The sequence below is a fragment of the Comamonas terrae genome, from assembly GCF_001544075.1.
Taxonomy (GTDB): Bacteria; Pseudomonadota; Gammaproteobacteria; order Burkholderiales; family Burkholderiaceae_C; genus Comamonas; species Comamonas terrae.
On sequence record NZ_BCNT01000001.1, the window covers coordinates 1 to 227,772 of the forward strand.

Sequence of the window (227,772 nt, forward strand, 5' to 3'; positions counted from 1 at the left end):
CCAGGTGCACGGGCAGGTATTCATAGGGCAGCCCCTTGAGCTGCAGTGCAATGCGCACACGGTAGGAGGCCGAGGAGCGGAAATAGGTGTGGAGCTTCATGGCGAGACAGCATAACTGCACGGCGCGAATCGCCGATGGCGCAGCATCCGTATATTTGCAGATCTGCACGGTGCAAGTCCCATGGCACACTGCTTGCCGCGTCACATACATGGCGCAGCCCGTCAGCCGGGCCGGAGGCGGTCCCGGCATGCTTTTTTGCTGAGGTTTTCATGAGCGGTTACGTGTTCAATCCCCCTGCTGTCGTCAGCGTGCCCGTGGTCGGGCGTGGCGAGCGCTTTCCCATCCACCGCATCTACTGCGTGGGCCGAAACTACGAGGATCACGCCAAGGAGATGGGCTTCACCGGCCGCGAACCTCCGTTCTTCTTCCTCAAGCCCGCCGATGCCGTGGTTGCCGTGCCCGCAGGCGAAACCGGACAGGTGGCCTACCCCACGCTGACCCAGAACCTGCACCACGAGGTGGAACTGGTGGTGGCCATCGGCAAGGCCGGCAAGAACATCAAGGCCGCCGATGCGCTGCAATACATTTACGGCTACGCCGTGGGCCTGGACATGACGCGCCGCGACCTGCAAAACGACATGAAGAAACAGGGCCGGCCCTGGTGCATCGGCAAGGCCTTCGAGCAATCGGCCCCCATCGGTCCGATCACGCCCGCCCAGCAGGCCGGGGACATCGGCCAGGCCGCCATCTCGCTGCAGGTCAACGGCACGGTGCGCCAGAGCAGCCACATCCACAAGCTGATCTGGAACATCGCCGAGACCATCGAGCACCTGTCGGCTGCCTGGGAGCTGCAGCCCGGCGACCTCATCATGACCGGCACCCCCGAAGGTGTGGCCGCCGTGGTGAGCGGAGACACCCTCGAAGCCCAGGTCAGCGGCCTGGAGCCCCTGCGCATCAAGATCGTGTGACTCCCGCAGGCGGGGAGCCGTCCTTCTTACTGGGGAAGGCGGCCACGCCGGCGGCAGGTCAACTCTCTTTTTCATAGCCCGCAGCGCATGCCAAGCCAGCGCCTGCGGGCTGTTTTGCTTATAGTCACGGCATGATGTTCCGCAGCCCCATCAAGTTCTGCCGCAATTGCGGCACCGCCGTCGTCTACCGCCTTCCCGATGATGGGGATACGCGCGAGCGTGCCGTCTGCTCGCAATGCAACACCATCCATTACGAGAATCCGCTCAACGTGGTGGGCACCCTGCCCGTGGCCGACGACGGGCGCATTCTGCTGTGCAAGCGCAATATCGAGCCGCGCCGCGGCCTGTGGACGCTGCCCGCGGGCTTCATGGAGCTCAACGAAACCGCCTCGCAGGGCGCGCAGCGCGAGACCGATGAAGAGGCCGGCGCTGATATCGAGCTGGGCCGGCTGTTCTCGCTGATCAGCGTGCCCCAGGTCGGCCAGGTGCACCTGTTCTATCTGGCACGCCTGCGCAGCGAGCAATGCCACCCCGGCCCCGAAACCATGGAGGCCCGACTGTTTGCCGAGCACGAGATTCCATGGCAGGAAATTGCCTTCCGCACCGTGCGCGTCACGCTGGAGCGCTATCTGGCCGACCGCGCCAGCGGCAGCCTGGACAAGGGCACGGTACACACCGTGGACCTGTGGCACGAGCCCAGGCTGCAGCCGGGCCATGCTCCGGTCGATGCGGCCGGCCAGGCCGGCTGAGCGCAGGCGGCCTCAAAGCCGCCAGCTGTTGAGCGCGGGCAGGGCGGCCTGCGCCGCCGCATAGCCTTCATCGATGGCTTCGCGCGCACGGTGAAAGTCCAGCAACCCCATGTGCGACAGACGCGGCGCGATCACCAGTTCGGGCGGGTCTCCCGCCATGCGGCTGCGCGTGATGCGCATCTGCATGATGTTCACGCTGGTCATGACCACGTCGAGCAGCGAGGGCACCGGCGGCGGCCTGGGTTCGTTCGCCCGCCCCTGCCGCCAGGCCGCCACGCCTTGCCAGGCGGCCGCCCCCTTGACGCTGCTTTGCAGCCGCTGCATCCAGCCCTGGCCCTGGTTGCTGTCGTCCAGCGGCAGTTCCTGCTGCTCGACCGGGCCCGCATCCTCATCGCCTGGCCCGGTATCGCGGCCGGCGTCCGCGGCTCCGGGCGGCGCATCCAGCGGCAGCATGTGCCGGCGCATGATGTCGGCATTCAGGTCCACGGCAATCACGATGTCGGCGCCCATGGCCCGCGCCAGCGAGGCCGGCACGGGGTTCACGATGCCGCCGTCCACCAGCAGCCGCCCCTCGCGGTAGACCGGCGTGAACAGGCCCGGCAAGGCAATGGAGGCGCGCACGGCATCGGCGATCGAGCCCTTGCGCAGCCAGACTTCGGCGCCCGAATGCAGGTCGGTGGCCACGGCCGCGAACGGAATGGCCAGGTCCTCCAGCGCGGAATCGACGAAATGGCTGCGCCAGAACGCGATGAGCTTTTCGCCCTTGAGCATGCCGCCCGCGATATTGAAGTCCATGAAGCCGAAGACCTTGCGCACGCCCAGGCTGAGCACCCATTCCTCGAAGCGCTCCATCTCGCCCGCCGCATAGGAGGCGCCCACCAGCGCACCGATGGAGGAGCCGCAGACGATATCGGGCTGGATGCCGGCTTCCTTCAATGCACGCAGCACGCCGAAATGGGCCCAGCCGCGCGCCGAGCCGCTGCCCAATGCCAGCCCGAGGACGGGTTTGCGCGGCGTCAGCGCCATGGTGCGCCCCCCTCTGTCACACCCGGCTTCATGGCTGCCCCTTGAGCAGGGCCAGCATGCCGTCCTCGTCGAGCACGGTCACGCCCAGCTCCTGCGCCTTGGCCAGCTTGCTGCCTGCCTCGGCACCGGCCACCACGTAGCTGGTCTTCTTGCTCACCGAGCCCGAGACCTTGGCGCCCGCAGCCTCCAGCATTTCCTTGGCGGCATCGCGGCTCAGCGTGGGCAGCGTGCCGGTCAGCACCACGGTCAGGCCGGCCAGCACCTGGGGCGCCTTCTCGGCCGGCGCCCCCTCCTCCCAGTGCACGCCGCAGGCACGCAACTGCTCGACCACCTCGCGGTTATGGGGCTGGGCAAAGAAGGTGTGGATGCTGTCGGCCACCACGGGACCGACATCGTTGACCTGCAGCAGCTGCTCCACGCCGGCATCCATGATGGCGTCCAGCGTGCCGAAATGGCGCGCCAGATCCTTGGCCGTGGCTTCGCCCACATGGCGTATGCCCAGGCCGAACAGAAAGCGCGGCAAGGTGGTGGACTTGGATTTTTCCAACGCATCCAGCACGTTCTGCGCCGACTTCTCGGCCATGCGGTCCAACGCGGCGAGCGCCGTCAGGCCCAGGCGGTACAGGTCGGGCAGCACCTTGATGACCTGGCCGTCCACCAGCTGGTCGACCAGCTTCTCGCCCAGGCCTTCGATATCCATGGCACGGCGCTGGGCGAAGTGCAAGATGGCTTCCTTGCGCTGGGCGCCGCAGAACAGGCCGCCCGTGCAGCGGTGGTTGGCCTCGCCTTTTTCGCGCACCACCTCGCTGCCGCAGATGGGGCAGGCCCTGGGCATGCGGAAATTGGGCACATACGGCTGGCGCGGCGCGGCCGCGCCATCACCCTGGGCCGAGGGCGATGTCACGACACGCCGCACGACTTCGGGAATCACATCGCCGGCGCGGCGCACGACCACCGTGTCGCCCACGCGCACGCCCTTCTTGCGGATCTCGAACAGATTGTGCAGCGTGGCATTGGTGACGATGACGCCGCCCACCGCCACGGGCGCCAGCCGCGCCACGGGCGTGAGCTTGCCGGTGCGGCCCACCTGCACGTCGATGCCTTCCATCAGCGTGGGCATTTCCTCGGCCGGGTACTTGTGGGCCACGGCCCAGCGCGGCTCGCGCGTCACGAAGCCGAGACGGCGCTGCAGCGCCAGGCTGTTGACCTTGTAGACCACGCCGTCGATCTCGTACGGCAGGCTGGCACGCTCGGCGCCCATGCGCTCATGGAAGGCCACCAGCTCGTCGGCCCCATGGGCGATGCATACCTGCGGCGCCACCGGAAAGCCCCAGGACCTGAGCGTCTGCAGCATGGCGTAATGGGTGCCGAAATCCGGCCCGCCCTGCGCGGGCGGCGTGATCTCGCCCAGGCCGTAGGCAAAGAACGACAGCGGCCGCTGGGCCGCGATATTCGAATCCAGCTGGCGCACCGAGCCCGCAGCGGCATTGCGCGGATTCGCAAAGGTCTTGGCGCCGGCGGCCTGCTGGCGCTCGTTGAGCCTGGCCAGATCGGCTCGGCCCATGTAGACCTCGCCGCGCACTTCGACCACCGCAGGCACGCCCTGGTCGCGCGGCAGGGACAGCGGGATGCGGCGGATGGTGCGGATGTTGTGCGTCACATCCTCGCCCACCTCCCCGTTGCCGCGCGTCGTGGCCTGCACCAGCACGCCGTCTTCATAGCGCAGATTCATGGCCAGGCCGTCGAACTTGGGCTCGGCCACATATTCCACGGGCGGTGCCGATTCGGGCAGTTCCAGCTCGCGGCGCACGCGCGCATCGAAGGCCTGGGCGCCCGTGGCTTCGTTGTCGGTCTCGGTGCGGATGCTGAGCATGGGGACTGCATGGCGCACGGGCGCCAGGCCCTCGAGCACGGCGCCGATCACGCGCTGCGTGGGCGAGTCGGGCGTGACCAGCGCGGGATAGGCGCCTTCGAGCGCCTGCAGCTGCTGAAAGACCCGGTCGTATTCGCCATCGGGCACGGTGGGCGCATCGAGCACATAGTATTCATGCGCCCACCGGTTGAGCCGGGCCCGCAGCTCCTGCACCTTGGCCGCCACTTTTTCAGGAGCGGCCTGCGCTCTCTGCTTGGGCGTTTCAGCGGAAAAAAGGTCAAAATTTTCGGTCATGCTCTGGCCAGGGTAATGGCGATGAAAAAGGCCAACATCGTTGGCCCTTGATTATTGGTGTCAGCTGCCCATGGTATCCGCATCTTCCAGGGAGCCTGAAGCGCACCCGGCCCCGGCACGGGCGGGCGGCAAGAGCCGCCCTCCGTTCGGGCCGCCGCCCCCTCTTCCTGGGAAAGGCACGAAGCCGCCCGGCAGGTGTCGTCCCTCAGCTGAACAGCCTGCGGGCCAGCAGGGAGCCGGCCGACAGCTCCCGGCTGTCGAGCTTGTCGTACAGCAGCTCCAGGTCATGCTGGATCGGGTCCAGCGCCGAAACCGGCAGCAGGTAGCCGTTCTGGTCGCACAGCACGCCATCCATGGTCTGGCACAGCTGTTCGGCAATCTGGCGCAGCTGGGCAAACGGCTGCTCGCCGCGCGGCACCTGAGCCACATCCAGGCTCAGCAGGATTTCGCGGACCACGGACTGGTCCAGGTCGTCGGCCAGGGCTGCCTGCGGGTCGTAGTGCAGCAGCAGCACCGGCGGCATGCCCGGCGTGGGCGAGGACAGCGCCATGCGTCCCGGCATGGCGCTGGCGACAAAGCCCAGGCGGCCGGCGTTCTGCTGCACGTAGCCTGCGCTCCAGGAAGCCTGGCGCGCGCGCAGCATGAAGGACAGCTGGGCATCGTGCTCGCTGGCGAACTGGTCCAGCTCGCGGGCACGCGCCACTTCATGCAGCATGTCGGGCATGTCGGGCACCACGCCCAGGGCATCGGCAAAGCGCTGCACCTTGGCCACGAATTCGGAAAACTCGATCTCGTTGAGCGCGCCCGTGCGGTTGGCCAGCTGCACGCCGGCCTGGAAGGCGATATAGCGCTGGCCGGCCTGCAGCGGCTCCCACTGGCGGGTCTGCTGGTTCATGCCTTCGATGGCGAACGGCTTGTTGCCCGCACGGCGCGTGCTGGGCAGCGCCTGGATGGCCACTTCGCCGGGCACGGGCTGCGCCACCTGTATGGGAGCGATGGCATCGATCAGCGCGTCCAGCTGGCTGCGGCGCTCCACTGCGGCAGCCGCGGCGGGCGCGGCCAGCGGCGCCTCGGTCAGCACGGGCTCCACGGGCGCGCGCTCCGCCGCGCCTTCGGCTTCGGCCTGGGGTTGCGCAGGCTTGGCGGCCGGCTGTGGCACCGCTGCCGCAGCTGCCGGCGCGGCGGCCTGCTGGCGGGCGGCCTCCAGCGCAGCCTGGCGCTGCTGCTCCTCATAGGCTTCCTGCGCCACGATCCGTGCCAGCTCGGCATCGGCCTCGGCAAAGCGGCCAGCGGCCTCGGGCACATGCAGCGGTTCGGCGCCGGGAACGGCCTTGCCGAAGTCGCCCAGCACCGGCTCGCGCAGGCTGTGCGTGAGATCGGGGCCGTGCCCCACCGTGTCCATGCCGGGCTCGTTGCGCAGGGGATCACCTTGCACGCCCTGCGCCTCGGGATCCGCGCGCCTGGGCGCATTGCGGCGGGCCGACCAAGAGTTGTAGGCAACGATCAGGGCCAGAAGCACAACGCCCAGGACGGCCAGACTGATTTGCAGGGTACTCATGTAAGAAAGCGGTATGTGAACGGTCGAAGGGGACAGGACTTACGCAAAACAGGCCCGGGCGGGATTCCCATGCCGGTGAAGAAGGCTGCGTGCATCTGGGTTCGCGCAAGTCCTCGGAAGTGGAAACAGGCTCAGGATAGCTCAGCCATGGACAGGGCAGACTCCATATCCACCGCAACAATTCGTGAAACACCCTGCTCCTGCATGGTCACGCCGATCAGCTGCCCGGCCATTTCCATGGCGATCTTGTTGTGGCTGATGAACAGGAACTGCGTGCCCTTGCTCATGCTGTGCACCAGCTTGGCATAGCGCTCGGTATTGGCATCGTCCAGCGGCGCGTCCACCTCGTCGAGCAGACAGAACGGTGCCGGGTTGAGCTGGAAGATGGCGAACACCAGCGCAATCGCCGTGAGCGCCTTCTCGCCGCCCGAGAGCAGATGGATGGTCTGGTTCTTCTTGCCGGGCGGCTGGGCAATCACCTGCACGCCGGCGTCCAGGATTTCATCGCCCGTGATCACCAGCTTGGCCTGGCCGCCACCGAACAGTTCGGGGAACATGCGGCCGAAATGGCGGTTCACGGTATCGAAAGTGCCCGACAGCAGTTCACGCGTCTCGGCGTCGATCTTGCGGATGGCATCTTCCAGCGTGTTCATGGCCTTGGTCAGGTCGTCCATCTGGGCGTCGAGGAAGGTCTTGCGCTCGCGCGCCAGCGTCAGTTCGTCGAGCGCCGCAAGGTTCACCGCACCCAGGGCCTGGATCTCGCGGTGCAGGCGGTCGATCTCGCCCTGCAGGCCGTGCATGCGCACATTGCCCTCCGCAATGGACTGGGCCACGGCCGCAAGGTCGGCATTGGCCTCGGCCAGCAGGTTGCTGTACTGCTCCAGGCCCAGGCGCGCGGCCTGCTCCTTGAGCTGGAATTCGGTGATGCGCTGGCGCAGCGGGTCCAGCGCCTTTTCGAGCGATTGGCGGCGCTCGTCGCTGGCGCGCAGCTTGTTGGTCAGGTCGTCGTATTCGCTGCGGCGCTCGGCGACTTCCTTCTCGCGCTGCATCTTCAGGTCCAGCGCGTCCTGCAGGCCGCCCTGGGCCGCTGCATCGGTCAGGCGTGAAAGCTCCTCCTGCGCACGCTGCTGTTCCTCGGCCAGCGAACGCGCCTGCTGGCTGGCCGTCTCGATGGTGCGGGACAGCTCGGCGCGGCGCGCATGCAGGCTGCGCTGCGAGAACGTCGCTTCCTGGGCCTGGCGCTCCAGGCTGCGCAGCTGCTCGCGCGATTCGTTGAGGCGCCGCTCGGCTTCAAGCACCCTGTCGCCCAGCTGGGCATGGCGCTCCTGGCTGTCGGCCAGCTGCATGTCCAGCTCCTCGAAGCGGGCCTCGGCCGCGACGCGGCGCTCCTCGATATCGGACAGCTGGGCCTCGACCTCGGACAGGTCGGCCGCGATCTGGGCGTTGCGCGCCCGGGCCTGCTCGGCCAGCTGCGACAGGCGCAGGGTCTCCACCTGCAGCTCATGGGCGCGGCTGCGGGCCTCGGAAGCCTCGCGCCGTGCCGCCACCAGGCGCTGCGAGGCGTCGGCATAGGCACTTTCGGCGCGCACCAGGGCCGAGCGCGATTCCTCAGCAATCAATGCCTGGGCCCGCACCTCCTTTTCGAGGTGCTCGATCTCCTGGGCGCGCGCCAGCAGGCCCGACTGCTCGGAGTCCTGGGCATAGAAGGTGACGCTGTGGGCGCTGACCGCATGGCCCGTGGGCACGTAGACCACCTCGCCGGGCTGCAGCTCGGCACGGCGGCCCAGCGCCTCGTCCAGCGTGGCGGCCGTATAGCAGCCGGTGAGCCAGTCGGACAGCACGGTGCGCAGGCCGGCATCGCCGACCTTGAGCAGGTCCGACAACCGTGCAAAGCGCGCGGCTGCCGGCGTCGCCGCGGCCTGGGGGGGGCTGAAGAAGGCCAGCCGGGCCGGCGGCGCATCCTGCCCGCCCGAACCCAGAAAGCCGCGCACCATGTCCAGGCGCCCCACTTCCAGCGCGCCCAGGCGTTCGCGCAGGGCGGCTTCCAGTGCATTCTCCCAACCCGGCTCGATGGCAATGCGGCTCCACAGCCCGTGCAGGCCGTCCAGGCCGTGCTTGGCCAGCCAGGGCTGGAGCTTGCCGTCGGTCTTGACCTTTTCCTGCAGGGCCTTGAGGGCCTCCAGGCGCGCGGAGAGGTCCGCATGGCGGCTGCTTTCCTCGTTGACGGCTGACTGGCGCGCGCGGCGGTCCTCGTCGAGCTGGGGCACGGACTCCTGCAGCTCGTTGAGCACGGCATCGGCCATCTCGGCCAGTTCCTGCGCCTCGGCCAGCTGCGCCTGCAGATTGGCCAGTCGCGCTTCGTCGGGCGTCTCCAGCGCATTGCGGTCGGCGCGCAGGCGCTCGAAGCGGCTTTCGAACTGGCGGCGCTGCTCGTCCAGGCTGCGCTGCTCGGCGGCCAGCACCTGGATCTGCTGCTGCACCTGCACCACGGAGCTGCGCTGGTCGGCATCGGCCTTCTGCGCGGCGCGCAGCGCTTCCTCCAGGTCGGGCAGACGCATGGTCTGCTCCTCGACCTGGGCGGCGAGCATCTCGGCCTGTTCCTCGGCATCCATGCCGGCGCCCTCGATGTTCTCGATCTCGGCCTGGGCTTCCTCGCTGCGGCTGCTCCACAGCAGGATCTGCTCGGACAGCTGCTGCAGGCGCTGCTGCACGCGCTGGCGGCCTTCGACCACGTAACGGATCTCGGCCTCGAGCTTGCCCACCTCGGCCGTGGCCTCGTAGAGCTTGCTCTGCGCCTGGTTGACCTTGTCGCTGGCGTCGTAGTGCGCCTGACGCAGGGTCTCGAGTCCGCTTTCGTTGTTGCGGATGTCGGCCATGCGCTCTTCGAGCTCGTTGACCACTTTCAGGCCTTCGACGCGCACGCGGTCCTGCTCGGCCTCGGCCTCGGCCCGCTTCAGGTACCACAGCTGATGCTGCTTGAGCGTGACCTGGGCATGGAGGTCGTTGTACCGGGCCGCCACCTCGGCCTGCTTCTCGAGCTTGTCGAGGTTGGCATTGAGCTCGCGCAGAATGTCTTCCACGCGCGTGAGATTCTCGGTCGTGGCCGAGAGGCGGTTCTCGGTCTCGCGCCGACGCTCCTTGTACTTGGAAACGCCTGCGGCTTCTTCCAGGAACAGGCGCAGTTCCTCGGGGCGCGACTCGATGATGCGGCTGATCGTGCCCTGGCCGATGATGGCGTAGGCACGCGGCCCCAGGCCCGTACCCAGGAACACGTCCTGCACGTCGCGGCGGCGCACGGGCTGGTTGTTGATGAAATAGCTGCTGTTGCCCTCGCGCGTGAGAACGCGCTTGACGGCAATCTCACCGAACTGGCCCCACTGGCCACCCGCGCGGTGGTCGCTGTTGTCGAAGGTCAGCTCCACGCTGGCCCGGCTCGCGGGCTTTCGGTGCGTGGTGCCGTTGAAGATCACGTCCTGCATGGACTCGCCGCGCAGCTCGCTGGCCTTGGATTCGCCCAGCACCCAGCGCACCGCGTCCATGATGTTGGACTTGCCGCAACCGTTGGGGCCCACCACGCCGACCATTTGGCCCGGCAGGACGAAGTTGGTGGGCTCGGCAAAGGATTTGAAGCCGGAGAGCTTGATGGAGTTCAGGCGCACGGTGTCGGAGGCGGTCTATGGCGGTATGGAGTCGGGGATAAAGGGCGGGCCGAATCATAACGCGCCCATAGCCCTCGGCGGGCCTTGGGGCGGGCCGGAGCGGCCTAGAACACGCCCATCGCCAGCCCGGCGGCAAAGGCCTGTCCCAGCTCCCGGCAGCGCTCCAGCTCGGCCGGCCCGATCTGCTTGGGCGCCAGAATGGCTTCGGGCGTCTGCGCGTGGGTGCAGACGATCAGCGGCTCGGCCACGGGCTGCAGGCGCCAGCCGGTGGCAATGCGCGCGATCTGCCGTGCGGCATTGGAGCCGTCGCTGCCAGCGCAGACCAGCACCGCATAGGGGCGGCCGTTGATGCGGTCCAGCGCGCCGTAGTAGCTGCGGTCGAAGAAGTCCTTCATCAGCCCGCTGACGGCGGCCAGGTTTTCCGGTGTGGCAAAGACATAGCCTTCTGCGGCCAGCAGGTCTTCGGGACCGGCCTGCCGCGCTTCGAGGAGGCGCACCTGCACGCCTTCCTCGCCCCGGGCGCCGGCGGCAGCGGCTTGCGCCATCTGCAATGTGCCGCCCGTGAGGGAGTGGTAGACGATGAGCAGGGTCTTGGCTACGGACATGGCTTCATTGTGGGCCCGCAGCACCGATCCATGAAGGCCTGCAGGCCACGGCCTCTGTTGCACGGATGAAACAAAATTGCAAGACTTGCAGCGCCGGCCACTGGATGAAAGTGGTTTGACCAAAATTCACATTCAGATACGTATGATTGCCTGGCGCAGCTCCTGTTTTTGAAGCATTTTCCGTATCGGCAAGTGGCGCCCGTCCGGACTCCATCCGGATGACGGCGGACCGCGGCCATCCGCAGCAAGGGCGGCTGCCGCCGGTCTTGCCGGTTTGCTGCTTGTAGGAAATATCCTTCACAATGCAGTCCTCTGCGGCATCCGCTCGAACGGTCTATGGATGAGCGGCGGGAATATCTGGGCGGCCCGGCCGGCAACGCGGCTTCGGGCCCTACTGTTTGATCGCACACATTCGTTCATGTCCTTTCTCGCACTGGGCCAGCCCTGGATGGCCAGGTTTCTATGGATCGCGGCAGTGGCCCTGGCCTGGGCTTGGGGGCCTGGCCAGGCACTGGCAGGGGATCTGGCGGCGTCCGGCGCTGCCGGCCTGATCGAAAAGCAGGTGCTTGTACGCGAGCGCATCGGCCTGCTGCAATGGCCCGTCCTGACCTGGCTGGAGCGCGCCCTGCCCTATCTTCTGACGGCGCTGGCCGCGTCGGGGCTGGCCGTGTTCGCCTGGTCCTGGCGCCGCTGGCGCCGGCGCTCGTCCTTCTTCGCCCGGCTGCGCCGCTCCACGCGCGGCTGGCGCGAAAGCGATGCGCGCTTTCAGGCGCTGTACGAGCAGGCCGCGCTGGGCGTGGTGCAGGTCGACACCGCCAGCCTGCGCATCATGGCCGTCAACCAGCGCTACTGCGCCATGTCCGGCTACTCGGCGCAGGAGCTGCACCAGCGCAAGGCGCTGGACCTTTCCATCCCCGAGGACCGCGAGCATTCCGCCCAGTTGCTCCATGCCCTGGTGAGCGGCCAGATCAAGGCCATCCACGGCGAGCACAGCCTGCTGCGCAAGGACGGCCAGACGGTCTGGGTGGAAGTCAACATCTCCGTCGTCGGCCAGCGCCCCCGCATGCTGCTGGCCCTGGTGCAGGACATCAGCGAGCGCAAGCGCCTGCAGCAGATACAGCAGCAGGGCCACCGGCAGCTGCGCCACTTGATGCAGCGGCTGCCCGTGGGCCTGGTCATGGAGCGCAACGACGGCCGCTTCGCCTACTGGAACGACGAATTCCTGCGCATTGCAGGCAATCCGCAGGCGCCCGATACGCACAGCCAGCAGTGGTGGAGCCGCGTGTTTGCCAACGAAGCCCAGCGCAAGCGCGCCATGCTGCGCTGGGAAGACGCCAAGGCGCGCGTAAGGGCCAGGGCCGTCACGGTGCACAACGGCGACGCACCGCCCCCCGATACCTACACGATCGCCGCGCAGGAGCTGTCCTTTCACGGCGCCGACGGCACGCGCCGCACCGTGAGCATGAGCGGCGTGCTGCTCGACGACGGCTGCCTCATGGTGCTGCAGGACCAGAGCCAGCGCAAGGCCGCCGAGGACGAGGCCAGGCGCCTGGCCTTCTACGATCCGCTCACCGCGCTGCCCAACCGGCGCCTGCTCATGGACCGGCTGCAGCAGGCGCTGTCCAGCTGCCAGCGGCGCCAGCACTGGGGCGGCGTGCTGCTGCTGGACATCGACAATTTCAAGGCCTTCAACGAAACCATGGGCCTGGAGCATGGCGACGCCTTGCTCCAGGAGCTCAGCCAGCGCCTGGGCCACCGCATGGGTGCGGGCGTGACCGTGGCCCGCCAGGGCGGCGACGACTTTGTGATCGTGCTCGACGATCTGGGCGCGGATGCCGTGGCCGCCGCCACCTATCTGGAAAAGCAGGCCCAGCGCGTGCTGGCGCTGGTGCGCGAGCCACTGACCGTGGCGGGCACGCCGCGCCAGGTCACCGCCAGCCTGGGGCTGAGCCTGTTCGGCGCCGAGCCGGTGACTGCCTCCGCCAAGCCGCTGTCGGCCAAGGAAGTGCTGCGCCGTGCCGAAATGGCCATGTACCAGGCCAAGAACCAAGGCCGCAATGCCGCGCAGTTCTTCGACCCGACGCTGCAGGCCGCGCTGCAGGAGCGCCGGTCGCTGGAGCAGGAAATGCGCACCGGCCTGGCCCAGCGGCAGTTCGAGCTGTTCTACCAGCCCCAGGTGGAGCATGGCCAGGTGGTGGGTGCCGAGGGCCTGCTGCGCTGGCGTCATCCGCGCCGCGGCTTCGTCTCGCCCGGCGAATTCATTGCGCTGGCCGAGGAAACCGGACTGATCGTGGAGCTGGGCGAATGGGTGCTGCACGCGGCCTGCCGCCAGCTGGCCGCCTGGGCCCGGCATCCGCGGCTCGCCCAGCTCACGCTGGCCATCAATGTCAGCGCCAAGCAGTTCTACCGCCCCGAGTTCGTGCAGCAGGTGCTGCGGGCATTGGCCGAGCATGGCGCCGATCCGCGCCTGCTCAAGCTCGAACTGACCGAGAGCCTGCTGCTCAGCGACGTGGACAACACCATCGCCAAGATGGCCCAGCTGCAGGTGCACGGCATTGGCTTTTCGCTCGACGATTTCGGTACCGGATATTCTTCGCTGGCCTATCTGAAGCGCCTGCCCCTGAACCAGCTCAAGATCGACCGCAGCTTTGTGCACGACGTGCTGACCGACCCCAACGATGCCGCGATCGCACGCACCATCGTCGCGCTGGCCAACAGCCTGGGGCTGCGCGTGATGGCCGAGGGCGTGGAGACCCAGGCCCAGTGCCAGTTCCTCGAGGTCATAGGCTGCTTTGCCTGGCAGGGCTATCTGATGAGCGCGCCCGTGCCCGTGGCGCAGTTCGAGGAGCTGGTGCTCCGGGGCAGCACGCTGGCCCTGGCGGCGCCGGCCCGCAGCCATGCACAATGCAGCCTGGCTTTTCCGGACCCGAACGCTGCGCAGTGATCAAGACCTTTTTGCTTTACGTATTGACGGCCCTGGCCGAGATCGCGGGCTGCTACCTGCCCTGGCTGTGGCTCAAGCAGGGCGGCAGCGCCTGGCTGCTGCTGCCCGCCGCCGCCAGCCTGGCGGTGTTTGCCTGGCTGCTGACGCTGCACCCGGCGGCGGCCGGACGCGTGTATGCGGCCTACGGCGGAGTCTATGTGGGCGTGGCCCTGGCGTGGCTGTGGCTGGTGGACGGCGTGCGTCCCACGGCCTGGGACGTGGCCGGCGTGCTGACCTGCCTGCTGGGCATGGGCCTGATCGCCTTTGCGCCCCGAGCCTGAGGCTGCAGCATGTTCAAGCCCCTGATCGCCGCCCTGGCCCTGTGCCTGCCGCTGGCGTCCATGGCCCAGCGGCTGGCCTTGAGCTTTGACGACGGCTACGACCCGGACAGGCTGCCCCAAGCACGCGCGCTGAACAACCAGCTGCTCAAGGCGCTCAAGGACAACGAGGTCAAGAGCATTCTGTTTGCCGCCGGCGCGCGCGTGGACAGCCAGGAGGGCATGAACCTGGTGGGCCAATGGCTGGAGCAGGGCCACCAGGTGGGTAACCACGGCTATTCCCACCTCAACCTCCACCAGGACCAGGTCTCGCTGGACCGCTACCTGTCCGACATCGAACGCAACGAGGACCTGCTTGCCCGCCTGCCCTCGTGGACCCGGCGCTACCGCTTCCCCTATCTGAAGGAAGGCCATACCGAGGCCCGACGCGACGGCGTGCGCCAGTGGCTGAGCGCCCATGGCTATGGCCCGGGCGCCGTCTCCATCGATGCCAGCGACTGGTACTACGACCAGCGCCTGCGTGCCTGGATGGCGCAGCACCCCGGCCAATCGCCACAGGTCTTCAGGCAGCCCTATATCCGCCATCTGCTGGACCGCGCAGACTACTACGCGCGGCTGGCGCGCCAGGCCACGGGGCGCGAGATCGACCATGTGCTGCTGCTGCACACCAACACCATCAACGCCATGTTCCTGGACGACGTGATCGCCGCGCTGCGCGAGGCGGGCTGGACCCTCATCCCGCCGCAGGAAGCCTATGCCGACGCCGTCTACCAGGAAGCGCCCGACACCCTGCCCGCGGGCGAGAGCATTGTCTGGTCGCTGGCCCGAAAACAGGGTCTGCCGAACTTGCGCTACCCAGCCGAGAGCGAAAAGTATGAAAAGCACCTGTTCGATGCGCTGGGGCTTTGAGGCATTTATCTTTTTTGATAGCTTGCAGCGCAAGCCATATCGATATTTCATTTCAATTTTCTCTTGAAAATATTGATTGGCAAGCGGCGGCTGCTATCGTTTCAGCCACTTTCCCGGGAAACCTGAGCTACTCCATAGGGCACAAAGCCGCTCTCGTTCTCGTTGACCTGCAAGAGCTTGCCCACGAAGGGAAACGCCCGCTGCGGACAGGCGCTGCGCTCGCAGACCTTGCAGCCCATGCCGATGGGCGTGGCCGCATCCAGGTGGCGCAGGTCCAGCCCGCGCGAATACACGAGCCGCGCAGCATGCTGCACGTCGCAGCCCAGGCCGATCGAAAACGTCTTGCCCGGCGCGCCCCAGCCGTGGCCCTGGTGGCTGACCGTCCGCGCGATCCATAGGTAGACGCGCCCGTCGGGCATGCTGGCCAGCTGGGGCACGATGCGCCCGGGCTGGGCAAAGGCCTCGTACACGTTCCACAGCGGGCAGGTACCGCCGATCTTGGAGAAATGGAAATGCGTGGCCGACTGACGCTTGCTGATGTTGCCGGCCCGGTCCACGCGGATGAAGAAGAACGGCACGCCCGGTGCCTCGGCACGCTGCAGCGTGGACAGGCGGTGGCACACCGTCTCGAAGCCCACGCCGAAGCGCCGCGCCAGCAGGTCGATGTCGTACTGCAGGCCTTCCGCGGCCTGCAGGAACTGCCCATAGGGCAGGACGAAGGCGCCCGCCACATAGTTGGCCAGGCCCAGGCGCGCCAGGCGCCGCGTGGCATCGTCCTGCCAGGCGGCGGTCCGCAGCTCGGCGTCGATCAGCGCATCGAACTCCAGCAGCGCCAGCTGGGTGGCCAGCTGGAAGGCCTGCTGCGCGGGCCGCAGCTGCGGCGCCACGCAGAGGGTGCGCGTCTGCGGGTCATAGTGGCGGTGGCCATGCGCATCGCCCGCATCATGGGCTGCACGCCGCACCAGCACGTTGTGGCGCGCCTGCAGTCGGTGCTGCAGCCATTCCTGCAGGCTGCCGCCCTGCTCGCCCGCCTGCCGGGCCAGCCGCTCGGCCGCACGATCCAGCACATCGAAATGGTTGCGGTGGGCAAAGAAGAAATCGCGTACCGCCTCGAAGGGCATCTGGCGCGGGGCATGGTTCCAGGCGGCAACGGCGGCATCGCCCTCCCCGGACAGCCCGCGCCCGTCGCCCAGCCGGGCCGAGAGCGCCTCGATGCGCTCCACATCCGCCTGGTGGCGGCGGTGCATGGCCAGCAGCGCCTGCGCCAGGTGCGGCATCTTGGCCGCCACCTCGCGCAGCTCCGGCAGGGGCACGGGCCCGTCGGGCTGCGCAGCGGCGGCCATCGCATCGCGCAGTTGCGACAGCAGCCGGGCTTGCTCGTCCTCGGAGAACTGCTGGATGTCCACGCCCAGCACCTTGTGGATCCTGAGCAGCACGGGCACCGTCAGCGGGCGCTGGTCCTGTTCGATCTGGTTCAGGTAGCTGGGCGACAGCCCCAGCGCCTGCGCCAGCGCCGCCTGGGTCATGCCGCGCTCGGCGCGCAGGCTGCGCAGGCGCACGCCCATGAAGGTCTTGGCCACGGCCTCTCCTTTTCATTCGCAAGCTTCGCAAAAGCAAAAATCGTCTTCGCAAGAATTCGCCAATTCAGCTCTTTTATTGAGCCAATGTATTGCGTAGATTGCGAAGTATCACACAAGGAGAGCTTTGCATGAACACGGTTGCCGTCCCCATCGCCCCCCGCGCCCCGGCCGACGTCCAGGCCCGGGCCCCGGGCTTCAAGCCCAAGAAATCCGTGGCCCTGTCCGGCGTCGCGGCCGGCAACACGGCGCTGTGCACCGTCGGCAGGAGCGGCAACGACCTGCGCTACCGCGGCTACGACATCCAGGACATTGCCGAGGCCTGCGAATTCGAGGAAATCGCCCATCTGCTGGTGCACGGCAAGCTGCCCACGCAAGGCGAACTCCAGGCCTACAAGGCCAGGCTCAAAGCCTTGCGCGGCCTGCCGCACAGCGTGAAGCTGGCGCTGGAGCAACTGCCCGCCGCCAGCCATCCCATGGACGTAATGCGCACCGGCGTCTCGGCCCTGGGCTGCGCCCTGCCCGAGAAGGACGACCACAGCCTGGCCGGCAGCCGCGACATCGCCGACCGCCTCATGGCCTCGCTCGGTTCCCTGCTGCTGTACTGGTACCACTTCAGCAACTCGGGGCGCCGCATCGCGGTGGAGACCGAGGACGACTCCATCGGCGGCCATTTCCTGCACCTGCTGCACGGCAAGGCGCCAGGCGCCAGCTGGGTGCGCGCCATGCACACATCTCTCAACCTCTATGCCGAACACGAATTCAACGCCTCCACCTTCGCGGCGCGCGTGGTGGCGGGCACGGGCAGCGACATGTACTCGGCCGTCACCGGCGCCATCGGCGCGCTGCGCGGCCCCAGGCATGGCGGCGCCAACGAGGCGGCCTTCGAGATCCAGCAGCGCTACGCCAGCCCCGACGAAGCCGAGGCCGACATCCGCCGCCGCGTGGAGGCCAAGGAAGTCGTGATCGGCTTCGGCCATCCGGTCTACACCGTGAGCGATCCGCGCAACGCGGTCATCAAGGGCGTGGCGCGGAGACTGTCGGAGCAAGCCGGCAACACCCGCATGTACGACATCGCGGCGCGCCTGGAATCGGTGATGCGGGAGGCCAGGAACATGTTCCCCAACCTCGACTGGTTCAGCGCCGTGAGCTACCACATGATGGGCGTGCCAACCGCCATGTTCACGCCGCTGTTCGTGATCGCGCGCACCAGCGGCTGGGCGGCCCACGTCATCGAGCAGCGCCAGGACAACAAGATCATCCGCCCCAGCGCCCACTATGTGGGTCCCGGCCCTCGGGCCTTCGTGCCCATCGCGCAGCGGGCCTGAGCGCCGGCGCGCGGCCCGGGCCCGGCGGCTGCCGGCTCGGTGGACGGAGGGCCGCCGAACCGAGCCGCGTCGGCGACAGGCCTGAGGAGTTCCGCATTGAAATACCGACGGGCCGGGCGTATACAGCTATTGCTTTGATAGGCCCGCAGATCCTGAAGCCCCCGGCAGCTGTCCACACGGCAACGGGCTGCGGCTTAGGCTCCCCCGACATCCCCCACGGAAGCACAACCCATGGCGCATCTCTCCCGTCGACAGCTCAATGCGGGCCTGGCCTCGCTGGCCCTGCCCTGGGCCGCCCAGGCCCAGGATAAGTTCCCGGCCAAGCCGATCAAGATCGTCTGCCCGTTCGCGCCGGGCGGCGGCTCGGACTTCATCGCGCGCGTGGCGGCCAGTGTGCTCAACGAGCGCCTGGGCCAGCCCGTCTACGTGGAAAACCGGCCCGGCGCGGGCGGCACGCTGGGCACCGAGTATGCGCTGCGCACCCCGCCGGACGGCCACACGCTGCTGCTGGTCGCGGGCAGCTACACGGTCAACCCTGCGCTGTATCCGCTGCGCTTCGACCCCGTGGCCGACATGACGCCCGTGGTGCAGCTGTCCCGGGGCGCCTACGTGGCCTGCATCCATCCCAGGCTGCCCGTGGCGAACCTGCGCGAGCTGCTGGCCTATGCACGCAAGGACCCCGGCAGGCTGACCTTTGCCTCGGCGGGCAACGGCAGCCATCTGCACATCGTGACCGAATACCTGTTCGGCATGGCCCGCGTCAAGGCCACGCACGTGCCCTACAAAGGCACGGGCCCGGCCGTGACCGACCTGCTGGCCGGCAACGTGGACATGCTGGTGGCCGGCACCGAGGCGCTGATGCCCCATGTCAAGGCCGGCAAGCTCAAGGCCCTGGCCGTGACCACGGCCCAGCGCCTGCCGGCCTATCCCGATATTCCTTCGGTGGCCGAAAGCGGTGGCCTGCCCGACTACGACGTGGTGGCCTGGCACGGCCTGATCGCGCCGCGCGGCCTGCCGCCCGGGATCCTGCAGGCGCTCAACGGCGCGCTCGATGCGGGGCTCAAGGCACCCGGCCTCGTGGCCCAGCTCGAGCCCACGGGCGTATCGCCCGCCGGCGGCAGCCCCGAGCAGTTCGGCGCGCTGATCAAGGCCGAGATACCCCGTTACCGCAAGGTCGTCCAGGACAACAACATACGCGCCCAATAAGCTCCAACGGCGGCCGGGCCATCGTCCGCGCCGCCTCTGCATCGGCTTGCCGATCCCGCCTTTCCGACCCGCTCCGACACCATGACATCGCCCTATCGCAAGCCCCTCGCCGGCACCCCGTTCCACTACCACGACGCGCAGGCCGCCGTCGAAGCCATCCGCCCCGGCGCCTGGGCCACGCTGCCCTATACGGCCCGCGTCCATGCCGAGAACCTGGTGCGCCGCTGCGACCCGGCCATGCTCGCCGAATGCCTCACGCAGATCGTGGAACGCAGGCGCGAGCGCGACTTTCCGTGGTTTCCGGCGCGCGTGGTCTGCCACGACATCCTGGGCCAGACGGCGCTGGTGGACCTGGCCGGCCTGCGCGACGCGATTGCGGCGCGGGGCGGCGATCCGGCCGCCGTGAACCCCGTGGTGCCCGTGCAACTCATCGTCGACCACTCCCTGGCCGTGGAATGCGGCGGCGACGATCCCGAGGCCTTTGCCAAGAACCGCGCCATCGAGGACCGGCGCAACGAGGACCGGTTCCACTTCATAGCCTGGTGCAAGCGCGCCTTCCGGAACGTGGAGGTGATACCGCCGGGCAACGGCATCATGCACCAGATCAATCTGGAGCGCATGAGCCCTGTGATCCACGCTATCAATGGTGAAGCATTTCCCGACACCTTGGTGGGCACGGACAGCCACACGCCCCATGTCGATGCGCTGGGCGTGATCGCCGTGGGCGTGGGCGGCCTGGAGGCCGAGAACGTGATGCTGGGCCGCGCCTCGTGGATGCGCCTGCCCGAGATCGTCGGGGTGCGGCTCACGGGCAAACGCCAGGCCGGCATCACGGCCACCGACATCGTGCTCACGCTCACGCAGTTCCTGCGTCGGCAGAAGGTGGTGGGCGCCTATCTGGAATTCCATGGCGAAGGCGCCAGGAGCCTGACCATCGGCGACCGCGCCACGATCTCCAACATGGCGCCCGAATACGGCGCCACGGCCGCCATGTTCGCCATCGACGAACAGACCATCGACTATCTTCGCCTCACCGGCCGCGACAGCGCCCAGGTGCAGCTGGTCGAAACCTATGCCAGGCAGGCCGGGCTGTGGGCCGATACGCTGGAGCAGGCCGAATACGAGCGCACGCTGACGTTCGACCTCTCCCGCGTGGAGCGCAGCATGGCCGGGCCGTCCAACCCACATGCGCGTGTGGCCACCAGCGAGCTGGCGGCCCGGGGCATTGCCGGCCCCTGGGTCCGGACGCCCGGCGCCATGCCCGACGGCGCCGTCATCATCGCGGCCATCACCAGCTGCACCAACACCAGCAATCCGCGCAACGTCATCGCCGCCGGCCTGCTGGCGCGCAATGCCAACCGCCTCGGCCTGGCGCGCAAGCCCTGGGTCAAGACCTCGCTCGCGCCCGGCTCCAAGGCCGTGGAGCTGTACCTGCGCGAAGCCGGCCTGAAGGCCGAACTGGAAAAGCTGGGCTTCGGCATCGTGGCCTTTGCCTGCACCACCTGCAACGGCATGAGCGGCGCGCTGGAGCCAGCCGTCCAGCGGGAGATCACGGAGCGCGGCCTCTACACCACGGCCGTGCTCTCGGGCAACCGCAACTTCGACGGGCGCATCCACCCGTATGCCAAACAGGCCTTCCTGGCCTCGCCGCCCCTGGTCGTGGCCTATGCGATTGCCGGCACCATACGCTTGGACATCGAAAACGATGTCCTGGGCATCCATGCGGGCAGGGAAATCCGCCTCAGGGACATCTGGCCCAGCGACGCGGAAATCGACGCCGTGGTGCAGCAGTCCGTGAAGCCCGGGCAGTTCCGCGCCGTGTACGAGCCCATGTTCGCCATCCGGGCCGACGGCGGCGCCAGCGCGCCTGCTCTGTACGGCTGGCGCCCCCAGTCCACCTATATCCGCCGCCCGCCCTATTGGGATACCGAGGGAGAAGGCGCGCTGGCAGGAGAGCGCACGCTCCAGGGCATGCGCCCCCTGGCCCTGCTGCCGGACAACATCACCACCGACCACCTCTCGCCGTCCAACGCCATCCTGCCGGACTCCGCCGCGGGCGAATACCTGGCCAGGATGGGCCTGCCCGAGGAGGATTTCAACTCCTACGCCACGCACCGCGGCGACCACCTCACGGCCCAGCGCGCCACCTTTGCCAACCCCACGCTGTTCAACGAGATGGTGAGAAATGCCGACGGCAGCGTGAAGCAAGGCTCGCTGGCCCGCGTCGAGCCCGAAGGCCGGGTCATGCGCATGTGGGAGGCCATCGAGACCTATATGCAGCGCAAGCAGCCGCTGATCATCATTGCCGGCGCCGACTACGGCCAGGGTTCCAGCCGCGACTGGGCCGCCAAGGGCGTGCGCCTGGCCGGCGTGGAAGCCATCGTCGCCGAAGGCTTCGAGCGCATCCACCGCACCAACCTGATCGGCATGGGCGTGCTGCCGCTGGAGTTCAGGCCGGGCACGGACCGCAAGACCCTGGGGCTGGACGGGACCGAGACCTATGACGTGATCGGCGAACGCCGGCCGCGCGCCGAACTGGCGCTGGTGATCCACCGCCGCGACGGCACCAGCGCCAGGGTGCCCGTGATCTGCCGCCTGGATACGGCGGAAGAAGTCTCGATTTACGATGCCGGCGGCGTGCTCCAGCGCTTTGCCCAGGATTTTTTAGCGTCAAATCAGGCGCACGCGCTTGCTTGAAAAGCACGACCAGCTATTCTTTTTGAAATGACTTCGCATCTTCCCCAAATCAAGATCCCGGCCACCTATATGCGCGGCGGCACCAGCAAAGGCGTGTTCTTCAAGCTGCAGGACCTGCCCGAATCGGCCCGGCAGCCCGGCCCCGTGCGCGACGCCATCTTTTTGCGCACCCTCGGCAGCCCCGACCCCTACGGCAAGCAGATCGACGGCATGGGCAATGCCTCGTCCAGCACCAGCAAGGGCGTCATCCTGAGCGCCAGCACGCGCGAAGGCCATGACGTGGACTACCTGTTCGGCCAGGTCTCCATCGACAAGCCCTTCGTGGACTGGAGCGGCAACTGCGGCAATCTCTCGTCCGCCGTGGGCCCCTGCGCCATCCACATGGGCCTGATCCCCGCCGAGCGCATTCCGCAGGACGGCGTGGTCACCATCCGCATCTGGCAGGCCAATATAGCCAAGACCATCATCAACCACGTCACCATCGCCGGCGGCCAGGTGCAGGAGACGGGCGACTTCGAGCTGGACGGCGTGACCTTCCCGGCCGCCGAGGTGCCGCTGGAATTCCTGGATCCGGCCGACGACGGCGAGGATGGGGGAGCGAAGTCGCCAGCGCCGGGCCGCCCCAAGGTGGCGAGCGTGGGGGCAGGCATCTTTCCGACGGGAAACCTGGTCGACAGGCTGGATGTCCCCGGCGTGGGCAGCTTCGCGGCGACCATGATCAATGCCGGTATTCCCACCATCTTCCTCAACGCCAAGGACCTGGGCTACACCGGCTGCGAGCTGCAGGATGCCATCAACGGCGACGCCGAGGCGCTGGCCCGATTCGAGACCATCCGCGCCCATGGTGCGCTGCGTATGGGCCTGATCCAGGATCTGGCCGAAGCTGCCACGCGCCAGCACACGCCCAAGATCGCCTTCGTGGCGCCGCCCGCCAGCTACACGGCATCGAGCGGCAAGAAGATCGCGGCCCGGGACATAGACCTCGTGGTGCGCGCCCTGTCCATGGGCAAGCTGCACCACGCCATGATGGGCACGGCGGCCGTGGCCATCGGCACGGCGGCGGCCATCCCCGGAACGCTGGTGAATCTGGCCGCCGGCGGCGGCGAGCGCAATGCGGTCCGCTTCGGTCATCCATCCGGCACGCTGCGCGTGGGTGCCGAAGCCCGGCTGGTGCAGGGCGAATGGGTGGTCACCAAGGCCCTGATGAGCCGCAGCGCGCGCATCCTGATGGAAGGCTGGATCCGCGTGCCGGGCGACGTGCTCGCGGCCAAATAAGGTTCCAGCCGGAAGCCGGGGCGCGGCTCACCCGGACCGGCCAGCCGCCAGGGCAGCAAGCGCCCGTGCCAGCGCATCGAATACCCGCCCGTCAGCGCATTGCGCCACATTGAAGCGCAGGAAGTCGCCGGCACTCTGGGACTGGCTGAAGACATTGCCCGGCGCCAGCACCACGCCGTCCTTCAGGCACAGCTGCGCGACGGCCTCGGCCTTCATGCCCTGCGGCAGCCGGCACCAGAGGAACATGCCGGCCTGGGGAACGATCCAGGGCTGGATGCCCATGGCCTCCAGCCTGGCCACCGTCGCGGCCATGGCATCGGCCAGCCGCAGCCGCACGGTTTCCATGTGCTTGCGGTAGCCGCTTTCGGTCAATACCATCCGCGCCATTTCGGCCGCCAGGCGCCCCCCGCCAAAGGCCGTCGCGATCTTCAGATCGACCAGGCTCTCGATCCAGTCGGCCCGCGCGGCGATATAGCCGCAGCGCAGCGAGGCCGAAACCGTCTTGGAGAAGCTGCCGACATGGATGACCCGCGAGAGCCCGTCCAGGGCCGCCAGCCTGGGGGCCGGGCTGTGCTCGAAGTCGGCGAAGATGTCGTCCTCGACGATCACCAGGCCCGAGCCTTCGGCAAGCTTGAGCAGCCGATGCGCCGTCGTCGCGGAAAGCACCGCGCCCGTCGGGTTGTGGATGCCTGAATTGGTGATGTAGACCCGGGGCGAATGCTGCTGCAAGGCCGCCCGGAACAGCTCCACGTCCGGCCCGGAAGGCGTGTACGGCACGCCCACCACGCGCACGCGGTGCGCCTTGAGCAAGGCATGGAAATTGAAGTAGCAGGGATCGTCGACCAGCACGGTGTCGCCCGGCTCCAGCAGAAAGCGGCAGACCAGATCGACCGCCTGTGTCCCCGATTCGGTGAGCATCAGTTGTTCGGGGTCGGCTGCCATGCCGTTTGCCCGCATGCGCAGCGCGAGCAGCCGGCGCAGTGCCGGATGGCCCAGCGGCGTGGCGTATTCGGCCAGCTCCAGCGCATCGCCTCGTGCCAGCGTGCGCAGCGCGCGGCGAATGCCGGCTTCATACAGCCATTGCGCGGGCAGCCAGCCGCAGCCCGGCTTGAGCACGCTGCCATCCGTCTCCAGCGACTGGCGCGAAACCCACAGCGGATCGACCTGCCTGTCGAGCTGGGGCCCGATCTGCGCCAGCGCCAGCGGAGCCGCCGGCCCCGCCACGTAAAAACCCGCGCCACGCCGGGAGGTCACCACCCCTTCGGCGGCCAGCCGCTCGTAGGCCTCCAGCACGGTGGACACCGAAAACCTCATGGCCTGCGCCTGCGCGCGCACGGAAGGCAGCCTTGTACCGGGCCCATAGCTGCGCGACGCGATCCTTGCGCGCACCTCGTCCATCACCGCGCCGATCCGGGTGCCGTTGCGCTGCATCCGCTTCTCCACTGTTGTTGACAAACATACATAACAGTTCTTTTGAATTGTATTGGATTGCCTATGGTGCGGCCGCGGCGGCCGATGCTCTACTGAGGCCCGTCCCACCAGGAGTCATCAATGGAAAAAATACCCAGCGGCTGGGTCAGCGGCCTGACAGGCGTCGCGATCTTCGCGGGCTCGCTGCCGGCCACCCGCATCGCGGTCGCAGATTTCAGCCCCATCTTTCTGACCGCCGCAAGAGCCGGCATTGCGGGCTTGCTGGGCCTGGCCCTGCTGCTGGCGCTGCGCCAGCCGCGGCCGGCGATCCGCGACATTCCCGCGCTGGCCGTCACCGCCGGCGGCGTGGTGATCGGCTTTCCGCTGCTGACGGCGCTGGCGCTGCAGCATGTCACCTCGGCCCACTCCATGGTCTTCACGGGGCTGCTGCCGTTGAGCACGGCCATCTTCGCGGTCTTTCGCGCGGGGGAGCGCCCCCGGCCGGCCTTCTGGCTGTTTTCCGTGGCGGGCGCGGCCCTGGTGGCGGGCTATGCCGCTGCAGGCGGCGGGCAAGCCTCGCTCGAAGGAGATGGGCTCATGCTGGGCGCCATCGCCGTGTGCGGCCTGGGCTATGCGGAAGGCGCACGCCTGTCGCGCACGCTGGGCGGCTGGCAGGTCATCAGCTGGGCCCTGGTGCTGTCGCTGCCTGCCATGCTGCCGCTTGCGCTGCTGACCGCCCCCGCGTCGTTCGCCCACGTGGGCGCACCGGCGTGGGCGGGGCTGGCCTATGTCTCGCTGTTCAGCATGCTGATCGGCTTCGTTTTCTGGTATCGCGGACTGGCATCGGGCGGCATCGCGGCCGTGGGGCAGCTGCAGCTGTTCCAGCCCTTCATGGGACTGGGGCTGGCCGCCCTGCTGCTCCATGAAACCGTGAGCTGGACGATGCTGGCCGTCACGCTGGCGGCAGTGCTCTGCGTGGCCGGAGCCAGAAAGTACGCGAATGCAAGCAGCCCCGCGCCTAAGCCGCGCCTTTCATGCGCCGCCACAAGGTCGCCCGGCTGATGCCCAGCAGCTCGCAGGCGCGGCCCTGGTCGCCGCCCACGCTCTCCAGCACCTCGCGCACGCGTTCGCGCTCGGCCTGTCGGCTGGCTTCGCGCAGGCGCGCCCTGCGGGCCGCGGTGGGTGCCGCCAGCGGCATCAGCGCCACGCATTCAGGGAAGATCTCCTGCAGCCGTGCGGCGTCCGGCATGCCGTCCGGCGTGCCGGCGTCCAGGTAGTGCCGGCAGGCCAGCAGGCGCTCCACCCAGTTGTCCAGCTCGCGCACATTGCCGGGCCAGGCATGAGCGGCCGCATGGGCCAGCACCGCATCGAGCAGCCGGGCCACCGGCGCATGGGGCGAGGCCGCCAGGGCATTCGCATCTCCCAGGCCCAGCCGCCGGGCCAGCATGGAGCGGGCCAGCTGCGCCACATCGGCCGCGCCGCGCATCTGCAGCGTGGGCGTGGCCAGGCGCAGCACGGCCAGGCGGTAATACAGGTCGCGGCGGAACTGGCCGCGTTCCACCTGGGCAGCCAGATCGGCATGGGTGGCGGCGATCACGCGCACGTCCACGGGGATCGGCGTGGTCGAGCCCACGCGCAGCACCTCGCGCTCCTGCAGCACGCGCAGCAGGCGCGACTGCAGGGCCAGCGGCATGTCGCCGATCTCGTCCAGGAACAGCGTGCCCGTATGGGCCGCCTCGATCAGGCCGGTCTTGCCGCCGCGGCGCGCGCCGGTGAAGGCGCCGTCCTCGTAGCCGAAGAGTTCGCTCTCAAGCAGGCTTTCGGACAGGGCCGCGCAGTTCACGGCCAGAAAGGGCTGGGCCGCGTGCCGGCTGGCCCGGTGTATGCCCTGGGCCACCAGTTCCTTGCCCGTGCCGCTCTCGCCCAGGATGAGCACCGTGGCATCGCTGGCAGCAAACTGGCGCGCCAGCTGGCGCACGCGCTGCGCGGCGGGGCTGCTGCCCAGGTAGTCCTCGATGCGCCAGCGCACGCCGGCGCCGCGCTGGCGCTGGTTGGCGCGCAGGCTGCGGTCGGCCCGTTGGATGACGGCCGGATCGCGGCAGACCAGCAGCGCCCCCGTCACCTGCCCGTTTTCCACGATGGGCGCGCGGCGCACGACCAGGGTGCGCGTGGCCAGCTGTACCACCTCCTCGCCGCCCTCTTCGCCGGCCAGGGCCCGGGCCATGTCCAGGGCGGGCGCCACGTCGCCGAGCAGCCGCCAGTGCAGCGCTTCCACGGGGGCGCCCAGCAGCGCGGCCATGCGCGGATTGAGCGCGCAGATGCGGCCGTGCTCGTCCACGGCCGCCACGCCGTCCTGCAGCTGGTGCAACACGGTTTCCAGCCGCTGGTGGCGGTCACGCTCGGCGCGGCGGTGGCGGGCCAGCAGCAGCGCGTCGCTGAGGGCCTGGCGCACCGAGGTATCGGAATACAGCAGCACACTGGCAATGCCGGCCTGCTCGGCCAGGTCCGCCACCAGCCCCGGCGCCACCACCGCACCCACGCGTCGGGCCTTGAGTTGCTGCACGCAGGCGGCGGCATCCTGCGGCCCCTGGTAGGCCACCTGCACCAGCCCCAGGCCGAACAGGCTGTCGAATTGGGCCACCACGGGCGAAGGCGCCTCGAAGCTGACCAGGCCTACATGGGGCGCTTCCTCGGTGGTCTGCAACCGGGCCTGCTTCAGCGCATGCAGCAGGTCCAGTCCGCGCACTTCCACCATGGCCACGGGCATGTCCACACGCTCGCGGATCCAGGCTCCGCTGGCACCCGCGCCCACCAGCGCGTCGATGGGCTGGCGCAGATGCAGGGCCTGCACCTGCGCCACGGCATCGTCGAACGAGGCCGCGACATGCGAAAAGCGCGCCTGCCCCGACCACAGCTGGGCTTGGCGCTGCAGCACCCGGCCGATACGGTAGCGGCCCACGGTCACGATATGGGGCAAATGCCGCGGCAGATCCTGCGGTGCCCGGCGCTCCGGTTCACGCAAAGCCTCAAGCACTTCAATTTCATTCATGCAACCGATTATTTCATTCCTGAAATACGGATGAATCACAAAACCGGATGCCTCTTCGCCACGCAGCGCAGGACCAGGCAAAATTTCTGAAATTTCAATCACTTAGAGAACCAAGGGTTTTCCCTTGAAAACATTGGCACAGCGCTTGCGCCACATGTCCTACGCATACCGATACGGATTCAAGGAGATCACCATGTTTGCAAACCGCCGCACCCTGCTGGCCAGCGCCGTCGCCCTGGCCGCCATCGCCCCCCTGGCCGGGGCACAGGCCGCAGATGCCTGGCCCACCCGACCCATCCGCCTGGTCGTACCGTTCTCCGCGGGCGGCGCCAACGACCTGCTGGCACGCGCCGCGGCCGAAGGCGCGTCCAAGGCCCTGGGCCAGCCCGTGGTGGTGGACAACAAGCCGGGCGCCGGCGCCGTGATCGGCACCGACATCGTGGCCAAGGCCCAGCCCGACGGCTACACCTTCCTGGTCAGCGCTGCGGGCGTGATCTCCAACAGCATGATCCGCAAGGTGCCCTACAAGGACGCCGACCTCACGCCCGTGGCCATGATCGGCCTGGCGCCGTCGGTGATCATCGTGCCGGCCAACTCGCCCTACAAGGACCTGAAGGACTTCGTGGCCCAGTCCAAGAAGGGCGCAGGCATCCACTTTGCGACGGCCGGCATCGGCAGCACGCCGCACTTCGTCGAAGGCATTCTTTCTTCCAAGTACGACGCCAAGCTGGATCTCGTGCCCTACAAGAGCGGCTCCGAATCGGTGACGGCCGTGCTGGGTAACCAGATCGAAGCCACCTCGGAAGCCAGCATCGTGGTCCTGCCCTATCTGAAGAGCGGCAAGCTCAAGGCCCTGGCCACGACCTGGACGCAGCGGATCTCCGCCTATCCCGAGCTGCCCACGGCCGGCGAGCAGGGCTTTGGCGAACTCAAGATCGCCCACTGGGCCGGCGTGCACGCACCGGCCGGCACGCCTGCCGCCATCCTCGACAAGATGGCCGCCGCCGTGGACAAGGCCATGAAGGACCCCGCCACCGTGGCGCGCCTGAAGGGCATGGGCATCGAGCCCGTGGGTGGCACCCGCGCCTCGTTCGTGAAATTCGTGGACGAGGAACGCAAGCGCCTGGGCGATGTGGTCAAGGCCACGGGCATGCGCGAGGACTGATGCCGCCGCTGCCAGGCACCTTGCAGGCGGCTGCAGTTTTGAGGCATTTCAGGCCTCCAATGCTTGATGCAAAAGCGCCAGCCGCTCTCATTTCCGAATCAACACCAACACGTATGACACATATTTCCCGCCGCCGAACCTTCCAGCTGGCCGCCCGGGCTGCCGCAGCCGCCGCGCTGCTGGGTTCCGGCTTCGGTGCCGCCGGCACCGCCATGGCCCAGGGCAGCGATGCCTGGCCCACCCGTACCGTCAAGCTGATCGTGCCCTACGCCGCCGGCGGCTATGCCGACACGCGCGCGCGCCTGATCGCCGAGCAGCTCGGCAAGGTGCTGGGCCAGCCCGTGATCATCGACAACCGCGGCGGCGCCGGCGGCGTGACGGGCACGGACGTGATCGCCAAGGCCACGGACGGCCACACCTTCGGCTTCGGCTCGCCCGCGCCCCTGGTGACCAATCCCATGCTGATGAAGAAGATGCCGTACGACGCGAAGACCGCGTTCAAGCCCATCATCCTCATCGAGCAGGCCCCGTTGTTCCTGACCACGGCGCCCAACCAGCCGTTCAAGAGCGTGCAGGAACTGGTCGCCTATGCCAAAAGCAATCCCGGCAAGCTCACTTACGGCTCCTCGGGCGTGGGCGGCGCCCACCACCTTTCGGGCGAGCTGCTGGCCTACCAGACCCACACCGAAATGACGCATGTGCCCTACAAGGGCGGCTCGCTCGCGGCCACCGACCTCATGGGCGGCCACCTGGCCTTCATGTTCGAGATGGGCTATTCGGCCCTGCCTTCGATCAAGGCCAAGAAGATCAACGCTCTGGCCGTCTCGAGCAAGAAGCGCCTGGCCGTGCTGCCCGACGTGCCCACGCTGGACGAGGCCGGCATCAAGGGCTTCGAGTCGTACAACTGGCTGGGCATGATCGCCCCCGCCAGCACGCCCGACGCCGTGGTCGCCAAGCTCAACCAGGCCGTGAACGAGGCGCTCAGGAACGACAAGGCACTGCGCCAGATGATCGAAGGCAGCGGCGGCCTCATCGCGGGCGGCACGCCCGAGGCCTACGGCAAGTTCATCGAAGCCGAGCGCGCCAAGTGGGGGCCGGTGATCAAGAACGCCAATATCTCCCTCGACTAACCCCCTGAGCGGCCTTGCCGCTTCCCCCTGAAAGGGGGACGACGGCCTTTGCTGCGGGACGGCGGGCCCGCCTGGGCCCTTGCTGGCCGTCCTCGGATGGGCCATGCCAGTTTTACAGGTACTGGAAAACCAAAATGAACCCCAAGCAGAAACTCAGAGCCCTGGCCGATGCGCGCCGCGGCGTCATCGTGCCCGGCGCCTTCAATGCCCTATCGGCCCGCCTCGTTGCCGACCTGGGCTTCGAAGCCATTTACGTGACCGGCGCCGGCGTGACCAATATGTGGTTCGGCATGCCCGACCAGGGCTTCATGGGCCTGACCGACATCGCCGACCACACGGCCCGCATCCGCGACGCGGTGGAAGTGCCACTGCTGGTGGATGCCGATACCGGCTTCGGCAATGCCGTCAACACCTACCATGCCGTACGCACGCTGGAGCGCGCCGGCGCCGACTGCATCCAGCTCGAGGATCAGGTCAGCCCCAAGCGCTGCGGCCACTTCAACGGCAAGGACGTGATCGAGACCGGCGAGATGCTGGGCAAGATCCGGGCCGCCGTGGATGCGCGCCGCGACGAAGGCACCCTCATCATGGCCCGCACCGATGCGGCGGCCGTCCATGGCTTCGAAGCCGCCATCGAGCGCGCCCAGGCCTTCCAGGAAGCCGGCGCCGACATCCTGTTCGTCGAGGCCGTGACCCGGGCCGAGGAAGTGCGCGCCCTGCCGCAGCGGCTCCAGGCGCCCCAGCTCATGAACATGGTGATCGGCGGCAAGACGCCCATCTTCAATGCCGACGAGCTGGGCCAGTTGGGCTTCGGCTTCGTGCTCTACGCCAACGCGGCCCTGCAGGGCGCCGTGGCCGGCATGCAGAAGTGCCTGACGCTGCTGCGCGACGAGCACAAGGTCGACGAAGACCCGGCCATCGTCGCCCCCTTCCTCGAGCGCCAGCGCCTGGTGAACAAGGACTTCTGGGACGCGCTGGAGCAGAAATACAAATAAAGTCACGACCTGCGCAAACCAGGTTCAGGCAAAAGCTTCGACTCAGGGCTGCAGACCTTGGTACATGCTTGTTTGCGCAAGTCCTATAAGCACTCCTGAAATTCCAATCAAAAAAGCTGCTATCGCTTATCCATCAAGCGCCAGCAGCTATTGATTTTTAAAGGAAACCCAAAAACAGGTGCTGCCCATCAACCCGGCAAAACCCGCCTGCCCGTTGGTTAAGATCAAAAGCCTGCGCTGCATACCGCGCGCCACTACTGCACAACGGATTTTTGGCCAATGATCACCGGCACCATCAAATCGCAAATCGACCGCATCTGGGACGCCTTCTGGAGTGGCGGCATCTCCAACCCCATGGAGGTGATCGAGCAACTCACCTACCTGCTGTTCATCAAGCGGCTCGATGACATCCAGACCCTGAAAGAAAAAAAGGCCAACCGCACCGGCCAGCCCATTGAATCGCCCATCTTCACGCCCGAGCAGCGCCAGTTGCGCTGGTCGGTGTTCAAGGACCTGGGCGACGCCAGCGCCATCTACCGCACCGTGGGCGAGCAGGTCTTTCCCTTTATCCGCAACCTGGGCGGTACGGGTGAAAACTCCACCTACGCCCGGCATATGAAGGATGCGCGCTTCACCATCCCCACGCCCGCGCTGCTGGCCAAGGTGGTGGACATGGTAGCCGGCATCCCTATGGACGACCGCGACACCAAGGGCGATCTGTACGAGTACATGCTCGGCAAAATCGCCACCGCAGGGCAAAACGGCCAGTTCCGCACGCCGCGCCACATCATCCAGCTGATGGTGGACATGATGGCCCCGCAGCCCGGCGACACCATCTGCGACCCCGCCTGCGGCAGCGCAGGCTTTCTGGTCGCTGCGGCCGAATACCTACACAAGCACCACCAGCAAACCATTTACGCCGACACGGCCAGCACCCGGCAGTTCAACGAAGCCACCTTTTTTGGCTTTGACTTTGACAGCACCATGCTGCGCATTGGCTCCATGAACATGCTGCTGCACGGCATTGAAAACCCACAAATTGAAAACCGTGACTCGCTGAGCGAACACCACGCCGGGGTGGAAGACAAGTTCAGCCTGATCCTGGCCAACCCACCGTTTGCCGGCAGCCTGGACTACGAGGCCACGGCCAAAGACCTGCAGGCCATGGTCAAAACCAAAAAGACCGAGCTGCTGTTTTTGGCCCTGTTCCTGCGCATTATGAAAAACGGTGGCCGCGCTGCCGTCATCGTGCCTGACGGGGTGCTGTTTGGCAGCAGCAAGGCCCACAAGACGCTGCGCCAGATGCTGGTGGAAGACCACAAACTCGACGGCATTGTCTCCATGCCCTCGGGCGTGTTCAAGCCCTATGCAGGCGTGTCTACCGCCATCCTTTTATTCACCAAAACCAGCAGCGGCGGCACCGACAAGGTCTGGTTCTACGACATGCAGGCCGACGGCTTTAGCCTGGACGACAAGCGCAACCCCCTCCCCAACGAGCACGCCACCAACAACCTGCCCGATGTGCTGATGCGCTGGCAGCAACGCACGGGCAACGAAACCACGCGTTTTCGCACCGAGCAAAGCTTTTGCGTGCCCAAAGCTGAAATTGCCGCCAATGGCTATGACCTCAGCATCAACCGCTACAAGGAAGTGGTGCATGAAGTCGTGGAATATGAATCACCTTCCACTATTCTGGCCGATTTAAAAGAGCTGGAAGCGGAGATTATGGCGGGGATGGTGGAGCTGGAAGGGATGTTGAAGTAATGCATCTCGCAGATATCGCACAACTGAACCCCAAGCTCAACAAATCAACCATTCAAGAAAAATCATTGGCATCGTTTGTTCCCATGGCATGCGTGTCAGAGGTCAGCGGCTCCATTATTTCTGAAGAAGAACGTGAAATTGAAGCCATTTCAAAGGGGTTTACTTATTTTCAAAACGGCGACATTTTGGTCGCAAAAATAACACCTTGCTTTGAGAATGGAAAAATTGCTTTAGCTCATGTAAAGCATGAGCACGCATTTGGCTCTACCGAATTTCACGTCATTCGACCTGATGCAACCAAGGTCGATGGCAGATATTTATTCCACTTTCTTCGTCAACCCAGAATTCGCATAGAAGGCGAAAAGAGGATGACAGGTAGCGGTGGGCAACGCCGAGTTCCCAAGAGCTTTCTTGAGGAATTAGAAATATCACTACCTTCGTTGCCCGAGCAACGCCGCATCGCTGCCATTCTAGATAAGGCCGAAGCCCTGCGCAGCAAGCGCCGCAAAGCCATCGCCAAGCTCGACCAACTCTTGCAGTCAGTGTTTTTGGAGATGTTTGGGGATCCTGTAACCAATTCAAAAAATTGGCCACTCAAATCCTTTTTAGAAGTGGGCCAATGGAAAAGTGGTGCAACACCAAGCAAGAGTAATTCAGACTATTGGATTGGTTCATACCCATGGGTAAGCCCAAAAGACATGAAGGTAGATCATATCGATGATTCTCAGGATCATCTAAATGAAGAAGTTTTCGCTAAAACGTCATTAAAAAAAATAGATCCCAATCACATTTTAATTGTTGTAAGAGGAATGATTCTCGCCCACTCTTTCCCAGTGGCGATCAACAATGTTTCCATTGCCATTAATCAGGATATGAAAGCAATTGAACCAAATTCCGACTTCAGCTCAAAGTATTTAATTTCGTGCATCAAATCACTTAAGCAGCGGTTTTTGTCCGTTGTTTCGTCTGCCGGGCACGGAACCAAACGACTTGATTTAAGAGATGCGGCAGAAATTTCAATTCCAATGCCTGACATCTCTTTGCAGAAAAAATTTGATGATATTTACGATAAAGTTAAAATTCAGAAGAAAAACTTAATCCAACAAGAAACCAAATTACAAGAGTTCATTTCTTCAATTCAATATAAGTACTTTCAATAGAATAAATGTCCAACTTCCAGTTCCTCTCCCCCGAGTTCCGCACCCTGCAAGAGCCCGCCGCCGGGGCCGAGCAACTGGTGCATGTGGACCCGCGCGCCGCCTGTATGCGTGCGCGCCATGCGCTGGAGCAAGTGGTGCTCTGGCTGTATGACAACGACAGCAGCTTGCGCCTGCCCGTGCATGACACGGCGCTGAACACGCTGATGAACCAGATCGAGTTCCGGCGACTGGTGCCGCCCTATGTGCTGGACAAGATGCATTTGCTGCGCCAGGCCGGTAATGTGGCGGTGCATGGCGGCAAGCAACTGGTACAGCGCAGCGATGCCATGGCGCTGGTGCAAGAGCTGTTTCACACCCTGTTCTGGCTGGCGCGCACCTATACGCGCACCAGCGACCCCAAGCAGATGCATGCCGACTGGGACAGCCAGCAGGTGCCGCTGCTAGTCAACGCCGAGCAGGCAGCGGCGGAGTTTGCCCAGGTCACCAAGGCCGAACTCAAAAAGCAGGAAGCGCAGTTTCAGGCACTGATTGAGCAGCAGCGCCGCGAGCTGGAAGCGCGTGAAGCCCAACTCAGCGCCCAAGCGGCCACACAGGCCGAGCGCGAGGCCTTGCTGGCCCAGCTGGATGCTGAACTGGCCCACCGCCAGGCCGAACTGGCAACGGCCAAGGCAGCGGCCATTGCCGTGCCGGACGAGCATGACTACAACGAGGCCGAAACCCGCAAGCGCCTGATTGATGTGCAGCTGCGTGAGGCAGGCTGGACATTCCAGGCCGCCGGTGCCCCGCCGAGCGACAAGACACCCTACAACGCCAGCGTGGAAGTACCCGTGCCTGGCATGCCCAACCAGGCCGGCGAAGGTTTTGCCGACTATGTGCTGTGGAGCGCAGACGGCAAGCCGGCTGCCGTGGTGGAGGCCAAGCGGAGCCTGAAAGATGCCGAAGTGGGCCGCCAGCAGGCCAAGCTGTATGCCGATGGATTGCAAGCGCAATACGGCCAGCGCCCGCTGATTTTTTACACCAACGGCCACCGCACCTATCTATGGGACGATGAGCGCTACCCGCCGCGCGAGGTGCAGGGCTTTTACACCCAGGCCGAGCTGGCCCTGGCCATAGAGCGCCGCCATTCGCGCCAGCCGCTGGCGGCGCAAAACATCAAGCCCGAGATTGTGGAGCGCGGCTACCAGCACCGCGCGATCCGGTCGATTACCGAAGCTTTTACCCAGGGCCAGCGCCGCGCCCTGCTGACCATGGCCACGGGCACGGGCAAAACCCGTGTGGCGGTGGCGCTGGCCGATGTGCTGATGCGTGCCAACTGGGCCAAGCGTGTTTTGTTTCTGGCCGACCGGGTGTCGCTGGTCAATCAGGCCACGAACAAGGGCTTCAAACCGCTGCTGGCCGATGCCAGCCCCGTGAACCTGCTGCACGACAAGAACGGCCAGGGCCGTGTGTACCTGAGCACCTACCCGACCATGATGGGACTGATTGACCAGATCAAGGACGACGGCACGCGCCAGTTTGGCGTGGGGCATTTTGATCTGGTGATCATTGATGAGGCGCACCGCAGCGTCTATCAAAAGTACGGCGCCATCTTCAAATACTTTGACAGCCTGCTGGTGGGGTTGACGGCCACCCCGCGCGACGAGGTGGACCGCGACACCTACCACCTGTTTGGCCTGCAAACCGGCGTGCCCACCGATGCCTATGGCATGAATGAGGCGGTGACCCAGGGCTATCTGGTACCACCCAAGTCGTTTTCCGTGCCTTTGAAGTTTGTGCGCCAGGGAATCCAATATGCGCAACTGAGTGCCGAGGAAAAGGAACACTGGGAATCCATCGACTGGGGCGACGATGGTCCGCCCGAAGAGGTGGGCGCCGGTGAGATCAACAAGTTCCTGTTCAACGAAGACACGGTGGACAAGATGCTCAAGCACCTGATGGAGCACGGCCTGAAGGTGGACGGCGGCGACCGGCTGGGCAAGACCATCATCTTTGCGGTGAACCAGAAGCATGCCGACTTTATTGCCAAGCGCTTTGACCACCACTACCCGCACCTCAAGGGCAGTTTTGCCCAGGTCATCACCCATGCATCCAGCTATGCGCAGACGCTGATTGACGATTTCAGCAAGAGCGCCAGCGCGCCGCATATCGCCATTTCGGTGGACATGCTGGACACCGGCATTGACGTGCCCGAGGTGCTGAACCTGGTGTTCTTCAAGGCCGTGCGCTCCAAGGTGAAGTTCCTGCAGATGATTGGCCGGGGCACGCGCTTATGTGAAAACCTGTTGGGCCCCGATCAGCACAAGAGCGAGTTCTACATCTTTGATTACTGCCAGAACTTTGAGTACTTCAACGAAAGCCCGGCTGGGGCCAGCGGCAGCGTTGCCGAGCCGCTGGGCAAGCGATTGTTCAAGGCCCGGCTGGATTTGCTGACGCTGCTGCGCACGCCAGCAGCCCACGCGGCTGCGGCGCATACCGCGCAGGAAAAGCCACCCGCCTACGCCAATAACGCCGATCTGCAAACCGCGCTGACCGATGAGCTGCATGCCGAGGTGGCGGCCATGAACCAAGACAATTTCATCGTGCGTACCGAAATGGACCACGTGCAGCGCTTTGCCGAGCGCGAGCGCTGGGGTCAGCTCGACGAAGCCGATGTAGGCCAGTTGCGCAACCATGTGGCGGGCCTGCCCAGCCAGCGCGAAAGCGATCACATCACGGCCCGCTTGTTTGACTTGCAGTGCGTGAACCTGCAACTGGCTTTGCTGAACAAGGAAAAGCGCTTTGGCAAGCTGCGCGAGCAAGTGATTGAAATCGCCAGCCGCCTGGAAGCCCTGGCCAATGTGCCTGCGGTGCAGGCCGAAATGGCCTTGCTGCAAGAGGTGCAGACCGAGGGCTACTGGGTGGGCATCACCGCCCCCATTATCGAACACCTGCGCCGCCACTTGCGCGGGCTGATCAAGTTCATTGAAAAGCAGGCCGCCAGCACGATCTACACCGCACTCGATGACCAGATTGGCGAGGCCACCGAGGTCACGCTCCAGGATTTCAGCACCGGCATCAACATGGTGCAGTACCGCAAAAAGGTGGAAGCCTTTATCCGGGCCAACGCCCACCACGTGGCGATTGCCAAGCTGCGCCTGAACAAGCCGCTGACTGCGACCGACCTGAGCGAGCTGGAGCGCTTTGTCTACGAAGCGCCCGAGGTGGAGGGCCGCGAGCGCTTTGCGCAAAGCTATGGCGACAAGCCGCTGCCGCAGTTCATCCGCTCACTAGTGGGCATGGACCGCGCAGCGGCCCAGCAGGCGTTTGCCCGCTTTCTGGACGGCAGCCGCTACAGCAGCCAGCAGATCCGGTTTGTGGAGATGATAATCGAGAGGCTGACCGCCCATGGCGAAGTCAGCGTGAGCCAGCTGTACGACCCACCTTTCACCGCCGTTCACCACGAAGGGCTGGACGGCGCATTTGGGCCGCAGGATGCCAATGCGTTAGCCGAAACCATCCATGAAATGCAGCGGCTGGTGGCCTGACCGCTAGCTGCGTTCTTCTCTTTTTCCGAGGTTTCGATGCTCAATGCCTACCGCCAGCTGTTTGCCGTACCCGGCACGGCCGGTTTCGTGCTGGCCGGCCTGGTGGCCCGCCTGCCCTTGTCGATGACGGGTATCGGCCTGATCACCATGCTGTCGCAGCAGCGCAGCGCCTATACGCTGGCTGGCGCCGTGGCGGCCTGCTTCGCGCTGTCGATTGCGCTGCTGGCGCCGCGCATCTCGGCCCTGGTGGACCGCCATGGCCAGCGCAAGGTGCTGCCCGTTGCCGCGGCCACCAGCGCCAGTGCCATGTTTGCGCTGCTGGCCTGCGCCCACTGGCAGGGGCCGGACTGGCTGTTGCTGCTGCTGGCCGCGCTGGTGGGCAGCCTGCCCAGCATGCCGGCCATGGTGCGCGCGCGCTGGACGGTGCTGTACCGCGGCATGCCCCAGTTGCAGACCGCCTATGCGCTGGAGGCCGTGCTCGACGACCTGTGCTTCATCGTCGGCCCGCCGCTGTCCGTGGGCCTGAGCATGGCGCTGTTTCCCGAGGCCGGCCCCATGGCCGCGGCCCTGCTGCTGCTCGCGGGCGTGGCCCTGTTCGTGCTGCAGCACCGCACGGAACCGCCGGTGACCGTCCATGACAGCCAGGTACGCCAGAGCGCGCTGGTGCGCCACCAGCGCGTGGTACGCACGCTGGCACTGTTCATGCTGGCGCAAGGCGTCATCGTGGGCACCATCGACGTGGCGGCCGTGGCCTTTGCCACGCAGCAGGGCCGGCCGGCCATGGCCAGCGTGGTGCTGTCCTTCTATGCGCTGGGCTCCTGCGTGATGGGACTGGTGTTCGGTGCGCTGCGGCTCAAGGCGCCGCTGAGCCGCCAGATCGTCTGGGTGGGCGCCTCGGTGGCCATCACGGCCGTGCCGCTGCTGCTGGCCGACAACCTCACGGCGCTGAACCTCGCCGTGCTGCTGGCCGGCATCACCTTCGGCCCCACGATCACCGTGGCCATGGGCCTGGTGGAGCAGCAGGTCGCGGCCAGCCGCCTGACCGAGGGCATGACCTGGCTGCTGACCGGCCTGGCCATGGGCGTGGCCCTGGGCGCTGCGGCGGCCGGCTGGGTGACCGACCACCTGGGCGCGCAGATGTCCTTCGTCGTGGCGCTGCTGGCCGGAGCCGCCATGTGGGCCTGGGGCGCCCAGGCCGAACGGCTGGCCCGCGGCACGGCGCCGGTGGAGCCCGCCGCCTGCATGGGCTGACCGGGCTTAGCCCGCGGGAGAGGGATTCAATGCGGAACGCGGCGCCAGCCGCGCCTCGCGGATGGGCAGATGGATCAGGGCCGCGCCCACGGCCAGCAGGATGTCGATGATCCATACGATGTCGAAGTTGCCCGTGGCCTCGAACACCTTGCCGCCCAGCCAGGCGCCCAGGAAGCCGCCGATCTGGTGCACCAGCATCACCAGCCCGAACAGCATGGCCATGTGGCGGGTGCCGAAGAACTTGGCGACCAGCCCCACCGTGGGCGGCACGGTGGACAGAAAAGTCAGGCCCATCACCGCGGCAAAGACCAGGGCCACGGCGCCGGTCTTGGGTACCAGCATGAAGACCAGCACGGCCAGTGCGCGCGTGGCATAGACCAGCGAGAGCAGCGATTTCATGCGCCAGCGCCCCACGGCCCAGCCCATGGCCAGGCTGCCCACGATGTTGAACAGCCCCAGCATGGCCAGCGCCCAGGCACCGAACTGCACGGGCAGGCCGCAGCTTTCGATCACGCCCGGCAGGTGCGTGCCCAGGAATGCCACATGGAAGCCGCAGACGAAAAAGCCCACGCACAGCAGCACATAGCTGCGATTGGCCAGCGCCTGGGCGATCACGGCGCGGCTGCCCGGGTTTTCCGGGGCGCCGGATACCGCCGAATCCCGGGCCGCCACCACGGCTTGGGGCTTGCCCTTGAGCACGAAGATGGCCGGCAGAGCCAGCAGCACCAGTCCGCCCAGCACCTGCAGCGCATTGCCCCAGCCCAGCCCCACCATCAGCGCACCGGCCAGCGGCGTGATCAGGAACTGTCCCGCAGAGCCGCCCGCATTGACGATGCCCGTGGCCATCCCCCGGTAGCGCTCGGGAATCAGCCGTGCCGTGGCGCCCATCAGCACCGCCGGCCCGGCCATGCCGGCGCCGCCGGCGGACAGCAGGCCCACCGAGAAGATCAGCCCCGGCGTGCTGGTCATGTAGGGGGTGAGGAACGAGCCCAGGGCCACCAGCAGCACGCCGGCGAGCAGCACGCGGCCCGCACCGATGCGGTCTGCCATGGCGCCGGCAAAGGGCTGGGTCAGCCCCCACCACAGCTGGCCGAAGGCAAAGGCCAGGCTGATCTGCGCCAGGCCCAGGTGGGTGGCGCTGTTCAGGGGGCTGACGAACAGTCCCATGCTCTGGCGGCTGCCCATGGTCAGGGCAAAGGTGGAGACCGCCGCCAGCAGCACGAGCCATACGCTCCACTGGCGGCCGTGCTGCGCGCGGCCGGTCCGATCCTCATGCATGGTGCTCTCCTTCGGCGGTACGGTGGTCGGGGCAGTCCCGGGGGCCGTCGTCTTCCAGCAGCTGCAGCGCATCGTCGATCAGCGCATGCAGCGCCGCCACGCGCTCGACACCCAGCTGCGCATTGAGCTGCTGCTGTGCCTGGCGCCAGCCGCTCTGGGCCTGGGCGCGCTTTTCGCGCCCGGCATCGGTGATCCGGATCAGGCGGCTGCGCGCATCGGCGCCCGGCGCCATTTCCAGCCAGCCCGCGGCCACCAGGGGCTTGAGGTTGCGAGTCAGCGTGGAGGCATCCATGGTCATGGCGCGCGCCAGGTCCACGGGCCGGACCGGCCCGCGGTGCAGCACCTGGGACAGCAGCGAATACTGCGTGGTCTTGAGCCCGGCCCGTGCCAGTTGCGCGTCGTAGTGCTGCGACACGCGGCGCAGCAGCTGGCGCAGCTTGAAATTGGTGCATCCCTGCGGTTGCGGGATCGGCTTGCTCTCCATGGTTTCTCTCCAGCCAGCCCTTGGGCTGTGTGATGGCGATTGCGCTTGAGCAATCATTGTATCTACAATACTTGCATATGCAACACCAAGGAGGCGGCATGGATACCGCAGTCAAGGCACAGGAGCCATCGTTCATTTCTTCCACCGACTGGGACGCGCACAAGGCCCGGGTCGTGGACCGCATGCTGGCCGGCGGCGGCCGGCCCGGCGTGGCCGCGCCCGCCCAGGTTCAGGGCAGGAGCGGCCTGGAGCTGATGCAGGCCATGCTGGCCGGCGAGCTGCCCTATCCGCCTATCGCCGACACGCTGGATTTTGCGCTGATCGAGGTCGCCCACGGCAAGGCCGTGTTCCAGGGCACGCCCCAGCGCAGGCACTACAACCCCATGGGCACCGTGCATGGCGGCTGGTTCGCCACGCTGCTGGATTCGGCCCTGGGCTGCGCCGTGCACACCACGCTGCCCGCAGGCATGGCCTACACCACGGCGGAGCTGGGCGTGAACATCGTGCGCGCGGCCCGCGAGGACACCGGTGCCCTGCGCGCCATAGGCCAGGTGGTGCACAGCGGCCGGCAGCTGGCCACGGCCGAGGCCCGCATCGTGGGCCCCGACGGCAAGCTCTACGCCCACGCCACCACCACCTGCCTGGTGTTTGCAGCCCGGGCCTGAGGCAACACCCGGGAAAATCCCGTCGAAACGGCGGCTGACGCTTATCTACAAAGCGCCAGCCGCTATTTTTTTCGAATATTCAACCTTGCATCACTGGTGCAACAGTTTCAGGAAATGCTGGGCCGGATGGCTCAGCGGCCGGTCGCGCCGCACCAGGCTGCCATAGGCCTCGAGCGTCCGCCCGAAGCGGTAGGGAAGAACCTGCAGCAGACCGTGGACCTGGTTGTCCCGCGCCACGGTCTGCGGAATGACGGCCAGCATATCGGAATGCCGCACCAGGTTCATCGAGGTCAGGATGGAGCCGGTCTCGATCACATCGCGCGGCAGCGGCTGGCGGTGGGCATGGAACTCCTGGTCGATCAGCGCGCGCATGGGGCTGCCGCGCGGCTGCATCACCCAGCCGTAGTCCAGCAGCTGGGCAAACGACAGCGGCTCGGCCCGCGCCAGCGGATGGTCGTTTCCGGCCACGATGCACAGCGCCTCGTCGTCGCTGGCGCGGAACTCGTATTCGTCGCCGTCCTCGCCGGTCAGCCGGCCCACCACCACTTCCAGCACGCCCTCGCGCAGCTGGGACAGCAGCCGATCGCTGGTGTCCACGGCCACCTCCATGGACAGCATGGGCCACTGCGCGCGCAGGGCCAGCAGCGCCTGGGTGAGCCGGCCCGGCGAGGCCGCCATGATGCTGCCCACGGCCAGCCGCCCGGCACTGCCGCGGCGCAGTTCCACCAGTTCGCGGTTGAGCGCTTCCATGCCGCCGCGAAAGTTCTGGAAATAGCGGGTCACCCGCTCGCCCGCCGCATTGAGCTTGAGGCCGCGGCCCACGCGCTCGAACAGCGGCAGGCCCAGCGCATCCTCCAGATCATGCAGCATCTTGGTCGCCGCCGGCTGGGTCAGTCCCAGCCCGGCTGCCGCCCCGCGCAAGGTGCCCTGCTCGTCGATGGCCAGGATCAGCGCCACCTGCCGCATGCGCAGGCGGTTGAGCAGCTGGGGCGTGCTGTCCTGCCGGTCTATGGAGCCCATGCCGTCCTCTCCAAATGATTCCTGTGGGTTATCAAAATATCATGATATTTCAATATACACATATCAATAGCCTCCCTAGGATGGCAGCCACAACAACGATTCCAGGAGACATTCCCCATGCTGCGACGCACCCTGCTGGCTGGCGCTGCCCTCTGTTCATTGCTGCCCCGACTGGGGCAGGCTCAGGCCCCTGCGGCTGACTGGCCCACGCGCCCCGTGCGCCTGCTGGTGGGCTCGGCTCCCGGCGGCGGCACCGATGCCATGGCCCGCGCCGTGGCCGACCGGCTGGGACCGCTGCTCAAGCAACCGGTGATCGTCGAAAACCGCCCCGGCGTCTCCAACACGCTGGCCGTGGACATGACGGCCAAAGCCACGGACGGCCACACCATGGTCATGGGCGTGGTCACGGCCCATGCCATCGCGCCGCATCTGCTCAAGCTCGGCTACGACAACAACAGGGACCTGGTGCCCGTGGCCTTTGTGGGCTCCGTGCCCAATGTGCTGGTCGTCAGCAACAGCGTGCCCGCCAAGACCGTGCAGGAACTCGTGGCCCTGGCCAGGAAGGAGCCCGGCCGCATCAACTACGCCAGCAGCGGCACCGGCAGCACCCAGCACATCGCGGCCGAGATGTTCAAGGACGCGGCCGGCATCCAGATCACCCATGTGCCCTACAAGGGCAGCGCCACGGCGCTGGTGGACCTGGTCAGCGGCCAGGTGCAGATGAGCTTCGACACCATGCCCTCGGTGCTGGGCCAGATCAAGAGCGGCAAGCTGCGGCCGCTGGCCGTCACCTCCGCCCAGCGCAACCCGCAGCTGCCCCAGGTGCCGACCATGGCGGAAGCCGGGCTGCCCGCCGTGGAAATCGGCGCCTGGTACGGCATCTACATGCCGGCCACCACCCCCAAGGCCGTGCAGCAGAAGGTGCATGACGAGGTCAACAAGGTCATCGCCATGCCGGAAACCAAAACCCGCCTGGAAGCCGTGGGCGCCGAGCTGCGCCCCATGCCCCAGGCCGATTTCGAGGCCTTCCATATGGCCGAGTACCAGCGCTTTGGCGAAATCATCCGCAAGAACCACATCAAGATCGATTGAGCCATGGCTGCATCCACCACACCCGTTGTCGCCCTGACCCTGGGCGATCCTTCCGGCATCGGCTCCGAACTGATCGCGCGCCTGCTGGCCAGGCCCGAGGCTGTGCAGCAGGCCAATCTGGTGCTCATCGGCGATCCCTGGCTGTGGGAGCAGGGCCAGCGCATCGCAGGCGTGCAGGTGGCCACCGCCCCCCTGGCCGATCTGGCTGCCGTGCGCGGTCGCAGCGATACGCGGCTGCCGGCCTTTGTCGCCGTCGACACCGTCGCCCCGTCCGACGTGGTGCAGGGCCAGGTGGGCGCAGCCGGCGGCCGCTCGGTGCTGCAGGTGCTCAACCGGTGCATGGATGCCGCCCTGGCCGGCGAGATCGATGCCATCTGCTTCGCACCGCTGAACAAGCAGGCCATGAAGATGGGCGGCCTGCGCCATGAGGACGAGCTGCACCACTTCGCCGAGTACCTGGGCGTGACCGGCTACTTCTGCGAGTTCAACACCCTCGGCAATCTGTGGACGTCGCGCATCTCCTCGCATGTGCCGCTCAAGGACGTGGCCCGCTACCTGAGCCGGGAGCGCATCACCCAGGCCGCCGAGCTGATCTACCACGCACTGCGCGCCAGCGGCATCGCCAGCCCGAAGGTGGCGATCGCCGGCTTCAATCCGCACAACGGCGACGGCGGTACCTGCGGCCGCGAGGAGATCGACATCATCGAGCCCGCCGTGCAGGCCCTGCACGCGCGCCCGTGGCCCACGCCCGACCCCTTCCACGGCCCGTTCCCGGCCGACACCATCTTCCTGAAGGCCCAGGCCGGCGAGTACCAGGCCATCGTCACCATGTACCACGACCAGGGCCAGATCGCGATCAAGCTGCTGGGCTTCTCGCGCGGCGTCACGGTGCAGGGCGGCCTGCCGATTCCCATCACCACGCCGGCCCATGGCACGGCCTACGACATCGCCGGCCAGGGCAAGGCCAGCGTGGAAGCCACCTGGCAGGCCCTGCTGATCGCCTGCCGCATGGGTACCGCCCAGCGCGCCAGCCAGGCGGCCGCAGCCGCCTGAACCATTTTCCGGGCGGCCCGGACCGCCTCTCTTTTCACTTTTTTTCTACCGAGGTCTTTATGAAGATCAAGTCCGTCCGCGCCCGCGTCTACGAATGGAAGGGCAAGACCGTTCCGCCTCAGGGCAACTTCTGCTCCAACGCCATGGACCTCGTCTACTCCAAGACCGAGACCATGAGCACCTTCCGCTTCCACTCGTGGACCGTGGTCGAGATCGAGACCGACGACGGCATCGTCGGCCTGGGCAACGTGGCCCTGGCGCCCAAGATCGCCAAGGCCATCATCGACGAGTACTTGGCGCCGCTGGTCATCGGCCAGGACCCGTGGGACTACGAATACCTGTGGCAGCGCATGTACCGCAGCACCCATGCCTGGGGCCGCAAGGGCGTGACCATGGCCGCCATCTCGGCCGTGGACCTGGCGATCTGGGACATCCTGGGCAAGAGCGTGAACAAGCCCGTGTTCAAGCTGCTGGGCGGCCGCACCAAGGAAAAGATCCCCTGCTACTACAGCAAGCTCTACCGCACCGACATCCAGGAGATGCAGGACGAGGCGCAGAAATTCCTCGACCAGGGCTTCACCATGTTCAAGTCGCGCTTCGGCTACGGCCCGGCGCACGGCACCCAGGGCGTGAAGGAGAACCTCAAGGCCGTGGAGGCGCTGCGCGAGGTGATCGGCTACGACAACGACCTGATGCTCGAGTGCTACATGGGCTGGAACCTGGAGTACGCCAAGCGCATGCTGCCCAAGCTGGAGAAGTTCCAGCCGCGCTGGGTCGAGGAGCCGGTGATCGCCGACGACATCGATGGCTACGCCGAGCTGAACCAGCTCACCAGTATCCCGATCTCGGGCGGCGAGCACGAATTTTCACTCTACGGCTTCAAGCAGCTGCTCGAGCGCAAGGCCGTCAGCGTGGTGCAGTACGACACCAACCGCGTCGGCGGCATCACCGCCGCGCACAAGATCAACGCGCTGTGCGAGAGCTACAGCGTGCCCGTGGTGCCGCACGCCGGCCAGATGCACAACTACCACCTGACCATGAGCTCCATGGCCTCGCCGATGAGCGAGTACTTCCCGATGTTCGACGTCGAGGTGGGCAACGAGCTGTTCTATTACATCTTCGACGGCGAGCCGGTGGCCGAGAACGGCTTCCTGCAGCTCGACGACAACACCCCCGGCCTGGGCCTGACGCTCAAGACCGAGTTCCTCGACCAGTTCAACATCATCGAGTGAGCCAAGGAGCAAGCACCATGCCTGGACTCTCCAACCCGCGCTACCGGGGCATTTTCCCGGTCGTGCCCACCACCTTCCACGAGGACGGCACGCTGGACCTGGCCAGCCAGAAGCGCTGCCTCGACTTCATGATCGACTCGGGCGTCGACGGCCTGTGCATCCTGGCCAACTTCTCCGAGCAGTTCCTGGTTTCGGACGAGGAGCGCGAGGTGCTCACGCGCACCGCGCTGGAGCACGTGGCCGGCCGCGTGCCGGTGATCGTGACCACCACGCACACCAGTACCAAGGTCTGCGCCGAGCGCAGCCGCCGCGCGCAGGACATGGGCGCCGCCATGGTGATGGTCATGCCGCCCTACCACGGCGCCACCTTCCGCTTCGGCGAGGCGGCCATCCAGTCGTTCTACCAGGGCGTGTCCGACGCGATAACCATCCCCATCATGATCCAGGACGCGCCGGCCGCCGGCACGCTGCTGTCCACGCCCTTCCTGGCCAGGCTGGCCAAGGAAGTCGAGCAGGTCAGCTATTTCAAAATGGAGACCGCGGGCGCGGCCGGCAAGCTGCGCGAGCTGATCGCGCTGGGCGGCGAGGCCATCGAAGGCCCGTGGGACGGCGAGGAAGCCATCACGCTGCTGGCCGACCTGGAGGCCGGCGCGACCGGCGCGATGACCGGCGGCGGCTTCGCCGACGGCATCCGCCCCATCATCGAGGCGCACCGCGCCGGCGACAAGGACAAAGCCTTTGCCGAGTACCAGCGCTGGCTGCCGCTGATCAACCACGAGAACCGCCAGGCGGGCTTCCTGGCCGCCAAGGCGCTGATGAAGGAAGGCGGCGTGATCGCCTGCGACGCGCCGCGCGCCCCCTGGCCGCCCATGCACCCCGAGGTGCGCCGCCAGCTGCTGGACATCGCGCGCCGGCTCGATCCGCTGGTGCTGCGCTGGGGGCGTTGAAACGCCAGGACGTCCGGCCGCCTGTGCGGATCAGCGCATTTCCATCTCCACGGCTTCCTGTGGCAGGCCCCGGCCAAGCACGAAAACCTCGTAGCGGGCCTGCTCGCCCTCCTCGCTCCAGGTCTCGGGGCCGACAACCTGCATATTGCCATGCAGGTTCGCCCCTTCGCGCAGCACGCCTGCATCGGTCTGCTCGGCCAGCACAAAGCAGCCGTCGCCAGTGCGCAGGGCCACGCGGCCCGAAGAGGGTTTGAATGCGATCACAGCGCCTCGATCCTGCATGGGCTCACTCCTGCTCTACCTGGCAACCAGTCCAGGCAGGCACGGTGGCCGCCACGCGCCCCGTGGAATCCGCCAAAGCCATCCATGCATGGAACAATGGCAGAGCTCCACGGCGCAGCCCGGCGCAAAACTCCGGTAGCCTTGGGCAGTCCCTACATTCCCACTACCTGTTCCCCATGCTTTTTCTCTTGTTCAAACTCCTGCATCTGCTGGCCGTCATCATCTGGGTGGGCGGCATGTTTTTCGCCCACTTCTTTCTGCGCCCTGCCGCCCAGGAGCTGCAGCCTGCCGAGCGCGTGACGCTGATGCACGGCGTGCTCAAGCGCTTTTTTGCCATGGTGCTGGTGCTGGTCGTCGTGGTGCTGGCCTCGGGCGTGGGCATGATAGGCAGCATCCATGCGATGGCGGCGCAGGCGGGCTCCAAGTTCTCCATGCCGGCATCCTGGATCGTCATGAGCGTTCTGGGCCTGGCGATGATGGCCGTGTTCGGCCATATCCGCTTCGCGCTGTTCAAGCGCCTGGACAAGGCCGTGCAGGCCAGGGACTGGCCGGCCGGCGGCAAGGCCCTGGCCGGCATACGCCAGTGGGTGAGCTTCAACCTGGCGCTGGGCCTGGTGATCGTGGTGATGCTGCGCCTGCCGCTGTAAACCGCTGCGCCTGCCCTGCACCCGCCCGGCCTTCGCAAGAAAGCCGGGCTTTTTGCTGCCTGGATTTCAAGACATATCGGCTTCCGCCCCAAAACGATAAAGCGTTAGCAGCTACATTTTCAAGAGCAATTGACTGAAGGAACCCTGCACGCAGCAATATTTTTGTCGCGCACCGCAGCCATGGCTGTGCAATTGATCAATAATTGCCCCCGCAATCATTGACCAGACAATTATTGCCATAGCAAAAGCACCATGAGCCGCAGCACCATCATCGATTACGCAGACGAATCCACGCACTTCTACCAGGCCGGCGAATACTCGCCCCAGCAGAGCGTGGGCTTTCTCATGCGCCGCGTCATCAGCTCCATCCTGCAGGCGGCCGATGCACAGCTGGCCGACCAGGGCCTGACCTATGTGCAGTGGCTGCCGCTGTACAAGCTGCTGCTGTGCCAGGAAAACACAACCAATGCCACGCTGGCCAAGGACCTGGGCATGGATCCCGCCTCGGTCACGCGCGCGCTGGACCGCATCGAGGCCAAGGGCCTGCTGCGCCGCGAGCGCTCCACCACCGACCGCCGCGTGGTGCACCTGGTGCTGACCGAGGAAGGCCGCCGCGTGGCGGTGGAAGTGCCCAAGGTCCTGTCCAAGGTTCTCAACGGCCATCTGGCCGGCTTCAGTCACCAGGAATGCGAGCTTCTGCTGTCCATGCTGCAGCGCATGCTGGTCAACGGCGATGCCCTGCGCGAGACGCTGGCCGCACCGCCGCCCGCCGACGAGGGGCCGCCCGGCACATGAGCTGCCTCGCAGCCGCCTGAATACAGGCCATCACCGCCTTTCCGTCCAAAAACCTTCACATAACTAGACAGCAGGCACCTGACATGCCCATTTTTCAACGCTCTTCCATCACTGCGGCGGCAGCGCTTTGCGCCGCCCTGGTCCTGGCCGGCTGCGCCTCGCAGGGACCGGCCCATGCACCGCTGGCCCAGCTCGGCGCCGGCGACCTGGGCCTCGCGCCCGCAGAGGCCGGCGCCAGCGACAGCAGCGCCACCGACCTTCTGGCCCTGGCCACACCCGAATGGTGGAAAGGCCTGGGCGATCCGCAACTGGACCAGTTGATCGCGCAGGCCTTGCAGGGCAGCCCCAGCCTTGCGGCCAGCAATGCCCGCTTCGAGAAAGCTGCCGCGCTGGCCACGGCCAGCAGCACGGCCACCGACATCCACGGCACGCTGAGTGCCGACGCCACGCGCCAGCGCTACAGCGCCAACGGCCTGGTGCCGCCGCCCGTGGCCGGCCATGTCTACAACAGCAGCAATCTCCAGGCCGGCCTGTCCTGGTCGCCCGATTTCTTCGGCAAGCACTCGGCCGACCTCGAAGCCGCCCTGGGCCAGGCCCGTGCCGCCAGGGCCGACAGCGCCGCGGCCGCCAACCAGCTTGCGGCCCAGGTGGCGCGCAGCTATATCGCCCTGGCCCGGCTGATCGCCCAGCGCGAGGTGGCCGAGCGCACGCTGGCCCAGCGCCAGGCCCTGCTCGCCTTAAGCCAGCAGCGCACCCAGGCGGGCCTGGACAGCCAGGTCGAACTGACCCAGGCCCAGGCCGGCCTGCCCGATGCCGGCACGCAGATCGAGATGCTGGACGAGCAGATCACGCTGGCGCGCCGCACCATCGCCGTGCTCTGCGCCCAGGCACCCGACGCCCAGCAGGCGCTGGCACCACGCCTGTCGGCCCTGTCCGTGCAGGCGGTGCCGGACACGCTGGGGGCCAACCTGCTGGGCCGCCGCCCCGACGTGGTGGCCGCCCGCTGGCGCGTGGAAGCCGCGAGCCGCGGCATCGACAGCGCCAGGGCCGACTTCTACCCGGACGTCAACCTCACGGCCTTTGTCGGCCTGTCGGCCCTGGGCTTCGACAACCTGTTCAAGGGCAGCTCGCGCCAGCTCGGCGTCACGCCCGCGCTGCGCCTGCCCATCTTCGAAGGCAAGCGCCTGCGTGCCCAGTTGCGCGGCAGGCAGGCCGACCTGGATGCGGCCATCGCCCAATACAACGGCACCGTGCTTGATGCGGTCAAGCAGGCGGGCGACGCGATTGCCTCGGTGCAGTCGCTCGAGCGCCAGCAAAAGCTGCAGGCCGATTCGCTGGCCAAGGCCGAGCGCAGCTACGACTTTGCCGTGCAGCGCTACCGGGCCGGCCTGGGTTCGCAGATCACCGTGCTCAACAGCGAAAGCCAGCTGATCAACCAGCGCCGCCTGGCCGTGGACCTGCAGGCGCGCGAACTCGATACGCGCGTGGCGCTGATGGCCGCCCTGGGCGGCGGCTGGCAGGACGACACCGCCAGCGTGCAGGCCCGCGACCAGTAAGCCTGCAATCCCCTTTTGCGTTTGCACACCAGATTGACGAAAACAGAGCGCCCAAAATCATGACCGACAACACCAAGCCTCAAAACGCCCCTGCCGCCGCACCTGCCGCACCCGCTGCCCCTGCCGCAGCCTCTCCCACCGCCAACCCCAGCGGCCGCCGCAAGGGCCTGACCATCGTGGCCGCCGCCGTGGCCGTGGCCGCCATCGCCTGGGGCGGCTGGCACTGGATGGTGGCGCGCAATTACCAGAGCACCGACAACGCCTATGTGGCCGGCAACGTGGTGCAGATCACGCCGCAGGTGGGCGGCACGGTGACCCGCATCGGTGCCGACGATACCGACTACGTCAAGGCCGGCCAGGTGCTGGTGCAGCTGGACCCCGCCGACTACCTGGTGTCGCTGGCTCAGGCCGAGTCGCAGCTGGCCCAGACCGCGCGCCAGACCCGTACCCTGTATGCCAACAACGCGCCGCTGGCCGCCCAGGTGGCCCAGCGCGAAGCCGACCTGCTGCGCCTGAAGGCCGATGCCGCCAAGGCCGCCGACGATGTGGAACGCCGCCGCCCGCTGACCGTCACCGGCGCCGTGGGCAAGGAAGAGTTCGACCATGCCAGGGCCGTGGCCACGGCGGCCGGCAATGCCGTGGTGGCCGCCGAAGCCGCGGTGCGTGCCGCCAAGGCCCAGCTGACGGCCGCCGAAGCCCAGACCAAGGGCACGACGGCACAGGACTTCCCGGCCGTGATGGCCGCCGCCGCCAAGGTGCGCGAAGCCTATCTGGCGCTGCAGCGCACGCGCCTGGTCTCGCCCGTGGACGGCTATGTGGCCAAGCGCGGCGTGCAGCTGGGCCAGCGCGTGGCCGCGGGCTCGCCCCTGATGACCGTGGTGGACTTGCATGACCTGTGGGTCGATGCCAACTTCAAGGAAAGCCAGCTGGCCAATCTGCGCATCGGCCAGAAGGCCGAGCTGACGGCCGACGTCTACGGCGACAAGGCCACCTATGAAGGCAAGGTCGTGGGCCTGGGCGCCGGCACCGGCGCGGCCTTCTCGCTGCTGCCCGCGCAGAACGCCACCGGCAACTGGATCAAGGTGGTGCAGCGCGTGCCCGTGCGCATCAGCCTCTCGCCCGAAGCCCTGGCCAAGCACCCGCTGCGCGTGGGCCTGTCCATGGACGTGAAGGTGGACATCCGCGACCAGGAAGGCGGCGCGCTGGCCCATGCGCCGCGCACCGCGCCCGTGGCGCAGACCACGGTGTATGACGGCACGCTGAGCCAGGCCGAGGACCGCATCCAGCGCATCATCGCCGGCGAGACCGTGCCGGCCCTGACCACGCTGGACGCCGTCACCGCGCCCCCGGCCTCCCCGGCTGCCACCCCTGCGGCCGCCGGCCAGCAGGCCAAGTAAGCGAAGCCGTTCCCAGACTGCGGATTTGCCATGACATCCTCCACTTCTGCCACCGCGGCCGAAGGCGGCATGGCCGGCTCCGGCGCCGGCCAGCCCCCTTCCCCGCCGCCATCGCCGCCGGCCGCCGTGCCGCCGCGGCCCGCCCCGCTCAAGGGCGGCCAGCTGGCCCTGGGCACGCTGGCCCTGTCGCTGGCCACCTTCATGAACGTGCTGGACTCGTCCATCGCCAACGTGGCCATTCCGGCCATCTCGGGCGACGTGGGCGTGAGCCCCAGCCAGGGCACCTGGGTCATCACCAGCTTCGGCGTGGCCAATGCCATCTCCGTGCCGCTCACGGGCTGGCTCACGCAGCGCTTTGGCGCCGTGCGCCTGTTCACTATGAGCGTGCTGCTGTTCGTGCTGACCTCCTGGCTGTGCGGCTTTGCTTCCTCGCTGGAGCTGCTGGTGCTGTTCCGCGTGCTGCAGGGCCTGGTCGCCGGACCCATGATTCCGCTGTCGCAGACGCTGCTGCTGTCCAGCTACCCGCCGGCCAAGGCCGGCGTGGCCCTGTCGCTGTGGGGCATGACCACGCTGGTGGCGCCCGTCGTCGGGCCGCTGCTGGGCGGCTGGATCACCGACAACATCTCGTGGCCGTGGATTTTCTACATCAACGTGCCCGTGGGCCTGCTGTCGGCGCTGATGACCTGGAGCATCTACCGCAGCCGCGAAACGCCGACGCGCAAGCTGCCCATCGATTCCATGGGACTGGCCCTGCTGGTGCTATGGGTCGGTGCGCTGCAGCTCATGCTGGACAAGGGCAAGGAGCTGGACTGGTTCGCCTCGGGCGAGATCATCACCCTGGCGATTCTGGCCGTCGTCAGCTTTGCGGTCTTCGTGGTCTGGGAGCTGACCGATGCCCACCCCGTGGTGGAGCTGCGCCTGTTCATGCGGCGCAACTTTGCGGCCGGCACGGTGGCGCTGTCCATTGCCTACGGCCTGTTCTTCGGCAACGTGGTGCTGCTGCCGCTGTGGCTGCAGCAGTGGCTGGGCTATACCTCCACCACGGCCGGCATGGCGCTCGCGCCCGTGGGCATTCTGGCCATCGTGCTGACGCCGCTGGTGGGCCGCAAGGTCAGCAGCTGGGACCCGCGCAAGATGGCCACGGGCGCCTTCATCGTGTTCGCGCTGGTGCTGTGGATGCGCTCGCAGTTCACGATCGAGACGGACTTCCGCCACATCCTGATCCCCACGCTGATCCAGGGCGCGGCCATGGCCTTCTTCTTCATCCCGCTGACCACGATCACCCTGTCCGGCCTCACGCCCGAGCGCATTCCGGCGGCCGCGGGCCTGTCCAACTTCGTGCGGATCACGGCGGGCGCCATGGGCACTTCCATCGCCACCACGCTCTGGGACAACCGCGCGGCCATGCACCATGCCCACCTGGCCGAGCTCATGGTGCAGGGCCAGGGCGCGTTCGCGCAGACCGTGCAGCAGCTGCAGGCCCGCGGCATGTCGGCCGAACAGGCCTATGCCCAGATCAACCGACTGATCGACCAGCAGGCCTATACGCGCGCCGCGGACGACATCTTCCTGGCCTCGTCCATCCTGTTCCTGGTGCTGATCGTGCTGATCTGGCTCACCAAACGCCCGGCCCCGCATGCCGGCGGAGGCGCCGAGGCGGCCGGCGCGCACTGACGTACAGAACCACCCCGTAGCCTGTGCACTCGGGGTTTGCACAAAAACAGCTGCCAGCGCCCATTCCACCAGCGCCGGCAGCTATTTTTTTGCGAGTACCCACGCGGGCCATGCGCCAGCGCCGGATGCATGCTGCAAGCCCCGGCCGCATTGCCTACAATGGCACGCTTTCCGATCTCCTGCGAGGTACGACTCCCATGCGCCTGTAATGCCGCCGTCGCTTGACGGCCACCTCCCTCCGCCCTGTTGCACAGGGGATGTATGGCATTCATGGATCGGGTCTATGACAGAACCTCGCTTGACGCTGCATGGCGTCTCCTTTGCGCTGCCCGGCGGCAGCGCGCTCTTTACCGGGCTTTCCGATAGTTTTGGCGCCACGCGCACCGCCCTGGTCGGCCGCAACGGCGCAGGCAAAAGCGTGCTGGCGCGAATCCTGGCGGGCGAGCTGGCCCCGAGCGCGGGCCGCTGCGAACGCCTGGGTACGCTGCACTTCGTGACGCAGCAGGCCGCGCTGCCCCGGCCGGGCCAGACCGTGGCCGGCCTGGCCGGTCTCGAAGGCCCGCTGCAGGCGCTGCGCAACATAGAAAACGGCAGCTGCGCAGCCGAGGACTTCGAGCTGCTGGCCGAGCGCTGGGACCTGCGCGAGCGCCTGCAGGCCGCGCTGCAGCAGCATGGCCTGCCGCCGCTCCCGCCGGAGACACCGGCCAGCCAGCTCAGCTGCGGCCAGGCCATGCGCGTGGCGCTGATCGGCGCCCAGCTGGCCGATGCCGACTTTCTCCTGCTCGACGAACCCGGCAACCATCTGGACCAGGCAGGCCGGCAGGCACTCGCGCAATTCATCGCCCGCTGGCCGCGCGGACTGCTGCTGATCAGCCACGACCGCGCGCTGCTGCGGTGCATGGAACGCATCGTGGAGCTCGCCCCGCACGGGCTGCACAGCTACGGCGGCAACTACGATTTCTACCTGCAGGCGCGCCGGCAATCGCTGCAGGCCGCGCAGGCCCGGCTCGCGCAGCGCAAGCTCGAGCGCACCCGCCAGGAACATGCCATGCGCGTGCAGCAGGAGCGCCAGCAGCGCAAAAGCGCGCGCGGCGACAAGGCCGGCCAGCAGGCCAACCAGGCCCGGATCCTGCTGGACCGGCAAAAACAGCGGGCGCAGGACTCGGCCGGCAAGCTCGCGCAGCAGCATGCGACGGCCCGGCAGGCACTGGATCGGCACGTACGGCAGGCCTGGCAGCAGATGGACGCGCCGCCGTCCATCCATCTGCACCTGCCTTCGCAGGCGGTCCAGACGCCACGCATCGTGGCCGAACTGCGAGAGGTGCGGCTGCCGCATCTGCAGGCAACAGACCCGGCGCCCATCGACTGGCGGCTGCAGGCCGGCCAACGCATTGCCGTGACAGGGCCCAACGGCTGCGGCAAATCCACGCTGCTGCAGGTGCTGGCGGGCACGCTGCAGCCCCTGCAAGGCCAATGCCTGCGCCATGCGCCGCATGCGTTCCTGGACCAGTGGCTGCAGCTGCTGCGGCCCGAATGCACCGTGCTGGAGCTGCTGCAGGCCGCCAGCCCGGCCACCGCCGAGGCCGAGCAGCGCATGCGCCTGGCGCAGCTGGGCCTGTCGGCGCCGCAGCTGGCCACGCCCAGCGCCAGGCTCAGCGGCGGCGAACGCCTCAAGGCCGCACTGGCCTGCGCGCTCTATGCCGATGAGCCGGCGGCACTGCTGTTGCTGGACGAGCCCGACAACCATCTGGATCTGGCCTCGATCGAGGCGCTGGAACAGATGCTGGGCCAATACCGGGGAACGCTGGTCCTCGTCTCGCATGACGAGGAACTGCTGCAGCGCCTGCAGCTCACGCACCGCCTGGAAGCGACGGACAAGGGCTGGCAGCTGCGCGAAGCCTGAACCCGGCTGCCCGCCAGAACAGGGATGAAATCGGCCTTCGGCACCTGCTGTACTTGCGCCAGGCGCTCATTTTTTGATATAGATGGGCAATCTCATGCCATGCCGGCCTGCTTGTCCAGGCGCCGCAAGAAGACCTGCAGCTCCTTGACCACCTGGGCATCGCCCCTGGCGTGGGCGCAGGCCAGGCCCTGCTGCCATGCCCGGCGCGCGGCCACGGTGTCGCCCAGCGCGAGCTCGGCCTTGCCCAGCAGCTTCCAGGCCACCGAATAGTCGGGGTCCAGCGCCGTCGCCTGCTGCAGGTGGGAGCGGGCGTTCTCGGCCTGCTCCTGGTCCAGATAGGCCTTGCCCAGGGTGTAGCGCAGCAGCGCCGAATCCTTGCCCTGCGCCAGCAAGGCTTCGAAGTTACGTATGGCGATGGACATGTTCTGTTTGCCTGCTTGAGGCGGAAATGATGGCGCCCATTCTGGCGCAACATCGTATGCAGGCCGTGCCATGGCGCGCTATCGCAGCCGCTGCAACGCTGGCAGCGCGTGCGCGAAGAAACGCTTCCAGCCCTGGCACAGATAGCTGAGATTGCCCTCGCCCGGCCGTGTCTTGAGGATGCGAGTGCGCGGGCATTCACCGTAGCAGAGCTTCAGATACGGACATTTGCGGCAGTCGCCGGGCAATGAATTGAATTTGTTCAGACCGAACTCCAGCTGCTTGATCGAGAACACCATGCGGCTCAGCGGCTGATCGCCGACCTTGCCGATCTCGTACTCCGGATAGACGAAGTGGTCGCAGGCATAGACGCGACCATCGTGCTCCAGTGCGACGTTCTTGCCGCAAAACGGGCTGCTGGTACAGATTTGCGCCGGCTGTCCGCGCAGCTGGGCCAGCGTGGTCTCGAACAGATTGATCTTGACCCGCTCGCGGTCGTGCGCCACCCATTCGTCGAATACCTCCGACAGAAAGCCTCCCCAGTCCTGCGAGGCCACGCTCCAGTCCGTCACCACCGACAGCGGATGGCCGGGATCGGTGCGCGGGCTCTGCGCATCGACCAGTTGACCCGGTTCCAGATAGCCGGGCGCCGTGTGCTCGAACTGCTTGGGCTCCACGCAGGGGATGAACTGCATATAGCGCGAACCGACCTCGTCGCGCAGGAAGCGATACACCTCCAGCGGCTGCCTGGCGTTTTTGCGGTTCACCGTGGTCAGCGTGCTGAACGGCACGCCGTATCTCTGGAGCAGCTGGGTGGCGGCAAAGACCGCGTCAAAGCTCGGCCTTCCCCTTTTGTCGGGCCGATAGGCGTCGTGCAGCGCACGCGGACCATCGATGCTCAACCCGACCAGAAAGCCGTGTTCGGCCAGGAAGGCGCCCCATTCGTCATCCAGCAAGGTGCCGTTGGTCTGCAGGTCGTTGGAGATGCGGCGCCCCGCCGGTGTGTGGCGCTTTTGCAGCTCCACCACCTTGCGGAAGAACTCCACGCCCAGCAGCGTCGGTTCGCCGCCATGCCAGGTAAAGGCAATCTCCTCCACATCCTGGCTGTCGATGTAATCCTTGATGAAGGTCTCCAGCAGCGTCTGGTCGATGCGGCGGTTGTTCTGCTTGAGCAGCCCGTCCTTGCTCAGGTAGTAGCAATAGCTGCAGTCGAGGTTGCAGGCCGAACCTATGGGCTTGATCGTGGTGTGCAGATAGCGGGACACCCCTGGCGCCGGCTTGCCGGCTCCGGCGTCGAGATAGGTCTGCAGTGCCTCGGGGCTGATGTTCAGGCGCTTAGCCTCTTGAACGATATGGTTGCTGTGCGTCATGAAAAAGATTCAGGAATGATGAGGGAAGCCTCGGCCACGGGAGCCAGACCAAGCCAGGCTTCAAGCTCGGCCGCGTTGACACGCGGCCGGGGGGCCGGCGCCTCGCGCAGGCGCCGCTCCAGCGCCCGATAGGTGTCGGCAAAGGCTCGCAACTGCCGGGTAAAGGGTTTGTCGTCGCCAAGGCGCCGCTGCAGCGCGGCGGCAATCGTCTCGGCAATCAGTGCCTGCTGCGCGGCGATGAAATCCAGCACCCGCTGGCGGCAGGCGTCGGATGCTCCGGCGACGACCAGCAGCACCGTCACCGGCGCCACTGTCAGGGCTTGTTCGACAGGAATGACCCCGGGTTCGCCGAGCAGCTCGGGGCCGATCAACCGCCACACCGCATCGCCCCAGTGGCGCCTGTCGGCCGCCAGATCATTGCGGCGCAGCGCCAGTGCGGCGGCGTAGCCGGCATCGAGCACCGAGGCACCAGCGGCCAGCGGCCTATGGCCGGCACGCGCCTCCGTGCTCAGGCAATCGGCGCCGAAATAGGCGGCTTCGCCTATCCTGCCGGCCAGCACCAGATGCTGCAGGCGATCGGGCAGCAACGCATCCAGAGGCACCACGGCACAGGTCGCGGGCCGGCCCGCGGCATACAGCGAGCAATGGCCATCGGTGTCCAGTGCCGGGCAGGCGCCACGCGACGGATGGTCCATGCCCTGCAACGCCAGCAGAATGTCGGTATCGCCCGCCGGATGCAGCAATTGGGCGGACAGCGCCGCCGCAGCGCGCAAATCCTCGGCACCGATGCTGTACAGTCGGCCGCCCTGCGCCAGGCTCTGGCCGATGCGCAGGCGGCGCACGCGGCGCAGCGCCAGCCCGCCGATGAAGCGGTGCTGGTGCCGGAACAGTTCCGGCAGCGACAACAGCGGCGGCGAGTTGCAGCACTTGCCGCAGGCCGAGCAATGAAAATCGAAGTGTGCGTCGCTCATCGCCGGAACACTCCGTGCAAGCCACGGAACCGAAAAAACAGGAAAGATGGAGGCATTGGCAATTTCTGTGCAAAGGCCGCTAGGTGCCAGGCACCCGGCGGCCGGTAGCAAACGGGAAGCCGTCTGGCTTCCCGCCTCATGCAGGCTCATCAGTCCGGGCGCAGCGGCTCCACGCCCCCTACGCTGGCCATATAGGCCTTCCATTGTTCGATCAGCTGGCTCAGCAGTTGCGGCTGGGCTGCGGATTGATCCCGGGTCTCGCCGCGATCGTTCTCCAGATCGAACAGCTCCCAGTGACCGTCAACCGGGCCCAGTGGCGGTGCAGTCCAGCGCGCCTTCCAGCGGCCGTCGGCGCTCAGCAGCATGGCGTGGCCATAGCTTTCCTCGCCGAAGGGGGTGTTGCGCACCGGCCCCGATGCGGCCACCTTCAGCGCCTCCACCAGTGAATGGCCAGTCACCGGATAGACATTGCGGCCCTGGTACACCACCTTGCCCTTGTTCTTGTCGACGCCGGTTTTCGGATCGATTTGCGCCGCTGCCGGCTTGCTGGGCGCCTGCACGCCCGCCAGCGCCAGGAACGTCGCGGTGTTGTCGGTCACATGGGTGAACCGAGTGAAGGGCGGCAGGCTCTTGGCCTGGCCCGGCAACTTGACAATGGCTGGCACGGAGATGCCACCTTCGCCCATGGTGCTCTTGTACAGGCCCAGCGGTGCCGCGCTGACCTCGGCCCAGCGGGTGCCGTAGGTCAAGCCGAACGGGAAGCGGATGGTCTGGGGCCGGCCATAGTCGGTGCCCAGTTTCTCGTAGGTGCCCGGCTGTGCGTTGGCGATGTCGGTCGCGGTCGGATCTTCTCCCGAGTCCATTGCCCAACCCTCGGCACCGTTGTCCGACTGGAACATGATGAAGGTGTTCTCATACTGGCCTGTGTCCTTGAGGTGCTGGATCAGCCGGCCAATGTTCCAGTCGAGATTCGACACCATGCCGGCATAGATCTCCATGTAGCGCGCCTGGGACCTTTTCTCGTCCGCAGACAGGCTGCTCCAGGACTTGATCACGCTGCCTGCGCCATAGTCCACGTAGCCGCCCGCCGGGCTGTTCAGGGCGTTGATGTACTTGGCGTTGGGTTTGCCGTTGTTTGGCGTTGCTGGCGAGGCGGTCAGTGTCTCGGGCAAGCCGGCGTTGGGCTTCAAATTGCCGGAGATCACGCCCAGCGCCTGCATGCGGGCGATGCGCTCCTGGCGGATGGCGCCGTAGCCGCCGTCGTAGCGGCCCTTGTACTTGCTCAGCCAGGGCTCCGGTACTTGCAGCGGCCAATGCGGCGAGGTGTAAGCGGCATAGGCGAAGAAGGGCTTGCCGTCCTTGCGGTTGGAGTCGATGTAGGAGATCAGCTTGTCGGTGAAGAAGTCCGTCGAGTAGAACTGCGCCGGGCTGCCACCTGCGCCTCCCGGCTGGCCGGGCTGGCCCGGCTGCACATATTTTCCGTCTTCGGTGTAGTTCTTCGAGCCCGCCGGCTCATGACCGAAATGGTTGACCGCCGCGCCGCCCAGCAAGGTGAAGCTGCGCTCGAAGCCCCATTGATCGGGCGTCTTGCCCGAAACCAGCGCCCCCGCTGTATCGCCAGCCAGTGCCGAGCCCAGATGCCACTTGCCGGCGATATAGGTGTGGTAGCCGCCGTCCTTGAGCAGTTGCGCCACCGACAGCGCGCTGTCGTTCAGATAGCCCTCGTAGCCGGGCAAGCCCTTGCGCTCGTCCTGGGGCGCACCCATCGTGCCTTCGCCCACCAGGTGGTGGTCCGTGCCGGAAATCAGCATGGAGCGCGTAATGGCGCTGACGGTACCGGTATGGTGGTTGGTGAGAATACGGCCGTCGGACACCAGCGCGTTCAGATTGGGAGTCTCGATCTCGCCGCCGAAGGCCTGAATGTCCGAATAACCCAGGTCATCGGCCATGATGTAGAGAATGTTAGGCCGTTGCGGCGCCTTGCTTTCCTGCTCTACGGGTTGGGCTACCGCAGCCTCCTGATCGGAGCCGCAGGCGGACAACGCCAAGCCGACCGCCACCGTCAACGCAGCGACGGTGAAACCGTGCTCCCCTGCCGAAAAATGCTTACCTTTTGCCATGTAGCGTAAATCCCTCTGGTTGATATTGCGAAAGCGCCAGATGCTATGACCAGGTATTGAGAAAACAAAATACCGATACGGTGTTTCAATATTCCCAGGCACATTAAGATGTTTTCCTTATTTTCAAATACTGAAAATATCCAACATCACCCAACCACACCGCAACCATCAGATTTTCACCACATCTCCTCTCGAAAACGAGCTGTGACAAGGCTTACGCAGAGGTTAAGGCTTCAAGAACTTGCTCAAAAAATGTCATGAGCCCTGCATATTCGGCCATTCAAGACCTGCAACCCATTTTCTAGCTTCAATAAACAAGCCTATTCTCAGTTGATATTCTTATAGACTCTATAAGATATATTCAATATCAAAATCAACGGCCACTTAACCCAATCCACAAAATTAATCCGAGTCGTCGAGACCACGGCTGGAACCTATGGGTGCTTTACAGCGCACCGGCGGTAGCGGTGGCTGGCATTGCCAGCCAAACGTGACAAGCGCCGTAGGCATGACAACGACAATGCGCTTGTGTTCTGGGCTGCCCATGCCCTGGCCCACGCAAAAGCCTCGCGCAATCCACCAACGGTCTTGCTTTTGCCGCAATCCGCACCAACTACCGGAGACGGCCTCATTTGCCAACATCCGAACCGTGACCCAACCCTCGCTCTTTCAGGCTGCCATCGGCGGCTACCCCGATTCGCCCCAGTACGCGGGCGGGCGCTTTCGCAACACCCATCCGCGTCCAGCCAACAGCCCCACGCCCGATGCCAGGACGCTCTGGAACTTCTTCTTCAACAAGCCGCCCGATACCGAGCCAGGCCAGGCACTGCCCGTGCTGCCGCTGAACGCTGCCACGCTGGAGGCCGCGCCCGAACGCAGCCTGTACCGCCTGGGCCATTCCACCCTGCTGATGAAGCTGCGCGGCGGCTGGTGGCTGACGGACCCGGTGTTCTCGGAGCGCGCCTCGCCGCTGCCGTTTGCGGGCCCCAAGCGCTTTCATGCGCCGCCCATTGCACTGGATGAACTGCCGCCGCTGCGCGGCGTGCTGCTCTCGCATGACCATTACGACCACCTGGACCGCGCCACCATCCGCGCGCTGGCGCCCAAGGTGGGCATCTTTCTGTGCACGCTGGGCGTGGGCGACCGGCTGGCGGCCTGGGGGGTGCCTGCCGACAGGATCGTGCAGCACGACTGGTGGCAGGGCAGCGAAGTGGACGGACTGCGCTTCACGGCCACACCGGCCCAGCATTTCTCGGGCCGCGGCCTGCGCGACGGCAACCGCACGCTGTGGGCCTCGTGGGTGATCGAGGACCTGCAGGGCGAGCGGCCGCTGCGCGTGTTCTTCAGCGGCGACGGCGGCTATTTCGACGGCTTTGCCGAAATCGGCCGGCGCTTCGGCCCTTTCGACCTCACGCTCATGGAGACCGGCGCCTACGATCCGCACTGGCCCTATGTGCACATGCACCCGGCCCAGACCATTCAGGCCCACCAGGACCTGGGCGGCCGGTGGCTGCTGCCCATACACAACGGAACCTTCAACCTGGCCATGCATGCCTGGTGGGACCCGTTCGAGCAGATCCTGGGCCTGGGCCGCCAGCACGGCATTGCCATCGCCACGCCCATGATGGGCGAGCGCCTGGACCTCGATGCCCCCCACGCGGGCACGCCCTGGTGGCGCGCCTGTGTGCAGACCGGCAATGCGACGCAGCCCATGCGCCACGCGCAATCCTGAGGACAGCAGCGGCATGGCCGAGAATGCCGCAATGCACATTTCGCGTTTTCCACGCCCTGCCGCGGCCTGCGCCGCGGTACTGGGCGCACTGCTGCTTGCCGCCTGTACCACGCCGCCGGACAGTGGCTCGGCCGGCTCCGCTGCGGCACCGCAGCCTGCAGCCGCAAGCGAGCCTGCTGCGGCTGCGGCATCCGCGCCATCATCGCGCGCCGCACCTTCCCGGTGGCCGGCCTGGCTTCATGAAGATTGCACGCCCGCAAGCCAGATGGACGTGGGCCCGCAGGCCCGCTACCGCCGGCCGCCGGTCATTCACGCCAGCTGGTTTCCCGACGGCCTGCGCACGCATGTGGTCTTCCGGCTGGAGGTCACGCCCCAGGGCAAGCTGGGACGGCTGGCCTATCTGCCTGCCGATACCGACCCGCGCATCGTGACGGCCATCATGCAGTCGCTCCAGCGCTGGAAGTTCAGGCCCGGCATGCGCCAGGGACGGCCGGTCACGGCCTGCTTCGAGCAGCCCTATGATCTGGTATTTCCAGCAAAGACAGGCGCAAGTGCTGATGCACCAAGCGCCGGCAGCTATCAAAACTGAAACACCGGATACCCCCTGGAGGGACGCCGCCCTTCAAGGGCATAGCTGTGCTCGCATGCCGTGCACGGCATCGCGCAGAAATGCCCAGGTCGCCGCGATGCGCGGAATCTGGCGCGACTCCACGGGCATGCTCATCCAGAAGGTGCGGGTAAAGCAGGCCTGCTCGGGCAGCACGCGGCTGAGCACCGGGTCCCTGTCGGCCAGAAAGGCCGGCAGCACGGCCAGTCCCGCGCCCGCGCGCACGGCTTCGTACTGGGCGGTGATGCTGGTGCTGCGCAGCGCAAAGCGCTCGGGCCGGTACAGCGTGTCGAGCAGCTGCAGCTCGCGCGTGAACAGCAGGTCGTCCACGTAATGCACGAAGCTGTGGTGGCGCAGGTCCTCCGTGCGCGCCACCAGCGGATGCCGCGCCAGGTATTCGCGCTGGCCGTAGAGGTAGAGCCGGTAGTCGGCCAGCTTGGTGACGACCACGGTGCCGCGCTTGGGGCGCTCCAGCGAGATCACGATATCGGCCTCGCGCCGCGACAGGTGCAGCAGGCGCGGCAGGGCCAGCAGGTCGATGCTGAGCAGCGGGTAGCGCCGCGTGAGCCGTGCCAGCTCCGGCGCCAGCAGCTGGGTACCGAAGCCTTCGGTCGCCCCCACGCGCACCAGGCCGGCCGGGCCATCGCTGGACGCTGCCTGGGCCAGCGGGCTGCGCTCCAGCCCGTCCACGGCGCTTTGCATGGCATCGAACACCGTCAGCAGCTGGCGACCGGCCTCGGTCAGACGCCACTGGCTGCCATCGCGCTCGAACAGCACCGCGCCCAGCTGCTTTTCCAGCACCTGCACGCGGCGCGACACCGTGGTGTGCTCCACGCCCAGGCGCCTGGCGGCCGCGGCCATGCTGCCGTTGCGCGCCAGTTCGCCGAAGAAGCGCAGATGGTCCCAGTCCATGGTCCTGCCTGCAGGCCTATTCGGCCGCGGCCTTGTTCCTGCCGGCCAGCGTCTTGACGGCCTTCACGGCGGCCGTGCGCTTGCGCTCCGCGCTGCGCTCGGCCACGGCGCTGGGCGCGCGGGCGAATTCGTCGTTCTCGTGGATCAGCAGCGAAATCATTTCCATGAACTGGGCCCGCTTGTCGTCAGGCAGGGGATCGAGCATGCGGCGCTGGGCGCGCAGCACCGCCGGCTCGGCTTCCTGCAGCAGCTGGCGGCCCGCATCGGTGAGCGTGAGCAGGCGCACGCGGCGGTCTGCGGGGCTGGCGTTGCGCACCATCAGGCCACGCGCTTCCAGCCGGTCGATCACGCTGCCGATGGTCGAGGTGTCGAAGCCGATGGAGCGGGCCAGCGTGCGCTGGTCTATGCCGGGCTGGCGCAGCACGGCCGACAAGGAAGCGTACTGCACGGGCGTGACGCCGAAGGCCTCCACCTCCTCCATGAACACGGCCACAGCAATCTGCTGCAGGCGCCGGATGTGGTAGCCGGGATAGTTTTCCAGTTCTGCGGGTTGGTATTGCATGTTTTTCCGAGTGGTCCCTGGCCGCCCTGCCGGCGCCGGCTTGCGGCCGGCTGCGGCGAGGAGCGGCAGCCCAGCGATGTTCTCACGTCCGGACGGGCTTGCAGAGAAAACCCGACACCTAGGGTTTACCCGATAAATTTTGGACTTAAACAAACACTACACTGATCGTCAGCACACTGTTTATTTGCTTTCGGACAAGGCAGCTGGCGGCAGACCGCGCTAGGCAGCCGCCGCCAAAGGCTCCGAGAGCACCCGAGAAAGTGACCTGTATGACCACCAGCCCCCGTTCCTCGACTCTTCCCATTCTGATCGCCGGCGGCGGCATCGGCGGCGTGGCGGCCGCCCTGTCCCTCGCCCGCCAGGGCTATGCCGTCAAGGTGCTGGAGCAGGCACCGCAGCTGGGCGAGATCGGCGCCGGCATCCAGCTCGGGCCCAATGCGTTTGCAGCCTTCGACGCGCTGGGCATCGGCGAGCTGGCCCGGGGCCGCGCCGTCTATACCGACGAGATGGTCATGCACGATGCGCTGGACGAGCGCCTGGTGGGCCGCATCCCCACGGGCCAGGCCTTCCGTGAACGCTTCGGCAATCCCTATGCGGTCATCCACCGCGCAGACATCCACACCTCGCTGCTCGAAGGCGCCCGGGCCCTGGGCAATATCGAGACGCTGACCGGCACGCGCATCGAGCGCGTGGAGCAGGACGGCGAGACCGTCACGGTTTACGACCAGCATGGCAGGGCCCATCGGGGCCAGGCCCTGATCGGCGCCGACGGGGTGAAATCCGTGGTGCGCCAGCAATATGTGGGCGATCCGGCCCGCGTTTCGGGCCATGTGGTCTACCGCGCCGTGGTCGAGAAGAACGACTTCCCCGAGGACCTGCGCTGGAATGCGGCCAGCATCTGGGTCGGCCCCAACTACCACCTCGTGCACTACCCGCTGCGCGGCGGCGAGCAGTACAACGTGGTCGTCACCTTCCACAGCCGCGAGCAGGAGGAATGGGGCGTGCGCGAAGGCAGCCGCGAAGAGGTGCAGAGCTACTACCGCGACTGCTGCCCGCGTGCCCACCAGCTCATAGCCATGCCCAAGAGCTGGAAGCGCTGGGCCACGGCCGACCGCGACCCCATAGGCCAGTGGAGCTTCGGCCGCGCCACGCTGCTGGGCGATGCCGCCCACCCCACGCTGCAGTACATCGCCCAGGGCGCCTGCATGGCGCTCGAAGACGCCGTGACGCTGGGCGAGGCCCTCAAGCGCTGCGATCACGACTGGCCCCGGGCCCTGCAGCTGTATGAGCGCTCGCGCATCGCCCGCACGGCGCGCGTGGTGCTGTCGGCGCGCGAGATGGGCCGCATCTTCCACGCCAAGGGCGTGGAGCGCCTGGTGCGCAACGACCTGTGGAAGGGCCGCACGCCCGAGCGCTTCTACGACGCCATGGAATGGCTCTACGGCTGGAAGGTCGACAAGTGCCTGGCCGAAGACTGAGAGAAGCGGCCCCCACGCAGGAACAGACAAGAAAGAAACCGAAATGAGCATGACCGAAGCCATCCCCTCTCCCGTCAAACTTTCGGCCGTGGCCGCGCCCGGCCAGCCCGAGCCCACGCCGGCGCTGGAACAGCTGTATCGCGGCTTCGAGCAGGAAATGCTGGTGCCGCTGTGGACGCAGATCGGCGACCTCATGCCCGCCCATCCCAGCAGCAAGGCAGCCGCCCACCTGTGGCGCTGGGACCACCTGCTCAAGCTGGCGGACGAAGCCGGCCGCATCGTGCCCGTGGGCCGCGGGGGCGAGCGCCGCGCCATCGCGCTGGCCAACCCGGCGCTGGGCGGCCGTCCATTTGCCACGCCCACGCTGTGGGCCGCCATCCAGTACCTGATGCCCGGCGAGGATGCTCCCGAGCACCGCCACACCCAGCACGCCTTCCGCTTCGTGGTCGAAGGCGAAGGGGTGTGGACCGTGGTCAACGGCGACTCGGTGCGCATGTCGCGCGGCGACTTCCTGCCCCAGGGCGGCTGGAACTGGCATGCCCACCACAACGCGGCCAGCGAGCCTATGGCCTGGATCGACGGCCTGGACATTCCGTTTGCCTACTACGGCGAGTCGCAGTTCTTCGAGCACGGACGCCTGCACCTGGACCCGCACGAGCGCGCCACACCCCGGCATTCGCGCTCCGAACGCCTGTGGGCCCATCCCGGCCTGCGCCCGGTGGCCCACCTTGAAGAGGCCCCGGTCACCCCGCTGCTGGCCTACCGCTGGGTGGATACGGACAGGGCACTGAACGAGCAGCTGGCGCTGGAAGCCGAAGGCTATCCCGCCACCCTGAGCCCCGGCCACGCCGCCGTGCGCTACACCAATCCCACGAACGGCCGAGACGTGCTGCCCACCATCCGCTGCGAGATGCACCGCGTGAAAAGCGGCGCCAGCACCCGGCCCAAGCGCGAAGTGGGCTCTGCCGTGTTCCAGGTCTTCGACGGCCAGGGCACGGTCGCCGTGGGCGAGAAGCAATGGCAGGTGCGCCGCGGCGACATGTTCGTCGTGCCTTCGTGGCAGAGCTTCGCCGCCAGCTGCGATGCCGGCCAGCCGCAGCTGGACCTGTTCCGTTTTGCGGATACGCCCATCTTCGAAGCCGTACACGCCTACCGCTCCCAACTCGGTTGAACGGCTCACTCTTACCTGAAAGGAATTTCTCCATGACCCAAGCCAACTACCTCTGGGCCCCCGCCCCCGTCCCATCCCTGCCCGTGCGCGGCAGCGAGCAGCGCCTGCCCGTCAACCGCCTGTTCTTCGTGGGCCGCAACTACCACGCCCATGCCGTGGAAATGGGCCGCCCCGTGGACAAGAGCGTGGAACGCCCCTTCTACTTCACCAAGGCGCCGCAGACGCTGACGCCATCGGGCGCCACCGTGGCCTACCCGCCCGAAACGAAGAACTACCACTTCGAGATGGAACTCGTCGTGGCCATCGGCAAGCCGGGCTTTCGCATTCCGGCCGAGCAGGCGCACGAATACATCTATGGCTACGCCTGCGGCCTGGACATGACGCGCCGCGACCTGCAACTGGTGGCGCGCGACAAGGGCCGCCCCTGGGACCTGGGCAAGGACGTGGAGCAGTCCTCCATCGCCACGGAAGTGGTCCCCATGCCCGGCAAGGTCATCGAATCCGGCGCGATCGAGCTGTCGGTCAACGGCGAAATCAAGCAGCAGTCCGACGTGGACAAGCTGATCTGGAACATCCGCGAGATCATTGCCGACCTGTCCCTGTTCTATCACCTGCAGCCCGGCGACCTGATCTACACCGGCACGCCCGAAGGCGTGGGCGCCGTGCAGCCCGGCGATAAGATCACGGGCCGCGTGGAAGGCGTGGGCGAAATCGCATTGACCGTGGGTCAGCCGGAATAGGAGGCAGGCCATGAAGCTCTACAGCTTTTTCCGCAGCGGCACCTCGCACCGGTTGCGCATTGCGCTCAACCTCAAGGGCCTCACGCCCGAGTATGTCCCCGTGGACCTGCGCGTGGACGAGCAGGCCGAGGCGCCATACAAGGCCGTGAACCCGCAAGGCCTGGTGCCGGCCCTCACGCTGGACAGCGGCGAAACGCTGATCCAGTCGCCCGCCATCATCGAATGGCTGGAAGAACGCCACCCCACGCCGGCCCTTCTACCCGCAGAGCCCGAGGCCCGCGCCCACGTGCGCGCCCTGGCGGCCATCGTGGGCTGCGATGTGCATCCCATCAACAACCGCCGCATCCTGCAGACCCTGCGCCGGCAGTTCGGCGCCGACGAGGCCGCCGTCAACGCCTGGTGCGCCACCTGGATCACGGCAGGCTTCGATGCCATTGAAGCCCTGCTGGCCCAGGACAAGGCACGCGGCGACTTCTGCTGGGGCAACGCACCGACCCTGGCCGATGTCTACCTGGTTCCCCAGGTGGAAAGCGCGCGCCGCTTCGGCGTGGACCTGACCCGATGGCCGCTGATCGGCGCCGTGGACCAGGCCTGCGCCGCCCTGCCGGCCTTTGCCCGGGCCGCGCCCCTGGCCCAGCCCGACGCGGCCCGATAAGCACCGCGACCACCGGGAAAGCGGTGAACCTGCAGCGCAAGCCATGGCTTCTGGAAGGCAAGAGCCAGATGCCCTTCTTGCGCAGCAGCTGCCTGCGCCAGCTGCTATCGGAAATGCAGCAGGTGCAGGATGCAAGGAGATAACGACATGACAGCAGCGAACGTGATCGACGTTCAGCAATTCATCAACCGGCACAGGTTCTCGCGCACGCAAATCGTCACGTTGCTGCTGTGCTTTCTGATTGTTGCAGTGGATGGCTTCGACACGGCCTCCATCGGTTTCATCGCGCCGGCCATAGGCAGGCAGTGGGCACTGGATCCGGCCCATATGGCGCCCGTGTTCGGCGCCGGCATGTTCGGCCTGATGATCGGCGCCCTGTGCTTTGGCCCCGTGGCCGACCGCATAGGCCGCAAGACCACGCTGATGGTCTGCGTGGGCTTTTTCGGGCTGGCTTCGCTGGCATCGGCCTGGTCGCCCGACCTCCAGACGCTGCTGGTGCTGCGCTTCCTGACCGGGCTGGGCCTGGGCGGCGCCATGCCCAATGCCATCACCCTGAGTTCCGAATACGCGCCCGACAGGCATCGCAGCGTGCTGGTGACCACCATGTTCTGCGGCTTCACGCTGGGCTCGGCTCTGGGCGGCATTCTGGCCGCCTATATCGTGGCGCACTGGGGCTGGCACGGCGTTCTGCTGGTGGGCGGCATCGTGCCGCTGGCCATGGTACCGCTGCTGGGCTGGCTGCTTCCGGAGTCGGTGCGCTACATGGTCGCGCGCGGCCACGGCGCCGCGAAGATCGGCCGCATCCTGCGCCGCATCGCACCTGCAGCCGACCTGAGCGGCGCCACCTACACGGTTGCCGACAAGGCGCCCCCCGGCTCGCCCGTCCGGCAGCTGTTCGATCCCAGGCTGCGCCGCGGCACGGTGATCCTGTGGGCCATGTTCTTCATGTGCATGCTCATCATCTACCTGCTGTCGAGCTGGCTGCCCACGCTGATCAAGAACACGGGCCGCAGCCTGCAGGATGCCTCACTGGTCACCGCCATGTTCCAGGTGGGCGGCACGGTGGGCGCCATCGCGCTGGGCCGCTTCATGGACCGCTTCAACCCCGCGCGCGTGCTGTCGCTGGCCTACATCGTGGGCGCTGTGTTCATCGCGCTGATCGGCCATGCCGCCGGCTCCTCCACGCCGCTGCTCGTGCTGGCCGTCTTCGTGGCCGGCTTTTGCGCCTCGGGCGGCCAGGTCGGCGGCAATGCGCTGGCAGCGGGCTTTTATCCCACGGCCAACCGCGCCACAGGCGTGGCCTGGGCACTGGGCATGGGCCGCATCGGCTCCATCCTGGGCTCCATGGCCGGCGGCTGGATGCTGACCGCGGGCCTGAGCCTCGCCACCGTGTTCGAAATCGTGGCCGTGCCCGCAGTGGTTGCCTCGGTGTGCGTGCTGTTTATGCAAAAGCGCAAGGACTGAGCCACGACAAACACCCCTCGCCTCTTGCCAAGCCCTGGCGTAGCCCCTTCATATGCCAGGTCTTTTCCCCCAGGTGACCCGCCACACCGGCAGGTCGCCGTTTGGCCCATCCGCAGTACCGAAAAACTTTCAACCAGGAGACAAGCTGTGAAAAACGACCAAACCCTTACCCTTTCTGCGCCAGCCGCTATCAAATCCGGCATTCCATCCGGAAGGCGCACCCTGCTGGCGGCAGCCGCCCTGCTCTCGCTAGGCGGCCCGGCACTGGCTCAGAACGATCCGGCGGCCGGCTTCCCCAGCCATCCGGTCACCGTCATCACGGCCTTTGCCGTGGGCAGCGGCCCGGATGCGGTACTGCGCATCGTGGGCGAAAAACTGGCCGCGCGCTGGAAGCAGAGCGTGACCGTGGACAACCGGCCCGGCGGCGGCGGCTTCGTGGCCATCGAAGCGGCGCGCCGCGCCAAGCCCGACGGCTACACGCTGCTGCAGCTGGACAGCGAGCATGTCTCGGCCCTGCCCTATCTCTACAAGAAGCGCAACTTCGTGCCGCTGGACCACTTCGACCCGGTGGCCCCCCTGTTCCTCACGCCGTTCTTCGTGGTCGTGCCCACGAATTCGCCGTGGAAGAACATGGGCGACCTGATCAAGGCGGCGAAGGCCGAACCCGGCAAGGTCAGCTACGGCTCCTGGGGCGTGGGCAGCCCCGGCCACCTGGGCGGCGAATGGCTGGACTATCTGACAGGTACGAGGATGACGCATGTGCCCTACCGCGAGGTCAGCCAGCTCTTCACCTCGGTGGCCAACGGCGACCCGGCCTGGAGTTTTGCGAGCCTGCCGTCGAGCCAGGGCATCTACAAGTCCGGCAAGATCCGCTACATCGCAGTGGCCGCGCCCAAGCGCATTGCCCAGATGCCCGACGTGCCCACCGTGGCCGAGGCCGGCGGCCCCGCCGAGCTGGATGTGAACTCCTTCGTTTCCCTGCTCGCGCCCAAGGGCATGAATCCCGCGCTGCGCAACAAGATCCACGGCGACGTGGTCAGCGTGCTGCAGGACCCGCAGGTGCGCGAGAAGTTCGCCACGTTTGCCTTCCAGCCCATGAGCTGGAGCGCGGCCGAGATGCAGCAGTTCGCCAGGACCAAGTCCGAGCAGTACAAGCTGCTGATCCAGAAGGCCAATATCAGCCTGGACTGAGTTTCCTGCAGCCGTCGCCAGGCCCTGCCCGGCTTTCCGGCAGGGCTTTCTGGCGCGTGTCGTCAGAACGCCGAGACCTTGTGGCCCACCTGGCGCGCCAGTTCCTCGATGGCGGCCATCTGCTCGACGGGCAGCAGCACCAGCGGGTAGCTGTCGCTGTCGATGTCGAAGACGGCCAGCGCCAGCCCCTGCGGCTTGAGGCAGGCCGCAGCCTCGGTCAGGGCATCGAAGCCGGAAATCTCCGCCACATCCAGCGCGTCGTAGTCCACATGGCGCTCCTCGCTGATGCGCAGCCGCGACAGGTTCCAGACCAGATCGTTCATGCCCAGCTTCCAGTCCATTTCCACGCCGAGTTCGCGGCGCTGCAGTCCGTCGACGAGCGCCAGCCAGGGCGTGACCTCGCGCGGCTCCTCGATGCCGCGCTGTTCCAGCTCGTCGGCAAAGCGGGAGAAATAAAGCTCGGGGTGCGTGAGCGCCAGCACCACTTCGGCGCTCAGTGCATCGGTCTGGGCAGGCGCCAGCACATGCATGATGGCCTCGCACAGGTTCTGCCAATCCTGCTTGCGCACGATACGCAGAGGCTCGGGCGCCGGACCTGGCGCCGCGGCCCCGACTGCACCGGCGCCTGCCAGGCGCCTGAGCCATTGCGTCCATCCCATTTCGACTCTCCTGGTGTCCTCGCCATGCAGCGCATCCGGGCCGGCCACGACAGGCCCTGGCCCTCAGCGTGCCAGTTTGCCGCCGGACAGGTTGTCATTTTTGTCACGGACGGCATATGGCGCGCACGGCGAATGCGGCCCTGGCATGACGCACGGCCAGGGCGCAAAAGCGGCCCCGCAGCCGGCAAAACCGTGATCCGGGCGCCAATCCTGACATTTGTTCACACAGGCACCGGCATGGGCGCCTTGAGATGTATCAATATATTACCAATGCTTACACTTGGACTGCTTCATGATGGCTGCCTGCCCAAAGACGCAGCCATCCTGCAGAGTTTTTTCCTTCAACCGCTTCTCCTTCCATAGCCATTGCCCTGCGGGCGTACCGCCCGCAACGCGCATAGCCAGCCGCCTACGCATCTTCCCAGAAGCCGCATTCCCTCAAGCCTCAGGCTTTGCCTTTTTCCATGTTCACTGTTTATGACTGCATTGTTTACGAGCACGATCTGAGGCTCGTCATCCTGGCGGCCGTGATCTGCACGATGGCCTCCTTTGCCGCCATCAACCTGCTGCACCATGTCGCCAGATCGCACGGCATCATGCGCTCGACATGGCTTTGCGTGGCCGGTACTGCCACCGGCTTCGGCATCTGGGCCACGCATTTCATCGCCATGCTGGCGTACTCGCCCGGCATCCAGAGCGGCTACAACATCGCGCTGACCCTGGTCTCGCTGATTGCCGCCATCCTGCTGACCGCCATGAGTTTTGCCGTCGCCTCCAGGCCATCCTTGCGCCATGGCCGCTGGCTGGGCGGCGCGCTGGTCGGCGGCGGCATCGCCGTCATGCACTACACCGGCATGGCCGCCTTCGAGATACCGGGCCGCATCATCTGGAATCCGCCGCTGGTGGCGGCCTCGATCGTGCTGGGGGCGCTGTTCGGCGCCCTCGCTCTGCCGGCCGGACTGCGCAGCCGCTCCTACAGGTCGATCGCCGCAGGCGCCCTGCTGCTGGCGTTGGCCATCTGCAGCCACCACTTCACGGCCATGGCGGCGGCAGCGCTGATTCTCGACCCCACGGTGGACATATCGCCCCATGCGATTCCGACCTACTGGCTTGCCATCCTGGTCACGATCGCCTGCCTGACGATCTTCCTGCTGACCTTTGCCGGCTTCATGCTCGACCTGCGCGAGCGCCGGCAGGCCAAGCGCGAGATGGAGCGGCTCAACAGCCTGGCCAATGTGGCCTTCGAAGGCCTGCTGGTCTGCGAAGGCGAGGTGATCAGCACGGCCAACGCCAGCCTGGCCGAGCTGATCGGCTGCAGCACGGATCAGCTGGTGGGTAGCCAGCTTTCCCTGATTCTTCCGGACAAGCTGGCCCGGCGCTGGCTGGAGGACAAGCCCTGCGTGGCCTTCGAGACCGTGCTCCACCCCGCCAACGGCGGCGACCCGATCGCGGTGGAGGTCATCTCCCGACCGGTCGTCCATGCCCAGAAGCTGCAGCGCGTCGTGGCCATCCGCGACCTGCGCGCCCGCAAGCAGGCCGAGCGCGACATCCACTACCTGGCGCACCACGACACCCTGACCGGGCTGGCCAACCGCAACACCTTCAACCAGAAACTGGAAGAGTTGCTGCTGGCGCATGGCAGCGACGGCCGTTTCGCGGGCAAGCACCTGGCCGTGCTGTGCCTGGATCTCGACCGGTTCAAGGAAGTCAACGACCTGTTCGGCCATGCGGCCGGCGACGAGCTGCTGCAGACCGTTGCCGGCTGCGCCCGGCAGGTGCTGCGCCGCGGGCAGCTGATGGCGCGCCTGGGCGGCGACGAGTTCGCCGTCATCGCCCCGGGGCTGGGCGATCCCAGGCAGGCCGAGCGCATTGCCCAGGATCTGCTCGATGCGTTCAAGCAGGAGAACCTGCAGGCCTCCATCTCCAGCGCCATGATCTCCACCAGCATCGGCATTGCCGTCTTTCCCGGCGATGCCGACGACAGCACATCGCTGATGAGCTGCGCCGATACGGCGCTGTACCGGGCCAAGGCCGAAGGCCGGGGCACCTACCGTCTGTTCGAGGCCGTCATGGGCGAACAGATGCGCGACCGCCGCCGGCTCGAGCACGATCTGCGCTTTGCGATCGCGCGGCAGGAGCTGTCGCTGGTCTACCAGCCGCTGGCGCGCACCAGCGACCGGGAAGTGGTCGGCTTCGAGGCGCTGCTGCGCTGGAACCACCGGGAGCGCGGCTCCATCTCGCCGGCCACCTTCATTCCCATTGCCGAGGAATGCGGCCTGATCCTGCAGATCGGGGAATGGGTGCTGCGGGAAGCCTGCCGGGAGGCCGCAGGCTGGGAGCAGCCGCTGAGCGTGGCGGTGAACGTATCGGCCGCGCAGCTGCACAGCCAGCAATTCGTGCAGACCACCCGCGACATCCTCGCGCAGACGGGCCTGCCCCCCGGGCGCCTGGAACTGGAGATCACGGAAACCGCGCTGATACGCGATCCCGGCCGGGCGCTGGTCATGCTGCGCCAGCTCAAGGAACTGGGCGTGCGCATCGCCATGGACGACTTCGGCACCGGCTATTCCTCGCTGTCCAACCTGCGGGCCTTTCCCTTCGACAAGATCAAGATCGACGCATCCTTCATCAAGTCCGTCAACCTCAACAGGCAGGCCGCGACCATCGTGCGGGCCGTGCTGGGACTGGGCCGTGGCCTGGAGCTGCCGGTGCTGGCCGAAGGCGTGGAAACGGAGGAGGAACTGGCTTTCCTCAGCGCCGAATCCTGCCAGCAGGCCCAGGGCTATCTGCTGGGCCGCCCCCAGTCCATACAGATGTTCCAGCACCTCACGCGCGCGCCGGGCTGACCGCCCGGCAGGAGCGCTCCTCCCCGCCCCTCGGGCGGGAAATGCCGGTCAGCGCACCGGGTTGGCGAACCCCGCCACCTGCTCGTAGTTGCGGGCGATGGCGCGCAGCTCTTCCTGGCTGATCAGGTCGTCGATATGCGTGAAAGGCTGGCCACCGCTGAGCTCGTCGGCCTTCATGATGATGTAGTCCGGCGGCATAGAACGGTTGGTCAGCACGATCTTGGAGGTAGCCGGCAGGCGCTGCGCCTCGTACTGCTGCAGCAGCGCCTCAGGGTCGCCCTCCGGGTGGGCTGCCAGGATATCGGCCAGCGCCCGCGCATCGCGCATGGCCTGGGCCGAACCGTTGGAGCCGCGCGGATACATGGGATGGGCCGCATCCCCCAGCAGGCTGATGCGCCCGAAGCTCCAGCGCGGCACCGGGTCCTTGTCCACCATCGGGTACTCGAAAACGGTCTCGGCCGCCGCGATCAGCGCCGGCACGTCCAGCCAGTCGAACCTCCAGTCCTGGAACAGTGCCGCAACCGTGGCGGCATCGCCGGTCTTGTTCCAGTCGTTCATCTGCATCGCGGGATCGCGGATCTCGGCCACCCAGTTGACGAGCTGGGTGCCCTGGCCGTCGATGTCGTCCGCTATGGGGTAGATGACCATCTTGCCCGTTTCCACGGTACCTATGCGGATATAGCTCTTGCCGCTCAGGATGGGCCGGAAGCGCGAGACGCCGCGCCAGGTATTGATGCCGCCGAATGCAGGCTTCTCATGCGGGTAGAACTGGCGCCGCACCGTGGAATTGACGCCGTCGCAGCCGATGGCGATATCGGCCTGCGCCGCGGCTGGGCGGTACCCATCGGCCTGGGCACAGAAATGCACAGTCACTCCGCTGTCCGAGGATTCCACGCGCTCGCAGCGATGGTTCACATGCACGGCAGCGGCCCCCAGGCGCTCGACGACCGCCTCGTACAGCACGCGGTGCAGCTTGCCGCGATGGATGCCGAGCTCGGGCAGGCTGTAGCCCGCATGGCGCCCGCGCGGTTCGCGGTACACATACTGGCCGTGGCGGTTGAAGAACACGCTCTCCAGGTTCTCGATCGCCAGCGCCTCCAGCGCGGGCTGCACGCCCAGATCGCTGAGCTCCTTCATGGCGTGCGGCAGCAGCGTGATACCGACACCCACCTCCCGCACCTCGGACACGCCTTCGAAGACCTCGCAGGCAATGCCGCGCTGATGCAGGGCCAGCGCCAGACTCAGGCCGCCAATGCCGCCGCCGATGATTGCTACTTTCATGTCCGTCTTCCTCCGTCTCGCTCGGGCCTGCCTTATTGCGCGGTGATGCCGCGGCTCCTGACCAGATCGGCCCAGCGCCTGGCGTCCTTTTGCACCAGGGTTCTGAACTCTTCGGGCGTGCTGCTGGCCGGATCCATGCCCTGGGGCTCGAAGGCGCGCTTGACCTCGTCCGTCGCCAGGATGGCGCGCAGCTCCTGGTTCAACGTCTGCAGCTGATCGGCGGGCATGCCGGCCGGCGCGAAAATGCCGTACCACATGTCCACGTTCACGTCGCCGGCCCTGGCCTCCTTCAGCGTGGGCACATCGGGCAGCAGCGGGTGGCGCTGGTGGCTGCCTATGCCCAGCGCGCGCAGGCGCCCCGACTTGACATGGGCCAGCGCCACATGGATGGGCAGGAACATGCAGTCCACCTGGCCGCCGATCAGGTCGGTCAGCGCGGGGCCCGTACCGCGATAGGGAATGTGGGTGATGGAGACATGCGCGGTGTTCTTGAGCAGCTCCATGGACATATGGTGCGGCGTGCCCACGCCCGGCGAGGCGTAATTGATCTGGCCCGGCCGTTCCTTGGCCGCGGCAACCAGGTCGCCAGCCGTCCTGAACGGCGCCGTCGCCGGCGTCACCAGGATCAGCTGGCCCCAGCTCGTCAACGAGATGGGCTCGAGGTCCTTGAGCGGATTGAAGGGCAGCTTGGGATACAGCGGCGCGTTCATGACCAGGGTGTTGACCGTCACCAGCAGGGTCTGCCCGTTGGGTGCCGCGCGCACCACGGCCTCGGTGCCGATGTTGCCCGATGCGCCGGGGCGGTTGTCCACGATGACGGGCCGCCCCAGGCGCTGGGACAGCTGCGGTCCCACGGTGCGTGCAATCGTGTCGATGCCCGTGCCCGGCGTGAAGGGCACGATGAGACGTATCGGCGCAACGGCCTCCGTATTGGCCCGGGCACCGGCCGCTGGCAGGAGGGAAGCGGCGGCGGCAAGCTGTGCGGCGCCGTGCATGAATCCACGTCTTGTCGATGACTTTATCTGCATGGTGTCTCCTCCGATTTGGTTAGCATGCATATATTCAGTTTACTTATCAAAATACAGCTCATCCATAGGGCAAGCACCAGCAGCCCCTGCTGAATGAAGCGTTGGCTTTAGTCTTCGGCTGATGCCAGACCCATTGGCAAACCTGCATCTCCCCCTTCAGAATCCGCAGCAATGAACCGCACCACTGCCTCTCCCTCTTCCGGCAACGCCTCCCAGCCCCTGGCACTGTACAAGCGTCTGGGCTTTTTGCTGCGCCGCGCGCATCAGCTTTCGGTCGGCATTTTCGAGGAAGAATGCCGTTCGCTGAGCCTGACCCCGCCCCAGTGGGGCGTGCTGACCATTGTGCAGTCCGTGCCCGGCACCGACCAGACCTCGCTGGCCAGGGCTCTGGGCTTCGACAAGGTCACGACCATGCGCCTCGTGCGTTCCCTTGAAGAGCGCGGACTGCTGCAGCGTGCGCAAAGCATGCTCGACAAACGCCAGCATGAGCTGGCCCTGACCGAGGCCGGCCACCGCATGCTGACCGAGGCGGCCCTGCCCGTCGAGCTGGCCCACAAGCGCCTGCTGTCGCCGCTGACGGAAACCGAGCAGGCCCAGCTCATCCATCTGCTGGGCAAGCTGGGCAGCAAGCTCACGCCCGGGGCGCGTGTGATCTACGAACCGCTGCATCTGCAAAAGGCCAGAAAGCGCGGCTGAGCTGCACAGCCGCAGCAAAGCACCGTGCCGTTGCCTCGGCTCATGTGCATTTATGCACATGCTGTTTGCAGAAAATGCGCTTGCCCGCGCAAAAGCGCACACATACCATGGACTGCATGCGTGGGGAGACCCACGCTGTTTCAACCAACACACGGCCCGGCCACGACCGGGCAGCCTCAGGAGACAGCCCATGAACGCCCCTACCTCCAGCAAGGTCCTGGCCCCCACCGTCAAGCTGCTGATCAACGGCCAGATGGTCGAATCGCAGACCACGCAATGGCGCGACCTGATCAACCCTGCCACGCAGGAAGTGCTGGCGCGCGTACCCTTCGCCACGCCCGAGGAAGTCAATGCCGCCGTCGCCAATGCCAAGGAGGCCTTCAAGACCTGGAAGAAGACCCCCATCGGCGCACGCGCCCGCATCTTCCTGAAGCTGCAGCAACTGATCCGCGAGAACATGAAGGAGCTGGCCGCCATCCTGACGGCAGAACAGGGCAAGACCCTGCCCGATGCCGAAGGCGATGTGTTCCGCGGCCTGGAAGTGGTCGAACATGCGGCCAATATCGGCACGCTGCAGCTGGGCGAATTGGCCAACAATGTGGCCAGCGGCGTGGACACCTATTCATTGCTGCAGCCCTTGGGCGTGTGCGCGGGCATCACGCCGTTCAATTTCCCGGCCATGATTCCGCTGTGGATGTTCCCGATGGCGATCGCCACCGGCAACACCTTCATCCTCAAGCCCTCGGAGCAGGACCCGATGGTCACCATGCGCCTGTGCGAACTGGCGCTCGAAGCCGGCGTGCCGCCCGGCGTGCTCAACGTGGTGCATGGCGGCGAGGACGTGGTCAACGCCATCTGCGACCACCCCGACATCAAGGCCATCAGCTTCGTGGGCTCCACCAAGGTCGGCACCCACGTCTACAACCGCGCCAGCCTGGCCGGCAAGCGCGTGCAATGCATGATGGGCGCCAAGAACCACGCCATCGTCATGCCCGATGCGAACAAGGAACAATCGCTCAATGCCTTGCTGGGCGCGGCCTTCGGCGCTGCAGGCCAGCGCTGCATGGCCGTGTCGGTGGCCGTGCTGGTAGGGGAAGCACGCAACTGGATTCCCGAGCTGGTGGAAAAGTCCAGGGCTCTCAAGGTCAGCGCCGGCACCGAGCCCGGCACCGACGTGGGCCCGCTGGTCTCGTGCGCGGCGCTGTCGCGCGTCGAAGGGCTGATCGAGCGCGGCCTGGCCGAAGGCGCCAAGCTGGAGCTGGATGGCCGCAAGCCGCAGGTGGCCGGCTATGAAAAAGGCAACTTCGTCGGTCCCACCATCTTCAGCGGCGTCAAGCCCGGCATGAGCATCTACGAGCAGGAAATCTTCGGCCCCGTGCTGGCCATCGTGGAGGCCGAGAACCTGGACGAAGCCATCGCCCTGATCAATGCCAATCCCAATGGCAACGGCACGGCCATCTTCACCCAGTCGGGCGCCGCGGCGCGCAAGTTCGAGGAAGAGATCGACGTGGGCCAGGTCGGCATCAACGTGCCGATTCCCGTGCCCGTGCCGCTGTTCTCGTTCACCGGCAGCCGTGCCTCCAAGCTCGGCGACCTGGGACCCTACGGCAAGCAGGTTGTGCTGTTCTACACTCAGACCAAGACCGTGACGGCCCGCTGGTTTGACGACTCCACCACCAGCCAGGGCGTCAATACCACCATCAGCCTGAAGTAAGAACAAGACATGCGACTGCGCCAGCCTCCCGACCTCCAGCCATCACCACGGTCTTGCAGGAGGTTGGGCGCAGTTCTGCTTTGTCTGGCGACAGCCGGTGCCGCTGCACAGGAAAAGGCGGCGCAGCCCGCCAGCGCGTTCTGCGATCCAGCCGCCCAGGGGCAAGCCCCTCTGAAGTGCCTGGATGAGCGAGCCGACGCTGCCGATGCGGCGCTCGAGCACAGCCTGAAAAAGCTCCATGACCTGATGCCGGCCGAACGAAGCGAACAGCTGCGGGTCCGCCAGCGGGACTGGGCGCGGCGCCGCGACACGGAATGCACGCCCGCGAACAGGCCCGCTTCCGACACCAATGCCCTGGCCCAGGCCGCGCTATGCCGCAGCCGGATGGCCATGCGGCGCACCGAACTGCTCGACAGCCTTCAGCCGCCCGCCCGGCAACCGCCCCAAAACGGGCTGGACTGCGCCGACGCGCAAAAAAACACGCTGGCCTGCCTGCAGCAGCGGCAGGCCACCATCGAATACGGTGTGCAGGTGCTCTATATCTCCATGGCAATGGATCTGCCCGAGCTTCAGGCCGAGAGGTTCCATGCCGAGCAAAAGCGCTGGCTTGAGCAACGCGAACAAAGCTGCCGGCTCAACGGCTATGTTCATGAAAAGGAAGACCAGGTCGCCTGCCGGCTGCGCATGGGGCTGGAGCGTATAAAGGCTTACCGGCAAGACTGGCAGCCTCTGATCAAAGCCGGGGCAAAGCCATGAGCCACAAGCCTCGTTCCACCCAGCTCTGCTCGCCCGGCCTCCCTCTTTCAGCCCGTTCTGCAAATGCGCTGGCAACCATGCTTTTGGCAACAGCTTTCAGCACCTATGCACATGCCCAGGCCGGCGCCAACTGCGTGCCTGGTGGCACGGTGCAGCAGACCAATGCCTGCGCCATCAAGGATTTCCAGCAGGCGGATACCGACCACCAGATTCTTTATGGCGATGTGATGCGCGCCCTCTCGGCCCATGAGCGCCCGCTCCTGCGCAAGGAGCAAAGCGAGTGGACACGCCACCGCAACACTCTGTGCAAGCAATCGCAGGCTCCATTCGAGGCCCAGGCCGACTGGCCGCGCCGCTATTACCAATGCTTGATCCAGCAGATCAGAGCCCGCGACGATGTACTCAAGCAGTGGCTGCACCAGGGTCCGCCACCATAACTATGAATTCAATAGCTGCCGACGCTTTCCCAATAAGCCCTGCAGCCTCATAAAACAATAAAGGAGACAGAGATGGACTTTGAACTGACAGAAGATCAGCATGCCTTTGCCGACACGGCCCGCGCCTTCGCCCAGGCAGAGCTGGCGCCGCATGCCGCCGAGTGGGACCGCGGGCAGGTCTTCCCGCGCGAAGCCATTGCCAGGGCCGGCGAACTGGGCTTCTGCGGCCTGTACGCACCCGAGAGCGCCGGTGGCCTGGCCCTGCCACGCCTGGATGCGACCCTGGTCTTCGAGGAGCTGGCCGCCGTCGACCCCTCCACCACGGCCTTCATCACCATCCACAACATGGCGACTTGGATGCTGGGCACCTGGGCTACCGACGAGGTCCGCGCCGAATGGGGCGAACCGCTCACCAGCGGGCAAAAGCTCGCCAGCTACTGCCTGACCGAACCCGGCGCGGGCTCGGACGCCGCTTCGCTCAAAACCCGGGCCGAACTGGTGGGCAACGAATATGTGATCAACGGCGCCAAGGCCTTCATCAGCGGCGCGGGCAGCACCGACGTGCTGGTGCTCATGGCGCGTACCGGCGATGCGCAGTCGGGCGCCAGCGGCATCAGCGCCTTTGCCGTGCCGGCCGATCTGCCCGGCATCAGCTACGGCAAGAAGGAAGAAAAAATGGGCTGGAACAGCCAGCCCACGCGCGTGATCAGCTTCGACAACGTGCGCATTCCCGCACGCAACCTGCTGGGCCGCGAAGGCGAAGGCTTCAAGATCGCCATGAAGGGACTGGACGGCGGGCGCATCAACATCGCCACCTGCTCGGTCGGCGCGGCCCAGGGCGCGCTCACCCAGGCCCAACGCTACATGCAGGAGCGCAAGCAGTTCGGCAAGCCCATCGCCAGCTTCCAGGCGCTGCAGTTCAAGCTGGCCGACATGGCGACCGAGCTGGTCGCCGCGCGCCAGATGGTGCGCCTGGCCGCCAGCAAGCTCGACGCCGGCGCGCGCGACGCCTCCACCTACTGCGCCATGGCCAAGCGCTTTGCCACCGATGCGGGCTTCATGGTCTGCAACGAGGCGCTGCAGCTGCACGGCGGCTACGGCTATATCCGCGAGTACCCGCTGGAGCGCCTGATGCGCGACGCCCGCGTGCACCAGATCCTCGAAGGCACGAACGAGATCATGCGCGTCATCATCGCGCGGCGTATGCTGGAAGGCGATGCACCCAACGCCATCCGCTGAATCCGCCATGCAGCACGCACCGACCTCTGCCGCCGTTCTCGCAGTCCACCGCGACAGCGAGCATCGCTTCTCCAAGACCACGGTCGATACCATCGAACTGCAAGCGGGCCTAGGGGTGGCAGGCGATGCACACTGGGGCCGTACCGTGCAGCACCGCTCGCGGGTCAAGGCCAACCTCGACCAGCCCAACCTGCGGCAGGTGCATCTGATTTCGCAATCGCTGTTCACCCACGTGGCCGGGCAAGGCTTCGAGGTCCGGCCCGGACAGCTGGGCGAGAACATCACGCTGGCCACTGCACCTGGCTGGCTGTGGCATGAGCTGATTGCTCTGCCGGTGGGCACCGAGCTGCATTTTTCCCAGGGGCCTGTCGTGCAGCTGACCGGGCTGCGCAACCCTTGCGTGCAGATCGACGATTTTCAGCCGGGCCTTTTCGCCGCCATGCTGGAAAAGGACGCTCAAGGCCGGCTTATCCGTAAAACCGGTGTAATGGCCGTGGTGCTTCAAGGCGGCCTCGTGCAGGCCGGAGATACCGTCACCCAGCGTCTTCCGACCCTGCCCCACCAGGCCATGGAACGGGTGTAAGGAACCAGCCATGCCGACCCGTCCCCTGTCCCCCGAAGCCCTGGTGCTGATCGCTGCGCTGCGCGAGGCGCTGGCCGTGCGCGGCAACGTGGAGGAGCGCACGCTGTTCGGCAGCTACTGTTTCTTCGTGGACGGCAAGCTGTGCCTGGGCGTGAAGCACGGCGAGCTGCTGGTACGCCTGCCGCCCGAGCGGCACACCGAATTCATGGAAATGCAGAACACCCGCGAACTCTCGCCCGGCGGCGGCATGCAGGGCTACTTCTGGGTGGAGCCCAACGGCTTTGCCACGCGCGGGCAATGGCAGTTCTGGCTCGACGAAGCCCTGGCCTACAACCCGCGTGCCAAGGCATCGCCGCGGCGCAAGGCCGCGGCCCCAAGCGCAGGCCAGGCGAAGCGCCCCAGCGTGTTCGATAGCGACCTATAGGAGAGAACCGCCATGCCCGTCCGCATCGTCCGACTCGGTACCCCGCGCGCCCCGGGCGAAGGCCTGCGCATAGGCACGGTGCGCCGCCCGCCGCGCGGCGTGCCCAAGGCCGAGTTCGCCAGCCGCGATTACTACGACGTCTGGTATCCCGAGCTCTCGCCCGAGCCCGACACCATGAAGCTGGCACTGGAATCCCACCACCTGCAGGACCAGGGCCAGACTGCCAAGGCCGACAAGCTGTGGAAGCAGTTCGACAAGTTGTTCCGCAAGCAGCTGGCCGAGGCACCTGCCGACCGCACGCTGAGCCTGCTCGCCGCCCTGTCGCACCATGCCGCATTCGCCGTGGGCTGCTACTGCGAGAACGAGGCGCGCTGCCACCGCAGCATTCTGCGCAGCCTGCTGCAGGACAAGGGAGCGGACATCGCCAACTGAAAAGAATCAGCCGCCAACGCAGGCAGACAAAGCGCAACAAGCTACATCTTCAATAGCAGACAAAGGAGACAGACATGCAGATCGCCTTCATCGGCCTCGGTAATATGGGCGCCCCCATGGCCATCAATCTCGTCAAGGCCGGCCACAGCGTCAAGGCCTTCGATCTCAGTGCCCCGGCTCTCGCCAAGGTCCAGGCCGAAGGCGGCCAGGCCGCGGCCAGCGCCGAGGAAGCCGTGAAAGGCGCCGAGGTCGTGATTTCCATGCTGCCGGCCAGCCAGCATGTCGAAGGGCTGTACCTGGGGCGCGGCGGCACAGGCGGCCTGCTCGCGCACATCGCCAAGGGCGTGCTGGTCATCGACAGCTCCACCATCGCCGCCGCCACCAGCCAGAAGGTGGCCAAGGCGGCCGAGGCCGCAGGCATTGCCTTCATCGACGCCCCTGTCTCTGGCGGCACGGGCGGCGCCATCGCCGGCACGCTGACCTTCATGGTGGGCGGTGCCGACGCCGACCTGGAGCGCGCGCGGCCATTGCTCGAGAAGATGGGCAAGAACATCTTCCACGCGGGTGCCGTGGGTGCGGGCCAGACCGCCAAGATCTGCAACAACATGCTGCTGGGCATTCTGATGATAGGCACCAGCGAGGCCATCGCCCTGGGCGTGGCCAACGGGCTGGACCCCAAGGTGCTGTCCGAGATCATGCGCCGCAGCTCGGGCGGCAACTGGGCGCTCGAGGTCTACAACCCCTACCCCGGCGTGCAGGAGAATTCCGCCGCCACGCGCGGCTACACCGGCGGCTTCGGCACCGACCTCATGCTCAAGGACCTGGGCCTGGCCCAGGAAAGCGCCATGGCCGTCAGGGCCAGCACGCCGCTGGGCGGCATGGCCCGCGCGCTCTATGCCGCCCACAGTCTGGCGGGGCACGGGCCGGAAGACTTCTCCAGCGTGATCAAGATGATGCAAAAGAAGTGACGGCCTGGGGTCCAGCCTTCTCCCCGAAAAAGACCGCACGGCGAGAGCCATGCGGTCTTTGTCCTGACGGCTGATTGACACTGCGCTGCAAGCTCTCAGAATGGACAAGGACATGCGCAAACAAGGTGCACCAAGCCGGTTTCTTGAGGCGAGGCTCGCGCCCGGACCTGATTGGCGCCAGTCGTGTTGATCCGTCAGCGGCGCAGAGAGCGTGGACACGTTCTCAAAGGAGGCCATCATGAAGAATCCTCTCGAAGCCATCCTCATCCTGGGTGCCGGCAAGATAGGTTCCACGATTGCCGACATGCTGGCCGAGCTGCATGGCCTCCCTACCACGCTGGCGGACATGCAGCCATCGCCCGCCGCCAGCGATCCGCTGATCAACCGCCTGCAACTGGACATACAGAGTGACGCCGCGCTGGCCGAGGCACTGCGCAAGCACTCCCTGGTCATCAATGCCCTGCCTTTCTTCTGCGCAGCGCGGGTCGCAACCGCCGCAGCCCAGCATGAAGTCCACTATTTCGACCTGACCGAGGACGTTGCCGCCACGCGTGCCATACGGGCTCTCGCGCCGCAGGCGCGCGCGGTGCTGATGCCGCAGTGCGGGCTGGCGCCGGGCGTGATAGGCATGCTGGGCGGGCACCTGGCGGGGCAGTTCGATGCGCTGCACGAGCTGCAGCTGCGCGTGGGCGCGCTGACGGTCCACGCCACGAATGCACTGCGCTACCACTTCACCTGGAGCATAGACGGCCTCATCAACGAGTACTGCAATCCCTGCGATGCCATCGTGAACGGCCAATTGACGCAAGTGCAGCCGCTGGAGGGGCTGGAAAGCTGGCTCCTGGACGGCCAGCAGTTCGAGGCCTTCAACACCTCCGGCGGCCTGGGCACGCTGTGCGAGACGCTGCAGGGCCGCGTGCGCAACCTCAGCTACAAGACCCTGCGCCACTCCGGCCACCGCGACGCCATGCACCTGCTGCTGCACGGGCTGCGCCTGATGGAGCGACGCGACCTGCTGCGCCAGGTGCTGGAAGGCGCCGTGCCCCACAGCCGCGACGACATGGTGGTGATTGCCGCCACGGCCACCGGCCTGCGGGGCGGCCGGCTGGAGCAGGAGACGCGCACGGTGCGCATCTACGGCGCGCCGCTGCGCGGACGGCATCGCACGGCCATCGAGCTGACCACGGCCGCCGGCATGCTGGGCGCGGTGGAACTGTTCGCCACCGGCCGGCTGCCGCAGCACGGCTTTGTGCGCCAGGAGCAATGCACGCTTTCCGCCTTGCTGGCCACCCGCGTGGGACATTACTTTGAAGGCCTGCGCGAAGATGCCCAAAATGGCGCGGAACCTGCCGCGCCCGTCCCCCAGGCCGTCCACCGTTGAAGTTTTCGATTCGCTCCAGGAAAACCCATGACTGCATCGCCCTTAGACGATTTCGCCACCGTGCTGCAGCGCTGCGGCATTGACCTGACCGCGCTGCAAGGCTCCGACATTGCCGTGCGCTCGCCCATCGACGGCACCGAACTGGCCCGCCTGGCGGCCCTGCCCGCGGCACACATGCCTGCCGTCATCGGCCGCTCGGACCAGGCCTTCAGGCAATGGCGGCTGACGCCCGCACCGGTGCGCGGCGAGCTGGTGCGGCTGTGGGGCGAGGAGCTGCGCCGCGCCAAGGCGGACATAGGCCATGTCGTCTCGCGCGAGGTCGGCAAGATCGTGCAGGAAGGCCTGGGCGAGGTGCAGGAGGCCGTGGACATCTGCGAATTCGCGCTGGGCCTGTCGCGCCAATTGCACGGCAAGACCATTGTTTCGGAACGGCCGGGCCACCGCATCATGGAGCAATACCACCCGCTGGGGCCGGTGGCCGTGATCACGGCCTTCAATTTCCCCAGCGCGGTGTTTGCCTGGAATGCAGCGATCGCTCTGGTCTGCGGCAACCCCGTGATATTCAAGCCCTCCGAAAAAGCGCCGCTGTCGGGCCTGGCCACCTTCAAGGCGTTGGAGCGTGCGATCGCTCAATTCACGGCTCCATTCGGCGACCGTGCACCGGCGGGCCTGGCCCAGATTGTGCTGGGCGGCGGCGATGTCGCCGAAGCCCTCGTGGACAGCCCGCAGATCGCCCTGGTGTCGGCCACGGGCTCCAGCCGCATGGGCCGCGCCGTGGGACCCCGGGTGGCGGCGCGCTTTGGCAAGCGCATCCTGGAGCTGGGCGGCAACAACGCCATGATTGTCACGCCCGCGGCCGATCTGGACATGGCGGTGCGCGCCATCGTCTTCAGCGCCGTGGGCACGGCCGGCCAGCGCTGCACCACGCTGCGGCGGCTGATCGTGCACAGGGATGTGAAGCCGGCCCTGCTGGACAAGCTGCTCAAGGCCTATGCCAGCCTGCGCATAGGCGATCCGCTGCAGCCCGGCACCCTGGTGGGGCCGCTGATCGACGAGGCGGCTTTCAATGCAATGCAGCACGCCCTCGCCCAGGCGCGGCAGCAAGGCGGCACGGTGCTCGCCGGCGGCCGGCGCGTGCTCGCAGAACCGTTTCCCCAGGGCTTTTATGTGGAGCCGGCCATCGTGGACATGCCTGCGCAGACGGCCATCGTGCGGCAGGAGACCTTCGCGCCCCTGCTCTATGTGCTGAGCTATGAAGAGCTGGAGCAGGCCATCGCCTGGAACAACGACGTGCCGCAGGGCCTGTCTTCCTGCATTTTCTCCAACGACCTGCGCGAGGTGGAAACCTTTCTGAGTGCAGCCGGCTCGGATTGCGGCATGGCCAACGTGAACATAGGCCCCAGCGGCGCGGAGATAGGCGGGGCCTTTGGCGGCGAGAAGGAGACCGGTGGCGACCGCGAAAGCGGATCGGACGCCTGGAAGCAGTACATGCGCCGCACGACCAACACCATCAACTACTCGCGCGAGCTGCCGCTGGCGCAAGGCATCCGGTTCGGGTGAAACGCGGATGCTGAAGACCATGCCTGCCAAGGAACACCGGGCGCCCTGGGGCCGTTCGCTGATCCTCATCTCCGTGCTGAGCAGCCTGCTGTGCCTGGGCATCTCGACGGGTTTCGCACTGAGCCGCCATTCCGGGCTGCGTTGGCCCCTCCTGCTGCCTCTGGTGGTTCTCGCGGTCTGCGCGCTGTTCACGGTGCGCGGCTATGTGGTCACGGCCGATGCGCTGCTGGTGCGGCGCCTGCTCTGGACCACCCGCCTGCCCTGGGCAGGAGCGGCCGCCCTGCAATCGGTTCACGCCGAGCCCGATGCCATGCGCGGCAGCATGCGCCTCTGGGGCAATGGCGGCCTGTATGCGTTCACCGGACTTTTTCGCAGCAAGAAACTGGGCAGGTACCGGGCCTTTGTCATGGACCGGCACCGCACGGTGGTGCTGCGCCTTGCCGGCCGCACGATCGTGGTCTCGCCCGCCTCGCCCCAGGACTTTGTGCGCGATGTGCGACAGGTTTCGGGGCTAGCGGATTCCGGCTGAGAGCCCTGGCGGGCCGGCCTCCACGAGGCGCTGCACACTGGCCACGAAGGCCTCGAGCACGGCCGGCATGCGCTGTGCGCGCCAGGCCAGCACCGCCGGCGTGGTCACCCTGCTGCCGCGCAGCGCCGCAAACCGCACGCCGTTCATGCCCACCGTCTGCATGCAGGCCGGCACCAGGGCCACGCCCTGCCCGGCCGACACCAGGGCCATGACGGTCAGCCACTGGCGCGCGGCATGGCGCGTATGGGGATGGACGCCAGCCTGCTGCAGGCAGGCGATGACATTGTCGTAATTGGCCGGCGCCACCTCGCGCGCGAACATGACGAAAGTGTCCTGGGCCAGCTCGGGCAGGTCGATCTCGGCACGCTGGGCCAGTGCATGCTCGCTGGGCAGGCAGCAGACAAAGGGCTCCTCGCCGATGGACAGCGTGCGCATGCCGTCGGGCGGCGTGCCGATGTTCAGGAAGCCGCAATCGATCTGCCCGCTGGCGATGGCCTGCAGCTGGTCGCGCGTGGACATCTCGTGCAGGCACAGCTCCACCAGCGGACGCTCGGCGCGAAAGGCCCGGCAAAAACCCGGCACCTGGCGGTAGACCATGGAGCCCGTGATGCCGATATCGAGCCGCCCCTGCAGGCCCAGGGCCACGCCGCGCACCACCTCGGCCGCATGCTGCAGCTGCGCCAGCACCTTGCGCGCCTCGTGCAGAAAAGCCTCGCCCGCAGGCGTGAGCTTCACGTTCTTGGCGTCGCGCTCCATGAGCACCGTGCCCAGGTCCTGCTCCAGCGCCTTGAGCGCCATGCTCAGCGGCGGCTGGGTGATGCACAGGCGCTGGGCCGCCCGGCCGAAATGCAGCTCCTCGGCCAGAACCACGAAATACCGTAGCAGATGAGTCTTCATGAGCTGATCTTGCCATGCAGGCGCGGCGACAGGCATCGCTCCTTTCGCCAGAGACGCCGAGCAAGAGCCGCCTCGCGGTGGGGGCGCCTAGCCGAAGGCGTCGTTCCCCTTCCAGGGGGAAGCGGCGCAGCCGCTCAGGGAGTTATCAATACGACTTCGGCAAGCCAAGCACTTTTTCGGCAATGAAGCACATGATGAGCTGCGGGCTCACGGGCGCCAGGCGCGGAATCCACGACTCGCGCATATAGCGCTCCACATGGAATTCCTTGGCATAGCCCATGCCGCCGTGCGTGAAGATGGCGGTCTCGCAGGCCTTGGCGCAGGCTTCGGCGGCCAGGTACTTGGCGGCATTGGCCTCGGCGCCGCAAGGCAGGCCCTTGTCGTAGAGGAAGGCGGCCTTCTGCACCATCAGGTGCGCGGCCTCCAGCCCCATCCAGGCCTGGGCCAGGGGGTGCTGCACGCCCTGGTTCTGGCCGATGGGCCGGTCGAAGACAACACGCTCGTTCGCATACTGGGTGGCGCGCGCCAGGGCCGCACGGCCCAGGCCCACGGCTTCGGCGGCGATCAGGATGCGCTCGGGATTGAGGCCGTGCAGGATGTACGAGAAGCCCTTGCCCTGCTCGCCGATGCGGTCCTCCACGGGAATGCGCAGCCCGTCGATGAAGAGCTGGTTGGTGTCCACGCACTTGCGGCCCATCTTCTCGATCTCGGTCACGGTGATGCGGCTGCGGTCCAGGTCGGTATAGAACAGCGACAGGCCTTCGGTGCCCTGGCATTCCTCCACGGGCTTGGTGCGCGCCAGCAGCAATATCTTGTTGGCGACCTGGGCCGTGGAGATGAAGACCTTCTGCCCGTGCACCACATAGACATCGCCTTCGCGCACGGCGCGGGTCTGCAGCTTGAAGGTGTTCAGGCCCGCATTGGGCTCGGTCACGCCGAAGCAGGCCTTGTCCCGGCCCGCGATCAGCGGCGGCAGCCAGCGCTGCTTCTGTTCGTCCGTGCCGAAGACCACGGCCGGGTGCAGGCCGAAGATGTTCATGTGCACGGCCGATGCGCCCGACAGGCCCGCGCCCGTGGCCGATATGGTGTGCATCATCAGCGCCGCTTCGCTGATGCCCAGGCCGGCACCGCCGAACTCCTCGGGCATGGCGATGCCCAGCCAGCCGGCCTCGGCCAGGGCCTGGTGGAAGTCATGCGGAAAACCGCCGTCCCGGTCCTTCCTGAGCCAGTAGTCGTCGTCGAAAGGCGCGCAGGCGCGCTGCACGGCCTCGCGGATCTGTTCCTGCTCGGCGCTCCACAAAAAGTCCATGGCTTGCTCTCTTCTGTCCGTTTTTTTGAATGAAATCAAGCTCAAACGCTTGTCCCTCAAGCGCTTTCAGCTATTGTTTTGTTCAAGCGGGGCGGCGCACGCGCGCCGGGTCCTCGCCATAGGGCGGGCTGTAGATGACCAGCAGGCGCACGGGCGTGTCGCTGGTGACGCGGAACACGTGCATGCAGTCCTCGGGGAAGAAACAGGTATCGCCGGCCTGCATGGCAAAGCGCTCGGTCCGGCCCTCGCTTTCCACCTCCACCTCGGCCGTGCCCTCGAGCAGGTAGCAGGCCTGCTCCATGCCCGGGTGGGCATGCGGCAGCGCGCCGCCGCCTTTTTCCAGCGTGCCCAGCACCACCTCCATGTGGCGCGCGCCCACATTGGCCCGGCTGACGAGGCGCCGGTTCACGGTACCGTGGTGGTTGGCGGGGCTGTAGCCCGGCACGTCCTGCTCGCGTATCAGATAGCGGGGCATGGGTTTTTCTCCGTGTCGTTCGATGAGGGCGCCTGCATGCAGGCGCCACTGGCCTGCAGCGCGGCGATGCGGGCCTCGGCAAGGCCTGCCTCGCGCAGCACCTGCAAGGTATGCTGGCCCAGTTGCGGTGCGGCGGCGGCATGGGCAGGCGCGGGCGTGCCGCTCCACTGCGTGGGGTTGCCCGTGGTGCGCAGCCGCCCTTCCGTGGGGTGGTCGATCTCGCGCACAAAGCCCGTGGCCGCGTGGTGCGGATCGGCCAGCAGGTCCTCGGGCGAGGCCATGGGCATGTTGGGCACGTCGGCCGCATCCAGCAGCGCCCGCCATTCAGCCGTGCTGCGTTCCTCCATCAGGCGCGCCACCTCGGCATAGACGGCATCGATGTTCGCCGCGCGCTGGCCGTGGGTGGCGAACATGGGTTCGCGCATGCGCTCGCCCTGGCCTATGGCGTTGAAGAAACTGTGCCAGTGCTTGTCGTTGTAGATCAGCACGCACAGATGGCCGTCGCGCGTGCGGTAGGGCTTGCGGTGGCGCGTGAGCAGCCGCGCATAGCCGGCCTCGCCCAGCGGCGGATCGAAGCTCAGCCCGGCCATGTGGTCGCCCAGGATGAACTGCGTCATGGCCTCGAACATGGGCACGACCACGGCCTGCCCCTGCCCTGTCTTCTCGCGTGCATACAGCGCGGCCGTGACCGCATAGACCGCATGCAGGCCCGTGACGCGGTCGCCCAGCGTCATGGGCGCGTACGCGGGCTCGCCGCCGCCGTACTGCTGGGCCAGCCAGGGCACGCCGGTCGCGCCCTGGATCAGGTCGTCATAGGCGGGGCGGGCCGCATACGGGCCGGCCTGGTCGAAGCCGCAGCAGCTCACATGGATGAGGCGCGGATGGCGCTGCGCCAGATCCTCGTAGGCCAGGCCCAGCCGCGCCATGGCCTGGGGCCGCACATTGCTGATGAACACATCGGCACCGGCCAGCAGCTGCAGCAGCGCCTCGCGCGCGGCAGCCTGCTTCAGATCGAGCACGATGGAACGCTTGCCCTGGTTGGCCTGCAGAAAGATGGGGCCCATGCCGGGATTGCGCATGGGGCCCACGTGGCGCATGTTGTCGCCCTCGGGAGACTCGACCTTGATCACGTCGGCTCCCAGGGCCGCCAGGATCTGCGTGGCGAACGGCCCCATGACCACCGAAGTCATGTCCACCACCTTCACGCCGGCCAGGGGACCGGCTGGCGTGCCCGCCGCCTGTCTGCTGTCGCTGTGCATGGCCGCCATCCTCACTGCGCCTCGATGCCGGCCTGCTTGACCAGCTGGCCCCATTTGGCAAGCTGCTCCTTCACATAGGCGGCGAACTCGTCGGGCGTGGCCGTGGGCCAGACTTCGAAGCCTACCTGGGCCAGTTGCTCCTGCACGGCCCTGTCCTTGAGGATGAGCTGCAGCTCGCCGTTGATGCGCTCGGCAATGGCCCTGGGCATGCCGGCCGGGCCGAAGATGCCGTTCCACGAGGTGATGTCGAAGCCCGGCAGCGTCTTGGCGATGGCCGGCACATGGGGCAGCAGCTGCGAACCCTTGGCCGCCGTCACGCCCAGCGTGCGCACGCGGTCGGTCTTGAGCGTGCCCCAGGCCGAGCCCAGGTCGGCCACATACATCTGGATCTGGTTGCCCATCACGTCGGTCAGCGCCTGCGGGCTGGACTTGTAGGGCACGCCGGTGATCTGCGTCCTGGTGATGTACTTGAAGGTTTCCGAGGCCACCAGCGAGGTGCTGTTGGGCGTGCCGTAGGAAAGCTGGTCGGGATGCGCCTTGGCGTAGGCGATCAGCTCGGCCACCGTCCTGGCCGGCACCGAGGGGTGCACGATCAGCGCGAACGGCAGCTCGCCCACGCGCGCCACGGGCGTGAAATCCTTGATCGGGTCGTACTTGAGGCCCTTGACCAGCCAGGGATTGGCCGAGTGCGAGGTGTTGGTGGTCATGAACAGCGTATAGCCGTCCGGCTTGGCCTTGGCCACATGCACGGCCGCGATCTGGGCGTTGGCTCCGGCGCGGTTGTCCACGATCACGGGCTGCTTGAGGCGCTCGCCCAGCTTGCTGGCCACCACGCGGGCCACGGCGTCGGTGCCGCTGCCTGCGGCGAACGGTACCACCAGCGTGATGGGGGCACTCGGATAGCTCTCCTGCGCCAGCGCAGGCAGGGCAAAGCCCAGGCCGGCCGCCATGGCGGCTGCAGCGCCGGCGCCCAGTAGATAACGCTTTTTCATGCTTGTCTCCTTGGTCAGATGCGGCCCCTGTATCCGGCGCCTGCCCTGCATGCTGAGGCGTTCAAGCATTCAAGTCCAATTGTTTAAACAGAGTGAACGATTCTATTTATGAATCATTGAATTGCCGAATATCCGCATCAGGCTGCCGCGGCGCAGGGGCAGCATGCCTCTACACTGCGGGCATGATCTGGATTTCCGTGCTTCTGTCGCTGCTGTCCCTGCCTCTGCTATGGCTGGTCCTACCCGTGCTGGTCATGCCGCCGGCGGCCTTTGTCTGCGGCTTCATTGCGTTCAAGCGGGCCGTGCTGCTGGCGCCCGAGCCCGTGGGCCTGTTCATGGGCACGCTGCATGCGCTGCCCATGCTGCTGGCCGTGGCCGTCTTTGCACTGGAGGCATGGCTGATCAGCACTGGCTACCGGGCCTGAAAACGGCCGCCCTTGCGGTCTTCCCCCGACACGCCAACACGGCAAAGGCTGACGCTTGTCATCAAACCAAGGTTGAAGTCCGCGCACCGGCACGGGACAATAGGGTATTTGCCGTTACTTCCCGGAGGCGCGCCATGGCTCTTCTTCATGCATCACCTGCCCAGGCCATCGACGTGAATCCTTACGGCGCCCGGCTGGGCAGTGCGCGCACCCATGCACTGTTCAAGGCTGACGACATGGAAGTCATCCGCGTGGTGCTGCGCGCCGGCCAGTCGCTGCCCCCCCACCATGTGCCCGGCAGCGTGAGCCTGCACTGCCTGGAAGGCCGCTTCGAGGTATTGCTGGGCCAGACCGTGCACCAGCTCGACAGCGGGCAGCTCATGCACCTGCCGCCCAACATGCCGCATGCCGTGCGGGCCGTCGAGGACTCTTCTGCGCTCGTGACCATCGTGCTCTGCCCCGGCTGAATCAGCGCACGGGCAGGAATTGCATGAACGGTCCGGCCAGCAGGCCCTGTCCGTAGCCGATGACCGAGCGCCGGTAGCGCTCGGTGGTGAAGCTCGCGACCAGATCCAGCCGGCCGATGATCTTGCCCATCTCGCGCTCGAAGCTCAGGTTGCGCTCCTGCTCGGCCAGCTCGTTGGACAGCAGGAGGGGCTGGCCGCTGGACGATTTGCGGGAGTTGAGGATCCAGTTGGCGATTTCCAGATTGCGCGCCGCATTGAAGACACGCTGCGGGTCGAGCCCGTCGACCAGCGTGAACGAGGTGCGGTTGCCGTGGGCCGTGATGATGGTGTCGGCCGCCGCATAGACGAAGGCCGCCACGCGATCGCCGGTGAAATCGGGCCGCAGCGCCAGCGACAGGGCCGCCACATCGCGCTCGCCCTGCAGCTCCTGCCAGGGCTGGCGCTCCATGATGGCGATGCGCACATAGGCAACGGCCGCCTCGCGGCTCTCGGCGGTCTTCTTCCACTCGCCCGGATTGCGGCGGTAGAGCTTGTCCATGATGCGCACCAGGCTGTCCAGGTTCTCCTTCATGGCCAGCGTGGCCATGCGGTTGCTGTCGGACTGGATCAGTTCGCCGGCCTGGAAGGACTCGCCTTCCACCTTGCCGTGCCGGGTCGGTGCGCTGGAACAGGCGGCGAGCAGCGCACAAAGCGCGATGACGGGCAGCGCGGCTGCACGCCCTGCGCCCGCGCGCACCGCGGGGCGGCAAGCGTCATGAAGCGGCATGGGACAAGGCGGATGCAACAGGCATGCTGCAAACATAACAGCAGCCCGGCCCCTGTCCGCGCCTTGCGCGGCCTTCGATTGTGATCAATCGTGAACCGCGGGCCCGCTCTCCCGGTATTGCCGCAGCAATTGTTCGAGCACCTTCCACAGCGCCGGATCGTCGGCCATGGAGACCTGCACCCGCAGCATGCGGCTGCAAGCCTGGCGCGGCGAGAACAGCAGGCCGGGCGCCAGCAGCAGGTCGTGCGCGGCCGCGTGGCGGGCCAGCACCTCGCTGTCCATGCCGCAGTCCACCCAGGCAAAGGTTCCGGCCACCGGCTCGTGCACCGCATGGCAGCCCAGGGCCTCGAGCCGGCGCAGGCAGCGGCTGCGCGCCTTGTCCACGCGTTCGCGCAGCCGGTCCACATGCTTGCGGTAGGCTCCGTCGGCCAGGATGCGGTGCACGATGTGCTCGCTGGGCAGTGCCGAAGTCAGCCCGCCCAGCAGCTTGAGGTCCGTGAGCTGGTGGATGATCTCGGGCCGCGCCGCCACATAGCCCACGCGTAGCCCGCCCGACAGCGTCTTGGAATAGCCGCCGACCAGCAGCACGCGCTGCAGCCGGTCCATGGCGGCCAGGCGCAGCGGCATGCTGCCCAGGAAATCCGAATAGGTATCGTCCTCGACCAGCAGGAAATCGTGCTGCTGCGCAATGCGCAGCACATCGTGCGCCACGCCCACCGAAAGGCTCAGCCCCGTGGGGTTGTGCACGACGGTATTGAGGATGAACAGCTTGGGCCGGTGCTGCCTCGCCAGGCTTTCCAGCGCCTGCACGTCGGGCCCGCCGGGCAGGCGCGGCACGCCCACCACGTTCACGCCCATGGCGTTGAGACGCCCGAAGATCAGGAACCAGCCCGGGTCCTCGACCAGCACGGTATCGCCGGGCCGCAGAAAGCAGCGCACGATCAGGTCCAGCCCGTGGGTGACGCCGCTGACGGTCATCAGGTTGGACTCGGGATGCGCGGGCACCTCCTGGGCCTGCAGTCCCGAGGCGATCTGCTGGCGCAGCGGCAGGAAGCCCTGGGGCACGCCATAGCCCAGCAGCCCGGCCTCGGCCCGCGCGCCCTGCCGCACGATGGTGCGCATGGCGCCGGTGATCAGCCCGTGGTCCATCCAGCTGTTGGGCAGGCAGCCCGCGCTGCCGGCGCCATCCACTCCCTCGCGGAAGATGCCGCGCAGCAGATAGGTCGTATCGAAGGCCGCGCCCTGCGCGAGGCTGCTGGCGGGCATGGGCGCAGGCACGGCCACGCTGCGCTGGGCGCAGACGTAAAAACCGGCGCCGCGCCGCGACTGCACCAGGCCCAGCGCGGCCAGCCGGTCATAGGCCTGCACCACGGTGTCCCGGCTCACCTGGGCGCTTTCGGCCAGCGCCCGCACCGAAGGCAGGCGCATGCCGGCGCGCAGGCCGTGATTGCGGATCAGGCCGCCGAAATGCTCGACCAGCTGATCCACCAGCGAATTGCCGCTGCCGCGCATGGGCTGCCAGCCCATGGCCGAAGCGGTCCGCGCAACGGCTGCGGGTGACGGAGTGGCGGCAGCCAGGCCGGCGGCACCAGGAGAGGAAAGTGTCTGGGTCATACAAGCAGGCCAGTTCATGAAGTGGCATGGCAAAGTGTACTGGCACTGTACCGTTTTCCGGATTTAGCATGCAGAGCACCACTGCTTGAACTGCCATGAATCCCTTGCCTTCCTCGCTTTCCTTCGTGCTGCCGCTGGCGCTGTTCGCCTTTGTCAGCTCCGTCACGCCCGGCCCCAACAACGTCATGCTCACGGCCTCGGGCGCCACCTTCGGCTACCGCCGCAGCGTGCCCCACATGCTGGGCATCTGCCTGGGCGTGGTCATCATGCTGCTGCTGATCGGCGCCGGCCTGGGCAAGGTCTTCGAGGCCGAGCCACGCCTGTATACCCTGCTCAAATACCTGGGCGCGGCCTATCTGGTCTGGCTGGCGGCCAAGATTGCCAAGGCCGGCAGCGTGGACCAGGGCCAGGCCGGCAGCCGCCCGTTGAGCTTCTGGCAGGCCGCCGCCTTCCAGTGGGTCAATCCCAAGGCCTGGATCATGTGCATAGGCGTGGTGGCCACCTATACGCCGCGCGAAGGCTTTTTCTTCAATCTGCTGCTGTCGGCCATGGTGCTCGGGGCGATCAACTATCCCAGCATCAGCGTCTGGACGCTGTTCGGCAGCACCGTGGGCCGTGCGCTGCGCACACCGGCGGCGCTGCGGGCCTTCAACGGGACCATGGCGGCCCTGCTCCTGCTGTCCCTGGTGCCCATCTTCATGGAATGACTGCAATGGCGTCTTAAACTGACCGCATGCACATACGCCGACTGCAAGCCGCCGATCTCGCAGACTACCGCACGCTGCGCCGGCAGGCGCTGCTGGAAAGCCCGAGCGCCTTCAGCGCCACGCCGCAGACCGAGCAGGCCGTGACGGATGCCCAGCTGCTGGCGCGCTTTGACAGCACGCCCGGTCAGGCCATGTGGGGCGCCTGGGATGGCGGCCGGCTGTGCTCCACGCTGGGCATGTACCGGGAACAGAACGCCAAGCTGGCGCACAAGGCCACGCTGTTTGCCATGTATGTGGCGCCGGGCGCTTGCGGACGCGGCATTGCCGGCCGGCTGCTGCAGGCAGCCATCGAGCATGGCCGCTCGCTGGGCCTGCGCTGGCTGCAGCTGGGCGTGAATGCGGACAACGGGGCCGCGCTGCGCCTGTACGAAAACGCGGGCTTTGCCGCCTGCGGCCGCATGCCCGAGGCCATTGCGGTGGACGGGCGCTTTCACGACGAGATCCTGATGGCGCTCAGGCTGGCGCCATCGGCCGGCTGATCAGGCGCCCGCCGGCTCCAGCGCCAGGCATTGCGCGGCCAGCCGTGCGATGCCGGCGTCCGACAGATCGTCGGTCTCCAGCACGTGGCGGCTTGCCCATTGCGTGAAATGGCTGGACTGCGAGCGCTCGTAGTGCGGGTCGTAGTGGCGCAGCATGAGTTCCTCGAACAGCGGCGACAGCTCGCCGGCCTGGGCCCAGGCCTGCCAGCGGCCCACGGTCTCGCTGCCCTGCAGCTCCTTGAGCCAGCCCAGCTTGCCGGCCAGGGCCTGGGGATCGTCGCCCAGGTAGGCATAGTCGCGCAGCAGGTAGGAAAGACGCGCCCCGGTGGTGGCGCGCACCTCGATCACGGGGGCCTTGCGCATGTATTCGACCAGCACCAGCGGCACGCCCAGGCGGCCGATCTTGGCGCTCTCTCCTTCCAGATAGACGGGGCGCGACAGATCGAAGGTCTCGAGCTGCTCGGCGATCAGGGTCTCGAAGCGCTTCTGGCTGGGCTGCTCGATGCCGGGCAGGTTGCCCAGCAGCGAGCCCTTGTGGCAGGCATAGCCTTCCAGGTCCAGCACTTGCGCACCGCCTTGCTGCAGCGCATGCAGCACGCGGGTCTTGGCGCTGCCCGTGGCGCCGCACAGCACGCGCATCTGCATGCGGGGAATCAGTGCTTCGAGCTGGCTGATGACATGGCCGCGAAAGGCCTTGTAGCCGCCAGCCAGCTGCTGGGCATCCCAGCCCACCAGGCGCAGCCAGGTCACCATGGAGCCGCTGCGCAGACCGCCGCGCCAGCAGTACACCAGCGGCCGCCAGTTGGAGGGCTTGTCGGCAAAGGTCTCGCGCAGGTGGCGGGCCAGGTTGGCCGCCACCATGGCCGCGCCCAGGCGCTTGGCCTCGAAGGGGCTGACCTGCTTGTAGATGGTGCCGATGCGCGCACGCTCCTCGTTGTCGAGCACGGGGCAGTTGATGGCGCCCGGGATATGGTCCTGCTCGAACTCGCCGGGCGAGCGGGCGTCGATCAGGGTATCGAACTGGTGGCGGTCGGGAACGCGGATGGGTTGACGGTGGGACACGGCGACGATCAATCAAGGCCGCACAGGCACTGGCGGCCATCAGCTGTCGGCCATCGCCGGGAAATCACCCCGGCGCGAGGCTCGGCAATACAAAAGGCCCGCTGCAGCAAGGCACGGGCTGCGGACAAGGAATGGATCGAGCCTCGATACGCACGGCTGCGTCCCGCATGGGCAACGCAGACCTCCCTTGGAAAGGCCGGTATTTTCGCAGATGCGGCCACGCCGCGGCGGTTGCCGGGCCAAAGCCCGCGCACCGCCATGCCCGCCGGGCGCCGCGAGGGCCTCGCATGCAGCGCATTCGGAGGCAAAACGGGCCTCAGCGCTTGTACAGCAATCGCCGCGCGCTCCTTTATCAGGAGTCGACAGCCACGCCGCGGCGCGCGAAGTAGTCGCGCGTCAGCCGCACGATCACGGGCGACAGCAGCAGCAGCGAAATCAGGTTGGGAATGGCCATCAGCGCGTTGAGCGTATCGGCCACCAGCCAGGCGAAGTCCAGCGTGGCCACGGCGCCCACATAGGCGCCCATGGTCCAGAGAATGCGGAACGGCTTTTCGCAGACCGTGCCCACCAGGTAAGTCCAGCATTTTTCGCCGTAATAGGCCCAGCCCAGGATGGTGGTGAAGGCGAACACGGCCAGCGAAACCGCCAGCACATACTTGCCCACGCCGGGCATGGCGGCCTCGAAGCTCTGGGTGGAGAGCACGGCGCCCGTGGCACCGGAGTTCCAGACGCCGCTGACCACGATGGCCAGGCCCGTCATGGTGCAGACGATGATGGTGTCGATGAAGGTGCCCATCATGCCGATCAGGCCCGAGAACACCGGGTCGCGCGTGGCGCCCGCCGCCTGGGCGATGCCGGCCGTGCCCAGGCCCGCCTCGTTGGAGAAGATGCCGCGCGCCACGCCCATGCGCACCGCCATCAGCACGGTGGAGCCCACGAAGCCGCCCGTGGCCGCCGTGGGGTTGAAGGCCTGCTCGAGGATCAGCGCCAGCGCGCCGGGAATGCGGTCCGCATAGACGCCCAGCACATACAGCACGCAAACCACATAGGCCACGCACATGGCCGGCACCAGTTTTTCGGCCACGGCGCCGATGCGCGAGATGCCGCCCAGCACCACGGCGCCGGTCAGCACGGCGATCACCAGGCCCGAGATCCAGGGCTCGACACCGAAGGCGTTGTGCATGGCGGAGGCAATGCCGTTGGCCTGCACCATGGACCCGATGCCGAAGCCCGCCAGCCCGCCGAACAGCGCAAACAGCGTGCCCAGCCATTTCCAGCGCGGGCCCAGGCCGTTCTTGATCGCGTACATGGGGCCGCCCACCCATTGGCCGTGGTCGTTCTTCTCCCGGTATTTGACGGCCAGCACCACCTCGCCGTACTTGGTGGCCATGCCCAGCAGCGCCGTCATCCACATCCAGAACAGGGCGCCCGGGCCGCCCACGGCAATGGCCGTGGCCACGCCGGCGATATTGCCCGTGCCCACGGTGGCCGACAGCGCCGTCATCAGCGCGGCAAACGGCGTGATGTCGCCGTCGGCCTTGTCGCCGGGGCGGCGGCTGCGCCAGATCATGCGAAAGCCATGCACGATGTTGCGCAGCGGCATGAAGCCCAGCCGCAGCTGCAGATAAAGGCCCGTGCCCAGAATGAGCACGATCATGGGAACGCCCCAGACGATATCGTTCAGGGTCTTGAAAATATGGTTCAACCAGTCCATCGGAAGTCTTTGTGATCAGGACCGCAGCCCCGGCGGGCGCGCAGGGCCCGTTGGCCCCGCATGTGCGGCAAGGCGCAAGACTTTAATGCAGGCCCGGGCCCGCCGCGGCCGGACGGCGCCAACACCTTGCCCCATGCCTTGGTAAACGCTTCGCGGTGCACGGCCCGCCGCCCGCGGTTTGCCGGCCGTGCAACAGCCGCCGCAGGCCGCCGTCGGCCCTTCATCGCCCCGGGGAGCGCGGGTGCAGCAGCATGGTGTCGCCGCTGATCTGCACGTCGAAGTAGCGCAGGAAGTTCTGGCCCAGCAGCGCGTCGTCGCTGTCCTCGCCCGTGTAGCCCGTGCCCACGCGCACGCCGCCCACGGCCACATTGGCCACCTTGACCTGATCGGCCGTGACCATGCGCCCTTCGCGCTCGCCGTTGGCCGTGCGAAAGCGCACGGGCTCGCCGCCCTGCAGCCCCGCGCGAGCCGCGAGTTCGTCGGTCACGCTCACCGAGGTGGCGCCGGTATCGACCAGGAACTTCACCGGCTGGCCGTTGACGCTGCCGTTGACGCGGAAATGCCCGTCCTGCCCGCGCTCTATGCGCACCGTGCCGTCGGCCAGCACCTTGGCCCTGGCCGGGCGCAGGTACTGCTGCATGCCCAGGTAGACCACGCCCATCAGCACCAGCCAGAACACCAGAAAGGCCAGCGTGCCGCGGCGCGCCACCGACTGCGGCGTGGGCTCCCCGGGCATGGTGGGCGGCAGGGGCTTGGGCGGTGGCGAGGATTGCAGGCGCATGGCGTTTACGGGAGTACGGGTCAGCCCGCATTGTGCCTGCATGGCGCCAGGGCCTTTTCCTGCCGTTACAGTGGCGCTATCGATTCCATGAAACCCATCGCCATGAGCAACACCGCCCTGCCCCCTCTGGTTCTCCACTACATCTTTGATCCGCTGTGCGGCTGGTGCTATGCGGCCGCGCCCCTGGTCAAGGCCGCGCGCGGCGTGCCCGGCCTCACGGTGCAGTGGCACGCGGGCGGCATGCTCACAGGCAGCCACCGCCGCACGATCACGCCGGACTGGCGGGACCACGTCATCGCCAGCGACCGGCGCATCGCCGAGATGACGGGCCAGCCCTTCGGCCAAGCCTATTTCGACGGCCTGCTCGGCGACATCGGCGCGCCGCTGGATTCCGAGCCGCCCACCACCGCTCTGCTGGCCGCCGAGGAGCTTGGCGGCAAGGGCCTCGAAATGCTCTCGCGCGAGCAGCAGGCCCACTACGTGGAGGGCCGGCGCATCAGCGAGCCCGCCGTGCTGCGCGAGCTGGCTGCCGACATCGGCCTGGACGCCGCGGCCTATGACGCGGCCTATGCGCGCATGACAGGCGCAGCCACGCAAAAGCACATCGCCGAAAGCCGCCAGTGGCTGGGCATGGTGCAGGGCCAGGGCTTTCCCACGCTGGCGCTGGAATTCGACCATCCCGAACAGCGCGACCAGCGCGCGGTGCAGCGCATAGACATCGGCCCCTGGCTCGGCGACGTGCCGGGCTGGACCGCGCAGCTGGCCGAATGGGCCCGCCAGGTCGGCGAACTGGGCAACGGCGCCGAGGGGCAAGGCCCCGACGCGGGCGCCTGCGGCCCCGATGGCTGCGAACTGCCGCAGCGCTGAGACTCCTGAAAAATGAGCTGCTGGCGCCTGGCAATTCATCATTTCACCGGCTTTACCCTCTGAAATGCTTGAATGGCCAGCGCCAGCAGCTCTGTTTTTGCAAGCAAAATCTGCCTGGCCGGTTACTGCCTGGGCAAGGCATAGGCCAGCACATAGTCGCCGCGCTCGCTGGACTGGCGCGCTCCGCCGGCCGTGACCACCACGTACTGGCGGCCGGTCCGGGGCGAGACATAGCTCATGGGGCCGCCCTGGCTGCCCACCGGCAGGCGCGACTTCCACAGCTCCTGGCCGGTGCTGCTGTCGAAGGCGCGCAGGTAGAAGTCCTGCGTGCCGGCAAAGAACAGCAGGCCCGACTGCGTGACCATGGACGGCCCCAGCGTGGGCATGCCGATGGGAATCTGCAGATGCATGCGGATGCCCAGCGGGCCGGTATCCTGCACCGTGCCCACGGGCACCTGCCACTTGATCCTGCGCGTTCTGAGGTCCACGGCCGTCATGGTACCGAACGGCGGCTTCTGGCAGGGAATGCCGGCCTGGGACAGAAAGCGCTGGCGCATGGCGCCGAACGGCGTGCCGTCCTGCGGCACCGCGCCCATCTCGATGCCGCTGGCGCCGGGCTTCATCTCGGCGCGCGGAATCATGTGGTTGGCCAGGCCCAGGCGCATGTCGTTGACGAACATGGTGTGCGTGGTCGGGTCGATGGCGACGCTGCCCCAGTTCATGCCGCCCAGCGAGCCCGGGAACTGCAGCGTCGGCCCCATGCCGGGCGGCGTGAACACGCCCTGGTGGTCCATGCCCTTGAACGCGATGCGGCACAGCAGCTGGTCGAACGGCGTGGCGCCCCACATGTCCGATTCCCGCAGCCGCTGGTTGCCGATATTGGGCATGCCCACGGAATGCGGCTGCGTGGGCGCATAGCGCTCGCCTTCCACATGGCCTTGCGGCACGGGCAGCTCCCGCACCTCGGCCAGGGGTTCGCCGGTCTCGCGGTTGAGCATGAAGATCATGCCCTGCTTGGTCACCTGCAGCAGTGCCGGATCAGTGCCGCCCTTGCCGTCGGGCACATCGACCAGCGCAGGCTGCGCCGGTATGTCGAAGTCCCACAGGTCGTGGTGCACGGTCTGGTAGATCCAGCGCGGCTTGCCCGTGCGCACGTCCAGGGCCACGATGGCCGAGCTGTTCTTCTCCATCTCGGGCGTGCGCTGGGCCGCATAGAAGTCCGGCGTCGCATTGCCCGTGCCCATATAGGCCAGGCCCAGCTTGGCGTCATAGGACATGGCGGCCCAGACATTGGGCGAGTTGCGCGTATAGGTCTGGCCTTCGGGCGGCAGGCCGGTGATGTCCGCATTGCCGGGGTCCCAGGCCCAGACCAGCCGGCCGCTGACCACATCGAAGGCCCGCACCACGCCCGAGGGCTCGTCGGTGGAGAAGTTGTCGGCCACGCGCCCGCCCACGATCACCAGGTTGCCGGCCACCAGCGGCGCCGAAGTCTGCTGGTACCAGCCTTGCTTGACCTCGCCCATGCCCTGGGTCAGGTCCACCGTGCCCTGGTTGCCGAAGTCCGTGCACGGCCGGCCGGTATCGGGGTCCAGCGCAATCAGCCGCGCATCGATGGTGGGCAGGAACAGCCGCCGGCGGCAGCTGCTGCCGACTGCCGGCGCGGTGCTGCCCGAGGCGGTGCGCCGGCCGCTGGCTGCCGCAGCAGGGACAGAAACGGGGGCCGCGGCCGCCATGCCCGTACCGTCGAAATAGCCCAGCCCACGGCAGCGCTGCCAGTTGGGCGACTGGGCCTTGGGGTCGAAGCGCCATTTGGTCACGCCCGTGTCCACGTCCAGCGACAGCACCTTGCCATAGGCCGTGCAGACATACAGGCTGTCGCCGATCTGCTGCGGCGTGTTCTGGTCCTCGGCGCCCGAGCCGTTGCTCTGCGGCACATCGCCGGTCTGCGCGGTCCAGGCCACGGCCAGCTGCCGGATGTTGTGCCTGTCGATCTGGCCGGCGGCGACAAAGCGGTTGCCCTCCGGCCCCTGGCCCCAGTCGCGCCAGTCCGTCAGCTCGGGAGCGGCCGAGGGCGCGGCGCCTTGCTCCGCACCGGCCTGCGGCGCGATCACGCCCTTGGGCGAGAACGCGCTGACCGCCGTGGCCACGATGCCCAGCCCCAGCAGCAGCGAGGCGCTCCAGGCGGTGCGGCGCACGCCGCGGTCATCGACGATGGGCCGGCCATGCTCCAGATGCGCATAGGCCAGGGCCACCAGAAAGCCCAGCACCGCGAACGTGAACACACGCGAGACCAGCGGCCAGAACTCCCATCCCGCCTCCCAGACGGCCCAGGCCATGGTGGCCAGCACGGCCAGCGCATACAGGCGCGCTCCTGCGGCCCGCTGCGCATAGAGCAAGGCAGCCGACAGCAACAGCGCCAGCCCCATGAGGATGAAGTACCCGCTGCCCCCTCGGCGCAGCAGCACGCCGCCGCCAACGGCCATGAACAGGCCCATCAGTGCCATGAGCAACGCGATCACACGCACATACCATCGCCAGCCATTCGATGCATACGGCATATTCCCACCTCGTGCGAGAAACACATGCATTCATTGCACGCTCTTGCCGCGCGGCGCGCCGCCATATTTTTCAGCCAACTCACGCCAGCCAAAGGACTACATGGCGAGGTAAAAAAGTCTGAAAGTCCGACCGGGCAGAAAAAAACCGCACCGAAGTGCGGTTCGCGGAAAGAGGCCTGGCCGGCTCAGTCCATCATGGAGATCACCACGTCGCCAAAGCCCGAGCAGGACACCTGGGTGGCACCTTCCATGAGGCGCGCGAAATCGTAGGTCACCTGCTTGCTCTGGATGGCTTTCTCCAGCGACTGCACGATCAGGTCGGCGGCCTCGCGCCAGCCCATGTGGCGCAGCATCATCTCGGCGCACAGGATCATGGAGCCCGGATTCACGTAGTCCTTGCCCGCATACTTGGGCGCCGTGCCGTGCGTGGCTTCGAAGCAGGCCACCGAATCCGACATGTTGGCGCCGGGCGCGATGCCGATGCCGCCGACCTGCGCGGCCAGCGCGTCGGAGAGATAGTCGCCGTTGAGGTTGAGCGTGGCGACCACCGAATAATCGGCCGGGCGCATGAGGATCTGCTGCAGGAAGGCGTCGGTGATCGAGTCCTTGATCACGATATCCTTGCCCGTGCGCGGATTCCTGAGGCGGCACCACGGGCCGCCGTCGATCTGCTCGGCGCCGAACTCGCGCTGCGCCAGGGCATAGCCCCAGTCGCGGAACGCGCCTTCGGTGAACTTCATGATGTTGCCCTTGTGCACCAGGGTCACGCTGGGCTTGTCGTTGTCGATCGCGTACTGGATGGCCTTGCGCACCAGGCGCTCCGTACCCTCGCGGGACACGGGCTTGATGCCGATGCCCGAGGTTTCGGGAAAGCGGATCTTCTGGACGCCCATCTCCTGGGTCAGGAAGGCGATGAGCTTTTTCGCGCCTTCGCTCCCGGCTGCATATTCGATGCCCGCATAGATGTCCTCGGAGTTCTCGCGGAAGATCACCATGTCGGTCTTCTCGGGCTCCTTGAGCGGCGAAGGCACGCCCTTGAAATACTGCACCGGGCGCAGGCAGACATACAGGTCCAGCTCCTGGCGCAGCGCCACGTTCAGCGATCGGATGCCGCCGCCCACGGGCGTGGTCAGCGGGCCCTTGATGGACACGGCATAGTCCCGCACGGCGGCCACGGTTTCCTCGGGCAGCCACATGTCGGGGCCGTAGATGCGCGTGGCCTTCTCGCCCGCGAAGATCTCCATCCACTGGATCTTGCGCCGGGCGCCATAGGCCTTGGCCACAGCCGCATCGGCCACCTTGCGCATCACCGGCGTCACGTCCACGCCCACGCCGTCGCCTTCGATGAACGGGATGATGGGCTGGTCGGGCACGTTGAGCGAACTGTCCTTGTTGACCGTGATCTTCTGGCCTTGCGCCGGCACCTGGATGTGCTGATTACCGCTCATGTATGCGAATCTCCTGAATCATGAATTTGCCTGCGGCGGCGGACCGCCTGCGCTGCGTCCATTCTGTCACCAATGGGTACAGAATTTTTCCGGAATGGCGGCAAAAACCGGTCAACGGCGCGACACGCCTGCCGTTAGATAGGCGTGATGCAGACGGTCTGCATCGCATTTCAGCCTGATATCTGGCTTTCCCGCTTTTGAGGAAATTGGCACACATGAAAAAACTACTCGCTGTCCTGATTGCTGGTTCGTTCGCCGCTGGTGCTTTTGCACAGGCCGCATCGACTCCCGCGCCTGCTCCTGCGGCTGCCCCCGCCGCCGCAGCCGCTCCTGCAGCAGAGCCGGCAGCCCCCGCGGCCAAGCCTGCCAAAGCCAAGCACCACGCCGCCAAGAAGCACACTAAGCATGCCGCCAAGAAGGCGGAAAAGGCTGAGAAGCCCGCCGCAGAAAAGCCCGCCATGTAAGGGCTGCGCAGCAGCGCCGGGGCACCGGCCTGCCGCCCTCGCAAAAAACCCGCAACGGCCCGGCCCTGCGGGTTTTTTGTTGCCCGAAAATAGAAGACGGCACGGCCCGATTCAGCCGTTGTTCAGCCATCTGCATTAGGCTAGCGGCTTCGTGCTTGTCCACATCCCTGCGCATTCCTTGTCTTCGCTTTTCCATCGCCACGCTCATGAAGTCCTTCGCTCCATCGGCCGCCGCAAGGCACTCCCTCCTCTCCCTACGCTCTGTGCTACTGGCTGCGGCCCTGGCCGCCGGCTTTGCGCAGGCGCCCGCCATGGCGCAGGCAGCGGCGCCGCAGATGAACCTGCCGCGCGCCGATCTGACGGCCGGCATGTTCCGCATCGATGCCCAGTTGGCGGTGACGCCGCAGCAGCGCGAGATCGGGCTGATGTTCCGCAAGGAAATGCCCCAGCAGGAAGGCATGCTCTTCGTCTTCGAAGTGCCGGGCGTGCAGTGCTTCTGGATGCGCAACACGCTGCTGCCGCTAACCGCCGCCTTCGTGGCCGACGACGGCACCATCGTGAACCTGGCGGACATGCAGCCGCAGACCGATGACTCGCACTGCTCGGCCAGGCCCGTGCGCTATGTGCTGGAGATGAACCAGGGCTGGTTTGCCAAGCGCGGCATCAAGGCCGGGGCCAAGCTGGGCGGAAAAATCTTCAACACCCCCTGAGTCGCTTTCCCCTGGCCGGCGCCTCGCAGACGGGCCGCGCCGGTTTTGGATGATGTGCCCCGACTGGACGCGGCGCCCGATGGCTTGCTGCCATAATCGTCGCCCATGCACATGCTTCGCTCATCGTTTTGGCTTTCCAGGCTGGTTCTTGCCTGGTTTGCCCTGACCATGGGCGCCACCATTGCCGCGCCTTTCGTGCATCCCCAGTCGATGGAGCTGGTCTGCTCGGCCAGCGGCGAAGTCAAATGGGTGCAGGTCGGCACCGATGCGGACGCCGATGGCAGCCAGGATGCGATGGGCGCCTCGCACCATCACATCGATTGCGCGCTGTGCCTCTCGGTCATCGCGCCGCCGCCGCTGCTCCTGCAAGGCCTGAGCGCATCCCAGCAATCGCTTTCCTATGCGCTGCGGCCCGTGCCGGCTGCGCACATCGCCTCGGTCACGCGGGCGCCGCTGCCGGCGCGCGGCCCTCCCCTCCTTTCCTGATCGCCTTTCTCCCGAGCATCAGCCCGGCCTGCGCCGAGCGCTGACTGCCATCTCATTCCCGGCACTGCGCCCCCGTCGGCCCGTGCCCGATCAGGAGTTCTTCGTGATCCGTTTTTCCGTCCCCGCAGGGATTGCGGCAGGGCTGCGCCCGGCTGCGGTTTCCGTTCGTCCATCTTTTGCCGCTGCCATTGCCCATCGCCCCCGCCTGCTGGCCATGGCCCTGGGTTCGCTCGGCGTCCTGGCTTTCCCCCACGGCGCCAGCGCGGCGCCCACGGAGGCCGAACTGGCCACCGTCCAGGTCACCGAAAGCAGCACACCAGCGCCGCTGGGCCTGCTGCCGCTGCGCCAGAGCGCCAGCACCGGCAGCCGCCTGGGCCTGAGCATTCTTGAAACACCGGCCAGCGTGCAGGTGGTCGACCGCGCCACCATCGAAGCCACGGGCGCGCAGGACACCCAGGAGATGCTGCGCGCCGTGCCGGGCGTGACCGCCTACAGCCCACCCGGCAATCCGGGCGTGAGCTGGCGCGGCTTCAGCGGAGCCTCTGTCAGCCAGCTGTTCAACGGCATCAATGTGCAATATTCGATTGCCGCGCGCCCGGTGGACAGCTGGATCTACGACCGCGTCGAAGCCATCGGCGGGGCATCGAGCTTTCTCTACGGCGCCGGCGGCGTGGGCGGCACGCTCAACTACATCACCAAGCTGGCCGAGCCCGGCGATTTTTCCGAAGGCCAGGTCACGCTGGGCAGCCACGGCCGCAAGCAGGCCAGCCTGGGGCTGAACCGCCGCCTGAGTGGCCCGGATGCCACCAACCGCCACGACCTGCGCCTGGACCTGAGTCACAGCGAAGGCGGCAGCGCCGTGGACGGCGTGCAGCGCCATGCCACGCAGCTGGCGGCTTCGCTGCGCTCCGACCTCGGCTCCGGCCTCACGCACACGCTGGCCTATGAATGGCAGCGCGAGCGTGTGGACCGGCCCTACTGGGGCACGCCGCTGCGCAATCCCATCGCTGGCGCGGGCACCGGCGCCGTGTCCATAGACCCGGCCACGCGCGAAAAAAACTACAACGCCACGGATGGACTCTATGCTCAGCAGGTGCAGTGGCTGCGCTCCATCACCGAATGGCGCGCCAGCGACCGCCTGCAGTGGAGCAATACCTTCTATGCCTACAGCGCGCTGCGCGACTACCGCAACGTGGAGAACTACCGCTTCAACGCGGACAACAGCGCCGTCATCCGCTCCAGCGCCCTGCTGCAGCGCCACGACCAGCACCTGGTGGGCGATCGCGTGGAAGGCCGCTACCGGAGCGAGCTGGCCGGCCACCGCAGCGACTGGGCCTTCGGCTTCGATGCCAGCGTGAACCGGCAGACGCGCTACCCCAACAGCACGTCGGCCACGATCGGCACGGTCAACCCCTATGACTTCACCGTGGGCGACTTCTATGCCAGCTCGGGCCTGCAGCCGGGCTTCAACGCCGACCGGGAAAACCGCATCCGCAACCTCGCCCTGTACCTGGAAAACCGCACGGCGCTGACAGATGCATGGAGCCTGGTGACGGCCCTGAGGCATGAGCGCATCGACCTGAACCTGACCAACCGGCGCAGCGTGGCGCCCGGCATGCCGGCCAGCTTCTCGCGCAGCTACCAGCCCACCACCGGGCGCGTGGGACTGGTATGGCAGCTCACGCCAGAAGCCATGCTCTACGGCCAGTTCGCCACGGCGGCCGATCCGCCCTCGGGCATGCTGGCCACGGCCTCGTTTGCCGATGCTATGAACAACACCGGCCTGACCACGGGGCGCCAGTGGGAGCTGGGCGCCAAATGGCAGTTCTGGCAGGGCAAGGGCACGGCCACGCTGGCCGCCTACGACATCCAGCGCCGCAACATCGCCACCCAGGACCCTCTGGACTCCACGCGCACCTTGCTGGTGGGCCAGCAATCCTCGCGCGGGCTGGAGGCCGCCGTAGGCCTGGCCCTCACGCCGCGCTGGAGCCTGCGCGCCGACTGGAGCGCGAACCGCGCTCGCTACGACGACTACCGGCAAGGCGGCATCTCCATGGCCGGCAAGCGCCCGGTCAACACGCCGGCCACCGTGGCCAATCTCTGGACCAGCTACCAGCTCACTCCGGCGCTGCAGCTGAGCGCCGGCCTGCGCCATGTCGGTCGCATCTACGGCGACGCGGCCAACACCCAGTACTGGCCCGCCTATACCTTGCTGGACCTGGGCCTGGCCTGGCGGATCGATCCGCGCATGACGCTGCAGGCACGCCTGCGCAATGCCACAGACAAGGTCTATGCGGCCAGCCTGTCCAGCACCATGGCCTATCTGGGCACGGCGCGCGCGGCGGAGCTGAGCCTGCACGTCGCCTTCTGAAGGAGCAGCCATGCATGCCTCGTTGAAGCGCTGGCTGTTCCTGCTGCACCGCTGGCTGGGCGTGGCGCTGTGCCTGCTGTTTGCGCTGTGGTTCGTGTCGGGCATGGTGATGATGTACGTGGGCTACCCCAAGCTCACCGAAGCCGAGCGGCTGGGCCATCTGCCGGCGCTGCACGCCGACGCCGCGCTGCTGGCCCCGCAGGAAGCCCTGCGCAGGGCCGGCGTGCAGCAGCCGCTGGCGCAGCTGCGCCTGAACATGGGCAGCGCCGGTCGCGCGACCTACCTGGCCACGCCACTGTCCCCGTCTTCAGGCGCACGCACTGCCATGGCCATCGATGCCGCCACCGGCCAGCCGCTGGCGGCCACCGACGCGCAGGCGGCCCTGGCCACGGCTCGCCACTATGCAGAGGCAGAGCCTTCCTATGCCGGCACCGTCACGGAGGACGCCTTCACCCATTCGCGCAATCTCGACGCGCACCGGCCTTTGCACAGGGTGGACCTCGACGACGCGGCCGGCACGCGGCTGTATGTCTCGGGCAGCACCGCCCAGGTGGTGCGCGATGCCTCGCGCTCCGAGCGCGGCTGGAACTATGTGGGCGCCTGGCTGCACTGGCTGTATCCGCTGCGCGGCGGCCTCTGGGACCGCTACTGGGCCGATACCGTGAACGGGCTGTCGCTGGCCGGCATCGCGCTCGCGCTCAGCGGCACCGTGGTCGGCATCTGGCGCTGGCGCTTTGCCACGCGCTACCGCAGCGGCCGGCGCACGCCCTATCCGGGCCGCATGATGCGCTGGCACCATGTCTCGGGCCTGCTGTTTGCGGCCGTCACGCTGACCTGGATCTTCAGCGGGCTGATGTCCATGAACCCCTGGAAGATCTTCGACAGCCCGCAGCGCGCGGTGGACATGAAGCTGTGGCAGCCCGCCGGCTTGGCGCTGTCGAGCGCTGCCCCACCGGCGCAACTGCTGGCGTCCCCGCTGCTGCAAGGCGTGCGCGAGCTGCGCTGGAGCCAGGCTCCGGACTCCGGGCTTCAGGTCGTGGCTTATGGGGCCCATGGCGATCGGCAGGTGCTCGATGCCGCAACCGGCCAAGCCCTGTCATATGGCAAGGAACAGCTGCTGACCGCCGCAGCACGGCTGTCGAAGGCACCCATCACCGGCCATCAGTGGCTGACGGACTACGACTTCCACTACTACGCCCGGGCCGACCACAGCATGACCGGCGGCATGGGCAAGCCCCTGCCCGTGCTGCGCGTGATGTACGGCGATGAGGCGCGCACCTGGTTGCATCTCGATGCCCGCACCGGCATGCCCCTGGGCCAGGTGGACCGGCGCCAGCGCACCCAGCGCTGGCTGTTTGCGCTGCTGCACAGCTGGGACTGGCTGCCGCTGCTCGAGCGCCGCCCGCTGTGGGACGGCGTGCTGATCGCATTGAGCCTGGGCGGTCTGCTGCTCAGCGGCACGGGCGTGGCGGTGGCCTGGCGCAGGCTGCGCAAAAAGCTCCGCCCGCATCACCGGCAGGGGAATGCGGGCCTTCCGGTGCGGCATTGATGCTTTCAAAACAGGAGCTGCCTGCGCCTGCCCCTCAATAGCTTCAATGGATTAATTCATTAAAACCAAGGAATGGCCTCCGCAAGCAGCTTCTTCAACCATAGCAAACAGGCATAAAAAAGCCGGCAATCCGCCGGCTTTCTTCCTGTCGCCCTGCCGGCATCCTGTATGGAAGCCGGCAGGATTCGGCCACGTTCAGGCGACTGCGGCGATGGCAGCGTTGAAAGTGGCGCTGGGGCGCATCACGGCATCCATCTTGGACACGTCGGGCATGTAGTAGCCGCCGATGTCGACGGCCTTGCCCTGCACGTCCTTGAGCTCGCCCACGATCTTGGCTTCGTTGTCGGCCAGGGTCTTGGCCAGGGGCGCGAACTTGGCAGCCAGTTCCTTGTCCTCGGTCTGGGCGGCCAGCGCCTGGGCCCAGTACAGCGCGATGTAGAACTGCGAACCGCGGTTGTCCAGCTCGCCGGTGCGGCGCGAAGGCGACTTGTCCTCGTCCAGCAGCTTGCCCGTGGCTTCATCCAGGGTCTTGGCCAGCAGCTTGGCGCGGGCATTGTTCTCCTTGATGCCCAGGTCTTCCAGCGAAACAGCCAGCGCCAGGAACTCGCCCAGCGAATCCCAGCGCAGGTGGTTTTCTTCCACCAGTTGCTGCACGTGCTTGGGCGCGGAGCCGCCCGCACCGGTTTCGTACATGCCGCCGCCTGCCATCAGGGGCACGATGGACAGCATCTTGGCCGAGGTGCCCAGTTCCATGATGGGGAACAGGTCGGTCAGGTAGTCGCGCAGGATGTTGCCGGTCACCGAGATGGTGTCCAGGCCGCGGGCCACGCGCTCCAGCGTGTAGCGCATGGCGCGCACTTGCGAGAGGATGTGGATTTCCAGGCCGGTCGTGTCGTGGTCCTTCAGGTACTTGTTGACCTTCTTGATCAGCTCGGCTTCGTGCGGACGGTAGGGGTCCAGCCAGAACACGGCGGGCATGCCGGAGTTGCGGGCGCGGGTCACGGCCAGCTTCACCCAGTCGCGGATCGGCGCGTCCTTGACCTGGCACATGCGCCAGATGTCGCCCTGCTCCACGTTCTGGCTCATCAGCACCTCGCCGGTGGCCAGGTCGACGATGTTGGCCACGCCGTCTTCGGCGATCTCGAAGGTCTTGTCGTGCGAGCCGTATTCCTCGGCCTTCTGCGCCATCAGGCCCACGTTGGGCACGGTACCCATGGTGCGGGGGTCGAAGTTGCCGTGCCACTTGCAGAAGTTGATCATCTCCTGGTAGATGCGGGCGAAGGTGGACTCGGGCATCACGGCCTTGCAGTCGTAGGGCTTGCCGTCGGCCGCCCACATCTTGCCACCGGCGCGGATCATCGCGGGCATGGACGCGTCCACGATCACGTCGTTGGGCGAGTGGAAGTTGGTGATGCCTTTGGCGGAATCCACCATGGCCAGGCGCGGACGGTCTTCCTGGCACTTGTGCAGGTCGCGCTCGATCTCTTCGCGCACCGAGTTGGGCAGCGTGGCGATCTTGTTGTACAGATCGGCCATGCCGTTGTTCACGTTCACGCCCAGCTCGTCGAACAGCTTGCCGTGCTTCTCGAAGGCTTCCTTGTAGAAGATCTTCACGCAGTGGCCGAACACGATGGGGTGGGACACCTTCATCATCGTGGCCTTGACGTGCAGCGAGAACAGGATGCCGGCCTCCTTGCAGTCCTCGATTTCCTTTTCATAGAAATCGCACAGGGCCTTCTTGCTCATGAACATGGAGTCGATGACTTCGCCTTCCTGCAGCGCGACCTTGGGCTTGAGCACCATGGTCTTGCCGCTCTTGGTGATCAGCTCCATCTTCACGTCGCGCGCCTTGTCCAGCGTCATGGACTTTTCGCCGTGGTAGAAGTCGCCCTTGTCCATGTGGGACACATGGGTCTGCGACCACTGCTTCCACTCGCCCATGGAATGGGGGTGCTTCTTGGCGTAGTTCTTCACGGCGGCCGGCGCGCGGCGGTCGGAGTTGCCTTCGCGCAGCACGGGGTTCACGGCCGAGCCCAGGCACCTGCTGTAGCGGGCCTTGATTTCCTTTTCCTCGTCCGTCGTGGGATTTTCCGGATAGCTGGGGATCTTGTAGCCCTTGTGCTGCAGCTCCTTGATCGCCGTCATCAGCTGGCCCACGGAAGCCGAGATGTTGGGCAGCTTGATGATGTTGGCCTCGGGCGTCAGCGTGAGCTTGCCCAGCTCGGCCAGATTGTTGGGAACGCGCTGTTCCTCGGTCAGGTAGTCGGGGAACTCGCCCAGGATGCGGCCGGCCAACGAGATGTCGCTGGTTTCCACATTGACGCCGGCAGAGTTTGCGAAAGCGCGAACCACAGGCAGGAAAGCGCTGGTGGCCAGACGGGGCGCCTCGTCAGTCAGGGTGTAGATGATGGTGGGTTGCTGCGTGCTCATCTCTTGTCTCAGGTTGTGAAAAAGGTGGGGCGTGCCTTGGGCCTGCATCCCGAGTTTGCGCAATGGGGCCTGACACAGCAGGAATGCAATGTTTTTGCAATGCGTTCCCACAATACAAAATTCTAAGCGCAACCAGAAGGTTTTTTCCAAGTCTTGTACAAGACTTAGGGTTTTACAGCGGCTTTCATGCGCGCTTTTCATAGGAGAAAGCACGTAATCGCCCTATTTCCTGTCGTGTAAAAAATGTGGCTGTGGTACCGCTTTTGGCATCCAATCCGGCTGCAGGGCCTACATTCGCTCCGTAATCGCTGCCTACCAACACTAATAACCACGGCAGTATTGCAGTAAAGGCTCGGGCATGGACAAGGCAACAGGCGCTGGCATGAATCGGCCGGTACGGAGATGGCCCCAGAACGGCTCCGGCCAGAACAGCAAGAAAGCTAGATAGGTTGCTGCGGCTCCCGCGCCCTAGGGTGAATCGACATTCAATCTGTCAGCCAAGCCAGACTTGCAGCGAGGCAGAGGAAGGCCATGAAGTGGGCAGCCTTGCGGTCGTAGCGCGTGGCGATGCGTCGGAACTGCTTGAGTCGGCCGAAGCATCGCTCGATCGCATTGCGAGCCCGGTATAGCCTGGCATCGAAAGATCGCGGCTGCTGACAACTGCCCGGCGGAATCACGGCTTGAGCGCCTCACGCCTCGATCTGCGCCACAAAGGCGCGACTGTCATAGCCCTTGTCGGCAAGCACGTGCGTTGGCCTGAGGCCTTTGAGCAACTCTGGAGCCTGAGTGATGTCGGTGACTTGCCCAGGCGTGAGGATCAATTTCAAGGCTCTGCCCTGGGCATCGCAGGCCATGTGGATCTTTGTTCCCAGCCCACCTCGGGAACGCCCCAGAGCCGGATTCTTGGCCCCCCTTTTCCAGTCGCGGCTTGCTGGTGAGCGCGAATAGTGCTGTCTATCAACTGGTACTGGTTGCCCCGATCCTTGACCAGCATGGCAAACACCTGCTCCCAGACACCGGCAGCGGCCCAGCGCGTGAAACGCTTATGCACGCTCTTGTACCTGCCGTAGCGCTGCGGCAGATCGCTCCAGCGCGCGCCTGAGCGCAGCCCCTAGAGCACGCCATTGACGAAGGCTCGGTTGTCTACGCCACTTCGCTTGGGGTCCGATGCTTTACCGGGCAGCAAACACTCAAGACGTTCCCATTGATGATCTGTCAGTTCGTAGCGGCTGGGGTGAGACATTCAGGCTGGTTTCCTCCTGCCTATATCGTCTCATCTCCCATGCTCCTCGCTCTGAATGTCGATTCAGCCTAGAGCATGTTATGAACTTCCAGCTGACGCCAGTACCCGAGCGGCAGTCAGTAGCATGAGTACGACCAAAAGGTGCAGCCCGCCCATGACCTATGGCAGCAATTCATAGTCCCACGAGAGCCGGCGGAACCTCTCAAGCCAGTCAAAACTGCGCTCCACCACCCAGCGCCAAGGCAACCACACGAAGCCTTTCCTCACCTCGGGCAGCTTCACGATCTGGAGCCCTCTCCCGTTGTCCTGGGCTGCTTCGTGGGTTTGCTTGCCTGTGTAGCCCTGGTCTGCCCAGGCCATCTCCACCGTGCAGACCGTGGCCTGCTGGACTTGCTCGCACAGGGAGTGTACCTGCGCCCGTTCCCGCTCGTAGGCTGGCGTGACATGCACGAACAGCCCACCTCCAGCCAGCGCCGGCCTTGATGGCAGACCACTTCCCACGGCGACAGGTCATTGGGCAGCAGCCGCCAAGGTGCACCTGCACGCACTAGGCAACGTAGCGCATTGAAGGCTTCGCACAGGTCATGCTCGCGCTGCGGCGCTTGTGGATCCATGAGCGTCAGCTAAGGTGCAGCAAAGCTCCATTCTTCATCGCTGATATCTGTCGAGTAAGGCTTGCGGGGCATTGCAGCATCTGCTTGGACTGTCGCCCGTCTTGAACGGTAGTCCATAACACGCTCTAAGCCCCTCTTCTGAGACGCCACCCGATCCCTCAGCGGAGGCAGTCGACACGAAATGGGACGAATTGCTTGCGCGCCTCACACGTAGCGATACGGGAAAGCATCCAGCAACCTGTTTTGCCCAACGAATTTTCTTGCCCGGGCCACCCTGCTCCTCTGCAGAAATTGAATGCTTTCCTGATCCAGAGAATCGATGATCAATTTACTCTGGACTTCCTGGTTTGCTCCAAGAAAGTAATCATTGAATTTAAAGTCCTCGTCGGAATGAATGGGAATACCTTTGAATGAAATCCATTGCGCGGGGATTCCATATGCATGGGCAACGACGACTCCATGCAATGATGTTGAATAAATGCAATCGCATGAGGTCAACTCATCAATGAAAGACTCAATATCATCATTACCGGATCTAAATATTGAAATCAATCTAAATTTGCTATTTTCCAAAAAATCTTCTTTGGCGACTTTCACATGCCGCTGATGGCAGATGATTCCCAGGTTTTTCGAGGTTCTGGCTGCCCTCGGGGTGTAGAATATGGGCAGCAGCAAAGCTGGATCGCCCCATATGCCGGGAGACTGTAATCCATGAGAATTCAACACCGCCCCCGTGAGCGGCCCTCTGACTGCGAATATCCGGGATTTGCAGAAAATTTTTCGAACCGGGATCAACCTGTTCCTTATGGATTTTCTAGTCAAAAGCCCACTGCCCCAGATATAGCTCCGGCTGAATGCATTCGCATAGTTGATAATTGACCCCACCCCAACCAATTTATTCGAATCACTGTCATCAGCATAAACAATCTCTCTACCGGTAATTTTATTTACCAAGTATGGAGACAATTCATCCCCCATATTTTTATGCCCAGCCCAATAATTCAGAAAAACTGGCTTTGCACAATTCAGTTCATGGAATACATTATTTTTTTCACTTATCATATGGATTTAATTCACGTGCAAAAATGTAAATTTTTTGCACGAATAATATTTCCATTATGTAAACAAAAAACCGCAAAAACGTATACGAAATGTAAATTCCGCCCCTTGTAGCACCGCCTGCGTCAAGGCTGCGGCGCATGATTACGCGGTTGCTTCGCAGGGTAATGACCAGGTAGACGTCCTAGGTTAAGTTGACACCGAGGACGATAGTTCAACCGCTGGATGCCGGCAAAGGACGCCTGTGCACCGCATCGGTATATTTGCATTTTCAAAGGCGAGATGCTGTAGATCCTCACAACTCGCCCACCATGCACCGGGGCTGATCCAGGTTGGTAGGCCTCTGCAGCAACAGCTCGCCTTTGAGGATGCAGTTCAGGGGCATGGCTGCACATGATGCACCACGTCCCCAAACTTGGCGACCGTGCTTGCGCAGCCACACCATCACCGTAGATCAACCCTGGATCCCGTAGCGCGCCTGCGCTTGCTTAGACGTCGACTCGCCTTTTCCGCCTGTTCGACCATTGCCAGCTTAAAAGCCAGCGTGTAGTCCCTCTGGGTTCGCTGAAAGCCAGATTCCGTGAGATTTTCCAAAAGGTGTCACCTCAGGCAGGACGGGTCAATTCCTTCAAAAAAAGCCCCGCAATGCGGGGCTTTTGGCGAGACCGGTTCGGCGTGCTTTAAGCAGCGTAGTTGGCTTCGGCAAACTTCCAGTTCACCAGCTTGTCGAGGAAGGTCTCGACGAACTTGGGACGCAGGTTGCGGTAGTCGATGTAGTAGGCATGCTCCCAGACGTCCACGGTCAGCAGGGCCTTGTCGGCGGTGGTCAGGGGCGTGCCGGCGGCGCCGGTGTTCACGATGTCCACGCTGCCGTCGGGCTTCTTGACCAGCCAGGTCCAGCCGGAGCCGAAGTTGCCCACGGCCGAGGCCTGGAAGGCCTTCTTGAACTCGTCGAAGCTGCCCCACTTCTTGTTGATGGCGTCCAGCAATGCACCGGTGGGAGCGCCGCCGCCGTTGGGAGTCATGCAGTTCCAGAAGAAGGTGTGGTTCCAGATCTGCGCAGCGTTGTTGTAGATGCCGCCCGAAGACTTCTTGACCACGTCTTCCAGATCCATGTTCTCGAACTCGGTGCCCTTTTGCAGGTTGTTCAGGTTCACCACGTAGGCGTTGTGATGCTTGCCATGGTGGTACTCCAGGGTTTCCTGGCTGTAGCCGAACGGAGCCAGGGCGTCGATGGCATAGGGCAGTGGGGGCAGAGTGCGTTCCATGATGGTTTCCTCGTGAGTTGAAGTGTTGGAGCCGGCAGGCGCTGCCCTGGCCGGAAGCTGAAGCAGCGCCAGCATGGCGGTAGTGCGCCTGGCGCGCGGGCACATTGCTGTACCGAAGCCGTCAAGTATTGCACTAACTGGACCATTGTAGGAACAACCGGGGTCTGCAGAACCGAATCCTGTCCGCCCCCGCGCTTCCTGCATGAGCATGCGCTCACGGCTGACAGCAGGCCCGGCCTCGCCCTTCCCGGATTGCCAGCGCTGGCGGCAAAAGAGCCCTGATGCCGCCAGGGTGAAATCGGGATACCGCAGCCTTGCCCAGGCCCTGCTCACAGCAGGCGCGGCTGGGTCACGACCACATCGACCGCGCCGTCGGACAGCTGGGCCTTGAGCGCCGCGCCCGGCGGCGCCTGCCGTACCTGGGTGACAGGCCTGCCCTTGTCGTCGCTCAGTAAGGCATAGCCGCGCTGCAGCACCAGGCGCGGATCCAGCAGTTGCAGGCGCAGGTCCATGCGCTCCAGCCTTTGCGCCTGCCCCAGCAGGCTGCGCTGCAGAACCTGGGGCAAGCTGGCCTGCAGCACTTGCTGCCCGTGCGCCAGGCGCTGCATTTTGAGGAGCATCGCATGCCGCAGGCGCTGGGCCTGGCGGCTCAGCTGCAGATGGTTGCGCGCCAGCTGGCTGCTGGGCCGGCCCAGGCGCTGGGTGGCCAGGTCCAGGCGCTGCTGCTGGCGGTCCAGCATGCGCTGCGCGCCATTGGCCAGCCGGTCCTGCAGGAGCTGCAGCACGCCCAGCCAGACCTCGCGCGGCTGGCTCACCAGCTCGGCCGCCGCCGTGGGCGTGGGAGCGCGTAGATCGGCGCAGAAGTCGGCAATGGTGAAATCGGTCTCGTGCCCCACCCCGCTGATCAGCGGCACCGGGCTCTGGACGATGGTGCGCGCCAGCTGCTCGTCGTTGAAGGCCCACAGGTCCTCGAGCGAACCGCCGCCGCGCACCAGCAGGATGGTATCGATCACCGGTTTCTGCGGATCCGCAGCCAGATCAGCCGCCATCCCTTGCCCATCCTGCGCCAGGCGATACAGTTTTTGCAGCGCCTCGACCAGCGATTGCGGCGCCTGCGCCCCCTGGACCAGGGCGGGCACCAGCACCACGGGAATATGGGGCACGCGCCGGCGCAGGGCCGTGACCACGTCATGCAGCGCGGCCGCGCCCGGCGAGGTGACGATGCCGATGCCGCGCGGCAGCGGCGGCAGGGGCCGCTTGCGCGCCACATCGAACAGGCCTTCGGCCTCCAGCTGCGCCTTCAGGCGCAGGAACTGCTCGAACAGGGCGCCCTGGCCCGCGCGCTGCATGCTCTCCACGACCAGTTGCAGGTCGCCGCGCTGCTCGTAGACACCGAGCCGCCCGCGCACCTCGACCATTTCCCCGTCACGCGGCATGAATCCGATCTGGTCGGCCGCCCGCCGGAACATGGCGCAGCGGATCTGGCCGTTCGCATCCTTGAGATTGAAATAGCAATGGCCGCTGGCCGCGCGCGAAAAGCCGCTGAGCTCTCCACGTACGGCCACCGGGTTGAAGCGCGCCTGCAAGGCGTCGCCAATGGCGCGGCACAGCGCGCCAACATCCCAGATACGTGGCGCGGCAGCGCGGTTCGGGGTCTCGAAGATCGAATTCATGCGGTCTCAGCCAGGTCAGGGCCCACAAAATTCTCCACAGCCCAAGCCCTTGCTCCCGGCACGGCTGCCATGGCCATTTTGTTTATGCAATTGTTCAAAACAAATTCTCAAGTCATTGATTGAAAACAAATTTTCTCGTTTCATCGCCCTGCCACAGTTGTTACTGCCAGTAGTTTCCGGCGATAGACCTGCGGCGCCGCTTAGTTAACGCACAAAGTTATCCACAGAAATATCTGCTATACGCGCGATGCGCCGCTCCGGCGCCGGCCCTGCAGGCCAGGCGGCAGGCCCACGGCACGCGCACGCACAAATCCACGCGAAATCCGCGCCGGGCAGCAGCAGGCCTGGGCCATAATCTGCGGCTGCAATTTCTGAACGACGAGGGAGAAAAGTTGCTGTCGATCATACAAGCCGCAGGCTGGCCGATCTGGCCCTTGGTTGCCTGCTCGATTCTGGCCCTGGCACTGATTTTCGAGCGCTTTACCGCGCTCAAGACGGCGCGCGTGGCGCCTCCGGCCTTGCTGGACGAAGCCATTTCCGTTTCCTTTCGTGGCCTGCCCAGCGAGGAGGTCGTCAATCAGCTGAGCCAGAGCTCGGCCCTGGGCGAAGTGCTGGCCACCGGCCTGCGCACGCTGCGCAACCATCCCGACAGCAACGAGGAAGAAGTGCGCGCCGCCATGGAAGGCGCAGGTCGCGCCGCTGCCCACAAGCTGGAAAAATACCTGAGCGCCCTGGCCACCATCGCCTCGGCCGCGCCGCTGCTGGGCCTGCTGGGCACGGTCATCGGCATGATCGAGATCTTCGGTTCCCAGTCGGGCGCTTCGGCCACGGGCGGCGGCAACCCCGCGCAACTGGCCCAGGGCATCTCGATTGCGCTGTACAACACGGCCTTCGGCCTGATGGTCGCGATCCCGGCGCTGATCTTCTGGCGCTACTTCCGCGCCCGCGTGGACGGCTATCTGCTGGGCATGGAGCTGGCTTGCGAGAAGTTCGTGCGCCATCTGGCCCGCACCAGCCTGGGCGGCAAGTGAGCCCGGCCCCAGCAGTCCAAGGTCGCATGCCATGAACTTCCGCCCCCGCCACCGCGACGAGCCCGAGATCAACCTGATTCCCTTCATCGACGTGCTGCTCGTGGTGCTGATCTTTCTGATGCTCTCCACCACCTACAGCAAGTTCACCGAACTGCAGCTGACCCTGCCCGTGGCCGATGCCGAGCAGCAGCGCGACCGGCCCAAGGAGATCATTGTGGCCGTGGCCGCCGACGGCCACTATGCCGTCAACAGAAACGCCATGGAAGACCGCAGCGTGTCCGCCCTGGCCCAGGCTCTGGGCACGGCCGCCAGCGCCAGCAAGGACAGCGTGGTCATCATCAGCGCCGACGCCACGGCCCCCCACCAGTCCGTGGTCACCGTGATGGAAGCGGCCCGCCGCGCCGGCCTGTCCCAGATCACGTTTGCTACCCAGTCCTCCACAGCAGCCGGCAAGGCCAAATAGGCATTGCCCGCCTGCCGGCAAGCACCAGGCCGCCTTCACAGGCGGCTTTTTTCATCGCCCAGCCGTCCCGGGATGGAAAAAGCCTCGTGCGCAGTCGCCCGCCGGGATCCCTTTCCATTTGCGCCAGCATCCTTGAAGCCTGGCACGGCCGCCGTATGATCGGCAGTTACCCTACCGCGCCCATGTCCCACGCGTCCACCAGCCCCCTTCCCCGGCAGACCGGCCTGCGCGCCATCTGGCGCCGGCGGGGCCTTGGCGCCTGGCTGCTGTGGCCGCTGTCGCTGCTCTATGGAGCGCTGCAGCGCTGGAATGCCGGTCGCATGCAGGGCCGTGCGCAGCAGGCCGGCGTGCCCGTCATCGTGGTGGGCAACGTGATCGCCGGCGGCGCCGGCAAGACGCCCGTCACCCAGGCCGTAGTCGCGCATCTGCTGGCACGGGGCTGGAAGCCCGGCATCGTCTCGCGCGGCTACGGGCGCACAACGCAGGATTGCCGCGAAGCCCTGCCCGGGAGCCCCGCCAGCGAGGTGGGCGACGAACCGGCCCTGCTGGCCCGCAGCACGGGTGTGCCGGTGTTCGTGGCGGCAAAGCGAATAGACGCGGCCCGCGCGCTGCGCGCCAGATACCCCGAGGTCGATGTGATCGTGAGCGACGACGGCCTGCAGCACCTGGCCCTGGCCCGCGATGTGGAGCTTTGCGTGTTCAACGATGAAGGCGTGGGCAACGGCTTTCTGCTGCCCGCGGGCCCGCTGCGCGAGCCCTGGCCGCGCGCCGTCACGGCCGCCGTCTATGCCGGCAGGCCGCCCCGCCCAGCGGGAAATGCTCCCGCCTTTGCGCTGCAGCGCCGGCTCAGCCCTGTAATGCACAACGGCAGGGGCGAACGGCTGGAACTGGCGGCCCTGGCCGGGCAGGAAGTCGAGGCGGTGGCCGCCGTGGCGCGGCCCGAGTCGTTTTTTGCCATGCTGGGTGAACAGGGCATTGTTCCTGCCGCCATGCAGGCCTTGCCGGACCACTATGGTTTTGAGAGCTTCTCGCGCAGGCTGGACAATCAGAAACCATTGGTCTGCACCGAAAAAGATGCCGTCAAGCTCTGGCGCATCCACCCTGAGGCCTGGGCCGTGCCGCTGCAACTGCAGCTGCCGCAGGCCTTCTGGGACCTGCTCGATGCCCGGCTGGCCGCTGTTTGCCAGCGCCCGCCTCCGGGCTGACTATCATTGCCCCATACCGAGTCCCGCGGCACGCCTCTTGCCTTTGCGTCAGCGGCGGGCAGCCTCCCTCTCCGTTTTGCAGGAATTGCCATGGATCCCAAACTTCTCGAACTGCTGGTCTGCCCCGTTACCAAGGGCCCGCTGCGCTACGACCGCGAGCGCCAGGAACTGGTCTCGCGCAGCGCGCGGCTCGCTTACCCGGTGCGCGACGGCATTCCCGTGCTGCTGGAAAACGAAGCCCGCACGCTGACCGACGAAGAAATCGAGGCCACACCCTGAGTCGCTCCGCGCCTTCCCCTGAAAGGGGGACAACGGCCTTTGCTTCGGGACGGCCTTTGCTGGCCGTCCTTCAAGCCAGTTCCATCACACAGAGATTTCCATGCCGTTCACGGTTCTGATTCCCGCCCGCATGTCCTCCAGCCGCCTGCCCGGCAAGCCCCTGGCCGATATTGCCGGCCTGCCCATGGTGGTGCGCGTGGCCCGGCGCGCCCAGCAAAGCACGGCCGCGCGCTGCGTGGTCGCGGCCGACGATGCACGCATCGTCGATGCCTGCCTGCAGCATGGCGTGCAGGCACTGCTCACGCGCAACGACCATCCCAGTGGCAGCGACCGCCTGGCCGAGGCCTGCGAACAGCTGGGCCTGGACGGCAACGATGCGGTGGTCAACGTGCAGGGCGACGAGCCGCTGATCGAGCCCGCGCTGATCGATGCCGTCGCGCATTTGCTAAGCGCCCGCCCCGAAGCCAGCATGGGCACGGCGGCCCATCCGATCGCCTCCCCTGCCGACTACCGCAACCCGAACGTGGTCAAGGTCGTCTGCGACGCCAAGGGCCTGGCCAGCTACTTCAGCCGGGCACCGATTCCCTTCTCTCGCGACCATGCCGACGAGGCCTGGTGGGAGACGGCCGCCGCCACGGCAGGCCATGCGGGCTTTGCGCCGCTGCGCCATATCGGCATCTACAGTTACAGGGCCGGCTTTCTGCGCGAGTTCCCGCGCCTTTCTCCGGCCCCGACCGAAGCCATGGAGCAGCTCGAGCAGCTGCGTGCGCTGTGGCATGGCCACCGCATCGCCGTGCACCTCACGCCCGATGCGCCGGGCGCCGGCGTGGACACGCCCGAAGACCTGCAGCGGGTGCGCGCCCTGCTGGCTGCCTGACTTGGCTGCGCCCCGTGCTACAGCTATCAAAACAATAGCTGTTCGCGCATGCATGACAATCCATTGCAGGTGTTTTGCTTGCACAAGGCAAGTAAATCCTGCGCTGGCAGCTATACTTTCGGGCAGCAGCACAGGGCTTGCCGCCCTGCGCCGCCGGGCCAGAGACAAGGCCGCCGCATCGTTCCGACACCGTCTGCGCCGCACGCAAAAGGCTGGCAGACGGACGCTGCACTGGTGACATCCCTCCCCAGCGTGTAAGCCAGTGTTGGCCTTGTGCGTGCTATCCTTGCCCGCGAAAAAATACCGCCAGGGGGTGCCCGCCTGCCGCACGCTGCCCCGGCCGCCAAGAATTTCTACTCTTCTCAAGGATCTCCATGAAACTGATTTTGTTGGGTGCACCCGGCGCCGGAAAGGGCACCCAGGCCGCCTTCATCTGCCAAAAATACGGTATTCCCCAGATTTCCACCGGCGACATGCTGCGTGCCGCCGTCAAGGCCGGCACCCCCCTGGGCCTGCAGGCCAAGGCCGTCATGGACGCAGGCCAGTTGGTCAGCGACGATCTGATCATCAACCTGGTCAAGGAGCGCATTGCCCAGCCCGATTGCGCCAAGGGCTTTCTGTTCGACGGCTTCCCCCGCACCATCCCCCAGGCCGATGCCATGAAGGCCGCCGGCGTGCACCTGGACTACGTGCTGGAGATCGACGTCCCGTTTGACGCCATCATCGAGCGCATGAGCGGCCGCCGCTCCCACCCTGCCTCGGGCCGTACCTACCATGTCAAGTTCAATCCCCCCAAGGTGGAAGGCAAGGACGACGTGACCGGCGAAGACCTGGTGCAACGCGAGGACGACAAGGAGGAAACCGTCAAGAAGCGCCTGGATGTATACAGCAGCCAGACCCGCCCCCTGGTGGACTACTACCAGAACTGGGCCAAGCAGGATCCCGCTTCGGCACCCAAGTACCGAGCCATCAGCGGCCTGGGCAGCGTGGAAGAAATCACCGAGCGTGCATTGAATGCCCTGTCGAGTTGATCGCTTCTGTCCCGCCCAATAAAAAAGCACCCGCTCCGGGTGCTTTTTTTATGGCCTGCCAAGACCCACCCGGCCCAGGGGTGAAACCGACGTTGGCGCATTCGCGCCCGGGCAGGCGCAGCGGATTTTTTCGGCAGCGTAGCTGTCTCCGTTCAAGAAGGCTCCAGGGCCAGATCCAGCATCATGGCCACGCGCGCCTTGGCAGGCGGCAGTTGGACCACGTCCAACGCCTGTCCGCCCACGGCCCCGGCCGGCACCAGCCACTGCTTCAGCCAATGCTCCCGGTCGGCCGCCAATCCCGCTGCCCCGGGCGGCAGCACCGGCACACCTTCCAGGCAACGGGTGCTGCACCACACGCGCACGCCGGCCTTGCGGGCATCGAGCAAGGCCTGCAGCATCTGCGCATGCACCGTGGCATTGCCGGTCCCGGCCACCACCAGGCCTTTCACACCCGCAGCCACCAGCGCCCTCACAGCCCTGGCGCTTTGTGCCGCACCGGAGGCAACGATCTCCACCCAAGGCAGCGCATCGCAATCCAGCCACCGCGCCAGCCGCGCACCGGCATCCACCGCCGCACCTACAGGCCTGCCAACCCAGCGCAGCATGCCTTCTTCCATATAGGCGCATGGCCCTCCCTCATAGGAACGAAGCGCGTCGAGCCGGTACGGGTGGACTTTCTGCACCGCCAGGCCCGCGTGCAGCGCGCCCGCCGCCATCACCCAGACACCGGCTCCGCCGGCGCCTGCATCGGCGGCCTGCGCCGCTGCAGCCACGGCGTCGCGCAGATTCTGCGGCCCATCGGCCTGCAGCGACGTGGCCGGGCGCATGGCGCAGGTCAGCACCACGGGCTTGGCGGGCTGCAGCGCAACCTGCAGCAGCCAGGCCGTTTCCTCCAGGGTATCGGTGCCATGGGTGATCACCACGGCGCGCGTCTGCGCGTCCTCCAGCAGCTGGGCCACGCCGCGCAGCAGAAGTCTCCACACCGCCCAGTCCATGTCCTTGCTGTCGATCTGCGCCAGCTGCACCGCCTCCAGCCGGCAGGCACCATCCGCTGCGTCCAGGCCGGCAATGGCCTGCAGCAATCCCTCCACCGAGATCTGCGCCGCCGTGTAGCCCACGCCGTCGCCCTGGCTTGGCGCCCGGCCGGCAATGGTTCCTCCTGTGCCCAAAATGACAATCTTTGCCTCAGCCACTTGCCCCTCGCAAAAAACTGGTTAAAAATACAGATACTGTATAAATTATCAGATCACTGTTCGGAAATCCTGATCCAGAACCCCAAGCCGCCCGACATGTCCGACCATCCCAAGCTCACTCCCCGCCAGCAGCAGATCCTGGATCTGATCCAGTCGACCATTGCGCGCACCGGCGCTCCACCGACGCGTGCCGAAATCGCCAGCACCTTCGGGTTCAAGTCCGCCAATGCGGCCGAGGAGCACCTCCAGGCCCTGGCGCGCAAGGGCGTGATCGATCTGGTCAGCGGCACCTCGCGCGGCATCCGCCTGCGCGCCGATACCGTGCGCACCATCAATGCCGCCCGCGGCACCAGCTTCGCCCTGCCGCTGGCCGCGCTGGCGCCGCTGGTCCTGCCCCTGGTCGGCCGCGTGGCGGCGGGATCGCCCATTCTCGCCCAGGAACATATAGACCAGAGCTATTCCGTGGAGCCCGGCCTGTTCGCGGCCAAGCCCGACTACCTGCTCAAGGTGCGCGGCATGTCCATGCGCGATGTCGGCATCATGGATGGCGACCTGCTGGCCGTGCAGTCCACGCACGAGGCCCGCAACGGCCAGATCGTCGTGGCCCGTCTTGGCGACGACGTCACGGTCAAGCGCTTCAGGCGCACGCCGCAGGGCATAGAGCTGCTGCCCGAAAATCCCGACTACAAGGTCATCCACGTCGCACCGGACGAACCTTTCGCCATCGAAGGCCTGGCCGTAGGCCTGATACGCAACAGCATGTTCATGTAGCGTGCTCCCACGGCGCCGGCACTGGCGCCCTGGGCCGATTCCCACAGCACTGCCCGGGTGGTAGGCGCAAGGCTTGAAGGCCTTGCCCCGGGCGGAGCCTTGCCTGAAAAACGCAATCCTGCCCCGTCCACAACCTCGCAAGAACTTTCTTGAAACAGGAGTTGCCACATGGGATTCGCTTTGCCTCTGGTGTCTCTGACACGCTTTGCCCTTCAAGCCCATCGCCATGCCGCCGTGCGAGAGAACTCCGCGTCGCAAGCCTCATCGCAGGCACCAGCCAGGCCAGCACGGTCGCAGCCTCGCGATGCAATGCTCTCCAATTCCCCATCCGAAGATACGCGGGCCCGGCCTGCCGTTTTCACCATGCGCCGAAGCCGCTCCCGACGCCGCGCCACGGCGCCCGCTGTTCCCTCCGCCCAGATGCCCTTGCCGCTCGAGGCCGCTCCTGCCTGCAGCCAGCCGCGCATGCTGCGCATCGTCCAGCGCGAGCCGCGCAATCAGCCCGAATGCCTGCTCATCTCGGGCCGCATGGCCGATGTCTGTGCTGCGCTGGAGCGCATGGCCGCCAACGAAGGCGCGCTGCACGCCTGATGCATGGCGGCCCCGCCGCGCCATAGAAACCGGCAAGGCGTGCATCCGATTTTTGAAGTATTTGCAAACAGTTCCATGCGCCGTGGCCGTTGAATGCTCACAAAAATGAGCCTATTCAAGGCACAATCGGGTGCATGAACATCGTGATCCTTGACGATTACCAAGATGCTGTGCGCAAGCTCGATTGCGCCCGTCTGCTGGAACCTTTCAATGCAAAGGTCTACACCAATACCGTCAAGGGCGTGGGACAGTTGTCGGTGCGCCTGCGCGATGCCGACATCATTGTTCTGATCCGCGAACGCACCCAGATCACCAAGCAGTTGCTGGAAAAGCTGCCGCGCCTCAAGCTGATCGCCCAGACCGGCAAGGCGGGTGCGCATATCGATGTCGCGGCCTGCACGGCCCATGGCGTGGCGATCGCCGAAGGTGTCGGCTCCCCCATTGCGCCGGCGGAGCTGACCTGGGCACTCATCATGGCTGCCATGCGGCGGGTGCCCCAGTACATCGCCAATCTCAAGCACGGGGCCTGGCAGCAGTCCGGGCTGAAGGCCGCCTCCATGCCCCCCAACTTCGGCCTGGGCAGCGTGCTGCACGGGCGGGTGCTGGGCATCTGGGGCTATGGACGCATCGGCCAGCTGATTGCCCGCTATGGCAAGGCCTTCGGCATGCAGGTCTGCGTCTGGGGCAGCGAGGCTTCGCGCCAGAAAGCGGCGGCAGACGGGCTGATCGCCGCCCCATCGAAAGAAGCCTTCTTCGAAGAGTGCGACGTGCTTTCCATGCACCTGCGCCTGAACGACGCCACGCGCGGCGTCGTCAGGGCAGACGATCTGGCCCGCATGAAGCCCACGGCCCTGTTCGTCAATACGTCGCGCGCGGAACTGGTGGAACCCGAGGCCCTGCTTTGCTCGCTCAATCGCGGCCGGCCGGGCCTGGCAGCCATCGACGTGTTCGAGAGCGAGCCCATCCTGCAAGGCCACGCCTTGCTGCGCCTGGAGAACTGCATCTGCACGCCGCATATCGGCTATGTGGAGCAAGACAGCTACGAGCTGTATTTCCGCGCCGCTTTTGAAAACGTGGTGAACTTCGTCAACGGCCAGGCCAGCAACATCTTGAACCCTGAAGTGCTCAGCGGCCCCCTGCGCATGGGCCGCTCCTAAGCCGCCCCTGGCGCTAAGAACTGGCAGGGCCCGGCGGCCATTGAAGCTGCGAGGCCAACTCCTGCGCCACCGCTTGCTGCAGCGATGCTCGCACCAGCGTCTCCACTTCCTTGCGCAGCTGCAAGGCCATGGACCGTGCCTGGTCCTCAACCACGGCTGAAATCGCCTCGCGCAGCCGCTCCTCGAGCATCTGATCCACGCGATGCATAAGCCTCTGGGTAAGCTGTTCCCTGAGTTGCTGCGCGTGCGGGCCATTCCAGTCCGCATCAGGGGCAAGCGGAGCATTGGCACCCGCAGCCACCGAATTTTCAAGCGCCGGCTCGGGCAGGGACAAAGCAGCCGGCCCCTCGGCCTCGGAAAAAACTTCCGACGAGAGCGGCTCCCTTTGGGAGTCGCCAGCAAGCGTCCGCGCTGGCGCATGTTCCGCCGCGGCTTCCTGCGCTTGCCCGTCCGACACGGAGTCCAGGTCACCCACGTTTACCTGCGGTGCAATGGTGTCGGCATTGACGCTCTCGGATAACTCGGCATGCGCAGGCATGACCCCGCTTCCCGACAGCGATTGCTGCGGCGGCAGGGAGTCCGGCAGAGGCGGCAGATTGCGCGGAATCGCGGAAATTCCGCGTACGCCGGCCGCGGCATCAGCCAGCCTGGATGAATGCAGAACCGGCTGCAGGCCTGGCGCTGAAGCATTCTGCGGCACGGCAAGCTCCGAGGGAGGTTCGGCCGACAGATCGGCCTCCATGGCGTCCAAGGCAGCAGCTTCGGGATCGATCGATGCCGGCACCACCTCGGTCAGGGTGGGAACAAAGCGCGGCGGCGTTTTGGAAGAGGAATTCATGCCCTAGCCCCTGAGCTTCAAATCATGGCGGACGATGGCCACGCCCTGCGCGGCATAGCTTTTCCAGCGCGCCCGCGCTTCCTGCCGGTCCATCTCGTCGGTTGCCGAAACAATCTCGACGACCTTGGCAAATTGCTCATAGCCCGCTGGCACTTCGCTGCCCAGATTGACCAGCACATCATGGTGCGGCAGATTGTCAAGCCGCTGCGCCAATACGATGCCGGATGCCGCCAGCAGCTGTCCTCCATCGCTGGCAAAGGCATGGGCCAGAAAATCCGTGGGAGACACTGCCCACAGCTTCGGAGACAGCGCAGCCAGCACAGGCTGGCTGCCCACCACCACCAGCCGCGCCCCATGCCGCAAGGCCTTGCGGGCATACCGGCATACATAGGCCTGCTTGTCGGGCGCGTTGAAATGGAAGGCGACTTCGGTCATCTCACGCTCCCGCGACGGCAATCAGCGCGCCGGCCATATTCCAGGTCACACAGCAATGCGTCACTCCTGGCTCAAGCCTTGGCCTCTGCAGTGGCGGCTGCGGCACGGCGCGAACTGCGGGGCTTGGTGACCGCTTTCGAGGATTTGGCGGCTTTGCCGTTCAGCTTGCCGGCAGGGGCCACAGCCTTGCGGGAAGCATCTGCCCCGCCTTGCCGGGCCAGCAGATAGTGCAGCAGCAGGCCCACCGGCCGACCTGTCGCCCCCTTGGCTGCGCCACTCTTCCATGCAGTACCCGCGATATCCAGGTGCGCCCAGGGAATGTCGCCCACGAATTTCTGCAGGAACTTGGCGGCCGTCACGGCACCGCCGGCACGACCGGCCACATTGCCCATGTCGGCGAAGTTGCTCTTGAGGCCCTCCGCATATTCGTCATCCAGCGGCATGCGCCAGCAGGGATCGAGGGCCGCGTCGCCAGCCTTCTGCAAAGCCTGCGCCAGCTCGTCGTGCGCCGAGAACAGACCGCTGCGCAGGCCGCCCAGTGCCACCACGCAGGCGCCGGTCAATGTCGCCATGTCCACCAGGGCCGCAGGCTTGAAGCGCGCGGCATAGGTCAGCGCATCGCTGAGCACCAGTCGGCCTTCGGCATCGGTGTTGAGAATCTCGATGGTCTGGCCGCTCATGCTGGTGACCACGTCGCCGGGCTTGACAGCGCCGCCGTCGGGCATGTTCTCGCAGGCAGGAATCAGGCCCACTACGTTGATGTCCGGCTGCAGCCGCGCCAGCGACTGGAACACGCCCAGCACACTGGCCGCACCGCCCATGTCGAATTTCATTTCGTCCATTTCGGCCGCAGGCTTGAGCGAGATGCCGCCCGTATCGAAGGTGATGCCTTTGCCCACCAGCACGATGGGCGCCACATTCCTGGCGGCACCGTTGTAATGCAGCTCGATCAGGCGCAAGGGCTCGCGCGAACCCTGGGCCACGGCCATGAAGGCCCCCATGCCCAGCTTGGCAACTTCGGCCGGACCGTGGATCTTGCAGCTCAGCCGCGTCGACCTGGCGGCAGCCACCATGGCCTTGGCGGCGTCGGCCAGCAGCGTGGGAGTGGCATGGTTGGCAGGGCGGTTGGCCCATTCGCGGGCCGTGGCCACGCCTTCGGCCTGCGCCACCGCGACATTGAAGTCCGAAGCAATGGCTGCAGTCCTGGTCGCCACGCCGATCACCACCTTCCGCAGCTTCGCAGGCTTGGCCTGCGGCTTTGTGTGGGTATAGACATAGCAGACATCGGCAATCGCCTGCACGGCGGCCGATACGGCCGCGGCATCGGCATCGAACGCAAAGCTCACCACGGCCCTGGCCACGCCTTCGGCCTTGAGCACGCCGGAGCAGCCGGCCAGCGCATTGCGCACATCCTTGGCCGAACCCGCGCCCGTTCCCAGCAGCAGCACACGGCGCGCGGCGATTGCCGGCACCTGGTACAGGGGCAGTTGCTTGCCGGCGGACAGGGCAAAATCGCCCTGCTTGACGGCATGCGCCACCAGCGCACCGATGGCATCGCTGCCCAATGTGCCCGGGGCGGCCTGCTCGGAAACCAGCACCAGCAGCAGGTCGCATTTTTCACGTGCTGCGGCCGCAGCGCTCAGAGCCTTGAGTTCAAAGTCCATAATCGGTGTTTTCCTTTTAGCCAATGTTATTCGATTCATCCATACGCAAAGAGCTTGCCCGCAGCTTCGGTGCGACAGCCGTCGTCCTGGTCACCGTGGTGATGACCATGATGCTGATCCGCACGCTGGGCCAGGCTTACAAAGGCAGCGTCAGTCCTTCGGACGTGCTGCTGGTCATGGGCTTTACCGTGCTCGGGCAGTTGCCCACCATCCTGGGGCTGAGCCTGTTCGTGGCGGTCGTCGGCTCGCTGTCGCGCATGTACCGGGACAGTGAAATGGTCATCTGGTTCGCCGCAGGCCAGGGCCTGGCTTCGCTGCTGCGGCCGCTGCTGCGGTTTGCCTGGCCCATTCTGGCCGCAACCGCCGTGCTGGCTCTGGGCGTGCTGCCCTGGGCCAATCTGCAGATCGAGCAGATCAAGGCCCAGTTCCAGCAGCGCAGCGATATTGACCGCATCGCCCCCGGAGAGTTCCAGGAGTCCGCAGGCGGCACGCGCGTGTTCTTCATCGACAAGGACATTCCGAGCGCCCAGGCGGCCAGCAATGTCTTCATCGTCTCCAACGATCCGGGGCGCGAATCCGTCACCTCGGCCAAGGGCGCCCGCCTGGAGGTGGTCAAGGGCGAGCGCATGGCCATTCTGATGGACGGCCAGCGCATGGAAAGCCGCGCCAGCGACGGTACCGTAAAGATCAGCGACTTCAAGGAATACGGCACGCAGATCGATGGCGGCAACCCGGTGTCCGCCGAAGAAATGGCCGCGCGCAGCATGCCCACTTTGGAGCTTGCCCGGCGCGACGAGCCGATTGCGCGCTCCGTGCTGGGCTGGCGCCTGGGCCTGCCGCTGGCAGCACTCAATTTCGTGATCCTGGGCCTGGCGGTCTCCAGCGTGAATCCGCGCGCCGGCAACAGCAGCAGCCTCATGATCGCCCTTTTTGCCTTCATCGTGTACTACAACCTCATGACGCTGGGCGAAAGCTGGGTCGGTGCCAACAAGATCAGCATGTGGAGCCTGCTGCTGCTGCTGCATGGCACCACGCTGGCAGGCAGCCTGCTGGTGCTGGCCGCGCGCCACAAGCGCTGGTCGCCGCGCGATCTGCTGCGCCGGCGCAGCGCCACGGGAGGTGCGGCATGAAAGTCCTGCGAGGCCTGATCTACCGCCAGATTCTGGCGGCCGTGCTCTACGTGACACTGGCTTTCCTGGCGCTGTTCTTCTTCTTCGACCTGGTCGACGAGATGCGCTGGGTCAACCGCAACTCGGCCTACAACATCACGCATGCGCTGATGTTCGTGGCGTTGGCCATTCCCGGCCATCTGTACGAACTGCTGCCCATCACGGTGCTGATCGGCACCATCTTCGTGATGGCGCGCTTTGCCCAGAGCTCGGAATTCACCATCATGCGCACCAGCGGCATGGGGCCGTGGCTGGCGCTGCGCACCCTGCTTTTCATCGGCCTGGGCTTTGTGGTGCTCACGATTGCCGTCGGCGACTATGCGGCCCCCGCCGCGGAGAACCTGGAGCAGAAGCTGCGCGCAGTCCAGAAAGGCCAGATCACCACGGGCGCCACCGGCGCCTGGCTCAAGGAAAAGCAGGGCGACCATTCGATCGCCGTCAATGTGCGCGCCATCAAGGCGCCCGGCGACTTCCTGAACGTGCGCGTCTACGATTTCGATGCCAACGGCCGGCTCGCTGCACAGATCCATGCCGAAACCGCGCAGGTCGACGAAGAGCATGACCGGTGGTCCATGCAGAACGTGCAGATCAGCCGGCTGAGCCAAGAAGGCGAAAAGACCAAGCTGGTGCGCAGCAACGAAAAAAGCTACGACTGGCCAACGCAGGTGACGGCCGAGATGGTCTCGGCCGCACTGCTCAAGCCCGACAACATGTCCACGCTGGCGCTGTTCCAGTTCATCCGCCACCTGGAAGCCAACGGCCAGGCCGTGCAGAAATACGAGATCGAGTTCTGGCGCAAGGTCTTCTACCCGCTCAGCTGCCTGGTGATGGTCGTGTTGGCCCTGCCCTTTGCCTATCTGCATTTCCGCTCGGGCGGCATCGCCACCTATGTGTTCGGCGGCGTGATGGCCGGCATCAGCTTCTTCCTGCTCAACAACGTGTTCGGCTATGTCGGCACCCTGCAGTCCTGGTGGCCCTGGCTGACCGCGGCCGCGCCAGGGCTGCTCTACACGGCGCTGTCGCTGACCGCGTTCGGCTGGCTGGTGCTGCGACGCTGAGGGCAATTGCCATGACCCATTCCCATTGCACACCGTCCGCAGCCGTCGTGCCCGGCCTGGTGCTGCTGGCCCACGGCTCGCGCGATGCGCTGTGGCGCCAGCCCATCGAGGCCGTACAGGCCGCCGTGCAGGCGGTACAGCCTGCGCTGGCCTGCCACTGCGCCTATCTCGAGGCCTGCGAGCCCGACCTGCCGGCGGCCGCCGCAGCCCTGGTCCAAGAAGGCGTCAACCACATCACGGTGCTGCCGCTGTTCCTGGGGACAGGCAAGCATGCGCGCGAGGACATTCCGTGCCTGGTGGAGGCGCTGCGCCGGCAATATCCAGAGTGCCGTTTCGAGCTGCAGGCCGCCGTGGGCGAGCATCCGCGCGTCACAGGCCTGCTGGCCGAGCTCGCCATAGAGCAGGCGCTGGCACGTACGGCACCGCCTTCTCCAACGGCTCCGGACAAAGAAATGTCGGGATAAAAAACCGATTTCTTATATAAATGAAGCATAATGACGCAAGCTCTCTGTCTATGCCGTCATGAATCTTCACCAATTCCGATTCGTCCAAGAAGCCGCGCGCCGCAACCTCAACCTAACCGAAGCGGCCAAGGCCCTGCACACCTCGCAGCCCGGGGTATCCAAGGCCATCATCGAGCTCGAGGAGGAACTGGGCATCGACATCTTTGCCCGCCATGGCAAGCGCCTCAAGCGCATCACCGAGCCGGGCCAGGAAGTCATCAAGAGCATAGAGCTCATCATGCGCGAAGTGGGCAACCTCAAGCGCATCGGCGAGCAGTACAGCGCCCAGGACAGCGGCACGCTGAGCATCGCCACCACCCACACCCAGGCCCGCTACGTGCTGCCTCCGGCCGTGGCGCGCCTGCGCGACATGTACCCCAAGGTCACGATCAGCCTGCACCAGGCCACGCCCGCCGAAGTGGCGCGCATGGTGATCGACGAAGTGGCCGAGATCGGCATGGCCACCGAATCGCTGGCCGACTATCCCGATCTGGTCACCCTGCCCTGCTATGAATGGCAGCACGTGCTGGTGCTGCCCACCGGCCATCCGCTGGCGCAGAAGGAGCGCGTCACGCTCGAGGACATCGCCCACGAGGCGCTGATCACCTACCACCCTTCGTTCACCGGGCGCGGCAAGATCGACCAGGCTTTCGATGCGCGCCGCCTGCATCCGCGCATCGTGCTGGAAGCCATCGACGCCGACGTGATCAAGACCTATGTGCGCCTGGGCCTGGGCGTGGGCATCGTGGCCGAGATGGCCATGCGCGACGATCCGGTCAACGATCTGGTCGTGCGCCCCGTCGGCCACCTGTTCGGCACCAGCGTGGCCCGCGTGGCCATCAAGCGCGGCGCCTATCTGCGCAACTTCGTCTACAAGTTCGCCGAGCTGCTGAGCGACCGCCTCTCGCGCGACCTTATCATGCGCGCCATGAACGGCAGCGTGGACGACTTCGGCCTCTGATCCTTTCCCGCGGCGGGGCCGCCGCTCCGCCATGCCCCACGTTTTGCACCGCACAACGACCGTGACTCCCACCTTTCCCAGCAAGCTGCCCCATGTGGGCACCACGATCTTCACCGTCATGTCGGCACTTGCCGCCGAGCACCAGGCCGTCAATCTGGGGCAGGGCTTTCCTGACTTCGGCTGCGACCCCAGGCTGCTGGACGCCGTCAATAACGCCATGCGCGCCGGCCACAACCAGTACCCGCCCATGAGCGGCTGGCCCGCTCTGCGCGAGGCCGTGGCCGCCAAGATCGCGGCGCTGCACGGCCGACGCTACGACGCCAATGCCGAGGTCACCATCACGGCCGGCGCCACCCAGGCCATTCTCACGGCCATCCTGGCCACCGTGCAGGCCGGCGACGAAGTCATTGTGCTCGACCCCTGCTACGACAGCTACGTGCCCAATATCGAGCTGGCCGGCGGCGTGGCCGTACGCGTTCCGCTGACGCCCGGCACCTTCCGCCCGGACTTCGCCAGGATCTCCGCAGCCATCACGCCGCGCACGCGCCTGCTCATCATCAACAGCCCGCACAATCCCAGCGCCACCATCTGGAGCGATGCGGAGATGCGCCAGCTCGAAGAGCTGCTGGCTCCCACCAACGTGCTGCTGATCAGCGACGAGGTCTACGAGCACATGGTCTTTGACGGCGGCCAGCACCAGAGCGCCGCCCGCTTCGCGGGACTGGCCGATCGCGCCTTCATCGTCTCCAGCTTCGGCAAGACCTACCACGTCACGGGCTGGAAGGTTGGCACGGTGGCCGCGCCCGCAGCGCTGACCGCCGAATTCCGCAAGGTCCACCAGTTCAATGTGTTCACCGTGAACACGCCTATGCAGGCGGGTCTGGCGCAGTACATGCAGGACCCGGCACCCTATATGGATCTCCCGGCCTTCTACCAGGCCAAGCGCGACCTGTTCATGCGCGGCCTGCAAGGCTCGCGCCTGAAGCTGCTGCCCACGGCCGGCACCTATTTCCTGTGCGCCGACATCTCGTCGGTCTCGGACCTGAACGAGGCCGAGTTCTGCCAGTGGCTGGTCAAGGAAATCGGCGTGGCGGCGATTCCGCTGTCGGCCTTCTACGGCAACGGCTTCGATCAGCGTGTGGTGCGCTTTTGCTTTGCCAAGAAGGACGAGACGCTGGTGGAAGCCGCGGCCCGGCTGCGCAGGCTGTAAAAGCTGCCATGCATAAAAAGGAGCGCTTTACGCGCTCCCTTTCTTGTTTTCAGTTCTATTTTCATCAGAAATCAAAGCCGGACATGCGCTGTGCGCTACGGAGTTTGCTGCACCTGCCGGCACTTTCCCTGTGTGCCAGCGATACCGGGCAACAGCCACCGTGGTGCCCTGCGCACCGCCGGAGCGCCTATCGGCGCACACTCCCAGCCGTGCCTGCCGAATCCCGACACTCCCGACAGCTGTCCTGCGCCGCAGCGAACCGCCGGGTCTTCTGCAGGGTGTCCCGCGGCGCGATAATGAAGCTTCATTCTCCCGAGCGCTCCAAAACACAAGGTGACGCCATGCCAGCTTTGCGCGCCCCGCTGCCCTCCGATATCGCCTCGCTCACAAAGCCCGACGAATTGGCCTCGTTTCTGGCCGAAGCCGCCCGGTCCCTGGGGTTTGACTACTTCGCCTATGGCCGCAAGCCCGCCCTCCCTCTTGCCAATCCGCCGGCAAGCATCATCTCCAACTATCCGAGCGCCTGGCAGCAGCGCTATGCGGAAGCCGAGTATGTGAAAAACGATCCGACGATCGCGGCAAGCCGGCGCTCCATGCGCCCCCTGGTCTGGAGCGATGAAGTCTTCGCCGGCGCCAAGCAGCTATGGTCCGAGGCCCGCGACGCAGGCCTTCAAGTCGGATGTGCGCAGTTCATCACCGATGGCTTTGGCAATCGCGGCATGCTGACGTTGGCCCGCAGCCACGAACCGCTGACCGATCGGGAACTGCAGGCCAAAAGTACGCAGATACACTGGCTCTCGGTGCTGGTCCACGAGCACTTTCCACGCATTTATCCGCAAGAGCAGCATGCCTTCGAAATCCCTTCGCTGACCGAACGGGAAATTGAAATCCTGCGCTGGTCCGCGGACGGAAAAACGGTGGCCGAAATTGCAGCAATGCTGCCCATCTCTTCCCACACCGTGAATTTCCATATGAAAAATGCCATGGAAAAACTGGCTGCGCCCAACAAGTCGGCGGCCATCCTGCGCGCCGCCATGCTGGGGCTTCTCGAATAGCGCTCACCGGACGCAGCAGCGCAGCCGCATTCCGGCAATGCATCGGCCCCGGCCGTCCGATGGACGCCATGCCGTCAGGCGGCAAGCACGCCCGGCAGTTCGATCCAGCAGGCCAGAATCGGCATGCCGTTCACCATCACCGGGGGGCCGGCCCGGTGAGCCATGAAGCCCGTGTTGCGCAGGAGGCGTTCGATGCCCAGCGGCGACACGGTGATGAGCCGCTGCGCCCCATGGGCAGAGGCCACCGCCGCAGTGGCGCGCAGCAGCTCCAGCGTCAGATGGGAGGAAAACTGCCCTAGCGGGCCGGGTATGCTGCCGTTGAAATCCACCGCGGCAAACCTGGACAGCTCCCAGATCGCAGGGCTGCGGGGAACCGGCGCCCCCCCCATCAGCTGCGGAAATACTTCACCCAGCAGATAGGGCCTGCTGGTGGGCAGCAATCTTGCCGTGCCGACGACCTCGCCCGCCTCGTCCTCGCCGACGACATAGACCGTGTCCTGGCGGTCGAACTGGTCCAGCTCCCGGCCCTCGTCGCATTCGAGCTGCCAGCCCAGTTTTTCCACGAAGACCCGATACCTGTAGGAGGCCATCTTCGAGACGACCTGCGGGTTCAAGGCATCCTGAGTGCCGGTGATGAATTGCATGCTGATTTCTCGCGGTTTCCTTCCCTGCGCCATTGCACCGGAACCGCATCGATCGCATAACTACTCACCTAGGCGGGTGACGGACTGGGCATTCTGTGCCATACCTGCTCCCGCCAGGGCAGCACATCGATCACCGTCTCCAATACCTCAAGACTTTCCAGCCAGCCGAAATCCCGGCCGCGCCTGTCGACCAGCATCACATTGCTTCGAAGCGCGCCGTCTCTTTCGAGCGCCAGCTTGCCGTTCCTGTCCGCGACGACACACCAGTCCCAGCCGACAGAAATCGGCCTCGCGTCAAGGCTTTGCCACTCGGAATATCCATACGCCCAGACGCAGCGGGCCAGATTTGCATGATGCGGAACATGAAGGTCGACGTCCGACATCAGGTGGACGAACCTGGAGCTCAGCACCGATTCAAGTGCCACTCTCAGGAATCCGTCGTATGCCATCTGGTTGATTGCCACATTCATCCCTTATCTTGCGGGGCGAACCAAAATACCAAAGCCAATGGCGCTGCACCCAGGCTGCACCGGTCGGCGATCCCTTCATCCAAAGCCCGCTCGCATGGGTACATTGGCGCAAACCGCGCAGCAGGTAGTGTATTGAACCGCGAGCCTGCGGCATGGACGCAGGCGGCAAGGACAAAACCCCGGGCCGCGCCGGGATGTCGCCGCGCCCGGCCCGGCTGGGACAAGCAGCGTTTGCTGCGCCGGCAGATACGGCGCATTGCAAGCCCCCTGCAACAAGGCGGGCCTGTGCCCGGGCTGGCTAGCCGTGGGTCAATCGAGCAAGCCGAGATATGCGGCTCGGGCCACTGCCGCCGTGCGGTTGGAAACATTGAGCTTTTCAAGCACGTTGCGGGTATGAAACCTCACGGTGTCCGCCGAGATGAGCAAAATATCGGAGATGTCCGGTATCGTCTTTCCGACCGCAGACCACTGAAGCACCTCTTTCTCACGGCTCGTCAGCTCGACGATTTCCGGGCAGACGATGCTTCGTGTATCCACCAGGCGCTGGAAACCCACATGCGCAATGCTGGACAACCAGCGCATGCGCAGGCTTTTTGCCTCGAGCTCTGCAGCGGACAACGGCTCCGCCGACCGGGCCAGTGTGAGCATCCCGGCCACACCGCTGCGCGTGGGGCTTCCCTGGGCCCACCCTACCCGAAGCCCCGCACACCTGGCCTCTTCCCATAGTTCAGGGGCCGGAGCAAACAGCTCGTCGCTCCACACCAGCGGCTCGGGCGAGCGTGCTCCATGCATCACGGTGGGATCCTGCTCGATGTAGCCTCTGCGCTCGTAGCGGGCACACCATTGCGAGGAATAATTGTTTATCAGGAAATGTGCGGGCCTGGAAACCGGCAGAGCCAGCCGCATGCCGTAAGCGCAGTACTCAAAACCGATTTCATAGGCAGCGCGCCGCACCTCTTCGAAAAGCTCGTTCTCCGTCTTGGCATTTGAAGAAGCGTTCAGCACATCCTCTGCCCAGCCCAGTATCTTTTCCATATCGCCGTTGATTCCCGCAAAAGCCGCATCGAGCATCAGCCCGCTGATTCATGCCGAGCCGGCCGGTTGAATCGCTGAAGTCCCAAGGCAAGTTGAATATTTCAGCATCCGCTTCATGCAAAGCAGCCTGCTGGCTCAAGGTCGCCGCGCCACCGGGACGGAACAGGTCAATGCACGATCTGCAACAGAGTGCCTCCTGGGCCGATCGCTTCGGCGAGCAGATCAAACCGCAGGTCTTGCCGTAAAAAATGCGTTTGAAAAAGGGAAGCAATATGCCCAACCGGTATCGGGCACGCCGGCACCAGCCGATGGTTCAGGCCGCAGCGGCCTGGATTCGCTTTCTGATTCCGATGCAGCGCGCCTGACAGGTACTTGGCCTTCCTGGCGGTTGCACCCATGGGGTGCCCGCACTACCCGTGCCAGGCGCCGCAGCAGAAAACAGGGACATTCAGTTGACCAGCATATCTTCGGGTTTCTTGCCGGCCGCCAGGGCCTCCAGGAACCAGGCGGGAGAGCGACCGCGACCTGTCCAGGAATTTCCGGCCCCGTCGCTGTATTTCACGGGAACCGTTTTGGTTTCGGCGGTACGCGACCTGGATTTGGCGGATTTTCCCGTCCCGAAAATGTCCTCTGCGGTCAGTCCGTAATTCGAAACAGCCTCTCTGACCCGGGCCACGGCATTGGCGATTTCCGCACGGCGCAATACTTCGGCCTCTTCCTGCAGGATCTTGATCTGCTGAAGAACTTCTGCATAGGTTCGAACGGGACTGGTCTGCGTCATTGAATCACTCCATTGAATTTGATGGCATACAAACCCCGCATGCCATTCCTAAAGTCTAACCAAAACAGTAGCCTCAACCTACAAAAATTAGTAGGTTTTTCCCTTCCAAACATTCGCCAGGCAGCCTTCCGGATCAGCGGTTGGCCTCTCCCGGATTGCTTCAGGAGTATTTGGAAATCGCACGGCCGGCTGTTTCGTGTCCATACGCCGCCGCCGGTCCGCGATTCAAAAGCTGGAAAAATCTCCAAGACGGCAGGAGCGAGCCGGAATCATTGCCTATCCAGAAAAACTGTCCCTGCCCCTTCTGCGCACGCATTGGCCACAAGACGGTCTCCTTTTCTCGCCGTTTGCAGCTGCCCGATACACGATTCCGATGGAAACGGGTGCCCCAAAGCAAATCGCCAGACAATGGACCTGTCTGGCGACGCCTATGCGAAATTCAGCCCGTCTCGCGCTTCACAGCAAGACGATGTCGTATTGCTCCTGCGCCATGGCTGTCTCGGCCTGCAGCGAAATCGGCTTGCCGATGAAGTCCGAGAGGCTGGCCAGATGCTGGCTTTCCTCGTCTAGGAACATTTCCACGACCTTTGGCGAAGCCACGACACGGAATTCCCTCGGATTGAACTGGCGCGCCTCGCGCAGGATCTCACGCAGCACTTCATAGCAGATGCTGCGCGCCGTTTTCACGTTGCCCTTGCCCGCGCAGGCCGGGCACGGTTCGCACAGCATATGGGCCAGCGATTCGCGCGTGCGCTTGCGCGTCATCTCCACCAGGCCCAGCTGGGAAAAGCCACCGGCCATGGTCTTGACACGGTCCCGCGCCAGCTGGCGGCGAAATTCCGAGAGCACCTCGTTCTGATGGTCCTCGCGCACCATGTCGATGAAGTCCACGATGATGATGCCGCCCAGATTGCGCAGGCGCAGCTGGCGCGCAATCGCGTGGGCCGCTTCAAGGTTGGTCTTGAAGATGGTGTCGTCGAAGTTGCGCGCACCGACAAAGCCGCCGGTGTTCACGTCGATGGTGGTCAGCGCCTCGGTCTGGTCCACGATCAGGTAGCCGCCCGATTTGAGGTCCACGCGCCGGCCCAGGGCGCGGGCGATTTCCTCGTCTATCGAATACAGGTCGAAGATCGGCCGTTCCCCCTTGTACAGCGCCAGCTTGGGCACGGCCGCCGGCATGTATTCCTGGCCGAAGGCCTTGAGCAGCGCGAACTGCTCCCTGGAGTCGATGCGTATGCTCTGGGTGGTCTCGCCCACAAGATCCCGCAACACGCGCTGCAGCAGGTTCAGATCCTGGTGCAGCACCGACATGGGCGGCAGCTTCTGCGATGCGTCCTTGATGCGGGCCCAGGTCTTGCGCAGATAGCGGATGTCCTCGGCCAGTTCGCCGTCGCTGGAATCCTCTCCATTGGTGCGCAGGATGAAGCCGCCTCCACCGCCGGTCTCCTTGGTGCCCACCAGCGCCTGCAGCCGCGCGCGCAGCGCATCGCGCTCGTGCTGGGGAATCTTCTGCGAGATGCCGATATGGTCGTCCTGCGGCAGGAACACCAGCAGGCGCCCGGCAATGCTGATCTGCGTGGACAGGCGCGCGCCCTTGGTGCCTATCGGATCCTTGATGACCTGAACCATGATGGTCTGGCCTTCGAACACCTGCTTCTCGATGGGTATCTGCGGCACATCCTTGCGCGCGAACATGGGCGCCTCGCCGTTTTCTTGGCGCTGCCACACATCGGCCACATGCAGAAAGGCGGCGCGCTCCAGGCCGATGTCGATGAAGGCCGACTGCATGCCGGGCAGCACGCGCGAGACTTTGCCCAGATAGATGTTGCCGACGAGGCCGCGCTCCAGCGGCCGCTCCATGTGCAACTCCTGCACGGCTCCGTTTTCGATGACGGCCACCCGCGTTTCCTGCGGCGACCAGTTGATCAGAATGTCCTGCTGCATTGGCATGTTGTCTTTCGTGTACGTTGTTGTTCTTTTCGGCAGGCACCAGTGTGCGGTGCGTGCATGGCATCCGCAAGACACAGACCCGAACGGTTTGCGTGAAATTGCAGCGCCGGAGCCGGCCCGTCCTTTGCGGCCCGGACAGGACCGGCCTCCCTTCGGAACGCGTGCCTACAGCGCCCAGCCGAGCGCGCGCAGCAGACCTGCAGTCTCGAACACCGGCAGGCCCATGATGCCCGAATAGCTGCCGCGGATTTCCTCGATATGGGCAGCCGCCCGGCCCTGTATGCCGTAGGCGCCTGCCTTGCCCATGGGCTCGCCCGTGGCCACATAGGCGGCGATCTGCGCCGCCGTCAAGGGCGCAAAGCGCACGCTGGAAACCGACAGCGCCTGCAGGCGCTGCTGCCCGTGCTGCACGGCCACGGCGGTCAGTACCTCGTGCGCCTGTCCGGAGAGCAGGCCCAGAATGCGCGCGGCATCCACGGCATCCGCCGGCTTGCCGAGGATCTGCGCGCCCAGCGCCACCGTGGTGTCCGAGCACAGGATGGGCGCCGGAGCCAGGCCGCGGCGGCCATGGCGGGCCACGGCCGCATCGAGCTTGGCTGCGGTCACGCGCTGCACATAGTCGCGCGGCGACTCGCCCGGCCGCTCGAGCTCGATGGCCTCGGCATCCTCGGCAATGTCGCCCGCCGCATTGGGCAGCAGCAGTTCGTGGGCCACGCCCAGCTGCTCGAGCAGCTGACGGCGGCGGGGACTTTGGGAGGCAAGATAGATGAACGGCGCCATGACTTGAATGAAATGTACTGCCAGCACTTGCCCATCAAGCGCCAGCGGCTATCAAAATCATAGTATCACGCTGCTCGCCGCTCTGCAGGGCGCACAGGACACCGGCCCGGCACAGAAGCCTACTCGCGGTGGTAGGGGTGGCCGGCATTGACCGACCAGGCACGATACAGCTGTTCGATCAGCAGCACGCGCACCATGGCATGGGGCAGTGTCAGGTCCGAAAGCCGGATGCGCTCGTGGGCACCGGCCTTGAACTCGGGATCGAGTCCGTCGGGCCCGCCGATCACCAGCACCACATCGTCGCCCTCGAGCTGCCAGCCCTTGAGGCGCTGGGCCAGGGCCTTGGTCGTGAGGCTGGTGCCGCGCTCGTCGAGCACTACGATGCGGGGGGTGCCGCGCGCCGCCGTCCCGATCGCGGCCTCGATGCGCTTGCGCTCGGCCGCATAAAGCGTCTCCACCGTCTTGGAGCCGCGCGGCTCGGTCTTGACGGCCTTGAGCTCCACTTTGAGCTCCGGCGGAAAGCGCTTGGCATAGTCGTCGTAGGCCGTCTGCGCCCAGTCAGGCACATGCTGGCCCACGGCCACGATGGTCAATCTCATTGCGCGAGCAGTGGAATGCGCAGCTTAGGCCTTGGCGCGGGAGGCGCGCTTGGCAGCGGGCTTTGCCGCCGTCTTGGCTGCGGACTTCCCGGGCCGGTTCACCACCACGGTCTTCACGGCCTTGGGGGCAGCGGCTTTTGCCGCGGTCTTCGCGGCAGTTGCAGGCTTGGCTGCGGTTTTCTTTGCGGCGGGCTTGGCGGCCGTCTTGGTTGCAGCAGGCTTGGCCGCAGCCTTCTTTGCAGCCGGCTTCTTGGCTGCGGCCTCGGCATCCGCCTTGATCACATGCTTTCGGGTACTGGCGGCCTTGGGCTTGGCTGCGCCCAGCTTCATGCGCACGGGCGTTTCGCCCCAGATTTCTTCCAGTCGGTAGTACTGGCGGATGGCCGGCTGCATGATGTGCGCCACGGCAGAGCCGCAGTCCACGATGATCCATTCGCCGTTTTCCTCGCCTTCCTGGCGCGGCACGGGAAAGCCCGCCTTCTTGACGGCTTCGCGCACGCTGGAGGCCAGCGCCTTGGTCTGGCGGTTGGAAGTGCCCGATGCCACGATGACGCGCTCGAACAGGGGCGACAGCGCTTCGGTGTTGAACACCTGGATATCTTGGGCCTTGACGTCTTCGAGGCCGTCGACGATGGCTCGCTGCAGTTTGGTGACGTCGCGCTTGGCTGCGGAATCCGATTTGATGGAGGTGGTCATCAGGCGATGGAATCAGTAAAGATGGGGTCAATATAGCGTGTGCTGCGCCCGGCCCGTATCAGGGTTGGCTCAGAAGCGGAAAGCTCGGCCCGTAAAGCCTCGTCCACCACGCCTTGAAAGTGTCGGTGCGCCTGGAGCAGGAAGATCCGCCCGGCGCACACAGCTATGGAAATTATAGTTTTCTGGAAATTTCCCTGCTGACGGGGCTTTATGCGCTGCCGGCAAGGCAATTTCCAGCTTCGGTCACAACCAGTCCCGGCGCACCAGGAATTTGTCCACCAGCTCGCGCTCCGGGGTGCCCGGCGCATCTTCGCGCTGGTAGCTCCAGCTCGCATGCAGCGGCATGGACAGCAAAATGGATTCGGTGCGCCCGCCCGACTGCAGGCCGAAATGCGTGCCGCGATCCCAGACCAGGTTGAACTCCACATAGCGGCCACGGCGGTAGCGCTGGAAATCCACCTGCGCCGGCCCGTACTCGGCGTTCCTGCGGCGCTCCACGATGGGCAGATAGGCCCCCAGGAAGGCATCGCCCACCGATTGCAGCATGGCAAAGCTGCGCTGCTGGCCCAGTTCGGCAAAGTCATCGAAGAAGATGCCGCCGATACCGCGCTGCTCGTGGCGGTGCTTGAGGTAGAAGTACTCGTCGCACCACTGCTTGAAGCGCGGATACAGCTCGGCGCCGAACGGCGCGAGCGCATCGCGGCAACTTTGGTGGAAGTGCACCGCATCTTCCTCGAAGCCGTAGACGGGCGTCAGGTCCATGCCGCCGCCGAACCAGCAGGTCTTGGGCTGGCCCTCATGGCCGGCCGCGATCATGCGCACGTTCATGTGCACCGTCGGGACATAGGGGTTGCGCGGATGGAACACCAGGGATACGCCCATGGCCTCGAAAGGCGCGCCGGCCAGTTCGGGCCGGTGCTGCGTGGCCGAAGGCGGCAGCTGCGGCCCCCGCACATGCGAGAAGCCGCAGCCGGCGCGCTCGAACACACGCCCGCCTTCCATGATGCGGGTGATGCCATCCCCCTGCAGCTTTTCCTCGGGGCCTTTGCGCCAGGCGTCGTGCACGAAGCGCGCGCCGCCCTCGCCTTCAAGGCCTTCCAGTGCCTGGGTGATGCGTGCCTGCAGCCCCGTGAGGTACTCGCGCACCTGGGCCACGGGCAGCTGCTCGCAAGGCGATACGTTCGCCGGGCTTGCCATACGGCCGTCAGCCCTTGACTGCGCGATGGCCGATGTCGCGGCGGTACTGGGCTCCATCGAAATGGATGCCGCGCGCCACGTCGTACACCTTCTGCTGGGCCTGCTTGACGCTGTCGGCCAGCACGGTCACGCACAGCACGCGGCCGCCGCTGGTCACGGGCACGCCGTCGCGCAGCTGGGTACCGGCATGGAAGACCATGGCGTCATCGGCCGCGGCCGGCAGGCCGGTGATGGCATCGCCCTTGCGCGGGTCCTCGGGATAGCCGGCAGCGGCCATCACCACGCCCAGCGCCGTGCGGCGGTCCCATTGCAGCTCGACCTGGTCGAGCTTGCCATCGGTGGCCGCCAGCATCACATCCACCAGATCGCTCTTGAGGCGCATCATGATGGGCTGGGTCTCGGGATCGCCCATGCGGCAGTTGAACTCCAGCGTCTTGGGATGGCCGCTCTTGTCGATCATCAGGCCGGCGTACAGGAATCCGGTGTAGGGAATGCCGTCCTTTTCCATGCCGCGGATGGTGGGCAGGATGATCTCGCGCATGGCGCGGGCGTGCACGTCGGCCGTGACCACGGGCGCGGGCGAATACGCGCCCATGCCGCCCGTGTTCGGGCCCTGGTCGCCATCCTTGAGACGCTTGTGGTCCTGGCTGGTGGCCAGGGCCAGCACGTTCTTGCCGTCGCACAGCACGATGAAGCTGGCCTCCTCGCCGTCGAGGAATTCCTCGATCACCACGCGGGCACCGCCCTCGTTGTGCGTGACGCCGTACTTGTTGTCCACCAGCATGAAGTCCACGGCATCGTGGGCCTCCTGCAGCGAAGTGGCCACGACCACGCCCTTGCCGGCCGCCAGGCCATCGGCCTTGATGACGATGGGTGCGCCCAGGCGGTCCACATAGGCGTGGGCGGCCACAGGGTCGGTAAAGGTCTCGTACTGCGCCGTGGGAATGCCGTGGCGCGCCATGAAGTCCTTGGAGAAAGCCTTGGAGCTCTCCAGCTGGGCTGCGGCCCTGGCCGGGCCGAAGATGCGCAGGCCGTGGGTACGGAACTCGTCGACCACGCCGGCCGCCAGCGGCGCCTCGGGGCCGACGACGGTCAGGCCGATCTTCTCGGCCTGTGCCCATTCGCGCAGGGCCTGCACGTCGGTGATGCCGAGGTTTTCAATCTTGCCGCCGGCCAGGGCGGTACCGCCATTGCCAGGAGCCACATAGACCTTGGTCGCCTTGGGCGATTCGGCCAGTTTCCACGCCAGGGCGTGTTCACGGCCACCGCCGCCAATCACAAGAATTTTCATAGTTCAGCGTTGTGGTAGACGTCCTGCACGTCGTCCAGATCTTCAATCATGTCCAGCAGCTTCTGCATGCGGGCTGCGTCGTCGCCTTCCAGGGCGACGGTATTTTCGGGGCGCATGGTCACTTCCGCCACCTCGGGCGTCAGGCCCGCGGCCTGCAGCGCATCGCGCACGGCTTCGAAGTCGCCGGGCGCGGTCAGTACCTCGATGGCGCCTTCGTCGTCGGTGATCACGTCCTCGGCGCCGGCTTCCAGCGCCACTTCCATGACCTTGTCCTCGCTGGTGCCGGGCGCAAAAACAAGCTGGCCCACGTGCCTGAACTGGAAGGCCACCGAGCCTTCGGTGCCCATGTTGCCGCCGTACTTGCTGAAGGCGTGGCGCACGTCGGCCACGGTGCGCACGCGGTTGTCGGTCATGGTGTCGACGATGATGGCCGCGCCGCCGATGCCGTAGCCCTCATAGCGGATTTCCTCGTAGCTCACGCCTTCGAGGTTGCCCGTGGCCTTGTCGATGTTGCGCTTGATATTGTCGGCCGGCATGTTGGCGGCCTTGGCCTTTTCCACGGCCAGGCGCAGGCGCGGATTGGCGTTCAGGTCGCCGCCGCCCTGGCGCGCAGCCACCATGATTTCACGAATAATCCGTGTCCATATCTTGCCGCGCTTCTCATCCTGGCGACCCTTGCGGTGCTGGATGTTGGCCCATTTGCTGTGTCCTGCCACAGAGAGTCCTTTGATATTTGATTTAACCTAGCAGGCGAGATTTTACTTTTGACTGAACGCTAGCTCCGAGGAAACCCGAAATGGCTTCACCCCTTTTGATTGCCCAGCACTCTGCCACAGAATGCGCGCTGCTGCCCGGCATGGCCAATCGGCACGGCCTGATCACCGGCGCCACAGGCACCGGCAAGACCGTCACCCTGCAGAAACTGGCCGAGAGCTTCTCGCAGATCGGCGTCCCGGTCTTCCTGGCCGACATCAAGGGCGACCTCGGCGGCATCAGCCAGAGCGGCAAGGTGGGCGACAAGCTTGCCGCCTCGCTCAAGGACCGCGGCATCGCCCTTCCCGAGCCCTTGGCCTGCCCCGCCACGCTGTGGGACGTGTTCGGCGAGCAGGGCCATCCCGTGCGCGCCACCATCTCCGACATGGGGCCGCTGCTGATCGGCCGCATGCTCAATCTCAACGAGACGCAGATGGGCGTGCTCAACATCGTGTTCAAGATCGCGGACGACAACGGCCTGCTGCTGCTGGACCTCAAGGACCTGCGCGCCATGCTCCAGCACGTGGGCGACAACGCCAAGCAGTTCACCACGGAATACGGCAACATCAGCTCGGCCAGCATAGGCGCCATACAGCGCGGCCTGCTCGCCATCGAGTCCCAGGGCGGCGACAGGTTCTTCGGCGAGCCCATGCTCAACATCAACGACCTGATGCAGACCGATGCCGACGGCCGCGGCATGGTCAACATCCTGGCCGCGGACAAGCTCATGAATGCCCCGCGCCTGTACTCGACCTTTCTGCTGTGGCTGCTGTCCGAGCTGTTCGAGCAGCTGCCCGAGATCGGCGACCCCGAAAAGCCCAAGCTGGTGTTCTTCTTCGACGAGGCCCATCTGCTGTTCAACGATGCGCCCAAGGTGCTGCTCGAGCGCATCGAACTGGTGGTGCGCCTGGTGCGCTCCAAGGGCGTGGGGGTGTATTTCGTCACCCAGAACCCGCTGGACGTGCCCGACTCCGTGCTGGGCCAGCTCGGCAACCGCGTGCAGCATGCGCTGCGCGCCTTCACGCCGCGCGACCAGAAGGCCGTGGCCTCGGCCGCCTCCACCATGCGCCCCAACCCGGGGCTGGACATTGCTGCGGCCATCACCGAGCTGGCCGTGGGCGAGGCGCTGGTCAGTTTCCTCGACGAAAAAGGCCGGCCCGGCGTGACCGAGCGCGTCTATGTGATTCCCCCGGGCAGCCAGATCGGCCCCATCACGCCCGAGCAGCGCAAGGAGCTCATGGCCCGCTCCCTGGTGGCCGGCGTCTACGAAGAGGCCGTGGACCGCGAATCGGCCTATGAAGTGCTGCGCGGGCGCGCCGCTTCCGCCACGCCGGCCAAGCCCGGCGATGCGCCTGCCGCGGCGGGCGCTGCCGGCGCGGCGCAGGAAGCCGGTGGCAGCGCCATGATGGACGGCCTCAAGGAGCTGCTGTTCGGCCGCACCGGCCCGCGCGGCGGCCAGTACGACGGCCTGGTGCAGACCATGGCCAAGTCCACGGTGCGCACCGTGGGCAACAGTATAGGCAAGGAAATCCTGCGCGGCGTGCTCGGCGGCATCCTGGGCGGCAAGAAGCGATAGGCCGATCCAGGCAGCTGCAGGCCGCTTTTGAAGAACAGCCACCCGGCCGCAAGCCGGGTGTTTTGGTGTCCCGGCCTGCGCCGAAGCACCCCGGGAATCCCCCCATGCCGTCCGGCTGCAGCCAGTCGCCAGCGTGACGGCGCGCCCCGCCAGGGCAGTCCACCATGTGCGCCATGCCGCAAGACACGCCCACCCCGCCCCTGCAGCTGAGCTGCTTTCGCCTCGATCTGTCGGACCGGATTGCCCATCTGATCCTGAACCGCCCCGAAGCGCTCAACACGCTCAACCCCACGTTCTGGCAGGAGCTGGACCTGGTGCTGGACCGGCTGCATCGCAGCGGCGATTCCCGCGCGCTGGTGCTCAGCAGCACGGGCAGGCATTTCTCTGCGGGCATGGCGCTGGACACCTTTGCCGATCCGCAATTCGCGCCCGACGACCGCAGCCCCGAAGGCCGGGCCGCGCTGGTCGACACACTGGCCCGCATGCAAAGCACCTTCAACCGCATCGAAGAGCTGCGCATGCCCGTGATCTGCGCCATTCATGGCGGCTGCGTGGGCGGCGCGCTGGACCTGGTGGCTGCGGCCTGCATCCGCTATGCAAGCCGCGAGGCCTTTTTCTGCATCCAGGAAATCAATATCGGCATGACGGCCGACCTGGGCAGCCTGCAGCGCCTGCCCAAGCTCATGCCGCTGGGCATCGTCAAGGAGCTGGCCTATACCGGCCGGCGCATGAGCGCCCAGGAAGCAGCCAGCCACGGCCTGGTCAATGCCGTGTTCGAGAGCCACGAGGCCGTGGTGACCGCAGCACTGGCCTGCGCACGCGAGATCGCCGCGAAGCCGCCGATCGCCATCTGGGGCAGCAAGCAGGTCATCAACTATGCGCGCGACCACGGCGTGCACGACGCCCTGCAGCAAATGGGCTGGGTGCAGAGCGGCATCTGGAGCAACCGCCATGTGATGGAAGCCGTATCCGCCATGCAGGGCAAGCGCGAAGCAGACTTTCCGCCGCTGGCTGCAGTGCGCGGCTTTTCCGTCTCGACAGACCCGCAATCCTGATTCCATAGCTGGAAACGCTTTGCCAACGTGGGTTGCCAGCCATTTTCATGGAAATTCCCTGACAAGCGCCAGCCTGCGGCTTCGGGACGGGCCGCGTCAAAAGCGGCCGCCTATCTGGCGGCAAACAAAGGCTCGGCCGGGCAGGCCGCCCTCACCGATTCCCCGGCCCGGGCGCTTTCATCGCCCAGCAAGGCCAGCAAGGCCAGCAGGCCACAGGCCAGCGAACCCTGCCAGTGCACATAGTCGTGGCCCGTGCTGTGCTCGCGCCGGATCACCGCATAGCCCCTGGACTGCAGTACATCGCCCAGCTCCCGGCTGGTTTCGCGGATGCCGGCCTGGCCACCGCGCGCGCCCTCGTACAGGCCCGCATCGAGGTAAAAGCGCACAGACAGGCGCGGGCCAGCCGCATACTGCCGCGCCAGCCAGTTGGGCGGCTGCTGCCCCGGGGCCCACCAGTACGAGCCCGACAGGCTGAGCACATTGCCAAAGCGCCCCGGATGGCGCATGGCCACATAGCTGGCAGCCAGCCCCCCATAGCTGGAGCCGGCCAGCACGGTACGGGCCGCCGGCGCCGCCATGCCCCGCTGCTGCAGCCAGGGCATGAGCGTGGAGCCCATGAAGTCCGCGAACGCGGGATTGGGCGGCAGCTCCTCGGCCCGGGCATTGCCGCCCGCGTTGGCCACGAGCACGATGGCCGTGGCGGACAGCAGTCCGTCGGCCATCAGGTTCTCGACAATGCGCGGTGTGGGCACCTGCTGCAGATAGGCGTGGGCATCGAAGAGCACCAGCAGGTTGCGCTGCAGCCATGGCGTGCGCTCCCAGCCTGCCGGCCGGTAGACCCAGACGTCGCGGCCGTTGTCCAGCGCCCGGCTCTGCACCCAGTACCGTGCCAGTTCACCCGTACCGGAGGAGCCTTCCGCCACCTGCCCGGCCGCCCGGGGCGCCACCCATGGCTGCAGGGGCGCCCGCGGCAGGCTCAGCACCGAGCGCCCGTCGAAGGCATCGGCCGCGCCACGCTGCGGATCGGCCTCGCCCCAGGCCTGCGGATTCAGCGGGTCGCGCTGCAAGGTGGCGAGAATGGCCCGCCGCTGCTCCATGGCCGGGCCCTGGACATGCGGCACATCCGGCGCCAGGCCGTAGCTGAGCCGGGCATCGTCGGGCATCACAAAGCTGGCCCACCAGACATCGCTGCCGCCCAGTTGCTGCAGCAGATCGTGGTTGCCCGAGGGGCTGCCGAAAAGGCGCACGGACTCGCGCGCGCCGCGCCACAGAAAGGTCACCAGCCGGTGCCGGCCATCCCAGGGTTCGACCAGCGGGGTTCCCCGGGCGGCCATGGCTTTCCAGAAGGACTCGCTCCCCTGCCCCCGCTCCAGCTGCGCGCGCAAGGCCTGGAGCGTGGGGCTCAGCAAAGGTTGCTGCGCCGCGGGCCCGGGCGCCGCGGGGGCCGCAGCCGCAGGCCGGACGCTGTCTATCTGCAACCGGTAGCGGCCCGGCCCGAAAGCCTTGCTCTCGCCTTGCGCACAGGGCTGCAGGCCCGCCTCCTGCTCGCACAGCTGCTGCGCGTAGGGCGCGGACGCCAGGCCGCCCGCGCTGCGGCGCAGCACCAGCCGCTCCTGCTGCGCGCCCCGCGTCTGCCAGGTGAAGGACTGCTCCACGCCCAGCCCGGAGGACAGCCGCCGGATATGCCGGCCCGCCGGCGTTTCCACATCCAGCACCAGATCCAGCGCCTGCAGCCGTCCCTGCACCACCGCGCCGGCAGGCGCCTGCACCGTCCAGCGCCGGGCCTCCCATGCCTGCAGCTGTCCCGAAGCGGCCTGCATCGGCATCAGGGGCGCGGCGCTTTCTGCGGCATTGGCGGCTGCGGATGCCGCCGCTGCCTCCCTGGCATCGCGCCGGGCGCCGGCCGTGCAGCCGGCTGCCGCCAGCATGGCGCATGCCAGGGCCAGCCCGGCGGAAAAAGTGCCGCATCGCCAGCCGTGCAACGGCTTGCCGGATGCATGGCGGTAGGTGCGTGCCGCGCGGCAGCCGGTGCCCGCGCCATCGAAGTTCTGATCCATGTCGACCTCGTAGACTCCACTCCCTTGGCTAGAACGAGATGCTTGGCTCAGGATTCATCAAGAATGATTTTCATTCTCTAAAAATTGTAGCGTCGTTCCCCCACGGCGAACCGGCCTTGTTAATGTGGCGCTCATCTGCCCTCGCCAGCATGCGCGGCTGCACCGCTCGCGACAACCACGGCGGCGCAAACCGATATGCTGCGGTATCGGGAGTCCCTCTTGCTTGCGGCCGCCAGGCCACATGGACGGGCACCCGCCCCGCCTCCAGACCGCCACGCCATGAACCACAATGCATACAGCACACACCAGCGCCGCAACATGGGCCTGCTGGTGGCAGCCCAATCCCTGGGCGGCGCCTCGCCGCCCATCATCATTTCGCTGGGCGGCCTGGTCGGCCAGCAGCTGTCCAGCAATCCCACGGCCTCCACGCTGCCGGTCAGCATCTACCAGCTGGGCCTGGCCCTGTCCACGCTGCCCGCGGCATGGCTGATGAACCGCCTGGGCCGGCGCCAGGCCTATGTATTGGGTGCGCTGCTGGGCGTGCTGTCCGGCGTGGTGGCCGCCCAGGGCATCGCCCATTCCGATTTCGTGACCTTCTGCATAGGCACGGCGCTGGCCGGCTTCTACGCGGCCTGCGTGCAGAGCTACCGCTTTGCAGCCACCGACATGGTGGCGGAACCTGCACAGCAGGCCAGGGCCATCTCGCGTGTCATGGTCGGCGGGCTGATCGCCGCCATCATCGGACCGCAGGTGGTGATCTGGACGCGCGACGCCCTGCCGGCCACGCCGTTTGCCGGCAGCTTCTACAGCCAGGCGGCGCTCGCCCTGCTGGCTCTGCCGCTGCTCATGGGCCTGCGCCTGCCGCCGCCCCAGTCCAGGGCCGTGGCCGGCGAGGCGCGGCCGCTCAAGGAGATCGCGCGCTCGCCGCAGTTCGTCGTGGCTGCGGCGGCCGGCGTGGTGAGCTATGGCCTCATGGCATTCCTGATGACGGCAGCCCCCATGGCCATGGTGGGCTGCGGCCACAGCGTGGGCGAAGCCGCGCTGGGCATACAGTGGCATGTGCTGGCCATGTTCGCGCCCAGCTTCGTCACGGGCCGGCTGATCGCGCGTTTCGGCAAGAGCCGCATCACGGCCCTGGGTCTGGTCATGATCGCCATGGCCGGCGGCCTGGCCCTGCTGGGCCTGGAGCTGCTGCATTTCTGGGGCGCGCTCGTGCTGCTGGGCGTGGGCTGGAATTTCGGCTTCATCGGCGCCACGGCCCTGCTGACCGAATGCTACCGGCCGGCCGAACGCGCCAAGGTGCAGGCGCTCAACGACTTCCTGGTATTCGGCACCGTGGCCGTGGCCTCGTTCGGCTCCGGCGAACTGCTGCATACGGCCGGCTGGAACGGCATCAACTACGGCATGCTGCCGCTAGTCGCCGTGGTGCTGCTCATGCTGGGCCTGCAGGCGCGCCGCCAGCATGCAGCCGCCTTATAAAAACAATAGCTTTCAGCGCTTGCCCGGCAAAGGTTTGCGGCAGGTTTTCTCCTACTCCCGCCCTGCCGGCGAGCGGCTGCCCAGCCACAGCACGGCCAGCCAGCTGGACCCGGCCATGCAGGCCAGCCAGGCCAGGTGCGGCAGACCCGCTGCCAGCGGCGCGCCCAGCTGGTTGAAGCGCAGCGAGGCCTGGATGCCGGCCGTGCTGGGCGAGAGCCAACGCAGCCACTGCAGCGGCTCGGGCAAGGCCTCGACGGGCCAGGTGAAGCCCCCCAGAAAAGCCAGCGGGATCGAGGAAAACAGCACTACCTGCAGGGCCCGCTCGCGATCGGCCAGCCACCAGCCCAGCAGGCAGGCGCAGCCCACGACGGCCGGCACAAAGCAGGCCAGCAGCGCCAGCGCGCCCCAGGGGTTGCCGCCATGCGGAAAGTCCTGCCAGATGAAAATCCAGCCGAAATAGAACAGCCCGGCCAGCCAGCCCGGTACGCACAGCGCCAAAAGCCGCGCCAGCCATTGGCGCGAGCCAACGCGGTCGGCACCTTGCTCGCGCCAGGTACCGACCAGCAGCGCGCTGCCCATCAGCAGGGTCTGCTGCAGTATGAGCACGGACACGGCCGCCACCACAAAGCTGCCATAGCCCTCGGTGGGGTTGAACAAGGCCACTGCCCGGGCGTTCACGGGCGAGCGGCTCACGGCGGCCTGGGGCGCGCTCTGCCCGCCGGCCTGCAGACGCTTGATCTCCACGCCGGCCGAAACGGTGCCGAAAGCCTCGGCAAAACCGTACTGCACCTGCTTGCTGATCAGGGGGTAGGCGCCGTTGGCGTAGACCGGAATCACCACATTCGCACGGCGCAGCACATCGCGCTTGAGATCGCGCGGCAGCAGCGCATAGCCCATGACCTCGCCGCTCAGCACGGCTTCGCGCGCTTCGCCCTCATCGGCCGTGACCAGCTGCGCATGGATGCGCGGGCTGGCCTGGGCAAAGCGCAGCATCTGCCGAGCCAGGCCCGAGTTGTCCTGCACGACCACGGCCACAGGCACGCGCTGCACCACTTCGGAGCTGTAGAACCAGGGGTAGAAGAAACCGTAGAGCACGGGCGCGCCCAGCAGCAGCAGGACCGCACCCTTGTCGCGCAGCATCACCACCAGGCTGTCCAGCCACAGGCGCAGAAAACCGGTTTGGGCGTCCATGGCTCAGCGCCCTCCCCATTTGTCGGGCCGTTGCAGGCCGCGCAGCAGTCCCGCAGCGGCCAGCGCCAGCAGCACCAAAGTGGCCAGCAGCAGGCCGCCGACCACGGGCAGGGTCTGTGCCACGGGCGCGCCCATCTGCCACTGCTCTATCTGCAGCCGTGCGTAATGCGTGTACGGCATGGCCAGGGCCCAGCCGCGCGCGCTGCCCGTCATGGCCAGCAGCGGAAAGCCCACGCCGCTGAACGCAAAGGCCGGTGCCGACAGCAGGCCCGTGCCCGATAGCGCCGTGCGCAGCGAAAGCGTGATGCCCGCCAGCGCCGCGCCTGCGGCCAGGCTCAGTGCCACCAGGGCCGCCAGACCCACGCCAATCCAAGCCATGCTGCCGGCCACGGCCCAGCCGCGCAGCTGTGCCAGATACAGCAAGGCCGCCATGCCGCTGCCCCAGAGCAGCAGGGCCGGCAGCAGCAGCTTGCCCGGCAAGGCTGCCGCCACCCGGGCCAGGCCTGCGCGCTGGCCATCCGGAAGCAGCCCTTCATTCAGCCATTGGCCCAGCGTGCGCTCGCGCAGCTCGCGGCCCACGGACCAGGCACCCGCCGTCATGGCCAGGATATGGATCAGCGCGGGCACCAGCGCGGCGGCCAGGAACTGCTCGTAATTGGTGGAGACGTTGAACAGCGCCACCAGCTGGGTCTTGATGGGCTCCATCTGCACGCGCAGTACCTGCTGCGGCGAGCCGCGCTTGGCCGCAGCCTGCATTTCCACGCCGGCCGACAGCGTGCCCACCACCTGGCGCACATCGCGCTGCAGCAGGCTCGATGCGGTGGCCAGTTGCGCGTTGTGCAGCAGCGTGATAGTGCCGCCGGCGCCGCGCTTCACGTCGCGCGCCAGGTCCGGCGGAATGTGCACCACGCCATAGACCTCCATGCGCTGCAGCGCATCGGCGGCCTCGCCGCGGTTGAGCACGGTCTGGCGCACCTGCAGCCCCGGCGTGGCATCGAGCATGCGCACCAGCTGCCGCGACAGCGAGGAGTGGTCTTCGTTCCAGACGGCAATCGGCAGCCGGTAAGGCTGGCCGGCCGAAAAAATCCAGCACATCAGGCCCAGGGCCAGCAAAGGCACCCAGCTGACCATGGCCCAGTCCCAGGGGCTGGCACGCAGCCGGCCCCATTCGCGGCGCAGGCTGGCGGCAAAGGGACTCACGCACCGCTCTCCACGATGACGCTCATGCCGGGACGTGCGCCCTCTATGGGCTTGGCCGGCCGCGCCCGCACTTCGAAGGTGCGCGCATCGAAGCCCTGGCTGCCGCGGGTGGTGCGCCAGGTGGCGAAATCGGGCAGCACGCCGAGGAAGAACACCTCGAACTCGGCCTGGCGGTCGCCCAGCGCCGGCAAACGGCCCTTGAAGCGGCTCTTCATCGCAAAGTGCTGCAGCTGGTCCTCGCGCACATTGAGCACCACCCATTGGTCGTTCAGGTCCACCACGGTGACTACCGAAACGCCCTGGGGCGACAGCTCGCCCTGCTTGGCCAGCACATTCGCCACCTCGCCGCCCACGGGGCTGCGCAGCTGGGTTTCGGCTTCTGCGGCCTTGACCTCGGCCACCACACCCTCGACCTGGCGCGCCTGGGCGGCAGCGGCGGTCCTGTCCTCCGCGCGCGCACCGCTGGCCGCCATGTCGTACTGTGCCTTGGCAGCCCGTGCCTGGGCATCCGAGGCGCGCCAGTTGGTCTGGGCCTCATCGCGCTTCTGGGCCGAAACCAGCCCTTGATTGAACAGGCTTTGCACGCGGTCGTACGAGGTCCTGGCCAGTTCGGCCGCCGCCTGGGCGCGCTGCCAGGTCAGCCGGGCCATCTGCACCTCCTCGGGGCGGGCACCGTTGCTGGCCTTGGCGGCCACGGCCTGGGCCGCATCCCGGGCCGCCTGGGCCTGGGCCAGCTTGGCCTGCACCTCGGGACTGTCCATTTCCACCAGCAGGTCACCGGGCTGGATGACCTGGCCCTCGGTCACATGCACCTTGGAGATGCGGGCCGTGACCTTGGGCGCGATGTCGGCCTCGCGCGCTTCCATCTGCCCCTGGAAATACGGGGCCGCGGGCTGGGCGGCGCGCCAGAAGCCCCAGACAATGAAGATCAGCACCGCGGCCGCGGCGATCAGCACGGCCACGGGCAGGCGCCTGGCCTGCTTCGGCACTTCAGGGCTGGGGCTGGAGGGTGGCGGGGTCGGAACGGGTGTATTCATGGTGCGTCTGCGGTGATCCGGATATCGGCACGGGCCATGTAGCGGGTGAACTCATCGGTCTGGCCCGTGCTCTCGAGCAAGGCGGCCAGCGCCTGCACATACTGGTTGGCGGCGGCGGCGCGCTCGGTCTGCACCTTGGCCAGGTTGAGCTGGGCATCGATCAGCTCCAGCGCCGTGCTGGTGCCTTCCTTCAGGCCGGCCGCGCGCAGCCGCAGCAGCTCGCGCGCCAGATCCTCCTGGGCCTGGCCGGACAGGTACTGGGTGCGCGACTGCTCCACGGCCAGCCAGTTCTTCTCGACCAGCAGCGCGATGTCCGAGCGCACCTGGGCGTCGGTGAGTTCGGCCTGCTCCACCTTGCGTTGGCCGGCGGCCGCAAGCTTGTCGCGGTCTATGCTGTCCCACAGCGTCCAGCGCACGGCCACGCCGGCCACCCAGTTGGGCTTGCCCGAGGTGTTGACTTCGCGCATGCCGAAGGCCAGCACCTGCGGCTTGCGCAGCGCCTCGGTGGCATCGTGCAGCGACTCGGCCTGGCGGCGCTTGGCCGCCACCTTGCTCAGGCCCGGATGGCGGCTCTGGGCCGCGTCCAGGAATTGCTGCAGCGGCGGCAAGGCCTCGCTGCTGACAAACAAGGGGGAGCTGGGGCGCACACCGCCCACCCCACTTGCTACGTGCACGGTACGCAGCAAGGCGCTGCGTGCCAGGCGCGCATCGTCGTCGGCCTTGCGCGCCTGCTGCTGGGCATCGGCCAGGGCCGCGCTGGCCTGCAGCCGCTCGACCTGGGCGATCACGCCGGCCTTGAGCATGCGCTGGGCCGCGTCGTCGTGGGCGCGCACGCCCTCCAGCGCGCGGCGGCGCAGGGCCGCGGCGCGCTCGGCCAGCTGGGCCGTGAAATAGCGCTGCACCAGCAAGGTGTTGAGCTGGTCGGCGCTGGTGGCGGCATCGGCCAGCGCTTCATCGGCCATGGCGTCGAGCTCGCCGCGCACCGCATCGCCCAGGCCGCCCATGTAGATGGGCCACACGGCCGAGAGGCTGGCCGAGGCCACATTGCTCTTGCGCTGCAGGTCGTAATTGGCCGGCAGGCTGGGCAGTTGCCCCACGGCGCCGCCCAGCTGCGGCGGCAGGTGCGAGATGCCATTGCCCAGGGCGCGGCGCGCCGGGTCGAGGTCCAGGTCGACATTGGCCGAATAGCGATAGCCCATGCCGGTGATGGCCACCGACGGGCCGCCCAGCCCCTGCATGCCCTCGCGGCGCAGGCGGGCGCTGTCCACGGCCTTGGCCGAGGCGGCCAGCTGCTCGGAGCGTTCGAGCAGCGCCGCGCGGGCCTGCTCGAAGCTCAGGGTACTGGCGGCGGCCGGCTGGGCCTGCACCGGGGGCTGGGCCCGAACCGGCAGCGCGGCCCCGGCCAGCAGGCTCAGTGCCAGGGAAAAGCAGCTGGAATGCATGAAGGTCGACAAGCGCGGATGGACGGACGGGAGAAAGGCAACAGCATGTTCTGGCGGCATGGGCAGGTATGCGCAGGCACGCGCCGCTGCGGTGAACACCCTCTCGAGGCCTGCCCCGGCTCCGCGATCGCTGCACGACCTGCTCTTTTTCGATGGGAGCATTATCCATGGGCGTTTTCGGCAGTTTCGCCGCCGTGCGTCGGACATCGTCCTTTTCCGCTGTGCGCCTGGGGTGCAGCCGCTAAACTACGGCCTGCTTGCGCGCCTGTCCGGCCCGCAGGCTTTTTTTGTCCAGTCCGGCCGCCGCCCCCTGGTGGCGCCCGGGAGCAGCCGCCCCTCACAAGGCTCTCACGCATCACCCCATGTCCACCGTCTTCAACTTCACCTTCGTTCCCTGGTTCCGGTCCGTGGCTCCCTATATCCACAAGTTCCGACATCAGACCTTCGTGGTGGGCCTGACGGGCGAAGCCATTGCCTCGGGCAAGCTCAGCTCCATCGTGCAGGACCTGGCCATGATCCAGGCCATGGGCGTGAAGATCGTGCTGGTGCATGGCTTTCGCCCCCAGGTGAACGAGCAGCTGCGCCTCAAGGGCCAGGAGCCGCGCTACTACAACGGCGCGCGCGTGACCGACTCCATCGCGCTCGATTGCGCCCAGGAAGCTGCGGGGCAACTGCGCTACGAGATCGAGGCCGCCTTCAGCCAGGGCCTGCCCAACACGCCCATGGCCGGCGCGCGCGTGCGCGTGATCTCGGGCAATTTCCTCACGGCGCGCCCGGTGGGCATCGTCGACGGCGTGGATTTCATGCACACCGGCCTGGTGCGCAAGGTGGACGTGGAAGGCATGCGCAGCGCCCTGGAGTCCGAGGCGCTGGTGCTGGTCTCGCCCTTCGGCTTCTCGCCCACGGGCGAGGCCTTCAACCTCAGCATGGAGGAAGTGGCCACGCGCGTGGCCATCGAGCTCAAGGCCGACAAGCTGCTGTTCCTGACCGAGGTGCCCGGCATCCGCATGGACCCCACGGGCCCGGCCGACGAGAACAACCCCATCGACACCGAACTGCCGCTGGATGCGGCCCGCCGCCTGCTGGCGCAGCTGCCGCCGGCGCAGGAGCCCACGGACGTGGGCTTTTACCTGCAGCACTGCGTGCGCGCCTGCGAGCACGGCGTGGAGCGCAGCCACATCCTGCCGTTTGCCACCGACGGCGCGCTGCTGCTCGAAATCTATGTGCACGACGGCATCGGCACCATGGTCATCGACGAAAAGCTCGAGGAGCTGCGCGAGGCCACCATCGATGACGTGGGCGGCATCATCCAGCTGATCGAGCCCTTCGAGCGCGACGGCACGCTGGTCAAGCGCGACCGCACCGAGATCGAGCGCGACATCGCCAGCTACACGGTGATCGAGCACGACGGCGTGATCTTCGGCTGCGCGGCGCTGCATCCCTACCTCGAGGCCAAGACCGCCGAAATGGCTGCCGTCACCGTCTCGCCCAAGAGCCAGGGCACGGGCGACGGCGAGAAGCTGCTCAAGCGCATCGAGCAGCGCGCACGCGCCCTGGGCTGCGAGACCATGTTCGTGCTCACCACACGCACCATGCACTGGTTCATCAAGCGGGGCTTCCAGCCCGTGGACCCCGACTGGCTGCCCGAGGCCCGCAAGGCCAAGTACAACTGGAACCGCAAGAGCCAGGTGCTGGTCAAGAAGCTGTAACCGGCTTCAAGCCAAAACAGGCTCCAGCGCTTGTCAATCAAGCGCTGGCGGCTATTGTTTTAGATAGCGGGCAAGCATCCTGCGCTGGCGCAAGGCCAAAGCGGCGGCCGAAGGCGCCGCAGGGGGTTTGTTGCGTTGCGTCACAACCGTTTCGGCCATCGTGGGTACAACAGGCGTATTGCCATGACTGGATACGCCATGCCTGCCACCACCCCGCCTGCCCTGCCGCCCCAGGCCATCAGCCTGGATGTGCTCGCCGAAAAATACCTGGCGCCCGGCGAGCAGACGGCCGAGGACCTGTACCGCCGCGTGGCCAAGGCCCTGGCCGCCGTCGAAAAGGAAGCGCTGCGCGCGCACTGGGAAGCCAGGTTCTTCGACAACCTGATGCGCGGCGCCATCGGCGCGGGCCGCATCATGGCCGCGGCCGGCCTGCAGACCAAGGCCACGCTGATCAACTGCTTCGTCCAGCCCGTGGCCGACGCCACCAACGGCTTCGATGCCCAGGGCAATCCCGGCATCTACACGGCCCTGTCGCAGGCAGCCGAGACCATGCGCCGCGGCGGCGGCGTGGGCTATGACTTCTCCAACCTGCGGCCCAGGGGCGCGCTGGTGCACGGCACCCATTCCTTTGCCTCGGGTCCCTGTTCCTTCATCGACGTGTTCGATGCCTCCTGCACCACGGTGGAATCGGCCGGCGCGCGGCGCGGCGCGCAGATGGGCGTGCTGCGCATCGACCATCCCGACGTGCGCGAATTCATCACGGCCAAGCGCCAGAAGGGCCGCTGGAACAATTTCAACGTCTCGGTGGGCGTGAGCAATGCCTTCATGCAGGCCGTGCGGGACGACGCACCGTGGCAGCTGGTGCACCCGGCCGCGCCCAGCGACGGCCAGATCGCGGCCGGCGCCCACCGACGCGAGGACGGGCTGTGGGTCTACCAGAGCCTGCCCGCGCGTGAGCTATGGGATGCCATCATGCGCTCGGCCTACGACTTTGCCGAGCCCGGCATCCTGTTCCTGGACAATATCAACGCCGACAACAACCTCTGGTATGCCGAGCACATCGCCGCCACCAACCCCTGCGGCGAGCAGCCGCTGCCGCCCTATGGCTGCTGCGACCTGGGGCCCGTCATCCTCACGCGCTTCGTGCAGGCGCCGTTCACGCCCGAAGCGCGTTTCGACCTGGATAGCCTGCGCGAGGCCGTGGCCGTGCAGGTGCGCATGCTGGACAACGTGCTGGACGCCACCGCCTGGCCCCTGCCCGAGCAGCAGCGCGAGGCCCAGCAAAAGCGCCGCATCGGCGTCGGTTTCACGGGCCTGGGCGATGCGCTGATCCTGCTGGGCCTGCGCTATGCCAGCCCCGAGGGCTTGGCCCAGGCCGAAGCGATTGCCCGCGCCATGCGCGATGCGGCCTATCTGGCCTCGGTGGAGCTGGCGCGGGAGAAAGGCGCATTCCCGCTGTTCAACGCCAGGCAATACCTGCAGGGCGGCTTCATCCAGCGGCTGCCCAAGGAAATCCGTGCGGCCATCAGAAAGCACGGCATACGCAACAGCCACCTGCTGTCCATCGCACCCACGGGAACGGTATCCCTGGCCTTTGCCGACAATGCCTCCAACGGCATAGAGCCGGCATTCTCCTGGACCTACACGCGCAGGAAGCGCACGGCCGACGGCGGCGCAGAGTTCTATCTGGTGGAGGACCACGCCCACCGCCTTTACCGCGCGCTGCATGGCGACAGCGCGCCGCTGCCCGACTCCTTCGTGAGCGCGCTGGAACTCAGCGCCTCCGAGCATGTAGCCATGATGCGCGCCGTGCAGCCCTATATCGACACCTCGATCTCCAAGACCGTCAACATCCCGGCCGACTATCCGTTCGAAGACTTCAAGCATCTCTACATGCAGTGCTGGGAGGCCGGACTCAAGGGCTGCGCCACCTATCGCCCCAACGACACGCTGGGCGCCGTGCTGGCCGTGGAGCCGCCTGCCGCGGCCAGTGCCGCACCGGCCGCCGGCGGAGCGGGCATGGACACGGTGATCGAGCGCCGCCCCGAAGGCCCGCTGAACGCCGTGGTGGACAAGATCGAATACTTCACGCGCGACGGCGTGCGGCGCCTGTACCTGGTGGTGAGCTTCATGGTGGTCGGCGGCCAGGAGCGCCCCATCGAATTCTTCATGCCCGTGGGCCAGACCGGCGAGAGCCAGCAATGGATCACGGCCACCATGCGCAGCCTGAGCCTGGCAGCGCGCGGCGGCTTTCTCGACAAGGCCCTGGCCGACCTGCGCAAGGTGGCCTGGGACCGCGGCCCCGTGCGCTATGGCTTCAAGACCCGCGAGGATGGCAGCCGCATCCCGCTGTGGCACGACAGTGAAGTGGCGCTGCTGGCATTTGCGATCCAGAGCATCATCGCCAACCGCGGCCAGCCCCAGCCGGCGCCGAGCACCGCGGCCGCTCCGGCATCGCCGCCCGAGCCCGCCCTGCCGGCCGGCGGCAGCAAATGCCCCGAATGCGGCGCCCATGCCGTGATCCGCAAGGACGGCTGCTCGTTCTGCACGGCCTGCGGCTACATAGGCTCCTGCGGATGAATGCCGAAGCAGGCCCGGCGCCTGCGCATCGGGCTGCCCGCCGGTACGCCGGCCCGGTCAGACGGCGTAATACCAGCGCCGCACGGCTTCGCCGGCCCGGGCCAGCGCGGCCTCCTGGGCCGCGGCGCCGAGCTTGCTGCCCGTGAGATAGGCTGTGACCAGCACGGGCTCGGACTGCGGCGTGGGCCAGACGATGATGGCGTCGCAGGCCGTACCGTTGTTGCCGGTGCCGGTCTTGCCGCCGATCTTCCAGCTGCCGGGCATGCCGGCGCGCAGCCGCCTGTCGCCCGTGCGGCTGTCCACCAGCCACTGCTGCAGCAGCGCGCGGCCGAAGCCCTCGAACACATCGCCCAGCAGCAGGTTCTGCATGGTGTGCAGCATGGCCCGGGGCGTGGTGGTGTCGCGCTCGTCGCCGGCCAGGGCTTCGTTGAGCGTGGGCTCGTTGCGGTCCAGCCGCGTGACCTTGTCGTCCATCTCGCGCAGCCAGGCCGTCAGGCCTGCGGGGCCGCCGGTGGCGTCGAGCAGCACATTGGCCGCCGTGTTGTCGCTGAGCACCACGGCCGCCTCGCACAGCTCCTGCGGCGTCATGCCGCCATCGGCGCCGGCGCGCTTTTCGGTGGCCGGCGAATACGGCACCAGTTCGGACGGCGAGTAATAGATCTTGCGCCACAGGCTGATCTCGCCCTTTTGCGCCAGGTACAGCACGCGCGCGGCCAGCAGCAGCTTGAAGGTGCTGCACATGGGAAAGCGCTCGTCGCTGCGCCAGCCGGCCTCGGCGCCCGACACCGTGTCCAGTGCATGCAGGCCCAGCCGGCCCTGCGCCTGGGCTTCGACGGCCGCCAGTTCGTCGGACAGCGCACTGGCAGCCTGCAGCTGCTTCCTGGTCGGTATGGCACAGCCGCCCAGCCCCCAGGTGCTCAGGCCCAGAGCGATGGATGTCGCTACAAAACTGCGTCGTTGCATAAGTCCCTCTTTGGTCACGCTATATAAGTTGGAGCATACAGCGGCTTGCAGCTGCAGACCAACGGTAATATTTGGCATCAATCATTAGAAAAACTAAGAGATCAACGCATGCAACTCCCCCTGAACGCGCTGCGCATGTTCGACGCCGCGGCGCGCCACCTCAACCTCACGCGCGCCGCCCAGGAACTGCACGTGACCCAGGCCGCCGTCAGCCAGCACATCCGCAACCTGGAGGAGCGCCTGGGCAAGCCGCTGTTTCGCCGCCTGCCGCGCGGCCTGGCGCTGACCGACGAAGGCCTGGCGCTGTGGCCCGTGGTGGCGCAGAGCTTCGAGCGCATCGAGCAATCGCTGCAGCAGGTGGCCGAGCCGCGCCCGCGCGAGATCCTGACCGTGGGCGTGGTCGGCACGTTCGCGATCGGCTGGCTGATTCCGCGCCTGGGCCAGTTCCAGCAGCTGCATCCGTACATCGACCTGCGCCTGCTCACGCACAACAACCGCGTGGATCTGGCCGGCGAAGGGCTGGACGCGGCCGTGCGCTTCGGCGACGGCTCCTGGCACGGCACGCGGGCCGACATGCTGCTGCGCGCGCCGCTGTCGCCCATGTGCACGCCGGCGCTGGCCCAGCGCCTGCGCCAGCCCGCCGACCTGGCCGGCCAAACCCTGCTGCGCTCTTACCGCATGCAGGAGTGGGAAGGCTGGTTTACCGCCGCCGGTCAGCCCGCGCCGCTGGCGCGCGGTGCCATGTTCGACTCCTCGCTGACCCTGGCCGAGGCCGCCGCCCAGGGTGCCGGCATCGCGCTGCTGCCCACGCGCCTGTTCGAGCACATGCTGCGCCAGGGCCGGCTGGTACGGCCTTTTGCACAGGAGGTGGACACCGGCGCCTACTGGCTCACCCACCTCAGGTCGCGCCCGGCCAGTGCGGCGCTGCAGACCTTCAGGCACTGGCTGCTGGCGCAGCTACAGGACGAAAACGCCTCGGCCAACCCTCCCCTGCCGGGCATACGGCATCAGGAATAGGAGCAGGTATCGCCTGCCGCTGCTTGAATGCCAGGCAATTAAGCAGCAAAACCCTTTGCCATCGGGCGCTGCAAGCTCCTGATCGAGGAGCAGCCATCTGCCGCCATCCCGCGCATGCCGCAGCCCCTGCAAGGCTTCGCGGCTGCGGGTACATTAGCCAGCCGGGCTGCGCAGCCCGTCTGTGCCGCCCTCCCTTCCCGAGCTTTCCCCGGAACTTTTCCCGGCGCTTTTTCCCGACCTTTCATGTCCGACCTGCCGACCACGCCCGCCGCCCTGCCCACGCTGTATTCCTTCCGCCGCTGCCCCTATGCCATCCGTGCCCGACTGGCGCTGGCCCATGCGGGCCTGGCCTGCGAGCTGCGCGAGATCAATCTGCGCAACAAGCCCCAGGCGCTGCTCGATGCCTCGCCCAAGGGCACAGTGCCGGTGCTGGTGCTGCAGGACGGCCAGGTGATCGAACAGAGCCTGGACATCATGCTGCATGCGCTGCGCAGCAACGACCCCGACGGCTGGCTCGCCCCCACGCACGGCAGCCTGGAAGAGATGCTGGCGCTGGTCGAGCGCAACGACAGCTTCTTCAAGCAGGCGCTGGACCGCTGCAAATATCCCGAGCGCCATGATGCCGAAGCCGTCAACCAGGCCCAGGCCGATGCGCTGACCTGGCTGTCCGCGCTCAACGACCAGCTCGAGGAAACCGGCTACCTGTTCGGCCTCAACCCCAGCTTGGCCGACATGGCGCTGCGCCCCTTCGTGCGCCAGTACGCGCGCATCGACGAGGCCCAATGGAACGAGCAGCCCTGGCCCCATCTGCAGGGCTGGCTGCAGCGCTGGATCGATTCGGCCCTGTTTGCCGAGGTGATGGAAACCTATCCGGGCTGGGTGCCCGGCACGGCGGGCCCGGTGTTCATGGGCAGCAGCGCGGAAAGCGACTGACACGGCGCCTGGCGACAAAAAGCCCTGCCGAAATCCGGCAGGGCTTTTTATATCCGGCAATCGCGCAGTATCAGCGACGCCTGCCGCGCACCAGCAGCACGAGCAGGACTACGGCGAATACGGCAAAGCAGATGAAGGACCAGTTGGCGATCGATCCGCCCAGCAAGGTCCAGTCCACGGCGGCGCAGTCGCCCGAGCCCTGGAAGATCATGGGAATGGAGCGGCTGAAGGAGTAGTGCTCGATCATGCCGTAGAAGTCGCGTCCGCAGGTGGCGAACTCGGGCGGATACCATTGCAGCCAGCTCTGGCGGGCGGCGACGAAAGCGCCGAAGCCGCTCATCAGCAGTGCGAGCAGGCCAAAGCTCATCCACCAGCCTTTGGAGCCTCTGAGGCTTGCCAGTCCTGCGAATATCGCCACACCGATCAGGGCATAGCGCTGCACGATGCACATGGGGCAAGGCTCCAGCCCCACCACATGCTGCAGATACAGGCCAAAGGCCAGCATGGCCACGCAGGCAGCGCTGATCAGCGCCAGAACGCGCCGGGGCGCGGTTTCCATCCATTCGAGCATGTTGTTCTCTCTCGGCACGAATACCGAATAGTCAAATTAAAAAAGCTGCAGCATCCGAGATGCTACAGCCTTGCCTGCAGGACAAGCGGGACGGCGGCGCCTCAGATGCCCGCAGCCTCATCCAGAAAGACCTTGGCACGGCGCGGCGTGACGACAAGGGTCTCGCCTTCCCGCAAATCCATGTCCTTGAACTGCTGCGCGGGAATCTGGGCTTCGATCAGCCCGTCGTCCCCGGCATTGCCAGAGGTTTGTGCCGACTCGGACGGAATAAGTTCCAGCCGCGCGATGGGCCCGACCACGATGGCACGCGACAGCTGGGCCACGATGCCCGTGGGCCGGCCCTGGGCGTCGAGGTTCTGTCCCGGCGAATAGCGCTCCACCTCCAGATCATGCGGCCGCACGTAGGCAAAGGCCTGGCTGTGGTGCACGCCCTTGGCATCGGAGCTGTCGAGCTCCATGCCCTCTTCCAGGTACACCCGGCCTTCGCTGGCGCGGCCCTTGAAGAGGTTGACGTCGCCGAGGAAGCCGTAGACGAAAGGCGTGGCCGGGTTGTCCCAGACTTCCTGGGGCGTGCCCTGCTGCTCGATCTTGCCCTGGTTGATGACGACAACGCGGTCGGCCACTTCCAGCGCCTCTTCCTGGTCGTGGGTCACGAAGATCGAGGTCACGTGCAGCTCGTCGTGCAGCTGGCGCAGCCAGCGGCGCAGTTCCTTGCGCACCTTGGCGTCGAGCGCGCCAAAGGGCTCGTCCAGCAGCAGCACCTTGGGTTCGACCGCCAGGGCGCGGGCCAGGGCGATACGCTGGCGCTGGCCGCCCGAAAGCTGGGAGGGATAACGGTCCGCGATCCAGTCCAGCTGCACCAGCTTGAGCAGGCTCATGACCTTGTCGCGGATGAAGGCCTCGCTGGGCCGCTGCTTGCGCGGCTTGACGCGCAGGCCGAAGGCCACGTTCTCGAATACGGTCATGTGGCGGAACAGCGCGTAGTGCTGGAACACGAAGCCCACGTTGCGCTCGCGCACGTGCACGTCGGTCGTGTCCTCGCCGCTGAAATGGATGCTGCCCACATCGGCCGTTTCCAGGCCCGCGATGATGCGCAGCAGCGTGGTCTTGCCGCAACCGGACGGCCCGAGCAGCGCGATCAGCTCGCCCGATCGGATATCCAGGCTCACATCGCGCAGGGCCTGGAAGTCGCCGAATTGCTTGCTGACATTGCGGATTTCAATACTCATGATGGCTCTCTTGTTCTGATGGATCACGCGGCCTTGGTGTCGCTGGGGACGCTGCCCTTCGCGTGCAGGCTGATCTGACCCGGGCGCTCGGGCGGCGCCTCGGCCGCGGCCTTGGCCAGCTGTTCGGCGCGCCACTCGGCAATCGACTTGATGACCAGCGTCACCAGGGCCAGCAGCGCCAGCAGCGATGCCACGGCAAAGGCGGCGGCGGCCTGGTAGTCGGCGTACAGCACCTCGACATGCAGCGGCATGGTATTGGTCTGGCCGCGGATATGGCCCGAGACCACGGACACGGCGCCGAACTCGCCCATGGCGCGCGCATTGCACAGGATCACGCCATAGACCAGGCCCCACTTGATATTGGGCAGCGTGACCTTCCAGAAGGTCTGCCAGCCCGAGGCGCCCAGCACGATGGCGGCCTGCTCCTCGTCGCTGCCCTGGGCCTGCATCAGCGGGATCAGCTCGCGGGCGATGAACGGGAAGGTCACGAAGATGGTGGCCAGCACGATGCCGGGTACGGCAAAAACGATCTGCATGTTGTGGGCGGCCAGCCAGTCGCCGAGCCAGCCGTTGGCGCCGAACACCAGCACGTACATCAGGCCGGCCACCACAGGCGAAATGGAGAACGGCAGGTCGATCAGCGTGGTCAGAAAGGCCTTGCCCTTGAACTCGTACTTGGCGATGCACCAGGCTGCGGCAATGCCGAAGACCAGGTTCAACGGCACGGAGATCAACGCCGTCAGCAGCGTGAGCTTGATGGCGGAGATCGCATCGGGCTCGGCCAGGGCAGCGGCATAGGCCTCCAGGCCCTTGCGCAGCGCCTCGCCGAACACGGAGACCAGCGGCAGGATCAGGAACAGTCCCATGAACGCCAGCGCAATGGACGTCAGCACCCAGCGCACCCAGCGCGGCTCGGTGGTGGAGAGCTTCTCGGGCCTGGCGCTGCGGGGCGGTGCCGTGATCCTGTAGAGCGCCAGCACCACCAGCACCAGCAAAAGCACGGCGGTGAGCAGATGCGCCCAGATCGGCGGCAATTGGGGAAACAGCGACATCACCAGATCATGGAGAGCTTGCATCAGCGGCCTCCCACGGTCTTGCGCTGCCATGCCTGCAGCGCGTTGATCAGCAGCAGCAGCACGAAGGAGATGATCAGCATGACCACGGCCACCGCGGTGGCGCCGGCCAGGTCATGCTGGTCCAGCTTGGCCATGATGATGAGCGGAGTGATTTCGGAAACCATGGGGATGTTGCCCGCGATGAAGATGACCGAGCCGTATTCGCCCACGGCGCGTGCGAACGCCATGGCAAAGCCGGTGAGCAAGGCCGGGCCGACGTGCGGCAGGATGACCTTGTAGAAGATCTGCCAGCGCGAAGCACCCAGGCTGGTGGCGGCCTCCTCCAGCTCTTTCTCGAAGTCCTCCAGCACCGGCTGCACCGTGCGCACCACGAAAGGCAGGCCGATGAAGATCAGCGCGATCGCGATGCCCTTGGGGTTGTAGGCCATCTGTATGCCCAGCGATTCGAAGTACTGGCCCACCCAGCCGTTGCCCGCATACAGCGCCGACAGAGAGATGCCGGCCACGGCGGTGGGCAGGGCGAACGGCAGGTCCACCAGCGCGTCCACCACCTTCTTGCCGGGAAACTGGTAGCGCACCAGCACCCAGGCGATCAACATGCCGAACACCACGTTCACGCAGGCGGCGATGAAGGACATGGAAAACGACAGCCGGTAGGACGCCACGACCGGCGGCGCGGCCACGGCATCCCAGAACTGGCTCCAGGTCAGGGACAAGCTGGCCGAGATCAGCGCCACCAGCGGAATGAGCACGATGATGCTCAGGTAGAAGATCGTGTAGCCCAGCGTCAGCCCGAAACCGGGCAGGACGCGCCTGGCGCTGCGCGCCTTGCGTGGGGCTGGAACAGCAGATGACATATTCAGAGGCAACTCGGGAATGAGGGCGCGACAGGCGCTGCCCATGGAAAGGGAGCGCTTCGGAAACTGCGGCGGCCCGGCTCGGGAAGGCCGGCAAGAACTGCGCCGGCACAGGCCGCCGCCCCCCGGAGGAAAGCCGCAACGCGGCCGGGAGAGATTACTTGCCCGGCGTGTACAGCTTGTCGAACTGGCCGCCGTCGTTGAAGTGCACCTTCTGCGCCTCGGTCAGCGAGCCGAAGTACTTGGCCACGGTGAACTGCTTGATGGGCTTGAACTGGTCGGCATGCTTCTTGAGCACGGCTTCGGAGCGCGGACGGATCGCATGCTTGGCCGCGATTTCCTGGGCTTCGTCGGAATACAGGTACTGCAGGTAATCATGCGCCAGCTGGGCCGTGCCCTTCTTGGCCACGGTGCGCTCGACCACGGCCACGGGATTCTCGGCCACGATGCTCACGGACGGGTACACCGCGTCCACCTTGCCCTGGCCGAACTCGCGGTCCACGGACACCACCTCGGATTCGAAGGTGATCAGCACATCGCCGATATTGCGCTGCAGGAAGATGCTGGTCGCGTCGCGGCCACCCTTGCCCAGCACAGGCACGTTCTTGTAGAGCTTCTGCACGAAGTCGGCGGCCTCGGCATCGGTACCGCCCTTTTCGCGCACCGAACCCCAGGCAGCCAGATAGGCGTAGCGGCCGTTGCCGCCGGTCTTGGGGTTGACCACCACGACCTTGACGTCAGGGCGAATCAGATCCGACCAGTCCTTGATGTTCTTGGGATTGCCGTTGCGCACCAGGAACAGCATGGTCGAGGTGGTGGGCGATGCGTCGTTGGGGAACTTCTTGTTCCAGTCCTTGGCCACCACCCCGTTGGCGGCCAGAAAGTCCACGTCGGTGGTCGTGTTGAAGGTCACCACATCGGCTGCCAGGCCGTCGTTGACGGCGCGCGCCTGGGAGCTGGAGCCACCGTGCGACTGGTCCACCTTCACATCGACTCCCTTGGTCTTCTTGTAGTGGGCGATGAAGGCTGCGTTGTAATCCTTGTAGAACTCGCGCGCCACGTCATAAGAAGCATTGAGCAACTGGTTCTGCGCCGAAGCCGCGCCTGCCGCGGCCAGCGCAATGGATGCCAACAAAGTCTTGATCTTCAGGGAATGCATGTTTTCGCTGCCTTCTTATGAATGTGTATGGAGATGTACGCATTGTGCGAACATTGGTTTAAAACTCAAAAGAATATATTTTTCTTTGTTTTCTTCTATAGCGATATAAAGCCTGCAGCAAGATGGGTAGACCCGGAAAACGGTAACCGAAATCGTCACGCACCGCCCTTGCGCTGCTGTCGATGGCTTGACGCAAAATCCAGGGGAAACACCCGCCAGAAAAGCGCCAGCAGCTATGAAAAAGGCAGCTTTCGCTGCCCTGGGCTCCCGGCCTTTCAGCGGGCAAGCGGAGCCAGCCCAACCTGCCTCCCATCGGGCGGTGTCCTCGCTGCCACCGATTGCTGCGCGGTCCAGCTCGCATCGTCCAGCAGCGACTGCAGCAGGGCCAGGCCCAGCGGCCAGGCGCCAAAGCCCGACTCCACGTTGATATGCCCGGCATTCTGCAGCCGCACCAGCTCGCTGCCCCAGGCCCGGGCGTAGGCCCCCGCGCGGCGTATCGGGCAAAAGGGATCGTTGCTGCTGGCCACCAGCACGCTGCGGTACGGCAGCGGTGCGTAGGGCACGGGAGCGAAGTCGCTCAGCTGTGCCCGGCGCTCCGGATCGGCGGGCGCCACCAGCAGCGCGCCCTGAACCCGGCTGGCCGCCTGCTCGCCCATGTGTACGGCCGCAATGCAGCCCAAGCTGTGCGCAACCAGCACCACGGGGCGACTGTCTGCGAGCACCAGTTCTTCCAGCGCGCCCACCCAGGCCTCGCGGTGCGGCACGAGCCAGTCGTCCTGCTCCACGCGCTCGGCGCCTGGCAGCTGGCGGGCCCACAGGCTTTGCCAGTGCGCGGGGCCGGAGTTGCGCCAGCCGGGCACGATGACGATGCGGGGATGGGTATTCATGCTGCCTCCTGAGACGTTCCATCACGGCCGATACAAAGCAGCCGGGCAAGGCGCTCGCCCCCGGGAGGACGCAGCCTTGGCGCATCCTGGTTTGCGTAAGCGCTTCAATAGGACGGCATTGTGCGGAGGCGCATTCCAAAACCCAACAAATGTTTTGTTGTTTTCTTATGTGCAGAAGCTAATGGCGCAGGCCCCGCGCGGCCGGCCGGCCGGGCGATGGCAAGGCATGGCGGTGCATCGAGCCGAAAAGCCGCGACCTGAAGAACGCCGGCCAGCCCCAGAGCGTGGCAGGCCGCCCATGCACCATCCCGAGACATTTTTCATTGCCTTCGCCACAACCACGGTTGCATTTGGCTTTAAGCTGGCATCGTCGATGGGACATTGCTGCCAGGCCGTGGGGCCGGCCATTGTTCGCCCTCACTTTGAGCAGCATCATTCGAGATAGCAAAAGTCTGAAGAAGCAGCCCTTTTTTCATGAATGACGGTTGCTAACGCCGCTGCATCTTCCATCCTGCGAGGTTTCTCTCCATGAAATTGGGCTACGCGATCATTTATGTCCCCGATGTCTCTGCATCGTTAGATTTTTTCACCAAAGCATTTGGCCTGAAGCGCCGATTTCTTCATGAGTCAGGCACCTACGGAGAAATGGAAACAGGACAGACCACGCTGGCATTTGCCGCTCATGAACTCGGAGCGCTGAATTTTCCGGGAGGCCATGTTGCGGCTCATTCTTCTCCCAGCCCGCTGGGGTTTGAAATTGCGCTGGTCACGGAAGATGTACATCTGGCCCATCAGAAGGCGCTTCATGCAGGGGCAGCCGAGTTGGCGCCCCCCGCTGCCAAGCCCTGGGGCCAGGTCGTATCCTATGTACGGTGCCCTGACGGTTCTTTGGTTGAGCTTTGCACACCCGTAGGCTCTGCCTCTGATGCGTAGCTGCTCGTGAACATCGGCGGCGATGAAGGGAATCCGGCGCGTGATCGGGTACCGGCCGCTGGAGCTGCTCGACCCTTTCTCTTCTCCAGCCGCTTGTTGCAGCCGCAGGAGATAGTCCCCCCACGACCAGGAAATGAAATGCTGCGCATATTGGGCAAGGCATCGTCAATCAATGTCCGAAAAGTCCTCTGGACCTGTGCCGAGCTGGACATCCCTTTTGAACGGGAAGATTGGGGCTCAGGCTTCAGGTCGACGCATACGCCTGAATTTCTCGCTTTGAATCCCAATGCGATGATTCCTGTCATCCAGGACGGTGATATCACCCTGTGGGAGTCAAACTCGATCATTCGTTATTTGGCCAACCGCTACAACGGCGACAGGCTCTATCCTGCAGAGGCGAAAGCGAAGGCGCCCATTGATCAATGGATCGATTGGCAGGCATCTGACCTCAACAGATCGTGGAGCTATGCTTTCATGTCGCTTGTACGGCAATCGCCACAGCATCAGGATCGCCATGCACTGGCAGCAGCATGCAGCGAATGGACAAGGCACATGGAAATCCTCGACAAGCAGCTCGCCTCAACTGAGGCCTACGTCGGTGGCAAAGAGTTTTCACTCGCGGACATACCCATAGGGCTGTCGGTGAATCGGTGGTTTGAAACACCGCTTGCTCATAAGGACTTACCTGCGGTGCACGCTTACTACGAACGCTTGAGTCTTCGCCCTGCTTTCCTCCAATATGGGAGAAATGGCACGCCTTGAATACACACCAATGCGTGAAACCCCATGCGCAGCGCCATCACGCGGCTCAGAAAGGCACCAGAGCGCTGCCGAGCTGTAGCGCTGCTGGCCCCGCTCAGCGCATCACCAGGCCGCCGTCCACGAACAGCACCTGGCCCGTCATGAAGGCGCTGAGGTCCGAGGCCAGGAACAGCACCGGCCCGGCCACGTCCCCAGGGCTGGCCAGGCGCCTGAGCGGCGTGGCCGCCATCAGCGATTCGCGGAACGATTCCTTGGTGGCCTGCGTGCCCTGCGTGGGGTAGACCAGGCCCGGCGCCACGCAGTTCACGCGGATGCCCAGGGGGCCGAGTTCGCTGGCCAGGTTGCGGCTGAAGCCCACCAGCGAGGCCTTGGCCGTGGTGTAGTCGTGGTAGGCCACGACCGGATGCTCGACCAGGTTGCTGGCGATGTTGACGATGCTGCCGCGCGCACGCTGGCGCATCTGCGGCAGCACCGCGCGGCAGACGTTGAAGGCCGCGCCCACGGCGCCGTCGAACTGGGCCTGGTAGTCGCTCCAGTCCAGCGCGTCGAAGCGGCTGCGGCGCTCGGGGTCGAAGGCGTAGGGCCGGAAGGCGTTGTTGACCACGATGTCGATGGCGCCGGCCTCGCGGGCGATGCCCTCCACCATGGCCTGCACCGCGGGCCCGGAGCCCACGTCGGCCTGCACGGCCCAGGCGTCGCCGCCGGCGTCCTGGCCCGCGGCCTGGCAGGCCGCCACTGTCTGCGCGGCAGCGGCTGCATTGGACAGGTAGTTGACCGCCACCAGCGCGCCCTCACGCGCAAAGGCCGTCGCGATGGCCGCGCCAATGCCGCGGCCCGCGCCCGTGACCAGCACCACCTTGCCGCGCAGGTCCATCGCAGACGATTGATTCATGTTAGTTTTCCATTGTGCTTCTATGTGATTCGCAGTCCTTGAAGCAGGCAGGGGCCGGACGCGAGACACCGAGGAAGGGCCTACGCCGGCCGCGCCGCCCCGCACCGAGGGTGTCGTCCCCCTCCCGCAAAGCGAGAGAGGGGGAAGGCGCGAAGCGACTCAAGGGGTGGATTACAACAGGCTGGTGTCGACCACGTCCGACACCTTGATCTGCTTTTGCACCATGCCCAGCGCGCGGTAGGCGTCGGCGCCCTTTTGCAGCGCCGCGAGGTCGAAGCTGCCCAGGGGCTTGCCGGCCTGCACGGGCTGGGCGGAGGCGTTGCGCAGGCGGATCACGTCGAGGTTGATGTCGCGCTGCGTGCCGTCGATGGCGTACTTGCCGGCCAGCGTGGCGGCTTCCTCGGCGTTGGCCACCATCCAGGCCGCGCTGTCGCGGTAGCCCTTGAGGAAAGCCTTGAGCAGGTCCTTCTTCTCGCGCAGCGTGTCCTCGCGCACCACGAACATGTCGCTGGAGATGTTCAGGTGCTCGCGCACCTGCATCACGTTGACCTCGCCCATGCCCTTGCGCAGGCCCACGGCCAGGCCGGTGTCGGTGGCGGCCGTGGCATCGACCTGGCCCTGCATCAGCGGCGCGAAGTTGAGCAGGCCGGTGACGACGATGGTCACGTCCGACTCCTTCAGGCCGGCCTGGTGCAGCAGCACCAGCAGGTTCTGGCGCGTGCCGCTCGAGAGGCTGTAGACGCCGATCTTCTTGCCCTTGAGGTCGGCGGGCTTGTGGATGCCGGCCGACTTCAGCGAAACCACGTTGAACACGTTCTGCGGGTAGATGTCGTAGATGGCGACCAGCTTCTCGCCCTTGTCCAGCGCCATGAAGAAGGAGCCGGGATCGGTGAAGGCCACATCGGCCTGGCCGCTGAGCATGTTGCGGATGGCGTCGCCCCCGCCCGCGCCGGGCAGGTAGGCCAGCTCCACGCCCTGGGCCTTGAAGAAGCCTTTCTCGGGCTCGACCAGGAGGTTGGTGATCTCGCTGATGGGCTTGCTCCAGCCCGCAAGACGGATCTTGCCCTGGGCGGGCGCGGCCATGCCGGCGCCTGCCAGCGTCAGGCCGGCGACGCCGGCGCAGGCGCCGAGCAGCTGGCGGCGGGAAAGGGTCGGGGTGGAGTGGTGCATGGCAGTGGTGGCGGTCAAGGTTGAGGGCTGGAAGAGTCTTGGGTATAGGCGTGGGCGCGCAGCAGCCTGCGCTCCAGCACCAGGCAGGCCTGGTACAGCAGCAGGCCCATGGCGGCAATCAGCACCAGGGCCGCGAACATCAGCGTGGTGTCCATCATTCCCTGGGCGGCGATGACGACGGCGCCCAGGCCGCGGCTGGCGCCCATGAATTCGGCCACCACGGCGCCGACCAGGGCCAGCACCACGGCCACGCGCAGGCCGGCCAGGATAGCGGGCAGGCCGGTGGGCAGCTTCAGGCGCAGCAGAGTCTGCAGCCGCGTGGCGCCCAGCATGCGGAACAGCTGCAGGCGCTGGGCATCGACCTGGCGCAGGCCCGTGAGCGTGTTCTCCATCAACGGGAAAAAGCAGATCAGCGCGGTGATCAGCACCGTGGGCAGCATGCCGAAGCCGAACCACAGCACGAACAGCGGCGCCAGCGCCAGCTTGGGCACGACCTGGCTGACGACGATATAGGGCTTGAGCACGCGCTCCAGCAGCGCCCATTCCGCCAGCGCCATGCCGGCCAGCAGGCCGACCACGCTGCCTGCAGCCAGCCCCAGCAGCAGGGCCTGCAGCGTGGACCAGATATGCGGCCAGAAGTAGCCCGAGGCCAGGCCGGTCCACAGCGACTGCGCGATGGCCGAGGGCGCGGGCAGCACCAGGGCCGACAGGCCCCAGTGCCGTACCAGCAGCTCCCACAGGCCCAGCAGCACCACGAGCAGCGCGGCGGCGACCAGCCTGGCCTGGAATGGATTCGGCATCATGCGCGGCTCCGGTCCATGGCGGCGCGCACGCGGGCGCAGTAGTCGTTGAAGGCCGCGCCGTGGCGCATGGCCTGGGTGCGCGGCGCGGGCAGCGCTATGGTCCAGTCATCCACGATGCGGCCGTGGTGCATCAGCGCGATGCGGTCGCCCAGGTAGACGGCCTCGTTGATGTCGTGGGTGACGAAGAGCACCGTGGTGCCGCGTTCGCGGCAGGTGCGCAGCAGGTCGTCCTGCAGCTCGGCGCGGGTGATCGCGTCCAGCGCGGCAAAGGGCTCGTCCAGCAGCAGCAGCGGCGGCTCCAGGACCAGGGCCCGCGCCAGCGCCACGCGGCTTTGCTGCCCGCCCGAGAGCTGGCGCGGATGGTGTCTGGCGTGGCCGGCCAGGCCCAGCTGCTCCAGCAGCTGCAGCGCGCGCGCCTGGTCCTGCGGCGTGGGCCGGCGCTGCAGCGACACGGGCAGCAGCACGTTGTCCAGCGCGCTGTGCCAGTCCAGCAGCGTGGGCGCCTGGAACATGAAGCCGACCTGCGGCCCGGGCGCGGCCAACTCGCCATCGCGCAACACGATATGGCCTGATTGGGGCCTCAGCAGCCCCGCGGCCAGCTGCAGCAGCGTGGTCTTGCCGCAGCCGCTGCGGCCCAGCAGGCAGTGGAACTCGCCGGCCTGCATGTGCCAGTCCACGCCGTCCACCACGGGGGCGCGGCCCGGATAGGTGAAGACCACCTGCTGGATGTCGAGGAAGGCCATGCCGCCAGTCCGCCCTTCAGTCCGAATACGGGGCGAACGGCTGCGCCGCCAGCTCGGCCGACTGCTCGATCTCGGTCATGCGCACCAGGTCGATCAGGTTGAAGCGCCCGTCGTGGTGCCAGCCGGCCTCGGGCATGCTCATGGACCCGATGGCGCTGACGCGCGTGACGCCGGCCGCGCCCAGCAGGCCAGCCAGCCGGTACAGCTCCTCGGGCGCAACGGCAATGCCGGCGGTCTGCAGGTAGTCGCGCTGCGCGGCGGCCACGGGCACCACCGCGTCGAGGCTGTCCACGCCGACCACGGCAATCGTGCGGTACAGGGCCGTGGGCGCCAGCGGCTGCAGGCTGTCGCTGTAGGCCACGCTCCAGGGCGCATCCACCGGCCCCAGCAGCTGCTGGCCGTCGCCCGCCCATTCCACGGCCTGCTGCCAGCGGGCCACGGCCGTGCCCTCCTCCAGCGCCAGCGGGCGGCGCGCAAAGCGCCGCTGCAGATTGGCCAGCTCGGCCGCGAGGTAGTCGGCAAAGGCGCGCGGCGGCACGGGCGCGCCGCGCTCCACGTAGAAGACATGGGGCGAATAGCAGCCCTGCTGGTCGTAGCGCATCACATCCCAGGCCGCCAGCCGCGCCACGGCAGGTGCCTTGAGCGTGTCGAGCGCGGCCGCGCCCACCAGGCCGAAGCCCAGCTTGTGGCCGTGCGGCAGAAAGCGCGTGGTCACGGGCAGGCGCTGGCGCAGCGCAGCCAGCGTCTGGTTGCCGCCATAAGCCAGCACCGTGTCGGCCTGGGCATAGAGCGCATCCGCTTCCTCGCCGCCCGCCCCACTCCACCAGACCACGGCCAGGCAGTCGGCCAGCGGCGGGTGGACCTCGGCCAGCAGCCGCGCGAACCAGCCGGCGAACAAGGGCTCGGCGCTGGCCAGCTTGCCGATGGCGGGCGCCTTGACCAGCAGACCGCAGACCAGGCTCCACAGCGACAGCGCGGGCACGTTGCCGGCCCAGCTGTGCACCAGCAGGTCGGGCCCGAAGGCGCGCACGGCGCCGCCCTTGGGCGCGGGCTGGAAGCCGTCGAGCACAGCGGGGTTGGCAAAGTCCTCGGCCACGAAGCGGCGCAGCTGCGGCGCGCGGAAGGTCTTGAAGAAGCCCGTCAGCCCCAGCCGCACCATGTCGGCGTCGTAGCCGCTGACCACGGGCAGCCAGGCCTCGGCCTCGCGGCGGTAGGGGTCGCTGCGGTCCAGCAGGCGGGCGATGGCACGGTCCAGCACGTCGATGATGTCGGCCACCGCCATCGTGCGCAGGTGGCGGTTGGCAGCCGCGCGCACGCGCTGCGCCAGCGCCTGCATCTGCGCGGCGGTCAGCACGGGCACGGACACCTCCAGCGTCAAGCCCTCGCGCTCGAAGGGCAGCACCTGCCACTGCACCTCGTCCTCGCGCAGCCCGGGCAGGTAGCCGGCCGTGATCCGCTCGACCGTCATGCCGCGGCGGCCTTCACGAATTCCTCGACGGCCAGCGAGCAGCCCTTGGCGGCAGCACCTTCGGCGCGCCCGAGCAATAGGAAGCCTCCGTCCGCCCACAGGCCCACGTCCTCGGTCAGGATGGTGGTGACCGCGTTGTAGTTGGCCAGGTCGCAGTGCACGAGGATGCCGCGCTCGCCGGGCGCCACGCTGCGGCCGGTGACGGGTTCGACCAGGCGCGAGCGTATCCAGTGCGGACCCGACTTGATCGAGGGCAGCGTGGCGTTGCCGTCGTCGTAGAACTGCGTGCTCAGCTCGGTCATGCCGTACATGTTGATGCAGTGCGTGCGCGGCACGCCCAGCAGTTGCGACAGATCGGCGTAGAACTCTTCGAGCGGCAGCTCGCGCGACTGGCCCTTGTAGCCGCCCGTGTCCAGGATGCGGCTGCCCGCGGGCAGGCGGAAGCTGCGGCCTTCGGCGCGCAGCGCGTCCATCACATGCACCAGGCTGAAGCTCGCGCCCAGCAGCGCATAGGGCTGGCCGCTGCGCTCGGCCTCCTGCAGCGCCGCGCACAGGCCGGGCATATCCAGGCCCTCGGGCGTGAGCCAGTAGCGGCTGCCTTCCGTGCCGAATTCGGACCTGGCCAGCGCCAGGTAGTGCGCCAGCGACGAGTTGGGCATGGCCTGCTCGTCGGGAAAGAGGATGCCCATGGGCAGGCGCTCCACGCCCCGCATGAAGCGCCGGGCAAAGTTGCGCGTCATCGACAGGTCGTAGACCTCAAGCTTGGGATGAAAGTGGCGCCCGCGCGCGGCCAGGCCCTTGGCCTGGCCCGTGGTGCCGCTGGTCATGAACACGCGCTCGGCGGGCGAGGCCGGCTCGCTGCGCAGTTCCATGGCCTTGAAGGCGTCGATGGGCACGGCCGGGATGTCGCTCCAGGTCTTCACGTTGCGCGGCGTGGCGCCGCGCCGCTGGCAGAAGCTGCGGAACGGCGCGTTGGATTCGTACTGGTAGGCGAAGAGCCTGAGCGCGAGCTGGTCGAACTGGTCGTCGGTGCAGCCGTCCATCGCGATGAATGCGAGCAGGTCGGCGACCAGTGAAGCGGCCTTGTCCATGGAATTCCTTCGAGAGCTGGGACGTGATGCTCCGAAGGCTCCCGCCCGTGGCGCCGGCAAATGCGGCCACGTGGGAATGCAAGCTCTTCTTCCGCCGGAATGACCCGGTTCAAGTTCTCGGGTGTGGATCTCAGCACTGGCGTGCACCCCGGAGCGGACGGCTATCATACCGCAGCGGTGCCGGTCGGCTCCTTCCAGGATTGAAAGCATGTTCACGATCTCCGCACTGCCGCGCGGAAGCGCCATCGGAGCGGGCTTTGTACAACGGGCACAGCCGCCGGCAGCTCTCAAATTTATGATGGCGCCATGACTGCCCCCCAGCCATCTCCCGACGACATCGACCCCGCACTGGCCCGCACGCTGCAGCGCTTTGCCCGGCTGGATGCCGACACCGCCACGCCCGGCCTATGCTATGCACAGCGCCGGCGCCGGCTGAGCGAGCTGCAGGCGCGGCTGATCCGTTCGCCGCTGCCCAGCATTGCACGGCAGGACCACTTCCTGGCGGCAGAAGGCCGCGAGATCTGTGTGAGAAGCTATCAGAAGAAAGGCCAGCCGGCCCGGCAGACGCTGGTATGGCTGCATGGCGGCGGCTGGATGGTCGGCGACCTGAACACGCATGACGACCTGTGCGAGCACCTTGCACATTTCACCGGCCACTGCGTGCTGTCGGTCCACTACCGCAGAACGCCCGAAAACCCGTTTCCCGCGCCGCTGGACGATGTGATGGCCGTGCTGCAATGGCTGCACCGCGAACAGGGCAGCGCCCGCGTGCTGCTGGGCGGAGACAGCGCGGGCGGCCATCTGGCGCTGGCCGCCGTCGTGCGCCAGCTGCAGGAGAAAGGTTCTGGCCCGATGGCGGGCGCATGCATCGCAGCGCTCCTGCTGCTCTATCCGCCGCTGCTGCCGGATGCCCGGACGTCCAGCATGCAGGCCTTTGCCGAGGGCTACGGCCTGACGCCGCAGGCCATGCAACGCTACTGGCAGGATCTGGGCCAGCCCCGGGGCATCGCCGCGCAGTGGCTGACGCCAGGCCGCTGCGATGCCGAGATGGCCCGGCTTCCCCCCACCGTCGTCATGACGGCCAGCCATGACATATTGCGCGACGAGGGCGAAACCTTCGCCCTGCGCGCACAGCAGCTCGGCGCGCCCGTGCAGCTGCTGCGCGCGCCGGGCATGGTGCACGGCTTTGCCCGCATGCTCGCGGCCAGTGCGGCCGCACGCCAGCAGGTGGAACAGGCCTGCGCGGCGCTCACGCAGCTGCAGGTTGCGCATCCCTGCACCCAGGGCAAATGAGCTTTGCGTCCCGCATGCGCCAAGGGAAAGGCATCCGGGTGTACTCTGGCCTTATCCGGAATCACATCCATTCAAGCCCTGTGCGCAATCCCATCAAGCGCCAGCCGCTCTTTTTTCGATAGCAATGAAATCCCATCAGGAACTGATGCGCCAGGCCGTTGACCTGGCCCATGAAAACCGCCTGCGCGGCGGGCGCCCGTTCGGCGCCGTGCTCGCGCGGGACGGAGAAGTCATCTCCACCGGCGTGAACGGCATTGTTGCCAGCCACGATCCCAGCACCCATGCCGAGATGGAAGCCATCCGCGCGGGCACGCGCAAGCTGGCCAACCCCAGCCTGGCCGGCCTGACGATCTACGCCAGCGGCCACCCCTGCCCCATGTGCCTGGCTGCCCTCGTCATGGGCGGCGCCAAGCAGGTGTTCTTCGCCTTCGACAACCAGGATGCCGCGCCCTACGGCATGTCCAGCGAAGCCGCCTACCAGCGGCTGCGCCTGCCTCTGGCGCCGCCGCCGCTGCCAATCGAGCGCATAGCCACCGGCATCCGCGCCGAGCAGCTCTACGGCGACGAGCCCTGGCCCCAGGCCTGAAGCCCTCAGGAACCGCGCACCCGGGGCCTGCTCCGACGGCACAAAAAATTCTCCAACAAGCCCTTTTCCACGGGACGGCTGCCCTTGCGCCCCGCCAGGCGCCGCCGGCCCGGACCGACCCATGTCCACATCCAATGCTTCACCGCGCCATGTGCCGCCACTTCTATGGCTGGCCGTGGTCGTTCTGGTCACCATCAATCTGCGCCCCTTCCTCACCGCATCCGGCCCGCTGGGACAGGCCATACAGAGTGCCACGGGCATGGACCTGCGCACCTTCTCCTGGCTGACGCTGCTGCCCATGGCGCTGATGGGCGCCGGCGCCTGGCTGGCGCCTTCCGCGCTGCAGCGCCTGGGGGCGCGGCGTGCGATTGCCTTCTCGCTATGCCTGATCGGCCTGGGCTGCGGGCTGCGCCTGGCCGGCTCCAGCAGCTGGATGCTGATCGCCACGGCCGGCCTGTGCGGCTGCGGCGTGGCCCTGGTGCAGGGCATCTTCCCGGGGCTGATCAAGCGCCAGTCGCCGCACAACGTGGCTCCCATGATGGGCCTGTACTCCGGTGCCCTCATGGGCGGCGGCGCGCTGGGCGCCCAGATCTCGCCGCTGGCCGTGCAATGGGGCTGGAGCTGGCAGGCCGCGCTGGCCATGTGGGTGATCCCCGTGCTGGTCGCCCTGCCCCTGGCCTGGCATGCGCTGGGCCTGATGCAGGCCACATCCACCGCACCGCGCCCCAAGGGCGGCACGGCCGCCCCTGCCGCAGCCAGCGATACCGGCTGGCTGATGCGCCGCGGCCGCACCTGGCTGCTGCTGCTGAGCTTTGGCGTGATGAACGGCGGCTATGCCTCGACCGTGGCCTGGCTGGCGCCCTTCTACCAGACCCATGGCTGGACGGCCACGCAAAGCGGTTCGCTGGTGGCCATTCTGTCCATAGCCCAGGCCGCCTCGGCCCTGGCCATGCCCGCGCTGGCCGCGCGCAGCACGGACCGCCGCCCCTGGGTGCTGGCTACGCTGCTGATGCAGATTGCCGGCTTTGCGGGCCTGGCCTGGTGGCCCGACGCCTTTCCCACGCTCAACGGCATTGTGCTGGGCATGGGCCTGGGAGGCTGCTTTTCGCTCTTCATGGTGGTGGCGCTGGACCACCTGCCCTCGCCCACGCAGGCCGGCGCACTCAACGCCCTCATGCAGGGCGGCGGCTTCATTTTGGCCGCGCTGGCGCCGTGGATCATGGCCCAGCTGCTGCAGCTCAGCGGCAGCTGGATCACGGGCTGGCTCTACCAGGCCAGCGCCGCAGCGGTGGTCGGCATGCTGATGCTGCGCTTCAATCCCCGGCACTATGCGAGCGCGATGCGGGCACCCGAGCTGCATTGATTGTTTCAGCTTTAGAAATAATATGTTGTGCAATGCAGCATTTTTCTGAAGCCGCTTCGCTTCTAAAGTTCAGGCCATGGGTTCGACGCCACAACGCGATTTCCGCGGCGGACACCGGCCCCACACTCGAAGTGAAGGAAAGAAAATGAAAAACACCAGCCGCATCGCTCTTGCCGCCGCCGTGGCCCTGTCTGCCATTGCCGCCCAGGCCGGCCAGGACTTTACCGCCGACCATTACCCACCGCAGGTGCAAAGCCAAAGCACGCTGACACGCGCCGAAGTCATCCACGAACTCAAGCTGGCCCAGGAACAGGGCACACTGCCCAACTACGACTTCACCTATGTCAGCCCCAGGCAGGAACAGGCCTCGACCGTGACGCGCGCCCAGGTCCGCGCCGAAACGCTGGCTGCCATGCAAAACGGCGGACTGAGCTTCGGCAGCTAAGCCCCGCGGCCGCCCATGAAAAATGCCCCTTTCGGGGCATTTTGTGTTTCTGCGCAGGCCGTGCTGGCAATGCAGCCATGCTTCAATGGACGGGCATGGCCGCATTGAAGATCAGCACCATGACCAGGCCCACCACGGCGACGATGGACTGCACCACCGAAATCGTCTTGGTGGCTTCGCCCATGGTCATGCCGAAGGATTCCTTGACCATCCAGAAGCCCGCGTGGTTGGCATAGTTGAAGAACAGCGAGCCGCAGCCGATGGACAGGGCCAGCAAAGGCAGGTTCAGGCTGGGATCGGCTCCGGCCAGCGGGGCAAGCAGGCCGGCCGCGCCCACGATGCCCACGGTGGCCGAGCCGGTGGAGACCGACAGCAGCATGGCGATCAGCCAGCCCAGGATCAGCGGCGGGAAGGCAAACTGCTGCGTGAGGTTCACGATGGCATCGCCCACCTTGGCGCTGGTCAGCATCTGCTGGAAGGCGCCGCCGCCCGCAATGATCATGATGATCGAGGCAATCGGCTTGAGGCTCTTGCCCAGCGCATCGCGCAGCTTTTCCGTGTCGCCGCCGCGCGCGACCACCAGGGCCACGATGGCGAACAGTACTCCCAGCAGCATGGCGATCAGCGGATTGCCCAGAAAGCCCGCCACCTGCATGGCCGGGCTGTTCTTGGGCAGCACCATCTCGGCCACCGCATGGACCAGCATCAGGATAGCCGGCAGCAGCGCCGCCAGCACGCCCAGGCCGATGCCGGGCCGCTGCGCGTTGTCGGCTTTTTCGGTGATGGTGAACTGGTCCAGCAGCGTCTGGTCGGGCCTGGTGCTCATGCGCGGGGAGATGAAGGCGCCGTAGAGCGGGCCGCCGAGAATCATGGCGGGTATGGCCGCCAGGAAGCCGTACAGCATGGTGGGGCCCACGGCCGTCTTGAGCGTGGCAATCGCGGTCAGCGGACCCGGATGGGGCGGCACCATGCCATGCATGGCGGCAAGCGCCGAGATCACGGGCACGCCGACGTACACATAGGCCGACCCCTTGAAACGGGCATGGCCCTCCAGCTTGCGCGCCACGCTGAATATCAGCGGCAGCATGACGACCAGGCCCACCTCGAAAAACATCGGTATGCCCACGATGAAGGCCACCAGGGTCATGGCCCAGGGAATCATGCGGTCCGAAGCATGCTTCAGGATGGCTTCGGCGATCTGCTCCGTGATGCCGGCGTCGGCCAGAATCTTGCCGAGCATGGCGCCCAGCGCGATCACCACACCTACCGCGCCCAGCGTCTTGCCGGCGCCGTTGGTCAGTTGCTTGACGATGTTGCCCGGCTCCATGCCGGTCGCAAAGCCCACTCCGACGGAAACGACGAGCAGCGCCAGAAGCGGGTGCATCTTCAGGCGCGACACGATGAGCGCGACCAGCACCAGTACGCTGACCAGGGCGGTCAGCAACAGCTGTATGTCTAGATGGGTCATGGATGAACCTCGGTTTTGGCTGGCTGCTTCAACGCACACCCCGCAGGCCCATGTTAAGAAGGCGCGAACGCGTCAGCTGTAGGCTGTCGCCGTTCGCGCGATGCGCAGTGGAGCAGGAAGTGCCGCGCCGGAGGCGGCCGCCCATGTTGTGGTATTGATCTAGGGTTGGCCCGGATTGTGCGCTTTTTGTATGGACAATACTGATGCGGATATTACGTAGGAACGGGAAAGCGCCCGCATGGCCGGCGGCACAAAAAAAAAGCCCCATGCGGGGCATTTCTCAAGGGCGCTCTGAAGCCAGCAGCTGCAGGCCATGGGCTTCGGTGGGCAGGGGCACTTCCCAGCGGTGCAGCATGGACAGCAGCGCCGCATTGGACAGCGTGGTGTCGCGGTTGCGGTTGCGCTCCAGCAGCACGGGCTTGGCAGCCTCCAGGTGCACCAGCTGCACGCGGGCGCCATAGGCCAGGCACAGGTCCACGGATTTGCCGCGCATCTGGCGCGACAGATGCGTGGCATTCCAGACAAAGGGCGCACCGGCGCGCAGCAAGGCCCTGGCCTTGTCCACGGCAAGGTGGGCCGCCGCGCCTTCGTTCTGCCCGTGACGCAGGCCCAGCTCGGCGCGCGCATCGTCGAACGACACCACGGGCAGGCCTGGATGGTGCTGCGCCACCCAGGTGTTCTTGCCCGAAGCCGGCAGCCCGCACATCACCACCACCTGCGAGCCCGGCTCCTCGTGCAGCGCATAGTCCGGATGCAGCTCGGCACCGCGGAAATAGCGCACCGCAGTCTCGGCCGACGCAAACCGGCGCGGCGTGCGCAGGCAGCCCTCCTCCAGCGCCAGCTCCCGCAGCAGCTCGATGTTGACCAGGACGTTGCCCACATCGGGGCAGATGCGGCCGCGAATATCGGCCCGCGCCAGCAGCACCAGCAGATGCAGGTCGACCTGCCAGGATAGTTCGCGCACGATGAATTCGGGCGACAGGCCGCGGCGCGAATCCGCAAATGCAAAGAACGGCATCTGGTGCACGGCGATCAGCCGGCATATCGCCTCGCGCTGGGCCACGGGCGCGCCCGCTTCCCAGAGCATGAGGCGCGCATCAAGGGCGCCCTTGCGCGAGTGGCCGGGCTGCGAGATACGGCCATGGTCATCGACCTGCGTGGTCGAACACTTGGCCACATCGTGCAGCAACGCGGCCAGGAACACGGTCTCGCGCTCGGCCGGCGCCAGCCGCGCATAGTCGCCGTCCTCCAGCAGCTCGCGCACCACCATCTGCGTATGCGTCCACACGTCGCCTTCGGCATGGAACACCGGGTCCTGCGGCGTGGTCCTGGCCAGCTCTAGCTGCGGAAAGGCCTGCAGGCAGGCCGCCCAGTCCACATCGTCGCCGGCCGCATGCGGCACCAGGGCCGCCATCTGTTTCCAGCTCCACATAAAAACTCCTTTCGCCGCAGCCCTCTTCGTTCGCTACGGTCTTGATAGCTTTCAACGCTTGGCAGACAAGCGTTACCAGTATTTTTTGATTGCATCGGCAAAAATATCGACACCGGCACGCAGGCCGTTGGGCACGATGGGCCGCTCGCTGTGGTGCGAGCCCGAATCCAGGATCACCTGCACGAAGTCGGAGCGCACGAACTTGTAGCGCGCCACGGTCTGCCCGCCCTCCTCGACCTTGATGTACAGGCCTTCGGCCAGATCGGAGGCATCGGTCTGCCGCCAGGCCAGGGGCAGGTCCAGCTTCTGCCGCCGGACCTGCGCCTCGAAGGCGCACTTCCAGCCCGGGCTGCGCGCCAGCGAAGGCGCGAGCATGGCCAGCAGGTCCCGCTCGCGGTAGGGCGCCGTGCCGCTGTAGAGCACGGGCACCGAGACCACGGGTACGCCGGCCAGCAAGGCATGGCGGCGCGGCGTATCGAGGAAGTGCTGCGCCGAGCGGTCCCAGATGTCGAACTCGCAGAACCAGTGCGGCAGCGCGTCGTAATACAGCGAATGCTTGGCATACAGCCATTCGCCGTACATCACGTAGCGGTCATCCAGCAGCCGCATCAGCGCATCCTCGTGCGCACGCGCCCACTGCTTGTAGGCATTGAACTGGCGCTCGCGCCCGCCGCACTGGTCGGCCCGCAGATAGTGTCCGCGCGACTGCAGCAGCAGGCTACCGTCGGCGCCGAAACTCAACGCGGCATTGGCGCCGTCGAGCTTTTCCTCGACCACGATATGGCGGCCGGCCAGCGCCGCGTAGGGCACGGCATCGTCGTGGTCGCCGCTCTGCAGGCGCGAGCCGCGCAGGTGCGGCGTGCGCGGGTATTTGAGAATCTCCAGGTTGAATAGATGTTGTGAAGTCATGTCGAACTTTCCAAGGTCGAAGCAAGGCCTGCGCGGCATGGCGCAGGAATGGAGAGCCGACGACGACGCGCGCCGCAATGAAGCGAAGACTATGCTTGCCGCACCAGGGATTCAGGTCCGGGCAATCATGGAAGGATGTGGCGGAAACTCAGGCGCCGTATGGAAGCAAAGTCATACGGCAGCAGCCCAGGAGAGTTCTGGGCAGGTCGAGAGCCACGCACCGCAGCGCACAGGCAGGACTTCTGAAGGGTTTCAGAAATCAGCGTGTGACGAAGTCGTTCAGCAGAAACGAGAGCGGCGGGGCATGATGCACCTCAAAAATGAGAGCTGTTGATTCAGATGGAATAAGGGCCGCAAGTGTAGGCAATGCAATGGATGCTTGCCAAGCCTCGCCATCCGCTCTGTGGCGCAAAGCACACAGCTCCAGGCACGGATGGAGTCCGGCCGCCTTCAGCCCAGCTTGGGATGCAGATCCACATACTGCTGCTTGCGCGCCTCCAGCGCCTGGATCTGCACCTGCAGCCGCGCGATCTCGGCATCGATGTCCTCCACGCTCTGCTCGATGTGCTCATAGGTCTGCACCAGCAGCTCCCGTGCCTCCTTCTTGCTGGAGGCCGATGGCGTGGCGCCGCGCAGCGGCCGGTTCGCCGTTTCCTTCATGAAAATGCCCGTGACGATGCCGATCACGGCCACCAGCATCAGGTAGTAGGCCGGAATGTAGAGATTGCCCGAGGAGTCGACCAGCGCGGCCGCGATGGTGGGCGTCAGGCCCGCGAGAATGATGGCGATGTTGAAGGCGCTGGCCAGCGCGCTGTAGCGGATGCGCGTGGGGAACATGGCCGGCAGCGTCGATGCCATGACGCCGGTGAATGCATTGAGGATCACGGCCAGGATGAACAGGCCCAGGAAGATCAGCCCGATCTCGCCGCTGATGATGAGGCGAAAGCACGGCACGGCAAGCACCAGCAGCGCCACCGAGCCGAACAGCACGAAGGGCCGGCGCCCGAACCGGTCGCTGGCCATGCCGATGACCGGCTGCACGAACAGCATGCCGATCATCACGGCGATGATGATGAGCACCCCGTGCCCTTCGGCGTAATGCATGTTGTGGGTCAGGTAGCTGGGCATGTAGGTCAGCAGCATGTAGTAGGTGATGTTGGTGGTCAGCACCAGCCCCACGCAAATCAGCAGCGGCCGCCAGAAACGCGTGGCGATTTCCCTGAAGGACACGCGCGGGCGGTTTTCCACGTCTTCCTGGTCCTCTCTTTCCATCATCTCCAGCTGCTGCTGGAAGGCCGGAGTCTCCTCGGCCGCATGGCGCAGGTACAGGCCCAGGAAGCCCAGCGGCGCCGCCATGAAGAAAGGCAGGCGCCAGCCCCATTCCACGAAGCGGTCCTCGCCCAGAATGCTCTGCAGCAGCACCACCACGCCGGCGCCCAGCACAAAGCCGGCGATGGAGCCGAAGTCCAGGAAGCTGCCCAGAAAGCCGCGCTTGCGGTCCGGCGCATACTCGGCCACGAAGATGGCCGCGCCCGTGTATTCGCCGCCCACCGAAAAGCCCTGCGCCAGCTTGCACAGCAGCAGCAGGATGGGAGCCCAGATGCCTATGCTGTCGTACGAGGGAATCAGCCCGATGCAGAAGGTGCTGACGGCCATGATGATGATGGTGGTGGACAGCACCTTCTGGCGCCCGAACCGGTCGCCCAGCACCCCGAAGAACACGCCGCCCAGCGGTCGCACCAGGAACGGCACGGAGAAGGTGCCCAGCGCCGCGATCATCTGCACGCTCGGCGACGCGTCGGGAAAGAACACCTTGCCCAGCGCATAGGCCACGAAGCCATAGACGCCGAAGTCGAACCATTCCATCGCATTGCCCAGGGCCGCCGCCGAGATCGCCTTCTTGAGCTTGCTCTGGTCGACGATGGTGATGTCGTGCAGCTCCAGCGTGCCGCTTTGCGTGGGAATCAGCGGCGGCATGCTGGCAGCGGCATCCTTGGGCTCGGGAGTCGTGCTCATCGGATCCTCTCTTGATTCATGCAGATGGCTGATCTTGAGCGGATACGCCTTGCCGTGCCTGTAGGAGCAGGCCTGCGTTTGCCCGCCATGGCGGGCCCGGCGAGCGGCCCTACCGCGGCAGCCGCCGCCGCTTCTCCCTACAATCGCCCCCTGCGGTCGGTGTACCGCTTGTGGACTGATCTTCGCCGGGGCAAGCCCTGGCCTATCAACCGCCGTGTATCCGGACGGTGGTGGCAAATTGAACGGAGCATATCGATGAGCACTTCTTTCGCCCGCCGCCAGGCGCTGCGCGGCATGGCCGTTGCCGCCATGGCCGCTTCCTCCCTGGTTTCCCTGGCCCGCGCCGATACCCCGGCCGTGCTGCGCGTGTCAGCGATTCCCGACGAGGCGCCGACCGAGCTGCAGCGCAAGTTCAAGCCGCTGGGCGAATACCTCTCGCAGGCCACCGGCATGAAGGTGGTGTTCACGCCCGTGTCCGACTACGCGGCCGTGGTCGAGTCGCTGGCCACGCGCAAGCTGGACCTGGCCTGGCTGGGCGGGTTCACGTTCGTGCAGGCCAAGATCCGCACGCACGGCACGGCCATTCCCATCGTGCAGCGCGCCGAGGATGCGGTCTTCACCAGCAAGTTCATCACGGCCGATCCATCCATCACCAAGCTCTCGGACCTCAAGGGCAAGACATTCGCCTTCGGCGCGCCGTCCTCCACCTCGGGCAGCCTGATGCCGCGCTACTTCCTGCAGCAGGACGGCATCAACCCCGAAAAGGATTTCAAGACCGTCGCCTATTCGGGCGCGCATGACGCCACCGTGGCCTTCGTGGCCGCGGGCAAGGCCGAAGCCGGCGTACTCAACACCTCGGTCTGGGACAAGCTGGTCGAATCCAGGAAGGTGGACACCAGCAAGGTGCGCGTCTTCGCCACCACACCCACCTACTACGACTACAACTGGACCGTGCGCGGCGACCTGGACCCGGCCATCATCAAGAAGCTGACCGATGCCTTCCTGGCGCTGGACCCGGCCAGGCCCGAGCACAAGGCCATCATGGACCTGCAGCGCGCCAGCAAGTTCATCCCCACCAAGGCCGAGAACTACGTGGGCATCGAAGCTGCGGCCAAGTCCGCAGGCCTGCTCAAGTAAGCAGCGTCTCCGAGGGCGGCCCCTGCAGGTACCGCCCTGCTCCTTTTTTATGCATTTGGGCCGCTTTCGCTGATGCAGTCGGCGCTGGCAGCCCTGTTTTCCAAAGCACCAAGGCCATGAGTTTCGCGCTGGACGAGGTGGGCCTGACCCACAGCAACGGCTTTGCCTCCCTCTCGGGCATCACGCTGTCCGCCGCACAGGGGGAAAGCATTGCGCTGATCGGCCCCTCGGGCGCCGGCAAGACCTCGCTGCTGAACACCCTGGGCACAGGCCACCTGCCCACCGCAGGCCGCATGACCGTGCTGGGCCAGCCCGTCACGGCCTCCATCTCCGCCAGCGCCCTGAAGGCGCTGCGCTCGCGCATAGGCACCGTGTACCAGGCCACGCCGGTTCCGCTGCGCCAGCGCGTGGTCACGGCCGTGCTGGCCGGGCGGCTGGGCCGGTGGCCGCTGTGGAAGGCCCTGGCATCGCTGGCCTACCCGCAGGACATCCCCGGCGCCCGCGAGGCCCTGGCCCGCGTGCAGCTGCAGGACAAGCTGTTCGCGCGCTGCGACCAGCTCTCGGGCGGGCAATTGCAGCGTGTGGGCATTGCCCGCGTGCTCTACCAGCAGGCCGAGCTGATCCTGGCCGACGAGCCCGTCTCGGCGCTGGATCCGGCCCTGTCCCTGTCCACGGTGCAGTTGCTGGTGCAGGAAGCCGCCGCGCGGCAGGCCACGCTGGTGGCCAGCCTACATGCGGTGGACCTGGCGCTGTCGTGCTTTGCACGCATCGTGGGCATACGCGCCGGGCGCATCCTCTTCGACCTGCCGGCCGCCCAGGTGAGCGAAGCGCAGCTGCAGGCCCTGTATGCGGGCACGCAGGACCGGACGCTGCCGCCGGGCCGTACCCCGGCAGCCGAACCGCTCGCCGCCATGGTGATGGCATGCCGTTGAACGCCGATCCGGGCGTTCGCGCCCCGGCCTTGCGCGATCCGGCCGCGCGCGGGCGCGTGGGCTGGCTGCTGCTGGCACTGGTGCTGCTGTGGCCGCTGCTGCAGGGTTCCGGCTTCCGTCTGGCGCCGCTCCTGGACCCCGACAATCTGCGGGTCATCGGCAACTTCCTGGCCAACTTCCTCCCGCCCGAGACCGGCAGCGAGTTCCTGGGCTACCTGGGCCGGGCCACGCTGGAAACCCTGGCCATTGCCACGTCCGGCATGGCGCTGGCCTTTGTCGTTGCCGTGCCGCTGTCCTATCTGGCCAGCGGCGCGGCGCGCGAGCGCATCACGCTCAACCCCGTCTCGCGCGGGCTGCTCACCATACTGCGCGGCATCCCCGAGCTGGTCTGGGCCCTGGTCTTCGTACGCGTCTTCGGCCTGGGGCCGACCGCCGGCGTGCTGGCCCTGGGTCTGACCTATGGCGGCATGCTGGCCAAGGTGTATGCGGAAATCCTGGAATCCGCGGACCCCACCCCGGCGCGCGCCCTCGCTGCCTGCGGCGCGGGGCGCGTGCAGGCCCTGCTCTACGGCCTGCTGCCGCAAGCGGCCCGGGAGCTGACTTCGTATACCGTGTACCGCTGGGAATGCGCGATCCGCGCCTCCGTGGTCATGGGCTTTGTGGGTGCGGGCGGCCTGGGCCAGCTCATGGACCAGGCCATGAAGATGCTCAACGGCGGCGAAGCCGCCAGCATCCTGCTGTGCTTCATGGCGCTGGTGGCGGCGGCCGACCTGCTCTCCACCGGCCTGCGCCGCGCGCTGAACGCCGCCCCGCAGGCCCGCGCCCTGCCCTTTGGCTGGCGCAGCGGCCTGCTGATCCTGGCATTGGCGGCCGGCCTGTGGGGCAGCCTGCGCCTGCTGGACATGGACCTGCCAGCCCTTTTTACAGAGGATGCGGTGCACACCATGGGCGAATTCGTGCAGGGCTTCTTCCCGCCCGACCTCGGCCACGAGTGGCTGGCCAAGGTGCTCAAGGGCGTGGGGGAGACGCTGGCCATTTCCATCGTCGGCACCCTGCTGGCCGCAGCCGCGGGCCTGCTGCTGGCCCTGCCGCGCTGGCGCGCGCCGTGGAACCTGCTGCTCAATCTGCTGCGCTCCGTGCCCGAGCTGGTCTGGGCCACGATCACGGCGCTGGCCGTGGGCCTGGGGCCGTTTGCCGGCGCCCTGGCCCTGGCCCTGCACACGGCCGGCGTGCTGGGCCGGCTGTATGCCGAAGCACTGCAGAACACGCCGCCTGCGCCCGCACGGGCCCTCAGGCGCGCGGGCAGCGGCGGCCTGCAGGCCTTTTGCTACGGAACCCTGCCCGGCGCGGCCCCGCAGCTGCTGGCCTATACGCTGTACCGCTGGGAAATGAACATCCGCATGGCCGCCATCCTGGGCTTTGTGGGTGCTGGCGGCCTGGGGCAGCTGCTGTATTTCGAGCTGTCGCTGTTCCACTATGCCCAGGCCGGCACGGTCATCCTGGCCATGCTGCTGTTGTCCATGGCCGTGGACTACGGCAGCGCCTGGCTGCGGCGCGCCATGCGCGCGTGAGCAGCGGACGTCAGAAGGCGGATTCCGGCAGCTGCGCGCAAGTCATGTCGCGCTGCCTGACCACGTTCAGCCACGCGCCGATGCGGGGCAGCTCGTAATGGAAGAAATAGCGCATGGCACCCACTCTGCCGGCGTTTGGAGCTATGGATACAGAAGCATCACGTTCCAGCACGGCCAGCACCACGTCCAGCCAGGTCCAGGCCAGCACCACATGGCCGAAGGCCTGCATGTAAGGCACGGCATTTGCCAGCGCCTCCTGGGCGTCGCCGGTGGCCCAGGCGGCCTTGGTCGCGGCGCCGACCTCGGCCAGCGCCGCCGCCAGCTGGTTGGCATAGGCGGCCAGCATCTCGTGGCGCATGGCCTTCTCGATGGTGCCGTTGATGCGCCCGGCCAGCAGCTGCAGGCCGCGCCCGCCCTCCATCAGCACCTTGCGGCCCAGCAGGTCCATGGCCTGGATGCCGTGCGTGCCCTCGTGGATCATGTTGAGGCGGTTGTCGCGCCAGTACTGCTCCACCGGGAAGTCGCGCGTGTAGCCATAGCCGCCATGGATCTGGATGGCCAGGGAATTGGCCTCCAGGCAGAACTCGCTGGGCCAGCTCTTGGCAACGGGCGTGAGCACTTCCAGCAGCAGGCGGGCCTCGTCCACGGCCTCTGGCGTACCGGTGTGCTGTTCGTCCACCAGCCGGGCGCAGAACAGGTTCAGCGCCAGCGCACCTTCGCCATAGGCCTTTTGCGCCAGCAGCATGCGCTTGACGTCGGCATGTTCGATGATGCGCGACTGGGGCTTGGTCGCGTCCTTGCCGCCGGCGCCGATCGGCCGCCCCTGGGGGCGATTTTGCGCATAGTCCAGGCTGGCGTAATACCCGGCCAGGCCCAGCATGGTGGCGGCCATGCCGATGGAGATGCGCGCCTCGTTCATCATGTGGAACATGCACTTGAGGCCTTCGCCGGGCTTGCCCACCAGATAACCGATGGCGCCGGAGGCGCCCCGGACCGGGTACTTGCCCTCGCCGAAATTGAGCAGCGTATTCGTCGTGCCGCGCCAGCCCAGCTTGTGGTTGAGGCCGGCCAGCGCCACGTCGTTGCGCTCGCTCGTGAGCCGGCCTTCGGTGTCCACGAGCTTCTTGGGCACGATGAACAGCGAGATACCCTTGACGCCCGGCACGGGCCTGCCGTCGGGCCCGGGAATCTTGGCCAGCACCAGGTGGACGATGTTCTCGGTCAGCTCATGGTCGCCCGCGCTGATCCACATCTTGTTGCCCTTGAGGCGGTAGCGCGGGCCCAGCGCGTCGCTTTCGAAATCGGCGCCGTCGGGCTCGGCGCGCGTGGCGATGTCGGACAGCGAGGAGCCGGCCTGGGGCTCGGACAGGCACATGGTGCCTGCCCAGCGGCCGTTGAATTCATTGGCGGCAAAGACCTGCTGCTGCATGGCCGTGCCATGGGCCATGATGGCGTTGGCATTGCCCGAGGTCAGCATGTTGGAGCCTATGCTGATCGAAGCCGCCGCGAAGAAGCTGTTGGCCGCGGCTTCCAGGGTATAGGGCAGCTGCATGCCGCCCATCTCGTAGTCCTGGGCGGCGCTGAGCATGCCGGACTCGGCATAGGCCTGGCGCGCCTCGTAGGTGCACCGGGGCAATATCACCTTCTCGCCGTCGAATTGGGGCTCCTGCGTGTCCACCGTGCGGTTGAACGGCGCGTACTTCTCGCGCGCAATGCGCTCGCAGGTGTCGAGCACGGCATCAAAGGTCTCGCGCGAATGGTCGCCAAAGCGCTCGCGTGCCGTGAGCGATTCGGCTTGCAGCCAGTCGTAGAGCAGGAATTCGAGGGTGGAGCGTAAGGTGGTCATGCGGCAAATTATGGGAGGGCAACCTCACGGCCCCATGTCCGCTGCGCGACGCGCCGTGCAGCCGGCCTCCTGTGCATGCAGCGTCCGCCCCCGGGCTGGCGCAAGTTCGGCTTCGGCGGCACAGGTGCCTTGGCTCGCCCATGCCGAGATTGCGCAGAGCCTCCCGAGCGGTATATGTCCATGGCTTGGTGCCGCTGCCGTCCGCCATTCGTTACCTGGCCTCGAGGGACGCTCGCTGCGGCAGGCCATGGGAGGCGCTGCGCCAAGGCCGCCATCGACAGGAAAGCAAAACCCCGCGCAGCCCTGTGGAAGCCGCGCGGGGCATGGCAGATATCCGGCGCGTTACAGCACTTCAAAAATGCCGGCCGCCCCCATGCCTCCGCCGATGCACATGGTCACGCACACGCGCTTGGCGCCGCGGCGCTTGCCTTCGATCAGGGCATGGCCCGTCAGGCGCTGGCCCGACACGCCATAGGGGTGGCCCAGGGCAATGGCGCCGCCGTTCACGTTCAGGCGGTCGTTGGGAATGCCCAGCTTGTCGCGGCAGTAGATCACCTGCACGGCAAAGGCTTCGTTCAGTTCCCACAGGTCGATGTCCTCGATCTTCAGGCCCAGCTTCTTGAGCACCTTGGGAATGGCATAGACGGGGCCGATGCCCATTTCATCGGGTTCGCAGCCGGCCACGGCAAAGCCCAGGAAGCGGCCCAGGGGCTTGAGGCCCTTGCGCGAGGCGTAGTCCTCGCTGACCACGGCGCAGGCGCCCGCGCCGTCCGAGAACTGGCTGGCATTGCCGGCCGTCACCAGGCCGCCGGGCAGCGCGCTGCGCAGGCCGCTGATGCCTTCCTTGGTCGTGCCCTCGCGCGTGCCCTCGTCCTTGCTCGCGAGCACTTCCTTGGTAATCAGGCCGCGCACCTTATCGGCCACGCCCATCACGGTCTTCATGGGGGCGATCTCGGCATCGAACAGGCCGGCAGCCTGGGCCGCGCAGGCCTTTTGCTGGCTGGCTGCGCCGTACTCGTCCATGGCGTCGCGGCTGATGTTGTAGCGCTTGGCCACCTGCTCGGCGGTCTGCAGCATGCTCCAGTAGATTTCGGGCTTCATGGCCGTCAGCTCGGGATCGAAGGCCATGTGCGGATTCACGAAGGGCTGCACGCAGGAGATGCTCTCCAGGCCGCCGGCCACCAGCACGTCGTTCTCGCCGGCGATGATGCGCTGGGCGGCCAGCGCGATCGCCTGCAGGCCCGAGGAGCAGAAGCGGTTGATGGTCAGGCCGGAGGTGGTCACGGGCAGGCCGGCGCGTACGGCGATCAGCCGCGCCACGTTGCCGCCGGTCGTGCCTTCGGGCAGCGACATGCCCATGATCACGTCCTCGACCTCGGCGCCCTCGATGCCGGCGCGCTCGACGGCGTTGCGGACGGCATGCGCTCCCAGCGTGGGGCCGTAAGTCATGTTGAAAGCGCCCTTCCAGCTCTTGGTCAGCGGAGTGCGCGCGGTAGAAACAATCACTGCGGATGTCATGGTGTGTCCTTGGATTCTTGATGGTGCACAGGCCGGAACCGGCGCCGCTGAGGCGCTCGGCCCGGCTCCGCTGCGGCTTAGCTGAACTGCTTGCCCTCGGCTGCGAGCTTGGCCAGCAGCGGCGCGGGCTGCCAGAACTTGGCATCGTCGTGGGGGTTGCGGGCAAAGCGGTTCATGGCCTGCACCACGTTGAACAGGCCCACTTCGCCCGCGTAGTGCATGGGACCGCCGCGCCAGACGGGGAAGCCATAGCCGGTGAGGTAGACCATGTCGATGTCGCCCGACTTGCCGGCAATGCCGTCTTCCAGGATGTGCGCGCCTTCGTTGACCAGGGCGAAAACCAGGCGCTGCACGATTTCCTCGTCGGAGATCTTGCGCGGCGTGATGCCCTTGTCCTTGCGGTACTGCTCGATCATCTCCTCCACCAGCTTGGAGGGAATCGCATCGCGCTTGCCGGCCTGGTAGTCGTACCAGCCGGCGCCGGTCTTCTGGCCGAAGCGTCCCAGCTCGCACAGCCGGTCGGCCGTTCCGCTGTATTTCATGTCGGGCTTTTCGACCGCGCGGCGCTTGCGGATGGCCCAGCCGATGTCGTTGCCTGCCAGGTCGCCCATGCGGAACGGCCCCATGGCAAAGCCGAACTTCTCGATGGCCCTGTCCACCTGCTGGGGTGTGGCGCCCTCGTCCAGCAGGAAGCCGGCCTGGCGCGAGTACTGCTCGATCATGCGGTTGCCGATGAAGCCGTCGCACACGCCCGAGACCACGGCCGTCTTCTTGATCTTCTTGGCGATCTTCATCACCGTGGCCAGGACGTCCTTGGCGGTTTCCTTGCCGCGCACCACTTCCAGCAGCTTCATGACGTTGGCGGGGCTGAAGAAATGCATGCCCACCACGTCCTGCGGACGCTGGGTGAAGGCGGCGATCTTGTCCACGTCCAGCGTGGAAGTGTTGGAGGCCAGGATGGCGCCGGGCTTGGCCACCTCATCAAGCTGCTTGAACACCTGCTCCTTGACGCCCAGCTCCTCGAACACGGCCTCGATGATGAGGTCGGCGTTCTTGAGATCGCCGTAGCTCAGCGTGGTGCTGAGCAGCGCCATGCGCTCTTCGTATTTTTCCTGCTTGAGCTTGCCCTTCTTGACCTGGGCCTCGTAGTTCTTGCGGATGGTGGCCACGCCGCGGTCCAGCGCTTCCTGCTTGGTCTCCAGGATGGTGACCGGAATGCCGGCGTTCAGGAAGTTCATGGAGATGCCGCCGCCCATGGTGCCGGCGCCGATCACGCCCACGGTGCGGATTTCGCGCACGGGCGTGTCCGAAGGCACATCGGCGATCTTCGAAGCCGCGCGCTCGGCCATGAACAGGTGGCGCAGCGAACGCGACTCGGGCGTCATCATCAGCTGCATGAAGGTTTCGCGCTCCAGCGCCATGCCGTCGTCGAATTTCTTGGTGGTGGCGTTCTGCACGGCATCCACGCAGCGCACGGGCGCGGGGAAATTCTTGGACATGCCCTGCACCATGGTGCGGGCGAACTGGAAGTAGGCCTCGCCCTGGGGGTGCTTGCAAGGCAGGTCGCGCACGCGCGGCAGCGGGCGCCTGTCGGCCACTTCCAGCGCGAAGGCCTTGGCTTCGGCCAGCAGGGTCTCGGCCGAGGAAGCCATCTTGTCGAACAGGGTCTGGCCGGGAATGGCGGCCAGCATCTCGCTCTTGACGGCTTCTCCGCTGACGATCATGTTCAGCGCAGCTTCCACGCCCAGCACGCGCGGCAGGCGCTGCGTGCCGCCCGCACCGGGCAGCAGGCCCAGCTTGACCTCGGGCAGGGCCACGGCGGTGCCGGGCGCGGCCACGCGGTAGTTGCAGCCCAGCGCCAGCTCCAGGCCGCCGCCCATGCAGACCGTGTGGATGGCGGCCACCGTGGGCTTGCCCGACAGGTCCAGTTGCTGGATGACGGAGATCAGGTGCGGCTCGCGGTAGGCCTCCTCCTTGCCGAACTCGGTGATGTCGGCACCGCCCGAGAATGCCTTGCCGGCGCCGGTGATGACCACGGCCTTGACGGCAGCATCGGCCAGGGCCTTGTTCAGGCCGTCGACGATGCCGCGGCGCGTGGACAGGCCCAGGCCGTTGACCGGCGGGTTGTTCAATGTAATGACGGCTACGGCACCGTCCACTTGGTATTCAGCAGTCATGCTGTTGTCCCCTATGCGATAGAAAAGAACGATCGTGCGTTTTTGATTGTAGAAACTTTGCTGCAATGCGCCACTGCGGTTTGTCCCGACCGGGACAGATCACTCCCCGAGCCACTTCGCGCTGCCCCCAAGGGGCGCCAGCGCAGCGAGGCGGCTCTTGCTCGGCGTCGCCGGCCTGTGCTGCGCCGGTTTCACAGGCTTCCGGCGCAGGCTAGACCTCCAGCCATTCCTTGCGGACCTTCTCGTTGGCGCGCAAGCTGGCCGGCGTGCCGTCGAAGACGATGTGGCCGTGGCCCATGACCAGGGCGCGATCCGAGATGTTCATGGCAATGGTGAGCTTCTGTTCGATCAGCAGCACCGACACACCGCGGTCCTTGATCTTCTTGAGGTATTCGCCCACCAGTTCCACGATCTTGGGCGCCAGGCCTTCGGTAGGCTCGTCGATGATGATGAGGTCGGGATCGCCCATGAGCGTGCGGCACAGCGTGAGCATCTGCTGCTCGCCGCCCGACATCACGCCCGCCTCGGTGTGCTGGCGCTCCTTCAGGCGAGGGAACATGGCATACATGTCGTCAAAACCCCAGCGGCTGCTCTTGCCCTTGCCCTTCTGGCCCAGCAGCAGGTTCTGGTGCACCGTGAGGTTGGGGAACACGTCGCGGCTCTCGGGCACATAGCCCACGCCCAGGTGCGCGACCTCGTAGGCCTTCTTGCCGGTCAGGCTCTGGCCCTTCCAGTCCAGCGAGCCCTCCCAGTGCACCAGGCCCATGATGGCCTTGGCCGTGGTGGAGCGGCCCGAGCCGTTGCGCCCCAGCAGCGCGACGATTTCGCCCGGATGCACCTCGAAGTCCACGCCATGCAGCACATGGCTCTTGCCGTAGTAGGCATGCAGATTGTTGATCTTCAGCATATTCAATGGACTCCCGCCTGCTGGTCTGCCACCGAGGAGCCCAGGTAGGCTTCCTGCACGCGCGCATTCGCGCGCACGGCCTCGGGCGTGTCGAAGGCGATGACTTCGCCATAGACCACCACGGCAATCTTGTCGGCCAGGCCGAAGACCACGCCCATGTCATGCTCCACGGTCAGCAGCGTCTTGCCTTCGGTGACCTTCTTGATGAGCTGGATGAAGTGGGCAGTCTCGCTGTTGCTCATGCCGGCCGTGGGTTCGTCCAGCAATATGACGCTGGCGCCGCCGCCGATGGTGATGCCGATTTCCAGCGCGCGCTGCTCGGCATAGGTCAGGTTCACGGCCAGCGTGTCACGCTTTCTGTGCAGGCCGATCATTTCCATCAGTTCCTCGGCACGCGCATTGGCGTCGTGAAGGTTCGACAGGAAGCGCCAGAAGCTGTAGCGGTAGCCCAGGCTCCAGAGCACGCCGCAGCGCAGGTTCTCGAACACGCTGAGCTTGGGAAAGATGTTGGTGATCTGGAAGCTGCGCGACAGGCCCATGCGGTTGATCTCGAACGGCTTCTTGCCGTCGATGCGCTGGCCGTGCAGCAGCACCTGGCCGCCGCTGGGTTCGAAGCGGCCGCTGATCAGATTGAACAGCGTGCTCTTGCCTGCGCCGTTGGGCCCGATGATGGCCACGCGCTCGCCGGGCTCGACGGCCAGCTGGGCGCCGCGGATGATCTCGGTCTTGCCGAACTTCTTGCGCAGGTCCCGCAGCTCCAGCGCATACGGGGGCTTGGCGGACGAGGCCGCACGCGCGGACCGTGCGGCATGGTCTGCCGGATTGTGGATTGCGACGCTGGACATGGCTCAGGCCCCTCCCTTCTTCATGATTTCCTCGATGTCTTCCTGGATCTGGCTCCAGCGGCGCTGGGTGAAGCGCCTGAAGACTTCCAGCAGGCCCATGCCCACCACGAACACCACCAGCGCCACGGCCCAGGTGGCGGCCGCGCTGGTATCGAGCTGCGTGCCCATGAAGGACACGCTGGGACCGAGCGCCGCGTTGAGCTGCATGTGGTAGATCATCTCGATCAGTGCCGCCCCGCCGCAGACCACGAACACGGCGCTCACGAGCAGGCCCAGATAGGGTACGAGCAGGCGCTTGAAGCGGCCGAACTTGGCCACCCGCAGGTTCATCATGACCAGCCCGGCCACGCCGCCGGGCGCATACATCACCATCAGCAGGAAGACCAGCCCCAGGTACAGCAGCCAGGCCTTGGTCAGCTCCGACAGCAGCACCGAAGCCAGCACCAGCAGCACGGCGCCGATGATGGGCCCGAAGAAGAAAGTGGCGCCGCCCAGGAAGGTGAACAGCAGATAGCCGCCCGAGCGCACCACGCTGACACTGTCCATGGCCGTGATGATCTCGAAGTTGATCGCCGCCAGGCCACCGCCTATGCCCGCGAAGAAACCCGCGATGATGAAGGCGAAATAGCGCACGCGCTGGGTGTTGTAGCCCACGAACTCCACACGCTCGGGGTTGTCGCGCACGGCATTGAGCATGCGGCCCAGCGGCGTGCCCGTGAAGGCGAACATGGCTGCCGTGCAGACAAAGCAGTACACGGCGATCAGGTAGTACACCTGCAGGCCCGAGCCGAAGTCCAGACCGAAGAACTTGCCGTAGACCCGGTCCGTGGTGATGCCGCCCTCGCCGCCGAAGAATTCGGGGAACATCAGCGCCATCGATGCCACCAGCTCGCCCAGGCCCAGCGTGATCATCGCGAAGGTCGTGCCCGATTTCTTCGTGGTCACATAGCCGAACAGCGCCGCGAAGAACAGGCCGGCCAGGCCGCCGATGACGGGTATCAGCACCAGCGGAATGGGCCACTCTCCGGCGCCGGCCTTGTTCATCGCGTGGATGGCGATGAATGAACCCAGGCCCGTGTAGACCGCATGGCCGAAGCTCAGCATGCCGCCCTGCCCCAGCAGGATGTTGTAGGACAGGCAGATGATGATCAGATAGCCAATCTGGCTGAGCATGGTCAGGGCCAGGGAGCTGGTGAACACCAGCGGCGCGACGATGAGCGCCAGCGCGAACAGGCTCCAGATCACGATGCGGCCGATGTTCAGCGGCTTGAAGCGGTAGTAGCGCTGCTCGGCCGTGTCTTGAGGGGATGGCATGGATGCGCTCATCGTTTGCGTGCGGTTTTTGGGAATGGAAGACATGGCTCAATCCCCCCGTGTGCCCAGCAGGCCCTTGGGGCGGAATATCAGGATCAGCACCAGGAACAGGTAAGGCAGGATGGGCGCCACCTGCGAAACCGTGAGCCTGAGCACGGGCCAGCCGAAGGTGGACTCGTTGACAGCATGGCCCATGGAAGTCAGCGCGCTGGCCAGCGACCAGTCGATGGCCACGGCAAAGGTCTGCACGATGCCGATCAGCAGCGAGGCCACGAAGGCGCCGGCCAGCGATCCCATGCCGCCGACCACCACCACCACGAAGATGATGGAGCCCACCGAGGCGGCCATGGCCGGCTCGGTCACATAGGTATTGCCGCCGATCACTCCGGCCAGGCCGGCCAGCGCGCAACCGCCGCCAAACACCAGCATGAAGACGCGCGGCACGTTGTGGCCCAGGGCCTCCACCATTTCGGGGTTCTTGAGCGCCGCCTGGATCACCAGGCCGATGCGCGTGCGCGTCAGCAGCAGCCACACGGCGACCAGCATCAACAGGGCCACCAGCATCACGAACGAGCGCGACCTGGGAAACTGCGTACCGTACAGCGTGAACAGCGGCCCCTGCAGCGCGGGCGGCAGGCCGTAGGGCACGGTGCCGCGACCCCAGACCAGTTGCACCACCTCCAGGATCAGGTAGGACAGGCCGAAAGTCACCAGCAGTTCGGGCACATGGCCGAACTTGTGCACGCGCCGCAGGCTGTAGCGCTCGAACAGCGCGCCCAGCACGCCGACCAGGACCGGAGAGATGAACAGCGCCGGCCAGAAGCCGACGATGCCGCTCAGGGTGTAGGCGAAATACGCGCCCAGCATGTAGAAGCTGGTGTGGGCGAAGTTGAGCACGCCCATCATGCTGAAGATCAGCGTCAGCCCCGAGCTGAGCATGAACAGCAGCAGGCCGTAGCTCACGCCGTTGAGCAGCGATATGGTGAAGAATTCCAGCGTCATCGAAGTGCCTTGCTCTCAAATGCGTTGCGGACAATTAGGAAAGAGCGCGGCGCCGCCGGCAGCAGGCCCGGTGCGGCGCCGCGGCGCGAAGGCGCTCAGGACGGGCGCTTCATCTGGCAACTGGTCGGCGTGCTGGCCACATAGGGCTCGTAGTACTTCACGGGCACGAAGGTGTAGCCGGTGTTTTCGGCGTCATAGGGATACTTGCCACCGGCCTTTTCCCACTTGGTGATGTACAGGCCCTGCTGCAACTGGTGGTCGGTCTTGCGCATCTCGACCTCGCCGTTGAAGCTCTTGATCTTCATGCCTTCCAGCGTGGCGGCCACCTTGAGCGGATCGGTGGTTCCGGCCTTCACGAAGGCCGCATCGAGCAGCGCGAACACGTGGTAGATCGAGCTTTGCGTCAGGTCGTCGTTGAACTTCTTCCTGAACTCGGCCATCAGCGGCTGGATGGGCGGGCCCATGTTGTAGTGGCCGTAGCCCACCACATAGACCTTGCCGTCGGACTGGGCGCCCATGGCCGTGGGCGCGCCCGCGCCGAACGCGTAATAGGTGTAGAACTTGACGTCGTTCAGGCCCGCATCGTTGGCGGCCTTGAGCAGCAGCGCCAGATCGGAGCCCCAGTTGCCCGTGATCACCGTGTCGGCACCCGACTGCTTGATCTTGGCCACATAGGGCGCGAAGTCGCGCACCTGGGCCAGCGGAGCGAAGTCGTCGCCCACGATCTGCACGTCGGGGCGCTTTTTCTTGAGCATGTCCTTGGCGTACTTGGACACCTGCTGGCCGTGCGAGTAGTTCTGGTTGAAGAGGTAGACCTTCTTGATCTCCGGCACGTCCTTCATGTAGGTGGTCAGCGCCTCCATCTTCATGGACGTGTCGGCGTCGAGGCGGAAGTGCCAGTAGCTGCACTTGCTGTTGGTCAGGTCGGGATCGACGGCCGCGTAGTTCAGGTACAGCACCTCCTTGCCCTTGTTGCGGGAATTGTGCTTTTCCAGCGCGTCGATGATGGCCAGTGCCGGACCCGAGCCGTTGCCCTGCGTCACATAGCGGGCGCCCTGGTCCATGGCCGAGCGCAGTGCCGCCGTGGTCTCCTGCGGGCTGAGCTTGTTGTCCAGCGGGATGATCTCGAACTTCACGCCCGAAGCATTCTTCTTGTTGAAATCCTCGGCCAGCAGCTGGAAGGTCTTGAGCTGGTTGGTGCCCACGGCTGCCATCAGGCCCGACAGCGGATCGATCCAGCCGATCTTGACGGTTTCACCCTTTTGCGCCCAGGCGCCGCCGGCGCAGGTTGCCATCGTCGCCACCGCCATTGCCCGCATCACCCATTTCATAGCTGTCTCCTTGCATTGTTTTGGTACGGCATCGGCACCAATCTAGCGTCAAGCCGGGCATTCGCGTCTGGGGAATGCCTTAGAAACTATCGCGCATGCGACTTTTCGCTTTTCAAAGACACATGCGGGACAGATCAGGCCACTTGCGCGCAAAAGAAACCTTTTGCAGGCGGCCGTTCTTTGGCTGCCCGAGGACCGGCCCTGGTGTTGGCGGCAGAAAAAAAAGGGGTGCCTGGGCACCCCTTTCGTCAGCACCCGCAACCTCACGAGGGGCGCTTCATCTGGCAGCTGGTCGGCGTGCTGGCCACATAGGGCTCGAAGTACTTCACGGGCACGAAGGTGTAGCCGGTGTTCTCCGAGTCGTAGGGATACTTGCCGCCGGCCTTTTCCCACTTGGTGATGTACAGGCCCTGCTGCAGCTGGTGGTCGGTCTTGCGCATCTCGACCTCGCCGTTGTAGTTCTGGAACCTCATGCCTTCCAGCGTGGCAGCGATCTTGACGGGATCCGTGCTCTTGGCGCGGGCAAAGGCCTGGTCCAGCATGTTCAGGCCGGTATAGACCGAGCCCGTGTACAGGTCGTCGTTGAACTTGGCCTTGTAGCCCTTGACGAGCTTGTCCATGACGCCGGGCATGTTCATGTGGCCGTAGCCCACCATGTAGACCTTGCCGCTGGCACCGGCGCCCATGGCGGTGGGTACGCCGGTGGTGATGGCGTAGTAGGTATAGAACTTGACGTCGTTCAGGCCCGCATCGTTGGCGGCCTTGATCAGCAGCGCCAGATCGGAGCCCCAGTTGCCCGTGATCACCGTGTCGGCACCCGACTGCTTGATCTTGGCCACATAGGGCGCGAAGTCGCGCACCTGGGCCAGCGGAGCGAAGTCGTCGCCCACGATCTGCACGTCGGGGCGCTTTTTCTTGAGCATGTCCTTGGCGTACTTGGACACCTGCTGGCCGTGCGAGTAGTTCTGGTTGAAGAGGTAGACCTTCTTGATCTCCGGCACGTCCTTCATGTAGGTGGTCAGCGCCTCCATCTTCATGGACGTGTCGGCGTCGAGGCGGAAGTGCCAGTAGCTGCACTTGCTGTTGGTCAGGTCGGGATCGACGGCCGCGTAGTTCAGGTACAGCACCTCCTTGCCCTTGTTGCGGGCATTGTGCTTTTCCAGCGCATCCATGATGGCCAGCGCGGGGCCGGAGCCGTTGCCCTGGAACACATAGCGCACGCCCTGGTCCATGGCCGAGCGCAGTGCTGCCGTGGTCTCCTGCGGGCTGAGCTTGTTGTCGATGCCGATGATCTCGAACTTCACGCCGGAGGCATTGCTCTTGTTCAGCTCCTCGGCCGCATACTGCAGGCTCTTGAACTGGTTGGTACCCAGCGCCGCCATCAGGCCCGACAGCGGATCGATCCAGGCGATCTTGACGGTCTCCCCCTTCTGAGCCATGGCCCCGGCCGCACATGCCAGCAATACCGATGCGGCCACGGCCTTGATTGCAAACCTCATGAAGCGTCTCCTTTGGTGTTTTTAGAAACGACGCCCAGACTAAAACGAATACGCACGCTGCCGATCGGTGATTGCCCTAGCGCCTATCGCCTAGGCGACTCGGACTCCAGCCATCACCGGGCGCTATCGAAAACAAAGCGATTGGCGCTTCATGGGCAAGCACTCCAGGCCGCTTAGCCCCTGAACATGGCGCGGCACCCTCAGGACACGGCCGGCAGATTGCGTGGAAGCACGGGGCGCCCCCTGTCGTCCAGCAGCACCCTGGGCGCTTCGGACTGCGACTCCAGCAGCGCGCCATCCACCTGCTCCATGGCCTCGTCCCAGCGCAGCCGGCCGGCTCGCACCCGGGCCAGCAGGGGCCGCATGGCATCCGTCCTGTCGAAGCGGGCCCCGGCCATCAGCGCCACGCAGACGTAGTTGAGCAGGTCGCGTGTTCCCGCGAGCCCGTAGCCGCGCGCGAAATGCATCTGCTGGCGCACAAACCAGTGCAGGGACAGCGGCGGCAGCTTGTCCCTCAGCTGCGGCTGGTTCAGGCGTATGTAGTACACCAGCAGGTCCGGCACCGCGGCCTCCACCAGCCGCTCCTCCTGGCTCTTGCGCAGCTGCAGCGGCAAGGCCACGGGTGCGGGCTGAGCGCCCCCTTGACGCGCATGTTCGTGCAGCTGGCCCGCGCGATCCCAGAACCACCAGCGCTGCACCGGCCCGAGCAGGTCCAGGCGCTGGCGATCGTCGAGCACGGCTTCAACCTCTTCCCCGGCCTGCGCATCGGCCTGACCCAGCAGGGTACCGAGAATGGCCGGATCCCAGAAGGCCAGGTACATGGACTTGCCGCCCGCCAGCTGCACGTCGGCAGCGCGGCGCAGGTGCGCCAGCGTGCCATCGAAATCGCAGCTGGAAGCCAGCAAGGTGGCGCACGGGACTGTATGGACCTGCTCCAGCAGATACAGCAGCAAGGCCTTCGGTGCGCCAGCAGGCTCTTCGCGGTCGCTGCCCAGCCGCACCAGCCAGGGGCTGGCCGCGCCTTCCTTGGAATCGCGCGCAAAGCCGAACAGGCCGGCGGCCCGCCCCGCCGGTCCGGGCAACCGGGCCAGCAGGCTTTTGTCCTGCGCGGCATCCAGCAAGGCGTACAGGTGCAGCGGCGTACCGGAACTGCTCTGCCGGGCCCGGGCCCAGAGCGCCTGCCATGTGTGGTCGGCAGTTGCCGTCATGCCGCCTCCTTGTTCACAAAGGGCGAGCGCTGCTGGGCACGCCGCACCAGGCATTCCACGCACACATCGCGTGCGCCGGACCCGGCCGCCTCCGGGCCTGCGGGGCAGGCGGCAGCCGGCCAGGCCAGAGCGGACAGCAGGGCTGCACCCACCCATTGGCGGCGTCCGAGGTTGGCGGGATGGCCGGCTTCGCCGCAAGCGTCACAGGAAAAATTCGTCAGGGAAAGCTGCATCGAGATCTATGCAAGACGGAGCGAGCGCCAGCACCCGCCCCCAAACAAAAAACGGCCATCATCTCACGATGACGGCCGCTGCCATTCAAGCCGGGACAGACGTCACAGGCCCGGAAGCTTGTAATCCTTGAGCTGTTCGCGCAGCTTGGTCTTGAGCATCTTTCCCGTGGCGCCCAGCGGAATGGCGTCCACGAAGACCACGTCGTCGGGAATCTGCCATTTGGCCGTCTTGCCTTCATAGAACTTGAGCAGCTCCTCGCGCGTGAGCTCGGCACCGGGCTTCCTGGCCACCGCGACAATGGGCCGCTCGTCCCATTTGGGGTGCGGCATGCCGATGCAGGCCGCCATGGCCACCGCCGGGTGGGCCATGGCGATGTTATCGATGTCGATGGAGCTGATCCATTCGCCGCCGGACTTGATCACGTCCTTGCTGCGGTCGGTGATCTGCATATAGCCGTCGGGATCGATGGTCGCCACGTCGCCCGTGGGAAACCAGCCGCGGCCCTGCTCGTCAGGGATCAGCGGGCTTGAGCCCTTGTAGTAGGTATCGACGATCCAGGGGCCGCGCACCAGCAGGTCGCCGTAGCTCTTGCCGTCCCAGGGCTGCTCCCGGCCGTCGCCGTCCACGATCTTCATTTCCACGCCATAGATGGCGCGGCCCTGTTTCTGCAGGATCTTCATCTGCTCGTCCCGGGGCAGCTCCAGGTGCTTGTTCTTGAGCGTGCACAGCGTGCCCAGCGGGCTCATTTCCGTCATGCCCCAGGCGTGCAGCACGCTCACGCCATATTCGTCCTGGAAAGCGTTGATCATGGCCGGCGGGCAAGCCGAGCCGCCGATCACCGTGCGCTTGAGCGTGGAAAAGCGCAGGCCGGCCGGCTTCATGTGGCCCAGCAGCATCTGCCACACGGTAGGCACGCCGGCCGCGAAGGTCACGCCTTCGGCCTCCATGAGTTCGTAGATGGACTTGCCGTCCAGCGCCGGCCCCGGGAACACCAGCTTGCAGCCGGTCAGCGGCGCCGAGTACGGAATGCCCCAGGCGTTGACGTGGAACATGGGCACCACGGGCAGCACCGAATCTCGGGCCGACAGGCACATCACGTCCGGAAGCGCCGCCGCATAGGCGTGCAACGTGCTGGAGCGGTGGCTGTACAGCGCAGCCTTGGGGTTGCCCGTGGTGCCGCTGGTGTAGCACATGCTCGAGGCCGTGTTCTCGTCGAACTGGGGCCAGTGGTAGCGGTCGGACTGCGAGCCTATCCAGGCCTCGTAGCTCAGCAGGCCCGGTATGCCGCTGTCGGCCGGCAGCTTGTCGGCATTGCACAGCGCCACCCAGCGCCGGACGGTCGGGCACTTGGCATGGATGGCCTGCACGATGGGCAAAAAGGTCATGTCGAAGCACAGCACGCGGTCTTCGGCATGGTTGACAATCCAGGCCACCTGCTCGGGGTGCAGGCGCGGGTTGATGGTGTGCAGCACGCGCCCCGAGCCGCTCACGCCGAAATACATCTCCATGTGGCGGTAGCCGTTCCAGGCAATGCTGGCCACGCGCTCGCCCAGTTCCAGCCCCTCGCCGTCCAGTGCATTGGCCAGCTGGCGCGCACGGGCCGCCAGATCCTTGTAGGTATAGCGGTGGATATCCCCTTCCACGCGCCTCGAGACGATCTGCGCGTCGCTGTGATGGCGCGCGGCAAACTCGATCAGAGAGGAAATCAGCAGCGGCTGGCTTTGCATCAGACCCAACATAGATATGTCTCCTGGATATCGGTGGAATGTCGTTGTAGTGATCGCGGCACATACTAACCGGGCGGCCGCACCACGGCTGTGCGGACTGTCACCAATGTGCGGGGACAACGACGTTTTTGCGCGCCGGCCCCTCATGTTTCCAGGTAAATCCCGATATAGCCGCTGGCCTTCCAGGGCCACTTGGCCCGGGGACAATGGAGGCATGAGCAAACCACTCGCGCAACCGTCCGCAACCGGCGACTTCGCTGCGCAGCCTTCCCGTTCCCCCCGCTGGCGCCAGCCCGGCCGATTCGAAGCCCTGGGCAGTGCCTTCTTCACCTACCTGCCGCCCACCCCGCTGGTGCAGCCGCACTGGGTCGCCACCAGCGCCAGCACCGCGCAGTGGATGCAGCTGCCTCCAGGCTGGCTGCCCGGCGACGAAGCCCTGCAGGTACTGGCCGGCAATGCGGTGGCCGCCGGCAGCCGCCCGCTGGCCAGCGTCTACAGCGGGCACCAGTTCGGCGTCTGGGCCGGGCAGCTTGGCGACGGCCGGGCCATCCTGCTGGGCGAGACCGCCAACGGGCTGGAGGTACAGCTCAAGGGCGCCGGGCGCACACCCTACTCGCGCATGGGCGACGGCCGCGCCGTGCTGCGCTCCTCGATCCGCGAGTTCCTGTGCAGCGAAGCCATGCATGCGCTGGGCATTCCCACCACGCGCGCCCTGGCCCTCATCGGCTCGCCCCAGCCCGTGCAGCGCGAGACCGTGGAGACCGCCGCCGTCGTGACCCGCGTGGCCGAGAGCTTCATCCGCTTCGGCCACTTCGAGCACTTTGCGGCGCGCGACATGCAGGCCGAGCTCAAGGCCCTGGCCGACATGGTGATCGACGAGCATTACCCCGAGTGCCGCTCCGCCACCACGCTGGCGGGCAATGTCTATGCCAATTTCCTGCAGGCCGTGAGCGAACGCACGGCGCGGCTGCTTGCGCAATGGCAGGCCGTGGGCTTTTGCCATGGCGTGATGAACACGGACAACATGAGCATCCTGGGCCTGACCATAGACTACGGCCCGTTCCAGTTCCTCGATGCCTTCGACCCCGGCCATATCTGCAACCACAGCGACAGCCAGGGCCGCTATGCCTTTAACCGCCAGCCGCAGGTCGCCTACTGGAACCTGTTCTGCCTGGGCCAGGCGCTGCTGCCGCTGATCGCCGACGAGGAGCTGACGATCGCGGCGCTGGAGTCGTACAAGCAGGTCTTTCCGGCCGCCTATGCCGCGCAGATGCTGCGCAAGCTGGGCCTGCCCGCTGATTCGCCAGGCACGCCGCCGACCGAAGGCCGGTTCGCGCAGCTGGTCAACCCGCTGCTGCAGCTGCTGGCCGACAACCGCGTGGACTACACCATCTTCTTCACCCGGCTGACCGAGGCGGTGCAGCAGATGCAGGACGGCAGCCAGCCCGATTTCGAACCGCTGCGCGACATCATCCTGGACCGCGCCGGCTTCGACGCCTGGGCGCTCTCCTATTCAGAGCAGCTTGCGCTTTCCGATCCTGCCCAGGCGGCCGATTTGATGCAAAAATCCAATCCGCGCTTCGTGCTGCGCAACCATCTGGGCGAGACCGTGATCCGCGCCGCCCAGGCCGGCGACTTCGCGCCCGTGCAGCAGCTGCTGGCCGTGCTGCAATCCCCCTTCGACGCCCACCCGGCCCATGCGGCCTGGGCCGGCTTTCCGCCCGACTGGGCATCCACCATCGAGATCAGCTGTTCATCATGAGCTTTCCCGTCCAGAAAACCGATCAGGAATGGCAGAAAATCCTGCAGGACAAGGGCGCCGAGCCCGCGGCCTACCAGGTCACGCGCCATGCGGCCACCGAGAGGCCTTTCACCGGCAAGTACGAGCAGTTCTGGGCCGACGGCAGCTACCACTGCATCTGCTGCGGCGCCAAGCTGTTCGACTCCCGCACCAAGTTCGACGCCGGCTGCGGCTGGCCCAGCTTCGACCAGGCCGTGCCGGGCGCGATCACCGAGATCGTGGACCGCAGCCACGGCATGGTGCGCACCGAGACCGTCTGCAGCAACTGCGGCGCCCACCTGGGCCATGTGTTTCCCGACGGCCCCACGGACACGGGACTGCGCTACTGCATGAACTCGGCTTCGCTGCAGTTCGAGGAACCGTCCGGTTCCTGAGGCCGTCGCCCTCGCCCGAAACCGCCCGCCGCGCCCGGATTTACGTCCTGCGCCAGGGTACGTTTGGTGCATGATGGCGGATTGGCGCGAGCGCGGCCATCAGCCGCCTCGCCACCATTGTTCCAATGATTGCCTGCGCATGAAGCTGCTGATCGACTTCTTTCCCATCATCCTGTTCTTTGCGGCCTTCAAGGTCTGGGGCATCTATGCCGCCACGGCCGTGGCCATCGTGGCCACCGTGGCCCAGATCGCCTACCTGCGCATGAAGCACGGCAAGGTCGAGCCCATGCAGTGGGTGAGCCTGGGCGTGATCGTGCTGTTCGGCGGCGCCACGCTGCTGGCCCACAACGACAGCTTCATCAAGTGGAAACCCACGGTGCTGTACTGGCTCATGGGCGGCGCGCTGCTCGTGGGCCAGTTGCTGTTTCGCAAGAACCTGCTGCGCTCGGTCATGGGCGCACAGCTGCAGCTGCCCGATGCCGTCTGGCTCAGGCTCAACTGGGCCTGGACGGCCTTCTTCGCCCTCATGGGCGCGCTCAACCTCTGGGTCGCCTACAACTTCAGCACCGACACCTGGGTCAATTTCAAGCTGTTCGGCGGCATGGGCCTGATGGTGGTCTTCGTCATCGGCCAGGCCATCTACATGAGCCGCTACCTGCCGCAGGACGACAAGGACAAGACCGGCAACTCCACCCCAGCACAGCAGGACCAGCAGCCATGAACGCAGCCGCCCCCATCACCGCCGAAGCCATGCAGGCCGTCCTCGCGCGCAGTCTCTCGCCCAGCCATCTCGAAGTGCTCGACGAAAGCTACCAGCACGCCGGCCATGCCGGAGCCAACGGCAGCGGCATGGGCACCCATTTCAGGGTGCGCATAGCTTCGCCGCTGTTTGAAGGCAGGAGCCGAGTGGCACGCCATCGCCTTGTGTATGATGCGCTGCAAGATTTCATTGACCAGGGCGTGCATGCCATTGCCATTGAAACTCTTTAAGAGCGTATTGACGTTCTGGCAGGCTCCGCAGTTCGGAGCCTGTTGTTTATCCGCGCAAACTTCTACCTCTCATAGTTTGGAATTCGCATGAGCCTGAATCAAAAGCTCCTGACCCGTCTGTTGGCCGTGACCGTGCTGGGCACTGCCGCGCTGTCCGCTTCGGCCCAGAACGTGGCCATCGTCAACGGCAAGCCGGTGCCCGTCGCCCGCGTCAACGCCCTGAAGCAGCAGATCGAGCAAAGCGGCCAGCCCGTGACGCCCGAGATGGACAAGATGATCAAGGACGAGGTCATCGCCCGCGAAGTCTTCATGCAAGAGGCCAACCGCCGCGGCCTGGCCAGCTCCGACACCTACAAGCAGCAAATGGAAATGGCCCGCCAGACCGTGCTGATCCGCGCGCTGTTCGAGGACTTCCAGAAGAAGAACCCCGTGACCGATGCCGAGGCCAAGGCCGAGTACGACAAGTTCGTGGCGGCCAACGGCGGCAAGGAATACAAGGCCAGCCACATCCTGGTGGAGTCGGAAGACCGCGCCAAGGCCATCATTGCCGAAATCAAGGGTGGCAAGAAGTTCGAGGACATCGCCAAGAAGGAATCCAAGGACCCTGGATCGGGTGCCCGCGGCGGCGATCTGGACTGGGCCAACCCCAACAACTACGTGCCCGAGTTCACCGAGGCCCTGGTCAAGCTCAAGAAGGGCGAGATGACCCAGGCCCCGGTCAAGAGCCAGTTCGGCTGGCATATCATCCGCCTGGACGACGAGCGCCAGGCCGAACTGCCCAAGTTCGAGGATGTCAAGCCCCAGATCGTGCAACAGTTGCAACAGCAAAAACTGGCCCAATTCCAGGAACAGCTGCGCGAGAAGGCAAAAATCCAGTAACATGGCCTGACGCCAGCACGCAGATGCTGGCCAGACCATCACCCAGCCCGCCTTGTGCGGGCTTTTTTTCGCCTGCGCGGCTACCTTACGGGCGACCTATCGTTCTTGCGAAGCCGCAGGCTGCGGCTTCTTGCGCGCTTTTTCACGCGGGCGACAGCCCGAAGGGGCGGCCTGGCCGGGCAAGGCTTGCGCGTTCTCCAGGGCAGCGGGCTTGCCGGCCACGCCGAGGGCTTCCTCGTCGGCAGCGTCGGGGCACCAGGGCAACTGCGCCGGCCTGCTCTGCTTTGCATCGGCTGCCGGCGTTTGAGCAGCCCGCTCCTGCGGGGGCCGCACGGCCTTGGCGGACTCTTCGGCGGCGGCGGGCGCCGGGCGGATTGGCGCATGGCGTCCATCGGTCGGCATGGGGGCCGGCGGTGCGGCAGACCCAGGCAACTGCTCGGCCCTGCCTGCCGGCGCATCGGTGCCCCGGGGCGCGGTTTCGGCTGCAGGCGTTGGCGAGGCATCGCGGCTGCCGCCCTCCCGCCCGGCAGGATGCTGCAGCATCAGCCAGCCCACCAGACCCAGGGCTGCCAGGCCACCCAGCGCATGGCGCCGCCAATGCCGCTCGTTGGCTGCGGGCTTGCCAACGAAATCGCGGGTGTCCGGCGGCGCTTTGCGGCCGGCAGGCTCGTCTCCTGCCTCAGCAGCACTGCCGAGCCCATGGGCTTGCGCCGCCCGCCGGCGCGCATGGGCCAGGATGCGCTCGCTGCTGGCCGCATCCGGGCCGCGGTCCTCGGCCACGGCATCCAGGTAGATGTCGCGCAGAGCATCGGTCTTGCGTTCGCCAGGCGTTGCGGGGCTCATGCCAGTTCCTCCAGCGCCGCGCGCAGCTTGGCGCGCGCATAGCGCAAACGGCTCTTGGCCGTTTCCTCGGCCACGCCGGTCGCTGCGGCAATCTCGGCCAGCGACATATCGGCCTCCACCTGCAGCAGAAAGCACTCGCGCTGCTGCGGCGGCAGGCCGGCCAGCGCCTGCAGCAGCGCGCGGGCCGTCAATTGCCGGTCCAGGCAATGCTGGGGCTCGAAACCCGAGGCCGCAAACAGGCTGTCGGCCAGGCTGCGGGCCTCCTCGCTGTCGCCGCTCAGGCTGAGCGTCGGCCTGCGGCGGCGCCAATGGTCGACCAGGCGATGGTGGGCCATGGTGAACAGCCAGGTGGTGAATCTGCTGCGGACTTCATAGCGGGCAGCGCTGTCCGCCACGGCAAACCAGAGGTCCTGGCTCAGATCATCGGCCAGGGCTGCGTCGGCCGTGTTACGAAAGAAATAGCGCCACAGGCGCAGGCTGTGCCGGCCATACAGCTGCTCGAAGGCCGCGGCATCCCCTGCCGCATAGGCGCGCATCAGCGCTTCGTCGCTGAGATCGGCAGGAGAATCGGGCGCAAATGCGTTCACGGCCATGCGCCCGATTATGCAAACTCCGTCCACGCCATTCCGGCCGGGTCAGGTCAGATCAATAGGCCGGAGGGTCGGGCACAAAGCCGTCGCCGGGAAAGGCACGGGGTCCGCGCGGCGCCGGGCTGGGCCGGGGCCTGGGAATCACGCCCCTGGCCAGCAGGTTGTCGAAGCTGTCGTAGCGTATGCGCACCAGCTGTTCGGGCCGCCGGGTGGCGCTGTCGAAGCGGGTGGTGGAAACATGCGAGACCTCGATGGCGCCATGGCCTGTCCCCAGCGATGGCGCCGGCGCGGGTGCGGCGCGTGCCCCCGATTTTTCGGCCTGGCGTGGCGCAGCGGGCACAGCCGCCTCTGCCGCTGCGGCCGAGCCGTCGCCAGCACCCGGGGCGGATTCGTAGACGACGGCCGGCGGTTTTTCGCGGAACAGCGCCACCCCGATCACGCCCACATCCTGCGGCCGGCCCGTGCGGCTGGCATAGGACATGTCGCTTTCCGCGAAATAGAAGGCGGCCACCTTGTCCAGGCTCTTGCGCCAGCCCTCGATATCGGAGGATTCGCCGCCATCGAACACATAGCCGTCGTCGGGCCGGGCCGCCGCACTCCTGCCGGTGAGCACGTTGAGCCCGTCCACGCTGATCACGCCCAGGATGCGGCCCGGGGTGTTGTTGCGCACGCGGATCGCGTAATTGGCGCCCGGGCGCCCGGCCACCCAGTATTCGCCGCGGTGGCGATAGACGGGCAGGACCCTGCCGCTGGCCCGCTCCACGATGCTGATGTCCGCCAGCGGGCCGGCCGGCGCAGGCAGCGCGGAGGCCGCGCCTGCACCGGCTGCGGCCAGCCAGGCGGTGCCGGCCAGGGCGCCCAGCAGCGCTGCACGGCGCGCGCCAAAGGCTGCGGATGAGGAAGGGAAAGGGGAAATGCGCATGGCTTGCTCCGGGGAAAGTCGATGACAGCTGCTGAAACGCGCCATACCGGCCAACGGGGTTGAATAAGACCCTCGCAATTGCAAGCATTTGCAACATCGAGCACTCCTCCCCGGCCATTGTCTGCGGATTGCATGGATGAAAGGCAGGACAGAGCTGCGCCGGCTATGGCCCGTTCTCTGGCAGAATCGCCGACGCCCCTGCAAGGCAGGCCGACCGGCCTTTCCTGCATGGGCATGCTGGGGGTGCCCCGTCCGCAGGACGGGGCTGAGAGAGTCCCTTTGAACCTGATTGCGCAAGCGGCGGCCGCCCGGCCCGGCTTGCCCGAGATCATCCTCGCGCAGGGAAGCTGTTCGCGGTGTCGCCCGGCCCGAGCCGGAAGCGGCACCCCGCTGTGGCCCTGCTGCGCTTTCCGGCGGAGCCCTGATGACGTCTTCAACTACCTCTTCCACCTCCAACGAGGCTTTGGCGCCCGTTGCGGCGCAGGCGCGCGTGTTTGCCTGGCGCGACCATGCCTCGCTGTGGTTCAGCCTGGGCGTGGGCCTGCTGGTCATGCAGATGGGCGCCTACCTGCTGCCGGCCCTGAGCCCGCGCGAGGCCCTGGCCGCCATCGTGCTGGGCTCGCTCACGGGCGCCGGTCTGCTGGCCTGGGTGGCCAAGCTGGGCTGCGACAGCGGCCTGGCCAGCGCCGGGCTGATGCACGGCGTCTACGGCCGCCGCTTCGCGCGCCTGCCCATCGTGCTCAACATCGTGCAGCTGCTGGGCTGGGGCAGCTTCGAGCTGGTGGTGATGCGCGACGCCACGCTGGCCCTGGGTCGCCAGAGCGGCGCCATGGCCGCCGCCTACTGGCCATGGCTGGCCACGCTGCTGTGGGGCGGCGTGATCGTGCTGCTCATGAGCGGCTCCATGGTGACGCTGGTGCGCCGCATCGTCTCGCGCGTGGCACTGCCGCTGGTGGTGCTGTCCCTGCTGTGGCTGAGCTGGCAGTTCCTGGCCATGGCCGGTGCCCAGGGCTTTTCCACATTCATGGACCGCCAGGGCGACGGCAGCATGGGCATGCTCTCGGCCATGGACCTGGTGATCGCCATGCCCATCAGCTGGCTGCCGCTGGTGGCCGACTACGCCCGCCACGGCAGGAGCGGCAAGTCCGCCCTGACCGGTACCTGGACGGGCTTTGCCGTCGCCAACATCTGGTGCTATGCGCTGGGCGTGCTGGTGGCGCTGACGCTGCCCAGCGAGGATCTGGTCACGGCCCTGCTGCTGGCCCAGGGCGGGCTGATTGCCCTCTCCCTGGTGCTGATCGACGAAGTGGACAACGCCTATGGCGATGCCTATTCGGCCGCCCTGTCGGCCCACAGCCTGCAGCCGGCCTGGAGCATCCGCCGCTGGGGCTTGCTGGTGGCCGTGCTGTGCACCGTGCTGGCCCTGGTACTGCCCATGCACAGCCTGGAGCCTTTCCTGCTGATCCTCAGCTCCTGCTTCGTGCCGCTGTTCGGCGTGATGCTGGGCCGCCTGGCCTTCGGAGCCGATGTCCAGGAACGGGTGCGCAACGCGCCAGCCGTGCGCTGGGGTGCCGTGTCGATCTGGATCGCCGGCATTGCCTTCTACCACCTGGTGCCGCTGGTCAGCACCGCCGCCGGCTCGGCCCTGCCCACGCTGATCGTGACCTTTGCCGCAGCGCTTGCGACGCGCGGCCTGCGGGCCGGTAATGCCGGTGCCGTGCAAGCCTCCTGAGAAACAATCAGAACAGGAGCTGGCCGCGCTGGTTAATCAGCGCCGACAGCCTTTTTCAGGGAGATTCAGCGGGCGCCGCCTGCCTGCAGCAGCCGCACGACCTCTGCCTGGCCGCGGGCGCGGGCATGGGCCAGGGCCGTGACACCCTGGGCATCGGGCAGGTTCAGTTCGGCCCTGGCGGCTATCAGCTCGCTCACGATGGCCTGGTGGCGGGGCCCGCCATCGGAGAGCAGCACGGCCTCCAGCAGGCAGGTCCAGCCCAGGCGGTTGACGTGGTTGACATCGACCCCGGCCGCAATCAGGGCCTTGGCCGTCTCCACATGGCCGCGCTCGCAGGCGGGTATCAGCGCCGTGCCGCCATATCGGTTGGTGCTTTTCAGGTCGGCGCCATAGGACATGGCCATGCGCACGATCTCCAGCCGCCCCTGTGCGCCGGCCAACAGGAAGGCGCTGTCGCTTTGCCGGTTCTTGAGGTTGGGGTTGGCGCCGTGCAGCAGCAGCGAACGGGCCACCTCGATATGGTTGCCGGCCGTGGCCAGCAGCAGCGCGGTGTTGCCCTGTTCGTCCTGGGCATCGACGGGCGCGTCCCGGGCCAGCAGATCCCGCACGGCCTCGGCATCGCCCCGTGCCGCGGCATCGCGCAGCTTCCGCCCCAGCTCTGCGTTGCGGCCGGACGCTTGCACAGCCTGTGCGACAGGCTGGACCGACGCCCCCCGGCCGGCGTCCGGGCCGGAACTCTGGCAGGCCGCAAGCACGGCGGCGGCCAGGCCGCTCGTCAGCCAGGCTACCGGCCCACGCCCCGGACCTGTCGTATCTGCAGTCTTCATGATGGAACCCTCCCTGCCAGGCGAACGATGGTGCCGCAGCGACGCCCGCCACCGGGGAGCGCTGTCAGCTTCATTCAGGAACTATAGCGGCACACGATGATCTCAAGCGGTTTCCATGCTGTTTACGAATGTTTTTTCTGAAAGGAGACCCAGCCCCGTGCTTTTGAACAATCGCCGCACTGCCGCCTGGCTGACAGCCGCTTCCCTGGCTTTCGCCGCCCTCTCGACCGCCGTGATGCCTGCAACTGCGCATGCCCAGGAATTTGTAAGCATCAAGGGCAACAGCGTGAATGTGCGGGAAAAGCCCACGACCCGCTCCGCCACGCTGTGGGAGCTGAGCAAGGGCTATCCGCTGCAGGTGACCCGGCGCCAGGGCCAGTGGCTGCGCGTCCGGGACTACGAGGCCACGCTGGGCTGGGTGCATGCGCCGCTGACGCAAAAGACGCCGCATGTCGTGGTCAAGGCCCGCACCGCCAATCTGCGCGCCGGCGCCGGCCAGAACCACCGCGTGGTCGGCAAGCTCGAACAGCACGAAGTGGCGCGTACGCTGAAGAAACAGGGCAGCTGGCTGCAGGTGCAGCGCAGCAACGGCCAGAGCGGCTGGGTGGCCAAAAGCCTGGTCTGGGGCTGGTGACCTGCCCCCCCGGAGTCGAAAGGCCTGCAATGCAGGCCTTTTTTCGCAGGTGAATTCGTGCGTGAAAGGCTTCAGGGCTGCACGACGATCTGCGCCCTGGGCGCATAGCCGTGGTTGAGCGGCCCATGGCCGCGGCCGGTGTAGACATCGGCCCCGGCCGCGATCGCCCCCAGGATGTAGCTGCGCGCCTCGGTCACGGCCTCTACCAGCGGCAGGCCCTGGGCGAGGAAGCAGGCAATCGCCGACGACAGCGTGCAGCCGGTGCCGTGGCCGTTGTGGGTGACGATGCGCTGCGACTGCAGGCGCAGATACTCGCCGCTGGCCTGCCCCTGCCGGCCCAGCACGTCCATCACCAGATTGCCGGGCAGATGGCCGCCCTTGAGCAGCACGGCAGGCGCACCGGCGCCGCCCAACGCGAGCAGATCGGCCACGGCGGCGTCCAGCGCTTCGATGCCGTCGATGCTGCGGCCCAGCAGCAGTGCGGCTTCGTCCAGGTTGGGCGTGACCACCGTGGCCAGCGGGAACAGCTCCCTGACCAGCACCCGGGCCGTCTCGGGCGCGATCAGGCGGTCGCCGCTGGTGGCCACCATCACCGGGTCCAGCACCACATTGCGGATGCCGTGGCGGCGGATCGCGTCGGCAACCACCTGCACCACCTCGGGCGTGGCCAGCATGCCGATCTTGACGGCGTCCACGCCGATATCGCCCACCACGGCATCGATCTGGCCGCGCACGGTATCGAGCGGAATGCCGTGGATGCCCGTCACGCCCAGCGTGTTCTGCACCGTGATCGCCGTGATCGCCGTCATGCCATAGCAGCCCAGGGCGCTGCAGGTCTTGAGATCGGCCTGGATGCCGGCGCCGCCGCCGCTGTCGGAGCCGGCAATGGAGAGCACGCGCGCATAGCGCTTGCGCGCTGCCGTGGAGGAGGATTCGGAAGCGGTGGTGGAGGCGGTCACTGTCATGGACAAAAATTATCGCCCATGCGACCAGTCGAAACGCGGTGTTTGCAGTTGTGCTGTAATGCCTGCTGACGGACGAAACAGGGGTGTCCCATGCGGCGCGCGGCTGATGCCGCGCCTCCAGACCGGATGTGCGACTGAGAAATACCCTGGGGCTGCGGTCTCCAAGACCCGAAAGCTGCTGCCACCCGCGCGGCCTGCCCCCTGCACCCGATCCAGGTCATGCTGGCGTGGGGAGTTTCAGCACTACTGCATACGCACCGCGTTTTGTCCTGCACTTGGGGATGCATCCCTGCAGGTCGGCAGATGTGGCCTCCATGTGCGCCTTGACGGAAAACGAACAGCACATGTCCTTGCTTGAAGCTTCTTCGCGCGTTGCAATCCTGGGCGGCGGCCTGATGGGCCGTTTGCTGGCCCTGGCCCTGGCCCGGCGCGGCCATGCGATCGACCTCTACGATGCCCAGGGCCCTGCCGGCGAAGGCGCCGCGGCCCGTGTGGCGGCGGCCATGCTCGCGCCCCTGGCCGAATCGGCGATCACCGAGCCCGGCGTGGTGCGCATGGGCCAGCACGGCCTCAAGCGCTGGCCCGAACTGCTGGCCCAGCTCGATGCCCCGGTCTTCCACCAGCAAAACGGCACGCTCATCCTCTGGCACCGCCAGGATCAGGGCGACGCCCAGCGCTTCTTCGGCGTGCTGGAGAAGAACCGCCGCATCAATCCCAGCCTGCCGGCCATGCAGTCTCTGGCAGGTGCCGAGCTGCAGGCCTGCGAGCCGGCCCTGCAGAACCGCTTCACCCAGGGCGTCTACCTGCCCGGCGAAGGCCAGCTCGACAACCGCCAGCTGCTGGCCGCGCTGGTGAGCACGCTGGAGCACATGGGCGTGAAGCTGCACTGGAACAGCCCGCGCGAACTCTGCGACTTCGCCCCCGGCACGGCCGGCCAGCCCGATTTCGTTTTCGACTGCCGGGGCCTGGGCGCCCGCACGCAGTGGAGGCAGCTGCGCGGCATCCGCGGCGAGGTCGTGCGCGTGCATGCGCCCGAGGTGACGCTGCAGCGCCCCACGCGGCTCATCCACCCGCGCTACCCCATCTACATCGCACCCAAGGAAGACCATCTGTTCGTGATCGGCGCCACCGAGATCGAATCGGACGACATGTCGCCGGCCTCGGTGCGCTCCACGCTGGAACTGCTGAGCGCCGCCTACACCGTGCACCCCGGCTTTGCCGAGGCCCGCATCGTGGAGATCGCCACCCAGTGCCGCCCCACGCTGCCCGATAATCTGCCCGCCGTGCGCCTGCTCGCGCCGCACGTGATGGAAGTCAACGGCCTGTACCGGCATGGCTTCATGATCTCGCCGGCCATGCTGGACGTGGTGCTGGAGCTGATCGACGAGGACGGCGACTCCGCGCTGGCGCGCGAATTCGATGTGGCCGTCCACCGCGAATCCGAGCACGCGCTTGCCGCGCACTGAGCCGGCGATTGCAGGCCATGTGAACTTTGGCGCACAGCTCTCCTACCCTGGCCATATGCAAGCCCGCAGCCGCCAGCGCTTACCGTTGGAGCCCTCGTGCAGCAGACCCGCCGGCCGCTTCGGCGGCCCGCTTGCCCGTTTTGACTGTTTTGACCGTTTGCCCACCATGAAGATCACCATCAACCAGCAAGCCACCGAACTGCCCGCCTCCGCCACCGTGGCCGATGCGCTGGCGCAGCTGCAGGCCAGGCCCCCGTTTGCCGTGGCAGTCAACACCGTTTTCGTGCCCAGGACCCAATATGCGGTCCATGCGCTGCAGGACGGGGACAGGATGGAAGTCATCTCCCCCGTGACGGGAGGATGACCCGCTGAGGCACCGCATGCCTTCCCACCCAAGGAGACGACGCCTTCGCCGGGGCGGCCCCGCCGCAAGGCGGATATTGCCCGGTGTCTCTGGCTCAGGCCGTGTCAGCTTCAGGTGCTGCAGGCCGTAATTTGAAGATTGAAGAGAAAAGTCATGAACCATTCGACAACCACCGCCGACGATGCCCTGGTCCTGTACGGCCAGCGCTTTGAAAGCCGCCTGCTGCTGGGCACCTCGCGCTACCCTTCGCCCGCCGTGCTGGAAGCCGCCGTGCAGCGCTCGCGCCCCGCCATGGTCACGGCCTCGCTGCGCCGCCAGGGCAGCAATGCCGCCGAAACCGGCGCCAGCTTCTGGGAACTGCTGCGCAAGCTCGACGTGCCCGTTCTGCCCAACACGGCCGGCTGCATGACCATCCAGGAGGCCGTGACCACGGCCCAGATGGCCCGCGAGGTGTTCGACACGCCGTGGATCAAGCTGGAGCTGATCGGCGACGACTACACGCTGCAGCCCGACACGCTCAACCTCGTGGAAGCCGCCTCCACCCTCATCAAGGACGGCTTCCAGGTGCTGCCCTACACCACCTACGACCTGGTGCTGTGCCAGCGCCTGGTGGACGTGGGCTGCCAGGCCGTCATGCCCTGGGCCGCGCCCATCGGCACGGGCCGCGGCCCTGTCAATCCCTATGCGATGCAGATGCTGCGCGAGCGCCTGAAGGTGCCGCTGATCGTCGACGCCGGCCTGGGCCGCCCTTCCCATGCCTGCACCGTCATGGAATGGGGCTATGACGCCGTGCTGCTCAACACCGCCGTAGCCCTGGCCGAAGACCCCGTGGCCATGGCCGGCGCCTTCGCCGATGCCGTGAACGCCGGCCACGCCGCCTGGCGCGCCGGCGCCATGGCCGAACAGGTGGCCGCCCAGCCCAGCACGCCCGTGCTGGGCACGCCCTTCTGGCACCACGAGTAAACAGACGCAAGGCCGCTCATGAACACCGCTGAAATCCAGGCACTGGCCCAGGCCATCATCCACCACCACGGCGCCACGTTTGCCGCGCAGGCACCCGACGGGCAGATCGACCATGTGCAGCTGACCGCCCAGCCGGTTCCGCCCGCGCTGCGCAGCGAGCCCGCCTATCTGGCGGCGCTGCAGGCCTGCAGCGCGCTGAGCTTCATCGCCGTGGATGCCGAAACCCTGGCCCAGGCCTGGCAACGCCAGGCCGAACGCACCAATCAGTTCGACGCCACGCACTGGCCCGACGATCCGCGCGATTTCGGGCTCGCCGGCACAGACCCGGCCCAGGCCTTTGCCCGCTGCCCGCGCGAGCTGGGCCTGTACGGCGTGCTGCCCACGGCCGAATGGGTGGGCCGCATGGCGCGCGCCGGCGTGCCCACGGTGCAGCTGCGCTTCAAGTCGGATGACCGGGCCGCCGTGGCCCGCGAGGTGAAGGCCGCCGTGGCCGCCGTCGAAGGCACGGACGCGCGCCTGTTCATCAACGACCACTGGCAGGCCGCGCTGGATGCCGGCGCCTATGGCGTCCATGTGGGCCAGGAAGACCTGGACCTCATCGGCCACCGCGACCTGGAGACCATCCGCACCTCCGGCACGCGCCTGGGCGTCAGCACCCACGGCTATGCCGAAATGGTGCGCGCCCACGCCGTGCAGCCCAGCTACATCGCGCTGGGTGCGGTGTTCCCGACCACGCTCAAGAAGATGGCCACGGCCCCGCAGGGGCTGGCGCGCCTGGCCGCCTATGTGCGGCTCATGCAGCAGTATCCGCTGGTGGCCATCGGCGGCATCTCGGCCGATCTGTTCCCCGCCGTGCGCGCCACGGGGGTGGGCTCGGTGGCCGTGGTCCGCGCCCTGGTCAATGCACCGGACCCGGAAGCCGCGGCCGCGCATCTGCTCGAGCGCATGAAGGCCTGAACCGGGCGGCCCGCGCGCCGCCGCCTGCAAGAACTACGCTTTCGATAGCTGCCGGCGCTTGTCCACAAGCGCCAGCAGCTTTTTTCATTGCCATTTTGCTTACACGCAAGCGCCGGCTCCCGCCGCATCGGCCGGCAGCACCGCCCTGCCCGCTTCCACCGCGGGCATTCATGCGCGCCGTCCTCTGGCACACTGCATAGCCGATTTCGCCATTGACGCAAGCCCCGTTCGCGCCACGCGCGGACACGCAGGCGACAGGTGCAGCACCGGCATCGCCGAAGCGCCCGGTCCCACACGCGACAATGAACCAGTCTTCAGTCACGCATTAGACAGATCATGGACGACCCGATTCTTACTATGGAAGAACGTGAAGCGATCAATTCCGGTCGCTGGTTCTCATCCCTATCGCCCTCGCTTCGGCACGACATTCTTCGATGCGCCTACGTCAAACGATTCCGAGATGGCTCGCTCATCTGCGCCCGCGGCGAACCGCCCGAGGAGTGGATCGCCTGCGCCAAGGGCGCGGTGCGCGTGAGCTCCACCTCGATCACGGGCAAGCAGATCACGCTGACCTATGTGGAGCCTGGCATCTGGTTCGGCGACGTGGCCATCCTGGACGGCGACAAGCGCACGCACGACGCCTATGCGCATGGCGAGACCACGCTGCTGTGCGTCTCCAAGGCCGACTTCAAGCGCATCCTGGGCCTGCATGTGGAATTTTCGGAAGCCATTCTTCGCCTCAATGCGCGCCGCGTGCGCCAGCTCTACGGCCTGGTGGAAGACCTCAACACCCTGCCGCTGCGCGCGCGCCTGGCCAAGCAGCTGCTGCACCTGATGCGCAGCTATGGCGTGATGAGCCTTTCGGACAGCAGCGAGATCCGCATCGGCCTGCATCTGGCGCAGGAGGAGCTGGCCCAGCTGCTGGGCGCCTCGCGCCAGCGCGTGAACCAGGAGCTCAAGTCCATGGAGCGCGAGGACGTGATACGCATCGAGCCAGGCGGCCTGGTGGTGCGCGACCGCGACACGCTGCTGCGCATCGCCGATACGGATCACTAGCCCCCCTGAGCCGCTTTGCGGCTTCCCCCCAACGGGGGGACGACACCTTCGCTGCGAGGCGGCTCTTGCTCGGTGTCCCTGATCTAGGCCATGCCTGTTTTGAGGACAGCCACCTTCGGCTACCCCTCGTTTCTACGCCGCTTTCGCGGCAATTCCCCCTCTCCTATGCAGATGCTCGCTGCGCTTTTTTGGCGCAGCGTGGCGGCTTGCGTGCGCCCACCACAAATCGAACAAAGGACTAAACATCCATGAGCACTTTTGACCATTTCGTCGGCACCCGCCCCGTTTCCGAGCAGCATGCGTTCGATGTCGCTGCGCTCACGGCCTGGATGTCCGGCCATGTCGACGGCTTTGCCGGCCCGCTGCAGGTGGAGATGTTCAAGGGCGGCCAGTCCAACCCCACCTACAAGCTGATCACCCCGGGCAAGCAGTATGTGATGCGCTCCAAGCCCGGCCCCGTGGCCAAGCTGCTGCCCTCGGCGCATGCGATCGAGCGCGAGTTCCGCGTGATGAAGGGGCTGGCCGGCACCGACGTGCCCGTGCCCCACATGTACGCGCTGTGCGAGGACGAGTCGGTCATCGGCCGCGCCTTCTACATCATGGAATGCATGGAGGGCCGCGTGCTGTGGGACCAGTCGCTGCCCGGCATGACGAGCGCCGAGCGCGGCGCCATCTACGACGAAATGAACCGCGTGATCGCGGCGCTGCACAGCGTGAAGTTCGCCGAGCGCGGCCTGGCCGACTACGGCAAGAGCGGCAATTACTTCGAGCGCCAGATCGGCCGCTGGAGCAAGCAGTACGTGGCCTCCATCACCCAGCCGATTCCCGAGATGGACAGGCTCATGGAATGGCTGCCTGCCCACATGCCGGCCAGCGCGCGCGACGAGAGCCGCGTCTCCATCGTGCATGGCGACTACCGCCTGGACAACCTGATGTTCCACCCCACCGAGCCGCGCGTGATCGCAGTGCTGGACTGGGAGCTGTCCACGCTGGGCCACCCGCTGGCCGACTTCAGCTACCACTGCATGGCCTGGCACATCCCCACGGCGCTGGGCCGCGGCATCGGCGGGCTGGACCTGGCGGCGCTGGGCATTCCCGCCGAATCCGAATACATCCGCCGCTACTGCGAACGCACGGGCATCACCGATCTCGACACCCTGCACAAGGATTGGAACTTCTACCTGGCCTACAACATGTTCCGCATCGCCGCCATCCTGCAAGGCATTGCCAAGCGCGTGGAGGCCGGCACGGCCTCCAGCGCCCAGGCCAAGGCCTCGGGCGACACGGCCCGCCCCATGGCCGAACTGGCCTGGTCCTTTGCCCAGCGCAGCTGACCGCTGTACCGACAACGCCCCTCCCACCCATTCTCACTGCCCGACAACAAAAGGAGCACCCATGGACTTCGAATACTCGCCCAAGACCCGGGACTTGCAGCAGCGCCTGCTCAAGTTCATGGACGACTACATCTACCCGGCAGAGAAGGAATACGCCGACGAAATGGCGGCCAAGACGGCCGCCGGCAAGCGCTGGACGCCGCTCGAGACCATCGAGAAGCTCAAGCCCAAGGCCCAGGCCGCCGGCCTGTGGAACCTGTTCCTGCCCGTGGACAGCGCCGCCGCCTCCGGCTACGACGGCGCAGGCCTGACCAACCAGGAATACGCGCCGCTGGCCGAGATCATGGGCCGCGTGCCATGGTCCAGCGAGGTCTTCAACTGCTCCGCCCCCGACACCGGCAACATGGAAACCATCGCGCGCTACGGCAGCGCGGAGAACAAGGAGCGCTGGCTCAAGCCCCTGCTGGAAGGCAAGATCCGCTCGGCCTTCGCCATGACCGAGCCTGAAGTCGCCTCGTCCGACGCCACCAACATCTGCACGCGCATCGAGCGCCAGGGCGACGAATATGTGATCAACGGCCACAAGTGGTGGATCTCGGGCGCCGGCGATCCGCGCTGCGCGGTGTTCATCACCATGGGCAAGACCGATCCCGAAGCGCCCAAGCACTCGCAGCAGAGCATGATCCTGGTGCCGGCTGACGCCAAGGGCATCCGCATCGTGCGCCCGCTCAACGTCATGGGATATGACGACGCGCCCCACGGCCACATGGAGATGTACTTCGAGAACGTGCGCGTGCCCGCCAGCAACATCCTGCTGGGCGAAGGCCGCGGCTTCGAGATCGCCCAGGGCCGCCTGGGCCCCGGCCGCATCCACCACTGCATGCGCCTGATCGGCCTGGCCGAGCGTGCGCTCGAGCTCATGTGCAAGCGCGCCTCCAGCCGCGTGGCTTTCGGCAAGACCGTGGCCCAGCAGACCGTGACGCAGGAGCGCATCGCCGAGGCACGCTGCAAGATCGACATGGCCCGCCTGCTCACGCTCAAGGCCGCCTGGCTGATGGACGTGGCCGGCAACAAGGTGGCCCGGACCGAGATCGCCATGATCAAGGTCGTGGCCCCCAGCATGGCCTGCCAGGTCATCGACTGGGCCATGCAGGTGCATGGCGGCGGCGGCATGTGCGACGACTTCCCGCTGGCCAGCGCCTATGCCCATGCACGCACGCTGCGCTTTGCCGACGGCCCCGACGAAGTGCACCGCAACGCCATCGCCAAGTGGGAGCTGGGCAAGTACGGCGCCTACGGCAGGAACGCCGAGGCCCCCGTCACGCGCGGCGGCTGATTCTTCATCCTTCCTCCAACGGCGTCGGACACGCCGCTTGCCCCGCTGTCCGGCCGCGGGGCATTTTTTTACGCGGCCATTTCAGCTTGCTGCATTTTTCATAGCTCATGGCGCAAGCCGTATGCAGGAATAACAATTAAGAACAAACGGATATGAATACAGGCATGCGCCAGACGCTACCTGAAAGATAGCAAGCAGGCATTTTTCCCACACCACAAAAAAGCGCCTGACCCCGGCCAGGTCAGGCGTTTTTTCACGAATGGCGCAGCGCGGGGGCTGCCAGCACTTCCTTGCGTCCTGCGTGCGGGCCTAGAAGCTCTCCCACTCCCCCTCGTCGGCGGTCGCGGCCTTGCTCTGGCCGGACAGGGTCTTGGTCGCAGCAGGGGCCATCTTGGCAGGCGCCGACTTTGCCGCGGCCGCCTTGGCAGGGACAGGCTGCGCCGGCCGGACTGCCGGTGCCTTGGCGACGGCAGGAGCGGCTGCAGCGGCACGGGCCGGAGCCAGTGCCGGCGTTGCGCCCTGGTAGGCGCCGAGCTTGAAGAAGCCCACCACCTCGGCCAATGCCGTTGCCTGGCCGCGCAGCGCATCGGTGGCTGCGGCAGCCTCTTCCACCAGGGCTGCATTCTGCTGCGTCATCTGGTCCATCTGCGTCACGGCCTGGGACACCTGCTCGATGCCCGAGGTCTGCTCATGGCTGGCTGCGGAGATTTCGCCCATGATGTCCGTCACGCGGCGCACGCTCAGCACGATCTCGTCCATGGTGCGGCCGGCCTCCTCGACCTGGCTGCTGCCTTCCTGCACCTTGGTCACGGAGTCGTCGATCAGCTGCTTGATCTGCTTGGCCGCCTCGGCCGAGCGCTGGGCCAGCGTGCGCACTTCGGAAGCCACCACCGCAAAGCCGCGACCCTGCTCGCCGGCCCGCGCCGCTTCGACCGCGGCATTGAGCGCCAGGATATTGGTCTGAAAGGCGATCGAGTCGATCACGCCGATGATGTCCACGATCTTGCGCGAGGCATCGTTGATGGCCGACATGGTCTGCACCACCTGGGACACGGCCGCGCCGCCGCGCACGGCCACCTGGGAGGCCGCCGAGGCCATTTGGTTGGCCTGCTGGGCATTGGCACCGTTTTGCTGCACGGTGGAAGTCAGCTCCTCCATGGATGCCGCGGTTTCCTCCAGCGAACTGGCCTGCTGCTCGGTGCGCGAGGACAGGTCCTGGTTGCCCATGGCGATCTGGCTGCTGGCCGAGGCAATGGAGTCCGTGCCCTGGCGCACCTCGCTCACGATGCGCTGCAGGCTGGTATTCATGGACTTCAGGGCCTGCAGCAGCTGGCCGACTTCGTCGGTGCTGTGCGGCTCGATCTTGCCGCTCAGGTCGCCTTCGGCCACCCGCTGCGCCAGCTGCACGGCCGACTGCAGCGGCCGGGCGATGGAGCGCGCGATCAGCACGGCCAGCGCAATGCCCACGGCGATGGAGCCCAGCACCAGGGCGCCGATCCACCAGCGTGCGGAAGCATACAGGTCGTCGCCCTCCTGGTTGGTACGGTCCACGTCACGGCTGTTGATCTCGGTCAGCGCATCCAGCTGGGCATTGATGCCGCGGCTGATTTGCACCGACTCGCCCCGCAATATGGCCGCAGCCTCGTCGTTGCGCTGCATGTGGGACAGCTCGACCACCTTGGCGGTCTGCTGCGCATAGCGCTGCAGATCCTTGCCGATGCCCTCCAGCAGCTCGCGCTCCTTGGCTGTCTCGACGTACTGGGCATAGGCCTGGTGGTTCTTGAGCAGCTCGTCCCACAGCTTGGGCATGGTCTTGTCGTAGACCGCCATTTCCGCCGGCTCGGTGGCCATCACGTGCTGCATGGTCTGGGAACGGTAGCGCTGCAGCTGGTAGCGCATGTCCTGCAATGTGCGGGCTGCAGGCATCCAGTGCGTGGCCAGGTCGGTGGCGGTCTGGTTGACCTTGGCGATCTGGAACAGGGCAAAGACGCCCGAACAGGCGCTGAGCACCAGAATGAACACAAACGAAGCCAACAGCTTGTTCGCCAGTTTGAGATTGCGAAAGAAAGTCATAGGGAGGCGGGCGCCGCAATTGCCGACCGAAGGGCTGGCGCCATACAAGAAACGGTGAACAGGGACTCAATACAGCTTCCAGCCCGGGCCCGGAACAACCTGCTTCAGGCCGCTGCCCTGCCGTGCATCCGCTTGCCAATGGCCGGATCGAAAGCTATGGCAGGCTTTTCGGCAGAAGCCGCCAATGCTTGAGCTTTGGCATTCTAGGCTCCATTTGTTAATTTATGTGACAACAGTTTTCGCAAAAAACCGCACTTTTCGTCCAACCTGCCCGTGACATTGGCGGGCCATTGCCTCCCATGTGCGCTGCGCATGAGAAAATCGAAAGCTATCTTTAAAGAACACAACGGACACACCATGGAAGCAGAACGCGTCAACTCTATCGGCAACACCCTCGAAGATCTGTCCGAGCGCACGGCGGATCTACGGAGGTATCTTTGACTACGATGCCAAGTACGAACGCCTGCGCACGGTAAACGCATCGCTGGAAGACCCCAACGTCTGGAACGACCCCAAGAAGGCCCAGGAGCTGGGCAAGGAAAAGAAGTCCCTGGACTCGGTCGTGCTGACGCTGCAAAAGCTCACCAGCGAGCTGGCCGACAACTCCGAGCTCTTCGAGATGAGCAAGGAAGAAGGCGACGATGCCGGCCTTGAGACCATCGAGGCCGAGGCCGCCAAGCTGCGCCCGCTGATCGAGGAGCTCGAGTTCCGCCGCATGTTCAGCAACGAGGCCGATCCGCTCAACTGTTTCATCGACATCCAGGCCGGCGCCGGCGGTACCGAAGCCTGCGACTGGGCCAGCATGCTGCTGCGCCAGTACCTGAAGTACGCCGAGCGCAAGGGCTTCAAGGCCACGGTGGAAGAAGAAACCCCGGGTGACGTGGCCGGCATCAAGAGCGCGACCATCAAGGTGGAAGGCGAATACGCCTACGGCCTGCTGCGCACCGAAACCGGCGTGCACCGCCTGGTGCGCAAGAGCCCGTTCGACTCCTCGGGCGGCCGCCACACCAGCTTCTCCTCGCTGTTCGTCTACCCCGAGATCGACGACTCCATCGAGATCAACATCAACCCGGCCGACGTGCGCACCGACACCTACCGCGCCTCGGGCGCCGGCGGCCAGCACATCAACAAGACCGACTCGGCCGTTCGCCTGACGCACATCCCCACGGGTATCGTGGTGCAATGCCAGGATGGCCGCAGCCAGCAC

At 66.4% G+C, this 227,772-nt stretch carries 199 protein-coding genes and 3 pseudogenes (1 of these 202 only partly in view); 104 read left to right on the forward strand and 98 right to left on the reverse strand.

Annotated elements, in window-relative coordinates:
• Window positions 1-100: glutathione S-transferase N-terminal domain-containing protein (locus Cte04_RS21920; RefSeq protein WP_245633270.1), on the reverse strand; the 100-nt coding region annotated here is incomplete at its 3' end.
• Window positions 101-270: 170 nt separating this feature from the next.
• Between Cte04_RS21920 and Cte04_RS00010 the strand changes: the two genes are divergently transcribed.
• Window positions 271-969, forward strand: a complete 699-nt coding sequence (locus Cte04_RS00010) for a fumarylacetoacetate hydrolase family protein (RefSeq protein ID WP_066469711.1) — start codon at window positions 271-273, stop codon at window positions 967-969.
• 131 nt (window positions 970-1,100) lie between these two features.
• The gene (locus tag Cte04_RS00015; RefSeq protein WP_083526408.1) at window positions 1,101-1,718 is read left to right on the forward strand and encodes an NUDIX hydrolase; all 618 of its coding nucleotides are present in this window, start codon (window positions 1,101-1,103) and stop codon (window positions 1,716-1,718) included.
• Window positions 1,719-1,730: 12 nt separating this feature from the next.
• Here Cte04_RS00015 and Cte04_RS00020 read toward each other — a convergent pair whose 3' ends face one another.
• From Cte04_RS00020 to Cte04_RS00045, 6 genes are all read right to left on the reverse strand, one after another.
• Window positions 1,731-2,744: a patatin-like phospholipase family protein gene (locus tag Cte04_RS00020; protein ID WP_066469714.1), complete on the reverse strand. Its 1,014-nt coding sequence runs from the start codon at window positions 2,742-2,744 to the stop codon at window positions 1,731-1,733.
• Window positions 2,745-2,772: 28 nt separating this feature from the next.
• Window positions 2,773-4,911, reverse strand: coding sequence for an NAD-dependent DNA ligase LigA (gene ligA, locus Cte04_RS00025; RefSeq protein WP_066469717.1), 2,139 nt, complete (start codon window positions 4,909-4,911; stop codon window positions 2,773-2,775).
• A gap of 205 nt (window positions 4,912-5,116) precedes the next feature.
• Window positions 5,117-6,469 (reverse strand): cell division protein FtsZ, encoded by a 1,353-nt coding sequence (locus tag Cte04_RS00030; RefSeq protein WP_066469728.1) that lies wholly within the window; start codon window positions 6,467-6,469, stop codon window positions 5,117-5,119.
• A 131-nt stretch (window positions 6,470-6,600) separates the two neighbouring features.
• Window positions 6,601-10,128 carry a chromosome segregation protein SMC gene (gene smc / locus Cte04_RS00035; protein ID WP_066469734.1) on the reverse strand — a complete coding sequence of 1,176 codons (3,528 nt, stop codon included), beginning with the start codon at window positions 10,126-10,128 and terminating at the stop codon, window positions 6,601-6,603.
• Window positions 10,129-10,232: 104 nt separating this feature from the next.
• Window positions 10,233-10,733, reverse strand: a complete 501-nt coding sequence (locus Cte04_RS00040; RefSeq protein ID WP_066471657.1) for a flavodoxin family protein — start codon at window positions 10,731-10,733, stop codon at window positions 10,233-10,235.
• Between the two features lie 4 nt (window positions 10,734-10,737).
• On the reverse strand, window positions 10,738-11,034 hold the full coding sequence (locus tag Cte04_RS00045; protein WP_157081774.1) for a hypothetical protein: 297 nt from the start codon (window positions 11,032-11,034) through the stop codon (window positions 10,738-10,740).
• Window positions 11,035-11,151: 117 nt separating this feature from the next.
• On the opposite strand from Cte04_RS00045, the gene Cte04_RS00050 reads away from it, so the two are divergent.
• From Cte04_RS00050 to Cte04_RS00060, 3 genes are read left to right on the forward strand one after another with little or no spacing between them, the layout of a single operon-like run.
• Window positions 11,152-13,677, forward strand: coding sequence for a putative bifunctional diguanylate cyclase/phosphodiesterase (locus tag Cte04_RS00050; protein ID WP_066469737.1), 2,526 nt, complete (start codon window positions 11,152-11,154; stop codon window positions 13,675-13,677).
• Entirely contained in the window at window positions 13,638-13,997 is a 360-nt protein-coding gene (locus Cte04_RS00055) for a YnfA family protein (protein ID WP_174522865.1), read from the forward strand. Before Cte04_RS00050 ends, Cte04_RS00055 begins: the two co-directional genes overlap by 40 nt.
• Window positions 13,998-14,006: 9 nt before the next feature.
• On the forward strand, window positions 14,007-14,903 hold the full coding sequence (locus Cte04_RS00060) for a polysaccharide deacetylase family protein (protein ID WP_066469743.1): 897 nt from the start codon (window positions 14,007-14,009) through the stop codon (window positions 14,901-14,903).
• A gap of 101 nt (window positions 14,904-15,004) precedes the next feature.
• Here the strand turns inward: Cte04_RS00060 and Cte04_RS00065 are convergent, their stop codons facing one another.
• Window positions 15,005-16,483 carry a short-chain fatty acyl-CoA regulator family protein gene (locus tag Cte04_RS00065; protein ID WP_066469744.1) on the reverse strand — a complete coding sequence of 493 codons (1,479 nt, stop codon included), beginning with the start codon at window positions 16,481-16,483 and terminating at the stop codon, window positions 15,005-15,007.
• A 128-nt stretch (window positions 16,484-16,611) separates the two neighbouring features.
• Here Cte04_RS00065 and prpC point away from each other — a divergent pair, with 128 nt between their 5' ends.
• From prpC to prpF, 4 genes are all read left to right on the forward strand, one after another.
• A complete protein-coding gene (prpC, locus tag Cte04_RS00070) occupies window positions 16,612-17,808 on the forward strand; it encodes a bifunctional 2-methylcitrate synthase/citrate synthase (protein WP_066469747.1) in 1,197 nt (398 codons plus the stop codon).
• 231 nt (window positions 17,809-18,039) lie between these two features.
• Entirely contained in the window at window positions 18,040-19,014 is a 975-nt protein-coding gene (locus Cte04_RS00075) for a Bug family tripartite tricarboxylate transporter substrate binding protein (RefSeq protein ID WP_066469749.1), read from the forward strand.
• A gap of 81 nt (window positions 19,015-19,095) precedes the next feature.
• A complete protein-coding gene (gene acnD, locus Cte04_RS00080) occupies window positions 19,096-21,711 on the forward strand; it encodes a Fe/S-dependent 2-methylisocitrate dehydratase AcnD (RefSeq protein WP_066469754.1) in 2,616 nt (871 codons plus the stop codon).
• Between the two features lie 27 nt (window positions 21,712-21,738).
• Window positions 21,739-22,986: a 2-methylaconitate cis-trans isomerase PrpF gene (gene prpF / locus Cte04_RS00085; protein WP_066469757.1), complete on the forward strand. Its 1,248-nt coding sequence runs from the start codon at window positions 21,739-21,741 to the stop codon at window positions 22,984-22,986.
• Between the two features lie 27 nt (window positions 22,987-23,013).
• Here prpF and Cte04_RS00090 read toward each other — a convergent pair whose 3' ends face one another.
• Window positions 23,014-24,417 (reverse strand): aminotransferase-like domain-containing protein, encoded by a 1,404-nt coding sequence (locus tag Cte04_RS00090; RefSeq protein ID WP_066469759.1) that lies wholly within the window; start codon window positions 24,415-24,417, stop codon window positions 23,014-23,016.
• Between the two features lie 120 nt (window positions 24,418-24,537).
• Between Cte04_RS00090 and Cte04_RS00095 the strand changes: the two genes are divergently transcribed.
• On the forward strand, window positions 24,538-25,458 hold the full coding sequence (locus tag Cte04_RS00095) for a DMT family transporter (RefSeq protein WP_083526410.1): 921 nt from the start codon (window positions 24,538-24,540) through the stop codon (window positions 25,456-25,458).
• Here the strand turns inward: Cte04_RS00095 and prpR are convergent.
• Window positions 25,415-27,445: a propionate catabolism operon regulatory protein PrpR gene (gene prpR / locus Cte04_RS00100; protein ID WP_066469766.1), complete on the reverse strand. Its 2,031-nt coding sequence runs from the start codon at window positions 27,443-27,445 to the stop codon at window positions 25,415-25,417. The genes Cte04_RS00095 and prpR overlap by 44 nt on opposite strands.
• Window positions 27,446-27,638: 193 nt before the next feature.
• Here prpR and Cte04_RS00105 point away from each other — a divergent pair, with 193 nt between their 5' ends.
• The 7 genes from Cte04_RS00105 (at window position 27,639) to Cte04_RS00135 (ending at window position 38,434) form a co-directional block, all read left to right on the forward strand.
• The gene (locus Cte04_RS00105) at window positions 27,639-28,610 is read left to right on the forward strand and encodes a Bug family tripartite tricarboxylate transporter substrate binding protein (RefSeq protein WP_066471667.1); all 972 of its coding nucleotides are present in this window, start codon (window positions 27,639-27,641) and stop codon (window positions 28,608-28,610) included.
• Window positions 28,611-28,723: 113 nt separating this feature from the next.
• Complete coding sequence (locus tag Cte04_RS00110; RefSeq protein ID WP_066469768.1) at window positions 28,724-29,740, forward strand: Bug family tripartite tricarboxylate transporter substrate binding protein; 1,017 nt, start codon at window positions 28,724-28,726, stop codon at window positions 29,738-29,740.
• A 134-nt stretch (window positions 29,741-29,874) separates the two neighbouring features.
• Entirely contained in the window at window positions 29,875-30,735 is an 861-nt protein-coding gene (locus Cte04_RS00115; protein WP_066469770.1) for an isocitrate lyase/PEP mutase family protein, read from the forward strand.
• 279 nt (window positions 30,736-31,014) lie between these two features.
• Entirely contained in the window at window positions 31,015-32,499 is a 1,485-nt protein-coding gene (locus Cte04_RS00120) for a type I restriction-modification system subunit M (protein ID WP_066469779.1), read from the forward strand.
• Window positions 32,499-33,659, forward strand: a complete 1,161-nt coding sequence (locus tag Cte04_RS00125; protein ID WP_083526411.1) for a restriction endonuclease subunit S — start codon at window positions 32,499-32,501, stop codon at window positions 33,657-33,659. The genes Cte04_RS00120 and Cte04_RS00125 overlap by 1 nt, the downstream gene beginning before the upstream one ends.
• 5 nt (window positions 33,660-33,664) lie before the next feature.
• Window positions 33,665-37,183: a DEAD/DEAH box helicase family protein gene (locus tag Cte04_RS00130; RefSeq protein ID WP_066469780.1), complete on the forward strand. Its 3,519-nt coding sequence runs from the start codon at window positions 33,665-33,667 to the stop codon at window positions 37,181-37,183.
• Between the two features lie 36 nt (window positions 37,184-37,219).
• Window positions 37,220-38,434 carry an MFS transporter gene (locus Cte04_RS00135; RefSeq protein ID WP_066469781.1) on the forward strand — a complete coding sequence of 405 codons (1,215 nt, stop codon included), beginning with the start codon at window positions 37,220-37,222 and terminating at the stop codon, window positions 38,432-38,434.
• A gap of 6 nt (window positions 38,435-38,440) precedes the next feature.
• Here Cte04_RS00135 and Cte04_RS00140 read toward each other — a convergent pair whose 3' ends face one another.
• Together Cte04_RS00140 and Cte04_RS00145 are read right to left on the reverse strand one after the other, a co-directional pair.
• The gene (locus Cte04_RS00140; protein WP_066469782.1) at window positions 38,441-39,712 is read right to left on the reverse strand and encodes an MFS transporter; all 1,272 of its coding nucleotides are present in this window, start codon (window positions 39,710-39,712) and stop codon (window positions 38,441-38,443) included.
• Entirely contained in the window at window positions 39,705-40,196 is a 492-nt protein-coding gene (locus Cte04_RS00145) for a MarR family winged helix-turn-helix transcriptional regulator (protein ID WP_066469788.1), read from the reverse strand. The genes Cte04_RS00140 and Cte04_RS00145 overlap by 8 nt, the downstream gene beginning before the upstream one ends.
• Window positions 40,197-40,378: 182 nt before the next feature.
• Here Cte04_RS00145 and Cte04_RS00150 point away from each other — a divergent pair, with 182 nt between their 5' ends.
• Entirely contained in the window at window positions 40,379-40,861 is a 483-nt protein-coding gene (locus Cte04_RS00150) for a PaaI family thioesterase (RefSeq protein WP_245633271.1), read from the forward strand.
• A 90-nt stretch (window positions 40,862-40,951) separates the two neighbouring features.
• Here the strand turns inward: Cte04_RS00150 and Cte04_RS00155 are convergent, their stop codons facing one another.
• A complete protein-coding gene (locus tag Cte04_RS00155; RefSeq protein ID WP_066469792.1) occupies window positions 40,952-41,881 on the reverse strand; it encodes a LysR family transcriptional regulator in 930 nt (309 codons plus the stop codon).
• Between the two features lie 117 nt (window positions 41,882-41,998).
• Between Cte04_RS00155 and Cte04_RS00160 the strand changes: the two genes are divergently transcribed.
• The 4 genes from Cte04_RS00160 to Cte04_RS00175 are packed head-to-tail and all read left to right on the forward strand — an operon-like array spanning window position 41,999 to window position 46,205.
• Window positions 41,999-42,973: a Bug family tripartite tricarboxylate transporter substrate binding protein gene (locus Cte04_RS00160; protein ID WP_066469795.1), complete on the forward strand. Its 975-nt coding sequence runs from the start codon at window positions 41,999-42,001 to the stop codon at window positions 42,971-42,973.
• Window positions 42,974-42,976: 3 nt separating this feature from the next.
• Window positions 42,977-44,026, forward strand: a complete 1,050-nt coding sequence (locus tag Cte04_RS00165; RefSeq protein WP_066469797.1) for a 4-hydroxythreonine-4-phosphate dehydrogenase PdxA — start codon at window positions 42,977-42,979, stop codon at window positions 44,024-44,026.
• Between the two features lie 59 nt (window positions 44,027-44,085).
• Window positions 44,086-45,258 carry an L-rhamnonate dehydratase gene (locus Cte04_RS00170; RefSeq protein ID WP_066469798.1) on the forward strand — a complete coding sequence of 391 codons (1,173 nt, stop codon included), beginning with the start codon at window positions 44,086-44,088 and terminating at the stop codon, window positions 45,256-45,258.
• Window positions 45,259-45,275: 17 nt separating this feature from the next.
• Entirely contained in the window at window positions 45,276-46,205 is a 930-nt protein-coding gene (locus tag Cte04_RS00175) for a dihydrodipicolinate synthase family protein (protein ID WP_066469800.1), read from the forward strand.
• A gap of 30 nt (window positions 46,206-46,235) precedes the next feature.
• Here Cte04_RS00175 and Cte04_RS00180 read toward each other — a convergent pair whose 3' ends face one another.
• Window positions 46,236-46,469, reverse strand: coding sequence for a hypothetical protein (locus tag Cte04_RS00180; protein WP_245633240.1), 234 nt, complete (start codon window positions 46,467-46,469; stop codon window positions 46,236-46,238).
• Between the two features lie 194 nt (window positions 46,470-46,663).
• Between Cte04_RS00180 and Cte04_RS00185 the strand changes: the two genes are divergently transcribed.
• The 6 genes from Cte04_RS00185 to Cte04_RS00210 all read left to right on the forward strand — a co-directional run bounded on the left by Cte04_RS00185 (window position 46,664) and on the right by Cte04_RS00210 (window position 54,459).
• Window positions 46,664-47,134, forward strand: coding sequence for a CopD family protein (locus Cte04_RS00185; protein WP_066469805.1), 471 nt, complete (start codon window positions 46,664-46,666; stop codon window positions 47,132-47,134).
• Between the two features lie 252 nt (window positions 47,135-47,386).
• Window positions 47,387-47,929 carry a MarR family winged helix-turn-helix transcriptional regulator gene (locus tag Cte04_RS00190; protein ID WP_066469807.1) on the forward strand — a complete coding sequence of 181 codons (543 nt, stop codon included), beginning with the start codon at window positions 47,387-47,389 and terminating at the stop codon, window positions 47,927-47,929.
• Between the two features lie 83 nt (window positions 47,930-48,012).
• Entirely contained in the window at window positions 48,013-49,485 is a 1,473-nt protein-coding gene (locus Cte04_RS00195) for an efflux transporter outer membrane subunit (protein WP_066469809.1), read from the forward strand.
• A 59-nt stretch (window positions 49,486-49,544) separates the two neighbouring features.
• On the forward strand, window positions 49,545-50,882 hold the full coding sequence (locus Cte04_RS00200) for an HlyD family secretion protein (RefSeq protein WP_066469820.1): 1,338 nt from the start codon (window positions 49,545-49,547) through the stop codon (window positions 50,880-50,882).
• Window positions 50,883-50,912: 30 nt separating this feature from the next.
• Complete coding sequence (locus tag Cte04_RS00205) at window positions 50,913-52,556, forward strand: DHA2 family efflux MFS transporter permease subunit (protein ID WP_281178750.1); 1,644 nt, start codon at window positions 50,913-50,915, stop codon at window positions 52,554-52,556.
• 283 nt (window positions 52,557-52,839) lie between these two features.
• Window positions 52,840-54,459 carry an ABC-F family ATP-binding cassette domain-containing protein gene (locus Cte04_RS00210; RefSeq protein WP_066469823.1) on the forward strand — a complete coding sequence of 540 codons (1,620 nt, stop codon included), beginning with the start codon at window positions 52,840-52,842 and terminating at the stop codon, window positions 54,457-54,459.
• A 92-nt stretch (window positions 54,460-54,551) separates the two neighbouring features.
• Here Cte04_RS00210 and Cte04_RS00215 read toward each other — a convergent pair whose 3' ends face one another.
• From Cte04_RS00215 to Cte04_RS00230, 4 genes are all read right to left on the reverse strand, one after another.
• Window positions 54,552-54,881 carry a tetratricopeptide repeat protein gene (locus Cte04_RS00215; RefSeq protein ID WP_066469826.1) on the reverse strand — a complete coding sequence of 110 codons (330 nt, stop codon included), beginning with the start codon at window positions 54,879-54,881 and terminating at the stop codon, window positions 54,552-54,554.
• Between the two features lie 78 nt (window positions 54,882-54,959).
• Window positions 54,960-56,249: an anaerobic sulfatase maturase gene (locus Cte04_RS00220; protein WP_066469829.1), complete on the reverse strand. Its 1,290-nt coding sequence runs from the start codon at window positions 56,247-56,249 to the stop codon at window positions 54,960-54,962.
• Window positions 56,246-57,220 (reverse strand): YkgJ family cysteine cluster protein, encoded by a 975-nt coding sequence (locus Cte04_RS00225; protein WP_066469837.1) that lies wholly within the window; start codon window positions 57,218-57,220, stop codon window positions 56,246-56,248. Before Cte04_RS00225 ends, Cte04_RS00220 begins: the two co-directional genes overlap by 4 nt.
• A 149-nt stretch (window positions 57,221-57,369) precedes the next feature.
• Window positions 57,370-59,340: an arylsulfatase gene (locus Cte04_RS00230; protein ID WP_066469841.1), complete on the reverse strand. Its 1,971-nt coding sequence runs from the start codon at window positions 59,338-59,340 to the stop codon at window positions 57,370-57,372.
• Between the two features lie 640 nt (window positions 59,341-59,980).
• Between Cte04_RS00230 and Cte04_RS00235 the strand changes: the two genes are divergently transcribed.
• Together Cte04_RS00235 and Cte04_RS21925 are read left to right on the forward strand one after the other, a co-directional pair.
• Window positions 59,981-61,072 (forward strand): MBL fold metallo-hydrolase, encoded by a 1,092-nt coding sequence (locus tag Cte04_RS00235; protein ID WP_370671015.1) that lies wholly within the window; start codon window positions 59,981-59,983, stop codon window positions 61,070-61,072.
• Window positions 61,073-61,337: 265 nt separating this feature from the next.
• Window positions 61,338-61,661 (forward strand): energy transducer TonB, encoded by a 324-nt coding sequence (locus Cte04_RS21925; protein ID WP_245633241.1) that lies wholly within the window; start codon window positions 61,338-61,340, stop codon window positions 61,659-61,661.
• Window positions 61,662-61,694: 33 nt separating this feature from the next.
• Here the strand turns inward: Cte04_RS21925 and Cte04_RS00245 are convergent, their stop codons facing one another.
• On the reverse strand, window positions 61,695-62,591 hold the full coding sequence (locus Cte04_RS00245; protein ID WP_066469848.1) for a LysR family transcriptional regulator: 897 nt from the start codon (window positions 62,589-62,591) through the stop codon (window positions 61,695-61,697).
• Window positions 62,592-62,607: 16 nt separating this feature from the next.
• Window positions 62,608-63,153 carry a MarR family winged helix-turn-helix transcriptional regulator gene (locus Cte04_RS00250; RefSeq protein WP_066469849.1) on the reverse strand — a complete coding sequence of 182 codons (546 nt, stop codon included), beginning with the start codon at window positions 63,151-63,153 and terminating at the stop codon, window positions 62,608-62,610.
• Window positions 63,154-63,422: 269 nt separating this feature from the next.
• On the opposite strand from Cte04_RS00250, the gene Cte04_RS00255 reads away from it, so the two are divergent.
• The 6 genes from Cte04_RS00255 to Cte04_RS00280 all read left to right on the forward strand — a co-directional run bounded on the left by Cte04_RS00255 (window position 63,423) and on the right by Cte04_RS00280 (window position 69,852).
• On the forward strand, window positions 63,423-64,631 hold the full coding sequence (locus Cte04_RS00255; protein ID WP_066469850.1) for a 3-hydroxybenzoate 6-monooxygenase: 1,209 nt from the start codon (window positions 63,423-63,425) through the stop codon (window positions 64,629-64,631).
• A gap of 43 nt (window positions 64,632-64,674) precedes the next feature.
• On the forward strand, window positions 64,675-65,802 hold the full coding sequence (locus tag Cte04_RS00260; RefSeq protein ID WP_066469851.1) for a cupin domain-containing protein: 1,128 nt from the start codon (window positions 64,675-64,677) through the stop codon (window positions 65,800-65,802).
• 32 nt (window positions 65,803-65,834) lie between these two features.
• Entirely contained in the window at window positions 65,835-66,542 is a 708-nt protein-coding gene (locus Cte04_RS00265; protein WP_066469853.1) for a fumarylacetoacetate hydrolase family protein, read from the forward strand.
• A 10-nt stretch (window positions 66,543-66,552) separates the two neighbouring features.
• On the forward strand, window positions 66,553-67,197 hold the full coding sequence (gene maiA / locus Cte04_RS00270; protein ID WP_066469855.1) for a maleylacetoacetate isomerase: 645 nt from the start codon (window positions 66,553-66,555) through the stop codon (window positions 67,195-67,197).
• A 147-nt stretch (window positions 67,198-67,344) separates the two neighbouring features.
• Window positions 67,345-68,661, forward strand: coding sequence for an MFS transporter (locus tag Cte04_RS00275; protein ID WP_066469858.1), 1,317 nt, complete (start codon window positions 67,345-67,347; stop codon window positions 68,659-68,661).
• Window positions 68,662-68,850: 189 nt separating this feature from the next.
• Window positions 68,851-69,852 carry a Bug family tripartite tricarboxylate transporter substrate binding protein gene (locus Cte04_RS00280; RefSeq protein ID WP_066471671.1) on the forward strand — a complete coding sequence of 334 codons (1,002 nt, stop codon included), beginning with the start codon at window positions 68,851-68,853 and terminating at the stop codon, window positions 69,850-69,852.
• A gap of 62 nt (window positions 69,853-69,914) precedes the next feature.
• On the opposite strand, the gene Cte04_RS00285 is transcribed toward Cte04_RS00280, so the two are convergent.
• On the reverse strand, window positions 69,915-70,511 hold the full coding sequence (locus Cte04_RS00285) for a DUF6630 family protein (protein ID WP_066469862.1): 597 nt from the start codon (window positions 70,509-70,511) through the stop codon (window positions 69,915-69,917).
• A gap of 464 nt (window positions 70,512-70,975) precedes the next feature.
• On the opposite strand from Cte04_RS00285, the gene Cte04_RS00290 reads away from it, so the two are divergent.
• The gene (locus Cte04_RS00290; RefSeq protein WP_066471673.1) at window positions 70,976-73,357 is read left to right on the forward strand and encodes a bifunctional diguanylate cyclase/phosphodiesterase; all 2,382 of its coding nucleotides are present in this window, start codon (window positions 70,976-70,978) and stop codon (window positions 73,355-73,357) included.
• A gap of 48 nt (window positions 73,358-73,405) precedes the next feature.
• On the opposite strand, the gene Cte04_RS00295 is transcribed toward Cte04_RS00290, so the two are convergent.
• On the reverse strand, window positions 73,406-74,638 hold the full coding sequence (locus Cte04_RS00295; protein ID WP_066469865.1) for a flavin-dependent oxidoreductase: 1,233 nt from the start codon (window positions 74,636-74,638) through the stop codon (window positions 73,406-73,408).
• A gap of 32 nt (window positions 74,639-74,670) precedes the next feature.
• A complete protein-coding gene (locus Cte04_RS00300; RefSeq protein WP_066469878.1) occupies window positions 74,671-75,633 on the reverse strand; it encodes a tripartite tricarboxylate transporter substrate binding protein in 963 nt (320 codons plus the stop codon).
• Window positions 75,634-75,837: 204 nt separating this feature from the next.
• Here Cte04_RS00300 and Cte04_RS00305 point away from each other — a divergent pair, with 204 nt between their 5' ends.
• The 12 genes from Cte04_RS00305 (at window position 75,838) to Cte04_RS00360 (ending at window position 86,385) form a co-directional block, all read left to right on the forward strand.
• A complete protein-coding gene (locus Cte04_RS00305; RefSeq protein ID WP_157081775.1) occupies window positions 75,838-76,362 on the forward strand; it encodes a MarR family winged helix-turn-helix transcriptional regulator in 525 nt (174 codons plus the stop codon).
• Between the two features lie 190 nt (window positions 76,363-76,552).
• A complete protein-coding gene (locus Cte04_RS00310) occupies window positions 76,553-78,076 on the forward strand; it encodes a CoA-acylating methylmalonate-semialdehyde dehydrogenase (RefSeq protein WP_066469880.1) in 1,524 nt (507 codons plus the stop codon).
• Window positions 78,077-78,085: 9 nt separating this feature from the next.
• Window positions 78,086-78,832, forward strand: a complete 747-nt coding sequence (locus Cte04_RS00315) for a lysozyme inhibitor LprI family protein (RefSeq protein WP_083526415.1) — start codon at window positions 78,086-78,088, stop codon at window positions 78,830-78,832.
• A 77-nt stretch (window positions 78,833-78,909) separates the two neighbouring features.
• Entirely contained in the window at window positions 78,910-79,269 is a 360-nt protein-coding gene (locus Cte04_RS00320) for a lysozyme inhibitor LprI family protein (protein WP_066469886.1), read from the forward strand.
• Window positions 79,270-79,341: 72 nt separating this feature from the next.
• Entirely contained in the window at window positions 79,342-80,508 is a 1,167-nt protein-coding gene (locus Cte04_RS00325) for an acyl-CoA dehydrogenase family protein (protein ID WP_066469887.1), read from the forward strand.
• A gap of 7 nt (window positions 80,509-80,515) precedes the next feature.
• Complete coding sequence (locus Cte04_RS00330) at window positions 80,516-81,091, forward strand: MOSC domain-containing protein (RefSeq protein ID WP_066469888.1); 576 nt, start codon at window positions 80,516-80,518, stop codon at window positions 81,089-81,091.
• 10 nt (window positions 81,092-81,101) lie between these two features.
• A complete protein-coding gene (locus Cte04_RS00335; RefSeq protein WP_066469897.1) occupies window positions 81,102-81,515 on the forward strand; it encodes a TfoX/Sxy family protein in 414 nt (137 codons plus the stop codon).
• A 12-nt stretch (window positions 81,516-81,527) separates the two neighbouring features.
• Complete coding sequence (locus tag Cte04_RS00340; protein ID WP_066469905.1) at window positions 81,528-81,947, forward strand: DUF488 domain-containing protein; 420 nt, start codon at window positions 81,528-81,530, stop codon at window positions 81,945-81,947.
• A 74-nt stretch (window positions 81,948-82,021) separates the two neighbouring features.
• A complete protein-coding gene (mmsB, locus tag Cte04_RS00345; RefSeq protein WP_066469908.1) occupies window positions 82,022-82,915 on the forward strand; it encodes a 3-hydroxyisobutyrate dehydrogenase in 894 nt (297 codons plus the stop codon).
• Between the two features lie 238 nt (window positions 82,916-83,153).
• Window positions 83,154-84,296 carry a saccharopine dehydrogenase family protein gene (locus tag Cte04_RS00350; protein WP_370671011.1) on the forward strand — a complete coding sequence of 381 codons (1,143 nt, stop codon included), beginning with the start codon at window positions 83,154-83,156 and terminating at the stop codon, window positions 84,294-84,296.
• 27 nt (window positions 84,297-84,323) lie between these two features.
• Window positions 84,324-85,856 (forward strand): L-piperidine-6-carboxylate dehydrogenase, encoded by a 1,533-nt coding sequence (amaB, locus tag Cte04_RS00355; protein ID WP_066469911.1) that lies wholly within the window; start codon window positions 84,324-84,326, stop codon window positions 85,854-85,856.
• A gap of 19 nt (window positions 85,857-85,875) precedes the next feature.
• Window positions 85,876-86,385 (forward strand): PH domain-containing protein, encoded by a 510-nt coding sequence (locus Cte04_RS00360; protein WP_169798034.1) that lies wholly within the window; start codon window positions 85,876-85,878, stop codon window positions 86,383-86,385.
• Here Cte04_RS00360 and Cte04_RS00365 read toward each other — a convergent pair.
• From Cte04_RS00365 to Cte04_RS00385, 5 genes are all read right to left on the reverse strand, one after another.
• Window positions 86,368-87,318, reverse strand: coding sequence for a LysR family transcriptional regulator (locus tag Cte04_RS00365; RefSeq protein WP_066469931.1), 951 nt, complete (start codon window positions 87,316-87,318; stop codon window positions 86,368-86,370). The two genes, Cte04_RS00360 and Cte04_RS00365, sit on opposite strands and share 18 nt — an antisense overlap.
• A gap of 109 nt (window positions 87,319-87,427) precedes the next feature.
• The gene (locus Cte04_RS00370; RefSeq protein WP_066469946.1) at window positions 87,428-88,591 is read right to left on the reverse strand and encodes an acyl-CoA dehydrogenase family protein; all 1,164 of its coding nucleotides are present in this window, start codon (window positions 88,589-88,591) and stop codon (window positions 87,428-87,430) included.
• A gap of 82 nt (window positions 88,592-88,673) precedes the next feature.
• A complete protein-coding gene (locus Cte04_RS00375; protein ID WP_066469951.1) occupies window positions 88,674-89,066 on the reverse strand; it encodes a cupin domain-containing protein in 393 nt (130 codons plus the stop codon).
• Window positions 89,051-90,334: a CaiB/BaiF CoA transferase family protein gene (locus Cte04_RS00380; protein WP_083526417.1), complete on the reverse strand. Its 1,284-nt coding sequence runs from the start codon at window positions 90,332-90,334 to the stop codon at window positions 89,051-89,053. The genes Cte04_RS00375 and Cte04_RS00380 overlap by 16 nt, the downstream gene beginning before the upstream one ends.
• 2 nt (window positions 90,335-90,336) lie before the next feature.
• The gene (locus Cte04_RS00385; RefSeq protein WP_066471680.1) at window positions 90,337-91,317 is read right to left on the reverse strand and encodes a Bug family tripartite tricarboxylate transporter substrate binding protein; all 981 of its coding nucleotides are present in this window, start codon (window positions 91,315-91,317) and stop codon (window positions 90,337-90,339) included.
• A 182-nt stretch (window positions 91,318-91,499) separates the two neighbouring features.
• Here Cte04_RS00385 and Cte04_RS00390 point away from each other — a divergent pair, with 182 nt between their 5' ends.
• Together Cte04_RS00390 and Cte04_RS00395 are read left to right on the forward strand one after the other, a co-directional pair.
• Entirely contained in the window at window positions 91,500-91,742 is a 243-nt protein-coding gene (locus Cte04_RS00390) for a hypothetical protein (RefSeq protein ID WP_066469954.1), read from the forward strand.
• A 134-nt stretch (window positions 91,743-91,876) separates the two neighbouring features.
• Entirely contained in the window at window positions 91,877-92,209 is a 333-nt protein-coding gene (locus Cte04_RS00395; RefSeq protein WP_066469965.1) for a cupin domain-containing protein, read from the forward strand.
• A 1-nt stretch (window position 92,210) separates the two neighbouring features.
• Here the strand turns inward: Cte04_RS00395 and Cte04_RS00400 are convergent, their stop codons facing one another.
• On the reverse strand, window positions 92,211-92,975 hold the full coding sequence (locus Cte04_RS00400; RefSeq protein WP_066469967.1) for a hypothetical protein: 765 nt from the start codon (window positions 92,973-92,975) through the stop codon (window positions 92,211-92,213).
• Between the two features lie 84 nt (window positions 92,976-93,059).
• Complete coding sequence (locus Cte04_RS00405; protein ID WP_066469975.1) at window positions 93,060-94,589, reverse strand: aminotransferase-like domain-containing protein; 1,530 nt, start codon at window positions 94,587-94,589, stop codon at window positions 93,060-93,062.
• Window positions 94,590-94,684: 95 nt separating this feature from the next.
• On the opposite strand from Cte04_RS00405, the gene Cte04_RS00410 reads away from it, so the two are divergent.
• Together Cte04_RS00410 and Cte04_RS00415 are read left to right on the forward strand one after the other, a co-directional pair.
• Window positions 94,685-95,296 (forward strand): LysE family translocator, encoded by a 612-nt coding sequence (locus Cte04_RS00410; protein WP_066469978.1) that lies wholly within the window; start codon window positions 94,685-94,687, stop codon window positions 95,294-95,296.
• A gap of 26 nt (window positions 95,297-95,322) precedes the next feature.
• Window positions 95,323-95,835, forward strand: a complete 513-nt coding sequence (locus tag Cte04_RS00415) for a GNAT family N-acetyltransferase (protein WP_066469981.1) — start codon at window positions 95,323-95,325, stop codon at window positions 95,833-95,835.
• Here the strand turns inward: Cte04_RS00415 and mnmH are convergent, their stop codons facing one another.
• The 3 genes from mnmH to Cte04_RS00430 all read right to left on the reverse strand — a co-directional run bounded on the left by mnmH (window position 95,836) and on the right by Cte04_RS00430 (window position 99,392).
• Window positions 95,836-96,897, reverse strand: coding sequence for a tRNA 2-selenouridine(34) synthase MnmH (mnmH, locus tag Cte04_RS00420; RefSeq protein ID WP_066471682.1), 1,062 nt, complete (start codon window positions 96,895-96,897; stop codon window positions 95,836-95,838).
• A 352-nt stretch (window positions 96,898-97,249) separates the two neighbouring features.
• Entirely contained in the window at window positions 97,250-98,611 is a 1,362-nt protein-coding gene (locus Cte04_RS00425; protein WP_066469984.1) for an alanine/glycine:cation symporter family protein, read from the reverse strand.
• A 220-nt stretch (window positions 98,612-98,831) separates the two neighbouring features.
• Window positions 98,832-99,392 (reverse strand): retropepsin-like aspartic protease family protein, encoded by a 561-nt coding sequence (locus Cte04_RS00430; protein WP_066469987.1) that lies wholly within the window; start codon window positions 99,390-99,392, stop codon window positions 98,832-98,834.
• A gap of 102 nt (window positions 99,393-99,494) precedes the next feature.
• Between Cte04_RS00430 and Cte04_RS00435 the strand changes: the two genes are divergently transcribed.
• Complete coding sequence (locus Cte04_RS00435; RefSeq protein ID WP_066471688.1) at window positions 99,495-100,259, forward strand: DsbA family protein; 765 nt, start codon at window positions 99,495-99,497, stop codon at window positions 100,257-100,259.
• 122 nt (window positions 100,260-100,381) lie between these two features.
• Here the strand turns inward: Cte04_RS00435 and Cte04_RS00440 are convergent, their stop codons facing one another.
• Both Cte04_RS00440 and icd read right to left on the reverse strand, forming a co-directional pair.
• Window positions 100,382-102,817 carry a membrane-bound PQQ-dependent dehydrogenase, glucose/quinate/shikimate family gene (locus Cte04_RS00440; RefSeq protein ID WP_066469989.1) on the reverse strand — a complete coding sequence of 812 codons (2,436 nt, stop codon included), beginning with the start codon at window positions 102,815-102,817 and terminating at the stop codon, window positions 100,382-100,384.
• 185 nt (window positions 102,818-103,002) lie between these two features.
• Window positions 103,003-104,265, reverse strand: a complete 1,263-nt coding sequence (icd, locus tag Cte04_RS00445) for an NADP-dependent isocitrate dehydrogenase (protein ID WP_066469992.1) — start codon at window positions 104,263-104,265, stop codon at window positions 103,003-103,005.
• Between the two features lie 670 nt (window positions 104,266-104,935).
• Here icd and Cte04_RS00450 point away from each other — a divergent pair.
• The 4 genes from Cte04_RS00450 (at window position 104,936) to Cte04_RS00465 (ending at window position 109,845) form a co-directional block, all read left to right on the forward strand.
• On the forward strand, window positions 104,936-105,439 hold the full coding sequence (locus Cte04_RS00450; RefSeq protein ID WP_083526419.1) for a DUF192 domain-containing protein: 504 nt from the start codon (window positions 104,936-104,938) through the stop codon (window positions 105,437-105,439).
• Window positions 105,440-105,544: 105 nt separating this feature from the next.
• Entirely contained in the window at window positions 105,545-105,925 is a 381-nt protein-coding gene (locus tag Cte04_RS00455) for a DUF2946 family protein (RefSeq protein WP_066469995.1), read from the forward strand.
• A gap of 214 nt (window positions 105,926-106,139) precedes the next feature.
• On the forward strand, window positions 106,140-108,296 hold the full coding sequence (locus tag Cte04_RS00460) for a TonB-dependent receptor (RefSeq protein ID WP_066469998.1): 2,157 nt from the start codon (window positions 106,140-106,142) through the stop codon (window positions 108,294-108,296).
• A gap of 10 nt (window positions 108,297-108,306) precedes the next feature.
• Window positions 108,307-109,845 (forward strand): PepSY domain-containing protein, encoded by a 1,539-nt coding sequence (locus tag Cte04_RS00465; protein WP_066470005.1) that lies wholly within the window; start codon window positions 108,307-108,309, stop codon window positions 109,843-109,845.
• A 195-nt stretch (window positions 109,846-110,040) separates the two neighbouring features.
• Here Cte04_RS00465 and Cte04_RS00470 read toward each other — a convergent pair whose 3' ends face one another.
• From Cte04_RS00470 to xseA, 7 genes and pseudogenes are all read right to left on the reverse strand, one after another.
• Window positions 110,041-112,275, reverse strand: a complete 2,235-nt coding sequence (locus tag Cte04_RS00470) for an NADP-dependent isocitrate dehydrogenase (protein WP_066470008.1) — start codon at window positions 112,273-112,275, stop codon at window positions 110,041-110,043.
• A 485-nt stretch (window positions 112,276-112,760) separates the two neighbouring features.
• Window positions 112,761-113,518, reverse strand: a pseudogene (locus Cte04_RS00475) (IS5 family transposase).
• A 78-nt stretch (window positions 113,519-113,596) separates the two neighbouring features.
• Window positions 113,597-114,141: pseudogene (locus Cte04_RS00480) on the reverse strand (transposase).
• Between the two features lie 195 nt (window positions 114,142-114,336).
• Window positions 114,337-115,194: a polysaccharide pyruvyl transferase family protein gene (locus Cte04_RS00485; protein ID WP_083526421.1), complete on the reverse strand. Its 858-nt coding sequence runs from the start codon at window positions 115,192-115,194 to the stop codon at window positions 114,337-114,339.
• Window positions 115,195-115,576: 382 nt separating this feature from the next.
• Window positions 115,577-115,716 (reverse strand): annotated as a pseudogene (locus tag Cte04_RS22205) (IS3 family transposase); the annotation flags it as partial.
• Window positions 115,717-115,871: 155 nt separating this feature from the next.
• Window positions 115,872-116,459 carry a superoxide dismutase gene (locus Cte04_RS00495; protein ID WP_066470013.1) on the reverse strand — a complete coding sequence of 196 codons (588 nt, stop codon included), beginning with the start codon at window positions 116,457-116,459 and terminating at the stop codon, window positions 115,872-115,874.
• A gap of 329 nt (window positions 116,460-116,788) precedes the next feature.
• Window positions 116,789-118,132, reverse strand: coding sequence for an exodeoxyribonuclease VII large subunit (gene xseA, locus Cte04_RS00500; protein WP_066470016.1), 1,344 nt, complete (start codon window positions 118,130-118,132; stop codon window positions 116,789-116,791).
• A gap of 392 nt (window positions 118,133-118,524) precedes the next feature.
• On the opposite strand from xseA, the gene Cte04_RS00505 reads away from it, so the two are divergent.
• The 6 genes from Cte04_RS00505 (at window position 118,525) to adk (ending at window position 123,018) form a co-directional block, all read left to right on the forward strand.
• Window positions 118,525-119,163 (forward strand): MotA/TolQ/ExbB proton channel family protein, encoded by a 639-nt coding sequence (locus Cte04_RS00505; protein WP_066470019.1) that lies wholly within the window; start codon window positions 118,525-118,527, stop codon window positions 119,161-119,163.
• 31 nt (window positions 119,164-119,194) lie between these two features.
• Window positions 119,195-119,626: an ExbD/TolR family protein gene (locus Cte04_RS00510; RefSeq protein WP_066470023.1), complete on the forward strand. Its 432-nt coding sequence runs from the start codon at window positions 119,195-119,197 to the stop codon at window positions 119,624-119,626.
• Between the two features lie 182 nt (window positions 119,627-119,808).
• Window positions 119,809-120,831 (forward strand): tetraacyldisaccharide 4'-kinase, encoded by a 1,023-nt coding sequence (gene lpxK, locus Cte04_RS00515; RefSeq protein WP_066471695.1) that lies wholly within the window; start codon window positions 119,809-119,811, stop codon window positions 120,829-120,831.
• A 90-nt stretch (window positions 120,832-120,921) separates the two neighbouring features.
• The gene (locus tag Cte04_RS00520; protein WP_066470026.1) at window positions 120,922-121,110 is read left to right on the forward strand and encodes a Trm112 family protein; all 189 of its coding nucleotides are present in this window, start codon (window positions 120,922-120,924) and stop codon (window positions 121,108-121,110) included.
• Between the two features lie 100 nt (window positions 121,111-121,210).
• Window positions 121,211-121,987 (forward strand): 3-deoxy-manno-octulosonate cytidylyltransferase, encoded by a 777-nt coding sequence (kdsB, locus tag Cte04_RS00525; protein ID WP_066470028.1) that lies wholly within the window; start codon window positions 121,211-121,213, stop codon window positions 121,985-121,987.
• Between the two features lie 374 nt (window positions 121,988-122,361).
• Complete coding sequence (gene adk, locus Cte04_RS00530; protein ID WP_066470030.1) at window positions 122,362-123,018, forward strand: adenylate kinase; 657 nt, start codon at window positions 122,362-122,364, stop codon at window positions 123,016-123,018.
• 152 nt (window positions 123,019-123,170) lie between these two features.
• Here the strand turns inward: adk and Cte04_RS00535 are convergent, their stop codons facing one another.
• Entirely contained in the window at window positions 123,171-124,187 is a 1,017-nt protein-coding gene (locus Cte04_RS00535) for an asparaginase (protein WP_245633242.1), read from the reverse strand.
• A 120-nt stretch (window positions 124,188-124,307) separates the two neighbouring features.
• Between Cte04_RS00535 and lexA the strand changes: the two genes are divergently transcribed.
• The 3 genes from lexA to Cte04_RS00550 all read left to right on the forward strand — a co-directional run bounded on the left by lexA (window position 124,308) and on the right by Cte04_RS00550 (window position 126,730).
• On the forward strand, window positions 124,308-124,982 hold the full coding sequence (gene lexA, locus Cte04_RS00540; RefSeq protein WP_066470036.1) for a transcriptional repressor LexA: 675 nt from the start codon (window positions 124,308-124,310) through the stop codon (window positions 124,980-124,982).
• 363 nt (window positions 124,983-125,345) lie between these two features.
• Complete coding sequence (locus Cte04_RS21930; RefSeq protein WP_245633243.1) at window positions 125,346-125,573, forward strand: hypothetical protein; 228 nt, start codon at window positions 125,346-125,348, stop codon at window positions 125,571-125,573.
• A gap of 134 nt (window positions 125,574-125,707) precedes the next feature.
• Window positions 125,708-126,730, forward strand: coding sequence for a D-2-hydroxyacid dehydrogenase family protein (locus Cte04_RS00550; protein WP_066470038.1), 1,023 nt, complete (start codon window positions 125,708-125,710; stop codon window positions 126,728-126,730).
• A gap of 13 nt (window positions 126,731-126,743) precedes the next feature.
• Here the strand turns inward: Cte04_RS00550 and Cte04_RS00555 are convergent, their stop codons facing one another.
• From Cte04_RS00555 to Cte04_RS00565, 3 genes are all read right to left on the reverse strand, one after another.
• Window positions 126,744-127,568: a hypothetical protein gene (locus Cte04_RS00555; protein WP_066470040.1), complete on the reverse strand. Its 825-nt coding sequence runs from the start codon at window positions 127,566-127,568 to the stop codon at window positions 126,744-126,746.
• Between the two features lie 3 nt (window positions 127,569-127,571).
• Window positions 127,572-128,003 carry a DNA polymerase III subunit chi gene (locus Cte04_RS00560; RefSeq protein ID WP_066470042.1) on the reverse strand — a complete coding sequence of 144 codons (432 nt, stop codon included), beginning with the start codon at window positions 128,001-128,003 and terminating at the stop codon, window positions 127,572-127,574.
• Between the two features lie 71 nt (window positions 128,004-128,074).
• Window positions 128,075-129,667, reverse strand: a complete 1,593-nt coding sequence (locus Cte04_RS00565; protein WP_066470044.1) for a leucyl aminopeptidase — start codon at window positions 129,665-129,667, stop codon at window positions 128,075-128,077.
• 23 nt (window positions 129,668-129,690) lie between these two features.
• Between Cte04_RS00565 and lptF the strand changes: the two genes are divergently transcribed.
• The 6 genes from lptF to Cte04_RS00595 all read left to right on the forward strand — a co-directional run bounded on the left by lptF (window position 129,691) and on the right by Cte04_RS00595 (window position 135,623).
• Window positions 129,691-130,797, forward strand: coding sequence for an LPS export ABC transporter permease LptF (lptF, locus tag Cte04_RS00570; RefSeq protein WP_066470048.1), 1,107 nt, complete (start codon window positions 129,691-129,693; stop codon window positions 130,795-130,797).
• A complete protein-coding gene (gene lptG, locus Cte04_RS00575) occupies window positions 130,794-131,894 on the forward strand; it encodes an LPS export ABC transporter permease LptG (protein WP_066470051.1) in 1,101 nt (366 codons plus the stop codon). The genes lptF and lptG overlap by 4 nt, the downstream gene beginning before the upstream one ends.
• An 11-nt stretch (window positions 131,895-131,905) precedes the next feature.
• A complete protein-coding gene (locus tag Cte04_RS00580) occupies window positions 131,906-132,358 on the forward strand; it encodes a sirohydrochlorin chelatase (RefSeq protein WP_066470056.1) in 453 nt (150 codons plus the stop codon).
• A 58-nt stretch (window positions 132,359-132,416) separates the two neighbouring features.
• Complete coding sequence (locus Cte04_RS00585; protein ID WP_066470058.1) at window positions 132,417-133,358, forward strand: CysB family HTH-type transcriptional regulator; 942 nt, start codon at window positions 132,417-132,419, stop codon at window positions 133,356-133,358.
• A gap of 31 nt (window positions 133,359-133,389) precedes the next feature.
• A complete protein-coding gene (locus Cte04_RS00590; protein WP_066470060.1) occupies window positions 133,390-134,568 on the forward strand; it encodes a pyridoxal phosphate-dependent aminotransferase in 1,179 nt (392 codons plus the stop codon).
• A 341-nt stretch (window positions 134,569-134,909) separates the two neighbouring features.
• A complete protein-coding gene (locus tag Cte04_RS00595; protein WP_083526423.1) occupies window positions 134,910-135,623 on the forward strand; it encodes an autoinducer binding domain-containing protein in 714 nt (237 codons plus the stop codon).
• A gap of 74 nt (window positions 135,624-135,697) precedes the next feature.
• On the opposite strand, the gene Cte04_RS00600 is transcribed toward Cte04_RS00595, so the two are convergent.
• From Cte04_RS00600 to Cte04_RS00655, 12 genes are all read right to left on the reverse strand, one after another.
• Window positions 135,698-136,267, reverse strand: a complete 570-nt coding sequence (locus Cte04_RS00600; RefSeq protein ID WP_066470063.1) for an acyl-homoserine-lactone synthase — start codon at window positions 136,265-136,267, stop codon at window positions 135,698-135,700.
• A 68-nt stretch (window positions 136,268-136,335) separates the two neighbouring features.
• Window positions 136,336-136,731: a DUF4902 domain-containing protein gene (locus Cte04_RS00605; RefSeq protein ID WP_217997557.1), complete on the reverse strand. Its 396-nt coding sequence runs from the start codon at window positions 136,729-136,731 to the stop codon at window positions 136,336-136,338.
• Window positions 136,732-137,046: 315 nt separating this feature from the next.
• Entirely contained in the window at window positions 137,047-137,808 is a 762-nt protein-coding gene (locus Cte04_RS00610) for a LuxR family transcriptional regulator (protein WP_245633244.1), read from the reverse strand.
• Between the two features lie 131 nt (window positions 137,809-137,939).
• On the reverse strand, window positions 137,940-138,170 hold the full coding sequence (locus Cte04_RS00615; protein WP_157081776.1) for a hypothetical protein: 231 nt from the start codon (window positions 138,168-138,170) through the stop codon (window positions 137,940-137,942).
• Between the two features lie 50 nt (window positions 138,171-138,220).
• A complete protein-coding gene (locus Cte04_RS00620) occupies window positions 138,221-138,553 on the reverse strand; it encodes an H-NS histone family protein (protein ID WP_066470069.1) in 333 nt (110 codons plus the stop codon).
• 456 nt (window positions 138,554-139,009) lie between these two features.
• Window positions 139,010-140,497, reverse strand: coding sequence for a ribonuclease G (gene rng / locus Cte04_RS00625; RefSeq protein WP_066470072.1), 1,488 nt, complete (start codon window positions 140,495-140,497; stop codon window positions 139,010-139,012).
• Window positions 140,498-140,668: 171 nt separating this feature from the next.
• The gene (locus Cte04_RS00630) at window positions 140,669-141,283 is read right to left on the reverse strand and encodes a Maf family protein (RefSeq protein ID WP_066470075.1); all 615 of its coding nucleotides are present in this window, start codon (window positions 141,281-141,283) and stop codon (window positions 140,669-140,671) included.
• A 119-nt stretch (window positions 141,284-141,402) separates the two neighbouring features.
• A complete protein-coding gene (gene rlmH / locus Cte04_RS00635; protein WP_066470079.1) occupies window positions 141,403-141,882 on the reverse strand; it encodes a 23S rRNA (pseudouridine(1915)-N(3))-methyltransferase RlmH in 480 nt (159 codons plus the stop codon).
• A gap of 24 nt (window positions 141,883-141,906) precedes the next feature.
• Window positions 141,907-142,578: a ribosome silencing factor gene (gene rsfS, locus Cte04_RS00640; RefSeq protein WP_066470082.1), complete on the reverse strand. Its 672-nt coding sequence runs from the start codon at window positions 142,576-142,578 to the stop codon at window positions 141,907-141,909.
• A gap of 243 nt (window positions 142,579-142,821) precedes the next feature.
• A complete protein-coding gene (hemF, locus tag Cte04_RS00645) occupies window positions 142,822-143,775 on the reverse strand; it encodes an oxygen-dependent coproporphyrinogen oxidase (protein WP_066470084.1) in 954 nt (317 codons plus the stop codon).
• 7 nt (window positions 143,776-143,782) lie between these two features.
• Window positions 143,783-145,066: a phosphoribosylamine--glycine ligase gene (purD, locus tag Cte04_RS00650; protein ID WP_066470086.1), complete on the reverse strand. Its 1,284-nt coding sequence runs from the start codon at window positions 145,064-145,066 to the stop codon at window positions 143,783-143,785.
• Window positions 145,063-145,782, reverse strand: coding sequence for a YebC/PmpR family DNA-binding transcriptional regulator (locus Cte04_RS00655; RefSeq protein WP_066470088.1), 720 nt, complete (start codon window positions 145,780-145,782; stop codon window positions 145,063-145,065). Before Cte04_RS00655 ends, purD begins: the two co-directional genes overlap by 4 nt.
• An 80-nt stretch (window positions 145,783-145,862) precedes the next feature.
• Here Cte04_RS00655 and Cte04_RS00660 point away from each other — a divergent pair, with 80 nt between their 5' ends.
• A complete protein-coding gene (locus Cte04_RS00660; RefSeq protein WP_066470090.1) occupies window positions 145,863-147,395 on the forward strand; it encodes a helicase HerA-like domain-containing protein in 1,533 nt (510 codons plus the stop codon).
• A 173-nt stretch (window positions 147,396-147,568) separates the two neighbouring features.
• Entirely contained in the window at window positions 147,569-148,450 is an 882-nt protein-coding gene (locus Cte04_RS00665) for an enoyl-CoA hydratase-related protein (RefSeq protein WP_066471705.1), read from the forward strand.
• Window positions 148,451-148,560: 110 nt separating this feature from the next.
• Here Cte04_RS00665 and Cte04_RS00670 read toward each other — a convergent pair whose 3' ends face one another.
• Window positions 148,561-150,507: an enterochelin esterase domain-containing protein gene (locus Cte04_RS00670; RefSeq protein WP_066470093.1), complete on the reverse strand. Its 1,947-nt coding sequence runs from the start codon at window positions 150,505-150,507 to the stop codon at window positions 148,561-148,563.
• Between the two features lie 279 nt (window positions 150,508-150,786).
• Between Cte04_RS00670 and Cte04_RS00675 the strand changes: the two genes are divergently transcribed.
• Window positions 150,787-151,986 (forward strand): MFS transporter, encoded by a 1,200-nt coding sequence (locus tag Cte04_RS00675; protein ID WP_066470096.1) that lies wholly within the window; start codon window positions 150,787-150,789, stop codon window positions 151,984-151,986.
• 51 nt (window positions 151,987-152,037) lie between these two features.
• Here Cte04_RS00675 and Cte04_RS00680 read toward each other — a convergent pair whose 3' ends face one another.
• From Cte04_RS00680 to Cte04_RS00695, 4 genes are read right to left on the reverse strand one after another with little or no spacing between them, the layout of a single operon-like run.
• The gene (locus tag Cte04_RS00680; RefSeq protein WP_370671016.1) at window positions 152,038-153,126 is read right to left on the reverse strand and encodes an ABC transporter permease; all 1,089 of its coding nucleotides are present in this window, start codon (window positions 153,124-153,126) and stop codon (window positions 152,038-152,040) included.
• 54 nt (window positions 153,127-153,180) lie between these two features.
• Window positions 153,181-154,377, reverse strand: a complete 1,197-nt coding sequence (locus Cte04_RS00685) for an ABC transporter permease (RefSeq protein WP_066470102.1) — start codon at window positions 154,375-154,377, stop codon at window positions 153,181-153,183.
• Window positions 154,374-155,414, reverse strand: a complete 1,041-nt coding sequence (locus Cte04_RS00690; RefSeq protein ID WP_066470119.1) for an HlyD family secretion protein — start codon at window positions 155,412-155,414, stop codon at window positions 154,374-154,376. The genes Cte04_RS00685 and Cte04_RS00690 overlap by 4 nt, the downstream gene beginning before the upstream one ends.
• Window positions 155,411-156,856 carry a TolC family protein gene (locus Cte04_RS00695; protein WP_066470122.1) on the reverse strand — a complete coding sequence of 482 codons (1,446 nt, stop codon included), beginning with the start codon at window positions 156,854-156,856 and terminating at the stop codon, window positions 155,411-155,413. Before Cte04_RS00695 ends, Cte04_RS00690 begins: the two co-directional genes overlap by 4 nt.
• 362 nt (window positions 156,857-157,218) lie before the next feature.
• On the opposite strand from Cte04_RS00695, the gene argA reads away from it, so the two are divergent.
• Together argA and Cte04_RS00705 are read left to right on the forward strand one after the other, a co-directional pair.
• On the forward strand, window positions 157,219-158,565 hold the full coding sequence (gene argA, locus Cte04_RS00700) for an amino-acid N-acetyltransferase (protein WP_066470126.1): 1,347 nt from the start codon (window positions 157,219-157,221) through the stop codon (window positions 158,563-158,565).
• A 198-nt stretch (window positions 158,566-158,763) separates the two neighbouring features.
• A complete protein-coding gene (locus Cte04_RS00705) occupies window positions 158,764-161,145 on the forward strand; it encodes an adenosylcobalamin-dependent ribonucleoside-diphosphate reductase (RefSeq protein ID WP_066470128.1) in 2,382 nt (793 codons plus the stop codon).
• A 57-nt stretch (window positions 161,146-161,202) separates the two neighbouring features.
• Here Cte04_RS00705 and bla read toward each other — a convergent pair whose 3' ends face one another.
• Entirely contained in the window at window positions 161,203-162,108 is a 906-nt protein-coding gene (gene bla, locus Cte04_RS00710; protein WP_066470130.1) for a class A beta-lactamase, read from the reverse strand.
• 108 nt (window positions 162,109-162,216) lie between these two features.
• Between bla and Cte04_RS00715 the strand changes: the two genes are divergently transcribed.
• Together Cte04_RS00715 and Cte04_RS00720 are read left to right on the forward strand one after the other, a co-directional pair.
• A complete protein-coding gene (locus Cte04_RS00715; protein WP_066470139.1) occupies window positions 162,217-163,125 on the forward strand; it encodes a LysR family transcriptional regulator in 909 nt (302 codons plus the stop codon).
• A 243-nt stretch (window positions 163,126-163,368) separates the two neighbouring features.
• Window positions 163,369-164,058 carry a glutathione S-transferase gene (locus Cte04_RS00720; protein WP_066470141.1) on the forward strand — a complete coding sequence of 230 codons (690 nt, stop codon included), beginning with the start codon at window positions 163,369-163,371 and terminating at the stop codon, window positions 164,056-164,058.
• A gap of 70 nt (window positions 164,059-164,128) precedes the next feature.
• On the opposite strand, the gene Cte04_RS00725 is transcribed toward Cte04_RS00720, so the two are convergent.
• From Cte04_RS00725 to Cte04_RS00750, 6 genes are all read right to left on the reverse strand, one after another.
• Window positions 164,129-164,629, reverse strand: coding sequence for a disulfide bond formation protein B (locus Cte04_RS00725; RefSeq protein WP_066470143.1), 501 nt, complete (start codon window positions 164,627-164,629; stop codon window positions 164,129-164,131).
• 101 nt (window positions 164,630-164,730) lie between these two features.
• A complete protein-coding gene (locus tag Cte04_RS00730) occupies window positions 164,731-165,858 on the reverse strand; it encodes a sulfate/molybdate ABC transporter ATP-binding protein (RefSeq protein WP_066470145.1) in 1,128 nt (375 codons plus the stop codon).
• A gap of 23 nt (window positions 165,859-165,881) precedes the next feature.
• The gene (cysW, locus tag Cte04_RS00735; RefSeq protein ID WP_083526424.1) at window positions 165,882-166,934 is read right to left on the reverse strand and encodes a sulfate ABC transporter permease subunit CysW; all 1,053 of its coding nucleotides are present in this window, start codon (window positions 166,932-166,934) and stop codon (window positions 165,882-165,884) included.
• Entirely contained in the window at window positions 166,934-167,791 is an 858-nt protein-coding gene (cysT, locus tag Cte04_RS00740; protein ID WP_066470148.1) for a sulfate ABC transporter permease subunit CysT, read from the reverse strand. The genes cysW and cysT overlap by 1 nt, the downstream gene beginning before the upstream one ends.
• 157 nt (window positions 167,792-167,948) lie before the next feature.
• Window positions 167,949-168,950: a sulfate ABC transporter substrate-binding protein gene (locus tag Cte04_RS00745; RefSeq protein ID WP_066470150.1), complete on the reverse strand. Its 1,002-nt coding sequence runs from the start codon at window positions 168,948-168,950 to the stop codon at window positions 167,949-167,951.
• Between the two features lie 275 nt (window positions 168,951-169,225).
• Entirely contained in the window at window positions 169,226-169,837 is a 612-nt protein-coding gene (locus tag Cte04_RS00750) for an RBBP9/YdeN family alpha/beta hydrolase (protein ID WP_066470153.1), read from the reverse strand.
• 528 nt (window positions 169,838-170,365) lie between these two features.
• On the opposite strand from Cte04_RS00750, the gene Cte04_RS00755 reads away from it, so the two are divergent.
• Window positions 170,366-170,770: a VOC family protein gene (locus Cte04_RS00755; RefSeq protein ID WP_083526425.1), complete on the forward strand. Its 405-nt coding sequence runs from the start codon at window positions 170,366-170,368 to the stop codon at window positions 170,768-170,770.
• A 138-nt stretch (window positions 170,771-170,908) separates the two neighbouring features.
• A complete protein-coding gene (locus Cte04_RS00760) occupies window positions 170,909-171,532 on the forward strand; it encodes a glutathione S-transferase family protein (RefSeq protein WP_066470158.1) in 624 nt (207 codons plus the stop codon).
• Window positions 171,533-171,626: 94 nt separating this feature from the next.
• Here the strand turns inward: Cte04_RS00760 and Cte04_RS00765 are convergent, their stop codons facing one another.
• The 6 genes from Cte04_RS00765 to Cte04_RS00790 all read right to left on the reverse strand — a co-directional run bounded on the left by Cte04_RS00765 (window position 171,627) and on the right by Cte04_RS00790 (window position 177,699).
• A complete protein-coding gene (locus tag Cte04_RS00765; protein WP_441528970.1) occupies window positions 171,627-172,406 on the reverse strand; it encodes an SDR family oxidoreductase in 780 nt (259 codons plus the stop codon).
• 189 nt (window positions 172,407-172,595) lie between these two features.
• Window positions 172,596-173,594, reverse strand: coding sequence for an ABC transporter substrate-binding protein (locus Cte04_RS00770; RefSeq protein WP_066471711.1), 999 nt, complete (start codon window positions 173,592-173,594; stop codon window positions 172,596-172,598).
• A gap of 14 nt (window positions 173,595-173,608) precedes the next feature.
• Complete coding sequence (locus Cte04_RS00775) at window positions 173,609-174,394, reverse strand: ABC transporter permease (protein WP_174522878.1); 786 nt, start codon at window positions 174,392-174,394, stop codon at window positions 173,609-173,611.
• On the reverse strand, window positions 174,394-175,140 hold the full coding sequence (locus Cte04_RS00780) for an ABC transporter ATP-binding protein (protein ID WP_066470176.1): 747 nt from the start codon (window positions 175,138-175,140) through the stop codon (window positions 174,394-174,396). The genes Cte04_RS00775 and Cte04_RS00780 overlap by 1 nt, the downstream gene beginning before the upstream one ends.
• A 16-nt stretch (window positions 175,141-175,156) precedes the next feature.
• The gene (locus tag Cte04_RS00785; RefSeq protein ID WP_066470179.1) at window positions 175,157-176,608 is read right to left on the reverse strand and encodes an acyl-CoA reductase; all 1,452 of its coding nucleotides are present in this window, start codon (window positions 176,606-176,608) and stop codon (window positions 175,157-175,159) included.
• Complete coding sequence (locus tag Cte04_RS00790) at window positions 176,605-177,699, reverse strand: LuxE/PaaK family acyltransferase (protein ID WP_066470183.1); 1,095 nt, start codon at window positions 177,697-177,699, stop codon at window positions 176,605-176,607. The genes Cte04_RS00785 and Cte04_RS00790 overlap by 4 nt, the downstream gene beginning before the upstream one ends.
• 306 nt (window positions 177,700-178,005) lie before the next feature.
• Between Cte04_RS00790 and Cte04_RS00795 the strand changes: the two genes are divergently transcribed.
• From Cte04_RS00795 to Cte04_RS00810, 4 genes are all read left to right on the forward strand, one after another.
• Window positions 178,006-178,992, forward strand: coding sequence for an alpha/beta hydrolase (locus Cte04_RS00795; RefSeq protein WP_066470197.1), 987 nt, complete (start codon window positions 178,006-178,008; stop codon window positions 178,990-178,992).
• A 124-nt stretch (window positions 178,993-179,116) separates the two neighbouring features.
• On the forward strand, window positions 179,117-179,578 hold the full coding sequence (locus Cte04_RS00800; RefSeq protein WP_083526426.1) for a nucleoside deaminase: 462 nt from the start codon (window positions 179,117-179,119) through the stop codon (window positions 179,576-179,578).
• Between the two features lie 121 nt (window positions 179,579-179,699).
• Window positions 179,700-180,941 carry a cyanate transporter gene (locus Cte04_RS00805; RefSeq protein WP_066470202.1) on the forward strand — a complete coding sequence of 414 codons (1,242 nt, stop codon included), beginning with the start codon at window positions 179,700-179,702 and terminating at the stop codon, window positions 180,939-180,941.
• Between the two features lie 145 nt (window positions 180,942-181,086).
• Window positions 181,087-181,386, forward strand: a complete 300-nt coding sequence (locus Cte04_RS00810; protein ID WP_066470205.1) for a DUF4148 domain-containing protein — start codon at window positions 181,087-181,089, stop codon at window positions 181,384-181,386.
• An 82-nt stretch (window positions 181,387-181,468) separates the two neighbouring features.
• Here the strand turns inward: Cte04_RS00810 and Cte04_RS00815 are convergent, their stop codons facing one another.
• The 4 genes from Cte04_RS00815 to proP all read right to left on the reverse strand — a co-directional run bounded on the left by Cte04_RS00815 (window position 181,469) and on the right by proP (window position 187,172).
• Entirely contained in the window at window positions 181,469-182,854 is a 1,386-nt protein-coding gene (locus Cte04_RS00815; protein WP_066470208.1) for a GntP family permease, read from the reverse strand.
• 280 nt (window positions 182,855-183,134) lie between these two features.
• Window positions 183,135-184,286, reverse strand: coding sequence for an AAA family ATPase (locus Cte04_RS00820; RefSeq protein ID WP_066470211.1), 1,152 nt, complete (start codon window positions 184,284-184,286; stop codon window positions 183,135-183,137).
• Window positions 184,287-184,358: 72 nt separating this feature from the next.
• A complete protein-coding gene (locus Cte04_RS00825) occupies window positions 184,359-185,195 on the reverse strand; it encodes an RNA ligase family protein (RefSeq protein WP_066470213.1) in 837 nt (278 codons plus the stop codon).
• Window positions 185,196-185,645: 450 nt separating this feature from the next.
• Window positions 185,646-187,172: a glycine betaine/L-proline transporter ProP gene (proP, locus tag Cte04_RS00830; RefSeq protein ID WP_066471715.1), complete on the reverse strand. Its 1,527-nt coding sequence runs from the start codon at window positions 187,170-187,172 to the stop codon at window positions 185,646-185,648.
• A 294-nt stretch (window positions 187,173-187,466) separates the two neighbouring features.
• Here proP and Cte04_RS00835 point away from each other — a divergent pair, with 294 nt between their 5' ends.
• The 3 genes from Cte04_RS00835 (at window position 187,467) to phnE (ending at window position 190,851) form a co-directional block, all read left to right on the forward strand.
• A complete protein-coding gene (locus Cte04_RS00835) occupies window positions 187,467-188,348 on the forward strand; it encodes a putative selenate ABC transporter substrate-binding protein (protein ID WP_066470216.1) in 882 nt (293 codons plus the stop codon).
• Window positions 188,349-188,464: 116 nt separating this feature from the next.
• Window positions 188,465-189,280 carry a phosphonate ABC transporter ATP-binding protein gene (locus tag Cte04_RS00840; protein WP_066470221.1) on the forward strand — a complete coding sequence of 272 codons (816 nt, stop codon included), beginning with the start codon at window positions 188,465-188,467 and terminating at the stop codon, window positions 189,278-189,280.
• Window positions 189,271-190,851 carry a phosphonate ABC transporter, permease protein PhnE gene (gene phnE, locus Cte04_RS00845; protein ID WP_066470224.1) on the forward strand — a complete coding sequence of 527 codons (1,581 nt, stop codon included), beginning with the start codon at window positions 189,271-189,273 and terminating at the stop codon, window positions 190,849-190,851. Before Cte04_RS00840 ends, phnE begins: the two co-directional genes overlap by 10 nt.
• 10 nt (window positions 190,852-190,861) lie before the next feature.
• On the opposite strand, the gene Cte04_RS00850 is transcribed toward phnE, so the two are convergent.
• The 12 genes from Cte04_RS00850 to Cte04_RS00905 all read right to left on the reverse strand — a co-directional run bounded on the left by Cte04_RS00850 (window position 190,862) and on the right by Cte04_RS00905 (window position 206,471).
• Window positions 190,862-192,697 (reverse strand): acyl-CoA dehydrogenase, encoded by a 1,836-nt coding sequence (locus tag Cte04_RS00850; protein WP_066470226.1) that lies wholly within the window; start codon window positions 192,695-192,697, stop codon window positions 190,862-190,864.
• 342 nt (window positions 192,698-193,039) lie between these two features.
• Window positions 193,040-194,215, reverse strand: coding sequence for an acetyl-CoA C-acyltransferase (locus Cte04_RS00855; RefSeq protein WP_066470229.1), 1,176 nt, complete (start codon window positions 194,213-194,215; stop codon window positions 193,040-193,042).
• Between the two features lie 77 nt (window positions 194,216-194,292).
• Window positions 194,293-196,392, reverse strand: coding sequence for a 3-hydroxyacyl-CoA dehydrogenase NAD-binding domain-containing protein (locus Cte04_RS00860; RefSeq protein ID WP_066470232.1), 2,100 nt, complete (start codon window positions 196,390-196,392; stop codon window positions 194,293-194,295).
• Window positions 196,393-196,603: 211 nt separating this feature from the next.
• Window positions 196,604-197,299, reverse strand: a complete 696-nt coding sequence (locus Cte04_RS00865) for an ABC transporter ATP-binding protein (RefSeq protein WP_066470236.1) — start codon at window positions 197,297-197,299, stop codon at window positions 196,604-196,606.
• A gap of 2 nt (window positions 197,300-197,301) precedes the next feature.
• Window positions 197,302-198,144 carry an ABC transporter ATP-binding protein gene (locus Cte04_RS00870; RefSeq protein WP_174522866.1) on the reverse strand — a complete coding sequence of 281 codons (843 nt, stop codon included), beginning with the start codon at window positions 198,142-198,144 and terminating at the stop codon, window positions 197,302-197,304.
• Between the two features lie 3 nt (window positions 198,145-198,147).
• Window positions 198,148-199,503: a branched-chain amino acid ABC transporter permease gene (locus tag Cte04_RS00875; protein WP_066470240.1), complete on the reverse strand. Its 1,356-nt coding sequence runs from the start codon at window positions 199,501-199,503 to the stop codon at window positions 198,148-198,150.
• A gap of 3 nt (window positions 199,504-199,506) precedes the next feature.
• Window positions 199,507-200,460, reverse strand: coding sequence for a branched-chain amino acid ABC transporter permease (locus Cte04_RS00880; RefSeq protein ID WP_066470243.1), 954 nt, complete (start codon window positions 200,458-200,460; stop codon window positions 199,507-199,509).
• Between the two features lie 95 nt (window positions 200,461-200,555).
• Window positions 200,556-201,791 carry a branched-chain amino acid ABC transporter substrate-binding protein gene (locus Cte04_RS00885; protein WP_066470248.1) on the reverse strand — a complete coding sequence of 412 codons (1,236 nt, stop codon included), beginning with the start codon at window positions 201,789-201,791 and terminating at the stop codon, window positions 200,556-200,558.
• 263 nt (window positions 201,792-202,054) lie between these two features.
• On the reverse strand, window positions 202,055-203,290 hold the full coding sequence (locus tag Cte04_RS00890) for a branched-chain amino acid ABC transporter substrate-binding protein (protein ID WP_066470251.1): 1,236 nt from the start codon (window positions 203,288-203,290) through the stop codon (window positions 202,055-202,057).
• A gap of 200 nt (window positions 203,291-203,490) precedes the next feature.
• Window positions 203,491-204,498, reverse strand: coding sequence for a DUF4123 domain-containing protein (locus tag Cte04_RS00895; RefSeq protein WP_066470253.1), 1,008 nt, complete (start codon window positions 204,496-204,498; stop codon window positions 203,491-203,493).
• Window positions 204,495-204,731: a hypothetical protein gene (locus Cte04_RS00900; protein WP_066470256.1), complete on the reverse strand. Its 237-nt coding sequence runs from the start codon at window positions 204,729-204,731 to the stop codon at window positions 204,495-204,497. Before Cte04_RS00900 ends, Cte04_RS00895 begins: the two co-directional genes overlap by 4 nt.
• A 102-nt stretch (window positions 204,732-204,833) precedes the next feature.
• Window positions 204,834-206,471, reverse strand: a complete 1,638-nt coding sequence (locus tag Cte04_RS00905) for a 3-(methylthio)propionyl-CoA ligase (RefSeq protein ID WP_066470259.1) — start codon at window positions 206,469-206,471, stop codon at window positions 204,834-204,836.
• Window positions 206,472-206,673: 202 nt separating this feature from the next.
• Between Cte04_RS00905 and Cte04_RS00910 the strand changes: the two genes are divergently transcribed.
• From Cte04_RS00910 to Cte04_RS00930, 5 genes are all read left to right on the forward strand, one after another.
• A complete protein-coding gene (locus Cte04_RS00910; protein ID WP_066470262.1) occupies window positions 206,674-208,221 on the forward strand; it encodes a protein adenylyltransferase SelO in 1,548 nt (515 codons plus the stop codon).
• Window positions 208,218-208,634, forward strand: coding sequence for a peptide-methionine (R)-S-oxide reductase MsrB (gene msrB / locus Cte04_RS00915; protein WP_066470265.1), 417 nt, complete (start codon window positions 208,218-208,220; stop codon window positions 208,632-208,634). Before Cte04_RS00910 ends, msrB begins: the two co-directional genes overlap by 4 nt.
• Before the next feature lie 139 nt (window positions 208,635-208,773).
• Window positions 208,774-209,355: a septation protein A gene (locus Cte04_RS00920; RefSeq protein WP_066470268.1), complete on the forward strand. Its 582-nt coding sequence runs from the start codon at window positions 208,774-208,776 to the stop codon at window positions 209,353-209,355.
• Complete coding sequence (locus tag Cte04_RS00925) at window positions 209,352-209,624, forward strand: BolA family protein (protein ID WP_066470271.1); 273 nt, start codon at window positions 209,352-209,354, stop codon at window positions 209,622-209,624. Before Cte04_RS00920 ends, Cte04_RS00925 begins: the two co-directional genes overlap by 4 nt.
• Window positions 209,625-209,711: 87 nt before the next feature.
• Complete coding sequence (locus Cte04_RS00930) at window positions 209,712-210,503, forward strand: foldase protein PrsA (protein ID WP_174522868.1); 792 nt, start codon at window positions 209,712-209,714, stop codon at window positions 210,501-210,503.
• Between the two features lie 96 nt (window positions 210,504-210,599).
• Here Cte04_RS00930 and Cte04_RS00935 read toward each other — a convergent pair whose 3' ends face one another.
• The 3 genes from Cte04_RS00935 to Cte04_RS00945 are packed head-to-tail and all read right to left on the reverse strand — an operon-like array spanning window position 210,600 to window position 212,858.
• Window positions 210,600-211,346, reverse strand: coding sequence for a hypothetical protein (locus tag Cte04_RS00935; protein WP_066470272.1), 747 nt, complete (start codon window positions 211,344-211,346; stop codon window positions 210,600-210,602).
• A complete protein-coding gene (locus Cte04_RS00940) occupies window positions 211,343-211,939 on the reverse strand; it encodes a sigma-70 family RNA polymerase sigma factor (RefSeq protein WP_066470273.1) in 597 nt (198 codons plus the stop codon). Before Cte04_RS00940 ends, Cte04_RS00935 begins: the two co-directional genes overlap by 4 nt.
• A gap of 52 nt (window positions 211,940-211,991) precedes the next feature.
• Window positions 211,992-212,858, reverse strand: coding sequence for a hypothetical protein (locus Cte04_RS00945; RefSeq protein ID WP_066470275.1), 867 nt, complete (start codon window positions 212,856-212,858; stop codon window positions 211,992-211,994).
• A gap of 424 nt (window positions 212,859-213,282) precedes the next feature.
• On the opposite strand from Cte04_RS00945, the gene Cte04_RS00950 reads away from it, so the two are divergent.
• Window positions 213,283-214,590: a purine-cytosine permease family protein gene (locus Cte04_RS00950; protein WP_066470278.1), complete on the forward strand. Its 1,308-nt coding sequence runs from the start codon at window positions 213,283-213,285 to the stop codon at window positions 214,588-214,590.
• 65 nt (window positions 214,591-214,655) lie between these two features.
• On the opposite strand, the gene Cte04_RS00955 is transcribed toward Cte04_RS00950, so the two are convergent.
• Window positions 214,656-215,417: an ankyrin repeat domain-containing protein gene (locus Cte04_RS00955; protein ID WP_083526428.1), complete on the reverse strand. Its 762-nt coding sequence runs from the start codon at window positions 215,415-215,417 to the stop codon at window positions 214,656-214,658.
• Window positions 215,418-215,532: 115 nt separating this feature from the next.
• Here Cte04_RS00955 and Cte04_RS00960 point away from each other — a divergent pair, with 115 nt between their 5' ends.
• Entirely contained in the window at window positions 215,533-216,051 is a 519-nt protein-coding gene (locus tag Cte04_RS00960; protein WP_066470281.1) for an SH3 domain-containing protein, read from the forward strand.
• Window positions 216,052-216,122: 71 nt separating this feature from the next.
• Here the strand turns inward: Cte04_RS00960 and thiD are convergent, their stop codons facing one another.
• Window positions 216,123-217,016: a bifunctional hydroxymethylpyrimidine kinase/phosphomethylpyrimidine kinase gene (thiD, locus tag Cte04_RS00965; protein ID WP_066470284.1), complete on the reverse strand. Its 894-nt coding sequence runs from the start codon at window positions 217,014-217,016 to the stop codon at window positions 216,123-216,125.
• Window positions 217,017-217,360: 344 nt separating this feature from the next.
• Here thiD and thiO point away from each other — a divergent pair, with 344 nt between their 5' ends.
• From thiO to Cte04_RS01000, 7 genes are all read left to right on the forward strand, one after another.
• A complete protein-coding gene (gene thiO / locus Cte04_RS00970) occupies window positions 217,361-218,482 on the forward strand; it encodes a glycine oxidase ThiO (protein ID WP_083526471.1) in 1,122 nt (373 codons plus the stop codon).
• A gap of 166 nt (window positions 218,483-218,648) precedes the next feature.
• Window positions 218,649-218,846 (forward strand): sulfur carrier protein ThiS, encoded by a 198-nt coding sequence (thiS, locus tag Cte04_RS00975; RefSeq protein ID WP_066470285.1) that lies wholly within the window; start codon window positions 218,649-218,651, stop codon window positions 218,844-218,846.
• A 153-nt stretch (window positions 218,847-218,999) separates the two neighbouring features.
• Window positions 219,000-219,809: a thiazole synthase gene (locus Cte04_RS00980; protein WP_066470288.1), complete on the forward strand. Its 810-nt coding sequence runs from the start codon at window positions 219,000-219,002 to the stop codon at window positions 219,807-219,809.
• A gap of 18 nt (window positions 219,810-219,827) precedes the next feature.
• Window positions 219,828-220,766: a thiamine phosphate synthase gene (gene thiE / locus Cte04_RS00985; RefSeq protein WP_066470291.1), complete on the forward strand. Its 939-nt coding sequence runs from the start codon at window positions 219,828-219,830 to the stop codon at window positions 220,764-220,766.
• A gap of 336 nt (window positions 220,767-221,102) precedes the next feature.
• Entirely contained in the window at window positions 221,103-221,822 is a 720-nt protein-coding gene (locus Cte04_RS00990; protein WP_066470293.1) for a Crp/Fnr family transcriptional regulator, read from the forward strand.
• A 248-nt stretch (window positions 221,823-222,070) separates the two neighbouring features.
• Window positions 222,071-223,156: a phosphotransferase gene (locus tag Cte04_RS00995; protein ID WP_066470295.1), complete on the forward strand. Its 1,086-nt coding sequence runs from the start codon at window positions 222,071-222,073 to the stop codon at window positions 223,154-223,156.
• 61 nt (window positions 223,157-223,217) lie between these two features.
• Window positions 223,218-224,492: an acyl-CoA dehydrogenase family protein gene (locus Cte04_RS01000; protein WP_066470297.1), complete on the forward strand. Its 1,275-nt coding sequence runs from the start codon at window positions 223,218-223,220 to the stop codon at window positions 224,490-224,492.
• Between the two features lie 309 nt (window positions 224,493-224,801).
• On the opposite strand, the gene Cte04_RS01005 is transcribed toward Cte04_RS01000, so the two are convergent.
• Entirely contained in the window at window positions 224,802-226,565 is a 1,764-nt protein-coding gene (locus Cte04_RS01005) for a methyl-accepting chemotaxis protein (RefSeq protein ID WP_066470300.1), read from the reverse strand.
• A gap of 357 nt (window positions 226,566-226,922) precedes the next feature.
• Between Cte04_RS01005 and prfB the strand changes: the two genes are divergently transcribed.
• Window positions 226,923-227,772, forward strand: a protein-coding gene (prfB, locus tag Cte04_RS01010) for a peptide chain release factor 2 (protein ID WP_157081777.1) whose coding sequence is annotated in 2 segments (ribosomal slippage) — window positions 226,923-227,003 and window positions 227,005-227,772 — 1,104 coding nt in all (it continues 255 nt past the right edge of the window). Because the reading frame shifts where the segments join, the coding sequence is not laid out codon by codon here.

Coding starts and splice junctions, on each gene's coding strand:
- Cte04_RS00310 (WP_066469880.1), top strand. CDS start 76,553: ATGAACGCCCCTACCTCCAGCAAGGTCCTGGCCCCCACCGTCAAGCTG.
- Cte04_RS00405 (WP_066469975.1), bottom strand. CDS start 94,589: ATGACCCAGACACTTTCCTCTCCTGGTGCCGCCGGCCTGGCTGCCGCC.
- adk (WP_066470030.1), top strand. CDS start 122,362: ATGAAACTGATTTTGTTGGGTGCACCCGGCGCCGGAAAGGGCACCCAG.
- Cte04_RS00090 (WP_066469759.1), bottom strand. CDS start 24,417: ATGCAGCGCAACGGCACCCGGATCGGCGCGGTGATGGACGAGGTGCGC.
- Cte04_RS00850 (WP_066470226.1), bottom strand. CDS start 192,697: ATGACCACCTTACGCTCCACCCTCGAATTCCTGCTCTACGACTGGCTG.
- Cte04_RS00145 (WP_066469788.1), bottom strand. CDS start 40,196: ATGGAGAGCAAGCCGATCCCGCAACCGCAGGGATGCACCAATTTCAAG.
- Cte04_RS00910 (WP_066470262.1), top strand. CDS start 206,674: ATGAGCAAACCACTCGCGCAACCGTCCGCAACCGGCGACTTCGCTGCG.
- Cte04_RS00800 (WP_083526426.1), top strand. CDS start 179,117: ATGAAATCCCATCAGGAACTGATGCGCCAGGCCGTTGACCTGGCCCAT.
- Cte04_RS00945 (WP_066470275.1), bottom strand. CDS start 212,858: ATGCGCATTTCCCCTTTCCCTTCCTCATCCGCAGCCTTTGGCGCGCGC.
- Cte04_RS00130 (WP_066469780.1), top strand. CDS start 33,665: ATGTCCAACTTCCAGTTCCTCTCCCCCGAGTTCCGCACCCTGCAAGAG.
- amaB (WP_066469911.1), top strand. CDS start 84,324: ATGACTGCATCGCCCTTAGACGATTTCGCCACCGTGCTGCAGCGCTGC.
- Cte04_RS00265 (WP_066469853.1), top strand. CDS start 65,835: ATGACCCAAGCCAACTACCTCTGGGCCCCCGCCCCCGTCCCATCCCTG.
- Cte04_RS00365 (WP_066469931.1), bottom strand. CDS start 87,318: ATGCCTGTCGCCGCGCCTGCATGGCAAGATCAGCTCATGAAGACTCAT.
- rsfS (WP_066470082.1), bottom strand. CDS start 142,578: ATGACCACCTCCATCAAATCGGATTCCGCAGCCAAGCGCGACGTCACC.
- Cte04_RS00990 (WP_066470293.1), top strand. CDS start 221,103: ATGGACGACCCGATTCTTACTATGGAAGAACGTGAAGCGATCAATTCC.
- Cte04_RS00550 (WP_066470038.1), top strand. CDS start 125,708: ATGAACATCGTGATCCTTGACGATTACCAAGATGCTGTGCGCAAGCTC.
- Cte04_RS00890 (WP_066470251.1), bottom strand. CDS start 203,290: ATGAGGTTTGCAATCAAGGCCGTGGCCGCATCGGTATTGCTGGCATGT.
- Cte04_RS00395 (WP_066469965.1), top strand. CDS start 91,877: ATGGCTCTTCTTCATGCATCACCTGCCCAGGCCATCGACGTGAATCCT.
- Cte04_RS00815 (WP_066470208.1), bottom strand. CDS start 182,854: ATGACCCATCTAGACATACAGCTGTTGCTGACCGCCCTGGTCAGCGTA.
- Cte04_RS00020 (WP_066469714.1), bottom strand. CDS start 2,744: ATGGCGCTGACGCCGCGCAAACCCGTCCTCGGGCTGGCATTGGGCAGC.
- Cte04_RS00050 (WP_066469737.1), top strand. CDS start 11,152: ATGTCCTTTCTCGCACTGGGCCAGCCCTGGATGGCCAGGTTTCTATGG.
- thiO (WP_083526471.1), top strand. CDS start 217,361: ATGTCCTTGCTTGAAGCTTCTTCGCGCGTTGCAATCCTGGGCGGCGGC.
- Cte04_RS00225 (WP_066469837.1), bottom strand. CDS start 57,220: ATGAGCGACGCACACTTCGATTTTCATTGCTCGGCCTGCGGCAAGTGC.
- Cte04_RS00715 (WP_066470139.1), top strand. CDS start 162,217: ATGCAACTCCCCCTGAACGCGCTGCGCATGTTCGACGCCGCGGCGCGC.
- Cte04_RS00245 (WP_066469848.1), bottom strand. CDS start 62,591: ATGGACTGGGACCATCTGCGCTTCTTCGGCGAACTGGCGCGCAACGGC.
- Cte04_RS00400 (WP_066469967.1), bottom strand. CDS start 92,975: ATGCCGCTTCATGACGCTTGCCGCCCCGCGGTGCGCGCGGGCGCAGGG.
- Cte04_RS00380 (WP_083526417.1), bottom strand. CDS start 90,334: ATGGCGGCCATGCACAGCGACAGCAGACAGGCGGCGGGCACGCCAGCC.
- Cte04_RS00315 (WP_083526415.1), top strand. CDS start 78,086: ATGCGACTGCGCCAGCCTCCCGACCTCCAGCCATCACCACGGTCTTGC.
- Cte04_RS00335 (WP_066469897.1), top strand. CDS start 81,102: ATGCCGACCCGTCCCCTGTCCCCCGAAGCCCTGGTGCTGATCGCTGCG.
- thiS (WP_066470285.1), top strand. CDS start 218,649: ATGAAGATCACCATCAACCAGCAAGCCACCGAACTGCCCGCCTCCGCC.
- Cte04_RS00935 (WP_066470272.1), bottom strand. CDS start 211,346: ATGAGCCCCGCAACGCCTGGCGAACGCAAGACCGATGCTCTGCGCGAC.
- Cte04_RS00220 (WP_066469829.1), bottom strand. CDS start 56,249: ATGACGCACAGCAACCATATCGTTCAAGAGGCTAAGCGCCTGAACATC.
- Cte04_RS00135 (WP_066469781.1), top strand. CDS start 37,220: ATGCTCAATGCCTACCGCCAGCTGTTTGCCGTACCCGGCACGGCCGGT.
- Cte04_RS00105 (WP_066471667.1), top strand. CDS start 27,639: ATGTTTGCAAACCGCCGCACCCTGCTGGCCAGCGCCGTCGCCCTGGCC.
- Cte04_RS00325 (WP_066469887.1), top strand. CDS start 79,342: ATGGACTTTGAACTGACAGAAGATCAGCATGCCTTTGCCGACACGGCC.
- Cte04_RS00600 (WP_066470063.1), bottom strand. CDS start 136,267: ATGCAATTCATCACCGGCACTCAGGATGCCTTGAACCCGCAGGTCGTC.
- Cte04_RS00140 (WP_066469782.1), bottom strand. CDS start 39,712: ATGCATGAGGATCGGACCGGCCGCGCGCAGCACGGCCGCCAGTGGAGC.
- Cte04_RS00015 (WP_083526408.1), top strand. CDS start 1,101: ATGATGTTCCGCAGCCCCATCAAGTTCTGCCGCAATTGCGGCACCGCC.
- Cte04_RS00995 (WP_066470295.1), top strand. CDS start 222,071: ATGAGCACTTTTGACCATTTCGTCGGCACCCGCCCCGTTTCCGAGCAG.
- Cte04_RS00075 (WP_066469749.1), top strand. CDS start 18,040: ATGGCGCATCTCTCCCGTCGACAGCTCAATGCGGGCCTGGCCTCGCTG.
- Cte04_RS00865 (WP_066470236.1), bottom strand. CDS start 197,299: ATGCTGAAGATCAACAATCTGCATGCCTACTACGGCAAGAGCCATGTG.
- Cte04_RS00435 (WP_066471688.1), top strand. CDS start 99,495: ATGAGCAACACCGCCCTGCCCCCTCTGGTTCTCCACTACATCTTTGAT.
- lptG (WP_066470051.1), top strand. CDS start 130,794: ATGAAAGTCCTGCGAGGCCTGATCTACCGCCAGATTCTGGCGGCCGTG.
- kdsB (WP_066470028.1), top strand. CDS start 121,211: ATGCCGTTCACGGTTCTGATTCCCGCCCGCATGTCCTCCAGCCGCCTG.
- Cte04_RS00820 (WP_066470211.1), bottom strand. CDS start 184,286: ATGTGGAGCTGGAAACAGATGGCGGCCCTGGTGCCGCATGCGGCCGGC.
- Cte04_RS00060 (WP_066469743.1), top strand. CDS start 14,007: ATGTTCAAGCCCCTGATCGCCGCCCTGGCCCTGTGCCTGCCGCTGGCG.
- Cte04_RS00555 (WP_066470040.1), bottom strand. CDS start 127,568: ATGAATTCCTCTTCCAAAACGCCGCCGCGCTTTGTTCCCACCCTGACC.
- Cte04_RS00770 (WP_066471711.1), bottom strand. CDS start 173,594: ATGCACCACTCCACCCCGACCCTTTCCCGCCGCCAGCTGCTCGGCGCC.
- Cte04_RS00610 (WP_245633244.1), bottom strand. CDS start 137,808: ATGCTCGATGCGGCTTTTGCGGGAATCAACGGCGATATGGAAAAGATA.
- thiD (WP_066470284.1), bottom strand. CDS start 217,016: ATGACAGTGACCGCCTCCACCACCGCTTCCGAATCCTCCTCCACGGCA.
- Cte04_RS00470 (WP_066470008.1), bottom strand. CDS start 112,275: ATGAGCACGCAGCAACCCACCATCATCTACACCCTGACTGACGAGGCG.
- Cte04_RS00120 (WP_066469779.1), top strand. CDS start 31,015: ATGATCACCGGCACCATCAAATCGCAAATCGACCGCATCTGGGACGCC.
- Cte04_RS00950 (WP_066470278.1), top strand. CDS start 213,283: ATGACGTCTTCAACTACCTCTTCCACCTCCAACGAGGCTTTGGCGCCC.
- Cte04_RS00690 (WP_066470119.1), bottom strand. CDS start 155,414: ATGAATACACCCGTTCCGACCCCGCCACCCTCCAGCCCCAGCCCTGAA.
- maiA (WP_066469855.1), top strand. CDS start 66,553: ATGAAGCTCTACAGCTTTTTCCGCAGCGGCACCTCGCACCGGTTGCGC.
- Cte04_RS21925 (WP_245633241.1), top strand. CDS start 61,338: ATGGACGTGGGCCCGCAGGCCCGCTACCGCCGGCCGCCGGTCATTCAC.
- Cte04_RS00250 (WP_066469849.1), bottom strand. CDS start 63,153: ATGCAATACCAACCCGCAGAACTGGAAAACTATCCCGGCTACCACATC.
- hemF (WP_066470084.1), bottom strand. CDS start 143,775: ATGGCAAGCCCGGCGAACGTATCGCCTTGCGAGCAGCTGCCCGTGGCC.
- Cte04_RS00375 (WP_066469951.1), bottom strand. CDS start 89,066: ATGCCCCGCTATCTGATACGCGAGCAGGACGTGCCGGGCTACAGCCCC.
- Cte04_RS00695 (WP_066470122.1), bottom strand. CDS start 156,856: ATGCATTCCAGCTGCTTTTCCCTGGCACTGAGCCTGCTGGCCGGGGCC.
- Cte04_RS00805 (WP_066470202.1), top strand. CDS start 179,700: ATGTCCACATCCAATGCTTCACCGCGCCATGTGCCGCCACTTCTATGG.
- Cte04_RS00775 (WP_174522878.1), bottom strand. CDS start 174,394: ATGCCGAATCCATTCCAGGCCAGGCTGGTCGCCGCCGCGCTGCTCGTG.
- Cte04_RS00900 (WP_066470256.1), bottom strand. CDS start 204,731: ATGCAGCTTTCCCTGACGAATTTTTCCTGTGACGCTTGCGGCGAAGCC.
- Cte04_RS00010 (WP_066469711.1), top strand. CDS start 271: ATGAGCGGTTACGTGTTCAATCCCCCTGCTGTCGTCAGCGTGCCCGTG.
- Cte04_RS00425 (WP_066469984.1), bottom strand. CDS start 98,611: ATGGACTGGTTGAACCATATTTTCAAGACCCTGAACGATATCGTCTGG.
- Cte04_RS00870 (WP_174522866.1), bottom strand. CDS start 198,144: ATGTCCAGCGTCGCAATCCACAATCCGGCAGACCATGCCGCACGGTCC.
- Cte04_RS00055 (WP_174522865.1), top strand. CDS start 13,638: ATGCAGCCTGGCTTTTCCGGACCCGAACGCTGCGCAGTGATCAAGACC.
- Cte04_RS01005 (WP_066470300.1), bottom strand. CDS start 226,565: ATGACTTTCTTTCGCAATCTCAAACTGGCGAACAAGCTGTTGGCTTCG.
- Cte04_RS00725 (WP_066470143.1), bottom strand. CDS start 164,629: ATGCTCGAATGGATGGAAACCGCGCCCCGGCGCGTTCTGGCGCTGATC.
- prpR (WP_066469766.1), bottom strand. CDS start 27,445: ATGAATGAAATTGAAGTGCTTGAGGCTTTGCGTGAACCGGAGCGCCGG.
- Cte04_RS00360 (WP_169798034.1), top strand. CDS start 85,876: ATGCCTGCCAAGGAACACCGGGCGCCCTGGGGCCGTTCGCTGATCCTC.
- Cte04_RS00720 (WP_066470141.1), top strand. CDS start 163,369: ATGTCCGACCTGCCGACCACGCCCGCCGCCCTGCCCACGCTGTATTCC.
- Cte04_RS00125 (WP_083526411.1), top strand. CDS start 32,499: ATGCATCTCGCAGATATCGCACAACTGAACCCCAAGCTCAACAAATCA.
- xseA (WP_066470016.1), bottom strand. CDS start 118,132: ATGAATTCGATCTTCGAGACCCCGAACCGCGCTGCCGCGCCACGTATC.
- Cte04_RS00665 (WP_066471705.1), top strand. CDS start 147,569: ATGCCGCAAGACACGCCCACCCCGCCCCTGCAGCTGAGCTGCTTTCGC.
- Cte04_RS00350 (WP_370671011.1), top strand. CDS start 83,154: ATGAAGAATCCTCTCGAAGCCATCCTCATCCTGGGTGCCGGCAAGATA.
- bla (WP_066470130.1), bottom strand. CDS start 162,108: ATGCAACGACGCAGTTTTGTAGCGACATCCATCGCTCTGGGCCTGAGC.
- Cte04_RS00285 (WP_066469862.1), bottom strand. CDS start 70,511: ATGGGATGGACGCAATGGCTCAGGCGCCTGGCAGGCGCCGGTGCAGTC.
- Cte04_RS00260 (WP_066469851.1), top strand. CDS start 64,675: ATGAGCATGACCGAAGCCATCCCCTCTCCCGTCAAACTTTCGGCCGTG.
- Cte04_RS00450 (WP_083526419.1), top strand. CDS start 104,936: ATGAAGTCCTTCGCTCCATCGGCCGCCGCAAGGCACTCCCTCCTCTCC.
- Cte04_RS01000 (WP_066470297.1), top strand. CDS start 223,218: ATGGACTTCGAATACTCGCCCAAGACCCGGGACTTGCAGCAGCGCCTG.
- Cte04_RS00760 (WP_066470158.1), top strand. CDS start 170,909: ATGCTGCGCATATTGGGCAAGGCATCGTCAATCAATGTCCGAAAAGTC.
- Cte04_RS21930 (WP_245633243.1), top strand. CDS start 125,346: ATGCGCCGAAGCCGCTCCCGACGCCGCGCCACGGCGCCCGCTGTTCCC.
- Cte04_RS00795 (WP_066470197.1), top strand. CDS start 178,006: ATGACTGCCCCCCAGCCATCTCCCGACGACATCGACCCCGCACTGGCC.
- Cte04_RS00300 (WP_066469878.1), bottom strand. CDS start 75,633: ATGCACGGCGCCGCACAGCTTGCCGCCGCCGCTTCCCTCCTGCCAGCG.
- Cte04_RS00175 (WP_066469800.1), top strand. CDS start 45,276: ATGCCTGGACTCTCCAACCCGCGCTACCGGGGCATTTTCCCGGTCGTG.
- Cte04_RS00215 (WP_066469826.1), bottom strand. CDS start 54,881: ATGTCCATCGCCATACGTAACTTCGAAGCCTTGCTGGCGCAGGGCAAG.
- Cte04_RS00305 (WP_157081775.1), top strand. CDS start 75,838: ATGAACCGCACCACTGCCTCTCCCTCTTCCGGCAACGCCTCCCAGCCC.
- Cte04_RS00160 (WP_066469795.1), top strand. CDS start 41,999: ATGCTGCGACGCACCCTGCTGGCTGGCGCTGCCCTCTGTTCATTGCTG.
- msrB (WP_066470265.1), top strand. CDS start 208,218: ATGAGCTTTCCCGTCCAGAAAACCGATCAGGAATGGCAGAAAATCCTG.
- Cte04_RS00030 (WP_066469728.1), bottom strand. CDS start 6,469: ATGAGTACCCTGCAAATCAGTCTGGCCGTCCTGGGCGTTGTGCTTCTG.
- Cte04_RS00925 (WP_066470271.1), top strand. CDS start 209,352: ATGAACGCAGCCGCCCCCATCACCGCCGAAGCCATGCAGGCCGTCCTC.
- Cte04_RS00875 (WP_066470240.1), bottom strand. CDS start 199,503: ATGTCTTCCATTCCCAAAAACCGCACGCAAACGATGAGCGCATCCATG.
- Cte04_RS00745 (WP_066470150.1), bottom strand. CDS start 168,950: ATGCATTCCCTGAAGATCAAGACTTTGTTGGCATCCATTGCGCTGGCC.
- Cte04_RS00920 (WP_066470268.1), top strand. CDS start 208,774: ATGAAGCTGCTGATCGACTTCTTTCCCATCATCCTGTTCTTTGCGGCC.
- cysT (WP_066470148.1), bottom strand. CDS start 167,791: ATGTCATCTGCTGTTCCAGCCCCACGCAAGGCGCGCAGCGCCAGGCGC.
- Cte04_RS00510 (WP_066470023.1), top strand. CDS start 119,195: ATGAACTTCCGCCCCCGCCACCGCGACGAGCCCGAGATCAACCTGATT.
- lptF (WP_066470048.1), top strand. CDS start 129,691: ATGTTATTCGATTCATCCATACGCAAAGAGCTTGCCCGCAGCTTCGGT.
- Cte04_RS00620 (WP_066470069.1), bottom strand. CDS start 138,553: ATGACGCAGACCAGTCCCGTTCGAACCTATGCAGAAGTTCTTCAGCAG.
- Cte04_RS00595 (WP_083526423.1), top strand. CDS start 134,910: ATGCCAGCTTTGCGCGCCCCGCTGCCCTCCGATATCGCCTCGCTCACA.
- mmsB (WP_066469908.1), top strand. CDS start 82,022: ATGCAGATCGCCTTCATCGGCCTCGGTAATATGGGCGCCCCCATGGCC.
- Cte04_RS00460 (WP_066469998.1), top strand. CDS start 106,140: ATGGCCCTGGGTTCGCTCGGCGTCCTGGCTTTCCCCCACGGCGCCAGC.
- ligA (WP_066469717.1), bottom strand. CDS start 4,911: ATGACCGAAAATTTTGACCTTTTTTCCGCTGAAACGCCCAAGCAGAGA.
- Cte04_RS00835 (WP_066470216.1), top strand. CDS start 187,467: ATGAGCACTTCTTTCGCCCGCCGCCAGGCGCTGCGCGGCATGGCCGTT.
- Cte04_RS00340 (WP_066469905.1), top strand. CDS start 81,528: ATGCCCGTCCGCATCGTCCGACTCGGTACCCCGCGCGCCCCGGGCGAA.
- Cte04_RS00520 (WP_066470026.1), top strand. CDS start 120,922: ATGGATCCCAAACTTCTCGAACTGCTGGTCTGCCCCGTTACCAAGGGC.
- Cte04_RS00390 (WP_066469954.1), top strand. CDS start 91,500: ATGATCTGGATTTCCGTGCTTCTGTCGCTGCTGTCCCTGCCTCTGCTA.
- Cte04_RS00840 (WP_066470221.1), top strand. CDS start 188,465: ATGAGTTTCGCGCTGGACGAGGTGGGCCTGACCCACAGCAACGGCTTT.
- proP (WP_066471715.1), bottom strand. CDS start 187,172: ATGCCGCCGCTGATTCCCACGCAAAGCGGCACGCTGGAGCTGCACGAC.
- Cte04_RS00750 (WP_066470153.1), bottom strand. CDS start 169,837: ATGAATACCCATCCCCGCATCGTCATCGTGCCCGGCTGGCGCAACTCC.
- Cte04_RS00150 (WP_245633271.1), top strand. CDS start 40,379: ATGCTGGCCGGCGGCGGCCGGCCCGGCGTGGCCGCGCCCGCCCAGGTT.
- Cte04_RS00485 (WP_083526421.1), bottom strand. CDS start 115,194: ATGATAAGTGAAAAAAATAATGTATTCCATGAACTGAATTGTGCAAAG.
- acnD (WP_066469754.1), top strand. CDS start 19,096: ATGACATCGCCCTATCGCAAGCCCCTCGCCGGCACCCCGTTCCACTAC.
- Cte04_RS00170 (WP_066469798.1), top strand. CDS start 44,086: ATGAAGATCAAGTCCGTCCGCGCCCGCGTCTACGAATGGAAGGGCAAG.
- Cte04_RS00930 (WP_174522868.1), top strand. CDS start 209,712: ATGAGCCTGAATCAAAAGCTCCTGACCCGTCTGTTGGCCGTGACCGTG.
- argA (WP_066470126.1), top strand. CDS start 157,219: ATGTCCACCGTCTTCAACTTCACCTTCGTTCCCTGGTTCCGGTCCGTG.
- Cte04_RS00790 (WP_066470183.1), bottom strand. CDS start 177,699: ATGGACAAGGCCGCTTCACTGGTCGCCGACCTGCTCGCATTCATCGCG.
- Cte04_RS00980 (WP_066470288.1), top strand. CDS start 219,000: ATGAACCATTCGACAACCACCGCCGACGATGCCCTGGTCCTGTACGGC.
- icd (WP_066469992.1), bottom strand. CDS start 104,265: ATGAGCGGTAATCAGCACATCCAGGTGCCGGCGCAAGGCCAGAAGATC.
- rlmH (WP_066470079.1), bottom strand. CDS start 141,882: ATGAGATTGACCATCGTGGCCGTGGGCCAGCATGTGCCTGACTGGGCG.
- prpC (WP_066469747.1), top strand. CDS start 16,612: ATGAACACGGTTGCCGTCCCCATCGCCCCCCGCGCCCCGGCCGACGTC.
- lpxK (WP_066471695.1), top strand. CDS start 119,809: ATGTCCCACGCGTCCACCAGCCCCCTTCCCCGGCAGACCGGCCTGCGC.
- Cte04_RS00330 (WP_066469888.1), top strand. CDS start 80,516: ATGCAGCACGCACCGACCTCTGCCGCCGTTCTCGCAGTCCACCGCGAC.
- Cte04_RS00730 (WP_066470145.1), bottom strand. CDS start 165,858: ATGAGTATTGAAATCCGCAATGTCAGCAAGCAATTCGGCGACTTCCAG.
- Cte04_RS00580 (WP_066470056.1), top strand. CDS start 131,906: ATGACCCATTCCCATTGCACACCGTCCGCAGCCGTCGTGCCCGGCCTG.
- Cte04_RS00860 (WP_066470232.1), bottom strand. CDS start 196,392: ATGACTGCTGAATACCAAGTGGACGGTGCCGTAGCCGTCATTACATTG.
- Cte04_RS00780 (WP_066470176.1), bottom strand. CDS start 175,140: ATGGCCTTCCTCGACATCCAGCAGGTGGTCTTCACCTATCCGGGCCGC.
- Cte04_RS00495 (WP_066470013.1), bottom strand. CDS start 116,459: ATGGAACGCACTCTGCCCCCACTGCCCTATGCCATCGACGCCCTGGCT.
- Cte04_RS00755 (WP_083526425.1), top strand. CDS start 170,366: ATGAAATTGGGCTACGCGATCATTTATGTCCCCGATGTCTCTGCATCG.
- Cte04_RS00255 (WP_066469850.1), top strand. CDS start 63,423: ATGACCACCAGCCCCCGTTCCTCGACTCTTCCCATTCTGATCGCCGGC.
- Cte04_RS00455 (WP_066469995.1), top strand. CDS start 105,545: ATGCACATGCTTCGCTCATCGTTTTGGCTTTCCAGGCTGGTTCTTGCC.
- Cte04_RS00585 (WP_066470058.1), top strand. CDS start 132,417: ATGAATCTTCACCAATTCCGATTCGTCCAAGAAGCCGCGCGCCGCAAC.
- Cte04_RS00185 (WP_066469805.1), top strand. CDS start 46,664: ATGCTTTTTCTCTTGTTCAAACTCCTGCATCTGCTGGCCGTCATCATC.
- Cte04_RS00230 (WP_066469841.1), bottom strand. CDS start 59,340: ATGGCAAAAGGTAAGCATTTTTCGGCAGGGGAGCACGGTTTCACCGTC.
- Cte04_RS00320 (WP_066469886.1), top strand. CDS start 78,910: ATGCTTTTGGCAACAGCTTTCAGCACCTATGCACATGCCCAGGCCGGC.
- Cte04_RS00200 (WP_066469820.1), top strand. CDS start 49,545: ATGACCGACAACACCAAGCCTCAAAACGCCCCTGCCGCCGCACCTGCC.
- rng (WP_066470072.1), bottom strand. CDS start 140,497: ATGCAGCAGGACATTCTGATCAACTGGTCGCCGCAGGAAACGCGGGTG.
- Cte04_RS00880 (WP_066470243.1), bottom strand. CDS start 200,460: ATGACGCTGGAATTCTTCACCATATCGCTGCTCAACGGCGTGAGCTAC.
- Cte04_RS00155 (WP_066469792.1), bottom strand. CDS start 41,881: ATGGGCTCCATAGACCGGCAGGACAGCACGCCCCAGCTGCTCAACCGC.
- Cte04_RS00040 (WP_066471657.1), bottom strand. CDS start 10,733: ATGTCCGTAGCCAAGACCCTGCTCATCGTCTACCACTCCCTCACGGGC.
- Cte04_RS00825 (WP_066470213.1), bottom strand. CDS start 185,195: ATGACTTCACAACATCTATTCAACCTGGAGATTCTCAAATACCCGCGC.
- Cte04_RS00680 (WP_370671016.1), bottom strand. CDS start 153,126: ATGCTGCGCGACAAGGGTGCGGTCCTGCTGCTGCTGGGCGCGCCCGTG.
- lexA (WP_066470036.1), top strand. CDS start 124,308: ATGTCCGACCATCCCAAGCTCACTCCCCGCCAGCAGCAGATCCTGGAT.
- Cte04_RS00895 (WP_066470253.1), bottom strand. CDS start 204,498: ATGACGGCAACTGCCGACCACACATGGCAGGCGCTCTGGGCCCGGGCC.
- Cte04_RS00565 (WP_066470044.1), bottom strand. CDS start 129,667: ATGGACTTTGAACTCAAGGCTCTGAGCGCTGCGGCCGCAGCACGTGAA.
- phnE (WP_066470224.1), top strand. CDS start 189,271: ATGCCGTTGAACGCCGATCCGGGCGTTCGCGCCCCGGCCTTGCGCGAT.
- thiE (WP_066470291.1), top strand. CDS start 219,828: ATGAACACCGCTGAAATCCAGGCACTGGCCCAGGCCATCATCCACCAC.
- Cte04_RS00195 (WP_066469809.1), top strand. CDS start 48,013: ATGCCCATTTTTCAACGCTCTTCCATCACTGCGGCGGCAGCGCTTTGC.
- Cte04_RS00465 (WP_066470005.1), top strand. CDS start 108,307: ATGCATGCCTCGTTGAAGCGCTGGCTGTTCCTGCTGCACCGCTGGCTG.
- Cte04_RS00110 (WP_066469768.1), top strand. CDS start 28,724: ATGACACATATTTCCCGCCGCCGAACCTTCCAGCTGGCCGCCCGGGCT.
- Cte04_RS00675 (WP_066470096.1), top strand. CDS start 150,787: ATGAACCACAATGCATACAGCACACACCAGCGCCGCAACATGGGCCTG.
- Cte04_RS00615 (WP_157081776.1), bottom strand. CDS start 138,170: ATGGGTGCAACCGCCAGGAAGGCCAAGTACCTGTCAGGCGCGCTGCAT.
- Cte04_RS00115 (WP_066469770.1), top strand. CDS start 29,875: ATGAACCCCAAGCAGAAACTCAGAGCCCTGGCCGATGCGCGCCGCGGC.
- Cte04_RS00630 (WP_066470075.1), bottom strand. CDS start 141,283: ATGGCGCCGTTCATCTATCTTGCCTCCCAAAGTCCCCGCCGCCGTCAG.
- Cte04_RS00210 (WP_066469823.1), top strand. CDS start 52,840: ATGACAGAACCTCGCTTGACGCTGCATGGCGTCTCCTTTGCGCTGCCC.
- Cte04_RS00430 (WP_066469987.1), bottom strand. CDS start 99,392: ATGCGCCTGCAATCCTCGCCACCGCCCAAGCCCCTGCCGCCCACCATG.
- Cte04_RS00370 (WP_066469946.1), bottom strand. CDS start 88,591: ATGGACTTTTTGTGGAGCGCCGAGCAGGAACAGATCCGCGAGGCCGTG.
- Cte04_RS00295 (WP_066469865.1), bottom strand. CDS start 74,638: ATGAAAGTAGCAATCATCGGCGGCGGCATTGGCGGCCTGAGTCTGGCG.
- Cte04_RS00095 (WP_083526410.1), top strand. CDS start 24,538: ATGGAAAAAATACCCAGCGGCTGGGTCAGCGGCCTGACAGGCGTCGCG.
- Cte04_RS00670 (WP_066470093.1), bottom strand. CDS start 150,507: ATGGATCAGAACTTCGATGGCGCGGGCACCGGCTGCCGCGCGGCACGC.
- Cte04_RS00940 (WP_066470273.1), bottom strand. CDS start 211,939: ATGGCCGTGAACGCATTTGCGCCCGATTCTCCTGCCGATCTCAGCGAC.
- cysW (WP_083526424.1), bottom strand. CDS start 166,934: ATGCAAGCTCTCCATGATCTGGTGATGTCGCTGTTTCCCCAATTGCCG.
- Cte04_RS00205 (WP_281178750.1), top strand. CDS start 50,913: ATGACATCCTCCACTTCTGCCACCGCGGCCGAAGGCGGCATGGCCGGC.
- Cte04_RS00885 (WP_066470248.1), bottom strand. CDS start 201,791: ATGAAATGGGTGATGCGGGCAATGGCGGTGGCGACGATGGCAACCTGC.
- Cte04_RS00440 (WP_066469989.1), bottom strand. CDS start 102,817: ATGCCGTATGCATCGAATGGCTGGCGATGGTATGTGCGTGTGATCGCG.
- prpF (WP_066469757.1), top strand. CDS start 21,739: ATGACTTCGCATCTTCCCCAAATCAAGATCCCGGCCACCTATATGCGC.
- Cte04_RS00165 (WP_066469797.1), top strand. CDS start 42,977: ATGGCTGCATCCACCACACCCGTTGTCGCCCTGACCCTGGGCGATCCT.
- Cte04_RS00955 (WP_083526428.1), bottom strand. CDS start 215,417: ATGAAGACTGCAGATACGACAGGTCCGGGGCGTGGGCCGGTAGCCTGG.
- Cte04_RS00810 (WP_066470205.1), top strand. CDS start 181,087: ATGAAAAACACCAGCCGCATCGCTCTTGCCGCCGCCGTGGCCCTGTCT.
- Cte04_RS00385 (WP_066471680.1), bottom strand. CDS start 91,317: ATGAAAAAGCGTTATCTACTGGGCGCCGGCGCTGCAGCCGCCATGGCG.
- Cte04_RS00785 (WP_066470179.1), bottom strand. CDS start 176,608: ATGACGGTCGAGCGGATCACGGCCGGCTACCTGCCCGGGCTGCGCGAG.
- Cte04_RS00660 (WP_066470090.1), top strand. CDS start 145,863: ATGGCTTCACCCCTTTTGATTGCCCAGCACTCTGCCACAGAATGCGCG.
- Cte04_RS00415 (WP_066469981.1), top strand. CDS start 95,323: ATGCACATACGCCGACTGCAAGCCGCCGATCTCGCAGACTACCGCACG.
- Cte04_RS00275 (WP_066469858.1), top strand. CDS start 67,345: ATGACAGCAGCGAACGTGATCGACGTTCAGCAATTCATCAACCGGCAC.
- Cte04_RS00190 (WP_066469807.1), top strand. CDS start 47,387: ATGAGCCGCAGCACCATCATCGATTACGCAGACGAATCCACGCACTTC.
- Cte04_RS00905 (WP_066470259.1), bottom strand. CDS start 206,471: ATGTTGGGTCTGATGCAAAGCCAGCCGCTGCTGATTTCCTCTCTGATC.
- Cte04_RS00705 (WP_066470128.1), top strand. CDS start 158,764: ATGCCTGCCACCACCCCGCCTGCCCTGCCGCCCCAGGCCATCAGCCTG.
- Cte04_RS00765 (WP_441528970.1), bottom strand. CDS start 172,406: ATGGACCTGCGCGGCAAGGTGGTGCTGGTCACGGGCGCGGGCCGCGGC.
- Cte04_RS00290 (WP_066471673.1), top strand. CDS start 70,976: ATGTTCACTGTTTATGACTGCATTGTTTACGAGCACGATCTGAGGCTC.
- Cte04_RS00590 (WP_066470060.1), top strand. CDS start 133,390: ATGCCCCACGTTTTGCACCGCACAACGACCGTGACTCCCACCTTTCCC.
- Cte04_RS00855 (WP_066470229.1), bottom strand. CDS start 194,215: ATGACATCCGCAGTGATTGTTTCTACCGCGCGCACTCCGCTGACCAAG.
- purD (WP_066470086.1), bottom strand. CDS start 145,066: ATGAAAATTCTTGTGATTGGCGGCGGTGGCCGTGAACACGCCCTGGCG.
- Cte04_RS00960 (WP_066470281.1), top strand. CDS start 215,533: ATGCTGTTTACGAATGTTTTTTCTGAAAGGAGACCCAGCCCCGTGCTT.
- Cte04_RS00560 (WP_066470042.1), bottom strand. CDS start 128,003: ATGACCGAAGTCGCCTTCCATTTCAACGCGCCCGACAAGCAGGCCTAT.
- Cte04_RS00410 (WP_066469978.1), top strand. CDS start 94,685: ATGAATCCCTTGCCTTCCTCGCTTTCCTTCGTGCTGCCGCTGGCGCTG.